At 38.8% G+C, this 230686-nt stretch carries 203 protein-coding genes, 1 tRNA gene, 32 pseudogenes and 1 other annotated feature (2 of these 237 running past the window's edge); of the genes and pseudogenes, 31 read left to right on the forward strand and 205 right to left on the reverse strand.

All coding sequences use genetic code 11. The annotated features are described in order from the left end of the window. The 4 genes from E3C75_RS07915 to E3C75_RS07930 form a co-directional block, all read right to left on the reverse strand. Window positions 1-472, reverse strand: partial view of a thiamine pyrophosphate-dependent dehydrogenase E1 component subunit alpha gene (locus E3C75_RS07915; protein WP_023909664.1) — the 5' portion only. Its footprint begins 500 nt before the window's first position; 472 of the gene's 972 nt are visible here — the first part of the coding sequence; its start codon is at window positions 470-472; its stop codon lies off the left edge, out of view. A gap of 487 nt (window positions 473-959) precedes the next feature. Further along, on the reverse strand, window positions 960-2903 hold the full coding sequence (locus tag E3C75_RS07920; protein WP_024009909.1) for a DUF2207 domain-containing protein: 1944 nt from the start codon (window positions 2901-2903) through the stop codon (window positions 960-962). A 75-nt stretch (window positions 2904-2978) separates the two neighbouring features. After that, a complete protein-coding gene (locus E3C75_RS07925) occupies window positions 2979-4247 on the reverse strand; it encodes a dihydroorotase (protein WP_111679601.1) in 1269 nt (422 codons plus the stop codon). Between the two features lie 19 nt (window positions 4248-4266). Then, window positions 4267-4920: a uracil-DNA glycosylase gene (locus tag E3C75_RS07930; RefSeq protein ID WP_014621599.1), complete on the reverse strand. Its 654-nt coding sequence runs from the start codon at window positions 4918-4920 to the stop codon at window positions 4267-4269. A gap of 214 nt (window positions 4921-5134) precedes the next feature. Between E3C75_RS07930 and E3C75_RS07935 the strand changes: the two genes are divergently transcribed. Continuing rightward, window positions 5135-6331 (forward strand): cation diffusion facilitator family transporter, encoded by a 1197-nt coding sequence (locus tag E3C75_RS07935; RefSeq protein ID WP_014621600.1) that lies wholly within the window; start codon window positions 5135-5137, stop codon window positions 6329-6331. Window positions 6332-6582: 251 nt separating this feature from the next. Further along, window positions 6583-7904: pseudogene (locus E3C75_RS07940) on the forward strand (D-alanyl-D-alanine carboxypeptidase family protein). 39 nt (window positions 7905-7943) lie between these two features. On the opposite strand, the gene E3C75_RS07945 reads toward E3C75_RS07940, so the two are convergent. From E3C75_RS07945 to E3C75_RS11190, 9 genes and pseudogenes are all read right to left on the reverse strand, one after another. Further along, window positions 7944-8795, reverse strand: coding sequence for a patatin-like phospholipase family protein (locus E3C75_RS07945; RefSeq protein WP_014608321.1), 852 nt, complete (start codon window positions 8793-8795; stop codon window positions 7944-7946). Then, window positions 8792-9411 (reverse strand): annotated as a pseudogene (locus E3C75_RS07950) (SGNH/GDSL hydrolase family protein). The gene E3C75_RS07945 and the pseudogene E3C75_RS07950 overlap by 4 nt, the downstream one beginning before the upstream one ends. 3 nt (window positions 9412-9414) lie before the next feature. Further along, a complete protein-coding gene (locus E3C75_RS07960; RefSeq protein ID WP_111679602.1) occupies window positions 9415-10992 on the reverse strand; it encodes an ABC1 kinase family protein in 1578 nt (525 codons plus the stop codon). Between the two features lie 17 nt (window positions 10993-11009). After that, window positions 11010-11288, reverse strand: a complete 279-nt coding sequence (locus tag E3C75_RS07965; RefSeq protein ID WP_011681159.1) for a phasin family protein — start codon at window positions 11286-11288, stop codon at window positions 11010-11012. Window positions 11289-11606: 318 nt separating this feature from the next. After that, a pseudogene (locus E3C75_RS11725) lies at window positions 11607-12930 on the reverse strand (glycoside hydrolase family 1 protein). Between the two features lie 121 nt (window positions 12931-13051). Beyond that, a complete protein-coding gene (locus E3C75_RS07990; protein ID WP_011681160.1) occupies window positions 13052-14188 on the reverse strand; it encodes an AI-2E family transporter in 1137 nt (378 codons plus the stop codon). A gap of 78 nt (window positions 14189-14266) precedes the next feature. Then, window positions 14267-14860 carry a histidine phosphatase family protein gene (locus E3C75_RS07995; protein WP_111679603.1) on the reverse strand — a complete coding sequence of 198 codons (594 nt, stop codon included), beginning with the start codon at window positions 14858-14860 and terminating at the stop codon, window positions 14267-14269. A 59-nt stretch (window positions 14861-14919) separates the two neighbouring features. Further along, on the reverse strand, window positions 14920-15273 hold the full coding sequence (locus E3C75_RS11185) for an HAD hydrolase family protein (protein WP_101415616.1): 354 nt from the start codon (window positions 15271-15273) through the stop codon (window positions 14920-14922). Then, a complete protein-coding gene (locus tag E3C75_RS11190) occupies window positions 15270-15449 on the reverse strand; it encodes a hypothetical protein (protein ID WP_111679604.1) in 180 nt (59 codons plus the stop codon). The genes E3C75_RS11185 and E3C75_RS11190 overlap by 4 nt, the downstream gene beginning before the upstream one ends. A 72-nt stretch (window positions 15450-15521) precedes the next feature. Here E3C75_RS11190 and E3C75_RS08005 point away from each other — a divergent pair. From E3C75_RS08005 to E3C75_RS08015, 3 genes and pseudogenes are all read left to right on the forward strand, one after another. Beyond that, window positions 15522-15662, forward strand: a pseudogene (locus tag E3C75_RS08005) (IS6 family transposase); the annotation flags it as partial. A 234-nt stretch (window positions 15663-15896) separates the two neighbouring features. Beyond that, the gene (locus E3C75_RS08010; RefSeq protein WP_084830648.1) at window positions 15897-16472 is read left to right on the forward strand and encodes a VanZ family protein; all 576 of its coding nucleotides are present in this window, start codon (window positions 15897-15899) and stop codon (window positions 16470-16472) included. Between the two features lie 163 nt (window positions 16473-16635). After that, a pseudogene (locus tag E3C75_RS08015) lies at window positions 16636-17776 on the forward strand (ISL3 family transposase). A gap of 41 nt (window positions 17777-17817) precedes the next feature. Here E3C75_RS08015 and E3C75_RS08020 read toward each other — a convergent pair. From E3C75_RS08020 to pepV, 26 genes and pseudogenes are all read right to left on the reverse strand, one after another. Then, complete coding sequence (locus tag E3C75_RS08020) at window positions 17818-18870, reverse strand: glycosyltransferase (protein ID WP_111679605.1); 1053 nt, start codon at window positions 18868-18870, stop codon at window positions 17818-17820. A gap of 15 nt (window positions 18871-18885) precedes the next feature. Continuing rightward, complete coding sequence (gene glf / locus E3C75_RS08025) at window positions 18886-19983, reverse strand: UDP-galactopyranose mutase (RefSeq protein ID WP_111679606.1); 1098 nt, start codon at window positions 19981-19983, stop codon at window positions 18886-18888. A gap of 10 nt (window positions 19984-19993) precedes the next feature. Continuing rightward, entirely contained in the window at window positions 19994-21409 is a 1416-nt protein-coding gene (locus E3C75_RS08030) for a flippase (RefSeq protein WP_111679607.1), read from the reverse strand. Window positions 21410-21458: 49 nt separating this feature from the next. Beyond that, the gene (locus E3C75_RS08035; protein ID WP_084825826.1) at window positions 21459-22625 is read right to left on the reverse strand and encodes a polymerase; all 1167 of its coding nucleotides are present in this window, start codon (window positions 22623-22625) and stop codon (window positions 21459-21461) included. 28 nt (window positions 22626-22653) lie between these two features. Further along, window positions 22654-23646: a glycosyltransferase family 2 protein gene (locus tag E3C75_RS08040; RefSeq protein WP_111679608.1), complete on the reverse strand. Its 993-nt coding sequence runs from the start codon at window positions 23644-23646 to the stop codon at window positions 22654-22656. A gap of 9 nt (window positions 23647-23655) precedes the next feature. After that, entirely contained in the window at window positions 23656-24642 is a 987-nt protein-coding gene (locus E3C75_RS08045; protein WP_111679609.1) for a glycosyltransferase, read from the reverse strand. Window positions 24643-25187: 545 nt separating this feature from the next. Beyond that, the gene (locus E3C75_RS11730; protein WP_223899719.1) at window positions 25188-25340 is read right to left on the reverse strand and encodes a hypothetical protein; all 153 of its coding nucleotides are present in this window, start codon (window positions 25338-25340) and stop codon (window positions 25188-25190) included. Then, window positions 25327-25416, reverse strand: a pseudogene (locus E3C75_RS12300) (glycosyltransferase); the annotation flags it as partial. The gene E3C75_RS11730 and the pseudogene E3C75_RS12300, both read right to left, overlap by 14 nt. 24 nt (window positions 25417-25440) lie before the next feature. Then, window positions 25441-26080, reverse strand: a pseudogene (locus E3C75_RS08060) (DUF1919 domain-containing protein). A 1-nt stretch (window position 26081) separates the two neighbouring features. Next, entirely contained in the window at window positions 26082-27230 is a 1149-nt protein-coding gene (locus tag E3C75_RS08065) for a glycosyltransferase family 4 protein (RefSeq protein ID WP_111679611.1), read from the reverse strand. 2 nt (window positions 27231-27232) lie between these two features. Then, window positions 27233-28405, reverse strand: coding sequence for a beta 1-4 rhamnosyltransferase Cps2T (cps2T, locus tag E3C75_RS08070; protein ID WP_111679612.1), 1173 nt, complete (start codon window positions 28403-28405; stop codon window positions 27233-27235). Window positions 28406-28437: 32 nt separating this feature from the next. After that, the gene (locus E3C75_RS08075) at window positions 28438-29805 is read right to left on the reverse strand and encodes a sugar transferase (RefSeq protein WP_111679613.1); all 1368 of its coding nucleotides are present in this window, start codon (window positions 29803-29805) and stop codon (window positions 28438-28440) included. A gap of 56 nt (window positions 29806-29861) precedes the next feature. Then, complete coding sequence (locus E3C75_RS08080) at window positions 29862-30602, reverse strand: tyrosine-protein kinase (RefSeq protein WP_111679614.1); 741 nt, start codon at window positions 30600-30602, stop codon at window positions 29862-29864. Window positions 30603-30611: 9 nt separating this feature from the next. Continuing rightward, window positions 30612-31304: a capsular polysaccharide biosynthesis protein gene (locus tag E3C75_RS08085; RefSeq protein ID WP_111679615.1), complete on the reverse strand. Its 693-nt coding sequence runs from the start codon at window positions 31302-31304 to the stop codon at window positions 30612-30614. Window positions 31305-31312: 8 nt separating this feature from the next. Next, a complete protein-coding gene (cps4B, locus tag E3C75_RS08090; protein WP_111679616.1) occupies window positions 31313-32044 on the reverse strand; it encodes a capsular polysaccharide biosynthesis protein Cps4B in 732 nt (243 codons plus the stop codon). Then, complete coding sequence (gene cpsA, locus E3C75_RS08095; RefSeq protein ID WP_111679617.1) at window positions 32045-33505, reverse strand: LCP family glycopolymer transferase CpsA; 1461 nt, start codon at window positions 33503-33505, stop codon at window positions 32045-32047. A 337-nt stretch (window positions 33506-33842) separates the two neighbouring features. Next, window positions 33843-34553 carry a purine-nucleoside phosphorylase gene (gene deoD, locus E3C75_RS08100; RefSeq protein WP_111679618.1) on the reverse strand — a complete coding sequence of 237 codons (711 nt, stop codon included), beginning with the start codon at window positions 34551-34553 and terminating at the stop codon, window positions 33843-33845. A gap of 338 nt (window positions 34554-34891) precedes the next feature. Then, window positions 34892-35607 (reverse strand): annotated as a pseudogene (locus E3C75_RS08105) (type 1 glutamine amidotransferase). Then, a pseudogene (locus E3C75_RS08110) lies at window positions 35604-36854 on the reverse strand (chloride channel protein). The pseudogenes E3C75_RS08105 and E3C75_RS08110 overlap by 4 nt, the downstream one beginning before the upstream one ends. 3 nt (window positions 36855-36857) lie before the next feature. After that, window positions 36858-37667 (reverse strand): purine-nucleoside phosphorylase, encoded by an 810-nt coding sequence (locus tag E3C75_RS08115; protein WP_011681179.1) that lies wholly within the window; start codon window positions 37665-37667, stop codon window positions 36858-36860. A 20-nt stretch (window positions 37668-37687) separates the two neighbouring features. After that, window positions 37688-38195: pseudogene (locus E3C75_RS08120) on the reverse strand (DUF1697 domain-containing protein). Between the two features lies 1 nt (window position 38196). Beyond that, window positions 38197-39408, reverse strand: a complete 1212-nt coding sequence (locus E3C75_RS08125) for a phosphopentomutase (protein WP_011681180.1) — start codon at window positions 39406-39408, stop codon at window positions 38197-38199. Between the two features lie 125 nt (window positions 39409-39533). After that, window positions 39534-40214, reverse strand: a complete 681-nt coding sequence (gene rpiA / locus E3C75_RS08130) for a ribose-5-phosphate isomerase RpiA (protein WP_011227255.1) — start codon at window positions 40212-40214, stop codon at window positions 39534-39536. 228 nt (window positions 40215-40442) lie between these two features. Then, window positions 40443-41875 (reverse strand): annotated as a pseudogene (locus E3C75_RS12305) (hypothetical protein). 357 nt (window positions 41876-42232) lie between these two features. Then, entirely contained in the window at window positions 42233-42817 is a 585-nt protein-coding gene (locus E3C75_RS08150) for a uracil-DNA glycosylase family protein (protein WP_011681184.1), read from the reverse strand. Window positions 42818-42854: 37 nt separating this feature from the next. Next, window positions 42855-44261, reverse strand: coding sequence for a dipeptidase PepV (gene pepV, locus E3C75_RS08155; protein ID WP_084828849.1), 1407 nt, complete (start codon window positions 44259-44261; stop codon window positions 42855-42857). A gap of 229 nt (window positions 44262-44490) precedes the next feature. Between pepV and E3C75_RS08160 the strand changes: the two genes are divergently transcribed. Next, the gene (locus tag E3C75_RS08160; RefSeq protein WP_002950885.1) at window positions 44491-44676 is read left to right on the forward strand and encodes a 4-oxalocrotonate tautomerase; all 186 of its coding nucleotides are present in this window, start codon (window positions 44491-44493) and stop codon (window positions 44674-44676) included. Window positions 44677-44751: 75 nt separating this feature from the next. Here E3C75_RS08160 and E3C75_RS08165 read toward each other — a convergent pair. The 7 genes and pseudogenes from E3C75_RS08165 to E3C75_RS08195 all read right to left on the reverse strand — a co-directional run bounded on the left by E3C75_RS08165 (window position 44752) and on the right by E3C75_RS08195 (window position 48691). Continuing rightward, a pseudogene (locus E3C75_RS08165) lies at window positions 44752-45224 on the reverse strand (GNAT family N-acetyltransferase). 154 nt (window positions 45225-45378) lie between these two features. Further along, the gene (gene tnpA / locus E3C75_RS08170) at window positions 45379-45849 is read right to left on the reverse strand and encodes an IS200/IS605 family transposase (RefSeq protein WP_111679778.1); all 471 of its coding nucleotides are present in this window, start codon (window positions 45847-45849) and stop codon (window positions 45379-45381) included. 166 nt (window positions 45850-46015) lie between these two features. Next, the gene (rplT, locus tag E3C75_RS08175; RefSeq protein WP_002885090.1) at window positions 46016-46375 is read right to left on the reverse strand and encodes a 50S ribosomal protein L20; all 360 of its coding nucleotides are present in this window, start codon (window positions 46373-46375) and stop codon (window positions 46016-46018) included. Window positions 46376-46431: 56 nt separating this feature from the next. Next, window positions 46432-46632 (reverse strand): 50S ribosomal protein L35, encoded by a 201-nt coding sequence (gene rpmI, locus E3C75_RS08180; protein WP_011226064.1) that lies wholly within the window; start codon window positions 46630-46632, stop codon window positions 46432-46434. A 38-nt stretch (window positions 46633-46670) separates the two neighbouring features. Then, window positions 46671-47201, reverse strand: coding sequence for a translation initiation factor IF-3 (gene infC, locus E3C75_RS08185; protein ID WP_084828850.1), 531 nt, complete (start codon window positions 47199-47201; stop codon window positions 46671-46673). A 13-nt stretch (window positions 47202-47214) separates the two neighbouring features. Next, window positions 47215-47337: a sequence feature (ribosomal protein L20 leader region), on the reverse strand. A gap of 23 nt (window positions 47338-47360) precedes the next feature. Beyond that, window positions 47361-48041, reverse strand: coding sequence for a (d)CMP kinase (gene cmk / locus E3C75_RS08190; RefSeq protein ID WP_014621653.1), 681 nt, complete (start codon window positions 48039-48041; stop codon window positions 47361-47363). A gap of 20 nt (window positions 48042-48061) precedes the next feature. Next, window positions 48062-48691 (reverse strand): SAG1386/EF1546 family surface-associated protein, encoded by a 630-nt coding sequence (locus tag E3C75_RS08195; protein ID WP_084828851.1) that lies wholly within the window; start codon window positions 48689-48691, stop codon window positions 48062-48064. Window positions 48692-48736: 45 nt separating this feature from the next. On the opposite strand from E3C75_RS08195, the gene E3C75_RS08200 reads away from it, so the two are divergent. Then, window positions 48737-48934 carry a ferredoxin gene (locus tag E3C75_RS08200; RefSeq protein ID WP_011681189.1) on the forward strand — a complete coding sequence of 66 codons (198 nt, stop codon included), beginning with the start codon at window positions 48737-48739 and terminating at the stop codon, window positions 48932-48934. On the opposite strand, the gene E3C75_RS08205 is transcribed toward E3C75_RS08200, so the two are convergent. From E3C75_RS08205 to queG, 10 genes are all read right to left on the reverse strand, one after another. After that, window positions 48918-49418, reverse strand: coding sequence for an EbsA family protein (locus E3C75_RS08205; protein WP_084828852.1), 501 nt, complete (start codon window positions 49416-49418; stop codon window positions 48918-48920). The genes E3C75_RS08200 and E3C75_RS08205 overlap by 17 nt on opposite strands. A 56-nt stretch (window positions 49419-49474) precedes the next feature. Further along, the gene (pepT, locus tag E3C75_RS08210; protein ID WP_084830662.1) at window positions 49475-50698 is read right to left on the reverse strand and encodes a peptidase T; all 1224 of its coding nucleotides are present in this window, start codon (window positions 50696-50698) and stop codon (window positions 49475-49477) included. Between the two features lie 206 nt (window positions 50699-50904). After that, window positions 50905-51462 carry a signal peptidase I gene (gene lepB / locus E3C75_RS08215; RefSeq protein WP_100262463.1) on the reverse strand — a complete coding sequence of 186 codons (558 nt, stop codon included), beginning with the start codon at window positions 51460-51462 and terminating at the stop codon, window positions 50905-50907. A gap of 122 nt (window positions 51463-51584) precedes the next feature. Continuing rightward, window positions 51585-52814 (reverse strand): tetratricopeptide repeat protein, encoded by a 1230-nt coding sequence (locus E3C75_RS08220; protein WP_064355902.1) that lies wholly within the window; start codon window positions 52812-52814, stop codon window positions 51585-51587. Continuing rightward, window positions 52804-53982 carry an AI-2E family transporter gene (locus E3C75_RS08225; protein ID WP_023909688.1) on the reverse strand — a complete coding sequence of 393 codons (1179 nt, stop codon included), beginning with the start codon at window positions 53980-53982 and terminating at the stop codon, window positions 52804-52806. Before E3C75_RS08225 ends, E3C75_RS08220 begins: the two co-directional genes overlap by 11 nt. A gap of 10 nt (window positions 53983-53992) precedes the next feature. Further along, entirely contained in the window at window positions 53993-54475 is a 483-nt protein-coding gene (locus E3C75_RS08230) for an NUDIX hydrolase (protein WP_011226072.1), read from the reverse strand. A gap of 155 nt (window positions 54476-54630) precedes the next feature. After that, window positions 54631-55560 carry a permease-like cell division protein FtsX gene (ftsX, locus tag E3C75_RS08235; protein WP_084828856.1) on the reverse strand — a complete coding sequence of 310 codons (930 nt, stop codon included), beginning with the start codon at window positions 55558-55560 and terminating at the stop codon, window positions 54631-54633. After that, window positions 55553-56245, reverse strand: a complete 693-nt coding sequence (gene ftsE, locus E3C75_RS08240; RefSeq protein WP_084829221.1) for a cell division ATP-binding protein FtsE — start codon at window positions 56243-56245, stop codon at window positions 55553-55555. Before ftsE ends, ftsX begins: the two co-directional genes overlap by 8 nt. Before the next feature lie 84 nt (window positions 56246-56329). Next, window positions 56330-57431 (reverse strand): peptide chain release factor 2 gene (gene prfB, locus E3C75_RS08245; protein WP_111679620.1). Its coding sequence is split into 2 segments (ribosomal slippage): window positions 56330-57358 and window positions 57360-57431, totalling 1101 coding nucleotides; the frame shifts between segments, so codons are not numbered across the junction. A gap of 52 nt (window positions 57432-57483) precedes the next feature. After that, window positions 57484-58602 carry a tRNA epoxyqueuosine(34) reductase QueG gene (gene queG / locus E3C75_RS08250; protein ID WP_002953100.1) on the reverse strand — a complete coding sequence of 373 codons (1119 nt, stop codon included), beginning with the start codon at window positions 58600-58602 and terminating at the stop codon, window positions 57484-57486. Window positions 58603-58695: 93 nt separating this feature from the next. Between queG and E3C75_RS08255 the strand changes: the two genes are divergently transcribed. After that, entirely contained in the window at window positions 58696-59553 is an 858-nt protein-coding gene (locus E3C75_RS08255; RefSeq protein WP_023909690.1) for a metallophosphoesterase, read from the forward strand. Between the two features lie 23 nt (window positions 59554-59576). Here the strand turns inward: E3C75_RS08255 and E3C75_RS08260 are convergent, their stop codons facing one another. From E3C75_RS08260 to E3C75_RS08275, 4 genes and pseudogenes are all read right to left on the reverse strand, one after another. After that, on the reverse strand, window positions 59577-60323 hold the full coding sequence (locus tag E3C75_RS08260) for an NADPH-dependent oxidoreductase (RefSeq protein ID WP_087009965.1): 747 nt from the start codon (window positions 60321-60323) through the stop codon (window positions 59577-59579). A gap of 108 nt (window positions 60324-60431) precedes the next feature. After that, on the reverse strand, window positions 60432-63116 hold the full coding sequence (locus tag E3C75_RS08265; protein WP_111679621.1) for a calcium-translocating P-type ATPase, PMCA-type: 2685 nt from the start codon (window positions 63114-63116) through the stop codon (window positions 60432-60434). 265 nt (window positions 63117-63381) lie between these two features. Continuing rightward, window positions 63382-63768: a YwiB family protein gene (locus tag E3C75_RS08270; RefSeq protein ID WP_084828860.1), complete on the reverse strand. Its 387-nt coding sequence runs from the start codon at window positions 63766-63768 to the stop codon at window positions 63382-63384. Window positions 63769-63825: 57 nt separating this feature from the next. Then, window positions 63826-64740: pseudogene (locus E3C75_RS08275) on the reverse strand (GNAT family N-acetyltransferase). 207 nt (window positions 64741-64947) lie between these two features. Here E3C75_RS08275 and yidA point away from each other — a divergent pair. Together yidA and E3C75_RS08285 are read left to right on the forward strand one after the other, a co-directional pair. Then, window positions 64948-65757, forward strand: coding sequence for a sugar-phosphatase (gene yidA / locus E3C75_RS08280; RefSeq protein WP_011226081.1), 810 nt, complete (start codon window positions 64948-64950; stop codon window positions 65755-65757). 1 nt (window position 65758) lies between these two features. Continuing rightward, window positions 65759-66973, forward strand: coding sequence for an aminoacyltransferase (locus tag E3C75_RS08285; RefSeq protein WP_084830670.1), 1215 nt, complete (start codon window positions 65759-65761; stop codon window positions 66971-66973). Between the two features lie 51 nt (window positions 66974-67024). Here the strand turns inward: E3C75_RS08285 and E3C75_RS08290 are convergent. From E3C75_RS08290 to yycF, 4 genes and pseudogenes are all read right to left on the reverse strand, one after another. Further along, window positions 67025-67377, reverse strand: a pseudogene (locus E3C75_RS08290) (YbaN family protein). Between the two features lie 76 nt (window positions 67378-67453). Beyond that, window positions 67454-68263 carry an MBL fold metallo-hydrolase gene (locus E3C75_RS08295; protein WP_100262465.1) on the reverse strand — a complete coding sequence of 270 codons (810 nt, stop codon included), beginning with the start codon at window positions 68261-68263 and terminating at the stop codon, window positions 67454-67456. 8 nt (window positions 68264-68271) lie between these two features. Next, window positions 68272-69612 carry a cell wall metabolism sensor histidine kinase VicK gene (vicK, locus tag E3C75_RS08300; protein WP_084828862.1) on the reverse strand — a complete coding sequence of 447 codons (1341 nt, stop codon included), beginning with the start codon at window positions 69610-69612 and terminating at the stop codon, window positions 68272-68274. After that, a complete protein-coding gene (yycF, locus tag E3C75_RS08305) occupies window positions 69605-70312 on the reverse strand; it encodes a response regulator YycF (protein WP_011681206.1) in 708 nt (235 codons plus the stop codon). Before yycF ends, vicK begins: the two co-directional genes overlap by 8 nt. A 526-nt stretch (window positions 70313-70838) precedes the next feature. Here yycF and E3C75_RS08310 point away from each other — a divergent pair. The 4 genes from E3C75_RS08310 to E3C75_RS08325 are packed head-to-tail and all read left to right on the forward strand — an operon-like array spanning window position 70839 to window position 73829. Then, complete coding sequence (locus tag E3C75_RS08310) at window positions 70839-71606, forward strand: amino acid ABC transporter ATP-binding protein (protein ID WP_011681207.1); 768 nt, start codon at window positions 70839-70841, stop codon at window positions 71604-71606. An 11-nt stretch (window positions 71607-71617) separates the two neighbouring features. Beyond that, window positions 71618-72451 carry a transporter substrate-binding domain-containing protein gene (locus E3C75_RS08315; protein WP_002953142.1) on the forward strand — a complete coding sequence of 278 codons (834 nt, stop codon included), beginning with the start codon at window positions 71618-71620 and terminating at the stop codon, window positions 72449-72451. A gap of 17 nt (window positions 72452-72468) precedes the next feature. Next, entirely contained in the window at window positions 72469-73167 is a 699-nt protein-coding gene (locus tag E3C75_RS08320) for an amino acid ABC transporter permease (RefSeq protein ID WP_014608374.1), read from the forward strand. Between the two features lie 11 nt (window positions 73168-73178). After that, a complete protein-coding gene (locus tag E3C75_RS08325; protein ID WP_100273221.1) occupies window positions 73179-73829 on the forward strand; it encodes an amino acid ABC transporter permease in 651 nt (216 codons plus the stop codon). Window positions 73830-73899: 70 nt separating this feature from the next. On the opposite strand, the gene E3C75_RS08330 is transcribed toward E3C75_RS08325, so the two are convergent. The 7 genes from E3C75_RS08330 to metK form a co-directional block, all read right to left on the reverse strand. Then, complete coding sequence (locus tag E3C75_RS08330; RefSeq protein ID WP_111679622.1) at window positions 73900-74781, reverse strand: DNA/RNA non-specific endonuclease; 882 nt, start codon at window positions 74779-74781, stop codon at window positions 73900-73902. Window positions 74782-74842: 61 nt separating this feature from the next. Next, complete coding sequence (locus tag E3C75_RS08335) at window positions 74843-75031, reverse strand: DNA-directed RNA polymerase subunit beta (RefSeq protein ID WP_011226090.1); 189 nt, start codon at window positions 75029-75031, stop codon at window positions 74843-74845. Between the two features lies 1 nt (window position 75032). Further along, a complete protein-coding gene (gene murA / locus E3C75_RS08340) occupies window positions 75033-76304 on the reverse strand; it encodes a UDP-N-acetylglucosamine 1-carboxyvinyltransferase (protein ID WP_024704149.1) in 1272 nt (423 codons plus the stop codon). A gap of 69 nt (window positions 76305-76373) precedes the next feature. Continuing rightward, window positions 76374-76610: a DUF1146 family protein gene (locus E3C75_RS08345; protein WP_002946959.1), complete on the reverse strand. Its 237-nt coding sequence runs from the start codon at window positions 76608-76610 to the stop codon at window positions 76374-76376. Window positions 76611-76797: 187 nt separating this feature from the next. Then, a complete protein-coding gene (gene galE / locus E3C75_RS08350) occupies window positions 76798-77811 on the reverse strand; it encodes a UDP-glucose 4-epimerase GalE (RefSeq protein ID WP_014621668.1) in 1014 nt (337 codons plus the stop codon). Between the two features lie 14 nt (window positions 77812-77825). Beyond that, window positions 77826-78638, reverse strand: a complete 813-nt coding sequence (locus tag E3C75_RS11745) for a hypothetical protein (protein WP_223899678.1) — start codon at window positions 78636-78638, stop codon at window positions 77826-77828. 663 nt (window positions 78639-79301) lie between these two features. Further along, a complete protein-coding gene (gene metK, locus E3C75_RS08360) occupies window positions 79302-80495 on the reverse strand; it encodes a methionine adenosyltransferase (RefSeq protein WP_084828864.1) in 1194 nt (397 codons plus the stop codon). A gap of 280 nt (window positions 80496-80775) precedes the next feature. Here metK and birA point away from each other — a divergent pair, with 280 nt between their 5' ends. After that, entirely contained in the window at window positions 80776-81714 is a 939-nt protein-coding gene (birA, locus tag E3C75_RS08365) for a bifunctional biotin--[acetyl-CoA-carboxylase] ligase/biotin operon repressor BirA (protein ID WP_011681223.1), read from the forward strand. On the opposite strand, the gene E3C75_RS08370 is transcribed toward birA, so the two are convergent. The 4 genes from E3C75_RS08370 to miaA form a co-directional block, all read right to left on the reverse strand. Continuing rightward, window positions 81701-81886: a DUF3272 family protein gene (locus tag E3C75_RS08370; protein WP_011681224.1), complete on the reverse strand. Its 186-nt coding sequence runs from the start codon at window positions 81884-81886 to the stop codon at window positions 81701-81703. The genes birA and E3C75_RS08370 overlap by 14 nt on opposite strands. A 226-nt stretch (window positions 81887-82112) precedes the next feature. Next, window positions 82113-83765, reverse strand: coding sequence for a DNA polymerase III subunit gamma/tau (dnaX, locus tag E3C75_RS08375; protein ID WP_084828865.1), 1653 nt, complete (start codon window positions 83763-83765; stop codon window positions 82113-82115). Then, window positions 83765-84265, reverse strand: a complete 501-nt coding sequence (locus E3C75_RS08380; protein WP_282634675.1) for a GAF domain-containing protein — start codon at window positions 84263-84265, stop codon at window positions 83765-83767. Before E3C75_RS08380 ends, dnaX begins: the two co-directional genes overlap by 1 nt. 44 nt (window positions 84266-84309) lie before the next feature. Next, a complete protein-coding gene (miaA, locus tag E3C75_RS08385) occupies window positions 84310-85209 on the reverse strand; it encodes a tRNA (adenosine(37)-N6)-dimethylallyltransferase MiaA (RefSeq protein ID WP_084828867.1) in 900 nt (299 codons plus the stop codon). A 75-nt stretch (window positions 85210-85284) separates the two neighbouring features. Here miaA and E3C75_RS08390 point away from each other — a divergent pair, with 75 nt between their 5' ends. After that, on the forward strand, window positions 85285-85461 hold the full coding sequence (locus E3C75_RS08390; protein ID WP_014727550.1) for a DUF3042 family protein: 177 nt from the start codon (window positions 85285-85287) through the stop codon (window positions 85459-85461). Window positions 85462-86277: 816 nt separating this feature from the next. Here E3C75_RS08390 and E3C75_RS08395 read toward each other — a convergent pair. The 18 genes from E3C75_RS08395 to E3C75_RS12310 form a co-directional block, all read right to left on the reverse strand. Then, window positions 86278-86349 (reverse strand) — tRNA-Arg (locus E3C75_RS08395). A 50-nt stretch (window positions 86350-86399) separates the two neighbouring features. Next, window positions 86400-86747 (reverse strand): 50S ribosomal protein L19, encoded by a 348-nt coding sequence (gene rplS, locus E3C75_RS08400; protein ID WP_002950935.1) that lies wholly within the window; start codon window positions 86745-86747, stop codon window positions 86400-86402. 127 nt (window positions 86748-86874) lie between these two features. Next, complete coding sequence (locus E3C75_RS08405) at window positions 86875-88101, reverse strand: voltage-gated chloride channel family protein (RefSeq protein WP_014621688.1); 1227 nt, start codon at window positions 88099-88101, stop codon at window positions 86875-86877. Window positions 88102-88110: 9 nt separating this feature from the next. Further along, a complete protein-coding gene (locus E3C75_RS08410) occupies window positions 88111-88383 on the reverse strand; it encodes a chorismate mutase (RefSeq protein WP_011226101.1) in 273 nt (90 codons plus the stop codon). Between the two features lie 74 nt (window positions 88384-88457). Next, a complete protein-coding gene (locus E3C75_RS08415) occupies window positions 88458-89993 on the reverse strand; it encodes a ClC family H(+)/Cl(-) exchange transporter (protein ID WP_111679623.1) in 1536 nt (511 codons plus the stop codon). Window positions 89994-90043: 50 nt separating this feature from the next. After that, on the reverse strand, window positions 90044-90487 hold the full coding sequence (locus E3C75_RS08420) for a flavodoxin (protein ID WP_002888085.1): 444 nt from the start codon (window positions 90485-90487) through the stop codon (window positions 90044-90046). Window positions 90488-90572: 85 nt separating this feature from the next. Then, window positions 90573-90944, reverse strand: coding sequence for a hypothetical protein (locus tag E3C75_RS08425; RefSeq protein ID WP_100262455.1), 372 nt, complete (start codon window positions 90942-90944; stop codon window positions 90573-90575). Between the two features lie 11 nt (window positions 90945-90955). Next, window positions 90956-91675, reverse strand: a complete 720-nt coding sequence (locus E3C75_RS08430) for a matrixin family metalloprotease (protein WP_111679624.1) — start codon at window positions 91673-91675, stop codon at window positions 90956-90958. A 119-nt stretch (window positions 91676-91794) separates the two neighbouring features. Further along, window positions 91795-92577: an alpha/beta hydrolase gene (locus tag E3C75_RS08435; RefSeq protein ID WP_100262453.1), complete on the reverse strand. Its 783-nt coding sequence runs from the start codon at window positions 92575-92577 to the stop codon at window positions 91795-91797. 124 nt (window positions 92578-92701) lie between these two features. Then, window positions 92702-94363 carry a ribonuclease J gene (locus E3C75_RS08440; RefSeq protein WP_111679625.1) on the reverse strand — a complete coding sequence of 554 codons (1662 nt, stop codon included), beginning with the start codon at window positions 94361-94363 and terminating at the stop codon, window positions 92702-92704. A gap of 180 nt (window positions 94364-94543) precedes the next feature. Next, complete coding sequence (locus tag E3C75_RS08445) at window positions 94544-95302, reverse strand: ABC transporter ATP-binding protein (RefSeq protein WP_014727555.1); 759 nt, start codon at window positions 95300-95302, stop codon at window positions 94544-94546. Next, window positions 95299-96168, reverse strand: a complete 870-nt coding sequence (locus E3C75_RS08450; protein WP_014727556.1) for an ABC transporter permease — start codon at window positions 96166-96168, stop codon at window positions 95299-95301. Before E3C75_RS08450 ends, E3C75_RS08445 begins: the two co-directional genes overlap by 4 nt. A 9-nt stretch (window positions 96169-96177) precedes the next feature. Then, window positions 96178-97179, reverse strand: a complete 1002-nt coding sequence (gene trpX / locus E3C75_RS08455; RefSeq protein ID WP_100273214.1) for a tryptophan ABC transporter substrate-binding protein — start codon at window positions 97177-97179, stop codon at window positions 96178-96180. Window positions 97180-97314: 135 nt separating this feature from the next. Next, window positions 97315-97536 carry a DUF4649 family protein gene (locus E3C75_RS08460; RefSeq protein WP_002950961.1) on the reverse strand — a complete coding sequence of 74 codons (222 nt, stop codon included), beginning with the start codon at window positions 97534-97536 and terminating at the stop codon, window positions 97315-97317. Between the two features lie 534 nt (window positions 97537-98070). Continuing rightward, on the reverse strand, window positions 98071-98427 hold the full coding sequence (locus E3C75_RS11750; RefSeq protein ID WP_223899675.1) for a hypothetical protein: 357 nt from the start codon (window positions 98425-98427) through the stop codon (window positions 98071-98073). A gap of 93 nt (window positions 98428-98520) precedes the next feature. After that, window positions 98521-98787 (reverse strand): hypothetical protein, encoded by a 267-nt coding sequence (locus E3C75_RS11755; protein ID WP_011226111.1) that lies wholly within the window; start codon window positions 98785-98787, stop codon window positions 98521-98523. A gap of 161 nt (window positions 98788-98948) precedes the next feature. After that, window positions 98949-99167 carry a hypothetical protein gene (locus E3C75_RS11760; protein WP_133264056.1) on the reverse strand — a complete coding sequence of 73 codons (219 nt, stop codon included), beginning with the start codon at window positions 99165-99167 and terminating at the stop codon, window positions 98949-98951. A 26-nt stretch (window positions 99168-99193) separates the two neighbouring features. Next, complete coding sequence (locus tag E3C75_RS12310; protein WP_133264055.1) at window positions 99194-99379, reverse strand: YSIRK-type signal peptide-containing protein; 186 nt, start codon at window positions 99377-99379, stop codon at window positions 99194-99196. A 776-nt stretch (window positions 99380-100155) separates the two neighbouring features. On the opposite strand from E3C75_RS12310, the pseudogene E3C75_RS11305 reads away from it, so the two are divergent. Then, window positions 100156-101405, forward strand: a pseudogene (locus tag E3C75_RS11305) (ISL3 family transposase). A gap of 93 nt (window positions 101406-101498) precedes the next feature. On the opposite strand, the gene pyk reads toward E3C75_RS11305, so the two are convergent. The 10 genes from pyk to E3C75_RS08530 form a co-directional block, all read right to left on the reverse strand. Further along, the gene (pyk, locus tag E3C75_RS08485) at window positions 101499-103001 is read right to left on the reverse strand and encodes a pyruvate kinase (RefSeq protein ID WP_084828872.1); all 1503 of its coding nucleotides are present in this window, start codon (window positions 102999-103001) and stop codon (window positions 101499-101501) included. A 69-nt stretch (window positions 103002-103070) separates the two neighbouring features. Next, complete coding sequence (gene pfkA / locus E3C75_RS08490; protein ID WP_084828873.1) at window positions 103071-104090, reverse strand: 6-phosphofructokinase; 1020 nt, start codon at window positions 104088-104090, stop codon at window positions 103071-103073. Window positions 104091-104182: 92 nt separating this feature from the next. Further along, the gene (locus E3C75_RS08495; protein WP_011681244.1) at window positions 104183-107293 is read right to left on the reverse strand and encodes a DNA polymerase III subunit alpha; all 3111 of its coding nucleotides are present in this window, start codon (window positions 107291-107293) and stop codon (window positions 104183-104185) included. A 152-nt stretch (window positions 107294-107445) separates the two neighbouring features. Then, on the reverse strand, window positions 107446-108231 hold the full coding sequence (locus E3C75_RS08500; protein WP_002950974.1) for an L-threonylcarbamoyladenylate synthase: 786 nt from the start codon (window positions 108229-108231) through the stop codon (window positions 107446-107448). Between the two features lie 96 nt (window positions 108232-108327). Next, window positions 108328-108918, reverse strand: a complete 591-nt coding sequence (leuD, locus tag E3C75_RS08505) for a 3-isopropylmalate dehydratase small subunit (RefSeq protein WP_011226115.1) — start codon at window positions 108916-108918, stop codon at window positions 108328-108330. A 9-nt stretch (window positions 108919-108927) separates the two neighbouring features. Then, window positions 108928-110310, reverse strand: a complete 1383-nt coding sequence (gene leuC, locus E3C75_RS08510) for a 3-isopropylmalate dehydratase large subunit (RefSeq protein WP_011681245.1) — start codon at window positions 110308-110310, stop codon at window positions 108928-108930. A 30-nt stretch (window positions 110311-110340) separates the two neighbouring features. After that, a complete protein-coding gene (locus tag E3C75_RS08515) occupies window positions 110341-110622 on the reverse strand; it encodes a DUF1294 domain-containing protein (RefSeq protein ID WP_011681246.1) in 282 nt (93 codons plus the stop codon). Window positions 110623-110626: 4 nt separating this feature from the next. Then, a complete protein-coding gene (gene leuB / locus E3C75_RS08520) occupies window positions 110627-111664 on the reverse strand; it encodes a 3-isopropylmalate dehydrogenase (RefSeq protein ID WP_011681247.1) in 1038 nt (345 codons plus the stop codon). A gap of 12 nt (window positions 111665-111676) precedes the next feature. Then, window positions 111677-113239 carry a 2-isopropylmalate synthase gene (locus tag E3C75_RS08525; RefSeq protein WP_064355864.1) on the reverse strand — a complete coding sequence of 521 codons (1563 nt, stop codon included), beginning with the start codon at window positions 113237-113239 and terminating at the stop codon, window positions 111677-111679. Window positions 113240-113586: 347 nt separating this feature from the next. Then, entirely contained in the window at window positions 113587-114279 is a 693-nt protein-coding gene (locus E3C75_RS08530) for a phosphoglycerate mutase (RefSeq protein WP_011226119.1), read from the reverse strand. A 254-nt stretch (window positions 114280-114533) separates the two neighbouring features. Between E3C75_RS08530 and E3C75_RS08535 the strand changes: the two genes are divergently transcribed. After that, on the forward strand, window positions 114534-115472 hold the full coding sequence (locus tag E3C75_RS08535; protein ID WP_002950994.1) for a dihydroorotate oxidase: 939 nt from the start codon (window positions 114534-114536) through the stop codon (window positions 115470-115472). 64 nt (window positions 115473-115536) lie between these two features. On the opposite strand, the gene E3C75_RS08540 is transcribed toward E3C75_RS08535, so the two are convergent. From E3C75_RS08540 to cdaA, 57 genes and pseudogenes are all read right to left on the reverse strand, one after another. Continuing rightward, on the reverse strand, window positions 115537-115737 hold the full coding sequence (locus E3C75_RS08540; protein WP_011681249.1) for a hypothetical protein: 201 nt from the start codon (window positions 115735-115737) through the stop codon (window positions 115537-115539). Between the two features lie 58 nt (window positions 115738-115795). Then, window positions 115796-116071 (reverse strand): HU family DNA-binding protein, encoded by a 276-nt coding sequence (locus E3C75_RS08545; RefSeq protein ID WP_002950996.1) that lies wholly within the window; start codon window positions 116069-116071, stop codon window positions 115796-115798. 136 nt (window positions 116072-116207) lie between these two features. Next, window positions 116208-116777: a YpmS family protein gene (locus tag E3C75_RS08550; RefSeq protein ID WP_111679626.1), complete on the reverse strand. Its 570-nt coding sequence runs from the start codon at window positions 116775-116777 to the stop codon at window positions 116208-116210. After that, window positions 116770-117646 (reverse strand): annotated as a pseudogene (locus tag E3C75_RS08555) (SGNH/GDSL hydrolase family protein). The gene E3C75_RS08550 and the pseudogene E3C75_RS08555 overlap by 8 nt, the downstream one beginning before the upstream one ends. Continuing rightward, a complete protein-coding gene (locus E3C75_RS08560; protein WP_100262519.1) occupies window positions 117639-118475 on the reverse strand; it encodes a DegV family protein in 837 nt (278 codons plus the stop codon). The pseudogene E3C75_RS08555 and the gene E3C75_RS08560 overlap by 8 nt, the downstream one beginning before the upstream one ends. Window positions 118476-118545: 70 nt before the next feature. Next, window positions 118546-120216, reverse strand: coding sequence for a DNA repair protein RecN (recN, locus tag E3C75_RS08565; protein WP_100262520.1), 1671 nt, complete (start codon window positions 120214-120216; stop codon window positions 118546-118548). An 8-nt stretch (window positions 120217-120224) separates the two neighbouring features. Next, the gene (locus E3C75_RS08570) at window positions 120225-120671 is read right to left on the reverse strand and encodes an arginine repressor (RefSeq protein ID WP_011681252.1); all 447 of its coding nucleotides are present in this window, start codon (window positions 120669-120671) and stop codon (window positions 120225-120227) included. After that, window positions 120619-121485, reverse strand: a complete 867-nt coding sequence (locus E3C75_RS08575) for a TlyA family RNA methyltransferase (RefSeq protein WP_082308995.1) — start codon at window positions 121483-121485, stop codon at window positions 120619-120621. Before E3C75_RS08575 ends, E3C75_RS08570 begins: the two co-directional genes overlap by 53 nt. Continuing rightward, the gene (locus E3C75_RS08580; protein ID WP_022096738.1) at window positions 121478-122350 is read right to left on the reverse strand and encodes a polyprenyl synthetase family protein; all 873 of its coding nucleotides are present in this window, start codon (window positions 122348-122350) and stop codon (window positions 121478-121480) included. Before E3C75_RS08580 ends, E3C75_RS08575 begins: the two co-directional genes overlap by 8 nt. Continuing rightward, window positions 122350-122565 (reverse strand): exodeoxyribonuclease VII small subunit, encoded by a 216-nt coding sequence (locus E3C75_RS08585; protein ID WP_002951008.1) that lies wholly within the window; start codon window positions 122563-122565, stop codon window positions 122350-122352. The genes E3C75_RS08580 and E3C75_RS08585 overlap by 1 nt, the downstream gene beginning before the upstream one ends. Continuing rightward, window positions 122543-123883, reverse strand: a complete 1341-nt coding sequence (xseA, locus tag E3C75_RS08590; protein WP_082308996.1) for an exodeoxyribonuclease VII large subunit — start codon at window positions 123881-123883, stop codon at window positions 122543-122545. The genes E3C75_RS08585 and xseA overlap by 23 nt, the downstream gene beginning before the upstream one ends. Window positions 123884-124071: 188 nt before the next feature. Further along, entirely contained in the window at window positions 124072-124605 is a 534-nt protein-coding gene (locus tag E3C75_RS11765) for a hypothetical protein (protein WP_223899692.1), read from the reverse strand. A 347-nt stretch (window positions 124606-124952) separates the two neighbouring features. After that, window positions 124953-125597 (reverse strand): endonuclease III, encoded by a 645-nt coding sequence (gene nth / locus E3C75_RS08600; protein ID WP_011681255.1) that lies wholly within the window; start codon window positions 125595-125597, stop codon window positions 124953-124955. After that, window positions 125597-126295 (reverse strand): DnaD domain-containing protein, encoded by a 699-nt coding sequence (locus E3C75_RS08605; protein WP_100262521.1) that lies wholly within the window; start codon window positions 126293-126295, stop codon window positions 125597-125599. Before E3C75_RS08605 ends, nth begins: the two co-directional genes overlap by 1 nt. Before the next feature lie 71 nt (window positions 126296-126366). Then, window positions 126367-127311, reverse strand: a complete 945-nt coding sequence (gene metA, locus E3C75_RS08610; protein ID WP_100262522.1) for a homoserine O-acetyltransferase MetA — start codon at window positions 127309-127311, stop codon at window positions 126367-126369. Between the two features lie 171 nt (window positions 127312-127482). Beyond that, window positions 127483-128001, reverse strand: a complete 519-nt coding sequence (locus E3C75_RS08615) for an adenine phosphoribosyltransferase (protein ID WP_002947203.1) — start codon at window positions 127999-128001, stop codon at window positions 127483-127485. A 114-nt stretch (window positions 128002-128115) separates the two neighbouring features. Continuing rightward, window positions 128116-130326 (reverse strand): single-stranded-DNA-specific exonuclease RecJ, encoded by a 2211-nt coding sequence (gene recJ, locus E3C75_RS08620; protein WP_100273207.1) that lies wholly within the window; start codon window positions 130324-130326, stop codon window positions 128116-128118. Between the two features lie 12 nt (window positions 130327-130338). Beyond that, window positions 130339-131106, reverse strand: coding sequence for an SDR family NAD(P)-dependent oxidoreductase (locus tag E3C75_RS08625; protein ID WP_100273206.1), 768 nt, complete (start codon window positions 131104-131106; stop codon window positions 130339-130341). Continuing rightward, window positions 131106-132035 (reverse strand): ribonuclease Z, encoded by a 930-nt coding sequence (rnz, locus tag E3C75_RS08630; protein ID WP_011226135.1) that lies wholly within the window; start codon window positions 132033-132035, stop codon window positions 131106-131108. The genes E3C75_RS08625 and rnz overlap by 1 nt, the downstream gene beginning before the upstream one ends. A 31-nt stretch (window positions 132036-132066) precedes the next feature. After that, window positions 132067-132708, reverse strand: a complete 642-nt coding sequence (locus E3C75_RS08635; protein WP_100262525.1) for a cystathionine beta-lyase — start codon at window positions 132706-132708, stop codon at window positions 132067-132069. Then, window positions 132701-133939, reverse strand: coding sequence for a GTPase HflX (gene hflX / locus E3C75_RS08640; protein ID WP_084828878.1), 1239 nt, complete (start codon window positions 133937-133939; stop codon window positions 132701-132703). Before hflX ends, E3C75_RS08635 begins: the two co-directional genes overlap by 8 nt. 377 nt (window positions 133940-134316) lie before the next feature. Then, a pseudogene (locus E3C75_RS08645) lies at window positions 134317-135486 on the reverse strand (FtsW/RodA/SpoVE family cell cycle protein); the annotation flags it as partial. Between the two features lie 504 nt (window positions 135487-135990). Then, window positions 135991-136305 (reverse strand): phosphoribosyl-ATP diphosphatase, encoded by a 315-nt coding sequence (gene hisE, locus E3C75_RS08650; protein WP_084828879.1) that lies wholly within the window; start codon window positions 136303-136305, stop codon window positions 135991-135993. 8 nt (window positions 136306-136313) lie between these two features. Beyond that, complete coding sequence (gene hisI, locus E3C75_RS08655; protein ID WP_023909722.1) at window positions 136314-136652, reverse strand: phosphoribosyl-AMP cyclohydrolase; 339 nt, start codon at window positions 136650-136652, stop codon at window positions 136314-136316. Further along, window positions 136649-137407 (reverse strand): imidazole glycerol phosphate synthase subunit HisF, encoded by a 759-nt coding sequence (hisF, locus tag E3C75_RS08660; protein WP_084828880.1) that lies wholly within the window; start codon window positions 137405-137407, stop codon window positions 136649-136651. The genes hisI and hisF overlap by 4 nt, the downstream gene beginning before the upstream one ends. Before the next feature lies 1 nt (window position 137408). Beyond that, window positions 137409-138128, reverse strand: a complete 720-nt coding sequence (gene hisA, locus E3C75_RS08665) for a 1-(5-phosphoribosyl)-5-[(5-phosphoribosylamino)methylideneamino]imidazole-4-carboxamide isomerase (RefSeq protein WP_023909725.1) — start codon at window positions 138126-138128, stop codon at window positions 137409-137411. Window positions 138129-138176: 48 nt separating this feature from the next. After that, window positions 138177-138785 carry an imidazole glycerol phosphate synthase subunit HisH gene (gene hisH / locus E3C75_RS08670; protein ID WP_014621710.1) on the reverse strand — a complete coding sequence of 203 codons (609 nt, stop codon included), beginning with the start codon at window positions 138783-138785 and terminating at the stop codon, window positions 138177-138179. Beyond that, window positions 138782-139366, reverse strand: a complete 585-nt coding sequence (gene hisB, locus E3C75_RS08675; protein ID WP_014608422.1) for an imidazoleglycerol-phosphate dehydratase HisB — start codon at window positions 139364-139366, stop codon at window positions 138782-138784. The genes hisH and hisB overlap by 4 nt, the downstream gene beginning before the upstream one ends. Before the next feature lie 19 nt (window positions 139367-139385). Beyond that, complete coding sequence (hisD, locus tag E3C75_RS08680) at window positions 139386-140669, reverse strand: histidinol dehydrogenase (protein WP_023909727.1); 1284 nt, start codon at window positions 140667-140669, stop codon at window positions 139386-139388. Then, on the reverse strand, window positions 140666-141316 hold the full coding sequence (gene hisG / locus E3C75_RS08685; protein WP_023909728.1) for an ATP phosphoribosyltransferase: 651 nt from the start codon (window positions 141314-141316) through the stop codon (window positions 140666-140668). The genes hisD and hisG overlap by 4 nt, the downstream gene beginning before the upstream one ends. Then, entirely contained in the window at window positions 141309-142289 is a 981-nt protein-coding gene (locus tag E3C75_RS08690; protein ID WP_014608424.1) for an ATP phosphoribosyltransferase regulatory subunit, read from the reverse strand. The genes hisG and E3C75_RS08690 overlap by 8 nt, the downstream gene beginning before the upstream one ends. Further along, entirely contained in the window at window positions 142286-143338 is a 1053-nt protein-coding gene (gene hisC / locus E3C75_RS08695) for a histidinol-phosphate transaminase (protein ID WP_084828882.1), read from the reverse strand. Before hisC ends, E3C75_RS08690 begins: the two co-directional genes overlap by 4 nt. Before the next feature lie 382 nt (window positions 143339-143720). Next, the gene (locus E3C75_RS08700; protein WP_162173385.1) at window positions 143721-143894 is read right to left on the reverse strand and encodes a hypothetical protein; all 174 of its coding nucleotides are present in this window, start codon (window positions 143892-143894) and stop codon (window positions 143721-143723) included. A gap of 137 nt (window positions 143895-144031) precedes the next feature. Further along, window positions 144032-145159, reverse strand: a pseudogene (locus E3C75_RS08705) (IS3 family transposase). 75 nt (window positions 145160-145234) lie between these two features. Continuing rightward, window positions 145235-145630 carry a hypothetical protein gene (locus E3C75_RS12315; protein ID WP_084828883.1) on the reverse strand — a complete coding sequence of 132 codons (396 nt, stop codon included), beginning with the start codon at window positions 145628-145630 and terminating at the stop codon, window positions 145235-145237. After that, window positions 145608-146406: pseudogene (locus tag E3C75_RS08715) on the reverse strand (phosphodiester glycosidase family protein). Before E3C75_RS08715 ends, E3C75_RS12315 begins: the two are co-directional and overlap by 23 nt. Before the next feature lie 96 nt (window positions 146407-146502). Next, the gene (locus E3C75_RS08720) at window positions 146503-147237 is read right to left on the reverse strand and encodes a PHP domain-containing protein (RefSeq protein ID WP_082245845.1); all 735 of its coding nucleotides are present in this window, start codon (window positions 147235-147237) and stop codon (window positions 146503-146505) included. Window positions 147238-147245: 8 nt separating this feature from the next. Further along, entirely contained in the window at window positions 147246-147890 is a 645-nt protein-coding gene (locus E3C75_RS08725; protein WP_111679627.1) for a TIGR01906 family membrane protein, read from the reverse strand. Further along, on the reverse strand, window positions 147880-148653 hold the full coding sequence (locus E3C75_RS08730) for a TIGR01457 family HAD-type hydrolase (RefSeq protein ID WP_011681278.1): 774 nt from the start codon (window positions 148651-148653) through the stop codon (window positions 147880-147882). The genes E3C75_RS08725 and E3C75_RS08730 overlap by 11 nt, the downstream gene beginning before the upstream one ends. Window position 148654: 1 nt before the next feature. Then, window positions 148655-149398: an acyl-ACP thioesterase domain-containing protein gene (locus E3C75_RS08735; protein WP_084828886.1), complete on the reverse strand. Its 744-nt coding sequence runs from the start codon at window positions 149396-149398 to the stop codon at window positions 148655-148657. Continuing rightward, window positions 149399-150535: a radical SAM family heme chaperone HemW gene (hemW, locus tag E3C75_RS08740; RefSeq protein ID WP_100262685.1), complete on the reverse strand. Its 1137-nt coding sequence runs from the start codon at window positions 150533-150535 to the stop codon at window positions 149399-149401. It lies immediately after the preceding gene. A gap of 95 nt (window positions 150536-150630) precedes the next feature. Continuing rightward, window positions 150631-151326, reverse strand: a pseudogene (locus tag E3C75_RS12320) (hypothetical protein). A 103-nt stretch (window positions 151327-151429) separates the two neighbouring features. Then, window positions 151430-152605 carry an IS256-like element IS1191 family transposase gene (locus tag E3C75_RS08750; protein WP_111679628.1) on the reverse strand — a complete coding sequence of 392 codons (1176 nt, stop codon included), beginning with the start codon at window positions 152603-152605 and terminating at the stop codon, window positions 151430-151432. 217 nt (window positions 152606-152822) lie between these two features. Next, on the reverse strand, window positions 152823-153122 hold the full coding sequence (locus tag E3C75_RS08755; RefSeq protein WP_100262492.1) for a hypothetical protein: 300 nt from the start codon (window positions 153120-153122) through the stop codon (window positions 152823-152825). A gap of 202 nt (window positions 153123-153324) precedes the next feature. Next, window positions 153325-153699: a hypothetical protein gene (locus tag E3C75_RS08760; RefSeq protein WP_223899687.1), complete on the reverse strand. Its 375-nt coding sequence runs from the start codon at window positions 153697-153699 to the stop codon at window positions 153325-153327. Next, window positions 153677-153820 carry a hypothetical protein gene (locus tag E3C75_RS11770; RefSeq protein ID WP_223899688.1) on the reverse strand — a complete coding sequence of 48 codons (144 nt, stop codon included), beginning with the start codon at window positions 153818-153820 and terminating at the stop codon, window positions 153677-153679. The genes E3C75_RS08760 and E3C75_RS11770 overlap by 23 nt, the downstream gene beginning before the upstream one ends. 162 nt (window positions 153821-153982) lie before the next feature. Beyond that, a complete protein-coding gene (rfbB, locus tag E3C75_RS08770) occupies window positions 153983-155029 on the reverse strand; it encodes a dTDP-glucose 4,6-dehydratase (RefSeq protein ID WP_100273313.1) in 1047 nt (348 codons plus the stop codon). Window positions 155030-155458: 429 nt separating this feature from the next. Continuing rightward, window positions 155459-156052 (reverse strand): dTDP-4-dehydrorhamnose 3,5-epimerase family protein, encoded by a 594-nt coding sequence (locus tag E3C75_RS08775; RefSeq protein WP_084828891.1) that lies wholly within the window; start codon window positions 156050-156052, stop codon window positions 155459-155461. Then, a complete protein-coding gene (gene rfbA / locus E3C75_RS08780; protein WP_084828892.1) occupies window positions 156052-156921 on the reverse strand; it encodes a glucose-1-phosphate thymidylyltransferase RfbA in 870 nt (289 codons plus the stop codon). The genes E3C75_RS08775 and rfbA overlap by 1 nt, the downstream gene beginning before the upstream one ends. Before the next feature lie 230 nt (window positions 156922-157151). After that, on the reverse strand, window positions 157152-158243 hold the full coding sequence (locus E3C75_RS08785; RefSeq protein ID WP_100273315.1) for an NAD(P)/FAD-dependent oxidoreductase: 1092 nt from the start codon (window positions 158241-158243) through the stop codon (window positions 157152-157154). A 66-nt stretch (window positions 158244-158309) separates the two neighbouring features. Beyond that, a pseudogene (locus E3C75_RS08790) lies at window positions 158310-159138 on the reverse strand (ZIP family metal transporter). Window positions 159139-159150: 12 nt separating this feature from the next. Further along, entirely contained in the window at window positions 159151-159939 is a 789-nt protein-coding gene (locus E3C75_RS08795; protein WP_011226154.1) for a Nif3-like dinuclear metal center hexameric protein, read from the reverse strand. Continuing rightward, the gene (locus E3C75_RS08800; protein WP_084828894.1) at window positions 159929-160615 is read right to left on the reverse strand and encodes a tRNA (adenine(22)-N(1))-methyltransferase; all 687 of its coding nucleotides are present in this window, start codon (window positions 160613-160615) and stop codon (window positions 159929-159931) included. The genes E3C75_RS08795 and E3C75_RS08800 overlap by 11 nt, the downstream gene beginning before the upstream one ends. Window positions 160616-160712: 97 nt before the next feature. Next, entirely contained in the window at window positions 160713-161153 is a 441-nt protein-coding gene (locus E3C75_RS08805) for a GtrA family protein (protein WP_002951076.1), read from the reverse strand. Between the two features lie 2 nt (window positions 161154-161155). Next, window positions 161156-162508, reverse strand: coding sequence for a phosphoglucosamine mutase (glmM, locus tag E3C75_RS08810; protein WP_084828895.1), 1353 nt, complete (start codon window positions 162506-162508; stop codon window positions 161156-161158). 223 nt (window positions 162509-162731) lie between these two features. After that, window positions 162732-163697 (reverse strand): CdaR family protein, encoded by a 966-nt coding sequence (locus E3C75_RS08815; RefSeq protein WP_084828896.1) that lies wholly within the window; start codon window positions 163695-163697, stop codon window positions 162732-162734. After that, window positions 163694-164545, reverse strand: a complete 852-nt coding sequence (gene cdaA, locus E3C75_RS08820) for a diadenylate cyclase CdaA (RefSeq protein ID WP_084825642.1) — start codon at window positions 164543-164545, stop codon at window positions 163694-163696. Before cdaA ends, E3C75_RS08815 begins: the two co-directional genes overlap by 4 nt. 101 nt (window positions 164546-164646) lie before the next feature. On the opposite strand from cdaA, the gene murT reads away from it, so the two are divergent. Continuing rightward, window positions 164647-165990 (forward strand): lipid II isoglutaminyl synthase subunit MurT, encoded by a 1344-nt coding sequence (gene murT / locus E3C75_RS08825; RefSeq protein ID WP_064355965.1) that lies wholly within the window; start codon window positions 164647-164649, stop codon window positions 165988-165990. Beyond that, window positions 165990-166778 (forward strand): lipid II isoglutaminyl synthase subunit GatD, encoded by a 789-nt coding sequence (gene gatD / locus E3C75_RS08830; RefSeq protein WP_111679629.1) that lies wholly within the window; start codon window positions 165990-165992, stop codon window positions 166776-166778. The genes murT and gatD overlap by 1 nt, the downstream gene beginning before the upstream one ends. A gap of 50 nt (window positions 166779-166828) precedes the next feature. Here the strand turns inward: gatD and mprF are convergent, their stop codons facing one another. The 5 genes and pseudogenes from mprF to udk form a co-directional block, all read right to left on the reverse strand. Next, entirely contained in the window at window positions 166829-169384 is a 2556-nt protein-coding gene (gene mprF, locus E3C75_RS08835) for a bifunctional lysylphosphatidylglycerol flippase/synthetase MprF (protein WP_084828898.1), read from the reverse strand. Beyond that, window positions 169381-170100 (reverse strand): alpha/beta fold hydrolase, encoded by a 720-nt coding sequence (locus tag E3C75_RS08840; protein WP_084826023.1) that lies wholly within the window; start codon window positions 170098-170100, stop codon window positions 169381-169383. The genes mprF and E3C75_RS08840 overlap by 4 nt, the downstream gene beginning before the upstream one ends. 187 nt (window positions 170101-170287) lie before the next feature. Further along, a pseudogene (locus tag E3C75_RS11775) lies at window positions 170288-170536 on the reverse strand (YiaA/YiaB family inner membrane protein). Between the two features lie 89 nt (window positions 170537-170625). After that, window positions 170626-172545: an ABC-F family ATP-binding cassette domain-containing protein gene (locus E3C75_RS08845; protein WP_084826024.1), complete on the reverse strand. Its 1920-nt coding sequence runs from the start codon at window positions 172543-172545 to the stop codon at window positions 170626-170628. A 36-nt stretch (window positions 172546-172581) separates the two neighbouring features. Then, a complete protein-coding gene (gene udk / locus E3C75_RS08850) occupies window positions 172582-173217 on the reverse strand; it encodes a uridine kinase (protein ID WP_111679630.1) in 636 nt (211 codons plus the stop codon). A 97-nt stretch (window positions 173218-173314) separates the two neighbouring features. On the opposite strand from udk, the gene E3C75_RS08855 reads away from it, so the two are divergent. Beyond that, window positions 173315-174397 carry a DEAD/DEAH box helicase gene (locus tag E3C75_RS08855; RefSeq protein WP_111679631.1) on the forward strand — a complete coding sequence of 361 codons (1083 nt, stop codon included), beginning with the start codon at window positions 173315-173317 and terminating at the stop codon, window positions 174395-174397. A 57-nt stretch (window positions 174398-174454) separates the two neighbouring features. On the opposite strand, the pseudogene E3C75_RS12150 reads toward E3C75_RS08855, so the two are convergent. From E3C75_RS12150 to acnA, 7 genes and pseudogenes are all read right to left on the reverse strand, one after another. Beyond that, window positions 174455-174606, reverse strand: a pseudogene (locus tag E3C75_RS12150) (ATP-grasp domain-containing protein); the annotation flags it as partial. Window positions 174607-174684: 78 nt separating this feature from the next. Continuing rightward, window positions 174685-176118 carry an NADP-dependent glyceraldehyde-3-phosphate dehydrogenase gene (locus tag E3C75_RS08865; RefSeq protein ID WP_111679632.1) on the reverse strand — a complete coding sequence of 478 codons (1434 nt, stop codon included), beginning with the start codon at window positions 176116-176118 and terminating at the stop codon, window positions 174685-174687. A gap of 218 nt (window positions 176119-176336) precedes the next feature. Continuing rightward, window positions 176337-178070 carry a phosphoenolpyruvate--protein phosphotransferase gene (gene ptsP, locus E3C75_RS08870; protein ID WP_084828900.1) on the reverse strand — a complete coding sequence of 578 codons (1734 nt, stop codon included), beginning with the start codon at window positions 178068-178070 and terminating at the stop codon, window positions 176337-176339. Window positions 178071-178074: 4 nt separating this feature from the next. Continuing rightward, window positions 178075-178338 carry a phosphocarrier protein HPr gene (locus E3C75_RS08875; RefSeq protein ID WP_002946351.1) on the reverse strand — a complete coding sequence of 88 codons (264 nt, stop codon included), beginning with the start codon at window positions 178336-178338 and terminating at the stop codon, window positions 178075-178077. A gap of 261 nt (window positions 178339-178599) precedes the next feature. Further along, entirely contained in the window at window positions 178600-179775 is a 1176-nt protein-coding gene (gene icd / locus E3C75_RS08880) for an NADP-dependent isocitrate dehydrogenase (protein WP_084828901.1), read from the reverse strand. 14 nt (window positions 179776-179789) lie between these two features. After that, window positions 179790-180914, reverse strand: coding sequence for a citrate synthase (locus E3C75_RS08885; protein WP_011226166.1), 1125 nt, complete (start codon window positions 180912-180914; stop codon window positions 179790-179792). A 1-nt stretch (window position 180915) separates the two neighbouring features. Beyond that, on the reverse strand, window positions 180916-183579 hold the full coding sequence (gene acnA / locus E3C75_RS08890; RefSeq protein WP_111679633.1) for an aconitate hydratase AcnA: 2664 nt from the start codon (window positions 183577-183579) through the stop codon (window positions 180916-180918). A 321-nt stretch (window positions 183580-183900) separates the two neighbouring features. Here acnA and nrdH point away from each other — a divergent pair, with 321 nt between their 5' ends. The 6 genes and pseudogenes from nrdH to E3C75_RS08920 all read left to right on the forward strand — a co-directional run bounded on the left by nrdH (window position 183901) and on the right by E3C75_RS08920 (window position 189022). Then, entirely contained in the window at window positions 183901-184125 is a 225-nt protein-coding gene (nrdH, locus tag E3C75_RS08895) for a glutaredoxin-like protein NrdH (protein ID WP_084828903.1), read from the forward strand. An 86-nt stretch (window positions 184126-184211) separates the two neighbouring features. Beyond that, window positions 184212-186371: a class 1b ribonucleoside-diphosphate reductase subunit alpha gene (nrdE, locus tag E3C75_RS08900; RefSeq protein ID WP_111679634.1), complete on the forward strand. Its 2160-nt coding sequence runs from the start codon at window positions 184212-184214 to the stop codon at window positions 186369-186371. Between the two features lie 157 nt (window positions 186372-186528). Beyond that, window positions 186529-187491: a class 1b ribonucleoside-diphosphate reductase subunit beta gene (nrdF, locus tag E3C75_RS08905; protein WP_084828905.1), complete on the forward strand. Its 963-nt coding sequence runs from the start codon at window positions 186529-186531 to the stop codon at window positions 187489-187491. A gap of 145 nt (window positions 187492-187636) precedes the next feature. Next, window positions 187637-188103 (forward strand): annotated as a pseudogene (locus tag E3C75_RS08910) (helix-turn-helix domain-containing protein); the annotation flags it as partial. A 23-nt stretch (window positions 188104-188126) separates the two neighbouring features. Next, window positions 188127-188570: an IS110 family transposase gene (locus tag E3C75_RS08915; RefSeq protein WP_231907532.1), complete on the forward strand. Its 444-nt coding sequence runs from the start codon at window positions 188127-188129 to the stop codon at window positions 188568-188570. Between the two features lie 77 nt (window positions 188571-188647). Then, window positions 188648-189022 carry a transposase gene (locus tag E3C75_RS08920; RefSeq protein WP_157795606.1) on the forward strand — a complete coding sequence of 125 codons (375 nt, stop codon included), beginning with the start codon at window positions 188648-188650 and terminating at the stop codon, window positions 189020-189022. Between the two features lie 265 nt (window positions 189023-189287). Here E3C75_RS08920 and E3C75_RS08925 read toward each other — a convergent pair whose 3' ends face one another. The 4 genes and pseudogenes from E3C75_RS08925 to gyrA all read right to left on the reverse strand — a co-directional run bounded on the left by E3C75_RS08925 (window position 189288) and on the right by gyrA (window position 194038). Continuing rightward, window positions 189288-190256 carry a DUF1002 domain-containing protein gene (locus E3C75_RS08925; RefSeq protein WP_084828908.1) on the reverse strand — a complete coding sequence of 323 codons (969 nt, stop codon included), beginning with the start codon at window positions 190254-190256 and terminating at the stop codon, window positions 189288-189290. A gap of 113 nt (window positions 190257-190369) precedes the next feature. Next, a pseudogene (gloA2, locus tag E3C75_RS08930) lies at window positions 190370-190771 on the reverse strand (SMU1112c/YaeR family gloxylase I-like metalloprotein). 37 nt (window positions 190772-190808) lie between these two features. Then, the gene (locus E3C75_RS08935) at window positions 190809-191570 is read right to left on the reverse strand and encodes a class A sortase (protein WP_100262488.1); all 762 of its coding nucleotides are present in this window, start codon (window positions 191568-191570) and stop codon (window positions 190809-190811) included. A 32-nt stretch (window positions 191571-191602) separates the two neighbouring features. After that, window positions 191603-194038: a DNA gyrase subunit A gene (gene gyrA, locus E3C75_RS08940; RefSeq protein ID WP_100262487.1), complete on the reverse strand. Its 2436-nt coding sequence runs from the start codon at window positions 194036-194038 to the stop codon at window positions 191603-191605. Window positions 194039-194256: 218 nt separating this feature from the next. Here gyrA and E3C75_RS08945 point away from each other — a divergent pair, with 218 nt between their 5' ends. Next, window positions 194257-195243 carry an L-lactate dehydrogenase gene (locus tag E3C75_RS08945; RefSeq protein ID WP_084830700.1) on the forward strand — a complete coding sequence of 329 codons (987 nt, stop codon included), beginning with the start codon at window positions 194257-194259 and terminating at the stop codon, window positions 195241-195243. A gap of 92 nt (window positions 195244-195335) precedes the next feature. Here the strand turns inward: E3C75_RS08945 and nox are convergent, their stop codons facing one another. From nox to E3C75_RS08980, 8 genes and pseudogenes are all read right to left on the reverse strand, one after another. Continuing rightward, complete coding sequence (nox, locus tag E3C75_RS08950) at window positions 195336-196709, reverse strand: H2O-forming NADH oxidase (RefSeq protein WP_084826036.1); 1374 nt, start codon at window positions 196707-196709, stop codon at window positions 195336-195338. A gap of 315 nt (window positions 196710-197024) precedes the next feature. Then, window positions 197025-198563 carry an ABC-F family ATP-binding cassette domain-containing protein gene (locus E3C75_RS08955; protein ID WP_100262486.1) on the reverse strand — a complete coding sequence of 513 codons (1539 nt, stop codon included), beginning with the start codon at window positions 198561-198563 and terminating at the stop codon, window positions 197025-197027. Window positions 198564-198701: 138 nt separating this feature from the next. Beyond that, window positions 198702-199133 (reverse strand): annotated as a pseudogene (locus E3C75_RS08960) (ECF transporter S component); the annotation flags it as partial. A 49-nt stretch (window positions 199134-199182) separates the two neighbouring features. Beyond that, window positions 199183-200358: pseudogene (locus tag E3C75_RS08965) on the reverse strand (IS256-like element IS1191 family transposase). Between the two features lie 90 nt (window positions 200359-200448). Then, window positions 200449-200553 (reverse strand): annotated as a pseudogene (locus E3C75_RS12345) (ECF transporter S component); the annotation flags it as partial. After that, window positions 200543-201401, reverse strand: a pseudogene (locus tag E3C75_RS08970) (pyridoxamine kinase). The pseudogenes E3C75_RS08970 and E3C75_RS12345, both read right to left, overlap by 11 nt. Next, on the reverse strand, window positions 201402-201911 hold the full coding sequence (locus E3C75_RS08975; RefSeq protein ID WP_011226181.1) for an ECF transporter S component: 510 nt from the start codon (window positions 201909-201911) through the stop codon (window positions 201402-201404). Window positions 201912-202048: 137 nt separating this feature from the next. Then, window positions 202049-202579: a DUF5067 domain-containing protein gene (locus E3C75_RS08980; RefSeq protein ID WP_111679635.1), complete on the reverse strand. Its 531-nt coding sequence runs from the start codon at window positions 202577-202579 to the stop codon at window positions 202049-202051. Between the two features lie 157 nt (window positions 202580-202736). Between E3C75_RS08980 and E3C75_RS08985 the strand changes: the two genes are divergently transcribed. Further along, the gene (locus E3C75_RS08985) at window positions 202737-204002 is read left to right on the forward strand and encodes an aminotransferase-like domain-containing protein (RefSeq protein ID WP_011681310.1); all 1266 of its coding nucleotides are present in this window, start codon (window positions 202737-202739) and stop codon (window positions 204000-204002) included. A gap of 43 nt (window positions 204003-204045) precedes the next feature. On the opposite strand, the gene E3C75_RS08990 is transcribed toward E3C75_RS08985, so the two are convergent. The 11 genes and pseudogenes from E3C75_RS08990 to E3C75_RS09045 all read right to left on the reverse strand — a co-directional run bounded on the left by E3C75_RS08990 (window position 204046) and on the right by E3C75_RS09045 (window position 218395). Further along, on the reverse strand, window positions 204046-204384 hold the full coding sequence (locus tag E3C75_RS08990) for an ATP cone domain-containing protein (protein ID WP_014608455.1): 339 nt from the start codon (window positions 204382-204384) through the stop codon (window positions 204046-204048). A gap of 90 nt (window positions 204385-204474) precedes the next feature. Further along, entirely contained in the window at window positions 204475-204696 is a 222-nt protein-coding gene (locus tag E3C75_RS08995; RefSeq protein ID WP_223899737.1) for a hypothetical protein, read from the reverse strand. 419 nt (window positions 204697-205115) lie between these two features. Next, window positions 205116-207524, reverse strand: a complete 2409-nt coding sequence (gene pheT / locus E3C75_RS09005; RefSeq protein ID WP_084830704.1) for a phenylalanine--tRNA ligase subunit beta — start codon at window positions 207522-207524, stop codon at window positions 205116-205118. 300 nt (window positions 207525-207824) lie between these two features. Beyond that, on the reverse strand, window positions 207825-208343 hold the full coding sequence (locus E3C75_RS09010) for a GNAT family N-acetyltransferase (RefSeq protein WP_111679636.1): 519 nt from the start codon (window positions 208341-208343) through the stop codon (window positions 207825-207827). 16 nt (window positions 208344-208359) lie between these two features. Continuing rightward, the gene (gene pheS / locus E3C75_RS09015) at window positions 208360-209403 is read right to left on the reverse strand and encodes a phenylalanine--tRNA ligase subunit alpha (RefSeq protein WP_064356043.1); all 1044 of its coding nucleotides are present in this window, start codon (window positions 209401-209403) and stop codon (window positions 208360-208362) included. A 619-nt stretch (window positions 209404-210022) separates the two neighbouring features. Further along, window positions 210023-213556: a chromosome segregation protein SMC gene (gene smc / locus E3C75_RS09020; RefSeq protein WP_100273479.1), complete on the reverse strand. Its 3534-nt coding sequence runs from the start codon at window positions 213554-213556 to the stop codon at window positions 210023-210025. A gap of 2 nt (window positions 213557-213558) precedes the next feature. Continuing rightward, complete coding sequence (rnc, locus tag E3C75_RS09025; protein ID WP_002951139.1) at window positions 213559-214248, reverse strand: ribonuclease III; 690 nt, start codon at window positions 214246-214248, stop codon at window positions 213559-213561. 156 nt (window positions 214249-214404) lie between these two features. After that, on the reverse strand, window positions 214405-215340 hold the full coding sequence (gene dapA / locus E3C75_RS09030; protein ID WP_014608458.1) for a 4-hydroxy-tetrahydrodipicolinate synthase: 936 nt from the start codon (window positions 215338-215340) through the stop codon (window positions 214405-214407). Between the two features lie 337 nt (window positions 215341-215677). Continuing rightward, a complete protein-coding gene (locus E3C75_RS09035; protein WP_111679637.1) occupies window positions 215678-216754 on the reverse strand; it encodes an aspartate-semialdehyde dehydrogenase in 1077 nt (358 codons plus the stop codon). A gap of 296 nt (window positions 216755-217050) precedes the next feature. Further along, a pseudogene (locus E3C75_RS09040) lies at window positions 217051-217691 on the reverse strand (DNA alkylation repair protein). A 191-nt stretch (window positions 217692-217882) separates the two neighbouring features. Beyond that, window positions 217883-218395 carry a GNAT family N-acetyltransferase gene (locus E3C75_RS09045; protein ID WP_011681320.1) on the reverse strand — a complete coding sequence of 171 codons (513 nt, stop codon included), beginning with the start codon at window positions 218393-218395 and terminating at the stop codon, window positions 217883-217885. A gap of 277 nt (window positions 218396-218672) precedes the next feature. On the opposite strand from E3C75_RS09045, the pseudogene E3C75_RS09050 reads away from it, so the two are divergent. Further along, window positions 218673-219355, forward strand: a pseudogene (locus E3C75_RS09050) (ISL3 family transposase); the annotation flags it as partial. A 92-nt stretch (window positions 219356-219447) separates the two neighbouring features. Here E3C75_RS09050 and cls read toward each other — a convergent pair. From cls to E3C75_RS09065, 3 genes and pseudogenes are all read right to left on the reverse strand, one after another. Continuing rightward, on the reverse strand, window positions 219448-220998 hold the full coding sequence (gene cls / locus E3C75_RS09055) for a cardiolipin synthase (protein WP_172451571.1): 1551 nt from the start codon (window positions 220996-220998) through the stop codon (window positions 219448-219450). A gap of 88 nt (window positions 220999-221086) precedes the next feature. Continuing rightward, window positions 221087-222874, reverse strand: coding sequence for an excinuclease ABC subunit UvrC (gene uvrC / locus E3C75_RS09060; RefSeq protein ID WP_100262502.1), 1788 nt, complete (start codon window positions 222872-222874; stop codon window positions 221087-221089). A 59-nt stretch (window positions 222875-222933) separates the two neighbouring features. Continuing rightward, window positions 222934-223629 (reverse strand): annotated as a pseudogene (locus E3C75_RS09065) (YjjG family noncanonical pyrimidine nucleotidase). A gap of 299 nt (window positions 223630-223928) precedes the next feature. Here E3C75_RS09065 and E3C75_RS09070 point away from each other — a divergent pair. Continuing rightward, on the forward strand, window positions 223929-224357 hold the full coding sequence (locus E3C75_RS09070; protein WP_111679639.1) for a biotin transporter BioY: 429 nt from the start codon (window positions 223929-223931) through the stop codon (window positions 224355-224357). A 240-nt stretch (window positions 224358-224597) separates the two neighbouring features. Here E3C75_RS09070 and E3C75_RS09075 read toward each other — a convergent pair whose 3' ends face one another. The 7 genes in view from E3C75_RS09075 to E3C75_RS09105 are tightly spaced (at most 43 nt apart) and all read right to left on the reverse strand, a layout consistent with a single transcriptional unit that may run on beyond the window. Continuing rightward, a complete protein-coding gene (locus tag E3C75_RS09075; protein WP_111679640.1) occupies window positions 224598-225224 on the reverse strand; it encodes an ABC transporter permease in 627 nt (208 codons plus the stop codon). 4 nt (window positions 225225-225228) lie between these two features. Then, window positions 225229-225984 (reverse strand): ABC transporter ATP-binding protein, encoded by a 756-nt coding sequence (locus E3C75_RS09080; RefSeq protein ID WP_014727588.1) that lies wholly within the window; start codon window positions 225982-225984, stop codon window positions 225229-225231. A gap of 11 nt (window positions 225985-225995) precedes the next feature. Continuing rightward, on the reverse strand, window positions 225996-226913 hold the full coding sequence (locus tag E3C75_RS09085) for a glycine betaine ABC transporter substrate-binding protein (RefSeq protein ID WP_014727589.1): 918 nt from the start codon (window positions 226911-226913) through the stop codon (window positions 225996-225998). Continuing rightward, window positions 226910-227566, reverse strand: a complete 657-nt coding sequence (locus tag E3C75_RS09090; protein ID WP_041829367.1) for an ABC transporter permease — start codon at window positions 227564-227566, stop codon at window positions 226910-226912. The genes E3C75_RS09085 and E3C75_RS09090 overlap by 4 nt, the downstream gene beginning before the upstream one ends. A gap of 43 nt (window positions 227567-227609) precedes the next feature. Continuing rightward, entirely contained in the window at window positions 227610-229121 is a 1512-nt protein-coding gene (locus tag E3C75_RS09095; RefSeq protein ID WP_014727591.1) for an aromatic amino acid ammonia-lyase, read from the reverse strand. Between the two features lie 22 nt (window positions 229122-229143). Continuing rightward, complete coding sequence (locus E3C75_RS09100) at window positions 229144-230247, reverse strand: thiohydantoin desulfurase (protein WP_014608470.1); 1104 nt, start codon at window positions 230245-230247, stop codon at window positions 229144-229146. 16 nt (window positions 230248-230263) lie between these two features. After that, window positions 230264-230686 carry the end of a thiourocanate hydratase gene (locus E3C75_RS09105; protein ID WP_014727592.1) on the reverse strand. 1212 nt of this gene lie beyond the right edge of the window, so only the last 423 of its 1635 coding nucleotides appear in the window; its start codon lies beyond the right edge, outside the window; the stop codon is at window positions 230264-230266.

Here is a 230686-nt window from a genome sequence, read left to right on the forward strand (position 1 = left end):
CTGACTCATGGAATGAACCTTCATTAGTAGCGCCATCACCTGAAAAGGCAACAACGATATTTCCAGTTTCTTTGTACTGTTGAGTAAGGGCTGCACCTACAGCAAGAGCGTAACCACCACCAACGATACCGTTAGTACCATAGTTACCTTTTTCAAAGTCAGCCAAGTGCATAGAACCACCACGCCCCTTAGAAACTCCTGTTGCCTTACCAGCAAGCTCTGCCATCATTTTATTCAAATCCATGTCCTGAGCAATAGATTGTCCATGACCACGGTGATTTGAAAAGAAGATATCGTCATAACTTAAGTGTTGGACAGCTCCAACGTTAGCGGCTTCCTCACCTACTGAAAAGTGAGTCATTCCTTGAACAAAACCACGACGAACTAATTTATTAATACGTGAATCGAATTCACGGATACGTTCCATTTTAGTGAACATCTCAAGATGTGTCTCTTTAGAAAGTTTTACCATATCGATCTCCTCTATCGAATTTTTTATATACGTATAGGATAGGTTAAAAAAACTTAATGAGCAAGAAATATGCTTAAAAAATGAAAAGCCTTACATCCTTATCACTTATAGGCAATTCGTATGCTCTTTTTCAAAGCGTTATGCTATAATTGGATAGATTTTACTCAAACTCAAATAGGGTATTTATTATATTGAGTGATGCCATGATTCATGGGCTTACAGCATGAATAGCACCTATACTTCAATTTGTTATCTTCAAGGTAACTAGGAAAAGGCTGACGAGATATTGAATTCTCATCTTAACAGGTTTAGGCATTATAGCTTTCAGTTTCTTGCGAATCCCATTCCCAAAATCTGGCTTCATTGCTCTTGTGTTTCTAGTAACAGCTAGTTCTCACAAGAATCTTAGACATACCATTCTAGAGGCATTCTTTATCCCATATACCTTTTCTTTAATGGCAAGACTTAAGTAATTGTTTTTCAGGTCTTAAAAGGCACCGCCTCCGCCTCCTCCGCCACCACCAGAGAAGCCACCACCTCCAAAGCCGCCACTACCACTATTTGAATTGATAGAAAAGCTACTTACGGTATCTGAGGCAGAAACATATGATTCTAGATAATTAACATTATTCAGCATAATAAATGGTATCGCAGAATAAGTAAACTCATCTAGAGATGGATTACTGAGGTGGATGTTGTAACGTTTTAGGACATCACTAACTTTTTTCGCCTGTCCATAGAGTGTCGCATAAACCAAGATACGATTCCAAAGGATAACAGATTCTAGTTCGGATTTTTTAAAACTAGGAATACTCTTAATCATATTTTTAAAGCTATGCCACTGGTAATACGTTGAAATTTGAGTTGCATCAAGACATCTCTGACGACGTCTTTTCACCAAGAACCAGAATAAAACGGTAAGTCCTGCTATAGGTAGAAGTCCGAGAATATAGTAAAAACCAAGACCTGATCCAAAGGCAGCAAATAAGAACAAGGTTGAAAGACTACAAAGCATCATTGAAAGTACCAAAGCTGCTACTCCCAATATGTTAAATGTCTTTTCTTTCGCACTAAAATCTCTATAAATTTTAGGAAGTCCTAGCGCAAATTCCTCTTTTTCTACACCTTTTGCTACCTGATAGCCGTCATTAGTAAATTGATATTTGACACGTTTTCCCTGAGAACGAATAGCTTCACGCTCATAGCTTGTTCTAGCACTCTTGAATTGTTTATCTAGAGCATCTTTATCAAGATAATAGCGCGAGAACATTTCACTATCTCTAATTTCCATGCGACCATCAAACAACATATCCAAGAAAGATCCTTCAAATGAAGAGAGACCTTCCTTTTCAATACGTGTAAGAATATTACTATCACCTTCTCGCCTAAAGGTGAGATAACCTCTATCAATCAAATCAAGGATGGTTGCTTGAACCATATGTTTGAACTTCAAAGGACCTGTTTCTTCTTTTAGTCCTGTTTTATCGAAAGACTGATTATAAACATTCTTGGCTAGGACCAAAGGTGCTAAATCTTGAGGGGCTTCATAAAGACGTGCATCTCGAGGGAAGGAAGGCGTCCTAGTACTATAAAGAACAATGAGGTAACAGAAAATACCCACAAGAACAAAGCTTAAGATCACAAGTGGCAAGATGACATAAAATAGATGTCGAAACTTTTCTTTAGATTCCTTGATATTTCTTTCTTTTTTAAGAAAGTCTGCCTCATTCGTTTTATTTAATAAATAAGCCTGATTATTTTCTCGCAAAGTATTAGTCATCGGCCAGTAGGCATGTAATTCCAATTTACCTGATGCTGGTAAATTGTCTACATGAACCTGATAACCTGTAGCAGTACGTTTAACATGTGGGTCTTTTCCAAAATAACCAGCGTGAGCGTAAAGCTCTCCTTGACTTGCATCTAGACCATCAACTGTGAAATCAACCTGTCCAAATCCTTTGTCCCAATCAGAGATAGGAAACCAATTTAAAACTGCAATATCTGAATATAGATTCAACAACTGTTGGATTTGCCAAGTAACTTTGAGAACGACCCTATCACCATCTGAACCTGAATTATAAACTTTGAGTTTAATACCATCATAAGAGTCTGTTTTTTCAACTGTAATATCTGTTTTTTCTTTCCCATTTACGGTTGCTGAAACCTTTGGGTCATCCATGATAGAATAACCACCAATTTTCCCCAAGGTTACATACTGACCTTTATAATCACTATCAAAATCATAAGTCACTTCCTGAGTAAACGTCGCATTACCATCATCATGAATTGAAAGGTGACCAACATAGGAAGGCAGACTATACTCTACCTCATCCTCATCAGCTTGAACGTGTTGCAAAGACAATGGCAGAAAACAGGCTAACAAAACAGTAAAAGCAACATATTTAACGAGGCCTTTAAGTATCTTTTTCATCATTTTGCTCCTTCAAGGACTAAAAAAGCAGCTGCAACACCAAGTGTCTCGAAGTGCCCTGCTCTAATCCACTATTTAGGCTTGATAAACAATCTCACCGTCACAGATAGTGTATTTAACACTGCCCGTAAGCTCTTCGCCTACAAATGGTGAATTGGCTGCTTTAGACTTAAAGTCTGCTGTAACCTGACGTTTTTCCTTATCTGCAAAGATAACAAGATCTGCTGGTCCATTTTCAGCCAAATAACCGGCATCGAACCCATAAAGATCAGATGGGTTGCTTGTCATTAATTTCAATAATTCTGTCAAACTTAAATGTCCTGCTTCAACTAAATAAGTTAAACCAAGAGATAGAGAGGTTTCCAGACCAGTCATCCCTGATGGTGCTTTAGTCACATCAGCCACATTCTTTTCATCTGCGTGGTGTGGCGCGTGGTCCGTAGCAATGACTGAGATTACTCCAGATTTCAAACCTTCGATAACGGCTTGACGGTCTGATTCCAAACGAAGTGGTGGGTTCATCTTGGCATTAGCGCCTTTTGAGAGTAAGAGGTCTTCAGTTTTTGAGAAGTGCTGCGGCGCCACTTCAGCAGTGACTTGTGCTCCAAGTTTTTGAGCAAACTCAACGACTTTTACAGATTCAGCTTTTGACAAGTGTTGAATATGAACATGTGCTTGTGTATCATAAGCAACCATGACATCACGCGCAATCATGCTGTACTCAGCTACGCCAGTTGACCCACAAATATGAAATTCTTTTTTAGCAATATTTTCATTGAAACCGAGAACACCATTAAGATCAGGATCCTCCTCGTGAAGACTGATAAAGGTATTATTCTCTTTAGCTAACTCCATGGCTTTTTTGACAATCCCAGCATTGGTCAATGGAATACCGTCATCTGAGAATCCAACAGCACCTGCTTCAAGCAAACCCTTGAAATCAGTAATATTTTCACCATCAAAGTTCTTTGTAATAGTCGCAACAGACTTAACATGGATATTTTCCTTAGCTGCTGAAGTCAAGACCTCTTTCAAAGTTTCCTTGTCTGAAATCGTTGGATTCGTATTAGCCATCATCACAACTGTTGTAAAACCACCTGCAGCCGCTGCCAAGGCACCCGTATGAATGTCTTCCTTATGGGTTTGACCTGGCTCACGGAAGTGAACATGGATATCCACCAAACCAGGAGCAACCACAAGACCAGTCGCATCGATAACTTGGGCATCTCCCGCATCGATATTTTCAGCAATTTTAACGACTTTTTTTCCGTCCACAAGAACATCGGCTTGCGTGTCCAAACCAGATTTAGGGTCAACAACACGACCATTTTTAATCAGTAACATAATCTTCCAACTTTCTATTTTACTTCAACCAATCAATTGGGGGTTGTCCTTGAGATACGAGGTAGGCATTGGCTTTTGAAAAAGGCTTGCTGCCAAAAAAACCGCGATAGGCCGATAAAGGGCTAGGATGAGCACTCTCAATAATGGCATGCTTAGGATTGGTTACTAGTGATTTCTTCTTACGAGCATAGCCGCCCCAAAGTATAAAGACAACCGGAGTATCCTTTTGATTGAGAACCTTAATCACAGCATCTGTAAAAGGTTCCCAAATCTGACCAGCATGACCATTGGCTCGACCAGCTGGAACAGTCAGACAGGCATTAAGTAATAGCACTCCTTGCTCGGCCCAAGTTGTTAAATCATGATGACTTCTAGGACCAAGATCCTCCCCCAATTCTTTGAGAATATTAACCAAAGAAGGTGGAGCTGGAATCGTCTCAGGTACTGAAAATGACAAACCCTGAGCCTGATTAGGACCATGGTAAGGGTCCTGTCCAAGGATAACCACCCGGACTTTTTCAAAAGGAGTCTCTAACAAAGCATTAAATACCTTGTCTCGTGGGGGATAAATTGTTCCCTCTTCATAGACCTTGTCCATAAACTGATTTATCTTTGAAAAATAATGGTTAGGCAATTCCTCTTTTAGAAGCCTGTGCCATGTCGAATGTTCCATAAAAACCTCTTTTAGACTGTTATACACACTAAATTATACCACATTTTGTAGATAATATTCGGAAAATACTGAAAAATAGTATGTGATAGCTGTTTATTCAATATTTTCATTTTAAGAAAGACGATTCATATTAACAATCAAGGTATTACAGGCTTTAAGTAACTATTCTTTTGTGCTATAATAAATTATTATATTTAAACAAAAAGGTAAATCTATGACGACGTATGAAAATTTAAGGGTAGCCAGACGAGGTCCCATCGTTAGTATTGCAGCCTACTTACTTCTTACCATTGCCAAACTTATTGCTGGACATTTTTTAAACTCCAGCTCATTGATTGCCGATGGTTTTAACAACTTATCTGATATTTTGGGGAATGTCGCCCTACTCATTGGATTACAGCTGGCTAGTCAGCCAGCTGATTCAGATCATAGGTTTGGACATTGGAAGATTGAAGATTTATCAAGCTTAGTTACTTCCTTTATCATGTTTGTAGTAGGCTTCCAAGTCCTAATTCAAACAGTCCGAAAGATTTTTTTAAGAGAAGAAACTGTCGTCGATCCTCTTGGTGCTGCCGTCGGAGTCCTCTCTGCTATTGTCATGTGTGCAGTCTATTTCTATAACAAAGGGTTAGCAAAAAAACTAAAATCCAGTGCCCTTATCGCAGCTGCTAAGGACAACCTATCAGATGCCGTGACCTCTATTGGAACTTCAATTGCCATCGTCGCAGCATCCTTCAACCTTACCATCATAGACTATATTACTGCTATTATCATCACCTTCTTCATCCTAAAGACAGCCTATGATATCTTCATGGAAGCAACCTTCAGCTTGTCAGATGGCTTTGATGAGAGAAATCTTAAGGCCTATGAAAAAGCCATTCTGAATATTCCTAAAGTTACCAAAGTTAAAAAGCAACGTGGACGTTCCTATGGTAGTAATATCTACCTTGATATTGTGGTTGAAATGAACCCTGACCTCTCCGTCTACGAGAGCCACGCCATTACGGAACAAATTGAAGAAATCCTCAGTGAGCGTTTTTCTGTCTATGATACTGATGTCCATGTAGAGCCTGCTGCAATTCCTGAAGACGAAATTTATGGGAACGTCCTTCGCAAACTCATTCGGAATGAAAAGATTATCTTATCAAAGATTCCAGGCTACGAAAACCTCTTAGCACCCGATTTCTTTTTGATTGATGAAAACGGCCATCATCAGAACCGGGAAGACGTCATTGCTAATCATCAACCGCTTCTCAATAACTTTGACAAGTTTAAGATGACATCCATCAGTCAAAAAACTAAATTAATTAGTTACGAACTGGGAGGAAATTTCCATACCAGCATCTGGCGCCGAAATGAGACATGGTTTATGATTTACCATCAAGTTACAGCTATAAAAGATAAAGAGTAACGAGCAAATCAGCTTGTTTTTTTTGTTATCAAAAGTATGTGATTTTTAAACCACTATAGATTCTAAAAAATGTATTAAAATATAAAATATTTCGAAAACTAAGTATTTTATACGGTATAATGGAGGTATTTATCACTATTAAATTTGTTTTTTAATTTTGATTGATACGCAATTTCTATTAAGTATATAACTGGGTTCCGCCTATGACAGAACCCATATAAAATAAAGGAGACGCATTATTAAAAAAGAAAATTGTTTCCATCCTTTTATCAGCTTGTCTAGCCCTAGCCCTACTTTGTCTAGTGCAGATGAATTAATGGATATTACACGCGCTGCTGGTTATACTGAAGCAACAGAGGCCTATCGTCCTAAATCTACTCTGTTAATTGATGGAACCACCGGAGATGTTCTCTGGGAGGAGAATGCTGATGAAATTTCGTGACCCAGCCTCTATGTCTAAGGATATGACGCTGTATTTGGTCTTCGAAACCATGTCCAAAGGAGAAATTTCAGAAGAAACTGTTATTACAGCTACTCCTACAGACCAAGCTATTGCCGATATTTATGAAATCTCCAATAACAAGATTGTTGCTGGTGTTGACTAAACAGTTTCTGAGCTCATTACCATGACGTCGGTGCCATCCTCTAACATTATAACTGTGATGCTAGCCAACTACTTGACCAATAATGATCCTGATAAATGGCTAGACATGATGAATGAAAAGTCCAAAGAATTAAGTATGACCAATACCAAATGGTTTAACGCCTCAGGTGCAGCTGCGGTAGCCTTCAAAGGTTACTACAGCTGCACCTGAGGCGTTATGATAACAATCAGAGCAATCAAACGACTGCGCGTGATTTGGTCATCATGACATATAACTTTATCAAAAAGTATCCTTATATTCTTAAATACACTAGCAAACCTGTTGTAGCTGTTAAAGAGGGAACACCTTACGAAGAAACTTTTGAAACCTACAACTATTCAATTCCTGGTGCTGATTATGGTCTCAAGGGGGTAGATGGCTCGAAGACAGGGTCTAGCCCAGAAGGTGCTTTCAACTATATTGATACCATCAAGCATGGCAATCAGCGAATGATTGCTATTATCATGGGGTCAGGGGACTGGTCAGATCAAACTGTTGAAGAAATCCGCCATACCTTTGGTAATGCTCTGGTTGAGAAAATGTATAAAGATTTCTCTTACAAGAAAGTCCTTAGCAAAGGTGAACAAGAGATCGCTGGTAAAAAATATAATGTCGAAAATGATGTCTACGCCACAGTCAAAAAAGGCCAAGAACCAAAAATCTCTGCAAAAGATGACCAAATTGTCATTGATAACGGCCTGAAAACAGTATCGCCTAATATCAAACCAACCTCAGTCAAAGATACTAAAGCTGGCTTCTTCCTTTATTCTTTTGATCAAAAGAATAAACAGACAAGTAATCATAAAACATCTATGAAAAATTTTGCTTTGTTCTGCTTCCTCCTGTTACCAATTTACGTTATCTACCTGATTTTCAACAATGAAAAAAAGCGACATCAAAAATTCAACGAACGTCGTCAAGCACGATAAATGAATAACTAAGAAAAACGTGCTCAGAAAAGCACGTTTTTAGTTATCTCCAAGAAATATTTTGAGATTGGTCATATCATTACGCATTTGTTTCAATCCTTCTTGATAAATGGCTTCGAACTTTTCTGGGTCCTTTTCCAATCTACCAACTTCAAGCGCATGCTCTGGACGAATGGCATAGACTTTTCCAGATTTTTCCAAGGTCTCAATCTTCTCAATGCTCTTATTGTAGTGAATATGTCGATTTGAAGCAACCTCAACAAATTCAGGATACTTGCGGTAAAAGAGTTTGTAGATGCGCTTGCTAGTTTTAGAAGGATGTTTTCGATAACCCTTAGGACGTGTCAAAACTACAATAAGTTTGTCAAATTCCATATTTTCCATGAAATCAATAGGAAGACTATCAGCCAGACCACCATCCATGTAGCGTTTGCCCTTGTACTCGACTATTTCAGAAACCAGAGGTAGTGCAGAACTGGCACGAAGGGCTTCCATCTGCTCAAAGACATGATCAATCTTAATATAGTCTGGTTTTCCCGTCTTAATATCTGTAGCGACCACATAGAAGGGAACACCCGACTCAGCAAAAGCGTCCTGATCAAAAACATCTAACTCCATAGGAACCTTATAATAGGAGAACTCCTTATTAACGAAGTTACCGGTTGTCAACCATGACCAAAAACTCATGTAACGACGGTCTCCCATGAATCGCTTGTTATAGCGAAGAGCTCTTTTGGGTTGGTTAGACAGATAATTGACACCGAAAAGCGCTCCAGCAGATACCGAAACAACACCATCCACCTTAATCCCTGCTTCTAAAAAAGCGTCTAAAACTCCAGCTGTGTATAAGCCACGCATACCACCGCCTTCGAGGACTAAGCCTACCTTCATTCTAAAATCTCCTTTATAATTGGTTCTGCTATGACCTGATAAGCTTGTGGATTCAAGTGCAAACCATCAGTTGTATAGTTGGCATTTAACTGTCCTTGAGCATCTGTAAGGTAATCAAACAAATCAACATAAGTCACACCAGGTAGGACTGCTAGTTGTTGATTAAGTTCACCTACAGTAGCATTGTTTCGAATTTTAACATTCGAGGCATGTTCCAATCTTTCACTGACAGGAAAGATACTTAGCAAATAGATTTCTGTATATAGAGATTCTTGTCGAATTGTCATGATAATATCGGAAATACGATTAACAACATCTTGAATGGGGTAACCTCGTCCAATGTCATTAATTCCAATCAAGATAACCAATTTACTGGGTTCCAAATCTAAAATTTGCTCTTTAAGGTGTTCTAAAGCCAAACCGAGTCTATTCCTGCAACTCCGCGGTTAACCAAAGGAAAGTCTCGACCTAAGTACTTTTTCAATGCAAAAAACTCCGTGATGGAGTCCCCTGCAAAAACAATTTGGCCCTTGTCTAACTTTTGATTTTCACTTACAAATTTAGCTAAACGCTCTTTTTGATAGGCCACAAGCTCAGGCCTAGTTGTTTCAATCATACCTTATCCTTTTTTCTTAAATATTATACGACCTACAGTAACTAAAGCTAGGACAGTTCCAAGTCCAAGAAAAAGCCAAGCAAGATTTTGAAAATCTGATTTATTGGACAAAAGAGCACCAGACAGAAGAAATGCTAATGTCAGCAAGGCTAAAACCATGTTATTTAAAACTTTCTCAAAGACTTTAACCCTACCTGAAAAGTTAATAAAATCATGGTTAAGCACGATTCGTCCGTTTAAAATCAGCTCCAAAAGCTGATGAAGATGGTGTGGAATATTTTTCCCATTGCGAAGCAGGTAAAAGAGCTCAATCAAGATAGTCTCTTTATTTAAGGCCTGCTTAAGCATATCCGGCCCCATATTCTCTAGGAAGTAATCCTTGGCCAGGGTCATAAGATCAATATTTGGTGCAAATTCTCGAAAAATACCTTCAATTTGAAGCGAAGCCTTCTCCAAAATAGTGATTTGAGAAGGGGCTTTAAGATGATTCTTCTGGAAAACAGTCAGCAAATCTTCAAGCAAATCTGTCATCGACAAACTTCCTATGTCTACACCAGAATAACGGCCCAGCATCTGCTCCACATCCTGACTTAGAACTGCACTATTTAGACCATTATCAAACTGTGTGATTGATAGGATTGCCTTGGTCATGCCGTCAACATCTTGTGCGGTAAAACTATATAGGATATCATTTAAGGACGAACGCATCCCCACTTCCAACTCACCCATAATTCCAAAATCAATGAAATAAATCTTGCCATCGCGTACCAACAGATTTCCAGGATGAGGATCGCCATGAAAATAACCATCTTTGAAGACTTGCTTGATAAACGACAGCATAAGCTTCTTGCCTACATCTTCCAAGTCATAACCAGCTTCAAGCAGTTGACTATAATGATTAAGCGGAATCCCATTGATGTACTCTTCGACTATGAGATGAGGTGTCGTGAATTCATCATAAACCTCTGGAACACCCAGACAAACCACTCTCTTATTGTTAGCCCTAAAACGTTTCATGGCCTCTGCTTCATTCCTGAAATCAAGTTCCTTGATTAGGGTTTCACGCAGATTTTCCAAGACCTCTTGAACATCGACCATGGAGATAAAATGCTTGGGTATATGCCGTGCAAGCTTAATAAGAAGCTGGATATCTTCGTTTACGATATCATCAATACCTGGTCTCTGAATTTTTATAATCACTTCCTGACCAGACAACAACCTTGCTCGATGGGTCTGAGCGACAGACCCAGAGGCCAGAGGCTCTTTAGAAAAATCGACGAAAACCTCAGAAAGATCAGTTGGCAATTCTTGCCTAATGGCAGTCATGACCTCCTCTTTATTCAATGGAGGAACACTACTTTGGAGTTTTGATAATTCTCGGATATAGGCCTCTGACAAAAGATCCGAGCGTGTCGATAGAATTTGCCCAATTTTAACAAAACTTGGTCCCAATTGCTCGAAAGCTTGACGGAGCTTGACAGGTGTTGTTTGTTGGTCTTGAGGAAGGTGTTTTTCACGATAAGAAAGGAGACCAACTGACGAGAAAACCTTCAACACATGTCTCAATCGTTTACTTGCCATTTTAGTCCCCTTACATTTTATTTATTCTGACTGAGCAAAGCATCAAGTTTTTCTTCAAGACGTCTCACATCATCTTTAGTCGCATACTCAACTGAAGTTTTCTTGGCGTCAAGTTTAGCTAAAAATTCTTGAGACTCTTCTTTACTTTGACGTTTTAGCTCTTGTTCTAATTCCTTACCTTCTTCGACAGTCAAACGGCCCTTTTCAACCAATTCTTGGACAAAACTATCAGCCTTATCTACTGTCATAGCAGTCAAACCAATACCAGCTAAAAGAACTTTTTTCAAATTATTCATGAACATTACCTCCATCTGAATAGGAAAAGCAAAGAAATAGTCTAGCTACTTCTTCAGAAAATATAAGAACGTTTTCACACTTTTATTCTACCACTTTTTCAAAAAAATGTGTAAGTTATAGTGAATTAATCCTCTTAAAAGTTATAGTATCACAATACTATAACTTTATTCAAATAGTTGGAATCTTTATTAATAAATATTGTATTTAAATACTAAATATGAGTTGCGAGCATGTGCGGGATTCATCACAATTTTCTATTTACAAAGGGCGGCACCATTACTTTAGATAACAGACTTATACCAAGCAAATGAATTTTTCTAATAACGTGCCAAGCTACCACTACCATCATCATTTCGATCAACGTAGATGAAACCTTAACGTTTACTAAGTTCTGCAGTCGAGGCTGAAACCAAATCAATTGGTCCCCAAGTCGTGTAGCCCAAAAGTTCTACTCCATCTTGAAGAGCTTCACCAACTTGAATCAAGTGTTTTTGAAGGTAATCATACGATAATCATCCTCAACTGTCGGACCATCAGGACCATTTTCGACAATAAACAATGGCAATTGATAACTATCATAAAAGTCATCTAAAACCAAACGAAGTCCAATTGGATCAATAGCCCAGCCCCATTCAGATTTCTCAAGGTATGGATTTTCGACACCACCTAAGATGTTGCCTTTAACAACCTTATAGTCTTCTGGGTTGTGTGCTGTTGCTTCAGACATAGCATAAGAGAATGAAATAAAATTAACGGTATTCTTTAAGATTTCATCGTCGCCAGGGGAAAATTGTATTTCAATACCATTATCTTTGAAGTAATATTTAATATAGTTCGGATATTTTCCACGTGCATGAATATCAGAGAAGAGATAGTTTTGATTTTCAAACTCAGGAACTGCCAACTGATCCAATGGAGTAGCTGTCATCCCGTACGCAGGCATGGCAAGAACCATACAACCGATTTTAAACTCAGGCTTAATTTCATGGCCAATCTTAGTTATTGAAGCTGAACCGACCAACTCGTGGTGAACAGCTTGGTAGAGTTCTTGTTTAGATAGCCCTTCCATAGGAGTTGCAATACCACCTAACATAAACGGTGCATGTAGAACAGAGTTCACTTCATTAAAGGTCAACCAATATTTGACCTTATCTTTATAGCGTTTAAAGACTGTACGAACATAATTCTCATAAAATCCAATTATTTTACGATTAGTCCATCCGTTGTACTCACGTGCCAAGTTTAGTGGCATTTCATAGTGAGACAAGGTGACCAGAGGTTCGATATTATACTTAGACAATTCGTTAAAAACCTTATTGTAGAAGACTACCCTGCTTCATTTGGCTCAGCATCATCACCGTTCGGGAAAATACGATACCAAGCAATCGACATGCGAAATTGAAGCCCAGCTCTGCAAATAGCGCAATATCCTCTTTATAGCGGTGATAGAAATCTATACCTTCAAGCTTTAGATTATCTGGTGTTGGTTCTTCAGTAGTCAAAGGCTTCAAAAGGGACACCACCTTTGGGAGTCACATCTTGCACAGACAAGCCTCTGCCATCTAAGTTATAAGCACCTTCGAACTGGTTGGCAGCTGTTGCTCCACCCCAAAGAAATTCTTTCGGAAATGTATAAGTCATCTTTTTCTACTTTCATTGTTCAGGTTACTCATAGTATGACACTTAGAAATCGATTACACTTATACTATATTATTGAAATCCGATACTATAACACGAAAAAACAGACCGAAGTCTGTTTGAATTAATCACTATTTTCTAAAGAAGCAACTGCTTTGGCTTTTTCTCGTGTAACCACATTATCCTTAACAATCTGATAAAGGGTTGCGGCTACTGGAACGGAAACCAGCATACCCAGGATTCCCCCTAAGGCAGACCCTATGGTAATAGCCAAGATAACCCAAACGACTGGAAGTCCGGTAGAACCACCAACTACATAAGGATAGATGAGATTCCCTTCAAACTGTTGCAAAATAACCACGTAGGCGACAAATAAAAGTGCCAAGGTCACGGAATGAGTCATAATCAAAATGGTACCAATAGTAACACCAATATAGGCACCCAAAACTGGTATCATTGCTGAAAAGCCAATCAGAATAGAAATGGTCGCAGCGTAAGGGAAATTAAAGATACGCATCCCAATATAACATAAGGTTCCCAAAATGCAGGCTTCAATCGACTGATAGACAAAGAAATTGCGGAAACGATTATTGAGAATTGCAACCACATAGTGGAAAGTCTTACCATAACGACCCAAATAAACATCGACTAAGCGATTAACCTGACTACCAAGTTTCTCCTTCCCAACCAAGACATAGCAAGAAAAGACAATACTGATAAAAAGATTAATCAAAGTTGATGGTAGGCTAGTCAAAGAAGTCAAGAAATTCGTCAAGCCATTCATAATTTGTTGAAGCAACTGTGCGCTGTAGCTATTGATTAGCTCTCTAACCTGTGTCACACCACCCAGGTCTTGAATGATCTTCTGCAAAGATTTATTCTTAAGCAACCAATTAATCAAATTATTAATAGCTGAGCGGTCTTGACTAATCAAGGTGTTGATACTGTCAATCAAATCAGGAAGGACAGTGAATACTACCCAAGTAAAGATCAATCCGATAGTTGCAAAAGCCAAGAGCAGGGAAACGGGACGTTTAATTTTAGTGATAAAACCAAATGGTATAAACTTGATCAGTATTTTTTCGTAAAAAGACATTAGGATATTGACCACAAAGGCAATTCCCGCTCCAAATAAGAAGGGCTGACTGGCAACAAATATCTTGTTACAAATCGAAACAACTGTTTCCCAATAGGTATATATCAAGAAACAGCTGAAAAACAGCACAACCAACCAAATGAACTGATTCTTTGTAAACTTCATAGGCACTCCAAAATTTAAAATACACTTCCATTATACACTAAGAAAGGATTTATTACTATCTTTGATCATAGAAAGACACTAAAACTCCACGAACTCTTGATCCGTTAAAGGATCAATCAGTTTGACAAAGTGAAAGTTCGATCCATCGTAATCAAAGACTAAGATAGCGCAATTGCCTGGACAAGACTGAAAGGCACGCTCCGGATCTACAGCATGGAGAAAAGTCATCAAAGCTCCTGCGTGACTAACAGCCAAAATAGATTGTTCAGGATGCCTTTCAACGATTTCCTTAGCACTCGCAACCACTCGTTCTACAAACTGATCTTGACTTTCCCCACCAAACTGGGCATAGTGCTCCCCAAAATGCCCCGCAACAGATGTCTTGGAATGAAGATACTCCGGTTGACCCTCAAAAATACCGAAGTGCATTTCTTTAAGCCCCTTAACACGTTGATAATCAGTCTGTCCAGTGGCCAGTTCAATGGTATCAGAAGCCCTTTCAGTAGTCGTGCAGTAATACTGATCAAAAGTCATATCATGTTTTTCAAAATAAGCACACACCTGCCGAGCTTGGTCCTGACCTTTTTCAGTCAAAGGGGAATCACACCAACCTTGAATCCGATTGAGTGTATTAAAAAGTGTTTGCCCATGTCGCATTAAATAGAATTTCATTACTTTACCACCCTTTTTTAATATAAACCTAAATAATCTACTAAGATAGTCAATACCCCTTAATCCTTATGGTGCGGTGCTATTTGGTCTGCCACTTGCAAAAGAGCAGGGCTGGCATTTTCCATCGCATAAGAATGACTAGCCATACGCAGGAGCTCAATATCATTGTCACTATCACTAAAAGCCATAACATTTGCCTCATTCAAGTCCCAATGGTTAAGAAGCTGCTTAAGCCCCCAAGCCTTGTGCATGCCTTTTTGAATGAAGTCAATAGCACCAAAACCGCTTGGAACAGCGACAAGATTACCATCAAAATCACGATTAAAGGCTTGCGAAACCTGATTAGCCTCTTCAGGACACAGCAACATGGTAATTTTGATGAAATCATCATCTAAATCCTCCAGCCCATTCAAACGTTAATGGATGCTTCCATAGCGGCTTGCTCTTCTTCTATTATCATCTCTTTACCAAAATGTAGTTTCGTTCCTGATAGCATATAAGCAGATTTAGCACCATTAAATATAGTCGGTTTATCTAACAAATCATAATTAAAATATCTTAGTAATTTTTCAACATCATTTGATGCCATAAACTCCTGACACAGAAGCTTGCCATAGCTAACCACCTGACCACCATTTTCGGCTACAAAATGCAGGCGGTCAAAAGTCTCCGTACAGCCTCTTCCACGATTAAGGGCATGGAGACCCTTCGAGGAAGATATAAAAAGAACCGAAGAAATGGAACGCTCTTTGACTTTTCGGTGTCTACTGAAATCAAGGTATTAATGGGAATACCAGCCTAAGATATTTGAAGTTTAGAGAGGGCACGTTTGATTTTCAAACTTCGCAACAGAACCATGTCATCTGATATCCTCCTTGATATCTTGCCTGAGTCATACGTTCATGATTTTATTATACGCCTTTTTCCAAAATTTTCAAAAAATTTATTGAACTTTATTTTAAATTCATAAAAACATGAAAGTTTTAAAATATGTTAAAATAGGGTTAATCTCATCAAGAAAAGGAGTTAAAAACAGTTGCGAAAATATATGATCTACCTCAGCAGTTTATTGGTCACATTTATCCTGAGTTATGCGACGATTACTTGGCTGATTATGCCCGTTCTCACTCGCTATCAAAGCCTGACTAGGTTGATTAACCACTTTGACTATACCGCATTAACTTTAATACTCTTATTAACGCTGATTATCTGGTTGTTTGGCATTCAGTATCACCTCAAACATTTTTCAGTTATTTATCTCTATCTTGCTTTCAGTGTGTATTTATTACTGTTATTCATGGTGCTTTTTACTAAAACAACGGATTTTCGGGCGATATCACTGAATCCTTTTGACTTTATAAAAGCGGATACCAGAACGATTCAAGAGGCAGTGCTAAATATTATCTACTTCATTCCTTTAGGTGGCCTTTACTGTATCAATACTAATTTCAAACAGTTTGTCATTATCAGTTTGGTCACACTTTTAGGAATTGAAACCATTCAATTTATCTTTTATTTGGGCACATTTGCCATTAGTGATATTATCTTGAATTTTTTGGGTTGTTTGATTGGGTATTATTGTTGTTGGGAGATTAAAAGGCGGTTGAGTTGAGCTAACCCAAAAGTAGCATAAAAATAGACAGGAGATATATTGGCTCTATAATTTCTGTAGTAGGTAAAACCCACTGTAGAGATTATAGAGCTTTTTGAATGCAGACAAAAAGTCCCATAAGAACTATAATGAAAAGCGACGAAACTACCATTAGGAAGAACTTATGAGACCTATTAAGAATACCACAGAATTAATCGGAATTAAAGACCAAAATATCAAGATTTCACTTGTTTTTGAAACTGACACTCATATCGAGATTCAAGCAAAACTTGATTACCCTGCACCATCATGTCCTCAATGCCAAGGAAAGATGATCAAATATGACTTTCAAAAAAACTCTAAAATCCCTCTTCTCGAGCAAGCGGGAACGCCAACTCTACTACGTCTGAAAAAACGTCGTTTCCAGTGTAAAAGAAGGTGTTACTAACTGATATTGCCAGAAGACTTCGCGTGTCGACGTCCACTGTCTATCGTAAGCTTGATCAGTTTACTTTCAAGGAACATTATGACAAACTTCCAGCTGTTATGTCCTGGGATGAGTTTGGGTTCAAGAAAGGGGAATTGGCTTTTGTGGCGCAGAATTATGAGACAAACGAACTCATAACCATCCTTGATAATCACCGCCAAACCACTATACGAAACTACTATTTGAAGTATCCATTGAAAGTCCGACAACAGGTACAATTTATCACGATGGATATGTCTGGAGCTTATATTCCACTGGCTCGCAAACTCTTTCCTAACGCCAAAATCGTTCCTGATCGATTTCACATTATCCAGCACCTTGGACGTGCCTTTTTAAAGACAAGAATTGCCATTATGAACCATTCACTACCTTATTGAGATTTAAAAAATCACTGGCGACTTTTTCAAAAGGACAGCCGTAAACTATCTCTCAACTCTTTTTATTCAAAGACTTTCCGTCAAACTTTAGCACCACATGAAGTTGTTGCGAAGACACTAGTCTTTTCAAAAGAGCTTACTGACTACTATACACTTTATCAGCTTTTGCTTTTTCACTTTCAGGAGAAGAGAGTAGATGAGTTCTTTGAACTGATAGAGGAAAATAGGAGCAAGGTCAATCATTATTTTCAAACTGTCTTTAGGACTTTTCTTAGACACAAGCAATACATCAAAAACGCACTAGAAACGGACTATTCAAACGCGAAACTTGAAGCGACTAATAAGTTGATCAAAGACATCAAACGTTTGGGCTTCGGTTTTAGAAACTTTATCAACTTTAAGAAGCGTGTCTTCATCACACTGAACATACATAAAAAAAGGACCTATCCGGTCCTCTCTAGATGTTAGCTTTTCGTCACCCACTACAGTTGACAAAGAGCCCTTATTTTAAATTGTTCAATGCAGTAAGTAGATAGTGACCATCACGAATACCTTTACCGACACGCTTGGTATTTTCAACCAAATCTTGGTAATCAGTATCTGAAAGATTGTCAATGGTAGCCTTCAAATCCTGAAGAGAATCTACTGCAATTCCACAGCCGTTCTCAAGCACAAAATGAGATAAGGCTGACTGTTTCCAAACGACAAGCGGGAACCCTGAGGCCAAGTAAAGTGACGCCTTGTGAGAGTTGTTATAGCGAAGGTACTCGCCGAAAACACCACTACATATCTCAGCACTGTTGCTATCCCAGACAAGCCCAAAACCACCCTCAAGAGCTGCAGGAAGCTCATCAGGTATGAAGGAACCAAAGTAGTTCTCATTTTCAAGAGCTCTGCTTTCGTCGAAGCCGACACCATAAAGGTTATAAGCAGGTTCTGCAGGAAGAGAGTAAAGATAACCAGCTTTTTCTTGTGCCAAGTTACCAGCTACAATAATTGGCTGATTCTTCGTGAAACCTGTCTTCTCTTGGAAATTTGGAATCAAATAGTCGAAAATGCCAAGGCTAACAATCTTATCTGCCGCAATCCCTTTATCTACCAATACAGATTTCATAATTGGATTGTGGGCAATGATACCATCAGCTGCACCAAGAAGACCTGATTCTTGAATTTGAATGCGAATCTTATGCTTCAAAGGGAAATTCTCAACATTGATATAACGAAGAGCTTCTAAATCGTGGATAATAAAATTAACTTTTACGCCTTTTTTCTGTGCTTTCTTTACATGATGTGTTGTGAAAAAACTATGATGAAGCATTGGGAACTGAATAAGTAACTCATCACCTTGCTTTAGTTGATTCAAGGCCTGACCAATAGCCTTAGATTTATGAAGCTGTGCTTTAAGTGTACCCATCTCGTACCAATTATCAACTGAAAGAACCAAGGATTGATAACCTTCTCTCTTTACAATTTCTTCAACATCATTACGAGCCTTATTACCGGCATTTTTAGCGTTATTGTCATGAAGGAATTCTTCTTTTAAGTAGTATTTCATAGATTATCGTTTCTCTTAATCAAACTCTTTTGCCACGACTTCTAGAGCACGCTCAATGACCACGTGCATGTCGTAGTATTTATAATCTGCAAGACGTCCACAGAAGACAACCTTGTCATTTTTCTCAGCTTCTTCTTGGTACTTAGCAAACATGGCATTGTTCTTTTCATCATTGATTGGGTAGTATGATTCATCTCCACGTTTCCAATCAGCTGGGTATTCACGTGTGATAACTGTCTTAGGTTGTGTACCATACTCGAAGTGCTTGTGCTCAATGATACGAGTATAAGGAATCTCACGCTCTGTGTAGTTGACAACGGCATTTCCTTGATGATTTTCTTCATCCAAGACTTCGTGTTCAAAACGAAGACTGCGATACTCCAACTCACCATGTTTATAATCAAAGTACTGGTCAATCATTCCTGTAAAGACAACCTTTTCAGCTGAAGCTTCAAGCTCTTCACGATTGGCAAAGAAGTCAACTCCAAGCTCTACTTCTACATCTCCAAGCATATTTTCAATGATGACATTGTAACCACCGATCGGAATTCCTTGGTAACGGTCATTAAAGTAGTTGTTATCAAAAGTCAGACGAACCGGAAGACGCTTGATGATGAAAGGAGGCAGGTCTGTGGCAGAACGTCCCCATTGTTTTTCAGTGTATCCCTTGATCAACTTTTTGTAGATATCTGGTCCAATCAACTTGATAGCTTGTTCTTCCAAGTTTTTAGGCTCAACATCTTTCATATCAGCCGTTTGCTCAGCAATCTTGTCCTTAACTTCTTGAGGAGTCTTAGTGCCCCACATAGCATAAAATGTATTCATGTTAAATGGAAGGTTATAAAGACTGCCCTTGTAGTTAGCAATTGGTGAGTTGATATAGTTATTAAATTCAGCAAATTGGTTGACATAATCCCAAACTTTTTTATTTGAGGTATGGAAAATGTGAGCACCATACTTGTGAACGTTAATACCTTCAACATCTTCACAGTAGATATTGCCACCGATGTGATCACGCTTGTCAATCACTTTTACTTTTTTGCCACGTTTTGTAGCTTCATGTGCGAAGATTGCTCCGGACAAACCAGCACCAACGATAAGATAATCGTACATATTTTTCTCCTTAGTTTTTCATTAACTGTTGCTTCAAGTCTTTCATATCAACGACACGTAAGACAATAATCAAGACAATATAAATGATAGCACCGACAAGACCATCTACTGCTACATTTAGCATTGGTTTCAATTGCACAAACATCTTAAAGACAAATAGTCCAAGATACATGACAACTGATGCTAAGATAATTTTTGACATGGCTGGAAGGATTGACACATCTTTGATGAATATCCTTGAAAAATTCAATTGAATAACCCATACCAAAGCCTCTGTTAAAACTGATACAATTGAGGCCCCAACAAAGCCAAATGGAGGAATTAACAAGAGATTAAGTCCAACACTGACAACAGCCGGAATAGTCGTAGAGAGCATAAACTCACGATGTTTGTTGTGTGGAATCAAAATCTGGATTCCCATAATATTTGTCCAACCGATAAAGAACATCCTAAAGACCATAATAGCAATGGCAAGATAAGCCTCTTGGAAATCTTTCCCTAGGAAGAAACTCACAAAATCCTTATTAACAATCAAGAGACCTGCTATTATCGGGAAAATCACAAGATTATAAATCAAGAAAGACAACTCATGCATCTTGTTAACGGCCTTATGATCTCCGTTAGATAAAAGACCAGATACCCTAGGAAGCATTACACTACCTAAAGACGTCACTAGTGTTAGGAGGATATTGATAATCTTCAATGCCTGGTCATAAATACCAACGTCATTGGTAGATGACAAGGCACCCAACATTGTACGATCCAAAGTCACGTATAGTGAAATGGCAACCTGAGGGAGAAACAGCAAAATAACAGGTTTAAGATGTTTCTTAGCATAGGATAAATCAAATTGTGGTTCTCCAATGTAAGGTCTCGCTGGTAACCACATACTTAATTGCCCAAGCAATTCAAAGAAGGTCAATAGGAAAACATAGAGATACAAATCACCAGGTGTTTTCACAAATAGGAAGATAGAAATAACTCCTAAGACCTTTACCGTTGTATTCCTTGCGGTAATACGACGAAAATCCTCCAAACCTTGGAATAACCAAGAAATATCCATTCCTTTCGATATCAAGCTTAATCCTAAGATATAAGCCACCATATTTTGCATACCAGGAAAGAACAAACATAATGATGTATACAAGACAAGAGACAAAATAGTCGCAATCAATTGGAGGGTATAAATACCCCAGAAATTTTTACTAATATCCTTTCGATGTCCTGAAATCTCTTTAGTACCATAGTTAGCAACACCTAAAGTTGCCAAAAGAATAAAGTAGGTCACAATCGAATTAAAGTAACCATAAGTACCTAAATCCTTTGAACTAAAAATCCTAGTAACATAAGGTGTCGTAATGATTGGTAAAACAATGACCAGTAATTGATAGGAAAGATTGTAGGCGTAATTTTTTAAAACTTTCATATGTATATGACTCTGTCTAGACTTTCTTGATGATATACCTCTGTTTCAATTACAAAAAATCTTTATCAGTCTTCATCACAAAGAGTCGACTAATCAATAAGATAAGAGGTGAGTAACGAAGAACAAGCATTTGCGGATCAAACATGCCATGAATAATCATAACACCTAAGCAAGCAAGGACAATATCTTTTCGATTAGTCACAAAATAATTCATGACACGTGTTAAAGCAAATAACATAAATGCACTAACAGCCAAGCCATCAATTACGAGTAACTGCACAAACGAGCTATCAATAAAGTTATAGTTGCTTGAATAATTACCGAAGATATCCATGGTTGTAAATGAAATTGGTCGACCTAATAAGGAAACTCCGAAGTTTCGGAATCCTTGAACACTAAGTCTTAGACGATTATGTGTAAATTGGTCAACAAGATGGAATAAATCACCAGTTGAATAGAAACAGAAATAGAGGGTTATAGCCAATGCTATAATAAAACCATATTTGGCAAGATTTGCTGTTATAACATTACTATCTATGAAATCAAATTTAAAGGCCTTAAGACTAATAAAAGCATAAGTCAAAATCAAGAGACTTAGATAAAGTGGACTTGAGGTTGAGGTCTGTTGGTACATATAAAACGTAGCAAATAGTAGAGCTAACAACTCTATATAAGTAACCTTCTTTCCTCTAAACATAAGGTAGCTACATAGGGCAAAAAACATACGTTGAGAAGCAAAGGAAACATAGTTAAATCCTAAACTATAACGATAACCACTATCAGCACTCATCAACATATTAGAAATAATGCCCATCTTACTAGCTAGAATAGTTACAAACAGCACTAAAAAGGTGGCGAAGGAGAAAGTCCCTAATAACTTTTTGAACTCTATATCCCTAGCTGAAAAAACCAACAGCAAAACGTTAATATCAGGAAGACCATCTCGATTTTTTGACACAATTAACATGGTCAAGGTAAATAATAGGAAAATTATTAATTCCTTCAAGTGGTATCTGAAATAATTTATGGTATCAGGAAGATTAATGAGTTCCTTTATCGTAATCATAACTATTGTAAAATATAGCAAGGTACGATAGAGTGACAAAAAACCATCCACCCTTACAAAATAAGTTGTAGTTACCAGAGATGCAAATAATACCCAAATAAAAAGAGTAAATAAATAGATTTTCTCTGAGATAAAGCGACTGCTATTCACAAGTACTTTCCATACCTTTCAATTATTCTTATAAATGTTGTAATAACATCTGTATTTTTTTAAGATAAATCAGAACAACATACATTCGACATTTCAACAACAGTTTTATGAGTGGATTCAATGCAGAAGAATCATTATTTATAAAATCCTCTATCTCTTGTCTTTCACATGTATTTTTAACGAGCTTAACTTTTCTATTTACAGATAAATTCTGTTTCGTTATATTGTATATGTTACTCATCAGTATTCTTGCTTTTACAGTATTAACAAGCTCTGAACTATCCAAATTCCAGTCAGAAAGTAGATTATCAACCATCTTCAATTCTTGAAGCTGATACTGAAGACGCTTGGGGTTATAGCCCGACATAGCAGAACCCTTCCTGCCAGTGACATAAACATAGTAGGAATCTTGAGAAAGATAAATCTTGTTGACTTCACGATAAACATCAAGATTAAAGCGGACATCTTCACCTAACTCATACTGCTCAAAAGAAAAGTTATTTTCAAGAAGAAATTCTCTGCGATATATCTTATTCCAAACTGTGTAAAGCATATCCGATAGGAATAGTTCTTTAAATATCTTGATAAAACCATCCTTGTCGTAATTCCCTTTAAATGGAAGTGACTTTTCAGTACGCTGCTTCTCAGTTAAATCTTCCTCAAAAGAATTGTAATAACTAAAAACAGCCAAATCCAAATCTAACACTAGCTTATCTTCAAACTCAGCAAAGAGATTACCAACAAGATAATCATCACTATCAACGAAGTAGATAAACTCTCCCTTGGCTTTGGACAAGCCAAAATTACGTGCAGAACCAACACCGTGGTTCTCAATATGATAGACTGAGATATTTGAATGCTCGTTAGCATAAATATCGCAAATACTGCCACTACTATCCGTAGATCCATTGTCTACTACTATAATTTCCAAGTCATCATAGTTCTGAGAAATAATACTTTTTAAACAACGATCAATATATTTCTCAACATTATAAACTGGAATAATAACAGAGTATTTCAAATTAGACTCCTACTTTTTCAATATATGTTGTAGTTGAAATGCACCATTTAATAGACCCAATCGATACAAAAAATATTTTGTTCGATTAGGTAACTTAAGCTTCTGCTGAAACTTAAGTTTATTTATTTTTAATTCTTTCTTAACACATTTTGTTAGTTTAGGATAAGTTTTGTATAGGTTAGACTTAAATAAACTAGCCAAAATATGAGTCATACCATTGACAAAAAATATCTTAGCAATTGCCAATTCACTAGAATCAAGTTTTGAGCGAACATCATCCGAATAATATAATTCTTTATAGAAGCTAATCATGTTTTCAAATTTTTGCTCATTCCATGATTTGGTAATTGAATCTGGATTATCAATTAGATAATGGTAGTACTTTTGATTTGTCGCGTAGACCTTCTTAGCAGCAAGAAAGAGTTTGTAATTGGTACCAAGGTCCTCATAATACTTGCCAACTGGAAACTGGATAGTATTCTTAGTGAACAATGCTTTTCGATATATCTTATCAGTGGCAAAACCAGTAACAAAGCCATAAGAAAACATATCTATAAGAGCTTCTTTTCCAGTTAATCTTTTAGTCCATTTTGAATCGGATTTTATAATATCATGTTCACTCTTTACAAATTCTTGATTGAAGGAAATAATATCATATTGATCTGATTCAATAACCTCAGCTAAATCACTAAAGGTATTCGGTTCAATCCAATCATCTGAATCTAGGAAATAAACATATTCTCCCTCAGCATTAGAAATACCTGTGTTACGAGCTGCAGAGAGCCCTCCATTTTTTTTATGAATCACTGAGATAAAGTCATAAACTTTAGCATAATCATCACAGATTTGAGGAGAACTATCAGTACTTCCGTCATCTACAAGTAAAATATCATAATTATGCCACTCTTGGACAAGAACGCTTTCTACACAACGTTTTAAATACTTTTCGACATTATAGACAGGTATAACTACTGTTAATAATACATCTTTTTTCATTTCTTCATCCTTAACTTATTGCAAATAAAATCATTGCTATATTTCTTTTTTTATTTACTGAGAAGATTCCTATTTTAATATACACATTTAAATTCATTTCTAGCATAATCCCTAATTTCATTAGATGACAAAGAATCGACAATGATTAGTTTATTAGGAACAACATAAAAGGAATCAAATCCCTTAAACTCTGGAAACTCAATCGTCCTTTTTTGAAAATGAGCATATAATAGATGTTCGAAAACTAGCTTTTCATCTTCAATTTCAACAATTTCATGAATAGTCTTTTCAGACCAATAATAATGTTTCGTCTCTATCTCAGCAAATCTTCTAAACGAAAAGTGACAAATATCAATGTCAAGAAAACATGTAAGTTGTAATTGATTTTAGTCGAATTATTCGAATAAATTTCATTATTAACATCTACCCATGTAACAACAAAATCAATTACATTAGTCATTTCTCACCTACTAAATTTCTATCAACCTATCCATAAGTTTTTTAGAAGTATACTTATTAAAATACAAAATTTTAGCTTTATCTGCTCATTGAATAGTTTCTAAATCATTAACATCAAATTCATCTATAATGGAAGCAAGTTGATTAAAGTCCTCTGATTTATAGAAAAGAACACTAGATTCATCAACATAATCTCGAACAGAAGGAATATCGTTTACAATTATGCCACTCTTGGACAAGAACGCTTTCTACACAACGTTTTAAATACTTTTCGACATTATACACTGGAATGACAACAGTTAAAAGTGGTTTCATGGATTCTTCACCTAAATTTTTATTTTATGTTAAATCTTCACCACCCTTATTCAGCCAAGTTACAACATTAAAATAGCGATGATACGTTTTCAAGTCGATGCCAACGTGTCCTTGCTTTTCAGCTGATTTGAAATGGACCAATGAAGGTAGATCACTGTAATTCTTCGAAGAGAAAATCACCTTACTCTTGTATGGAAGCTCTTCAAACTCTTTCATCAACTCATAAGTGCAGGCATCATTATCATTAAACTTGAAAATACAAATTATCCCAATGAATTCTTTCTAAACGACGGTTCCATTTTTGAGTTGCTTCTTCCTCATCTGCATAATGCAAGAAATGAAGTTCAATATCATCAAGAAGTGCTAGAGGATAGGCATTATCAAAGTCTTTGATGTATTTCGATTCCTTAACAAATGTCAAAGGGATATTACCACTCAAATAGTATTTTAAATTCTTGAGCATCTTTATGTAATCGGGAGAAAAGACAAACATCCCTACAAATGGAGTTTGATAAGGCAAGCCCAATGACTGATAAACTTTTCCAGCCCAACAATTATCACAAATGATCGTAAAATTTTTATTCTTAAGTCTTCGTCTAGGAATAAAATTAATAATTGGATAAACGATTGGTTTTAATTTATTTTTTAGTGTTTCACTGTTCATATTAATACTTCTTATATAGTTCTGAGAAATTACGAATATAACTTTGTAATGAGAAGAGTTCTTTTTGGCGTTTAACAGAGGCCTTGCCAGATTGCTCTCTCTTCTCAGTGTTATCAGCCAATTCTTGGATGGCCTTAGACAATTCCGCAGGCTGATTTGGTGTGGCAAGAAGACCGTTTTCACCTTCCTTAACCATTTCACAGACACCACCATGACGGTAGCCGACTACAGGTTTGCCACAAGCCATTGATTCGAGAACTACAGTTGGTAGAGGATCTGGATTGGTACTTGGTAAGACAAAGATATCAAACAGATTATAGAGCTCTGTCGTCTTGCTATAATAATCGATACGTTTGATTTGTTCAGCTACTGGTGAGTCTGATATAGCCTTTTCCAACTCATCAACTCGCCATTCTTCACCTTCAAAAGCACTACCTGCCAGAAAGGCTACTGCTTTTGGTTTAGCTTTTAAGATTGGAGTCACGGCTTCCAAGAAATCGCCTTGACCTTTCCATGCATTCACTCGACCAACCATTCCGATAACCAAGGCATCCTGTGCGATACCAAACTGGTCACGAACTGCGCTGGCATCCATTTCATGATAGACGGCATTGTCAACACCATTATAGATGACCTGAACTTGGTCATTTTTTACAAAGCGAGACTGCTTGACGTGGTTGGCCACAGCATTTGAAACTGTCACAATCGTATCAGCATAACACCCCATCAAAAAGTTGATGAAATCAGAGATTGCTTTTGGTTTGACGATAATCTCGTGAACATGCCAAATCAAAGGAAGTTTCAACTTACGTTTGAGATAAATTCCCTCAAGTACCGCAGTCGTATTATTGTGAATAAGAGTAATGCCATTATCCTTAGCATATTTAGCAATTTGCTTTGAATAACGATTATAAGAGCCAAAATACTCAAGAATTCCCTTAGGATTAAAATATTTACGGCGCAAGATTGGATAATCGATAACTTTTACTTTAGCTCCAACCTCTTTCAATGCATCCACTAAGACACCATCGTTAGGCAAGATAACATGAGCCTCAAAGGCATCTTTATCCAAACCCTTAATAAGCTCCAACAAAACCTTGTCAGCACCATACATTTCGGCACCAGCGTGAAGATATAAAATTTTCTGCATTTCTATCCTTTAAATACTTTCTCGTAGTCTATAACAATTTTTTCCCAAGTAAAGGCTTCTGCGATACGATTACTTGATTTTTGGTTGAGGTCTGCGATAGTTTCTTCATCCAATCGCTCAGCTTGATCAATGACACTTGCCAATTGTTCTTTCTTCCAATAGAGAGCACCATCTTCACCGACTTCACGGTTAAAGCCAACATCCAACAAGAGATTGAGCTTAGTTGACTCAAGTGCCTCAAGAAGTGATGGATTGGTTCCACCAACCTCATGACCATGGAAATAAGCAAAGGCATTCTCACGAATGTACTTGAGCAATTCTTGGTCATAAACAGTTCCGACAAACTTCACACGAAGATCCTTGTCAAAACCAGTTTCCTGACGCAACTTGTCGTAGAACTTGTTTTCTTCAACATTGGTAACGAGAACAAAGTCCTTGTCAGAGTTAGACGCCATAAAGCCACGAATCATAGCCTCATAGTTATTTTCAGGCACGAAGCGTCCTACAACAAGGTAATAATTGTTTTCAAAGACCCCCTTTTCGAAGTACCATGTGCGTACCTTATCATCAACCTTAGTCAATCGAGATTTAGTTGTGTCAGTTCCATAGGCGATATAGGTTGTTTGAGGACGATACTTCGCATAATCCTTTTGAATATAAGATTCAATGTTTTTACTATCACAAATCAAGAGATCTGCATGTTTAACCATGAGTTGCTCTGAAATTTTCCAATACTTACGAACCGGAAGACTCCACTTTGCACGAAGCCATTCATGACCATCCGGGTTAACCATAAGGGTACCACCGATAGCCTTGATTTTCTTTTTAATACCTGAGATAAATGGACCAATTCGACAGGCCAAAACATAAAAAATCGGTGCTTGGTCATTATTTTCCTTAGCAATCTCAATGGCCTTATTAAGAGCTGCGATGTCATAAGCGATGGCACGTGCAGGCCCGATATTTGGGACGTCAATATTGTAGCATTTAGCACCGTTATGTTCGAAAGTATCTGCTGTAATTCCTGATTTAGCAGAATTTTCACGCATACAAGCTACATAATATTGGATATCTTTGTCTTGTTGGAACTCTGTCAACTTCTCAACAAAGGTCTCAAATCCACCATATTTTGCTGGAATTCCCTTAGAACCAACGATATAAACTGTTTTTGTCATTTAATCACCATTAAAAGAAATGGAGAAAGCCATCACTTTGCTCCATCCTTCATTACTACTACTTTAATTGTTTTCAATAAGATTTTGATATCGCGCCAGATTGTCCATCCGTCCATATAAGCAACGTCTAGTTTTACAACTTCATCAAAATCAGTAATTTCACTTCGACCGCTTACTTGCCAAAGACCAGTAATACCTGGTTTAAAGCTGAGGCGACGTTTTTGTTCCGGTGTATAAGATTCGTACTCATCCAATGTTGGTGGACGTGTTCCTACCAAGCTCATATCACCTTTTAGAACATTCCAAAATTGTGGAAGTTCATCAAGACTCGTTTTACGAATGAAATGTCCAATTTTGGTAATACGTGGATCATTTTCCATCTTAAACATACCACCAGACATTTGATTCTGTGCCATCAAATTCTTCTTAATTTCTTCCGCATCAACACGCATAGAACGGAATTTATAAAACTTGAAGATACGTCCATTTTCTCCCACACGATCTTGAGCAAAAATAGCTGGCCCTCCATCTTTACGAATAAGAGGATAAAGGAAGATTCCAACAATACCACAGAGCACCAAACCAACTAGAGCTCCACAGATATCGAGGAAGCGTTTCGCCAAAATATCTCCATAGCTATAAAAATGCGTAGAAAACGTAACAACTTTGAAAGGACCCAATTGTTGAATACGTTTTTCACCCTGACTCATAAATTCAAGGGCATTCAAATTAATGGATACTGGGATTCCCATAAGTTCAAATGGTGACGCATAATCCCAAATCTTGTACTGCTCACTTGGCAGATTAATCAAAACTTGGTCTACTACTGAGTGTGTCGCATATTCAATCAAATTTTCAGGTTTAACACTCTTGATAAATGGATCAGTGAAATAAGGATTATCCAAGACACAAACGGCTGTAATCCTACCATCCATATTGTCTTTCATACGAGACAAAACATTTTCAAGACGTGCCTGATCAGAAATCAAGAGAATATTCTTGTTACTTTTACGACGTGTATAAATAGATGAGCGGAAATACTTAAGAACTGTATTTGTAAAGTATAAGAGAACACCTGAAATTAGGGTGACGTAAAGAAGTCCGCGACGTGAGATTGAAAAACTTCCATCTGCAAAAAATGAGAGGAAAGTTGCAATTAGAGCAAATATGAAACAATATTTGACAGTTGCAATGAGTTCATCCAAGTAGCCTCTATACTTAAGATTTTCATAATAACTACTGATATAGTAAGACACTACATGTACGACACCTAAAAGGACAATGCTTCCTTGGGTAATCTCTGTATAAGGTAGTTTACTAGCTACCATGGCTGCGAAAACAACCACAACCAACTGTATAATACCAATTTCAATGCGACGAATTTCTTGTTTTTCTTTCACTCTAAACCCCTTTTTAATCTGTTAAGGTATAAGGAGCCGCATCATCCCCATTAATGCTATCCTTTTCTACGACGATGTGCTCTTGAATGACCTTCTTTTTGGTCAGATTTTTTTCCATACTCGCCATATGATCCGTAAGAACCATACGATCCATATTTATCAACTGTCATGTCAACTTTATTAAGGACGACCCCTAAGAACTGAGAACCACTTTGTTCCAATTGTTCAACGGCCTTAGTTACGAAACGACGTTTAATTTTTCCAGCTGCTGTAACCAAAAGACTGGCATCAGCCTGATGGGCAATAATAACAGCATCAATGACCAAACCAACTGGTGGTGTATCGATGATGACATAATCATAACGACTACGAGCAACTTCCATCAAATGTCTAAAATTGTCATTTTGCAAAAGACTTGTTGGATTAGGTGGAACAGGACCAGATGCAATAACATCCAAACCAGAAATATTAGTTTGGCAAATCGTTTCATTTAGATCGGCATTTCCTGAAAGAAAATTTGAAAGACCTTTATAAGGCTCATTTGATTTAAATGTACCTGAAAAAACAGAATTACGAGTATCAGAATCAATCAGAAGTGTTCGGAGCCCAACACTAGCAAATGAAATCGCCAAGTTAAGAGATGTCGTTGATTTTCCTTCACCAGCTTCAACAGAGCTAATCGCAATCACTTTAATCTGAGCACCAGAAAATTGAATATTTGTGCGAATGGCATTGTAATACTCTTCTGTTTGTTTGGCAAAGTTTACTTTAGATTTTACTAACTTTAATAAAGGCATTTCTTCTCCTTAAATCTTATCTTTATCAGGGACAATTCCAAGAAGTGTCATTCCAAGGGCATCTTCCACATCTTCTGGACGGCGAACACGATCATCTAGGATTTCACGTACCAATACACCAACCACTGCAAGGAATCCTCCAAGCACTGCCCCAAGAAGCACATTACGTTTGATATTTGGTGAAGATGGTGACTCTGGCAATTTAGCTTCTTCGAGCGTTGTGACATCTTCAACTTTTGTCACGTTCTTGATTTTTTCTGAAGCAACTTCACGAACCTTATTAGCAAGCACTTGAGCATCTTGACCAGTTTTGGCTTTTACTGAGATTGAAATAAGACGAGTATCTGTAGGAATATTAACTGAAACCATTTTAGACAGTTCTGTCTCACTCAAATTCAACTTTTCATCTTTAATAACTTCTGATAATACATCATTTGATGTAATAATCTCTTTATAGTCATTTGCCAAATAGGTACCAGCTTGCAAATCTTGAGCAGAAAGATTATTATTATCTGTTGCCTGATTAACAACATAGATACGCGTTGTTGATGTATATGTTGGTTGGATAAAGAAATAAGTACCTAAGAAACTGAAAACAGCGAAATAAAAAGCTGTGAAAAGAATCAAAAGCTTCTTCGTCCAAAGTTTATGTAGCAATGCTAGTACGTCGATTTCAACACTTTTAGTGTTATCTTGATTCATAATATCTCCTATAAATATTTATTTTCTAGTAATGTTTTGGGATTTTCAATAAAAAGATTCTTAGCACGTTTGGGGCCGTAGTTCTTTTTAACAATTTCATAAGCATCTTTCATAAATGGTGGTCTCGGCCCAAGATTATGCATGTCGCTAGCAACCATATGAACCAAATTTTTCTCCAAAAAATAACGAACACGTTTTTTTCTTACTTTATCTTTATCTCCAAAGAGCTTTGGTTTTAGAACATGAGAGCTATTAACTTGAGTATAGCACCCCATGTTGATGATTTCTCGAACACGGTCAGCATTTTCTTCGAGGGCATCATAGCGCTCAATATGAGCAACAATAGGCGTTACCCCCGCTCTCAAAACATTACTAAGCCCACTATGAATTTCTTTCCAAGATGTGCGAGCACTAAACTCAATCAAAGCAAATTGAGTGTTGTGCATGCGCGGAATGAGATTCTTTTCAAGTTTCTCCACAATGTCTAAGGTGTAATAAAGTTCACCTCCATAATAAATAGTTAAGTCTGGATAAAGTGCTTCTGCTTCTGCTTTTACCTTAGAAAAGTTGGCAAAAATTTTATCCTCTGGAGTCTCAAACATTCCCTTACGACGATGGGATGTTGAAACAATCTTACGTACCCCCTGGGCGTAACTTTCACCAATGAGGTCTAAACTTTCTTCTAAAGTTTTAGGACCATCATCAACATCAAAAACAATATGTGAGTGAACGTCAATCACTTATTTTTCCTCCATCAGATTTTTGATAGCTTGAGAGGCACTTGCCACACTCGAATTATCTAGTTTCATCATGTAAAGACTAGAATTTGGCATCGCATAAGAGGTCAATTGTCCGGTTGAACCTGTACCAGTTACTGCTTGAGACGTTACTGTAAATTTAGAGCCTGAATCAAGTTGTGTATTAGCCAAAGCATTAATGGTATCCAAAGAAATATTTGTCTGAACAGAGTCTTGGAGATTATTAACGATTGAAGTAAAGTTTGATACAGACTTTAGAGAAGCCAACTTGTTTACAATCGCAGAAATGACTTTCTCCTGGTTTTTACCACGGTCATTATCTCCGCCATCTAAACTATAGCGTTCACGAACAAATCCAAGTGCTTGCTCTGAATTCATTTGGATATCTCCAACTGGGAAATCAAACTTCCCATGAAGACTTGTGAAAGCTTGATCATTATGGACTGTCACACCACCAAGTTGGTCAATCAACTTAAGGAAAGATGTGAAGTTAATTCGTGCATAGTAATCAATCTTAATACCATATAGATCTTCCAGAGTTTGTTCAGATGTTTCAACGCCATAAATACCTGCGTGGGTTAATTTATCATACTGGTCTGCCCCACCACCAGGAATCTTAACGTATGCATCACGTGGAGTAGTCGTCAATAGAATCTTATGTGTATTCATGTTTACTGTCATAATGATATTGACATCTGAACGTGACACTGTTGAAATCGAACCGTAGGTATCAATACCACTAATATAAATATTGAAGACTTTTGAATCTACTTGTTTTGCAGAGTTGTTATTCTTCTTTTTAATTTTATAAGTATAAATTGTTTTTAGATTTGAAGCAAAGTTACTATCGACAGACTCTAATAGGCTAGCATAAGAGCCACTCAAGACCATAGCTTTAGATTTGCCAGACTTGAGATTATCATAAGCTTCTTGATATGAGGCAACATCATCAACTTTAACATCAACTTTTTTATCTTTTTTGAGAGCTGACATCAATATCTCGATATTGTTCTTATCAACCTTAGTAGGTGCCTGTACGCTAGTAAGCTGGCTCACATCTTTGATGTCACTTTCCTTAGGAACCACGATAATCATTTCTACTTCAGAAAAAGCTGCCGTCTGATTCATACGGTTAGTGATGTCAATCATTTGTTTAAAACCAAAAATACCAACCAGAGAAACTAGCGAGAAGATAACCAATACAACCGTTGTCACTAGTGGTGATTTCTTAGTCTTCTGAAGGAAGATGCTAATAGCAAGAACTACCAACAAACCAATAGTGATAATGATGTTCAAAAACCTAAAGGATAGGAAATTATAATTGAACATGGTGAATAATAAGACCAATGCTAAAATAGCATACAGAATGGTCAACCCAACGTTGACCATCCCCCACGATCTATTACTCGTCCGTTTCTGCTTACGTTTCATATGCGAACTCATATAAATTGCTCCTGAATATTAAAATTAGACATTCGCCATTATTATAACATTAATACAACTTCATTTCAATTGTCATTCTTTTTTCAAAAATTAAGAAAACGTTTTTATTATGATATCAATCATTTAATTTATATCATTTTCCATTATATTGTGAACTATCTTTCAAATTTTTAGTAGTTAAACTTTAAATTGTCGGATATTTACCTATTTATTACAAGTCTTCTTCTTCCAAATATTTTTATTTTTTCTAGTAGTTTGAAAAATTTTAACTTATTATCACTTCGAACAGATATTAGCTACAACACAAAAGGACGACCAAATGGCGTCCTTTTACAAACTAGTCTGCAATTAGTGTTTCAAGACCAACTTTCATCATGTCAGTGAAAGTATTTTGACGTTCCTCAGCTGTTGTGTCCTCATCTGGATTTACCAAACTATCAGAAATAGTCATAATAGCCAGAGCATCTACTTGGTGTTGGGCTGCAAGGTAGTAAAGTGCTGCTGCTTCCATTTCGACAGCCTTCACGCCCCATTTCCCAAGTTCAATATTTTTTTCAAAATAATTTGAGTAGAAAACATCAGAAGATAGAACATTACCAACATGTGTTGTCATACCAAAATTTTTGGCGATGTGATAAGCCTTATCCAAGAGATTGAAATTTGCAATTTGAGGAAAGTCGTATTGAGGCCAGTCATTACGAATAATATTAGAGTTAGTTGCTGCAGCTTGTGCTAGAACCAACTCACGAACGTGAACATCCTCATTCAAAGAGCCAGCAGTTCCTACGCGAATTAATTTTTTGACACCGTAGTCAACAATGAGCTCACGTGCATAGATAGAGATAGAAGGCATCCCCATCCCTGTTCCCATTACTGAGACACGTTCACCCTTGTATGTTCCTGTGTAACCAAACATGTTACGTACTTCGTTGAAACACACAGCATCTTCAAGGAAATTTTCGGCAATGAATTTCGCTCGTAAAGGATCTCCAGGTAGGAGAATTTTATCAGCAATTTCATCTTGCTTAGCAGCAATATGGATAGACATAATTAATCTATAAAGGGCGACAGAGACGAAGTAAAAATAAAAAACTTACGAAGATTGCCAATGCTATTCAGTTTATCTTTTTCACTCTTCTCCGCCCGTATTCAGTTCATTGAATACGGTTAACCCATCCTTTCTATTAATTTATAAAGGTTAAAGAGCAACTAGAAAGTAATTGAAAATAAGGAAGCTGACATAGCTCTACGCGTCTAAGCAGGTTAGCTATTTCCCAAACTCTCCACTCATTTTCAAATATAAATACCTGCTCCGCAATCCTTAAGTTATATTTTTTAAAGTTTTCTACTACTACTATATAAATAGTATATGAGCTACTTAAATGTTTAGATCTGGGTTAGTGAATCTAGAAAAGCAAATAATTTTTTATTCATTTGAGAATAATCATGATTATGCAATTGTTCTGGTGTTTGAACAAAATCTAACTGTTTATTTTGCTGGTACAAATGCTCTTCACCATCAGCAGCTATCAGTAAATCAATCGCTTCAAGGTCAAACTCTAAATGTGCTTGGAAGGCATAATGTTCAGGGCTAAAGCAAATTATTTGGCGTGGACAGCCCTTGCTAGTCGCAAGAACAACTGCCTTGTCGCTCAAACCAGGCATATCACCATGCCAGTGACCCGTGTTTAAAGTAGAACCAAGATTTTTAATGTGTGCTCATCAGCTAATCCTTCATCAGTTAAGGTCAAAGGGAAAACGCCAATTTCACGTTCTGGACTATGTTCATATTTTCCACCATAAGCTACAGATAAAAGTTGAGCCCCTAAGCATACCCCGACAATATAGATATCAGCATCAATTGCTTTTTGAATTAATGCAATTTCAGCCTTTGGATCATAGTATGGAAAGACTTGACGATCTTCATCAGGTGACTGAGGTCCGCCCATTACTATAAGGAAATCAATATCATCAACAGTTTCTGGAAGTTCTTCTTCCTCATAAACCCTTGTTGACGAAATATGATGTCCACGCTTTTGAGCCCATTTCAAATAAGCTCCTGGAACCTCAAATTTTTCGTGTAAGATAAAATGAATATTCATAATCTTTCTTTCCATTTATTGTTTATCATCCTTGATAGGATACTTGCTAGTATAAGTGGGAATACGATAACTCCTCCTATACCTGTAAAACCAACAACCAAGGCTATTCCTGTTAGGGGGGGATCAAGCATTGTCCCTAAAAATACGGTTGCCCCTAGTAACATTCCTAAACTAAGACTATGAGAAAATCCAAAATTTCCAAGAAGCACCGTTATCAGATAACCCGTACCTACACCTATAGCAAACGATGGCATCAGAGTTCCACCATAAGCACCACTCCTTAAAAGTAGACAGACTAATAGACATTTGATGATGAGAATGACAAGAAGATATGCTGAAGAGTTTCCAGAAAAAATCCATTGAGCTAAAACCTGTCCGTTTCCCATAAAAATTGGAAGGTAAGCTGACAGTCCACCAAGAATCATAAAGGTAAAGGACAACGTCCAAAGAATTTCTTTACCTGTAATATGATGTTTACTGGCCTTCTTTGCAAAATATCCAAATATTATGGCAAGTGCTGTTACAAATAATGCTAAGATGATTGCCTGTATAAAACTGGAAGAATCAATAGTCACTTTATCTATTATATATAAAGCGTGTCCACCAACAATTGGTTTGGTACAATAAGCAGATACATAAGTGGTCGCAAGAATAATAATGATATTCTTTAGTTTCTAACAGACTCCTAAGGTTTACAAAACAAACAAAGCACTAGCAAAAGGCACTTGGTAAACAGATGCTAGCCCTGAGCCAGCACCACAAGCAATTAATAATTGTCTATCGGAAATGAATAAATGCAATCCTTTAGAAAGACTCCCACCAAAGAGAGCACCCAATTCTCGAGGTGCTCCTTCTTTGCCTATTGAGGCTCCAGCAGCAACGATTGCCACCTGGACTAATGCATGTAGAAGACTGACCTAGAGGAAATTTAGGTTCCTTTTACCAACGAGTTTCTTAGCTTTGCTAATGGAAAGTAAGGTGACACGTCATTGAAGAAAATACCAAAATAAACTAGATAAAATCCCAACAACAAGTAAGACTGAGAGTCTTCGAAAAGCACTCACTGATTGAAACTGTAACTAGAGGTTCCCTTTATCTTTACCAAACACAATAACTTGTATAAATTCTAGAAGGTAGTGGCAAAAAATTCCAATAAAACCTGAAGCAATCCCAGTTCCAATAACGGCTAAACTCAGCTTAAGGGATTTTGGTAACAACCTTAAACGTTTCCTTACCTGAGAAATCATTTCTTAGAGTTTCGACAAAATAGCTTTAAGCAATCCTTTGAAGTCTCCCTTAATGCGTTCAGTTACTTCTACAACTTCTTCGTGGTTCAATTCTTCTTGCAAACCAGCTGCAAAGTTAGAGATACATGAAATACCCAGAACTTTCAAGTCAGAATGTGCTGCGACGATAACCTCAGGAACTGTTGACATACCAACAGCATCTGCCCCCAATGACTTGAAGGCACGAATTTCAGCAGGAGTTTCATAAGTTGGACCAGTTACTCCAAGATAAACCCCTTCTTCCAACTTGATTCCAAGTTTATCAGCCACTTTATGAGCAATTTCGCGGTAGGCTGGAGTGTAAGCTTTAGACATATCTGGGAAACGTGGGCCAAAGTCATCCAAGTTTTTACCGATCAATGGGTTCTGACCAGTCATATTGATATGGTCAGTAATAGCCATCAAAGTACCAGGACCGAAGCCAATACCACCAGCAGCATTAGTTACAATAACACCTTCACAACCAAGAGCTTTCATAACACGTACAGGGAAAGTTACCACTTCAAGAGGATTTCCTTCATAAAAATGGAAACGTCCTTGAAGAGCCAATACCTTACGTCCAGACAAAGTACCATATACAAGTTTACCTGCATGACCGACTACTGTTGATTTCCCCCAGTTTGGAATATCTGCGTAATCGATTACAATAGCATCTTGGATCTCATCAGCCAATTCTCCAAGTCCAGAACCCAAAATCAAACCAAACTCAGGTTTTTCAATTCCTTTGCTTTCCAAAAAGGTTTGCGTAACTCTAATTTTTTCAAGTAGTGACATTCTAAATCTCCTTTAGTTCCTTATTTTTTCAAACAATGACCAATGTTTGAAAAAGTTCTTGCATTTCGAATCGTAATATAAGAATAAAATGATGACTTTAATAGATTTTTATGATAAACCGTTTGATTGTAGCTTGTCTTATCATGTTTCCCCCAGTAGACTCCTAATTCCCCAAAATGAAGAGTCTCATCTGCCAAATCAAAAGAATTTATTACTCTCTTCAATTCATCCTTGTCTAATTGAACTGTATAAAAGAGGACATCTTTTCTGTACAAATCATTTTCCTACCATTTCGGTAGATATTTACACTCATTTTGGTATTCCTCTAGTGTAAAAAGGGAAAAGACATTAATAAAGGCGTAAGACTTATTCAGAAATTCTTCTATGGCTAAAAGTAATTCTTCTATTAATAAAGGAAGAAACATTCTTAAAACCTAGTTTCTCAAGGTCATGGCAGAATTTTTCCATGACTACCCTATTACGACCGCCGACATTTATCCCACGAACCAGAAAAGTACAACGTTTCATTTTAGACAAGTTTATCCAAGAAACTTTCACCAATCATCGCTTTCTCAACACCGAAGTTATCCGCAATTGTTGCTGAGATATCAGCGAAATGTCCAACTGGAATCAAGCCACTACATTTGAAGGAAGGGCTGTAAGCCAAGAATGGGATGTATTCACGAGTATGGTCTGTACCAGCATAAGTTGGGTCATTACCATGGTCTGCAGTGATCATCAAGAGATCATCTTCTTTCATTGCAGCGATAATTTCAGGCAAGCGCTCGTCAAATTCATGCAAGCAATCGCGGTAGCCCTGTGGATTACGACGATGTCCGTAAAGGGCATCAAAGTCTACCAAGTTTGTGAAAGAGAAACCATGTTTAAAGTCTTCTGATGTCATAGCCTTAATCAAATTGTCCACACCGTGGTTATTTGATTTGTTATGACCCATATCGTGGTTGATACCTTCACCATTGAAGATATCACTAATCTTACCAACTGAGTAAGTGTCAATTCCTGCTTCGTTCAATTTGTCCAAAACAGTTGGAGCAAATGGTGAAATAGCCAAGTCACGACGGTTAGATGTACGAGTAAAGTTCCCAGGCTCACCAACGTAAGGACGAGCAATGATACGACCAAGAAGAGCTGGACGTTCCAAAGTGATAGAACGAGCAAATTCACAAATACGATACAATTCTTCAACAGGAATAATATCTTCGTGAGCTGCGATTTGAAGAACCGGGTCAGCTGATGTATAAATAATTAACTCACCAGTTTCCATTTGGCGTGGTCCGAAGTCATCGATAACTGCTGTACCAGAATAAGGTCTATTGGATTCACGAATAACCTTACGTCCTGAGAATTCTTCAATTTGAGTAAGAATTTCCTCTGGGAATCCATTCCAGAAAGTATCAAAAGGTTCTGTAATATTAAGTCCCATGATTTCCCAGTGACCTGTCATGGTATCTTTTCCAAGAGAGACTTCTTCTAACTTAGTTGCGTAACCAGTTGGATTGCTTTCAGCTGGAACAGTTTTCAAGGGTTGTTCGCGAGGAATATTTCCAAGACCAAGTTTAGCCATGTTTGGCACATTCAAACCAACAGTTTTAGAAATATGTCCAAGGGTATCTGAAGCTCCGTCAGGAACACCAGCATTGACAAAATTATTAGCATCTGGAGCTGCACCAATACCTACTGAATCAAGAACGATTAAATGCATTCGATTAAATTTGGACATAACAACACCACAAAGAGCTAAAATCTTTCGAAATTACCTCTTTCCTTTCTATATAATTATCTAGTGATAACATCACTATTAGGTTACTTTATTCATTTACAATTTAAAAGAAAAATTAAACAGGACTAATCCTTAACCTCAACAATCTTAACACCATCTTTTCCAGCGACGATAACCTTATTAACCATTCCATTGAATAAGCCATGTTCAACAACACCAGTCATAGCTTTTAGTTCGTCACCTAAAGCAACTGGGTTATTAATTTTGCCGAGATCCAAATCAATAATAAAGTTCTTCATATCTGTAACAAAGCGATCACCTTGTTCAGTTACTCGGAATGATGGCTTATAGCCCTTAGATTCAAAGTCGAGATACAAGCGATCAGCGCCATATTGAACAACTTCGACTGGTAATTTAAAAGCACCAAGTTGATCAACCATCTTAGACTCATCAACTACCCAGATGTACTTTTTCGTAGGTGTGGCAACGATTTTTTCCATCAAGAGGGCACCACCGCCACCTTTAATGCCGTTGAGTTGAGGATCTACTTCGTCGGCGCCATCAACGGTAACATCAATACTATCAATATCATCCACTGATTTCAAAGGAATACCTAGACCTTCAGCTTGCTTCGTTGTTTGACTAGACGTCGTTACACCTACTACACTGAGACCTTCCTCCTTTATTCGACGACCAATCTCCTCTACAAAGAAATAAGCTGTTGAGCCAGTACCTAGTCCAACAACCATGCCATCTTCAACAAATCCAGCAGCGTATACACCGGCGAGCTTTTTTAATTCATCCATGCAGATTTCCTTACATCTTTCTATATAGTCAGTCAAATTTATTATAACATGAGTGTTCTTTAAATTGCAACGATAAGTATGAAAAGGCTATCAAAAACTTTAAAACAATAAAACTAGACCCTAAAATTAGAATCAAATTTGAAGGTAGAAATAATATAGTAGCATCACTTAGTCTTCTTTACGATGCTTGAAGAATACTACGAAAGCTGAAAAAATCATCGAAATAAATCAAAGTAATTCTGCATTTCTTGTGTGCTCACCAGTTTGTGGCAACTCAGCTTGAGGAACTTCAGTATCTGGAGTCGGTGGTGTAGGTGGTAAAAAATGATACCCTCTCAATAACATAATTCTTATGCCATACAACAGTTAGTTTTTCTGGTGTTTTTGGTTCAACCGGTCTAGCTGGAACTTCAACCACTTTTGGTGTTGGAGTAGTTAGGTCCGTACCTACTGCAACAACCCATTTGCCATCATTTGATGAAAGGCTCAAAATCTCATAACAGTTAATCACATGCTTAATTAAATGCATATCCGTATATTCACGCATGCTTGACTGATTCAAATTACATAGGTGACAACAAATTTGTCACCTATGTAATTTGAAAGAATTCAGTCTCATTATTAGACTAAAGACTGGTTGCTACAATATCAGAAGCCCCACCTTCACGTTGAAAGGTCAAATTTTGAACAGTTTCTACATCTTTTAGATCTTGGAAACCATTATCATTCATGTACTTATCATAAGCTTCTTTAGCGTATTGCTCTAGGTCTATATTGTATTTCATAAGATAAACTTCATACTGAGCTTTAGCATCGTCTTCTTCATCCTTAATATCAAAAGCTTGTCATAGGCTACTTTATCTTTATCATACTGTACTTTCTTAGCTTAGTTTTATTGTAAATCTTTATCGTATTGCACTCTAGATATATTATAAACAGATATTTCTGCATAATACTTACCTTTAGTTTCAGCCGTCGTCTTATCTGCTGATGCTTTTTCGAATACTTTAGAACCATAAGTCAATATTTGATTATTACATTCTTACAATACTGCATCATAAGTTTTTTTATCAGCTTGATATTTAGCTATATCTTTTTCATAGTAGCTTAATCAGTATCATACTATGCTTTAGAAGCAGAGTTTACTGTATCCGCTGCTGCTTTTCAGCCACTTTAGCATCATACTTAGCCTTTGCTTTATCATACTCAGCTAAATCTTTTTTTGTGGTCTTCTTTTACTTTCTGTTAATCATAACCAACTGTATTAATCTCTTTTGATTGTGCATGATTGTCAGCAATAGCACTCTCTAAAGATGTATGTGATTGAAATGTAGTTTCTTCGACTTCTACCCTTTTTTTATCGCAGAGGCTTTAGCATCTTCAAAAATATCAGTTGTAACAACACTTGTTGGGAAAGTGATATTTCCGTCTTCTTTGACAGAAACAACTTGCTTCTCTGAATGATTAACAGTTGATGAATTGACAGCGGTATCTGTTAGCACAGAAACACTGAGTGGCGTATCAGTGACAGCTGAAGTTGAAACCTTAAAATGCTGTACACCAACCGCTTCCATCACAAGAATGGTTGTACCCAAAAGAACATAGGCATCCCCAAAGCTATACTTTCTGATTGAAAAACATTGCAAATCTCTTCTTCCCATATCACAAATTTTCTTAACAACTAAAGCCTAACACCGTTAAATTTTCTGCCAATAGTAATTGTATTAATGTTTTCGAAATTTTTCATTTGTCATCTTGTTTCTAATCATAGTATAATAATTTATTTAGTCTAAAAATAGCTATTTTAATTTTATATGTTACCCCTCTTAAAATTAGAAATAGATTGCAATGAATAAGTTTAGACTTAAGATATTGTTAATTGTATTTTTCAAAAGATTTTGTTATAACATCAAAAAAGCCCCAAAGGGCAAAAATCTTAACAATATTCGAGTATCCCCATGGTTCCTCATTGACCTATTACGAATCACTAGTGACTATTCAAGGTCAAATATCTGAATTCATTGACTCAAGATTTTTTGAACCAATTCTTTTAAATCTGGAAGCACTTCTTTCATAAACCATGGATTTTTCGCTTGCCAGATATTATTTCGTGGTGACGGATGCACTAAAGGAAAATAGTCTGGAAGATAATCTCTGTAATGTTTAACTGTATCTGTTAATTTAGTTGATGATTTTTGATGCAAATAGTAATGCTGAGCATAGTTTCCCACAAGTATAGTTAATTGAATATTTGGAGCTAAATCTAGAACTCTCTCATGCCATTTATCAGCAAAACCTTTGCGGGGCCCTAAATCTCCAGATTTTCCCTGCCCCGGGAAATAAAAATCCATTGGTACAATGGCAAACAGACCTGATTCATAAAATTCTTCTCGCGACACACCCATCCAATCCCGTAGATTATCTCCACTAGGGTCATTCCAGTAAAGTCCAGACTCTTGAGCTCGGATACCAGGAGCTTGTCCTACGATATTAATCCTCGCAGTTTTTGGAATACTAAACAAGGGTTTGATACCTTGTTCAGTATACGTTTTATTTTGTTCGTCAGCCATAATAGCTTGTGTCAATTCTTCAAGTGTTTCCATATTTTTCTCCAAAAAAAGAGACAAAATGTCTCTTTTTTTATTTGATCAACTCATAGATAGCTTCTGCATAAATGGCAGCTGCACGGTATAAGTCCTCAACTTCAGTAAATTCATTTGCTTGGTGCATGGTATTGACATAACCAGGGAACATAGCACCATAAGCAACACCACGTTTAAGGAGACGTCCAAAGGTCCCACCACCAATGATTTGTTCATGACCTTTAAGACCTGTCTGTTTCTCATAAACCGAAAGAAGTGTCTGTACCATAGGATCACTAACTGGTACGTAATGCGGCACATGGCCATGTTCTGAAAGACTGACCGCCTTAGGTCCTTCAAGTTTTTCAAGGCCAGCCTTAATACCATCTACATTAACCCCTTGAGGGTAGCGGAAGTTCAAAGCAATGGTATTATCTTCAGATTCCTTGTTAAAGGTAAAGACACCTGCATTCATAGTTAACTCACCCATTTTAGAATCTGTATAGGCAAGACCTGTCTTTTCAGAAAAGAAATCTTGATGAAGTGTTTCAGCAACTAAATCCAAATAAGTCTTAGCATTAGCTTTGAAGTCAAATTGGCTAAGGAAGAGTGCTAAGTATGTTGCCCCATTGATACCATTTTGAGGCATCATACCATGAGCTGATTTACCATGAATAGTCACATGGAAAACACCTGCTTCTTCAGTCACTTGACCGGTTACTGCTTGATCAGCAACAAAGTCATTAAGTTTAGACTCAAGTTCCTGTAAAGTGATAGGTGCCGTAAACTCTGCACTTGCAGATTCAGGGACCATATTTTCACGCAAGCCACCATTAAAGCTTACGAGGCTAAAGTCACCATCGTTTTGTCCTTCAAAATGAAGATAGGCAGTAATATTTCCTTTTTCCCCATTGATAATTGGAAATTCTGCATCAGGAGAAAAGCCAAAATCAGGATCTTTCAATCCATTATGAGCGAAGTAATAATCCATATCACCCCAACCAGATTCTTCATCTGTACCAACAATAAAGCGAACACGCTTAGATACTGGAAGCTCAAGCTCTTTGATAATTTTCAAAGCATAATAACAAGCTATTGTTGGCCCTTTATCATCTGATGAACCACGAGCATAAAGCTTTCCTTCTTTGATTACTGGTTCATAAGGATCAGTGTCCCATCCGCTACCCGCTGGAACCACATCCAAGTGTGCAAAAATACCCAAGACTTCATCACCTTGACCAAATTCAAAGTCACCAGCGTAATTATCAATATTACGAGTCTTATAACCATCACGTTCAGCTAAAGCAAGAAAATGTTCTAGAGCTTTCACTGGACCAGGACCAAATGGGTGCTTTTCATCAGCCTTACTATCATCACGTTCTGAATTAATACGCAAAAGACCAAAAAGGTCCTCCATCAAAGCTTCTTTACGTTTATCAACTTCGGCGTGAAAATCAATTGTCATAGTTTACTCCTTACTGTCTCTAGTTAGCACTATTTTAGCATTTTTAGTAAGGGTTTTCAACTCTTTGAATATGCTAAATTTAAAATGCAAACAGGTTTTTAAGATCATAAGGCACCTACTACTTTCAAATTAATTCATAGTCTAGCATTATTTCGAGAATTTCCAAAAACTTTAGAATCTTCTCTTAATTAGTGCTATAATAGGACTATCAAAACTAAGGAGATGCATTATGCCATTTGTAAAAATTGATCTCTTTGAAGGTCGTTCAGAAGAACAAAAAATTGAACTTGCTCGCGAAGTTACTGAAGTTGTATCACGTGTTGCAAAAGCTCCCAAGGAAGCTATCCATGTTTTCATTAACGATATGCCAGAAGGGACTTACTACCCACATGGTGAAATGAAAAAGAAAAACTAATCATCAAGAAGCAGTCACATCTGTGGGCTGCTTTTTGATATAAAAAATAAGTTGAATTCATCTTGTGAAAAACTACTATTTTAGGATAGTTTTCATTTCTGTATATCTCGGTTTCGCTCCCAAATGCTCATAAAAATCTAGAGCACCTTGGTTATCATTCCATACGTGAAGTGTTGCATTATAACATTCTTGCTCCGTAGCATAGTCCAAAGCAAATTGATAAAGCTTCTCTCCTAATTTTTGTCCACGAGCTTTTTCTTCAACACAAAGATCATCAATGAAGAGAGTTTAATAGGTTTTTGAGGACCATCATTTTCAGATACTTCTTTAATTATCAAGAAGAGATGACACAAGATCGTTCCAGCCTCATCTTCATAGACAAATAGAGGTTTATTTGCATCCCCTATTACTCCTTCTAACTCTTTATCCGTAAACTTACTTCCTTTTACTTTAAGGACATCAGGACGAGCTTGATGATGAACGATTAGGATTTGCGCGAAAAGTTCCTGTAGTCTTGGAATATCTTCTACCTTTTCCAAACAAATCATATTTAACTCCTTTTAATCAAAACCACCCGTGAGAACGGGTGGTTTGCTCTTTGGCTGAAAGCCTCTGCTACCAGCCGAGGCCTAAAGGCCTACCGAATGGTTTCCCTTCAGCACCACCTTTGCTAGCTGACCCGACTAGCGGGTCTATTTTAGACTACTTTCTTTTATTCTTCTCACCTGTAAACGGATCATATTCCTCGAAAAGACTGAGCTGATCTGCTATCACGTCTTCTTGTAATTGATTACGAATATATGCTTCAATTCGCTTCTGATTTCGCCCAACCGTATCAACATAAAGCCCTCGATACCAAAATTTGCGATTCCCATATTTATACTTTAAATTAGCGTATCGGTCGAATATCATTAAGCTACTTTTACCCTTTAAATATCCCATAAATGAGGAGATACTTAGCTTCAGTGGTATACTCACCAACATGTAAATATGATCTGGGCAAGCTTCTGCTTCATGAATTTCAATGCCTTTTCTTTCACATAATAATCGGAAGATTTGACCAATATTTGCTTTGTATTTCCCATAGATTATTTGACGTCTATATTTCGGGGCGAATACAATATGATACTTACAATTCCATGTAGTATGTGCTAAACTATTATTCTGTCTTATCAAGAATCCTCCTTTAATATACTAATTAATGGTCGGAAAACCTTATCTAATGAAACACTTTAGTTGGAGGATTATTTGATACATCGCTAAAAGCTTTTCGAAAACCACTAGCACAGCTAATGGTTTTCGTGAGACAAAAAAAGATGGGTAAAACCCATCTTAATCACTATTTACCAAGTTTTGCTTTAGCTGCATCTGCAAGAGCTGTGAAAGCTGCTGCATCGTTAACTGCCAAATCAGCAAGCATTTTACGGTTAACTTCAATTTCAGCCAATTTCAAACCGTGCATCAATTGTGAGTATGACAAACCGTTCAAACGAGCTGCCGCATTGATACGTGTGATCCAAAGTTTACGGAAATCACGTTTCTTTTGACGACGGTCACGGTATGCATAGTAGTAAGAGTTCATTACTTGTTCTTTTGCAGTACGGAACAAGATGTGTTTTGCACCATAGTAACCTTTAGCAAGTTTCAATACACGTTTACGACGTTTGCGTGATACAACGCCACCTTTAACACGAGCCATTTATATATTCCTCCGAATTAGTTCTAGTTTAGTTAATTTAAAATGCTTGTAGCGGATTAACGCATTTGTGAAACCATTGATTTAATACGTTTAAAGTCACCTGAATGTACCATTGACGCTTTACGAAGGTGACGACGTTGTTTTTTAGTTTTACCGTGGAAACGGTGAGATGTGAAGGCACGGAAGCGTTTCAATCCACCTGAACCTGTACGTTTGAAACGTTTAGCTGATGCGCGGTGTGTTTTTTGTTTTGGCATTTTAAAATTCTCCTCTTAAAATAGTGTTAATTTGACAATTATTTTTTGTCAGGAATTGGTGCAAGTTGCATGAACATTTGACGTCCATCCATCTTAGCTCTTTGCTCAATAATCGCAATATCTTGTGTTTTTTCAGCAAATTCCGCCAATACCTTAGCTCCGATTTCTTTATGAGTAATCATACGGCCTTTGAATCGGATAGAAACTTTTACCTTGTTTCCTTTTTCAAGGAATTTACGGCCGTTACGAAGTTTTGTTTCAAAGTCACCTTTATCGATAACTGGACTCAAACGAACTTCCTTAACAGTAACAACGCTTTGTTTCTTACGTTGTTCTTTTTGTTTCTTTTGATACTCAAATTTGAACTTACCATAGTTCATAATCTTCGCAACAGGTGGCGTAGCTTGTGGTTGGATAAGAACCAGGTCAACATTTGCATCATCTGCAATAGCCTGTGCTTCTGACAATGGTTTGATGCCCAATTGTTCACCATCAAGACCAACAAGACGAACTTCACGAACGCGAATTTCATCATTAATGAATAGATCTTTCTTAGCTATGATCTTCACCTCTTTATTTTTTTAGAGAAAAACAAAGCGGACTTGATATACAAGCCCGCACACATAATATCCCTTTAAGGATTTGACATGTTGGGCCAGACAACCTAAGTCGCAAGGCGAGAAGTTCTCACTTCTGCTTTTCTCATTGCTATTAGTATAACAAGTGAGTCATCCTTTGTCAATAATTTTTTTTGCTTTTTCTTGAATAAATTCCACAACACCATCAATAGACACACCTGTAGTATCAAAAGTGATGGCATCTTCAGCTGGTCTAAGAGGTGATACCTCACGGTGACTATCTTTATAGTCACGTTCAGCAATTTCTTTTTTAAGTGTCTCGAGATCAGCAGGAATACCTTTTTCAATATTTTCCTTATAACGACGTTCTGCACGTTCATCAACAGAAGCAATCATGAAAATCTTGAGTTCTGCATCAGGTAAAACCACTGTACCAATATCACGACCATCCATGATGATACCACCTTCCTGAGCAATACGCTGTTGTTGTGAAACGAGTTCTTGACGTACTTCTGGAATAGCCGCTACCCAAGAGACGTTATTTGTAACTTGATTATCACGAATTGGATGTGTAATATCAACATCACCAACATAAACTTTTGGACTACCATCTGCCGCTTTCCCAAATGAAATAGGGTGTTGCGAGAGTTGATCTAAAATTTCTGGTACATTTTCCTCAGTCAAACCATTCTGCAAAGCTAGATAAGTTGCAGAACGATACATAGCTCCTGTATCAAGATAAGTATAGCCAAGATTTTTTGCGATAATCTTGGCTACTGTACTTTTTCCACTTGACGCAGGACCATCAATAGCAATTCTAATATCTTTCATGATGTTCCTTTGCTTTTAAATTATTGAACCTTAACAACATCTCCTGGGTTAGCAAACCAGTATCCATTTGTCATGTGGTCTGGGTTCAGACGTTGCAACTCATCTACAGAGATACCTGCACGAGCTGCGATAGAAGCTGCACCTTCGCCAGGTTGAACAACGATTGATGAACCGTCAGTTGCTGCTGTAGCACTTGATGGTGTTGTTGCAGCTGAGTCAGTTGCATAGCCTTTTTCAACATGTTTAGAAGAGCTGGATGCTTTCGTTGATGATGATTTCTCTTTAGTTGACTTCTCACTATCTTCACCCATACTTGAATCTTTTTTGCTTGATGAAGATTTAACGACTTTGCTAGTTGAAGTTGAAGAGAAACCTAAAGATTCCTTAGACGCCGCAGTTTTACTTCCTCCAATATTTGATGTATAGAAAACAAAGAACAAAATACATACAACAATAATAAAGAACAAGCTAAGCAAGACTGTCAAGAATGACGAATTAATGAAGCTACTTTTTTCTTGATCCTCATCTGAAGAAGTGTTTCCCTCTTCTTCAAAATCCTCAAACTCATCTTCATCATCTAGAAAATCAGCATCAACTACTTCTTCCGACTCTTCTTCAGAAACCTTATCTTCCCATGGTTTTTTACTCATGATTTTCTCCTTGTAAAAACAATAAATCTATTTTAAAATAATACTATGAAAGTATCATTAATTCCAGAAAAATGTATCGCTTGTGGTTTGTGCCAAACCTACTCTCCCGTCTTTGATTATGATGACGAAGGAATCGTTAGGTTTAAAGATAGCGACCAACTTAGTAGAACGATTGAAAATAGCCCCGAGACTTTGACAGCTGTCAAATCTTGTCCTACTAAAGCCCTTATTTGCGAAGTTTAATCTTGAGGGCTTTTTTTGGTTCCTCATAAAATGCAAAATAATCAAAATTAGTCATATAATCCATTAGTTCTACCTCACCTTTGAAATTAGGATGAAGCGCTAAAGCATCTAAGAAATATTTCTTAGGCCACTTTCTCATATAAAACTGACATTTCTTTCCATTTTTAAAAATGAGGCACAAGCCGGTTTTGATAACTTCCACTTTTTCAATATCACTAATCTGCACCTTACGCGGTTTAAAAATATTGAAAGAAACAATACGCAATATTCCATAATCTTCAATAATAAAGTAACGATGAAACCCTAGACCAAATAAAGCAACAAAAATAGTGAAAAGCATCAAAATATGTGAGGGCACCGAGTACAACTCGAACAGAAGGACCCCTGCAATAAAGATTGGCGTGATGGCTAAAGACCAATAAATGATAAGCCAAGATAATTCGGGTTGCCAATGGTAACGATACTTGCCGAAAATTTTAATCATCTCAGCACCTCCATTACTTCTAATTTTACCATAAAATCAGCTTTTAGCAAGCACAATTAAGATTTACTGACAATTCCAAGAATAACATCTACAGCTTTTTCCATTGTCTGCAAAGAAACGTACTCATAACGACCATGCATATTTTCACCACCTGCAAAAAGGTTTGGCGTTGGAATGCCCATGAAGGATATCTTTGAACCATCTGTTCCACCACGTATTGGCTCAATCACTGGAACAATTCCTAGGTCCTCCATAACCTCCTTAGCCAACTCAACAGGCATCATATTTTTTTCAATGACTTGACGCATGTTATAGTATTGATCCTTAATTACCAAATCAACTCGTGTCTGACCATAAGTTTTATTCATTTCATCGGCAATCTTTCGGAAGGCTGCTTTACGATTTTCAAAAGACTCTGTCTCAAAATCACGAATGATATATGATGAATTTGCTTCTTCAACAGTACCTGTCATTGTTTGAAGATGGTTGAAACCTTGATAACCATCCGTCAACTCTGGACGATCTTCTGCTGGTAACTGATTATGAAAATCAATTGCTAATTGCAAAGCATTGACCATCTGACCTTTTGCTGTTCCAGGGTGAACATTACGGCCATGAAATATCAGCTCTGCACCCGCGGCAGAGAAGGTTTCATACTGCAATTCACCCAATGGACCACCGTCAACAGTGTAGGCAAAATCGACATCAAAATCATCAACATCAAATTTATCTGCGCCAATTCCAATTTCTTCATCAGGACCAAAGCCTACACGAATTTCACAATGTTTGATTTCAGGATTTGCCTTCAAATGAGCCAATGCTGTCATAATCTCAGCAATACCGGATTTATCATCAGCTCCAAGAAGAGTGGTGCCATCTGTCGTAATAAGTGTCTGACCGATGTAATTCTGGAGATTAGGGAAATCAGCTGGATCTAGGTTATAACCTGAAGTTCCAAGAGGAATAATACCCCCATCATAGGATTCAATAACTTGGGGTGATACTCCTTCTGCGTTAAAATCTGCAGTATCCATATGAGAGATGAAACCAATCTTACGTGTTAATCGGTCATCGTTAGCCGGCAGGGTTGCCACTAGGTAACCATTACTTTCCAAATAATGGATGTTACTTAACCCTAGTTCTTCCAATTCTGGTTTTAGAATATTCAAAGCAAAATCTACCTGGCTTTGTGTTGTTGGCGTCCTTGTTGCATTTTCATCACTACGTGTATTAATTTTGGCATAGCGTAGAAAACGCTCTAAGAGTAGGTCGTAGGCCATAAGCGCTCCTTTTACTGTATTTACTATTTACCTCGATTATAGCATAAAAACCCATCATATTGATGGGTTAACCGTATAACTTAAACTTTAGATTCTTTTTCGTAGTAAGCCTTAATTTCTTCCACAATAGCATTCGCTAAAACCAATACCACTAAAAAAGCTGGAGACTTTTGATAAGTTCCAGCTTTTTTAGTGGTATTGAAATATTAATCCACATCAACAAAACCGAAGCGAGATAGAGGGTACAATCTGAAAGAGATAACTCCCTTGATTTGGTCTTTTTCAATAAGACCAAACTTACGACTATCTTCAGTATCACGACGATTATCGTTCAATACAAGGTACTGCCCCTTCTTGATTTTAGTTTGCTTATTATCAGTCAATGTTCCAATTGAAAAATCATCTGTGAAAAAATTCCCAGGTGAAACGGTTGCTAAATAAGCTGACTTATCTTTGCTGATATAGGTTTCTTCAACTGGTTTATCATTAACATAAAGAAAATCATCCATAGCTGTTACACTCTTACCTTCATCTGCAATGACACGGCCGGTATATTCCTTACCATTAACCGTATACAGGATAAAGTCCTTAATATGCGGTTCAACCTTTTTATTGAAAGTAACATAATCACCTGCATGAATATAGTCATTCGCCTGACCTTCGGTTACACGGTGTGTTGATAACACAAAAACTCTTAACAATGAAATCACTACAATGGCAAGAACTGCTATGATAATATTTCGAATTAAATCTCTCTTAACCATATTTACTCCTTATGGGTTCCAATAAAATTATAACATAAATAGACAAATAAAAAAAGAGGAAGTTGAGTAAGATTCGCGCTCCCCTTTTTCTCTATAAACTACTAATTATAGCATTTTAAAGCTTAATAATCTTCAAGAAACGTTTGCATATTGACATCGTCTGGCACCAAGGCAAGGTATTTTTCTGCTGTTACACGCGCCTGGTCTCTGTAACCAAATTCTCTTAGAATATATGCATAATCCTGTAAGAATTCAGGATTATCAGCCAAATCTTTAGACAAATCTTGATAGATTTGAAAGGCTTCTTCTTCATCATCAAGTGCTTGATAAGCCCTGGCGATATTCCAACGAGCCAAAACAGAATCAACCTCGTAATCAGCTAAAGCTGCAAGATCATCGAAACGTTCTTCTTCCAAATAAAGAGCACTTAAACGTAAGACGATTTCATCATTATCTTCCGCTAGCGGTAAAGCCTGCTTCAAATAGGATTCAGCCGACTGGGTGTCATGTAATTCATAGGATAACTGTGATGCAAACAAAAGTAATTGAACATCAAAAGCATTCTTCGAAATGCCTTGCTGCGTCATACGTAAAGCTTCTTCTGTTCGATGTTCAGCGTGAAGCGATAGAGCGTAATTATACTCATAACCCTCAAAATCGGAAGACATGGTTTCTATCTGCTTAAAGTAGAAATTAGCTTTTTGATACTCTTCTTGATCATATAGTAGAGTGGCTAATTCAAAAGCAATGGTGTCATTGTATTCAATTTCAATGGCTTTTTCCAAAAATTCACGAGCAGCTTCAAATTTACCAAGACTGGCATAAGACTTACCGATACGCTCATAAGTAGAAACGCCAGTTGTTGCAAGAAGATCACGATTATCCAGTTTGGCATAGTATTGAATGGCTTGCTCAAAGTTTCCGAGTTCAAACTCCATCTCAGCCAAACCAAAAATAATCAATGAGTCATCTGATAGTTGACTTGCTTCCAACAACTTGTCACGGGCTACATCCGTTAAGCCCTCCATTTGGTAAAGGTCTGCCTTTACAATCAACGCAGACAAATAGTCCTCAGACTCCTCAGGAATAGCATCTAAATAGAGAAACGCTTCTTCAATATTACCATCTTCGGCTGCAATTTGTGCTAAGTTAACATTGACCTCTGGAAAATCAAAACGAACTTTTTCGTAAATTTCCTGTGCCTGTGGTAAAAAGCCAATAGACTCTAAATATTCGGCCAACTCAACAAGAACCTCTGCTGGATCCTCATTTAAAGCTTTTTTTAAATATTTATCCGCATGGTGTAAATCTTGCTTCTCAATAGAAGCAACCATTTTTTCACTATTTAACATCGTATTTTTGTCCTTTAATTTCAATGTCATCTTGGTAAAGATTACTTACAGAACGGTACCAATCAAAAATCTCCTTAACAATAACCTTGACAGAAGCGTAAATTGGAATACCCAACAGTACTCCCCAAACACCGTAAAGAGAACCTGCTGTCAAAAGAATGAACATAATGGTAATAGGGTGAATACTTAGTTTATTTCCCAGAACAAGTGGAGAAACAAAACGTCCTTCAATAGTTTGCTCGATAACAAAAATGATGAGAACCTTGATTAGCATAGTAGGGCCTTGAACCAATCCCATAATAACAACCGGTACCATAGCTATAAAACTTCCAAGATAAGGAATCATGTTTAGAAATCCTGCTAAAATACCAAAAGTCATGCCATAACGAAGCCCAACAATCTTGAACATGATACAGAACATAATTGCTATGACAATCGCTACTGTCACTTGACCTCGAACATAACATTCAAGCTGATTATTGATATCTGAAAGCATACGGACAGTCGTTTCCCGAAAGCGCGTCGGTAAAGCTGAGACAAAGCTATGTTTTAGCTTTTGACTATCTCTTAAGAGATAAAAAAGAATGAATGGTGTCAAAATGATAGCAACTGTTACTCTTGCAACTGTGCTAGCAAAGGTCCCAATCCAACTAAGAGCTGAAGTAGAAAAGTTCTCGGCATAATTGACCATTCTCGCTGAAAAATCGCTAAGCATGGCCTCTAAATCACCATGAAAATTGGAAAGAATAGGAAGTTTCAACCAACGTTCCGTTTCACTGTTCGCACGAGAAATGTATGATGGGGCATTTTTAAGCAAAATCAAAATTTGATCTTGTAAGTTAGGAATAGCTGTCGAAATTCCCCAAACTAAGAGTAAGGCAAGAATAGCATAGATAACCAAGATAGCCATGGTTCGATCTAAGCCAATTTTTTCAACTAATAGCACCAAAGGTTTTATCAAATAATAAAGAAGCATGGAAATAACCAGAGGCAACATAATAATGGTCAGAAATTGAATAACTGGTGAAAAAATTGGACTAATTTTGGTAAAAATCAAGACCGTCAAACCAATCAAGAGTAAGATTAGAAAGGACACTACCGCCTGATTATTCAAAATCCACTTAAAAAACCATGTTTCTGAAAATTTTTCTGTCTTTTTACAGCTCATAGTTACTCCTTTATTTATCATAAAATGTTACAGTTTTATCTATCAAGTTTTGGTTACAATCGTAGCTAAATTTTGCAGAGAAGAAAGGTTTATCTTCTAGAATCCACTTAAAAATCTCATAGTCACCTTCCCAGGTTTGTTTAGTTAAAACCTGATCATATGGTACCCATTCAAGTGTCCCTTCACGAGATTCCTCATCAGAAATGAGTTTTCCTTCAAAATCAGTCACCTTAAAGACATAGGTATACCAATCGTGGCCCGGAGTAAATTCTGGGAAGGTAATCATACCTTTGAAGTCCATCTTTTTCACTGTCAAATGAGTTTCCTCGAAAATTTCACGACGAGCACATTCGTCAGGCGTTTCTCCCGCTTCTAGTTTTCCCCCAACAGAAATCCACTTTCCTTCATGAACATCATTAGGCTTTTTATTACGATGTAGGAGCAAAAGCTCCTTCCCATTGTCAATATAACAAATGGTAGCTAACTTTGTCATAATGCATCTCTTTTCCAATGTTTTTAAACATTATACCAAATCTAGGATTGATTTTGGGCTTTGAGCCATGATTTTGAGATATAAGTGGAAATCTGCTTTTTCTGATTCTCTTGACAAAACAAAAAGAGAACCAAATTAGTTCTCTCTAGACTTATTTAATATTTCAAATAACGACGCATGGCCATACGTGACCCGATCGAACCGATAATAATACCGACTGCGAAGAGGGTGCCAATGACTGCATAGACAAACCAGTCTACATCATACATAGAAATACCACCTTTAACAAAATCGGGGTTTAAGGTTGAGTAAACCATGTGATACAAAACATAAATAAGAACAGAAGGAATGATGGCACCAAGTGCTCCAATCCAAGCTCCCTCCATCAAGTAAGGACGACGAATGTATGAGTTTTTCGCACCGACCAAACGCATGATTTGAATTTCAGTCGCACGTGACATAATGGTAATACGGATGGTATTTGAAATCAATAGGACAGCTACAATAGTTAAGAGAGCTGTAGCAATGATTCCCCAAAATTGAACACGTTTCATAGTAGCCATCAAAATTTCGGTATCTGATCCACCAAAGTTAGCATTATCAACGCCCTGAATAGCTTTTGCTTCCTTGGCAACACGACTAACATCATCTGGTGATTTAGTTTGAACGATGTAAACATCTGACAGAGGGTTGGCATCGCCAGTAGCAGTCTCGAAACTTGACCCCATTGTTTCAATGAGTTGTTTCTTTTGTTCTTCTTTGCTAGAGAAAGTAACCTTATCTACACCTTTGATTTTAGTCAAAGCATTATAAATTTTATGGTAGTCCTTATTGGCAACGATTTGTCCAGAAAGTTCCTTGACTGTTTCTGAAGCATCTGTTGAATCTGGATCCAAGTAAACATTGACCTGAATATTCTTTTCAATATCTGAAGCCAATTTTTGCGTGTTAAGAATAACAGAACCAAATACACCTAAAAGCGAAAGGACAATCATAACCGAAAATACTGCCGTAAGTGTCGACAATAAATTACGTTTGAGGTTCTTAATAGATTCTCCTAAGTGATGGAAAAAGCGTCTAATCATGGTAACCGTACTCTCCTTTCTCTTCATCACGAACAATACGACCTTCCTCAATCGCTACGACACGATGTCGAAGATTATTAACGATAGTTGAGTTATGGGTTGCCATTATAATGGTAGTCCCTTGTAAGTTAATACGTTCAAGAACCTGCATAATTTCCCAAGAAATCTCTGGGTCCAAGTTTCCTGTTGGTTCATCTGCAATCAAAACCTTGGGATTATTAACAATGGCACGCGCAATAGCGACACGTTGTTGCTCACCACCAGACAATTGATTTGGGAATGAACGCATCTTGTGTTTGAGACCAACCAACTCGAGGACTTCTGTCACACGTTTCTTGATATGACGAGGTTTCTCACCAATAACTTCCATGGCATAGGCAACATTTTCAAAAGCTGTTTTCTTTGGAAGAAGTTTGTAATCCTGGAAAACAACTCCAATAGAACGTCGCAAGAGTGGTACATCTTTCTTACGAAGACGAGTTAAATCAAACTCCCCAACCTTCATAGAACCACTCGTCAATTTTTCTTCTTGGTAGAACAAGCGGATTAGACTTGATTTACCTGCACCAGAAGGACCGACCAAGTAAACAAACTCCCCTGAATTGATAGATAAATCAATATGTCTGAGGGCTGTTGTTGACTTATCATACTTCTTAGTAACGTCTTTTAATTCAATAAGAGCCATAATATCACTATTCAACTACTAAAATAGCTGAAAGTCTTCCTTTCATTGAGATAGAGTATCTTAATACTTTAAAACAGTATATCCTTACCATTCTTCCATACGCCACTTGAGGTAGGCATCGATGAAACCTTCAATATCCCCATCCATTACTTTATCAACCTGGGCAACTTCATAGCCTGTACGGTGATCTTTAACCATGGTATATGGGGTGAAAACATATGAGCGAATTTGGCTTCCCCAAGTGATTTCTTTCTTATCACCTTTCAAGGCATTCACTTCTTCTGCTTTTTTTTCTTGCTCCATTTGATAGAGCTTAGCTTGAAGCATCTTCATAGCACGGTCTCTGTTTCCGTATTGTGTACGGTCAACCGTAGAAGATACAACAATACCTGTTGGAATGTGAGTCAAACGCACACCGGTAGAAACCTTATTGACGTTCTGACCACCTGCACCACCTGATCGGAAAGTATCCATCTTGATATCGTCATCACGGATTTCGACTTCAATGGTATCATCTAATTCAGGCATGACTTCCACTGATGTAAATGAAGTGTGACGACGCTTAGCAGAGTCAAATGGTGAGATACGAACCAAACGGTGAACACCCATTTCTGACTTGAGGAATCCATATGCATTAGGTCCCTCAAAAGCAAGAGTTACAGATTTGATTCCAGCCTCATCACCAGCCTGATAATCCAAAATCTCAACTTTGAAACCTTTGGCATTTCCATAACGCTGGTACATACGGAGTAACATTTCTGCCCAGTCCTGAGCTTCAGTTCCACCAGATCCTGGATGAATTTCAAGAATGGCATTGTTATGGTCATATGGCTCAGACAAAAGCAACGTCATCTCGTAACTTGTCATAATCTTATCAAGTTTTTCGAGCGTTTCTTCGAGTTCCTCTTGAACGCTATCATCTTCTTCCAACATTTCCAAATAAAGCTCTGTCTCGTCAGAGAGCTCTTTCATGTTGTTGAAAGTTTCATATTTTATTTTGAGCTCATTTAACTCTTGAGAGGTCTTTTGAGCCGCAATATTATCATTCCAAAAATCTGGCTCAGTCATTCTGTTTTCAAGGAGCGCAATGTTCTCTTCCAAACGATCTAAGTCAAAGAGACCTCCCGAAGCTCACGAGCTTCTCTTGATTTTCAGAGATTTTTTGGCGAATTTCTGCCACTTCCATGGATAGGTTTCCTCCATTTTATAGTATTATGCTTAATTCTAGCATAAATCACTTAAATTTGCCATTTTGCACACACAAGCTCCCACTCTGCTTGGGAGTGCTCATCCTTTGGTGAGAGTCCCCTCATATAGTCTAACATAGCCTCATCGGGCTTCTTAACAATCTCACCGAGAGCCCAAATAGCCGTTGCCGTATGAATAGGATTATTATTCTTATCAATTATCTCCATCAGTTTGACAATAGCATTGCGATCATGTAGGTTAGCCAAGGCAATAATGGCATTACGTTGAAGAATATTCTTCCCTCGCCAGGAACCGGCAATCATCCCAAATGTCTCCTTAAAGGACTTATTAGTCAGCTCTAGAAATGGGAGCAATTCAGGCATGGCAAGCTCAGGATCAATGTCTGAAGCCAAGGGATTGTCGATACCTCTGTTATATGGACAGGAAATCTGACAGATGTCACAACCATAGATAACAGTCTTTATCTTCTTTCGAAACTCCATATCCATCATCCCCTTATCTTGGGTTTGAAAGGATAGGCAACGACGAGCATTCATCGTACCATCACCAATGAGACAAGATGTCGGACAGGCATCCAGACAACGACGGCAATCCCCACAACCATAGTCAACTTCTTGGTCTGGTTCAATCTCTAGATTAGTGATAAGCTCGCCAAGATACATGTAAGACCCGTATTCTTTCGAGATAACGAGTCCATTCTTTCCGATAAAGCCTATTCCAGCTCGCTTAGCCACTGCTGTATCAACCAAGGCTCCAGTGTCCACCATACCTTTATATTCGAAGTTTTCCGTTAGTTTTTCAATACCTTTTGCCAGACGTTTCAGTTTATCCTGCAAAACATAGTGATAATCTAGGCCCCATGAATTTGGAGTGATTTTGCCACGCTTAAATTCTGTTTTTTGGGGTTGTTGCGGCAACTTATGCGGATAGGCCACAGCAATAGATATGATGGTTTTAGCTGATTCCAAGCTCAATTTGGGGTAAATACGCTCTTCAATATTTTTATGTTCAAATCCTGTTGTTCGCCCTTCTTCGACACCAAGACGAAGGGATTTTTCCAGATAGTCGAAATCATCGGCGGTTGTAAAACCAATTTTTGAAATGCCAATTTCCTTGGCCATCTTTTGTATTTCTAACTTGATATTCATATTCTTATCATAATGAAAACAGAGCCCAAGGGCAAGTATTTTTTATCATCTTCGTCTAAGGACAAGGTACGACCTTTTTGTTACAATGTTTCTATGACAAGACTTGCAGTAATGAGTGATTTACATATTGATTTAAATCATTTTGAGACATATGAAATTGATACTCTTATAAAGTGTCTAAAAGATCAAAAGGTCACCCACCTCCATATCGCTGGTGATATTTCTAACCATTATTTTATCGACACGAAACCTTTTCTACACAAACTTTCTAAGGAGGTCAAGGTTACCTCTAATTTAGGCAATCATGATATGCTTGATTTAGAGGATGACCTTATTGATAATCTGGATTTTCAGGTAATTGATTTAGGAAGTATGACATTATTGGCCTTTCATGGATGGTATGATTATTCCTATTCTGGTGAAAAGTTGGATAAGATTCTCAAACGTAAGAAGCAACTCTGGTTCGACAGACGCCTCAAGCGATTGGGTAACGATCCAGAAATCTGTCACAATGGTCTCAAGAGGCTAGACGATATTCTAAATGATTTGGACACTAGCAAACTTATAGTTGCCATGCATTTTGTTCCTCACAATCGTTTCACCATGACTCACGAGCGTTTTAAACCTTTTAACGCTTTTTTAGGATCTGAACAATTCCATAAGATTTTCGTCAAGCACAGCGTTAAAGATGTTGTTTTCGGTCATGCCCACCGAAGTTATGGGACGGTAACGATTGACGGTGTAACCTATCACTCGCGTCCTCTTGGATACCGACGTGAATGGGATTTAACCATTGACTTTGTTTCCAATCACCCTGAACTCAATCCTACTGGAACATGGAACCTCTCCAAACGTTACAACCTAGTCAAGAAACGGCCAGAGTTTTTAGATTACGAAAAAAAGGAACTAGCAAATGAGTTCCTTTCATCTATGACATTATTCGATTTATAGAACGACTCTTTGAGAGTCGTTTTTTAGTCGATGAAAAATCCCTGCTTTTGTAGATCCTTCAAGGTGTTAGCACGATTGGCAACGGATTTGTCCATGGTCTTGGCAATTTGAGTCGTAAATTCATCAACTCTGTTATTGAGATCGCGAAGATCATAATACTCATGGACTTCAGCGTCGTAGTCTTTTAGCTCCGCCAAGGGATTTTCCAAATCTTTATAGTAATTTTCCATATGGATGACATGACGTGGCAAACGAGGTTTAAGCTGCGGTTCCTGGTCTGGCCAACCAACTGCTAAACCAACTGCTGGATAGACATACTTTGGAAGTTTGAGGAGCTCTGAAAGTTTGGCATTATCATTTAAGATACTGCCCAAATAAACAGTTCCCATACCTAAACTCTCAGCAGCTACCACCATATTTTGCGCAGCAATCATAGCATCTGAAAAAGCTGAAATAAAGCGTTCAGGACTACCTTGTACCAAAGCCTTGGTTCCCTTAGCTTCTGCAATCAAGGTATTACGTCTTTGGTCTACAACAAATACAAAGAGGTGCCCAGCATTAGGAATATAGGGTTGGTTGGCAATTTCTGCAATTTGTTCCTTCAATTTTTCATCAGTAATACTGATAATCGAATAAGCCTGTCTAAAATTACTTGTTGGTGCATGTCTGGCAACATCAACCAGGAGGTTAACCTCTTCTTGTGCCAAAGCCACAGGTTTAAACTGACGAATACTGCGGTGATTGAGTTGTGTCTTAATAGTTTCGTTCATGACCTTCTCCTTAACTTATGATTAGTTCCTTTCATTATAAACAAGACAGCTAATGAATTCAAGATGTGATAAGAAAAAGCCAAAGACCATTGTCTCTGACTTTATATCTTAAATAGCGTCTTTATCCTTACCAAGGGCACGTTGAATAGCTTTGACTATTTCAACCAAAACCACAATCAAGAATGAACCTACAATAACCGCAAGCCATTGTGTAAAACTTAGATGTGACACATGGAAGAGATTATTCAACCCAGGAACCACGATAGTTGCCATCAAGAGGATGAAGGCAACTGGAATTGCCCAGTTAAATGTCTTGTTTCTAAAGAGACCAACTTTAAAGACTGATTGATAAACAGACTTAACGTTAAAGGCATGAAGCAACTGAATCAATCCAAGTGTTGCATAGGCCATTGTAAGGGCATCTGCATGAATTTCTGCTTGTGTATGATGTTCTGGGAAAACAAGACCCCAACCATATACTGCAAGAACCAGGATAGTTTGGAAAACACCTTGATACATGATAGCACCAAAGACCCCACCATCAAAGAAGTTTGATTGACGTCCACGAGGTTTGTGAGTCATAATACCTGGTTCAGCTGGCTCAACACCAAGAGCGATGGCTGGAAGGGTATCTGTTACTAAGTTAATCCAGAGAAGGTGCACTGGTTGAAGCACATCCCATCCAAATAATGTAGCAAAGAAGATAATAAAGACTTCGGCCATGTTAGCTGACAAGAGGTACTGGATTGATTTTTGAATATTGGAGAAGACCTTTCGACCTTCTTCTACAGCAACGATAATTGTCGCAAAGTTATCATCGGCAAGAACCATATCAGAAGCTCCCTTAGAAACCTCTGTACCTGTAATCCCCATACCGATACCAATATCAGCTGTCTTAAGTGATGGCGCATCATTGACCCCGTCACCTGTCATAGCAACAACCTTGCCCTCATTTTGCCAAGCCTTAACGATACGAACCTTGTGTTCAGGAGACACACGCGCATAAACTGAGTACTGTTTGAAGACTTTCTGGAATTCCTCATCAGAAAGCTCATTAAGCTCAGCCCCAGTAATGACACGATCTTCCGTATCATTTGGATCAATGATACCGAGACGCTTAGCGATTGCTTCCGCTGTATCTTGGTGGTCACCTGTAATCATAATTGGACGGATTCCCGCCTCTTTAGCGACACGGACAGCTTCTGCTGCTTCAGGACGTTCTGGGTCAATCATCCCAACCAAACCAGAGAAAATCAAATCAGACTCAACAACTTCAGATTCCAAAGTAGGAATTTCACTTGTTGTCTTATAAGCCATCATCAAGACACGAAGGGCTTGTTTTGCTAAGTCTTTGTTGACAGCAAGGATAGCTTGTTTGTCTTCATCCGTAATTGGGCGAACTTCCCCATTGATTTCAATTCGAGTAACACGCTTGATCAATTGGTCAGGTGCACCCTTGACGGCTACAAAGTAAGAACCATCTGGTTCCTTATGGATAGTAGACATGAGCTTACGGTCAGAGTCAAATGGTAACTCTGCCACACGAGGCTCTGATTTCAAGACTTCACGAACATCAAAATTGTGATCTAAACCAAACTGTACCAGTGCTGTTTCTGTTGGGTCCCCGATTAATTTACCATCTGGATCCACCTTTGTATCATTAGCAAAGGTCATAATACGAAGGGTCGTATTGTCAGCACCAAGTTCTGTATCAGCATTTTGCAATTGACCGTTTGTATAGACTTTTTCAACAGTCATCTGGTTCATCGTTAAGGTACCAGTCTTATCAGATGCGATAATTTCAGTTGAACCTAGGGTTTCAACTGCTGGCAATTTACGAACAATCGCATTGCGTTTGGCAAGAGTCGTTGTTCCAAGTGACAAGAGAATCGTTACAATGGCAGGCAATCCTTCAGGAATAGCTGCAACGGCAAGAGCAACTGCAACCATCAAACCTTCAAGGGGCTGTTCGCCACGAATAAATACACTAACCAAGAATGTCACCAAGGCAATAGCAATAATAAGGTAAGTCAAAGTCTTAGACAATTGCTCCAAGCTTTGCTTCAACGGCGTTTGTGATTCGTCCGCATTAGCTAGCATATCAGCAATCTTACCAACTTCAGTATACATACCAGTATTGGTTACTACACCAGTACCACGACCGTAAGTAACGTTTGAGTTTTGGTAACACATATTCACACGGTCACCAATTCCGGCTTCTGCTTCAACCGTCTCGGTAATATCTTTTTCAACTGGAACGGATTCACCAGTAAGGGCAGATTCTTCAATCTTAAGTGAGGCAGCTTCGATCAAACGCATATCTGCCGGAACAACATCACCTGCTTCAAGCAAAACAATGTCTCCTGGAACCAATTCACGTGAATCAATTTCAACCACATTGCCATCACGGCGCACACGTGCCATTGGACTTGACATGTTTTTAAGAGCTTCAATAGCCGCTTCTGCTTGCCCCTCTTGATAAACACCAAAGGCTGCATTCAAAACAACAACGGCAAAAATAATACAGGCATCCGTCAAACCATGCCTGCCTTCTGTAATGATAGAAAGGGCAGCAGCGACAAGCAAGATGATGATCATCAAATCTTTAAACTGGTCGATGAATTTTGATAAAAGGCTACGTTTTTCACCTTCATCCAACTCATTATAGCCATAGGCATCTAAACGTTCCTTGGCTTGTGCAGTAGACAAACCATCAACGGAAGTGTCCAAGCTTTTTAGGACTTCTTCCACTCCTTGCGTGTAAAACAAGGCTTTACTTTGTTCTTTCGACAAAATAGTCTCCTCCTTTTAAATAGGGAAATATGGCTAACAAGACTCTTTTTATATAAAAAATCATACCAAAAGAGACCTGTTTAATTAAAAACAAGTCTCGCTGTTTAAGAATATGCCGGAAATGTAAAATTTCGTAATGACGACATAATCGCAATCTTTAATCAAATCTCATGATTAAAGTCGCCTGCTACTCCCTTGATTTTTCCTTTACATTCTAACATAATTCAACATTATTTCAAGCAAAATGATTCTATTTCTAAACAAATTAAAACCATGAAATTTCTAATTCATAATCGGCAAAAACATCTTCTGTTTCTGGATGCTTCAATTGATAATGAACATCAACTGTTTGTCCATTTGGGTCATGAGCAAATAGACTAGTATCTGTCAGAAAATGCTGGACACCAAGCGGTGTCGGAATTTGGAGCAAGGTAGGTGCTTTAGCAGAAAAACGCATAATGGATTTTGGATTAGAAAAGCGTGTCATCACCAGCTCTTCCTTGTTCAACTTAATAACCACTTTTTCTTTCTCCGAATTATGGTGAACAAGATAGGTATAATCTCCTTTTTCCATAACCTCACAAGTGTGGATTTCTTCGATAATCTCCGTTTGATCGCCTACTTTTATTTTGTTTTTAATTTTAATTTCCATTAAGTATTCCTTCTATTCTAAAACTATTTTTCTACTTAAGATAATAGCAACTCTATACTAAAAGAGAGTATCAGTATTGCGTCTACCATTTCTATTTCAAGTAAACCACCTGGGTTTGTTTGACAAAGCCGATATTTTCATACAAACGTTTGGCTCCAATATTGCTATCTTCTACTGCAATTTGAAAAGCCTTGTCATTTTGCGCAATGAGTTGGTTGACGACTGATTTTACCAGATAGCTTCCATAGCCCTGTCCACGATAAGCTTCAGCAATCGCAAGACCGTAGAGGTAGTTGCTATTCCCAGATACATCGACAGTACAAACTCCAATGATCTTACCTTCTTTGAGCAGGATGTAAAGCAAGCTATCGGAATCTTTCAAGGCCTCAGCGATATATCTGTGGGTAACCTCAAGAGTTTCTTCCGCATCAGAAAAGGCTTGGTGGTGAAATAGACTTTTTCAACAGTCATGTTGAGTAATTTCTTCAAGATAAGAGGGTTCTGCTAAGAGCACCTTAACATCTAAACGGGAATTCCAGAGCATATGGTAATCTACCTCTCCCTAGCCAAGTTTCCGTCTCCTCATCCTCAATCACCCCCCAATGGCTTGCCAGACTAGGATGACGATTTAGAAAAACACGCTCTGTCTGAGAAGTCACTGATTGAATAGGATAAGATGCCGTTTCTTTTTCGAAACTCTTAAACAAGGCACGCGCAATGCCCTGACGACGATTATTGGAATGAACTAGGATGCTTAGTTCAACATCTTCATTATCCGCATAAACCGTTAATAAACCAAGCAACCTCCATTTTGATAATAAAGGAAAAAGGCTAGCGTGTTGAAATCGAAATTAAGCATATTGGAGAGATAAGGTTCTCGATAGGTTCGGTCCTAGGCTTGGCAGCTGACAATCAATGTTTTTTTGCATCCTTCCGTTCTTTTTCTGTCAATTGATTGGTTGCTCGAATCATTTTAGCTCTCCTTTATTTGTCTGACCTTATTTTACCAATTAAAAATCATTTGAGCAATTCTTAGTTAAGGTGGTTTTTCTTTAAGGTTGAGCTTTGATCTGTTACTGATGACTCATCACTATTATTTTTCTTAGGAAGAACTATGACAAAGCGGCTAAATTTTAGTAAAATAGAAGGGAAATTAACTAAACGGAACAGGTACTTATTATGTCTATTAAACTAATTGCAGTTGATATTGATGGAACTCTTTTGAATAGCCAACGTCAAGTCACACCTGAAGTCTTTCAAGCAATTCAAGATGCCAAGGCTGCTGGGGTAAAGGTCGTTATTGCGACTGGCCGTCCTATTCCTGGCGTACTTCCACTTCTTGAGGAACTTAATCTTAACCAAGATGGCGACTATGTCATCACCTTTAACGGAGGGCTCGTTCAAGAGACTTCTACTGGTAATGAATTGATTCGCGAGACGCTTTCATACGAAGACTACCTTGATATTGAAGTTTTAGCTAACAAGCTTGGCGTTCATTCTCATGCTATTACTAAAGATGGTATCTACACAAGTAATCGAAACATTGGTCGCTACACTGTTCATGAGTCTACCCTTGTTCATATGCCGATTTACTATCGTACACCTGAAGAGGTGGCTGACAAGGAGTTTGTTAAGGCCATGTATATTGACGAACCTGAAATTCTTGATGCAGCCATTGCCAAACTTCCACAGGAATTTTATGATCGCTTTACAATCGTAAAATCAACGCCATTTTACCTAGAAATTCTCAAGAAAACAGCCAATAAAGGGATCGCGGTTACACACCTTGCTGAAAAACTTAGTCTCACTAAAGAAGAAACAATGGCTATTGGAGACGAAGAAAATGACCGTGCCATGCTGGAGGTCGTCGGTTCTCCTGTCGTTATGGAAAATGGAAATCCAGAAATCAAGAAAATTGCTAAATACATCACAAAATCAAATGATGAATCCGGTGTCGCTTACGCTATTAGAAAGTGGGTTCTAGACTAATATGTTTACCTATAAAATTGGACTCAGCACTTCTGAGCATGACCGCTTTGTTATTGATAGTCCTCAAACCAACTTATTACAAAGTAGCTCATGGGCAAAAATCAAGGATAGTTGGGGCAATGATCGTCTAGGTTTCTATCAAGATGACAAACTTGTTGCCGTCGCTAGTGTTCTTATTCAACCACTACCTCTTGGATTCTCTATGATTTACATTCCACGCGGTCCTATCATGGACTACCAGGATAAAGAGTTGTTAGCTTTTGTCATAACTTCACTTAAAAAATATGCCAAAACAAAACGTGCTCTCTTTGTTAAATTTGATCCAAGTCTCTTTGTCACTAAAAATTTGATTTCTCAAGAAGTTAACATCAATGAAGATACTTTGTCAATTGCCAAAGATATCCAAGCTCTGGGCGTTGAATGGACTGGTCTCACCGAAGATATGGCTGAAAATATTCAACCACGCTTCCAGGCAAATATTTATAAGGAAGATTTTACTGAGGAACAGCTATCTAAGAGTACTAAGCAAGCTATTCGCACTGCTCGAAACAAAGGCATTTCAGTTCAATTTGGTGGCACTGAGCTGCTAGACCAATTTGCAGATCTAATGAAAAAAACAGAGGCTCGTAAGAACATTCATCTTCGTGGGATTGATTACTATGAAAAGTTGTTGACTACTTACCCAGAATCTTCTTACATTACACTCTCAACACTAGATTTGCCAGCTCGCCTCAAAGATCTTAATAAACAACTTGAAAAGAATATTGCCGACGCTGCCAAGTTTACAGAAAAAACCAAACCTGGAAAAATTGAGAACAATAAAGAAGAGTACAAGAGACTTTCAGAAGAAATCGCCTTCCTTCAAGAAAAGGTTGATGCTGGTAACAAGATTGTTCCACTCTCAGGTACCTTAGTTCTGGAATTTGGAAATACATCTGAGAATATATATGCGGGAATGGACGAAGACTATCGTCGTTACCAACCTGCCATTTTGACATGGTTTGAAACTGCGAATCACGCTTTCGAACGCGGTGCCGAGTGGCAAAACATGGGAGGAATTGAAAATTCTCTAGATGGCGGCTTGTACAATTTCAAGTCAAAATTTAACCCACGCATTGAACAATTTATTGGGGAATTCAACCTTCCTGTTAGCCCATTCTATGGCCTAGCCAACTTTGCCTATAAAGTCCGTAAAAAATTACGCAGCAAACATTAATGGATAGTAGTTAAAATGAGACTTCCTTTTGGAAGCCTCATTTTTTATCTTTTATCCGTCTTTATCAGGAATAACCTTAAACAAGCAATAAGTGATAAAGAGCATCAGGAAAAAGAGCACAATTTTCACCTAAATAATAGGCGCGAAAACTATCGATATTCCCATCAAAACATAGATTTGGATAATGATTTTTTCTTTCGTTCTTTGGCAATCGATTTTGTTTCTCGAAAATCGGCGACATAAGTTTGGTAAAGTTTGGTATTATATAACCATTTCTCAAAACGTTTGGAACTTCTAGCAAAACAAGCGATGGCTAAAAGTAGAAAAGGTGTTGTGGGTAAGATAGGTAGAGGAATTCCAAGAATTCCCAAACCAAGCGACACCATCCCTAGCGAGAGATACATTATTTTCACATATACTATCCTTTTAAAAAGCCACACTAAACTATTAGACTATTAGTGCAGCTCTTCTGCTATTATTCTAAATATCTATTAGTGGGGTCGCCGTATCTGGTGAGGTACCAAAAATCTTAAAGTCAGTTCCAACACCAAAGTCAGCGCGAGCCAACTGATTTTCCATCGTCATGTAGGCCAATTCCTTGATATTATTTTCTTTGGAAAGATGACCCAGATAAATCTTTTTAGTTTTATTACCGATGGTACGAATCATAGCATCGGCTCCATCCTCATTACACAAGTGACCCTGATCAGAGAGGATACGTTGCTTGGTTGACCAAGGATAAGAACCTGCTCTCAAGATTTCAATATCATGATTAGATTCAATCAGATAGCCATCAGCATTTTCAATAAGACCAGCCATACGGTCTGAAACATAGCCTGTATCCGTCAACATGACAAAGCTCTTTCCGTCTTTCATAAAGCGGTAAAATTGTGGATCAATAGCATCATGACTAACTCCGAAAGATTCAATGTCGATATCACCAAAGGTTAGAAGCTTACCGCGAGAAAAAATATGTTTCTGACTATTATCAACCTTACCTAGCATATTCTTACTATCCATAATTTGCCAGGTTTTCTCATTGGCGTATATATCCATGCCATATTTACGAGCTAAAACACCTACACCATGGATATGGTCCTTGTGTTCATGTGTTACTAAGATAGCATCAAGATCACTTGGATCACGGTCAATCTCCGCTAGCAAACTTGTAATTTTTTTTCCTGATAAACCAGCATCCACTAGAATCTTCTTTTCTGGAGTTTCCAAATAAAAGGAATTCCCGGTTGACCCTGAAGCCAAAATACTATATTTAAACCCTAATTCTGAGATCATTTCTACTACATCTCCCATTCATCGACCATCATTGCGTCCTGGTCATATGGAAGCACAATTGTAAAAGTTGACCCCTTACCATACTCACTCTTAGCCCAAATGAAGCCATTATGTTGTTTAACAATTTCTTTTGCTATGGACAAGCCAAGTCCTGTTCCACCCTGAGCACGACTTCTGGCCTTATCAACACGGTAAAAACGGTCAAAAATCAGAGGTAAATCTTTTTTAGGAATTCCTAAACCTTGGTCAGAAATAGAAACAATCAACTGAGTGTCTGTCGTTTTCATAGATACTGTAATTTGCCCACCATCAGGAGAATACTTGATGGCATTATTAAGTATATTATCTACGACCTGGGTCATCTTATCAGTATCAATTTCCACCCAAATAGAGTTTACTGGGTAATCTCGAATGATTTCATAAGACTTACCTGGATTAGTTTCTTGACTCTTAATTTGACCAAATCGATTCAAGATATAGGTCATAAAGGCTGTAAAGTTTGTCATTTCAACATTAAGCTGTGTGCTTTTATTGTCAATTCGAGATAATGCCAAGAGGTCAGAAATCATACGCATCATGCGGTTGGTTTCATCTAAAGAAACTTTGATAAAGTTTGGAGCAATCTCTTCGTTGAGAGCACCATCATCAAGCGCTTCAAGATAGGATTTCACAGAAGTTAAAGGCGTCCGCAATTCGTGACTAACATTTGATACGAAGAGACGGCGTTCGCGCTCTTCTTTTTCCTGCTCAGTGGCATCATGAAGAACGGCTACCAGACCTGAAATAAAACCAGATTCCTTACGAATTAATGCAAAATTAACACGTAGCGTCACAAATTCATCGTTAGCATCTCGACGCGACAGATGGATTTCGGGTGTCTTAGACAACAATTCACTATAGGTATAGGGATTCTCACCATCTAATATATCCAAAATAGACATCTGAGTCGCAGTTTCGCGATCTAAATTCAACAAGCGTTGGGCAGTACTATTAATCATAGTAATCTGACCAAGGCGATTGGTCGCAATAACCCCGTCACTCATGTACGAAAGGACAGATGATAAGCGGTTTTTTTCCTGGATTAGATTTTCATGTGTCAAACGAAAGACGTCCGACAAATCATTCAAGCTATTAGCTAGCTCTAAAAGCTCTGAATCTCCCTTTATGCGTAATTTTTCATTATAATTACCTGCCATAAGGGATTTGACTCTCTTAGTCAACTTTCGGATATTTTTGACCTGTTGATAATCACGATAAGCTAGAAAAATGAAATAGAAAGCAACAAAGAGGAGCGTAAAGAGTAAGGCTAGTTCAAAGCTTGTAATATTTAAGCCAATACTAGTCATAATTCTTCATGTAATAACCGACACCACGACGCGTCAAGATATATTCAGGACGGCTAGGTGTATCTTCAATTTTTTCACGCAGACGACGAATCGTTACGTCCACAGTACGAACATCCCCAAAATAGTCATAGCCCCAAACGGTTTCAAGCAAATGTTCACGCGTCATAACTTGTCCCATATGAGTTGCCAAATGGAAGAGTAACTCAAATTCACGGTGGGTCAACTCAACTTCGTTTCCACGTTTTTTAGCAACAAAGGCATCCGGAACAATAACCAACTCACCAATTGAAATTTCTTGTTTGCCAGAGTTAGAGCTCTCTTCTACTGCAGTTTCAATCGTTTCTGTACGACGCAAGTGGGCTTTAATACGTGCCAACAATTCACGGTTAGAAAATGGCTTAGTCACATAGTCGTCTGCCCCAATTTCTAATCCGATAACCTTATCAAACTCACTATCTTTAGCTGAAAGCATGATAATCGGTGTGTGGCTCGTTTTACGGATTTCCTTGGCAACTTCCAAACCATCCAGTTCAGGCAACATCAAGTCCAGAATAACCAAGTCTGGTTTTTTAGCTTCAAATTGTTCCAAAGCTTCTCGCCCATCAAAGGCCGTAACCACTTCATAACCCTCCTTAGTAAGGTTAAACTTGATGATATCGGAGATTGGTCTTTCATCATCAACAACTAGAATTTTTTTCATATAAACACCTCATCGGTTTTCTTAAGTCATTCAATTTAGTAAAGCCAAAAACTTTACATATCAAACATATTATACCAAAAAATAGGTCAAGGACCAAGTTTCGAGTATGCCTTTGTGGCTGATATATAAGCTTTCTTTACATTTTTATTAATGAGCAATCACCAACCTTCCTTAGACTAAATATTTCTGACTTTTACAACACCTACAGTAGAATAAATAGTTCTAGTACATTTAGTTACAAAATATGAAATTAACCATCGTTTTAACTTGTTTCGTACTTAACTTTACCACCTCTAACAACTCTCGTTACCCCAGCAAACAATGGTAACAAGCTAGTGAAGGCAGTACTCATCCTAATGCCGATTTTTTTCTATATCTATATCGTAAAATTGGTTAACCATATCATAAAAACCGAGCATTTCGCAAAAATATTCGTATTTTTTTGACTTTAAACTCATCTTATGCTAAACTAAAATTATGAACATGTTAGAAAATCTAACAAGCAAATCCATTATAGGAGGCTCTTATGGCACTTATCGAATTTAAAAATGTCAATAAATATTACGGAGACTATCATGCTCTTCGTGATATCAATTTAGAAATTGAAAAAGGACAGGTTGTGGTTATCTTGGGACCTTCTGGTTCTGGGAAATCAACCCTTATCCGTACTATCAATGCTTTGGAACCAATCGACGAGGGTACCCTGATCGTTAACGGACATAATGTTACTGAGGCATCTGCTAAGGACTTGGTAGAATTGCGTAAGGAAGTAGGTATGGTCTTCCAACACTTCAACCTCTACCCTCACAAAACCGTTCTTGAAAATGTAACCTTAGCACCAATCAAGGTTCTCGGAATTAGTAAGGCAGAGGCGGAGAAGACAGCTGAAAAATTCCTTCGCTACGTTAACATGTGGGACAAGAAAGATTCTTATCCTAGTATGCTTTCTGGTGGGCAAAAACAACGTGTCGCCATCGCTCGTGGTCTTGCCATGAAACCTGAACTTTTGCTTTTTGACGAACCGACATCAGCTCTTGACCCAGAGGCTATCGGTGATGTTCTTGCTGTTATGCAAAAACTTGCCAAAGGTGGTATGAACATGGTAGTTGTTACCCACGAAATGGGCTTTGCTCGTAGTGTGGCTGACCGTATCATTTTCATGGCTGAAGGTCAGGTCCTTGTAGACACTACGGATGTCGATGGCTTCTTCGACAATCCAACTGAACCTCGTGCAGCTAAGTTCCTCTCTAATATTATCAACCACCACTCTGATAAAGTCTCAGTGGATGCCTAAGGAGGTGGCCTATGATTTTCAAAAAAATCTTACGTTACCTAACAGCCGTAAGCTTGGTGATTGCTACTGTTTTTCTGATCACAAATCACAAAACTGAGGCAGAAGATACTAGCAAACTCCTAGATAGTAAGGCCGTCCAAAAGATCGTTAATCGAGGAACACTTAATGTTGGTGTTAAACAAGATGTCCCTAACTTTGGTTACTATTCTGCTAAGACCAATAGATACGAAGGTATGGAAGTTGACCTTGCTAAAAAGATTGCTGATGAGTTGAAAGTAAAAGTGAATTACATTCCAGTAACGACACAAACCCGTGAACCTCTTATGGATAACGGTACTATTGACTTACTTATCGGTACTTATACTATCAATGATGAACGTAAGGCTTCTTATGCCATCTCAAATCCTTACTACCATGATCAAATTGGTTTCTTAGTCCTAAAGGATTCAGGTATTAACAAAATCTCTGATTTGAATGGTAAGACTATCGGGGTTGCTCAAGGGGCATCAACTAAAGCCGCCTTGCAAGAATATGCCTCAGCCCATAATCTTAAGTTCAACTACGTTCAACTTGGTTCTTACCCGGAATTGGCTGTATCTCTTTACGCCCACCGTGTGGATGCTTTCTCAGTGGATAAATCTATCCTCTCTGGATATGAAAGTAAGAAAACTAAAATATTGAACGAAGGTTTCAAAACACAAGATTATGGTATTGCTTCAAGCAAGTCTAACCAAGAGTTGATTGACTATACCAACGATTTGATAGCTAAATGGCAAAAAGATGGAAGTCTTCAAAAACTCTACGATAAATATAATTTGAAACCTGCTAAGGCTGAAAATAAATAGAAAGGAGTCCTGAATTTATGTATCTTTTAACTGAAACGGTTAGTCCTTTCGCTCTCGAACGTTGGGCTGCTTTCTTTGCTAACTTTGGCCAATTTGCCAAAGGATTCTTATATACCCTTGGCATTTCTATCGGTGCCTTGATTGTAGCACTTCTACTTGGATTGATTTTTGGTGCTATGAGTTCGACTCGCAACAAGGTACTTCGTGGTATTTCACGTGTTTATGTCGAAATCTTCCAAAATACCCCTTTGCTAGTACAATTCGTAGTTGTCTTTTATGGCATTTCGATTTTGACTGACGGTAATGTCATGATTCCAACTTCCTTGACGGCTATCCTTTGTGTAGGAGTCTACACAGGAGCTTATATTTCTGAAATTATTCGTACAGGTATCGAGGCAGTTCCTAAAGGTCAAACAGAAGCAGCTTTATCTCAAGGGTTCACCTACGCTGATACCATGCGTATCATTATCTTACCTCAAGCTGTCCGTACTATCTTGCCACCATTGACCAATCAAGTGGTTAACTTGATTAAAAACACTTCTACGGTTGCCATTATTTCTGGAGCAGATATCATGTTCACTGCTAAGGCTTGGGCTTATGATACAACTAACTACGTGCCCGCCTTTGCTGGGGCTGCTTTCCTCTACTTTATCATGTGTTTCCCTCTAGCCACATGGGCACGTCGTAAAGAAGAACAAAATAAGAAAGCTTACTAAGGAGGTCCATTATGTCAGAAGTTTTATCAGCTACTAACCTTAAATTCTTGGCACAAGGAATGTGGACAACCCTTTACTTGTCTTTCTTCATCATTGTGCTGTCTACCTTATTTGGAACTATTCTCGCGGTCATGCGTAACGGAAAGAATCCTATTCTTCGTTGGATTGCTTCTATCTACATTGAGTTCGTTCGTAACGTTCCTAACTTGCTTTGGATTTTCATTATCTTCTTGGTCTTCCAACTCAAGTCTACAGCGGCAGGTATTACCTCGTTCACGGTCTTCACATCAGCTGCCTTGGCGGAAATCATTCGTGGAGGACTTAACTCTATCGACCATGGACAAACGGAAGCCGGCTTGTCTCAAGGATTTAACAACAGACAAATCTTTATTTATATTATCTTCCCACAAGCTATTCGTAAAATGTTACCATCTATCATTTCTCAATTCGTAACGGTTGTCAAGGATACTTCTTTCCTTTACTCTGTTATCGCCTTGCAAGAATTGTTTGGTAAGAGCCAGATTCTGATGGGTGGTTACTACGAACCAAGCCAAATCTTTACTTTATACGGTATTCTGGCTTTAGCCTATTTCGTGGTTAACTTTGCTATCTCTAGCTACTCTCGCTACCTCTCTAAACATTGGGAGCAAGCTAGTGAATAAAAAACTCACCTTGCGGTGGTTTTTTATTTGTCTAGATACTAAAAACGACTCCACTCGGAGTCGTTTTTCTTCAATTCACCGTTACTTTTCCTGAATAGTAATCTAGTGTAATTCCCTCTTGTACATTTGGAACAAAGACATTAAACTCAAGTGAGCCGTCTGCTGACTTAGCTTCAAGATGTGTTCCTGATGGAATGAGATTCTCTCCTTCATAAATCAGGGTCACACGATAACGAACACGTTTGTTTTTATCCAGAGCTTTTCGTACTAGGCTTTCATAATAGTTTTGGCCTGTAGAACTATCGCTATATGCTTGATTTGCCCAAGCAGTTTGAACAGCAATATTCTCTGGATTTGAAGTCGAGGCGTCAAATCCTTTCAAACCACCTATCAGTGCATAACCTAGCAAATGGCCTCTATCTACGGCATGGCTATACTCTCCTGATAAATTTTGAACCTGGTGCCATCCAGCTGGTGTCCAAGAGGTTGAACCATTCCCTGTTTCTTGACGATTTTTGTACTGTCTAGTTGCTTTACTTAATAAGGCATTAGCAACTGTAGGAACAGTTTGTCCTTGAACCGTTTTGACTTGGTTATTAGCATAGGGTTGGCTTGATACCTTAGCATTTAGATTCGTCTTATTTCTATTAATAATGTAGGCCCCAGCTCCATTCCATTCCAAGGAATTACCCAGTTGGCTTTTGACTGAACTAGTCATTACTGTCTCAGAAAGCTGCTCTTGTGGTGTAGACTGACTATTTGTTGAACCATTAGATTTAATGGATTTGTTAGATTTCCCTGAAACTAGACTTGCTACTTGTCTGATAGGATTATCAGGCGAGAGCTTGTTACTGGTTCCTAGGTAACCTAAAACAGCTATTAAAGCTGCTATTATTAATGTGACTAACTGACGTTTCTGTTTATTTGTCAAAGATGTCTTTCTTTTTGCCATTGTTCTCTTTCTTTGATATAAATGTCATGATGAAAGGAGTGGTACGACTGCCCACTCCCTCTTATTTTCCTGTAAATTTAGCAATAATTGCCTGCCAGGATTCTGGTTTTAAGATGCTAATAGGATCCTTGCCTTCACCCAATACGGAATAGCCAATCATTAAACCGATAGCTAGAGAAGCAAGGCTAATTAAACATACAATCAAAACAAGTAATAATTGACGAAAAACATAGCCTTTACCAGTTTCCATACTATGCCTCACTTACACGTGAAATTTGGGCTCCTAGTTTAGCTAGTTTCTCATGGAATTTATAGTAACCACGATCCAAGTGTGTCAATTTCCCAACAGTTGTTGTTCCTTCAGCAACCATCCCTGTGAGGATAAGGGCTGCAGAAGCTCGAAGGTCAGTAGACATAACTCGCGCTCCTTGAAGTGGCAAACCACCGTGAATCATTGCAGTATCACGAAGGATTTCAGAATGAAGCCCCATACGACGCATTTCCTCTAAATGTTGGAAACGATTCTCGAAGACTGTTTCACTTATGCTTGATTTACCTTTCACAACTGCCATAAGAGCCGTAAATTGAGCCTGCATGTCAGTTGGAAAACCTGGGTGAGGTAGGGTTTTAACAGCTACAGGTTTCAATTTCGAAACATCAGATTTAACACGAATGCCTCTGTCCTCTTCCTTAACGTCGACACCCATTTCCAATAATTTAGAAATCAAAGGACGGTTATGTTCCCAGATAGCATCCTTAATAAGAACATTGCCAGAAGTCATGGCTGCTGCTACCATAAAAGTACCTGCTTCAATACGGTCCTGAACAACCGCATGTTGCGTACCATGAAGAGATTTAACACCTTTAATCACGAGTTTTTCAGTTCCAGCACCTTTGACATTTGCCCCCATCTCGTTAAGAAGAATAGCCAAGTCAACGATTTCCGGTTCACGCGCAGCATTTTCAATGGTAGTGACTCCATCAGCTAAAGTGGCTGCCATCATAATGTTCTGAGTAGCACCAACTGATGGGAAGTCCATATAAATAGTTGCACCTTTAAGTTTTTCTGCTGTCGCGGTGATATCACCACCAACTTGGATAATTTTAGCACCCATCGCTTCCAAACCTTTAAGGTGGAGGTCAATAGGACGACTACCAATCGTACAACCGCCAGGCATTGAGACCTTAGCATGACCATTACGAGCAAGAATAGGGCCAAGAACTACGATTGACGCACGCATCTTACTCACATACTCATATGGTGCTTGATCGAGAATTTCTCCACTAGCATCAACTACAACGGTATTGTTTTCCTCGTCAAAGTCTACAGCAATATCTAAACCACGGACAACATTATTCATCGTATAAACATCTGACAAGATTGGAACATTAGTTAAGGTTGTTTGACCTTCTGAGGCCAAGATAGTCGCCGCCAACAAAGGAAGGACAGAGTTTTTAGCACCTTCAATGACAACCTCACCACTTAATCGAGTGTTGCCACCCTTCACAATAATTTTATCCATAAGGATTCCTTTCAAGGATTAATTTCGTATTTTTTTGTATTATATCAAAACACAATTAAAATCACTAATTTAAGAAATCGAGCTAGCCATATTCTGTCCAAAAGCTAAAACTGACAGAATAAAGGAGCTGACAAGATAGCCTAAGGCAATGCTAATAAAAAGCAAGAAAAGTTTCAACTTACCAGTATTCTCGATAGGATTTTTGATCAATTTTGCCCAATCAAAGAGGCTAATCAGCATATGGTAGCTCAATCCAATAAATACTAGGTGACTCGTCAAAGTGACGAATTGATTAATAATAGTCATGATTTCATTATACCATAGAAAGCTAGTCTAAAACATAAAAAGAGGGTGAGACAGTTCTAAACCTATAATCATTTAGTGACTGTTTTCACACCTCTTCTCTTTATTTCTGAGGCGACTAGATTAGGGTTGCTTAAAAAAATCTAGTGCTTGTCCTACTCTCTATAGGCTATGATTTCCTAGACTAAGTTTAGTCTTCATAACCATTTGGGTTTGTTGTTTGCCAACGCCAAGAATCTCTGACCATATCTTTCAAAGTCTTCTTAGCTTCCCAGCCGAGAACTTCTTTGGCCTTTTCAGGAGACGCATAGCAAGTCGCAATATCACCAGCGCGACGCCCTTGAATACGGTAAGGGATAGCAACCTTATTTTCACCTTCGAATGTCTTAACGAGATCCAAAACACTATAACCGTGTCCAGTACCCAAGTTGAAAATCTCAGCACCTTTGTGGCTCAAATTATATTTGACGGCAGCCAAGTGACCTGATGCCAAGTCAAGAACGTGAATGTAGTCACGGACACCTGTACCATCCGGAGTCGGATAATCATCACCAAAGACATTAAGCTCAGGAAGTTTACCGATAGCAACTTGTGTAATATATGGCATAAGATTGTTTGGAATACCGTTTGGCAATTCACCAATCAAACCACTCTCATGAGCTCCGATAGGATTGAAATAACGAAGATTTGTGACAGACCATGAAGGGTCTGAGGCAGCTACGTCTGTAAGAATTTGTTCCATCATCAACTTTGTATAACCGTATGGATTAATCGCTGACGTTGGCATATCTTCGGTCATTGGGGAAGGATTATTGGTACCGTAAACTGTTGCACTTGAACTGAAGACAATGTTTTTCACATCGTATTCCTTCATTTTTTCAAGGAGAGTAATGGTACCATTGATGTTGTTCTTATAATATTTCAAAGGTTTTTGAACAGATTCACCCACTGCTTTAAAGGCTGCAAAGTGAATGACTAACTCAATATCTTCATTTGTAAAAACCTTATCCAAAAAATCAGTATCTAAAATGGAACCTTGATAAAATGGAAACTTTTTACCCGTAATCTTTTCCAAACGTTCAAGTACCGCTGGCGAACTATTTGAAAAGTCGTCAGCTAAGACTACATCGAAACCTGCATTAAGGAGTTCGACGGTTGTGTGGCTACCGATATAGCCAGCTCCTCCTGTAATTAAAATAGACATTTATTATTCCTTTCTTACTTGTCAGTGCCTTTTTGATCCTTTTGAATCGTTGCTAATTTAGGCATAACTTCTCCTTCGAAACCATTCATGGCAAAATGAACAGAAGGCACTTGTGTCATTGGAGATAGAATTCCTAGCTTCACTTGATAGTTCTGATCTTTGGAATAGGCGAAACTTGCCTTAAGTTCAGTTGTTTGATCTGGAAGCAATTCAGACAAACGACACTCAAGTTGTTGGGCTTGAAAAACCCTTTCCATTAGCATTACACAAGTATTATACCACAGGCCAATCCCCATATAAAAGGGCACCCCAGAATTTTCCAAATTAAGTGTAATATCAACCTTGCCTTCTCCTTTGGAAATTGTCAAACCTGATACCCAGAGGCGGTAGCCCATATTCATCAAAAGCTCCCTATAAGCAGCTTGCCCATCACCGATATCTTCAGCAACCTTTGGCCCTAAAAATGTCAAATGCAATGCTTTAGCCTCTTCTTGAAGCTCTGATAGATTATTTACAAGTAGGTTAGACCTTGTATTTATTTTCTCTTGAAGACACTTTAGTAATCTGATTAAATTCTCAATCTCCCCTGAACTTTCATGTCCATAATTGAGGTATTCCGAAAGATAGATGATTTGATCATAATCATGAAATTCAAAAATATCTTCTAGCTGATCATTTTCATAACGCTTGGTATAAACGGTGATTTTATTTTTACGAGAGTTCTTTACACCTGTATGACCAAAAATAAAAACTGCTTGATTAGGAAACGTTCTCAAAATGAAATCGTTTGTTAATCCAGCAGTATTACCAATTATCAATATGTTCATAAGCTTCTACCCACATTTAAAAGTGTTCTCTTAACTACACCTTTTAACCATTCTAATCATTAGACCTCGGTATTTTCCTATAACATTAGGACTACAATGTAATATCTTTCTTGAGCAAGCTCTGTAGAAACCAAATCTCTCTCCCCAATGAGAAAAGACACAACCTCCACCAGACTCCTAGCTCTGTAGGTATAAACATTTTAGAAAAATAAGGAAGAACATGATTAATCTAAGCAAACATTAACTAAAATTAATATTATTAAAAATAAATTGAATTGACTAACTAAATATCCTGTTTTGTTGATTAGTTTCCCCAAAAAATCACAAACTCACCAAAGTGTTTTAGATTATCTAACACCTGTAAAACTATATATAGGTGTTTCTCTTACTCTATCAATCTAAAATAACTCTAGTTTTATATTTACATCGTCACTTTCATTATAACAATTTATTCTTATTTTTCAAATGATTTCAGTGTTTTTCAGCTAAGAAAATTATTAATGGTTAGTGTCCTTAAGCCTATCATTTTAAACATCTAAAAGTTTCAGTAAAGTCTTAAATCAGAAAATTCATATTATTTATAATGGGAACAAAAAACAGAATTCAAAAAAATAAATTCTGTTAGATTTAAAATTATTAAATTTCATATAATATTAAATTATTTTAAGCTTCTACAGCTGCTTTCAGTGCATCTACCTTGTCCAATTTTTCCCATGGAAGATCAACATCTGTACGTCCCATATGACCGTAAGCCGCTGTTTGACGGTAGATAGGACGTTTAAGATCAAGCATTTGAATGATACCAGCTGGACGCAAGTCAAAGAGATCACGGACAGCAGATTCAAGTTTTCTCTCAGCAACTGTTGCCGTTCCGAAGGTATCAACACGGACAGATACTGGGTTAGCAACACCAATAGCATAAGCCAATTGTACTTCTGCTTTCTTAGCAAGACCAGCAGCTACAATGTTTTTGGCAATATAACGAGCGGCATACGAAGCTGATCGGTCGACCTTAGTTGCATCCTTACCAGAGAAGGCACCACCACCATGTCTTGAGTAACCACCATAAGTATCAACAATAATCTTACGACCAGTCAAACCAGAATCCCCTTGAGGACCACCGATTACAAAACGACCTGTTGGATTGATGAAGAACTTGGTATCTTCATCCAAGTATTCTGCAGGAATAACGGCCTTAATGACTTTTTCAATGACATCCTGACGAATTTGGTCGTTAGTCGCTTCAGGATCATGTTGTGTTGAAATAACAACTGTATCGACACGGACAGGTTGATCATTTTCATCATACTCAACGGTAACCTGAGATTTAGCATCTGGACGAAGGTAGGAAATCTCACCAGATTTACGCAAATCTGCCAATTTTTTTACTAATTTATGTGAAAGACTAACTGGAAGCGGCATAAATTCTGGAGTTTCATCAATAGCGAAACCAAACATAAGACCCTGGTCACCTGCTCCGATAAGATCAAGTGAATCTTGGTCACCAGTTCCACGAACTTCAAGTGATTCATTAACACCTTGAGCAATATCTGGAGATTGTTCGATCAATGATGGGTGAACCCCAACAGATTCTGCTGCAAAGCCGTATTCTGAATTATTATAACCAATTTCAGCGATAGTATCACGAACCACACGGTTAATGTCCACATAAGCTGTTGTAGAAACCTCACCAAAAACATGGACAGAACCAGTGTAAACAGCTGTTTCTGCTGCTACATGGGCGTCTGGATCTTCTGCTAAAATCGCATCGAGAATGGCATCTGAAATTTGGTCTGCAATTTTATCTGGATGTCCCTCAGATACTGATTCAGACGTGAAAAGTTTACGTTCTGACATATAGAATGTCCCCCTTTTAATATGAAAAATAGTATTAGATAGCACGGAGATTTAACCGCCTCCTAATAGATAAAACGCTATACTCCACAAAGAGCTCGGCGCCGTTAAAAAGTTACAAAGAACCAGCAACCATTCTAGGATGACTGCTGCCTTATCGGGACTTAATAACTAAGTTTCATTATATCACTTTTTTCTTGTCTAGTCACATAGTTATTAATTATCAAATCTTATCAATATTTTATGGCGAGCAATTTACTGGTTTTTGTATTATACTTAGAATATGAAAACCTATGAACGTGTTTATGAAATATTAGCAAAGAGTCCTGATTTTGTTACTGGAGAAAGCCTTGCCAAAGAGCTTGGTATCTCACGAACAGCCATTTGGAAAGCCATTCAGTCACTTCAGGATCAAGGTGTTGTTATTACAAGTGTCCGAAAAAAAGGATACCATTTAGAAAAGGGAGATATTCTTCTTTCTCAAGAGATTTCTAAGCAACTCAACTTTCCTGTCTACTTTAATCCCGACTCCACCTCTACACAACTTGATGCTAAACATGGTATGGAAAGACAAGATCCTGCCCCTAGCCTTTATCTTGCGTCTAATCAAGGATCAGCTAAGGGACGCTTTGAACGTCACTTTCATACAAGTCCTCACGGTGGTATCTATATGAGTATTCACCTTAAGCCAAACTGTCACTTTAGTGAGTTACCGCCTTATACCATGATGGTAGCTGCTTCCATTGTCAAGGCTATTCAGCGCCTTACAGGCATAGATACAGACATCAAATGGGTCAACGATATCTATCTGAACAACAAAAAAATAGCTGGTATTCTTACCGAAGCCATCAGTTCTATCGAATCTGGATGTATCACAGATGTCATTATCGGTGTAGGACTTAATTTTTCAATTAGCGATTTTCCTGAAGAAATAGCTACTAAAGCAACCAGCCTTTTCCAAAATGAGCGTCCCACAATCACTCGGAATCAGCTCATTTCAGAAATTTGGAAGCTCTTTTTAACCATTCCTACTACTGATTTGGTCAAAGTTTATAAAGAAAAGTCCCTCGTTTTAGACAAACAAGTGACCTTTGAACAATCTGGAAAGGCTTACAGTGGTATTGCTAAAGAAATTGGAGACAAGGGGCAACTCCTCGTTCTCACTGATGACGGTCAGGAAAAATGGCTGAGCGCTGGTGAAGTCAGCCTTACTTCTTGGTAGACTTATCGGCTGCACTCGCAATTCGAGAAATAATATAAGTGGTCCAAAGACGACGTAAGAGTAAGTAACCAAAAAAGGCTGTAAAAAAGTAATAGCCTTGCTGTAAACTGTAATTAAAACAAACCGTTTCAAAAATAGTTTCCACTGTAATAAACAAAATTTGTTGAATCATAAGATTATTATAGCAATAGTTAGAGCCTAGGACAAGCAGTCTAGGCTCTTTTAGATGATAGAAAGATTATCCATTAAGATAGATAAACACACTCACAAGATACCTCAGGCAGAAGAACTAACTCTCCCTAGCTTATACATTTCTTGGACCGGACCTAAAAAGGTCCACTGGACCTCCTCGATTTTGCATTTCTTGGCTCGGACCTAAAAAGGTCCACTGGACCTTTTTAGTCCTCTATTTCTACTACATCAGAGAGAAACTCGAGTTCTTGAGGGATGTACTCTTCACGATCCTCTTTTTCCAGCTCTTCTTTAGATTTGAGGCTTCGTGCAAATTCTGTTCGGAGTTTTTCAAACTCTGCTTTCGGAACAGCCATAATATTAGGTGAAAAACCAGCAGCTGAACTCATGATGTTGCCAAACATATCATTGAGATCACTTCGTTTCATGACCAGTTCAGCATTAAAAGCAGCGTTAAAAGCTAGGATAGCATTTTCTTGATTGGCTAACACAGGTTCTGATCCGTTCAAAAGCGCCCTATTTTGAGGGCTGATAGAATCCAAAATCTCAGGCCATGTTGCTTTTAGAGCATCCAGACACTGGCGTGATCTTTGGGGATTCTCCATAGTTTCTCGCATAATAGTAAGGATTTTCTCACGATCCACCTTATACTGATAAGAAGCTTTGGATTTTCGAGTAGGTGCTACTTTTCCTTGAGATGGGCCCTCTTTAAGAGCTTTACGTAGACTATCTACCTCACGACGAAGACTGTCAAGTTCTTCTTGCAAATTAGCCGGGATGTCTTGTCTTACTTGAGCACTTGTCTCAGTTAGTTTAATCGTCAACATCTCAGCATAGATTTTAGGATGTGTCCCAGTTTTAATCTCGGGCAGAGCACTTGTTACCAAGTCAATCAATTGGAAAAGTCGGTCTTGTTCCAAAGATAAGTTTTCTTCAAAAAGGGGACTATGGTGACTATTTTCACCACCCGCTTTTACTATCAAAAGATCACGGAAATACTCCAAAAGGTCAGTCGCAAACCGACTCATAGACTTCCCATTATCAAAGAGCGTTTCAAGATTTGATAAGGCTTTTGTGGTATCCTGATTGCGAACACTAGCTACAAAACTATCCAAGGCAGTAAGACCAATAGAGCCTGTGATTTCTTCGGCAACGGATTGACTGACATTGTTGTCAGCAGAAAGACTCAGTGCTTGGTCTAAGATTGACAAGGCATCACGCATACCACCTTCTGCACGACGTGAAATAATGGTTAAGGCTTCATCATCAAAAGTCAATCCTTCTTTTTCGAGAATTGAAGCTAAATGCTCTTTAATAGCCCCCTGCTTAATCGATTTAAATTCAAAACGTTGAACACGGGATAAGATGGTTGCTGGGATTTTATGTAACTCTGTAGTCGCGAGGATAAAAACAACATTTTCAGTTGGTTCTTCCAAAGTCTTCAAGAGAGCATTGAAGGCACCTGTCGACAGCATGTGCACCTCGTCAATAATATAGACCTTGTATGTGGCACGACTTGGTGCATAGGTTGATTTATCACGGATTTCACGAATCTCATCAACACCGTTATTGGAAGCCGCATCGATCTCAATAACATCTTCAAGACTGCCATTAGTAATATCACGACAGATATCACAGTGGTTACATGGCTCACCATCGACCTGATTAGGACAATTCATTGCTTTGGCAAAAATTTTTGCTGCACTGGTCTTACCAGTACCACGTGGGCCAGAAAAGAGATAAGCATGGCTGATTTTGCCTGACTCTACCGCCTGTCTTAGCGTGGTTGAAATCACTTTTTGACCAACCATTTCGCCAAAGGTTTGACTACGGTATTTTCGGTATAGGGCTTGGTACATTAGTTTACCTCAAACATTCCAAATGTAAAATCAGTTTTCTCAAGTAATATTTTGACAAATGCTTCCAGATAATCTTGATCCACCTGGTTATAGTCTTCTACTTGGTGAGAATCCAAATCAAGAACACCAACTAATTTACCACCCTTTTCCATAGGGACAACAATTTCACTCCGAGCAGCAGAATCACAGGCAATATAGTTGGCATGTTTAGTGACATCTTGGACAATCAAGGTTCTATTTTCTGCAGCAGATTGGCCACAAACACCCTTACCTAAGGCAATTCGAACACAAGAGACATTACCTTGAAAAGGACCAAGGATTAGCTCATTTTTGATATTATCCATCAGATAGAAACCTGTAAACACAGAGTTTGGCAAAGTTGTATTTAAAAGAGCTGAGGCATTGGCAAAATTAGCCAATGCGTTGTCTTCATTAGCAAATAGCACCTTAGCCTGAGCAAGCATTAATTCATAAGCTAATTTTTTTTCTTCGTTAGTCATAACTACCATTATAGCAAAGATAGGTCCTGGATACTAAGATCGACCTACTTTTCTCCTTCCTCTTCATTAAAAAATATAGCAAGATCTTGTATAACATTTTCAGGATATTCTGGACTAGAAATTTGATAGAACCTTACCGTCATCCGATTTCTAAACCAGGTTAATTGACGTTTAGCAAATCGACGGGTATTTTGCTTGAGTTTTTCTAAGGCATCATCTAAAGTTTGTTCCCCAGAAAAATAAGGAAATAATTCCTTGTAGCCAATTCCACGAGCCGACTGGGCCTCCGGAAAATTATCGTAAAGCCACTCAGCTTCTTCTAAGAGCCCAAGTTCAACCATCTTGTCAACTCGTGTATTAATACGGTCATAAATCAGGGAACGCTCGTCATCCAAGCCAATTATAAAGGGTTCATAACAGGTCTCAGTATTTTCAAGATTGTCCGAAAAACGATAAAGCTCAAGTGCTCTAATGGCGCGACGACGATTTATCTCTTTGATCTCTATACCTAAGCTATCAATCTTTTCGAAAAGCTGCTGATCAGATAATTGCTCTAGTTCTGAACGGCAGGCTAAAACCTGATTTTGGTCAACTTGCCCCCCTAGATGATAACCTTCTAAAAGGCTCTGTAAATAAAGACCTGTTCCCCCTACAATGATAGGCAACTTGCCACGACTAACAATATCAGTGATGGCAGCCTGCGCCTCTGTCACAAAATCATAGGCTGAATAGGACTCATCTACATCACGGACATCGATTAAATGATGTACAGCTGCTGCTTGTTCTTCAGGAGTGGCCTTTGCAGTTCCTATATTCAGTTGTCGATAAACCTGCTGGCTATCTCCCGAGATTATCTCTCCATTAAAACGCTCAGCCAATTCGATTCCAAGCGCCGTTTTTCCCACAGCAGTAGGTCCAGCTACTACAATAAGTTTGGTTTTCATAATCATTTCACTTGCTATTCTAGATATTTTTTTAGATAATGTAAGTATATTATAACATATACGGAGGATAGTCTCATGGCTAAAAAACATTCATTTGCTAAAGGTGTCGCTACTGGCATTCTCGGAACTGCTGCTACTGTAGCAGGAGCTGTTTTCGCAGTTAAGAAAACAATCATCGAACCAGAAAAAAAGAAATTGGCTTTCATCGAAGAAAACCGTAAAAAAGCAGCTCGCCGTCGTGTAAGTCGCTAAAAGTTATGGCCAGGGAAACCTGGTTTTTCTCTGCATTTTTTTCCTTTCAGCTATGACTAAGAACGGAGCCAAACATGAAAAGAAAAAAATATAATAAAAAAGTTATTATTATGACTTTTGTTTTAATGACTGGACTGTATTCTCTTTCTTAACTATTTTATCAAAACATTCCAAAGAACCTGAAAAACCAGAAACAAAAACACATCACTCATCATCTTTCCAATCATCTAAGAATAGCTCGTCTCATAAGAAAACTACCACCAACTCCTCGACAGCTACTTCGACGGATGATAAAACAAGGAATTCTAAAGAGAAGGATAAGGACCAAGCATCTTCTCCTTCTCAACAATCAAGTCAGAAGCAAAATAGCAATACGCCTCCTCATAAAGAAGGTTCTCAAGAAGAACCAAATTCCTTTGAAGGGGACGAGGTTGGGGCGGTCCAGAAGATGGTTCATATGTCACTAACAGCGATGGAGAACGTGTTCAATATAGCTCATTCAATGAAATCAATGAGTGGAGCACTAATGCTGATAACAGTACTTATGAGTATCCACAATCTTCATCAAGCGCTAACTCAAGTTTAATTGTAAATTAAATCAAAAAATTGCTCAGAATCATCAAGTATTCAGGAGATAACCCCAATTAGAAACTAAATCTAACTGGGGTTTTTTAGTCTTGAATATACAATATAAGTGCACAATTCAAGGTATTAAAAAACACCTATCTCGTAATAGGTGTCAAACAACTTTAAATAAAAATTGAGGCAGATTTGGGGCAAAGTAGCTTTAAAACCGCATGGTTAAAGGATTAAAAATGTCCCCTGCCGGAATCGAACCAGCAACGACTCCTTAGGAGGGAGTTGTTATATCCATTTAACTAAGAGGACTTATTAAAAAATCTGCCACGAGGACAGATTTTTTCAGTGAAATCTGTAAATTATTTACGGATTTCTTTGATACGTGCAGCTTTACCTTGCAAAGCACGCAAGTAGTAAAGTTTAGCACGGCGGACTTTACCGTAGCGTACAACTTCAATCTTATCAACACGTGGAGTGTGGATTGGGAAAGTACGTTCTACACCGATACCGCTTGAGATTTTACGAACTGTGTACATTTCTGAGATCCCTTGACCTTTGCGTGAAATAACTACACCTTCAAAGATCTGGATACGTTCGCGAGTTCCTTCGACAACTTTTGCGTGAACGCGAACAGTGTCACCAGGACGGAATGATGGGATGTCAGTACGAAGTTGACCTTCTGTCAAACTTTGGATCAATGGATTCATTTTTATATACTCCTATCTTACTAATCTTAAGAGCAACCTCTGTGTCCCAGCGGATTAGCCGTTATTTTTGTGTGTCCATTACACACTCTTAGTATCTTATCAAAAAATTATCAGGATGTCTAGTATCTTATTGCATTTCTAGCATTTTTTGTTGACCATAAATACTTGTCTTATGATTGATAATATAAGCAAAAGCCATGACAATCGCATAAGGGATTGCATTAGCGGGGCCAAAGACCTCAATACCAATAAAAATCGGTGCTAATAGAGTATTGGTGCTACTACCAAAGACCGACAAATAACCAAGACCTGCTACAAGAGAGATAGGAAGACCAAGAATGGGTGCTAGCACAGCACCAAGACTTGCTCCGATGGCAAACAAAGGGGTTACTTCTCCTCCTTGGAATCCAAGAGATAAGGTAAAGACAGTCAAGAGAAGTTTAAAGAGCCAATCCAATGGATAAATGGTCCCACCATCAACACTTAAAGCAATCAAATTCGTTCCAAGCCCTGTATAGCGTCCCTTACACAAAATCAAAAGAAGACAGGTTAAGACGACACCTCCTAAGAGAACACGATAATAGGGATTGGGGAGCAAACTTGCTACTTTCTTTTTAGCTAGTGACAAGAGATAAGCAAAGAGGTTTCCTGCTAGACCAAAGGCCAAACCTAAAAGAGCTAATTTCATAAACGTCTCAAGGTCAATAGTCAAACTTTTGGATACAAAGTGGCTAAATTTTTCAAGACCTAAGAGATGGCTTGTTGTACTAGCCATAAAAGATGCAATAAGAGTCGGTACTAAGATTGGCAGGCTTAACTGTCCTAAGGTCAAGACCTCAAGTGCAAAGAAGGTCGCAGCGATTGGTGTTTGGAAGAGTCCTCCAAAACCAGCGGCCATTCCCATGGTCAAGAAAATGCATGAAGCATTAGGGAGCTTAAAATAGCGACTAAAAGCATGAGAAACTGTGGCCCCTAGTTGTACAGCAACTCCCTCACGACCTGCGGATCCCCCGAAAAGGTGGGTCAGCCATGTGGTTACAGTCACCAGTGGAATTAACCTTAGGGGAACTTGATCCTCCTCATTATGTCCAACCTTGAAAATCAAGCCCATTCCCTGCGCTGCCTTACCAGCAAACTTTTGGTAGAGGTAAACTATCAAAAGACCTGCTAAAGGAAGTGCCGGGACTAGATAAAAGAGATGGTGGTCACGAAATTCCGAGAGTCCTATAAGCACGCGCCCAAAAACAGCATCAATCAGTCCAACCAGTACCCCTAACAAAATTGCATAAAGACTTAACATTACTAAATGTAAGTAAGAAAGACCTTTACTATCACTTAATTGTCTTACTTTCATCCTAGGGGCCTACTTTTCTTCTAGCTTACTTGCTTGATAAGTACGTGAATGCTTCATAATATCCGCAAAACTTGCGACGATAGCTTCTTTATATTCAGGATTAAGAACACTAGCGCCTACCTTGTCTAGCAGGGCTTGCTCTCGTTCGGGATCATAAATCGCCTTTCCAGTGCGTTGTTTATAAGCACTTACTCGAGTTACCAATTTCATACGTTCTTCCAACAAAGCCACAATCTCATTATCAACGGAGTCAATCTGTTGGCGAATCTCATTTAAGTCCATACTGACCTCCTTTTTTTCTCTCCATTATAACAAAAATGACCTGAGGACAAAAGAGCCTCAAGCCTTTGAATTGATTATAAAAAGAGTTTTCTTACCTGACTGATATTACTTTCATTAACAACCAGATACAGGGTTGCTCCTGCTTTTAGACGTGTGTCTCCGTGAACAACCTCAGACTGGTCTTGAAAAATCTGAGTGGAAATCAAAACCCCGTCAGGTAAAGTTAAATCCTTAACCAATCGACCAGCTAAACTATCTGTAACTGGTAAATCAATCATCGTCGGTATATTATCAACTTGTTTTGGTTCGTGAGCGATTAGATTGTGAAGCATGGCTTCATAGACAGGTTCTCCTCCCATGAAATCCATGACTAGATAGGCAATCAGGGTCACGACTCCAATTGTCATCAATTGGTGAAGGTTCCCCACCATCTCAGTCACTAAAATCATAGCAGTTAGCGGTGCCTTAGATACCGCGCCGAAATAACCAGCCATACCAAGAATGATAAAAATAGGGAACTGACTGACTTGTAAGAATCCTAGATTTTCAAAAGCTGCCGCAAAAACGCTACCAGAAAGAGCACCTAGAGTTAAAATTGGAAGGAAAATCCCACCAGGAAATCCTGAACCAAAGGACAACATACTCCAAACAAAGCGAATAGCCAAATAGAGGATGGCCACAGTTAGAGCAGGATGTAAACCATTTAAAGCAAGAATCAATTCATTTCCACCACCTAAAAGATGTGGAAAATAAAGACCAATAGGAATGATAAACAGAACTGCCAAAAGGCCATAAAAATGAGATGGCAAGTGGAAGATTTTCCCTAACCCTTGGTAGACCTTACCAATACGTAAGACAACCCACTCATAACCGTATCCAAGCACACCTAGAAAAGTCCCCAAGAGAATAAGAATCCAATAATCTTTCAAAGGAAATACTGGTAATTTTTCTGTCATAGCAAGGACTGATACCTGACCAAAGATGCGTAGGGAAACAGCATTGGCCACTAAAGATGCCGTTAAAGCTGTCACCCAAACAGGACGAGAGAAATGATGATAGACTTCTTCAACGACAAACAAGAGACCAGCAATCGGGGCATTGAAGGCAGCCGATAATCCTGCTGCTGCTCCTGCAGCAATCAAGACACGTTTCTCACGTGCAGAGAGCTTAAGTCCCTCGGCTAATCCCTTAGCAGTCATGGCACCTAGTTGAATACTAGGGCCCTCACGTCCCAACATCAGTCCCATTGAAATCCCAAGGACACCACCCACGAACTTACGCCATAATACTGACCACCAAGACGGATGTAAGAGCCCCATCAGTTCCCCTTCAACATGGGGAATTCCTGAGCCCTTGATGTCTTTTTCCTGCTTAATAAGGTAACCAATAAAAAGTGCAATCAAGAGATTAACCAGGACAATTCCCAAAATCAGATGTGGATTATGAAGGGCGTCTTTGTATATAGCTACAGAAAACTCGGCCCCTTTGGCAATTAACCAGCGAAAAAGACTGACCACTGCTCCTGCCGTCACCCCCACTAAGAGCCCTCGCCAAACGGACCAAAGAAGATGTTGAGATTGCGTCCTAAAATCTCTTTCTATTTCATTCATAAAAACTCCATTTTAACTACAATAAAAGCAGACTTTACTCTGCTTTTTTCTTATGCTAATGCTTCTGAAATTTTTTCAGCGAAAGCTTCAAGGTTTTCGATATCTTCATCTTCAGCAGAAAGGTCAACCTTGACGCTATCAGCACCCTTAGTCGCTCCTGTGAATGTGAATTGATTTTCAAACTCATCCACTGAATGACAGAAATAATCGTAGAAGGTATCTCCTGAACCTACAACACCAAAGATTTTACCTGACAAGTCAAGGTCAGCCAAATCTTCGTAAAAGTCAACGATTTCATCTGGCAACTCACCATCACCATAAGTGTAAGTCGCTACGATACAGATGTCCGCATCTTCAAAATCAGCGGCATCAACCGTTGTACACTCGTCTACATCCACAGTGTGACCCAATTCTTCCAATTTTTTGGCAACAATATCTGCGATTTCTTCCGTATTACCGGTCATACTGGCATAAACGATTTTTGCTAAAGCCATAATGTCCTCCAAAATAATAAATTAGCTATATTATATCATACTTTTTCAGAAAATAAACGCCGTAATATCCTAAAAAAACTACCCCTTAGGACAGTTTTAAATTTTGCAAGAGTTCGAAATGTCGATAGACAAGCCATAAACCAATAGCAATGACAAGCACAAGAACTACGGCTCTCATAAGACCTTTAAGAAAAGTCACGAACCAGGTTATAATCATAGATGTCATTAGCCAAGTCAAACCTGAGGCACCATATAGGGTTCGAATATTCTCAAGGGAGTGGCTAGTTAAGGTGTTTACCCAAGTGGGAATATAGATCCAAATATCATCACCTGATAAATCCAAACGGTAGGCAATCATGGTTCCCGTTGTTTGCAACCAGGTAAATACCCCAGCATTGAAAAGAATGAGAAAGCTTTGCATAGGGTAACGCCTAACAAGGTGTTTAATATAACGCATGACAGACCTCCTTAATTGGCATAAAGGGCATGAACCGTATCAATATCCTCCTGTTGAATACCGTAATAAGAACCCGCTGATTGCATAACTGATGTCTTAGAGTCATCGTGATCCAAGCCAATGGCATGCCCCAATTCGTGCTCGGCCGTATTAACAATACGTTTGTGGGTATAACCAAAATCACTATTCAAGAGGAAATAACGATTCAACTTAACATCCACATGAGTGATACGATTTGTTAAAATATTAGTCTGACTATCCGCTAGACCAGCTGCTTGTGAATTAGCATCGGAATAGTCTGTCGCAACAATATCAGCTGTTGACGCATCATCTGTCAGAGTAAAGATGAAAGCACCCGTTTTGTTCCAGTTTGTGATAGCTTCCTTATAAGCAGCTACCAAGGTTTCATCTGTAGATTGAATATAGATGCTAGCTGTATTTTGTGCCCATCTGGCACCATTAGACTCAGGAATTGTATCTGTCGTCGATAGGTTTGAAACGACCTTTTCAACATCACTTGTATTGGTCCCACTAAAACCTAGCTCAACTTGTCGAAAGGCACGGTTAATGTTTGTAGCTAAGGTACTTGAAGAGTTGTTAGCATAATAGATAAGTCCATAACCAACTATGGCTAGGATAAGGGCAAGTTTAAAAATAGCCCAAATAAGATTCCATATAAATCGTAAGAGAAGTTTGGGAATATAGAAGATTACTCTCAATAATTTTTTCAATACAGAGCCTCCTTTTCGAAATTTCCCCTAGTATATCATGCTCTAATCATTCTAGAAAGTAAAAAATATCACTTTAAGCTTTTATCATCTCTTTGACAAGATGTTACATACTTGACCAATTAGGATAAGCGTTCTTCTTTAATGTAATCAATAGGTAACCATTCTAAATAGGCCTCTAGTTGTTTTTCCCAATAATACCACTCGTGTCTTCCATGGTCTATACTGTAGTCAATATCTAGGCCAAGAGCCTTCAAATCAGCAACTGCTTGATCTTGAGTGTCAAAAAGGAAATCTTCCAGACCACACCAAGCAAAAAATTTAGTTTTCTTGTCATGTTGCTTGGCTAAATTAACCAATTTATGCTGCTCAATATCTTTTCCTTCCAAATCACCAAAGACACCCCGCCAGTATTCCTTGGACTCAATGGTCTCATCTATAATCATCTCTGTAGATAAACCAAGGGCACCAGAGAAGGAACCTGCGCAAGCAAAGTTATTCGTGGTTAAGGCAATTTTAAAGGAACCATAGCCACCCATAGAAAGTCCAGCAATAAAAGTCTTTTTACGCTTCTTTGTCATACTTGGGAAAAAACGTTGCATGACTTGAGGAAGCTCCTTGGCAATGGCATCGTAATATCTTACGCCATATTTAGTATTTGTATACCATCCATTTTCAGAATTAGGCATAATGACAATGAGGTTGGTCTTACGAAGGAGACGCTGAATATTGGTACGGAAGGCCCAAGAATTATGATTCCCCCCCATACCATGAAGAAGATAAAGGACTGGAATGTCCGTATCACTTTCCGTTTCAGCAATCTGATCACGATCCGGATAGATAACATCTACTTGACGGTATTGTCCTAGAACAACTGATGAGTATTCAATTTGAAAAAAAGCCATTTGTCTTTTCCTTTCTTAATGATAGAAAAGCTGGGACAGCCCAGCTTTTTCTTTTTCAAAATAGTCTTGTGAGACTTTCTAATATCAATGAATGTAAGTAACATACTCACACTCTAATAATTAATTAACGTACTTCCATAACAACTGGAAGAATTGCTGGGCGACGTTTGGTTTGGTCAAAGAGGAACTTAGCCACATCATCGCGAACCGCACCTTTAAGTTCTCCCCAATCAAAACTATCTCCTGCCAAGTAATTTTCAACAGTTGCATTGACAATATCAGCAGACTCACTTAGGATATCACGGCTCTTTTTAACATAGACGAAGCCACGCGTATTGACACGCGCTCTAGAAACAATCTTACGCTCCTTTTTATTGACTGTAATAGCAACGATAAAGATACCGTCTTCAGACAAGACCTTACGGTCACGAAGCACGATATTTCCAACATCACCGATAGCATTACCATCAATCATAACATCACCAGCTGGGACAGCACCTTCATGAAGGAAACCTTGGTCCTCTGATAAGTGCATGATATCTCCACGCTTAACAATGTAGATGTTTTCTGGAAGGATCCCAACTTCAAGGGCTAACTCAGCATGAGCTTGAAGTTCACGGTACTCCCCTTGGACTGGGAAAAGATACTGTGGACGAAGAAGATTCAGCATCAATTGAAGCTCACGAGCATTGGCATGTCCAGATACACGAAGATTCTGTGTAATCATCTTAACAGTCCCACCAGCCTTATAGATAGCATTGTTTACGCGTGCGACCGCTGCTTCTTTAGCAATACTTGGTGTGGTTACGATATAAACTAAGTCCCCATCTTTGATTTGAACATAACGGTGACGGCCAACTGCCATTTTTTGAAGACCGTCGATTGGCTCTCCCATACGTCCATTTTCGAGGATAATCAACTCGTGGTCTTCGAACTTGTTCATATCCTTTGGTTTAACAATGAGCTTCTCATGCTCCACAGTCAATTTCTTAAGACGGATAGCTGTACGAACAATATTTTCAACGTCAAAACCTGTAAGAACAACGCGACGTCCATGTTCAGCAGCTGAATCAAAGACTTGTTGAATACGAACCAAGTTTGAGGCAACTGCTGCAATAATAACACGTCCATCTGCATCGGCAATAACTTGGTCAATCTCTTGGCCAACTTCTGCTTCTGAAGCTGTTTGTTCAGTACTTGTCGCATTTGCTGAGTCTGACAAGAGGGCCAAGACACCTTCTCGACCGATTTCAGCCAAGCGACCTAAATCAGTTTTGTAGTAAGGGCGAGCAGCTTGGTCAAACTTGAAATCACCAGTATAGACAATATTGCCTCGGTCCGTCCCAAGAACAATCCCCATTGATTCTGGGATAGAGTGAGTTGTCTTAAAGAATGAGACCACTGCATCATCGAATTCAATTTCAGTTTCTGAGTCAATGACATGGAAATTATTGAATTTATTAACGCCAGCATTTTTTACAAAAAGCTTAGCTAACTCAATAGTAAGTGATGACCCAAAGACTGGTACTTTGGCGTCTTGCAAGATATAAGGTAGGGCACCAATGGCATCAGCGTGCCCATGCGTCAAGAAAATCCCCTGGATACGGTCTTTATTTTCAACCAAATAATCTAAATTAGGGATAACAAAGTCAACACCTAATTGTTCATTCTCAGGATACCTTAGACCAGCATCCAAGATAAAGATAGAGTCGTTAATTTCAACAATATAGAGGTTCTTAGCATTTTCACGCACTCCACCTAGGGCAATAATTTTAATATCGCTCATGCTTGTTTTTCTCCTTTTTAGTTTGACTCTCTTCTAGAGCCTATTTATACAGACGGTCCAAGAAGCTGAACGTTCATGCGAACAGTCTCCTTGTCGATTTACAGGCCACAACAAAAAAGTTGTATACTCTTTAAGTATACAACTTTTTGGCTTATTTTACAATTTAGAGTCAATCTGGGCCTACTCGAACATAGCGTAGTAGTCTGCGATATCCAATTGATCCTTTTCTTCCTTGGTAAGATCTTTAATGATTTGTCCATCCTTCATAACGATAAGACGGTTCCCATATTTTAGAGCATCTTCCATGTGATGGGTAATCATCAAGGCTGTAAGATGGTCTCTCGTCACAAACTCATCAGTCAACTTCATAAGAGCCACACTTGTCTTAGGATCCAAGGCTGCGGTGTGCTCATCTAAGAGCAAGAGCTCAGGACGTTTAAGTGTCGCCATTAAGAGGCTAAGGGCTTGACGCTGACCACCTGATAGAAGACCCGCTGGTGTTTCCAGGTGTTTTTCCAGACCGTTACTAATCCGTTCAATCAAACCTTGAAACTCCTCGGTATATAGGTGAAGATGACGTGATTTAAGGCCTCGTTTTTCGCCACGGTATTTGGCAATCAAAAGGTTTTCCGCAACAGTCATTCGAGGAGCAGTTCCCATTTTAGGATCTTGGAAAACACGTGAGAGGTGTTTGGCACGCTTCTCAGCAGGTAGAGCCGTAACCTCCTCACCCATGATAAAAATCTGACCACTAGTCAACATGAGGGTTCCTGCAATGACGTTGAAGAGGGTTGATTTTCCGGCACCATTTCCACCAAGGATGGTAATAAAATCACCTTCCCTAATGGTAAGATTGACATGATCCAAAATGATTTTTTCGGTGTCAAAACCGTTATTAACCTTAACAGTTGCATCTTTGAGTTCTACAATAGCTGTCATCGTGATAAGCTCACCCCCTTATAGAATTTTCGGCGCAGGACAGGCGAAATCAAGCAAAGGGCTAGAACAATCGCACTAAAGAGTTTTAGGTAGTTAGTGTTAAAGCCAAAAGCGATTACAGCTGTCAAAAGGAACTGATAAAGGATTGAACCTACACAGATGGCAATCAATCGTTCCAACAAGGTCAAGTTAGTCTCGTACAAGACTTCACCAATGATAATGCTGGCAAGTCCGATGACTATAACCCCAATCCCTTTTGAAACGTCGGCATAACCGTCCTGTTGACTAATCAAGGCTCCTGAGAGGGCAATAATACCATTTGAGATAACAAGTCCCATCACTTCCATTGAATCCGTATTGATACCGAAAGATTTGGCCATATCGCGGTTATCACCAGTAGCAATGTAGGCTTGGCCTAGGCGCGTGTTAAGAAAGGCAATCAAGGAAGCAATAACAATAGTTACAGCTAAGAGACCAACGATTAAGAGGTTGTAATCCTTACTAAAAGGAAACAGATCTTGAATTGTCTTAATATCAAGGAGACCTAGATTGGCTCTTCCCATTATCATAAGCATGACTGAGTTAAGGGAAGTCATGACCAGAATTCCTGCCAATATCGTTGGAATTTCTCCTTTCGTATAAAGGAGACCAGTCACTAGACCAGCAAGACAGCCGGCTATTACAGAAACCAAGGTCGCAAAGATAGGGTTCCAACCAAAATTCATGAGGGTTACTGCTACTGCCCCACCTAAAGGGAAGGAACCTTCTGTCGTTAAATCAGGAAAATCTAAGATACGGAAAGTCATGTAAATCCCAAGACCTAAGATTCCGTATAGAAGACCCTGATAAATGGATGAAATAATCATAAGTCCTCCTTATTCATCAGCTTTAACAGCAATGTCTGACTGCTTAAGCACATCATCAGGTATGGTGATGTGAAGATCTCGAGCAACTTTAAGGTTTAGCGTTGGAGTCCCATCATCAATCACATCAACTGGGACATCCTTAACTTTTTTACCTTTAAGAACTTTAACAGCACTACGGGCTGTAGCTTTTCCAAGCTCATATTGGTTTTGAGCAACTGAGGCCAAACCGCCTTCTTTAACCATGGTATCAACAGTTGTATAAACGGGAATCTTAGCTTGATTGGCTAAAGAGATTACTGTTGAGAAAGCTGATGCAATGGTATTATCCTGAGGTATCCAGATGACGTCAACCTTACCAGTCATTACTGACATGGTTGTGTTGATTTCATTGGTTGATGGTACAGCGTATTCAACCACATTTAAACCGTCTTGTTCAGCATATTTTTTAAAGCTTTCAACCTGTGATTTGGAATTGTCTTCACTTGAAGCGTAGAGAATACCAATTGTTTTGGCGTTTGGTGTCAGTGATTTGACCAATTCTACTGTCTGCTTAATAGGTACTTGATTGGAAGTTCCTGTGACATTACCTTCCGGATGCTTGAGATCCTTAACTAATTTAGCCCCAACAGGATCTGAGATAGCTCCCATAATGACTGGAATATCCTTGGTAGCTGCCGCTAGTCCCTGAGCTGCTGGCGTTGCAATACCGATAACAACATCATTTTTATCGTTGACCAATTGTTTAGACATGGTTTGAATCTTCGATTGGTCCCCTTCGGCATTTAGGAGGGTAATTTGAACCTTGTCCCCTTTATAGCCAGCTTCCTTAAGTCCATCCTCAATACCTTTCTCGATTTGATCCAGGGCATCATGAGTGACGAACTGGAGGATTCCAACTTTAACAACCTTATGGGTATTTTGCTGTTCTTTTTTGAACAGATCTGTACCAATAGAGCCGAGCGTCAAGATAGCTAAGAAAACCAAAGTCAAAATTAAACGCTTGTTTTTCATATCAGTCTCCTTATATAAATTCTTACTCTCTATTGTAAGTCATTTTCAGTTAACTAGCAATATTCTTAATTTATAAAAAAACTTTTAAAGAAGAAAAAACCAGAAGATAGCTTCTGGTTTTTTTCTCATTTTTTCTTACTGATATTGAGCTAAGTCTAACTTCATAATATGGAAGTAAAGGTCACCGAATTGTCCTTTGTATTCAATATCATGGCCGTTGATGGTTACCTTAGTTACTGGCGTTGAGTCTGGTATGGCAATCCAACAGGCTTGCTGAGCTCTAACGAATTCATTGTAATCTTCAAATGAGATATGGCATTCTTGCTTAGCTGCATTTAGATAAGAAATTTCAATCATGGTAGGACCTCCTTATAATCCTTTAACTGAAGTATAGCTTACACTTCCTAAAAGGCAAAGTCAACTCTGACGACTTAGGAAAGTATCACGCATGGGTATACAAATAGACCCCATAACAAATGTTGTGAGGTCTATATTGATTGGAATCAGAATTCTACTGCCCTAAACGACTGCTAATTGATTTCAACATTTGCGTCGTTTTCAAGTATAGAATCCCATTTCTGCTAGAAGAATTGCCAGACCAACAAATGCAAGATCTGAACTCTCACTACCAGTTTCTGGATGGACAAAATCCTTAGTATCTTCAGGTTCTGGTTGTGATTGTGGAGTTATCTGTGACCCTGGAGTTGGAGTCACAGTATGTTAGTAGATGTGCTGAGTATTACCATTTTCATCTACTACTCTTCTCAAATTAATAACTCGGGATTTCTTTCTTCTCTTGTTCGCCATCTTCTGTTGGGGAACAAGAAAATTCAGCTTTTGCTTGTTCCCCATCAACTGTAGGATTTCCTGGAATTTCCTTACCATTCTTATCTACAAATGACCTAACTGGCAATACAGAGTAGGTGGGTAGGTCGCTGAATCCTTAGTTCCGTTCACATCTTCATGAACCACTGTAACTGCTGGGACAGGTCCTGTAAGTTCAGTTTCTGGTGTGAATGTTACTGTACCATCTGCAGCTACCTTGTAACTACCAAGACATGAAATAGTCTTGGTAGTGGTGCTATCTTCAAATGTAACTGGAACGGCATCATTTATTGATACACGGCTGTCACCTTCTATAAAGATTGGCTTTCCTGTTTGAGTTGCACTCTTATTACCAACTGAAGTAACTGGTGTGACAGTTGGTCTATACTTATCAGTTGCAGTCTTAAGAGCATTATCTGACATTCTACCATCTCTATCACGACCAACTGAAGCCGTAAGAGAAACTGTTACACCCTTGGCAGTCCCAGTAAATCCTGGGTCTGGTACAAAGGTAACCTATACAGTCAGCTCATATAAGTAGATTTCTTTTCCTTCTACAGTCAAAACAGGATCATTGATTACATTTCCAGTTGTTGGATCGACAAGCTTGGACAGATAATCAAAATCAGGTGTGATTTTAACTTTCTCATTATTATTATTTGTTCCTTCAATAGCGAATTCTGGAGTAGCAGTTTGACTAACTCCTTGAACATCCATAGATGTCTTGTCTTCCCCTTCAAGTTCTTTTGGAGTAACAGTTGGAATATGGAATATATAGTCCATCCATGCTATCCCAGACTTCATTTATAGAAGAATGTGCTTCTTTGTCTTTAGAAACTCAATCAGTTGTATAGCCGTTGTTATCAGTAATCTGATTCAGTATTCATTATGGCTACCTCAGTTGCCTCTAATTCATTATTTACAGCAAGTGCTGAAGTATTTGTCTAACCGTTAGCAACTACCAAATTCTCTAAGGAGGCTTGAGCTATGAAAGATGATTCATGATTCTTGGCTTCTGATGTTTGACTTGATGAATCCATCGATTTATCAGTTCCACTACCATTATCTGTAGATTGAGAAGCTTCAGCTTTAACTCTTGCTTGGCTATCTGTAACTGATGTTGCAGTTTCACTTGTTGCTTCGCTCGCAATAATTAATGCCAATGTACTATTATAGTTGTGCATCTTGACTAGTGGTGTAGCGGCACTGTTTGAACTTCTGTAGTTAACTCGTCTGTTAAAACTTTGTTATCAGTACCAAACATCACAAGAGTTCCAAGTAAGACAGAGCACACGGCTACATTGAGTTTACGAATTGAAAATCTACTTATACAATTATTTAATAAATCTTTACCCACTTTGGTAATCCTCCACACCCAACATTAAAGCATCTTACCCCTCAATGAGATTAAAAGTATTTTAAAATATTAATCGTTTAACATTCTAACACGATCAGTAAAGTAAATTTATTTTTTGTATAAATATATCTTTATCCAAGTCTATATAAAATATATGCGTATGTTTAGCAGTATTTAAAATTGTTCAAAAAGATAATTTTAAGATTTCATTATTTTAAAGAAAGCGATTATATTAATTAATTTTAAAAAATGAATTCAAAGGAAATGTTTAAATTTCTAAATCTTAATGATTATGGTTAACTTCATAAAACGTCTCTTCATTATCTTTTTGAAAGTTTTTAGGAGCTTTAACAAATTTCAAAAGCACTCTTAAAATAAATGTAGCTAAGACAATATATTTCTAGGCAAATTATCTTAAGCAATTGAATTTAGCTAGCGATTTAAAATAGGAGTGTAAAGCGTAAACTATTACAGCTATACCTGAATCTTCTAGGAATTTACAATCAAAATAAAAGCTAAGATTCAAAGAAAAATCATGTAATTTATCATAATACTCATTTATAACCAACTCAGCTATTTTATATACCCCCATTAATCCACTTCCTCAAATATAATCTATATAGTATTTTCCACTAGATAAATTTTATAGTTAAATAGAATATAAAACTAAAAAGGCTTTATAATTTTTGTAGTGGGTAAAACTACTGTAGGGATTATAGAGCTTTTTGAGTGTACACAAAAAGTCCCATAAGAACTATAATGAAAAGCAACCAAACCATCATTAGGAAGAACTTATGAGACTTATTAAGAATAACACAGAATTAATCGGAATCAAAGACCAAAATATCAACATTTCACTTGTTTTTGAAACTGACACTCATATCGAGATTCAAGCAAAACTTGATTACCCTGCACCATCATGTCCTCATTGCCATGGAAAGATGATCAAGTACGACTTTCAAAAGCCTTCTAAAATCCCTCTTCTCGAGCAAGCGGGAACACCAACTCTACTACGTCTGAAAAAACGTCGTTTCCAGTGTAAAAGTTGTAGAAGTGTCACGGTAGCTGAGACATCTATCGTTGAGAAAAACTGCCAAATCTCCAATCTAGTCCGACAAAAAGTTACACAACTCCTAACTGAGAAAGTGTCACTAACTGATATTGCAAGAAGACTTCGCGTGTCGACGTCCACTGTCTATCGTAAGCTTGATCAGTTTACTTTCAAGGAACATTATGACAAACTCCCTGCTGTTATGTCCTGGGATGAGTTTGGGTTCAAGAAAGGGGAATTGGCTTTTGTAGCGCAGAATTATGAGACAAACGAACTCATAACCATCCTTGATAATCACCGCCAAACTACTATACGAAACTACTTTTTGAAGTATCCATTGAAAGTCCGATAACAGGTACAGTTTATCACGATGGATATGTCTGGAGCTTATATTCCACTGGCTCGCAAGCTCTTTCCAAACGCAAAAATCGTTCTTGATCGTTTCCACATCATCCAGCACCTTGGACGTGCCTTTTTAAAGACAAGAATTGCAATTATGAACCAGTTCGATAAGAAGTCACTACCCTATCGAGCCCTGAAAAATCACTGGCGACTCTTCCAAAAAGACAGATGTAAGTTATCTCTCAACTCTTTCTATTTAAAGACTTTCCGTCAAACTTTAGTACCACATGAAGTCGTTGCGAAGACACTAGTCTTTTCAAAAGAGCTTACTGACTACTATACACTTTATCAGCTTTTGCTTTTTCACTTTCAGGAGAAGAGAGTAGATGAGTTCTTTGAACTGATAGAGGAAAATAGGAGCAAGGTCAATCATTATTTTCAAACTGTCTTTAGGACTTTTCTTAGACACAAGCAATACATCAAAAACGCACTAGAAACGGACTATTCAAATGCGAAACTTGAAGCGACTAATAAGTTGATCAAAGACATCAAACGTTTGGGCTTCGGTTTTAGAAACTTTATCAACTTTAAGAAGCGTGTCTTCATCACACTGAACATACATAAAAAAAGGACCTATCCGGTCCTCTCTAGATGTTAGCTTTTCGTCACCCACTACAGTTGACAAAGAGCCAATAAAAAAAGAAGATCCTCACGGACCTTCTTTATATTTAAGTATAACTTATATTATTTAACTGTGCGGATACGCATAGTATTTGTATTACCAGAACCAACTGGAACACCAGCAACAATAACAATGTTATCACCTGATTCTACAAGACCTGATTCAAGAGCAACACGCTCAGCAACTTCAAACATATCATCAGTAGATGAAGGTATTTCAGTAACAACTGGAATAACACCCCAGTTAAGCATCAATGATTTTTGAGTAAGTTCATCGAATGTTATTGCCAAGATGTCAGCTTCTGGACGGTATTTAGAAATCAAACGAGCTGTGTTACCAGATTCAGTAAGTGCAACAATAAGTTTGATATCCATTGAGTTAGTAGCATCTTTAACTGCAGATGCAACAGCTTCAGTTTTACTTGAGCGATCAAATGTTGATGAATCAAGACGACCATACTCTTTAAGAAGAGTTTGAGCGTTTTTATTAATTGTAGCCATTGTACGAACTGATTCAACTGGATATTTACCATTTGCAGACTCACCAGAAAGCATTGTCGCATCAGTACCATCGATAACTGCGTTAAACACGTCAGATACTTCAGAACGAGTTGGACGTGGTTTTTCTGTCATTGTTTCAAGCATGTTTGTAGCTGTAACAACAATTTTACCAGCAGCATTTACTTTAGTGATAATCATTTTTTGGTAAACTGGAACCATTTCGAATGGTACTTCGATACCCATGTCACCACGAGCGATCATGATACCATCAGCAGCTTCAATGATTTCATCGATATTATCGATACCTTGTTGGTTTTCGATTTTAGCCAACAATTTAACGTGGCCGTTTCCAGTTTCTTCACAGATAGCACGTACTTCTTGTACATCTTTCGCAGTACGTACAAATGAGATTGCGATAAAGTTAATACCTTGTTCGAGACCAAAACGAATATCAGCATTATCACGTTCAGCAAGTGCTGGGAAAGGAATTTTAGTGTAAGGGATGTTTACACCTTTTTGTTTAGCAATAATACCATCATTTTCAACTTCAACGATGAATTCACGTTTTTCAGCATCCTTGTCTACAACACGAAGACCAAGTTTACCATCATCCACAAGAACTTGTTTACCAACTTCTACATCGTCGAAAATGTCAAGTGCACCAGCAACGTTCAAAGCAATAACGTCGCGAGTTGATTTGATACCTTGTTTAGTAGCAATACGGATTTGTTCACCAGTTTTGTATGCATACTCTTTAGCATCACCTTCAAACAATTCAGTACGGATTTCAGGTCCCTTAGTGTCAAGAAGGAAACCTACTTTTTGACCAGCAATAGATTCAGCCATACGTACGACATCCATACGTTCACCTTGCTCAGCGTGGTCACCATGTGAGAAGTTGAAACGGAAAACGTTAGCACCTTCCTCGATCAATTGAGCAATGTTTTTAGCAGATGCATCAGGGTCAAGTTTTTCACTCCAGTAACCATCTTCACCAAATTTCTTGCCACCACGGATTTCAACCGCAGGACCAAGTGTAGCAACTATTTTTACGCGTTTATTCATGATATATAAAACTCCCTTATATTTATTGTCGCTTTTGCGACGGATTAACAATAATTAGTAGAACCGCTATTATTTCAAGTTAGCTAAAGAACGGTTAAGCTCTGCAAAATCAAGACGAGCTTTGTGTGGATTGTTTACGATAATTTTACCGTCTTCAGTAAGACTGAACAAAGCACCTTCTTCTGCTGTACCAAGGATTGGACTTTCAACAAGCTGTTCATTATGGATACCCACAGCAACACCACCAATTCCTTCTTTAAGAAGATCAACGGCATGTGCACCCATCCATGAAGCAAGAACACGGTCACGTGCAGTTGGTGAACCACCACGAATTACGTGTCCAATATTTGTAGCACGAAGGTCTGATGTATCTCCAGCTTCTTTCATTTTAGCTGCAAACTCTTCAGCACCCATAACGCCCTCAGCAAGCACAATAATGTGGTGAGATTTTTCGCCAGATTCATAACCTTCTTTAACTTTACGAACCACTTCGTTGATGTCATATTCTTCTTCTGGCACAATAATTTGGTCAGCACCTGAAGCAATACCAGCCCAAAGAGCGATATCACCAGCGTTACGTCCCATTACCTCAACGACAAAAGTACGTCCATGACTGAAAGCTGTATCTTGGATTTTATCCAAAGCTTCTGTTGCAGTTGCAACGGCTGTATCAAATCCAATTGTATAGTCTGTACCAACGATATCGTTATCGATAGTTCCTGGGAGACCAACTGCTGGGAAACCATGTTCAGTCAAACGCATAGCACCATGGTAAGAACCATCTCCACCAATAACAACTACACCTTCGATTCCATATTTTTTAAGTTGCTCAATACCTTTAAGTTGACCTTCAAGTTGGGCAAACTCGGGATAGCGAGCAGACTGAAGGAAAGTGCCACCACGGCTAAGGATGTTTTCTACGCGTTTGGCATCAAGTTTGAAGATATCTCCTTCAACCATACCGGCGTATCCACGGTTAATGCCGAACACTTCAATTCCTTCAGAAATTGCTTTGAGAACAACTGCACGAACGGCAGCGTTCATACCAGGGGCATCTCCACCACTGGTCAAAACAGCAATACGTTTCATTATTCCTGATACTCCTTTTATATATTTAACATTTTCATTATAACACAAAGAATTATAAATGGCTTTAAATTTGAAAAGTTTTATCGGTTTTTTTAACGTAAAACCGTTTTCAACACAAAAGGTGCTAATTCCCTACTGAGTTCTTCGTTCTTAGACACTTTATATCGTTGACTAACTATTGTTTCCTTGCTTCCCTGATAACGAATAACCACAGGAATATGTCCAGGATACTTGGATAAAATGTGAGAAACTTCTAAATCTTTATTATGATTCTCTAGTAAAATCCAGAAACGCTCAGTGCTAGCCTCCTCTATATTTGACAAAATTAATTGAAGACGTCCGTCGCGCTCTTGAGTTCGTCCTTCTAGATAAAAGAGACTACCTTCGCTTAACTTATCTTTGTGATAGAAATAAGTTTCTGGAAAAAGAGTGACATCCAGTTTATTCACCCCATCAAAAACACTTAGGAAAGCCATCTGGTCTCCCTTTTTCGTTCTGATAATGCGAACTGATTCAAGCTGGACCAAAACTGTAGCCTTACTGTTTAAAGTCAACTCAGAAATTGGTTGGTAGGGCCGTGATGCCATTTTTTGAGCTAAATGTAATGGATGTGTACTAAGTCCAACTCCTAGTAAATCCTGCTCTATACTGTAGCGTTCTGTCTGACTATAGTCTTCATACTCCACCCAAGAATAAGACGACTCTGCAAACAAACTCCCTAATTCATTAACAAAAGTAAAGAGGTTGCTTAAGTTTCCGATGATTTTCCGTCTATTAGGCTCAAAACGATCAAATAATCCTATTTGGATCAAAGGTGTCAAAATATCTACTTTTTGATATTTACTAGGAATACGTGTCAAAAAATCCTCTATAGAAATGTATTTACCATTTTGTTGGCGATCCTCAATAATCCAAAGTGCAAAATCTCTGGGCAAACCTTTTATGGTTTTTAGACCTAGTACAATCTTTCCATCGGAAATCTTGTCCATATAAGGAATTCTATTAATATCCAGGCTAGCTAAGGAAAAGCCATTTTCAATTGCATCCCTAATGTAATCACTTGACGAATAATTTAACATGACGTCATAGAATATCTGAGGATAATGCGTTTTAAAATAAGCTAATTGGAAGGCTAGGGATGAATAAGCATAGGCATGACTTTTATTAAAACCATATCCTGCAAACTTAGTTATCATACTAAAGAGACGTTTAGCAACCTGTGGGTCACGCCCTAACTGACGACTTCCTTCCATGAATTGTTCGGACATTTTGGACATTTCATTGGCATCTTTTTTAGACATTGCCCGACGAAGCAAATCGGCCTTTCCAAGGCTAAAGCCAGCAAATACTTGGGCAATCTGCATAACCTGCTCCTGATAAAGCATGATACCATAGGTAGGTTCAAGAATTGGAGCAACCACTGGGTCAATGAGATCTACTTTCTCCTTACCATATTTACGAGCAACGAAATTATCTGTATAATCGCTAGCTCCTGGACGGTTGAGAGAGGTTGTCGCTACTACTTCTTCGAACTTAGCAGGTTTAATCCGTTTAAGGAGATTTATAGCACCTGCCTGCTCGAATTGAAAAATTCCCTTTGTCTTACCACTGGCAAAAAGCGCTAGGGTTTGTGAATCTTCCAAGTCAATGGATTTGATATCGATAGCAATTCCCTGTTCTTCTTCAAGCTTCTCCTTCATTTTTTGAACAAAGGTCAAATTTCGAAGCCCCAAGAAATCCATCTTAAGCAAACCATTGGCCTCGACTGCGGAAGCATCGTACTGTGTAACCATCATGTCCTCACCTGCCTTAAGAGGAATATGATTGGTCAGGTCATCATCGCTCATCACGATGCCTGCAGCATGTATGGAGGTTTGTCTTGGCTGGCCTTCAATAGCCTTAGCAATTTCAAAAGCTCTCTGAAATTCCTGCCTCTGATTAATTAGCTGTCTGAATGACATATTTTTCTCATAGACAGTTGTCAAAGTATCTCGAAAAGATATTTTTTTACTGAGTTGGGATAATTCAAATTCCTTAGCTCCAAAACGTTTAAAAACATCTCGGATAGCCTGTTTAGCCCCAAAAGTTGAAAAAGTAACAATCTGTGCAGAGTGCTTACTACCATAACGGTCTCTAACGTAATGAAGAAACTCACTTCGATAAATATCAGGTAAGTCTATATCGATATCAGGCATACTATAACGTTCCTCATTTAAGAAACGCTCGAAAAGTAAATCATTTTTAACTGGATCAATTCCAGTAATATCAAGGACATAAGCTACCAAACTCCCTGCAGCAGACCCACGTCCCATTCCCATATAATAACCTCGACTACGACCAAAACGTAACAAATCCCAAACAATCAAGAAATAGTCATCAAAACCCATTTGATGTATTATTGACAATTCCTTGTCTAAACGTTCCTGATAAGCTGGTTCTCTTAACGCTTTACTATCTAATCCAGATTGAGCTAACTGACGCAATTGATCAACTGCTGGCATTTCACGATTAAAACGAGGAAGCTTGAGATTTGTATCAAATTGATAAGAGACGTCTGAAACAAGCTGATTCAAATTGTTTAAAGCCTCTGGAAGCTTACTATAAGCTTCTTCCATTTCTTTGGCCGAGAAAAGGAGCTGATTCATAGGACAGATGGATACCTCAGACAAGGACACATTTTGTGAGATAGCATGTAACGTCTGGATAGTCGAGCGATCTGCATTTTCAAAGTAACGCACTGTATGTAAAGGAACCACAGGATAATCAAACTCTTTACCAGCATCCTCAGGTCTTACCCCAATGAAAACTTCTGAGCCAAGACTCATCCCAGGCTCCCAGTCCTCACTTGGAAGAATTAGGGCAATGTCATTCAGATAGTCTGAAAAATATGTAAACTCCCGCTGTCCTGAAGACAGCTCTGTTGCCAACTTCATCAAGTTTTTATAGCCCTGATTATTTTTAGCTAATAGGCGAAAGGGAATTTTTCTCCCTTCATAGAATAAATTAGCTTCTGTTCCAATTAAAGGACGTAAACCATTTCTGATTGCAAGCTGGGCAAAATGATAGGCCGCATAGAGATTATCACGATCCATCAAACCAATGCTTTGATAACCAAGCTCTTTGGCACGTTTTACATAGGTGTTTAAATCTACAACACTGTCCATGAAGCTATATACTGATTTTGTATCCAATTGTGCAAACATGAAGGGCTCCTTTCAACATTATTTTTTGTCAAATAATAATTTAGGTTTCTAGAAAAAATTAAAGAAATCTATTCAAATAGTATTATATCACAAGTTTTTAAGCATATTAAAAGCAGAACCAAGGGTTCTGCTTTCTTGAAGACATTATTTTCTTAATAATACTCACCTTGACGGTAGTTCCAAGAATTAAAGTGGTCTGAAAGGTTCATCATAATTTTATCTATATCAAGACCCTTACGGATAACTACTGGACATGGTTCTACTGAACGGCTTCCCTCACCTTGTTCAGGAATTAATTTACCGCCTGCATCAACCATTGATACCATAACACCTTGTTCATAACGTGTTTCAACAGTTTTATCAGGCTGAATTGACGCAACGTATTCATCAGCTTCAATGACAAGGTCAACAGCATTTTCAATACGTTCACCAATACCTTCAACCTTACCACGGTTACCTTTACCTGAAGGGTTTGCTGATGAAGCATAAACCATTTTACCTTCTTTTTCCCACATTTCTTTAGCAATTTGCTCACCAGGTTTACCAAATTTAATAACGAAACATGATGTTCCACGTGCATCAGTCATAAGCTCTTCACGGCCATCACCAAATGCTTGGAGTTTTGCGTAAGCATCCTCACGCCACGGAAGAATACATCCAAGAAGAATGTCTTCATCCCAGTGCTTTTGATAGAAAGCATCAATTTCAGGAGTCAATTGTGCCAATGCACGCAACTCATCCATGCTTCCGCAAAGAACAACACCTGGTTTGTTACGGTTACGTTCTTTAGCTTCGAATTTACGTTCCAAACCAGCTTTATCGCTAGTCATAATAATATAACCAACTTTAGTTGGTGTAACGATACATCCACCTTCACCTTTAAGAATTTCAAAACCTTCTTGGTTAAGGTTACCATCCCATTGGACATGTTTAGTCATAATGTGTGTTCTCCATTTAATTTATAATACATATATTTTACCATGTTCATAGCTATCAGGCAAGTAATTTTCGGAATATTCGAAAATATAAGACTATTACTGCCAATAGCTTGGACGATGTTTTTCGTACTCGGTTATCAAATCCTCATACTGCATGGTAATCCCTATATCATCTAATCCATTTAAAAGTTTATGTTTCCATTCACCATCAATTTCAAAAGTGAACTCACCAACCGGTGAAATAATTTTTTGTTGTTCTAAGTCTACCGTCACTTCATCAGTAGGTTTTAATTGTTCCAATTTTCGACGTACTTCTATCGGTTGAACAATTGGTAACATCCCATTATTAAGTTCATTATTATAGTGAATGTCTCCGAAGGAACCTGCAATAACAACTTTAAATCCGTAGTCAGCTAGGGCCCACGCAGCATGTTCACGAGATGAACCTGCACCGAAATTATCGCCTGTTATTAAAATAGTTGCTTTACGATATTCAGGTCGGTTAAAAACAAAATCAGGATCCTCAGTGTATTTGTTATCTTTATAACGCCAAGAATACATCAAATATTTTCCAAAACCTTTTTTGTCAATCAGTTTGAGAAACTGTTTGGGAAGAATCTGGTCGGTATCGATGTTATCATTCATCAATGGAACTGTCGTACCGGTATAAATGGTAAATTTTTCCATGTTTCCTCCTTATTGTACTTCTGGCATTCGGCGAACATCAACGAAATGTCCGGCGATAGCTGCTGCCGCTGCCATTGCAGGACTACAAAGGTGTGTTTTTGCTCCAAACCCTTGTCGATCCTCAAAATTTCGATTACTTGTTGAAGCACAATGGACCCCATCAGGCACTTTATCTGGATTCATTCCAAGACACATTGAGCATCCTGGCTCTCTCCATTCAAAACCAGCATCTTTAAATATCTTATCCAACCCAATTTTCTCTGCAGCTCGTTTAACAGGTCTAGAACCTGGAACCACAATAGCTGTCAAATTAGGGGAAATCTTCTTACCTTTAACAATTCTGGCTGCCAACTGCAAGTCACTCAAGCGAGCATTAGTACAAGACCCAATAAAGATATACCCAAGATTAATGTCTTCTGCTTTTTGACCCGGACGAAGACCCATATAATGGTATGCACGCTCATCATTCATATCTCGAACTTCAGGGAAAGGCGTATCAAAATCTACCCCCATAGATGGATTAGTTCCCCATGTGACCATTGGTGCCAACTCAGAAACATCCATTCGAATGACTTTATCGTATTCTGCATCATCATCACTAACTAGTGTCTTCCAGTCAGCTACTGCTGCATCAAAATCCTCAGGAACACATTCTCGACCACGCATATAATCATATGTTGTTTGGTCTGGATTCATAATTCCCATTTTCGAACCAAATTCAATTGACATATTACAGATTGTCATACGTTCTTCCATAGTCAAACGGTCAATTGCCTCACCGCGGTACTCTACAACATAACCCACTCCACAAGCAACCCCATATTTAGCAATCAAGGCGAGAATGTAATCTTTTGAATAAATGCCTTTCTGAGGCTTCCCAGTGAATTCTACCAACATCTTTTTAGGTTTGACTTGCCAAAGTGTCTGTGTAGCAAAGACATGCTCAACCTCACTCGTTCCAATACCAAAGGCTATAGCTCCAAAGGCACCGTGGGTAGCTGTGTGACTATCCCCACAAACAATAAACTTACCTGGTTGCGTACGTCCTGTTTCTGGACCAACCATATGTACAATTCCTTGCTTATCCGAACCATGTGACGCATTGTCAATACCAAACTCAATGACATTTTCAGCAAGTTTATCAATTTGTGCCTTAGAAATAGCATCTCTAATATCAAAGATATTCACAGTTGGAACATTATGGTCAAAGGTCCCAAAAGTCAGATCTGGACGCCTTACTTTACGTCCAGCATCACGAAGACCTTGAAAAGCTTGAGGACTAGTCACTTCATGAATATAATGTTGGTCCACGTACATAAGTTGGGGTTGCCCCTCATCACCCGTAATTACGTGGCGGTCCCAAAGTTTATCGAAAATTGATTTTCCGCTCATAAAATACTCCAATTATAATCTAAGGATTGGTTAATCCGAAAGCTTCGTTAGGATAAGGTATAAAAGAACGACATCTATAACAATCCCTGAAAGCCAGCAGAACTTAAAGTACCATTTGTTAATTTTATGTCTAAATAGTCTCCCACCTAGAAAGGCACCAATACCACCAAAGATAATAGTCTGCAATAATAATGACTTCTCAGAAATCCGTCTCTTATGTTGAATAGCCTTATGTTTATCAAGTCCATAAACGGATAAGATGACTAGATTCCACACCAACAAAACACTTAGTAACACTAATTTCAGTGTCATGATTTTAGAGATTGCTAATAATAGCTGCTGTCATTTCAGCAGTCGAAGCCTGACCACCCAAATCACGTGTCAAGATGCCTTGATTCAAGGTCTTATCAACAGCATTTTCAATCAATTCTGCCCCTTCAGTTTCATTAAAACTTTCACGTAACATCATAGCTACTGACAAAATCATTGAAATTGGATTGGCAATACCTTGACCAGCGATATCTGGTGCTGAACCATGAATCGGTTCATAAAGACTTGGACCGTTTTCAGAATGACTAGCAGACGGCATAACACCTAGGGTACCTGGAAGAACACTTGACTCATCAGATAAGATATCACCAAAGAGGTTTTCAGTCACAACAACATCAAAGCGAGCTGGGTTGGTAATCATAATCATTGCTGCACTATCAACGAGCTGGTGTTCAAGAGTTACATCTGGAAACTCCAAAGAAACTTCATCAGCAACCTTACGCCACAATTTAGAGGTCGCCAAAACATTTTGTTTATCAATGCTAGTAACCTTTTTGCCACGACCTTGGGCAATCTTGAAGGCACGACGCATGATGCGACGAATCTCATCAGCTGAATAATCATTTATATCACGAGCCTTATCTTCCTCTAAAATGTGCTCACCAAAGTAAATACCACCTGTAAGCTCACGAACAACGACAAAATCTACGCCTTCAATACGCTCCGGTTTAAGAGGTGACAAGTGTTTCAAAGCATCAAAGATACGAACAGGACGGATATTAGCAAAGAGATTCAACTCCTTACGAATGGCCAAAAGCCCTTGTTCGGGACGAACTGGTGCATTATCATATTTAGGTCCGCCAATAGCAGCCAAAAGGATAGCATCTGCCGATTTAGCAGCTTCTAGAGTAGCTTTAGGAAGTGGATGACCCTCAGCATCAATACCAGCACCACCAAAAGGTTTAGCATCAACATCATAATCAAATTCAATTTTTGAAGCTACTTTATCCAGAACTCCAAGACCTGCTGCCATGATTTCAGGTCCAATACCATCACCAGAAAGTGTTACAATTTTTTTTGTCATGTTTAACACCTCTTAAGTTTGTGGAAGGTCACGGTAAGAAACTTTTCGTGCCATCTCACCAGCATTTTCTTTTTGAACCAGCGTATTCGCATTAATATATGCAATTGCTGAAGCTTTCAAGACGTCAAAATCCAAACCTGAAGCGTTGAAGATTGTATCTGTGTCCACATTTTCTACAGATACAAGTACACGTGCTTGGGCATCAATACCATCAGTTATGGCATCGATATTATAAGAAATCAAGCGGACTGTTTGATTGAAGAACTTATCGATAGCATTGAAGATAGCTTCAACTGATCCTTGGCCATTTGCCAAAAATTCTACAGCTTCCCCGTCTTCATTTACCAAGCTAACTGCAGCAGTAATTGTTTCATCAGGATTAGTTGTCAAGCGAAGATCTTGGAAATGGAAGCCTTCTGGATTTTCAACATTAGTCCCAGCAACAAGTGCACGAATATCAGCATCAGTAATGTCATGTTTTTTATCAGCCAAGCGCTTGAATTTAGCAAAGAGTGGTTTGATATCTTCTTCAACAAAGTCAAGCTCAAGTTCTTTCAATTTTTCAATAAAGGCATGGCGACCTGACAATTTACCAAGTGGAAGTGAGCTTTTCTTAACCCCAACCAACTCGGGTGTAATGATTTCATAAGTAAGAGGATTTTTAAGGAAACCATCTTGGTGGATACCAGATTCATGAGAAAAGGCATTCCCACCAACAACAGCTTTATTCTTAGGAATAGCGATACCTGAATATCGAGATACAAGTTCAGCAGTGTTGACTGTCTCATTAAGCACAATATCACTTGTTGCTTGATAGTAGTCTTCACGGATATTAAGTGCCACTGCCACTTCTTCAAGCGCTGCATTTCCGGCACGTTCACCGATACCATTCACAGTTCCTTCAACACGGCCAGCACCATTTTTAATAGCTGCAAGTGTGTTAGCTACAGCCATACCAAGGTCATTGTGACAGTGAGGACTAAAGATAATTTCACGATCTGATTTAACATTTTCAATGAGATATTTGAAAATATGACCGAACTCTTCAGGAGTTGTAAAACCCACTGTATCCGGAATATTAATATAAGTCGCACCGGCATCAACTGCTGTTTGAACAACTTCCAAGAGATAATCGAGCTCTGTACGAGTAGCATCTTCAGGTGAAAACTCAACAACATCAAAACGTTCACGCGCATAAGTCACATGTTCTTTGATAATCTCAAGAATTTCTTCTTTTGATTTCTTCAACTTAAATTCACGATGAATAGGACTTGTTGCAATAAAGACATGACATTGTGGGAATTTTGCATCCTTAATAGCTTCATAACAAGCATCAATATCAGACTTTACAGAACGAGCCAAACCAGAAACTGCTGTAGTAGTCATAGCAGCTGAAATTTGTTTTACAGCCTCAAATGAATCTGGACTAGCTGCAGGGAAACCAGCTTCGATTGAAGAAATTCCCCATTTTTCAAGTTGCTTTGCAATAGCAACTTTTTCTTTGATTGAGAAGTTAACACCTGGTGTTTGTTCCCCATCTCGAAGGCTTGTATCAAGAAACTCCACTTTACGCATAGACAATCCTCTTTCTAAAAGTAAAAACAATAGTAGTAAAAAAACATCTCACTCGGAAACCCAAGCGAGATGTTTTGAACTCCCGCTTGGTAAACCAAACAGGACTAATGCTTTTGCACTAGCCCTCATTACGCAATAGCAAGATAGTTGTAGTTGCGAATGTCATCTGATTTATTTCCTTTCGATGTATCTTGTTTTATATGATACATCTTTCAATTTCGAAAGTCAAGGAAAAAATACTGAATTGACTGACTTTTCTGACCGTTTTTTATATTTTTTTTCAGAAAAACAAAAAAGCTGACCAAAGTCAACTTTTCTAATTGTTCTTAATATCTACTTTTCTTAGCTTATTTTCCGAGGTAATATTCAGAAACAACGTTCAATTTTTCGTCAAATTCAAATACCAATGGTGGGAAGTTTGGAATTTCAACATCCATGATTTCGTCATCTGACAATTTTTTGATGTGTTTTACAAGGGCACGGATTGAGTTACCATGTGCACCTACGAATACGTTTTTACCATCTTTAAGAGCTGGAGCAATTTTATCTTCCCAGAATGGAAGGGCACGTTCCAAAGTTACTTTCAAGTTTTCAGCATCTGGAATTACTGAATCGTCAAGTGAAGCGTAACGACGGTCTTTGTGTGCTGAGTACTCATCATCACGGTCCATTTTTGGAGGCAATACATCGTATGAACGACGCCAGATGTGAACTTGCTCATCACCAAATTGTTCAGCAGCTTCTGCTTTATTTTTACCAGTCAAACCACCGTAGTGACGTTCGTTCAAGCGCCATGATTTTTCAACTGGAACCCAAAGTTGGTCAGAGGCTTCAAGCGCAAGGTTAGTTGTTTTGATCGCACGTTTCAATACTGAAGTGTAAGCTTTGTCAAATTCAATACCAGCTTCTTTAATCAATTTACCAGCGTCAATAGCTTGTTGAGTACCTTTTTCAGAAAGATCTACGTCAGCCCAACCTGTGAAAAGATTAGCTTTGTTCCATTCAGACTCACCGTGGCGAGCGAAAACCAATTTTACCATTAGTTATGTCTCCTTTTTATTTCGGGTTAAACCCATTTACTCTATATATTCTACCCAAAAAACATTGAAAAAGCTAGCAAAATATCAAAATTCTGTAAAATTCTACTGTTCCTTTCCTTTGCAAATTAAAACTAATCAGATTTTTAAGTCAGAAGCTTATACCTATCCATTATTTCCTTGTTTTAAGCCTTCTTTCATGCTAGAATGAAACGAAAATAGTAACATTTTACTTTGTGATACTTAAGGAGGATCTTATGGTTTCTACTGCTACAAAAGTTGGTAACTTTACGTTTGATAACTGTCTTATGAATGCTGCTGGTGTTTACTGCATGACCAAAGAAGAGCTGGCAGAGGTTGAAGCTTCAGCTGCTGGTTCATTCGTCACAAAAACAGGGACACTTGAGGCCCGTCCTGGTAATCCAGAACCTCGTTATGTCAATGTACCCCTTGGTTCAATCAACTCAATGGGTTTGCCAAATAACGGTTTTGAATATTATCTTGACTATGTCATTGAATTGCAAAATCAACCCAATACAAAAAACCATTTCCTCTCACTAGTGGGACTCTCACCAGAAGAAACACACACTATTCTTAAAAAAGTTCAAAAAAGTGACTATGAGGGACTCGTTGAACTCAACCTCTCATGTCCTAACGTTCCAGGCAAACCTCAAATTGCTTACGATTTTGAAACCACAACCGATATCCTTACTGAAGTCTTCTCTTACTTTACGAAACCTCTTGGCGTGAAATTACCACCATACTTTGATATTGTTCACTTTGATCAAGCAGCTGCTGTTTTCAACCAATTCCCTCTTGTCTTCGTTAACTGTGTGAACTCTATTGGTAATGGACTTTACATTGAAGATGAATCTGTTGTCATCAAACCAAAAAATGGCTTCGGTGGTATTGGTGGTGATTATATTAAACCTACTGCTTTGGCAAACGTCCATGCCTTCTACCAACGTTTGAAACCTGAGATCCAAATTATTGGTACTGGTGGTGTAAAATCTGGTCGTGATGCTTTTGAACACATCCTTTGTGGCGCAAGTATGGTGCAAGTAGGTACTGCACTTCAAAAAGAAGGTGTTACTATCTTTGATCGCATCACTAAAGAACTTAAAGAAATCATGGCAAAAAAAGGTTATGAAACTCTTGAAGACTTTCGTGGAAAACTGCACTATATTGACAGATAACCAAAAAGAGCTTGGATTTTTTTCCAAACTCTTTTTATCTTTATTTGAGGATGAGTTTCTCTTCTTATACGAGACTATCATCGTCTCGTTCATCCCAGACTTCAAAAGTATCCTTCCCCTCTTTTTGGGCTTGAATACGCTTTTGACGAGCTTCTTCGATCTGTTTTTCACTTGGCTTCATCAGTTTACTAATTGTAACAATAGCTGATAACTTAATAACAGTAAAAACCAAAAGAAAGATCAATACCACTGTTATAGTTTTCATAATTTTCCTTATATTTTTTGTATAAATCAATCCCCCTAAAAGCTTAGGGGGATTAACATTATTTGACTGCGTCTTTAAGAGCTTTACCAGCTTTAAATGCAGGAACTTTAGATGCTGCGATTGAGATAGTTTCACCAGTTTGTGGGTTACGACCTTGACGAGCAGCACGTTCACGTACTTCAAAGTTACCGAAACCAATCAATTGTACTTTTTCACCTGCAGCAAGGAATTCTTCGATAGAAGCAAAAACCGCATCTACAGCTGCTGCTGAATCTTTTTTTGTAAGCTCAGTTGCTTCTGCAACTTTAGCGATCAAATCTTGTTTGTTAGCCATTGTAACAATCCTCCAATTTATTCATAAGCGAATGATATTTCTAGCGCTTTAACAAGTATTATCTTATCCTAAAAGCCTTATGAGGTCAAGTAATAAACGCTAATTTCATCGCTTTTTTGTAAAAAGTAAAGCGTTTTTAATTTATTGTCTTATAGATGTCAAATTCGATACGGTCATTAACTAAATCGAAACTCTGAGCACGTGCTGTTATTCCCTTATCATTCTTCATAGACTGAATATTTAGGATAACCTTACCCTTCTTGCTATCAATTACAATGTAATCAGGAAGTTTTGTTGAACGTTTAATCATATTAAGAGCATCTAAAACAGGGAGCTTCAAGGTTCCTGCAGAGAGCTCAGACACTTGAAGAACGACAGCACCCGACTCACTTACAAGAGGCGTAAAGTAAACATAGAGGGGGACTGCGTGACCTAAGACCTTGTAACTACTCTCAAAAACAATTTTAGAATTAGTCACTTTGACCTTGAAACGCATCTTATCAGTAGAATAATCTTGAGTAAACCCTGTAAGTGACGCATCAAGCTCCTCTTTACTCATACTATACTTTCCAATTTTAGTAGCTCCTTTAGGTAAGGATACTGGGCTCGTTTCGACTGGTGTCATTATTCTAACCGTCACGACACTAATTAGAGCTAGATTTAAGGCTAAAAGTCCCAAAAATAACCATTTCCATACCTTACTCACCTGACCACTCCTTCTTTGTTTGGTTTATACGTTTCAAAATCGCATCTGACATAATTTGATAACCTGTGTTGTTGGGATGAAAATGATCTTTCTCAAATAGAACATCGTTTAAACTATCTTGGGATGATTTGGTAGACTGTGATGTTTCATCAGAGCTCGTCACTCCACCCTTACCATTAATTCCCTTATAGAGCAGATCGTTAACTGGAACAAAGTAGACATTGTCGTACTCCTTAGACACTTCTTCGGTAGACCGGTTCCAATTATCAACAATGGTTTGCATTTCTGTCATCTCTGGAAAATTAAGATAAAACGGATTGTAAATACCAATAATATAAATCGGTAATGTTTTATTTTCCTTACGAGCCAGCTCAATAATCTGTCGCAATCTCTTTTGATAGTCCACAGCGGCTCTGCTAAAGGTATTCACATTAAGATTGGTGATATTATCCTTAATGACATGAATCACATCATTTCCACCAACAGTCAAAGTCATCAATTTTGCCTTTTTGAGATCCCTTTTGATATCCTTCTTCTCCTGCATCCTTTTTGAGGATTTGATTGCTAGTGTTTCCTGCGATACCATAGTTACGAGGTGTCACTTGCCAATTAAAATCTGACTCTAAGGCCTGTGATAAAACAGGAACGAAGCCCTCTTGATTGCTGCTATCACCCACACCTTGAGTAAGTGAGTCTCCAATGGCCACATAAGTTACCTTTTCTTTTTTCACAGACCTTATCTTGTCAGAAATCTTTGATGACTGATGGCTGCTTGGTACAATAAAAATGAGTAGCCCCACAAATAATAGAAAAAGCAAGAAGAAGCCTGCAAAGCTTCTAAGTAATTCTGATTCTTTCAATTTATTCATAGCGAACCATTACGGCAAAGGCGTCTTCACCAGTATGTGTTTGAATGATGGAACCAGTCTCAAGAATTGAAATTGGAGCACCCAATACTTTAAGTTTCGAAGCAAGTTCATGTGCCAGCACAGGTGTTCCAGCATAGGAGACACCTATCTCAGCAACCTTGCGATCCTTGATAGCATCAATGTAAGAATCCAACCATTTCGTGAACGTTTTTGCACCACGACCTTTAGCAACAGTATTTAACTGATAGTCCTTCAATTCCATAATAACACGAATATTGAGCAATGATGATAAAAGCCCTGTAACACGACCAATACGACCACCTTTGACAAGATTTTCAAGGGTAGAGACACCAATATGAAGTTCAGATTTACTTTTCACTTCTTCTACATGTGCCACAATGTCCTCAAGACTAGCCCCTGTTTGCGCGAGTTTAGCAGCCTCAACTACTTGGAATTTTAGGCACTGATCTATAAAACCTGAGTCTATAACTGTTACATCAGCTCCTGAAAGGATAGCTCCTTGACGTGAAGCCTCACATGTCCCAGAAAGAGTATGCATAAGATGGATAGCTATAATTTGCTCTGCACCATCTTTAATCAATTTTTCAAATGTCTCAGCAAACAACCCTACTGGTGGTTGACTTGTCTTTGGTAACTCTTTACTATTCTTCATCATTTCCAGGAAACGACCTTCTTCACGAAGGTCACTATCTGAATAGATGACACCATCCACCATAACTGACAATGGAACAATAGTGATATTGTACTTTTCAACCAATTCCGGTTCAATCGTGATTGACGAATCGGTTACAATTCTGATTTTACTCATATTTCTCTCGCTTAAAACAATTTTTTTATTCTATTATAGCATGACTAGAGAGGTTTGCCCAACTCTTTTCTTAAACAGGTTCATCCACTTTTAATAAAGCTCTAGCTTGACTCAAGGCAGCATCAGTCAAATTATCACCTGCAAGCATCTTGGCGATTTCCTCAACTCTTTCTTCAGGTGTTAGGAGACGAACACGAGATACAGTTGTCTCGTTATCACTTTCTTTAGAAATAAAGAATTGATAATCTGCAATAGCGATTACTTGAGGAAGGTGACTGATAGCCAATACCTGACCATGACTTCCAATCTTATGAATCTTTTGTGCGATAGCCTGGGCTACGCGGCCCGACACTCCAGTATCAACCTCATCAAAGACAATACTAGTTTTATCTTCTTTTCGAGCAAAGGCTGACTTAATGGCTAGCATAAGTCGAGACAGTTCGCCACCAGATGCAACCTTAACAAGCGGTTTAAATCCTTCACCTGGATTGGTTGAAATATAAAACTCAACTTGCTCATTACCATCACGGTTAAATTTCCCCTTAGTAAAGACAACTTTAAAATCAGCCTTATCCATATACAGATCACATAACTCAGTCTTTATCTCTGACTCAAGAGCGTTTGCAATCTGATGTCGTTCCCTTTGCAAGGTTTCTGCAGACGCGAGTAAGTCTTTTTCAAGTTGCTTAAGCTCTTGTTCCATAGCATCAGAAGAGCTAGAATTTCCAGTCAATAGGTTGTATTCTTTACTTGAATTTTCGAGATAATCTAAGACATCATCAACAGTTCCACCATATTTACGGGTAATGGCATTAATCGTATCTAAACGGTATTCAATCTCTTGCAAACGCCCAGCATCAAAATCTAAATTATCTACAAGATCTCCTAACTGTTTAGTGACATCCTCAAGGACATAGTAGGCTTCTGACAAATTATTTGAGAGTTCTTTATAATCAGAATCATACTCTTCAAGAGATTGGAGATCATTCATGGCAGAACGGACATTTGATAAGCTTGAAAAATTTTCATTATCCAGCATAACATAAGCATTCGTTAAGGTATCAGCAATCTGCTTATGATTGAGGAGTTTATCTCGCTCCTTCATCAAAGCTAGATCCTCACCTGTTTTTAGAGAGGCTGCTTCAATTTCTGCAATCTGAAAAGCTAGCATTTCAATTCTAGCCTTATGCTCTTTCTCGTTTTTCTGTTTTTCAAGAACAGCTTTTCTTAGCTCACGGTAACGATCAAAGTATTCCTGATATTCTTTTTTTGCCTGAAAAAAATCCTTGTCACCAAAGGCATCAAGCATGCTTATGTGAAGAGCAGGTCTCATAAGTTCTTCTTGGTCATGCTGTCCATGGATATCTACCAAAAAGTTTCCGACAGCTTTAAGAATCGTTAAATTGACCATTTGACCGTTGATACGGCTAACACTTCGACCATTTTGGAAAATTTCACGGCGGATAATTAACTCATCTTCAACAGGAATCCCATTGTCTTCCAAGAGACTAACTAAAGCAGGATTTTGTTCAATTGAAAAGAAGCCCTGAATCTCCGCCTTGGGGGCTGAATGACGGACAACTTCGCTAGATGCCCGTGCCCCCAACATAAGATTCATGGCATCAATGATAATGGATTTTCCTGCCCCAGTCTCTCCGGTAAGAACAGTCATCCCATTTTCAAAGTTAAGAGAAATTTCTTCAATAATTGCGAAATTCTTTATCGTAATTTCGAGAAGCATGCTTCCTCCTATTCTTCAACCCACTTGACGATTTGTCCATGTAATTCGATAGCTGCTAATTCTGACTGAGCAACCAAAAAGAGCGTGTCATCATCAGCAATCAAGCTAAAAATCAAATGCTTGTATTCATCCAAAAGAATCTTTTTGATGAGACGACTAGTCCCTGGCTGAACTAAGATATTCATAAAGGCATGTTGTCTATCAATACGCAACAAGCGGCGACAAGCAACAGAAGATCTACCTACTCGTCTAGGAGCAGTTGAGAGCCCATAGATGTACGAACCATCTTCGGTTGGCACTTTGGTAATACCAATTTCATTGATATCACGTGATACCGTAGCCTGAGTAGCCTTCAACCCCTCAGCCTGGAGTAATCTTACCAATTCTTTCTGGGTCGTAATTTTATTTTCTTGGACAATCTTTCGGATTAACTCCAAACGATCTTTCTTCTTCATTCTTCTTAAACTCCTTATGTGCTTGTGCTACAACTTCTTTGATTGAAGTTGGAACATCATTTTGAGGAGAATCTGTCTTCTCCAAGTGTGCGAGAAATTCAATGTTACCATGACCACCTTGAATAGGAGAAAAATCCAGTCCTTTAACTGAAAAGCCATAGTCAACTGCAAAAGCTGTTACGGTTTCTAATACTTTTTCATGGATACTGCTCTCACGTACAATCCCATTTTTTCCAATTTGTTCACGGCCTGCCTCAAATTGAGGTTTCACAAGAGCAACAACTTGCCCTCCATCAACCAATATCTTAGCCAAAGCTGGTAGAATCAAATTAAGAGAGATGAAACTAACATCAATAGATGCAAATGATGGTAATCCCTCTGTGAAATCGACTGGTTCAGCATATCGAAAATTATATTGCTCCATAGAACGCACTCGATCATCTTGACGCAATTTCCAAACTAACTGATTGGTACCAACATCTACTGCATAAACCAGTTTAGCACCATTTTGAAGCATGACATCGGTAAATCCACCTGTTGAGGCACCGATATCAATGGTTGTCATATCTTCAACTGATAGATTGAAAACAGCTAAAGCTTTTTCAAGTTTGAGTCCTCCACGACTCACATACCTAAGCTTTTCACCTTTGAGCTTCAACTCTGTTCCATCATCAATTTTTTCACCAGGTTTATCGTAACGCTCACCATTGATAACATTAACAACTAAACCAGCCATAACACCGCGTTTAGCTTGTTCTCGCGTTTCAAATAGGCCTTGTTTATAAGCCAAGACATCTACTCTTTCCTTAAGCATGGAATCTTAACCTTTCTATGATTTTCATAATATTGTCTTGCTTGAAACCTTGGTACTCAGCCAAGTCTTTGAAAATGGCCTCAGCCTTATTTAGTGATTCCTCGAGAATGGCATATGATTTTTCCAAACCAAGAAGAGCAGGGTAGGTTGATTTCCCAGCGACCACATCTTTTCCAGGCGTTTTTCCTAAGGATTCAAAGTCAGCAGTCACATCTAAAATGTCATCACGAACTTGAAAGGCAAGACCAATCAAGCGACCAGCTTCTTGAAGATTTTCCATGACTCGATCTTCTTGTTGGGCCACAATACCAGCCGCTACAAAAGGAAAGGTTAGAAGCTTACCAGTCTTATTCTCGTGAATCTTAGCCAGTTGCGATAAATCAAGTTCCAGACCTTCACCTTTCATATCCAACATCTGACCACCAACCATACCGAAGGTCCCTGACGCATGAGATAGAGCGTGAATCAATTGAACACGAATCTCTGCAGAAAGCTCTGTTTGAGCTACAAGTGCAAAGGGATCTAAAAAGAGAGAATCACCAGCTAAAATTGCCGTTGCTTCATCAAATTTTTTATGGTTTGTTAGACGTCCTCGACGGTAATCATCATTGTCCATTGCCGGTAAATCGTCGTGAATCAGACTCCCGGTATGAATCATTTCAAGACTTGCTGCAACATCAAAATGACTGGGAGTTAACTCTAAACCAAATCCTTCAAGTAAATCCAAGAAAATCAGTGGACGGATACGCTTACCGCCACTATCAACTGAATAAAGAATAGCAGTGATTAAATCGCTTGATACTGGTGGGGTTTTCTTTTGATAAAAATCCCGTATAGCAGCATCAATTTTTTTTAGCTTGGTCATTAGGCATCCATTTCCATTTCTGTACCATCTGCTTGCATAACCTTAACAAGTGTTTTTTCAGCATCTTCCAAGGTCTTCTGCAAATCTTTAGACAATACCATACCTTTTTGGAATTCAGCAATCGCATCCTCAAGAGCAACATCACCTGTTTCAAGTTTTGTGACGATAGCTTCTAAGTCCTGTAAATTTTCTTCAAATGTTTTTTTCGTTGACATTTTTCACCTCTACTTCTAGTTGTCCATCTCTCATTTGGATTGTTAATTGCTCGCCTTCAGTAATATCTTTGATAGTTGTTAGGGGCTTATCATTTTTATTGACAATAGCATAGCCCCTGGCAACAATACGGCTAGTATCTAGAGACAATAGGGCATCTTGAGCCTTCTCTAGTCTAACGCGGTTACCATTGATAGTATTCTTAGTTGTGGTCACTAAAAGTCGCTGTAAGGACTCTCGACGATCTTGATAGTTCTTAACACGAGTCGAGAGATTTAGACCGTGTAATCGCTGTCTCAAAAATTCAGCTGATTTTTGTTTGCGCTCAAAATCTTGACTCATGAAGGTTTCGAGCCTTGTTGTTAGGCGGTCTAACTTTTGCAAATATCCATCATAAAGACGTTCAGGTTGCCTAAAGACAACCGATTGTGATAATTTGGCTAAACGTTCCTGATTATACTGTATGCGCCTCAAACAAGCTTGGTAGGCTCTGTTTTGTCTTTCGCGAATCCAAGCTAAAGTATCAGCCTTTGATATCGGGGTAGCAAGTTCAGCTGCTGCTGTAGGTGTAGCAGCCCTGCGATCCGCTACAAAATCCGCCAGAGTCGTATCTGTTTCGTGACCAACACTTGAAATCACAGGTAGACGACTCTCAAAAATGGACTGAACTACAATTTCCTCATTAAAGGCCCATAGGTCCTCAATTGAACCTCCACCACGGCCGACGATAAGAAGATCCAGATCTTCCCTCTGATTGGCTTTTTGAATATTTTCAACAATCTCTTGTGCCGCTCCGTCACCTTGAACCTTGGTAGGGAAAATCAGAATCTCTACACCTGGAAAACGGCGACTAACCGTTGTAATAATGTCCCGAATAACCGCACCACTAGGACTAGTGATAACCCCAATTTTCTTGACAAAATTAGGAAGAGGTTGCTTATGACGATCATCAAAGTAGCCTTCAGCAGTAAGTTTTTTACGAAGCTGCTCAAACTGGAGGGCGAGTGCACCAATACCATCCGGCTCAGCCTTCTCAATAATAAGGGAATATGAACCACTAGGCTCATAAATCTGCACCCGACCAACAACATTAATCTTCATTCCCTCTTCAAGATCAAAACCAATTTTTTTGAAGACCCCAGCCCAAATCGTTGCCTGAATGACTGCCCCTTCATCCTTAAGAGAAAAGTACTGATGACTCGGGCGTCGGCGATAATTGGAAACCTGGCCTGTCAAATATACCCTCTCTAAATAAGGGTCACGGTCAAATTTCATTTTCAAATATTTGGTTAAGGATGTGACCGATAAATAGTCTGACACGACAACTCTCCTTTATTAACTTGACTCTGGAAAAATCTAAAGACACTAAAAAAGCTCTGTAGAACCATGATTCTCCAATACTATCAATCAGCTTTTTAATTGTTTATACGATTATCTTAGATTATACCAAAAAAGACTGTCAAAAGACAGTCTCAACCACTATTGGCTAGTGCTTTAACATGATTAAATTAGCTTCTTTTATAGGTTTTTGAAACAACGTCCCATGAACCACTTGAACCGTCAATACCTCCATAGGCTTCGAGTTGTTCCTTAGTGTTTACTCGGAAAAGGAGGGCATCATTACCATACGCATCATAAAGTTGTGCATAAACCAAACCATCGTCATCATCTTTCCAAGAATAGACACTCCAACCTAAATTTTTATAATTATCACCAGTTGAGCCTTGTTCTTCAGCATAGGTAGAAAAAAACCAATCTCCTAACTGCTGATCAGACAAAGATGACGTATCAACTTGAGATGATTTACTATCTGATGATGATCCTTCCTTACTTTTAGCCAATTGGCCATTTTTCCATGGGTTAGTGACATTTTCGTTTTGGTTATTACTATACCACACTAAAGTAAGTAAAGGGATGAGCACTGCAATTAAAGCAATTCCTCCAATTACCCATCGAATTTTTTTAGGGTCTTTGAGTTTATTAAAACTCGAAACCTTCCTTCCCCTAGTTCTTTCAGTTTTACGACGTCTAAATTCGCTCACAGCTTTATCCTCTTTTTCTTGAAAGTAGTCCCTTTTTTCTTTTCCTCTTGTTCCAAGAGTTTTTGCACTTCCTTACGCCACCGCGAATCACTAGTTTGAGCCAATGAAATTTGCAACTAAAAAATACGATTATCCAAAGCTTGCTCATATTCTTTGACTGCTTCTCTATCACCATTGTCAGCTAAGACTCTCAAATACTCTTCATCACTGAATTCAGCCATTCACTATTTCGCTCCAGCTTCTAAATCGTTTCTTCTATTTTCTTAAAGCCTGGGACTATTGTCAAGTTACTAGTTTGTAACAAAATCTTACAACTGTAAAAAGCTGACGAAAATCACATCCTCAGCTTATTTCTTAGTTGTTTCTCGATAATACTTACAGTAACTTTGAAGAGGACAAGTCTGGCATTTAGGATTCTTTGCTAAACAATGATAGCGTCCAAAGAAAATCATGCGGTGATGACTGATAATCCAATCTTTCTTTGGTATTTTCTTCATCAATTCTGCTTCGATTTCCTCTACACTAGCATTTTCTGGAGCTATATTCAGCCGTTTAGAAACGCGAGAGACATGTGTATCTACAGCAATAGACGGAATACCATAGACTTCAGCCAATACGACGTTAGCTGTTTTTCGTCCAACACCAGGTAGACTCTCTAATTCCTTGTGAGTTTTGGGAACTTGTCCGTCGAAATTCATTAAAATAGCTCTAGCAGTTTTGATGATATTCTTTGCCTTATTCTTATATAGCCCAATGGTTCTTAAGCACATTTCAACATCATCAAGATTAGCAGATGCTAAATCTTCAATTTCTGGATAACGGGCCCACAAACCCGGTGTTACCTTATTAACAGCTTTGTCAGTTGTTTGAGCAGATAAAATAACAGCAACTAGTAGTTGAAAGGGAGTCTCCCACTCCAGCTCACCATGTGCATCTGGAAACATCTTTCCCATTAAGGCCAGAGCTTCATTAACACGTTTTCTACCCAACATTATTGACCACCCCACAATTGACGGGCCGCGTCCATACCAGTTTTGAACTCATCCGAAACCTGATGATGTTGTTTCTTTCCTTGATGCTCCAAACGACGTTCTTCAACTTGAATTTTAGTAGTAATACCACTTAATTTCCAGTTACGAAGAACCCCTTTGATATAATTCCAGTTGGTTTTTCGGTTAAATACTGCCTCTTTCAGAGCTTCACGGATTAATTCCGGGTCAGTGTGTTCTTCCTGAATTTCCTTATTTAAATCTTCTATTACCATAGGATTCAAGATTCCCAAAGCCTGTTCCAACTCATTTGTCAATTGTTTAATAAGCTGTGTATTTGTTGGTTGGCCAGCAACAGGACCTGTCGTTGAATTTTCACTACTCACTAGCTTGTCTAACACTGCTAGGGCAGGTGAAGCATCAACAACCATCTTAATTTCATTATTAACTTTAACAGTCGTAAAATCAAGGAGTCCAGCCTCAGTTAATGTCGTAATACTTTTATTAACCTCAGTGGGGGTCTTTCCAGTTGCCTGCGCTATCTGGCTAGAGGCCACTTCTCCAATCTGAGTAGTCGTTTGTAGATAGAGAAACTGCCAAACTAAAAAGTCATCCGCTGATGGAAAAATATCCTTAAAGTGAAAAAATAAGGCATTTGGAAGGACTAGATTTCCTGTTCGATACTGTTCAAAAAAACTCATATTTACCTTTCAGAGTAGATAGGTCAATTCAAAAAATTTTATGTTTTAACATAAGTCTTTTGAGAAACCTACTACAAATAACCGTAGAATGAAAAATCGTCTTCCAACTCTTCTAAACGATAGGGTGTTTCTTGATATACAGCGTAGTTAATCCAATTACTAAAGAATGTTGATGCCGCAAGGTTCCAACGAAGTTTTGGTTCCTGACTTGGATCATCCCCAGGAAAATAGTTTGCTGGCACATCTGGATTGATGCCTACTTCCAAATCCCTTCGATATTCTCTAGCAAGAGTATCACGATCATATTCGAAATGACCAAAACTGTAAACTTCACGAAGATCCTTGCTTGCCAGAATGGACAGACCTACCTCTTGACCTGATGCAACAACGTCTAAATCTGTTTTATTCTTGATATCTTCCAGAGTCACCTCTGTATAGCGTGAGTGCGGTGACACAAAGCTATCATCAAAGCCATTCATGAGGAAATTTTCTGGCATGTCAACAGTTTGCTTATAGATACCTGATAATTTCTCTGACAAGGGAACCTTATCAACCCCATGTTTGTAATAGAGACCTGCTTGAGCTCCCCAACACAAGTGAAGAGTTGAATAAACATGCTTTTTAGACCAGTCAAAAACTCGTGTTAATTCATGCCAATAATCAACTTCCTCAAAAGGCATTTGTTCAATAGGAGCCCCTGTTACGATAAGACCATCGTAATACTTGTCCTTGATTTCATCAAAAGTCTTATAGAAGGTTTTCATATGTTCAGCGTGGGTATTTTTTGATTTATGACTAGCCATATACAGAAACTCTACGTTAATTTGGAGTGGTGTATTTGCTAAAAGACGTAGCAACTGAGTTTCTGTCACTTCTTTAGTTGGCATTAGGTTAAGGATCAGGACCTCCATTGGTCTAATATCCTGGCTACTAGCTCTATTCTCATCCATGATGAAGACATTTTCCGAACGCAATACATCAAGAGCTGGTAACTTATTATCAAGTTTTATAGGCATAACAACATCTCCATCCTTGTTTATTCTATCTTCATATTATAAACCGGGTAAATATTGTTATCAAATATATATTTTCTCTAGTTAGCTATAACTTTAAACTATATGATGACACACTTATTTTTTTAAAAGAGTTAAAAAGGCCCTGAGGCCTTTTGTAAAACATAGATAGTTTTATCCTGGGAAGTTCATCAATACTTTAGCGTCATAACCTTCGATTGCTTCACGACCATTAAGTCCGTCAAGCTCAATCAAGAAGGCACATCCAGCAACGACACCACCTAGGCGTTCAATCATTTCAATTGTTGCTTTGACAGTACCACCAGTAGCCAAGAGATCGTCAACGATAAGTACACGTTGGCCTGGTTTGATTGCATCGGCATGCATGCAAAGAGTATCGACACCATACTCTTTTTCATAATCGACCGAAATCACTTTACGTGGCAATTTACCAGGTTTACGAACTGGCGCAAATCCAATACCAAGTTCAAAGGCAACTGGGCATCCAACAATGAAACCACGTGCTTCGGGACCAACAATCATGTCAATCTTCTTGTCAGTCGCATACTGAACGATTTCACGAATAGCATAGCTATAAGCGTTTCCATCAGCCATCAACGGGCTAATATCGCGGAAAGTAACCCCTTCTTTAGGGTAGTTTTCAATAGTTGCAATATAATCTTCTAATTTCATTTGTTCTTCCTATGGGCATTTTGCCAAAAAATATTTACATATTATTATAGCATGAATCCATGGATTTAGAAAATACTAACCTCTAGATTCTAAACCAATTATCTTAGTTAGGCACTACTGCTCCTGCTTGTAGAGCCAATCATAAATTTCCTGTGGTGTTCCCAAAGCCATGAGTTCTTGGAACTTGACAAGATGTTTAAGGTCCTGGAAAATCTTGCTTTCCTCAATATCACGTTTTCCAGCCTCTTTATTAACTGTCATGACACCATTATCAATAGTGACAAAGCCCAATTCATCAAAAATTTGAATCATCTTGATGAGAAGAATTTTATCAATCTTAAGATAATGACTGAGGTCATCTAATTTATAGCGCACATCAAATTCTGGGAATTGATAAATGGTTTTATAGAGCCTTGCAAATTGCTCTCTAGTTCCATAGCCTGTCAGATAATAGGCTTCCTTAATGCGATTCTTAAAATAAATGGCCTGGAATTCCTTACCGTCAAACCACTCTTTTAATTCCGTCTCTGAATTCGGTAGGGTGTCGAGGACAACTGCAGTTGCTTCGTCTGAGGCCTCTTCTACAGTTGGTAGGCCCTCAGGTAGTACCATATTTTTTGAGCGAAAATCAAATAACTGAACATTGTCCACGCGCACATCTGCCAACATGAGCTGTAGTGTTGTCTGGCCATTCCATACATTAACGGACAGCGTCACTGCTAATTCCAACCCCTGAGCTTGCTGAAATTCTTGAAGCAGATGCCCTTTGTTAAAGGCGACAACATCAAAACTAGCCTTGCCTTGCTTAACCTTAAACTTAAGATGAGCTCCATTTTGCCCCATAGTTCTAGCTTGAGTAACGGTAATATCATGTAGCCAAAAGACTGGCTTTTTATTATCCATACCAAAAGGTGCTAGTTTTTCGAGGCTCCTTATGGTATCCAAGCCAAGCTCACCGAGTTGTAACTCCTCGTCTAAATTAAGCGTATTTTTGGCACTCGTATCAATGTCATTATCGTAGACATAACTACATAAAATATCTGAGAGTTGAGTAAGATTTTCCTCTGGAAGGGTCATACCAGCTGCTCCAGCGTGCCCTCCAAATGCAGTAAAGATGTCTCTGTGGTCATCAAGTGCTTGGAAGATATTGATAGATTCCAAACTACGAGCTGATCCCTTAGCCAAGCCATCTTCAATATTTAAAACTACTACTGTCTGACTGATCTGCTCCATGATGCGGCCAGCAACAATGCCGAGTACACCAGGATGCCAGCCTTCCTTAGCCAAAACCTGAACTGGTTTATCCAAGTCTACCATGCTCATGGCTTCATCAAAGATGTTTTGAACAACTTCCTTACGTTCTTCATTTTTGGCATTGATTTCCAGAGCAATGGCTTGCGTTTCCTCATCGTCAAATCCGGTTAATAGTTCAATAGCTGGGTTTGGATCGTCTAAACGTCCTAAAGCATTGAGTTGAGGGGCTAGTTTGAAAGCCACTGTTTCTTCAGAAATTGTTGTTAGGTCTACTTCGGAAATACGGAGCAATTCTTGAAGCCCAATACGCTCAGTAGTCTTGAGAATTTCAAGTCCAACCTTAACCATAATACGATTTTCATCGGTCAGGCTAACCATATCAGCAATAGTCCCTATAGCTACCAAATCCAACATCTCTGTTGGTATGGTCTCGAGGAGGGCCGTTGCTATTTTGAAAGCTACTCCACAACCTGCCAAATACTTAAAGGGATAATCAGCACCTGGATGTTCTGGATGAACAATGGCATAAGCTTCTGGAAGCTGTGACGGCATGCTATGGTGGTCTGTGACGATAACATCCACACCTTGCTCTTGCGCATAAGCGATAGCCTCATTCCCAGCTACCCCATTATCCACTGTAATGATGAGTGAAATACCTTCCTGCTCAATGAAATACTTATAGACACTTTCGTTTGGTCCATAACCATCTGTAAAACGGTTTGGCAAGTATACTCGAGCTTCAGCTCCCATCATTTCAAGGGCTTCTTTGACAATCGAGGCTGACGTCATACCATCCGCATCGTAATCTCCATATACTAAGATTTGTTCATAATTTTCAATAGCCTGACGGATTCTAGCCACTGCCTTATCCATATCATGAAGCAGATAAGGATCATGAAGGTGCGATAAATCTGCCTTTAGAAAGTCTTCAAGTGCCTCTTCTGTCCTAATGCCACGTTCATAGGCAATCTTGGCTGCTGTTTTTGCCAGTCCATGTTCTTTAGCAAGTTTAAAAAAGCCAGCATCTGGCTCTTTTGTGTTTATTTTCCAATCATACGTTGATGTAATCATGTTCTTCTTTCTTTATTTATAATTAAAGCTTGTTCGTGCAAGGTAATCAGCTATCGTGGGAAAGAGTGTATAGCCTTTGTAAGCAACTGCTAAGAGTCGTGGTAGATTAACTTCACGTTTATTTTTGCCCAGAATACGGACAATCTTTTTAGCCACATATTTAGGACTGAGAACAAACTTCTTAACACTCTCAAGATAAGCTCCAGAGGGATCAGCTTGATCGAAGAAAGATGTCTCAATTGGACCTGGATTGACCGTAGTCACATAGACTCCCTTATCAGCCAGCTCTATACGCAAGGCATCTGAAAAGCCAATTACCGCAAACTTTGTTGCTGCATAGACACTTGAGTTGGCTGTCGCAATTTTCCCTGCCATGCTGGCGATATTGATGACATGGCCATAGCCTTGCTCTACCATTTTCTCTGCAATTAAGCGTGAAAAAGTCATTGTCGCCAAGGTATTGATGTCAAACATATCACGAACTTCTTGACTGGTGTAATTATCATAAGACTTAAATTCACCGAAGCCAGCATTATTGATAAAAACATCAATACGGCCAAAGCGTTGATAGAGATAATCGACCATTTCTTTAATGGCATTGTCGTCTCTGAGGTCAATAGCAAGACAGGTTTTATTTTTCACATGGCGATAGCATTTCTCAAGTTTGTCCTTGTCTCGTCCCAAGAGGATAATGCCGTCACTGAGGGAGAGCTGCTTGACAATTTCTTGAGCAAGACCTCCTGAGGCACCAGTAATAGCGATAATTCGTTGTTTAGCCATTAGATTTCTACCTCTTCCAAGTCACGAACGATGTGAGTGTTTTCAAAAATCGTTTTAGCATCTGCTGCCATCTTACCGATATCACGCCCCAAAAAACGTGCTGATACGTGATTTAGAAGAAGGCGTTTAGCTGACGCATCCCTAGCTACTTGGGCTGCTTGCATATTCGTTGAGTGACCATGGCTCTTGGCAATTTTTTCATCACCCTTACCATAAGTAGACTCGTGGACCAGGACATCTGCCCCCAATCCAAGTCGAACACTGGCATTTGTCTTACGGGTATCACCTAAGATAGTGATAACCTTACCTTTCTTAGGTGCGGAAATAAAGTCTTTGGCAATGATTTTCGTTCCATCTTCAAGAACCACATCTTGTCCATTCTTAATTTGTCCAAAAAGCGGACCAAATGGTACGCCTGCTGCCTTAAGGGCCTCAGCATCCAAGGTGCCTTCGAGATCCTTTTGAACCACACGGTAACCAACACAAAAAATGGTGTGGTCCAACTTATCTGCATAAACAGCGAACTTGTCATCTTCCATAACCAAACCTAGACTATTTTCATCAATTTCCTTAAAATGCACATGATAAGATAAGCGTGTCCCTGAGGTACGAATGCTGGTCATGACGTATTGCTTAATACCAACTGGTCCATAAACTTCAAGGTCAGTTTGTTCTTCGCTAGATTGGAAGGAACGACTCGCCAGGAAACCTGGTAAACCGAAGATATGGTCCCCGTGCATATGTGTAATAAAGATTTTTTTAACTTTACGGGGTTTGATTGTTGTTTCTAAAATCTGACGTTGGGTTCCTTCCCCACAGTCAAACATCCAGACTTCGTTGATTTCATCGAGGAGCTTCAAAACCAGACTCGATACATTACGAGCCTTGGATGGCTGTCCGGCGCCCGTCCCTAAAAATTGTAATTCCATGACTTTCTATACTTTCTATCTATCGTTTTTCTTATTTCTGGACAATATAAGCCAGGCATTCACGCTGAGCAAATCCATAATAAACAGTTTGCCCTTTATATTGAGACAAAAGTTCCACTAATTCATCTTGATTGAAGCTAGCTAACTTAATGACACTTCCCTTCAGTTTAGTGACACGACTAAGTAACTGAGTCTCTGGTGTCAACTCTTCCAATACTTCTTCATCAAAGTCAACCTTGGCCATTTTAACTTGAGTCCCTTCAAGATAAACCTTATATTGTGGGAAAACTTGAGCAAGCTCAAACAAAATATCAGTCGTTGGAACCTCTAAATGCTCTGCAAAGACTAGGGCCACTTCATCAGCATTTTCATAGCAAAAACCATAAGATTTTCCTGACAGATTGAGACGAATAAAGGGCTTGTGTTCATCAAAAGATGGTACTGGATTAAAGAGGTTAAGTTCTTTCGAAAGCTCCAAATAGTAATCCGTTGCTGCTTCTGGAGACTGTTTCTGGTAAATCTCTGCAAAATAAGCATTAATAACACTTGGTGGTGGCGTAATAAAGGCCAGTTTTTGATTGTCTGAAAGGTCTGACAAGGTGTTTTGAAGATATACCTTATCTAAACTTGTAAAACCACCATATTTTAAAGCTAAATCCATATAATCAGTCATAAAACTCTTCCAATTTCCATTTATTTTTCGGTGAAATATAGCCTGTAATTTCTTCCACTTCTGTCTCAAAACTATAGCTATCTAACAAGGCTAATTGACTCAACTGATAAAGTTTATAAGCTTGGTCCTGATTAACCTTAATACTAAAGTGTTCAAAATTCTGTTGAATTTCATCAATCAAGAGTCTTCGCAAAGCCTCACGACTTCCCTTGTCACGCGCTGAGAGACGAACATTAGGAAAGACTGTTGCTACTAAGTTATTCGCCACGTCCATCTTATTGTAGATAGCTAGGCGAGGAATATCAGTCATGTCCAGTTCTTTAAGGATATCTAAAACCACGTTTTCATGTTCTTCGTGATTCGGATCACTAGCATCGATGACATGCAAAAGGAGGTCCACATTACGACTTTCTTCAAGCGTCGACTTAAAGGCAGCCACCAATTCTGTTGGCAAATCCTGAATAAAACCAACCGTATCTGTCAAGGTCACTTGAAACTGATCTTTTAAGTATATTTTCTTAGTCGTTGCATCCAGAGTCGCAAAAAGTTCATTGGCCTCATACTGCTTATCATCCGTCATAAGGTTCATAATAGTTGATTTCCCAGCATTGGTATAACCTATCAAGCCGATTTTAAAGGTAGTTGAGTCGACACGCTTTTCACGAATGGTCTCTCGGTTCTTCTCAACAATCTTTAATTGGCGTTCAATATCCGCAATCTGGTTACGGATAGAACGACGATTGAGTTCCAGCTGACTTTCACCAGGACCACGGCTACCAATGCCCCCTGCTTGACGATTGAGCATAATTCCCTGACCAGATAAACGGGGCAACATGTATTTGAGCTGAGCTAGATGAACTTGAAGTTTTCCTTCATGACTTCTAGCTCTCATGGCAAAGATATCCAAAATCAATTGCATGCGATCAATGACTTTTACGCCAAATGCTGCTTCAAGATTGGTATTTTGACGTGGGGTTAAACGGTTATTGACAATGACCGTAGTAATCTCATCCGCGTCCACCATAGCCTTGATTTCCTCTAATTTTCCTGAACCTACGAAGGACTTACTATCATAGCGTTCACGTTTTTGAGTATAGCTAGCTACAACCTCTGCTCCTGCTGTTTTGGCAAGACTAGCAAGTTCCTCCATGGACATGTCAAAATTCTCTGTCTCTTGCAATTCAACACCTACTAAAATAGCACGTTCTTGCTGCTTGGCTGTCTCTATCATAGCAAACCCCTTTTCGAAATAGTCGCCTTCTATTATACCACAGGGAGACCTAAAGAGAAGGGGACAGACCTTAATTTTTTATAAAGAAAAACAAGTTGGATTGTCCAACTTGCTTCTAATTAGTGTTTACGTGTTGGTTTCTTTTTAGACCCCTTACGACGCTTGCCTTGGTGAAGGCTAGGCTTAATTTGAGAAATAGTTTGAGGTAATTTCACAGTAGCCTTATCAACCTTATCTTTAGCCTTGACCAATTCTTGTGAGGCCTTGATTGCACTCTTCGAAGGTTTGTTTTTCTTAGTTTTGGTCTTAGACACTGCCTTTACTTTACTAGTCCCAGATGCACGCATACGACGAGACATAGCCAGAAGAATTTTATTTTCTTCGTTGAGGTTGGTATGGTAGGCCATGGAAAGCACTAAGCCAACACCAATCAAGTTTGAGATGAGTGAAGATCCACCTTGAGAAATAAAAGGCAAAGGAATACCTGTCAGAGGAAGAATTCCTACTGCCGCCCCAATATTTTCAAAAATATGGAAGACAATCATCATAATAAGACCAGTAGAAATAAAGGTATAGAAGCGGTTATTAGACTTGAAAGTCACTCGCAACATGCGATAAATGAGGAAGAGATAGGTCAACAGAACCAATCCACCGCCTACTAAACCAAAGTCTTCTGCAATAACCGTGAAAATCATATCACTCTCACGAACTGGTACATTCAAATCAAGGTGATTAAAACCTTTTCCATAGATACCACCAGTACCTATCGATATCATCCCTTGTGTCTGTTGAAAGGCGATGCCATCCGCATAAGTGAAGGGGTCCAACCAAGCTGAGATACGGTTAATCTGATAAGTCTGAACCCCTAACTTGAGCAAGATTTCCTTTCCCCAATCTGTGATAAACACCATTATAAACAGAGCTATACTTGCTGCAAAGGCTAGCACTACCGGTAAGATGATACGCCAGGATATTCCCGAAACCACTATTATACCCGCTAAAATAGCGAGGAAGACTAAGGCCGTTCCCATATCACCTTGAAGAACCAGTAAGCCTAAGACAGGAAGCGTGACCGCTACATATTGGAAAAGTAGCAACCAGTCATCTTGAAGCTCAGTTACTTCTTTTCCTTGTTTAGCCCGAACACCTATTCTCGAAAGAAAAAGGATGTAGGATATCTTCATAAATTCTGATGGTTGAAAAAGGGTGACTGATCCAATACTGACCCAGTTTTTTGCTCCTGTCGAGGCAACCAAAGAAGGTGAATAAAAAACAAGAGGCAAAACCATAAGTCCCAAGCCAAAAATATAAAGCCAGGGAGTGACCTTCCAAAGAAACTCTGTATTAAATAACATGACAACAAAAGCAAGTACTGAACCAAGAAAAATCCATAGTATTTGCTGAGACATGACTTGAACGAGATTCTTTGGATAATCAAAATTTGTCGCGATAAAAATTGAGACCATACCAACCAGCAGTAAGATAAGGACTGGCAAGAGAATCGAGTAATCTATCCGACTTTCAATAGTATTTTTTGACTTAGCCATGTGTACTCCAAAATAAAGATTTAGTAAGAGTTATTATACCACTTTTTCGGCCAGACAAATGACCTGAATGTGTAAAAAGTTGTTAATTTTAACGAAAAAAAGCAACCACAAAAGTGGTTAACTTCTTTCATTAGTCTTAATTTGACATGTATCCTTTTCCTTGAGCATTGAAGCATACACGTTGCGCTGAAGGAATTTGGACCTAGTGATCAACAGTCCTGTCACAAGGTAACCCCTATCGTTTCTGTAAAACAAAAAGGTATCTCCGACTGATTCTCGGAGATGTTTTTGTGTATTTTGAAGTTTTCGTTTTCACTGAGTTTGTAACCCACAACCCACACTTCTAATATCCTAATATGACACGCTAGATTACAGAGGAAGAAAACAGCTAAGCTAGAAAGCATTGAGATATTAGGAGTATTTTTCTTCATGGGATTTCTCTAGCAAAAAACTGAGGCGTCACTTCAAACTTTTATTCTTAGTCTCAATCTGTTGAGATAATCCTCAATAATCTGTTACTTCTTTTCGGTCATGAACATTGCTTTGCTTGCCTTGTCGTGCCTTAAGTACGGCTTCAACGTCTTCAGGGCTAACCCCTGTTTCAACTAGCATGACGGCTAAATGATAGAGGATGTCTGCTGTCTCGTTGGCAATTTCCGTTTTATCAGCATTCTTAGCTCCAATTACAACTTCTGTCGCTTCTTCGCCAACCTTTTTAAGAATCTTGTCTAGACCCTTGTCAAAAAGGTAATTGGTATAAGACCCTTCTTTAGGATTCTTTTTACGATCCAAGGCTTCCTTATAAAGTGTTTCTAACATAGCTACTCCTATCTATCTTGATTGTCATCATATATATCCGTGATGAAACAGCTGTAAGCTCCTGTATGACAGGCTGCTCCTTCTTGTTCAACGGCAATAAGTAGGGTGTCCCAATCACAGTCAGTCTTGATGCTTTTGACATGTTGGAAATGACCAGATATGGCGCCCTTATGCCAAAGCTCATTTCTGGAACGGCTCCAGTAATGCATTTGTTTAGTCTCAAGGGTCAACTGATAGGACACCTCATTCATATAGGCCAACATAAGCACCTGTCCTGTCTTGTAATCGGTCACAATAACTGGTACCAGTCCTCCTTGTTTGTCAAAATCAAGTTTAACCTCTGTCATTGTCTCACCTCAATTCCTGTTTTTGCCAAGACTTGTTTGGTTTCACCTATATTTACCTCACCGAAGTGGAAGATAGAGGCTGCCAGTGCACCAGTCGCTGTTGTCTTTTCAAAGACTTCTACAATGTCCTCAATATTTCCTGCACCACCAGAAGCAATGATCGGAACATCGACGACTTCTGCCACACGATTAAGCATTTCCAAATCAAAACCAGACTTGGTGCCGTCCTTGTCCATACTGGTTAAGAGAATTTCTCCAGCCCCCAAGGCGACGACTTCTTGAGCCCATTGGATGAGATCCCTACCGGTATTCTTACGGCCACCTGCCACAAAAACATGCCAGCTCCCATCAGCCATCTTTTTAGCATCAATCGCAGCCACGACACACTGATTGCCAAATTTTTGGGCACAATCAGCGATTAGTTGCGGGTTGGCATGGGCTGAGGAATTAACAGCAACCTTATCTGCACCGGCTTTGAGCATCTTGTTCATGTCTTCAACCGAACGGATACCACCACCAACTGTGAAAGGGATAAAGACCTGATCGGCAACGCGTCGCACCATGTCAACCGTTGTTTCACGATTATCTGAAGTCGCCGTGATGTCCAAAAAAACAAGTTCGTCACAACCAGCCTCATAATAGGCACGGGCAGAATCAACAGGATCACCAACATCTGTTAGATTCACAAAGTTAACTCCCTTGACGACACGACCATCCTTGACATCCAGACAAGGAATAATACGTTTTTTAAGCATATTAACCTCCGAAAGACTTGAGCTGGTCTAAAGTGATATTGCCGTTATAGTAGGCCTTACCGACAATGGTTCCTGCTACACCAATCTCTTGTAGGTGATTTAAGTCGGATAGCTCTGCAATCCCACCTGAAGCGATGACTTTAGCGGTTGTGAGTTCAGATACCAAACATTTGTAGTGATCAAGATTGGGTCCTGTCAGTGTGCCATCTCGATCAACGTCTGTATAAACAATGAGGGTTACGCCCATTTTTTCCATTTCCTTGGCCAAGGTGATGTAGTCCACATTGCTGGTTTCCAACCAACCTTCTGTAGCGACAAGACCTGCCTTTGCATCTATACCCACGACAATCTTATCGGCACCAAATTCCTCCAAAGCTGCTCTAACGAAGTCAGGATCTTTGACGGCCATTGAACCGATAATGATACGGTCGATGCCAACTGCCAAATAGTCACGAATCTGCTCCAATGTGCGGATACCGCCACCCATTTCGATGCCAAGTCCAGAAATCTTCTTGACCTCCGCAATCAAGTCACGGTTAGTGGCACGACCATCAAGAGCACCATCCAAGTCAACAAGGTGAATGAATTGGATGCCCGCATTCTTAAGGGTTTTTGCTTGCTCAATAACATCTGGATTGACGACGGTTTTTTGGTTGAAATCTCCTTTGAAGAGACGAACAGCCTGTCCATCCTTAATATCAATTGCTGGTAGAATTTGCATCTCCCCTACCATCCTTTCTAACTAAAAAATCTTTGTTCTCACGAGATTCTAGGTTTTACATAATCCCACAAACCGTTCAATAATACCTAAACCAATATCACCTGATTTTTCGGGATGGAATTGGGCACCATAAACATTGTCTTTATGGATCATGGTTGGAACCTCGATACTATAATCTGCAGTAACATCAATATATTGGATAGGTACATCCGTAAAATAACTGTGAACGAAGTAGACAGATTGGCCATCTAAACCATCTGTCAAAGGGCTAGCTTGCTTAACAGTCAAATCATTCCATCCTATATGTGGGACAGGCCGCTCCTTATTAGCAGGAATGGCACGGCAAACACCAGGAATAAAGCCAAGACCATCTGTTTCTTCATGCTCCAGTCCTTTTTCTGTTAAAATCTGCATACCTAAGCAAATTCCTAAAAGTGGAACTCCTTTTGCTACGGCCTCTTTGATTACAACTACCAAACCTCTTCGCTCCAACTCTGCCATGGCTGTTGGATAGGCACCTACACCAGGTAAAATCAAACCATCTGCAGCTAGAATTTTCTCTTTGTCAGCAGACAATTCTGCAGTCACACCGATTTTTTCAAGGGCACGCAGAACATTTGCGATATTCCCCGCATCGTAATCAATGACGATAATCATAGCATCCCCTTTGTCGAATTTACGCCGTGAATGTCAGGATTGACTGTAATGGCTTCACGCAAGGCACGACCTGTTGCCTTGAAAAGACTTTCTGACTTGTGGTGATTGTTTTTTCCGTGGAGAATCTTGAGATGAAGATTCATTTGAACATTAAAGGCTAAAGCTTGGAAAAACTCTTCAATCAATTCTGTGTCAAAATTACCCAATTTAGGATTATCAAAACTAGCATCAAAGACCAAGAAGCTACGTCCAGACAAATCTAAGCTTGCCATTCCGAGGGTTTCATCCATAGGTACGAAAGACGTTCCATAACGGTTGATACCTGCTTTATCACCCAAAGCCTCTTTAAGAGCTTGACCAAGTACGATACCGACATCTTCAACAGTGTGGTGACTATCAACCCAAAGGTCACCATCAGCCTTTACCACCAAAGACATACGACCGTGACGGGCAAACAAGGTCAACATATGGTCAAAAAATCCGACACCTGTTTGAATGTCTACTGGTTCTTGAGCATCCAAATTGAGACTTAACTTAATTTTGGTTTCAAAGGTATTACGTTCAATTTCTGCTTGTCTCATAACTGCTTCCTCTACTCTCTCAATTATTGTCATTTCTGACTTCAATAGCCTTGGCGTGGGCCTGCAAGCCTTCCGCATAAGCCAAGGTTGTAATATCGTGTTTTGCCTTATTGACTGCTGCCTTGTCGTATTGCGTATATTGGATACGTTTGACAAAATCATGTACACCTAAAGCTGATGAAAAGCGGCTGGTTGCTGTCGTTGGAAGAATGTGATTAGCACCGGCATAGTAGTCACCAATTGGTTCACTCGTAAAGTGACCAAGAAAGACGGAACCAGCATTTTCCACTTTTTCTAGATAATCATAGGCCTTGTCCATAGCAATTTCCAAATGCTCTGGCGCAACCGAGTTCATGAGCTCAAACATGGCATCTGTGTCCTTAGTGATAATAATACGGCCGTTATTTTCAATGGAAGGACGAGCAATCGCTTCTCGTGGTAAAAGCTTGAGTTGACGTTCAATCTCGCTTTCAACCGCATCGGCCAAGACTTCAGAATCTGTTACCAAAATGGCACGTGCTCGCTTGTCGTGCTCTGCTTGAGACAAAAGATCAGCTGCTACATAGCTTGGATTAGCGCTACTATCAGCAATAACACCGATTTCTGATGGTCCTGCAATCATATCAATACCGACAATGCCGTAAACTTGCTTCTTAGCAGTCGCCACGAAAATATTTCCGGGACCTGTAATCTTGTCAACCTTTGGAATCGTTTCTGTACCAAAAGCCAAGGCCGCAATTCCTTGAGCTCCACCGACTTGGTAAATGGTGTCCACACCAGCCAATTTTGCGGCTACTAGAATTGCAGGAACAAAGTGTTCTTGTGGCGGCGTAATCATAATAATCTCTTTAACCCCAGCAATTTTAGCAGGGATGACATTCATAAGAACTGATGACGGATAAGCCGCTGTTCCTCCAGGCACATAAACACCAACACGATTGATGGGACGAATCAATTGACCACGAATAACTCCCTCACTTGGTTGGTCCTCAAAACCAGCCTCCAACTGATGTTTGTGGTAAGATTCAATGTTTTCTTTAGCATTGACTAGGGCTTGATAAACCTCTGGATCAATTTCCTTAAAGGCTTTATCAATAAGATCTTGTCCAACTTCAATATCAGTCAAATCAACCTTATCGAACTTCGCTGAATAATCACGAAGGGCCTCGTCTCCACGTTCTTTAACGTCTTCGATAATAGCTTGAATCGTTCTTTCAACGTCTCTATTTTCTTTTGAAAGTTCCAATTGCTCCTGATAAAGAAGCTCAGCAATTTCTTTATTAGTTCCAGTTAATCGTTTCATTCGAACGGTACCTCCTCGTTTCCAACAAGTGATTCAATCTTACGAATGAATTGCAGGACTTCCTTATTATTTTTCAAAGAAGCCTTATTAACAATCATTCGTGCTGAAATCCGACAAATATCTTCATAAACTTTTAGGCCATTTGCAACAAGGGTATTCCCTGTTTCTACAATATCGACAATGGCATCCGCCAGACCAATAACGGGGGCAATCTCAACGCTCCCTTGAATCGAAATAATCTCGACATCCTCACCCTTTTGATTAAAATAATCAGTTGCAATGGTTGGATACTTGGTAGCAATACGTTTACGTTTATGGTCATTAGGATTATAGTCTTCTGTTGAAGCCACGCAGAATTTACAAAGGCCAAAATTAAGGTCTAACATTTCCAAATAGCCTGTCGGATGTTCAACCAGAACATCCTTCCCAACAATTCCAATATCTGCGACACCGTGTCTAACACAGGTTGTCACATCTGGAGCTTTAACCAAGAGAAAACGGAAACGGTTGTCAGGACTCTCGAAAATCAAATTACGTCCCTTATCAGCCATGAAAGACATATTAAAGCCAGCTTTTTCCAGCAATGTAACCGCATCTTTTTCAATACGCCCCTTGGTCAAGGCAATTGTGATTTGATTGCTAGTCATCCATGTCACCTCCAAATTCCACATCGTCATGTACTGCTTGATAAACTGAGTCGATATCAATAGCCCAACCAACCGCTGTTAACTCGGTAGCCCCAAAACGTTCAAATAGTTTATCGTAGCGGCCACCTGATACAAAAGCATCCGGTACCTTATCACCGAAGACCTTAAACATTATGCCCGTGTAGTAAGGCACTGCTGGTAATTGAGCCAAATCGAGCGTCGTCTCTGGGAGATTATCAGCTAGGCGACTGGTTAAGACTTCCAAACTATCCAAAGCTGTCAAAAAGGATTCATTGTCGGTTAACTGTCTCGCCTCGGTCAAGACAGCAGTTGTCTCACCAAAGAGGAATGGCAACTGCTCCAAAACCTTGTCATATTGACTTGGATTTTCTTTAGTGAACTCCTTGAGACCTGTGATTGATTTATCACGGATATAGGTGGCCAACTCTGCTTCTTTTACTGCTGGAAGGTTTAATTCTTCAAAAATGAGTTGCAGGAGCTGGGCATGTGAAAATTCAAACTTGTAATTTCTGACACCTGCCACATCCAAGGCCTCTTTAGCAGATATCACAGCTTCTTCCAATGCCTGATGAACTGGAAAACCAATGATTTCCACACCAGCCTGCGTATGCTCATTGGACAAGCCACGCATCTCTTCGTTGTAGTTAAAGACCTTTCCAGAGTAGGAAAATTTAATCGGTGTATGAACTTGTGTGGAAGCAATTACGCGCCCGATTTGACTGGTAATATCAGGACGTAGGCTAATAAGATCTCCATTTTTATCAAAGAAATTATAGTTACCATTGTCCACCACATCACTGAAGACTTCAAAATGCTCTAAGGTTGGTGTCTCAATACGAAGAAAACCCTTTGTCATCAACAAATCACAAATGCAATGCTCAATCTGATACATGGTACGGGCACGTTTGAAAAGTTTATCGTGCATTCCTAAGGCTAAGGTCGTTTTTTTCATGCTTGTAACTCCTGTATGGTCATTAATACACGCTCCATCTCATCCTGAGTTCCAATAGAAATGCGTAGTCTGTCAGAAATACGCTCCACTTTTGGAAAATAACGGACATAAATTTTCTTACTTTGGAGATAGGCAAACAATTGGCCTGCAGTCACTCCGTATGGCTTGACCAAAACAAAATTAGTTTTTGAAGGTAGGACATCAAAGCCAATCGCCTGCAATTCTTGGCTAAACCAGTCACGTGTTGCCATAATCTTAGCGCAAATGTCCTCATAATAGTCCCAAGATCTAACCGCTGCAGTCCCCAAGGCTTCAGCAATGCTATCCACATTATAGGGGTTGACTGAATTCTTAACGGCATTGATGACAGCCATTAGTTTTGGACTTCCTATGCCGTAACCGACACGCAGACCAGCAAGGGAGGCATCCTTAGAAAAGGTCCTGGTGATAAACACATTGTCATATTTTTCTAGGAGTGGTAAGGCCGTCCCCCCACCAAAGTTGATATAGGATTCGTCAATAATCACAACTACCGACTGGTTGGCCTTTACAATCTCCTCGACTTGATCTAAAGGTTTATAAATACCTGTTGGAGCGTTCGGATTAGTAAGGATAATTCCACCATTTTCGACCAAATAATCTTGAGTATCAATCTCAAATGAGGAGGTCAAAGGCACTTCTCTAAAGGGGATGCGATACAAATCTGCCCATACCTTGTAAAAACCATAAGTCAAATCTGGAAATATGATTTTTTCCTCACTGTTAAAGAAAGCTAGAAAAGCCATTGATAAGATGTCATCTGACCCATTTCCAATAATAAACTGATCGGCAGGCACACCCAATTGATCAGACAAAGCTTGACGCAAAGCCGTTTGATCCAAAGTCGAATACTTGCGTAACTGATGGGCATCAAAGGATGCTAAAGATTGATGAACTGCTGGACTTGGTCCATAAGCATTTTCATTAGTATTCAACTTAATGATATTTTTCTCAGCAGGCTGACTACCCGCTACATAGGGTTCAATCTTTCGTAATCCTTTGATTTCCATAGTTTATCCTTTCTCTTTGACTCTAACCAAGTGTACTTCTCGTTACAGACTCTAAAAAGTGTAACAAAAAACGTCCTCGCAAAAATAACTTTTGCAAGGACGTTGGCACGTGGTTCCACCTTAATTCGAACAGGGGTCACCCCCTCTTCCTCATGAAGTCACAAAGTTTCACTTGTAACTCCCAGTCTCTAACGGAACCACCCGTCGTACACTACTGTCATCCAGAGTTCGCATACGCTCTCAAGAATGTGTCGTCTTTGATCTCATGCGTTCTCAGCTTCCCGCATTCTCTGTAAAACGATCTGACTTTTTTCTCTCAACGATTTAATTTGAAATTATTCTACATGAAAATTTAAAACAATGCAAGCCTTTTTTTGTATATTTAATAAAAAAACACATAGTCTTTTTGAGATTTCCTAAGGAGATAATGGTCGTCAGGTGATATTTCCCTGTGGATAATTTCAGCAATGCATGCAGTTTCAGCTGCTTCCATCGCTAGAAAAAGTCTCCTTTTATTTATATTGCTGTCACAAAAATAAATCTCTGTTATTTTCATAAAAATCTCTTTAGTCTATTTCCTGATTCAAAATAATTTTTCCACTTATAAGGTGTATATTTATCCTAAATAAATTTTCAAAGCAAGGTAAAAAGCCTGAAGTATGTGTACTGACCCCATAAAGTTAGACAACTAATTTATCCAAAGGATTTAGTTCTGTATTGCACAGGACCAAGTCCTTTTAGTTTTACCTTAATGTGTTTGTTGTTGTAATAATCAATATAGTCTACAATAGCTTGTTCCAATTGCTCAAGTGAGTGAAACGTCTTCTCGTAACCATAAAACATCTCAGACTTAAGAATGCCAAAGAAGGATTCCATCATACCATTATCTGGACTATTTTTCCCCTTACGTGACATGGACGGTTGGATCCCCTTATCCTCTAAAAATTGATGTTAATACTGATGTTGGTATTACCAACCTTGATCACTAAGGTTATCTGCTTTCTTGCCAACTTCTCCTTGGTATGAAGAATATTTGTGTTTACGACGAATTTGGGAACTTAAACCAAAGAGCTTCATCAGACGTTGGACCTTCTTCTGGTTCACTACAAAACCACGATTCCTCAATTCAAGAGTTATTCGGCGATAGCCATAATTTCCTTTATACTCATAATAAATTTCTTGAATTTAGCCTTTAGTCTCTTCATCTTTGTCGTGCCCATCTAGTTGTTTCAACTGATAATAGTAAGTCGAGCGAGCAAAACGTGCAGTTTCAAGAAGTAAATCTAGTCGAAATCCTCCTGAAACCCTTTTCTCTAACTGTTTCTGCCTTTCTCGCTGTAAGGCTTCGTCCCTTTCCTCTAACTCTTTTAACTTTTTTAGGTAGGCCACCTCGGTACGTAAGCGTTCATTCTCCTCTTGGAGTCGCTCTAGTTCTGTCATTTCTTCCCAAGTTTTCTTACGTTTACGCCCCATTTTAGGTACTCTCCCTCCTCTTTTCTCAAGAAGAGTATACCCATTTTTCTTATATTGTGCTATCCAATTAGGCAACATTCCACCACTTGAAAGACAATAATCAAGACTTACACTTTTTTGTGAACGACCTTCAAGTAGCACTTTATCAATCATTTCTTGTTTTAATTCTGGTGAATCGTAACGATGCTTACCTTTCTTGATAATTTCTATTCCGTAACGTTCAATCAATCTCGTCATATATCTTAATCCAGAAGCACCCACACCAAATCGTTTTGAAAGTTGGTTGAAGGTTTGACCTTGCTTTCTCAATTCATATATTTGAACTTTATCTTCATAAGTTAATTTCATAATAAAAACACCCCAAAAGTTAGATTTTTCTATCTAACTTTTGGGGTGCAGTTCAATTACTCCAAGCTTTCATTTTTAAGCCAGTTTTGTAGATCTGATAAATCCTATTAGAAGACTCAAACAAAGTAGTCCAGCTTCCACATACCAATAGGGCATATCCACACTAGTTGTACGTCCTGAAACTTCAACAATGCCTTTAACTAAACAGGCACTTGATACAACCGCGATTGCTGAATTTAATAAGAATTTCGAGACACGATTTCTCACCCAAGACATTCCCAGTCCTGTTAGCAGATAAATCATAGCTCCAGCCAATGGTGCAAAGAACATCAGGCGCATAAACCTGGATGATTCACCATAAGAAAAGAGTTCATAGACAAAGGTAAAGACCAGGCTAAAAATAGTTAAACCAATATAGGTGGTGAAAAAGTGCTCGCTAGCAGATTTTTTAGTAACCGATGTAAACGATATCGCTCACCGCCCTTTCTGAGATTTTGTTTCCGTTTGTGGGTTGGCTTATTAATGACTTGACCATTAGAATACATGGTTGATGAGTCACCACCATTAAGGTTGTAACCAGTCATCACGCCATAAGATTTCATCAACTCTGCCATTTCATAAAGAGTCAATCCTGACGACTCACTGGTACGACCATCAGAGACAATGACAATGTAGTGTACACTTCCATCACTTTCTTCATTAACTACGATAGCTGTACGTGGATTGTCGGCCATGTCTTGACCAACCTCTTCATTTTCTGAGACAGCTACCTTACCATTTTCAACCAGGGTTGGACCGAAGGCAAAGGTATTCACCACACCTGAATCGACCAGTTTTTGAGCAGTTGTCTCACTATCGCTAAAGGTCTTGAAGCTACCGTCTGAGTAGACTGCAGGGGTCTTCATAGTCACTGTTTCGATCAGTATCACGATAGACTTGACCATTTTTAATCACACAGCCTGACTAGTTATCCCCATAATAGTCATCATTGATGGCAAAGATAGCATTATGTTGCTGGGCAATACTTGAAGTGACGTCAGTTATATTGGTACCATAGGTGTTTTGTCCAAAGCTGTTTTAAGGTAGTCCGCACTTGAAAGCTTGATATCAGCAACATAGTAAGTGGAATCACTAGCTTTGCCCGTCGTGATTTCAATTTCCATATTGTCATCTTTATAAGTCGTATCCGTCTTAGTGGCATCACCAGTGCTGGTAGATGCTGTCGACGAATTGCTTGAAATTAGCATAACAAGCAAATCTTAAAATCTTCTATAAATCCCATAACAGCGTCTTTCCTTTAAGTTTCCCTTAAGAAAAGACAGCCTCAACTGAAGCTGTCTGCTCTATATAATCATATCTTCTGTAATTTCGAATTCTCTCAAGAGCTCCTGAATCTTATCAAAGTTCAGACGAAAATGCTCCAATTTATGCCCATCAGAGCCAATAGAATACTTGCGACATCCCAAATCCTTGACAAGGGCCAAGACATAACGATAAAGACCTTCATGATGATAAAGGTAAATGCTCTTTGAATTCAGCTCAAAAGCCAAATCATTAGCAATCATTTTCTTAAAAATACGTTTAAGCTGATTCTCATAAGCTTTTAGCTCATCAACAGTCACATCAAAAAGACGGAAACCATAGTCAAAGTGGGCCAGAACATCTGCGTCCACACGACCAACAGCATACTCCAACTTATCCAGATATTCTTGAATAATGTTAGCCTTGTCCATATCAGCCACCTCATCATCGAGATAATCATTAACCCCATTATGGTGAACAGAAAGCAGTTTGAGATCATAGTCCTTACCATCCAAAAAGTCTAAAATATCGCTTTCTCTAGGCTGGTAATAGCCAATCTCGATGCCTCGTTTAATACGATTGCCATACTTGAGGTTGAGTTTTTCAACCTCATGACTATAAGACTCGTAATCTGGCACATCGTCCTGTTTCGTATAGGGATTAGAGAGATCGTAATGCTCAGTTGTTACAATCTCGCCATCAAAATGGGTTAAATAATCAGTAAAATTCGCATCCGAATCATAGGAATGATGGGTATGCAAATGGTTATCACGAATAAACATCATTACTCCTTATTTTTTAAATAGCTTCTCACCTGTTTGTGGGCTAGCCAGGTCAATCCCATCATGATTCCCTCGTACATTATAAAGAAAATCACAAAACATTGAAGGAAATACTCTTCTGGCAAAACATTAATAATCGGGTCAAGCATTGGATTAAAAAGCCAACTACTATCTCCAGGAAAGAGAGCCTCATGAAAGAGAATGAAGAACTGATCAAATCCTAGGAAAAATCCCACTACTCCAATAAGGATTGGTAAAACAGCTAGACTCAGATAAAGTCTACGATAGAGACCAAAAGTCCCCTTCTTCACATTTCGCCAAAGAAAGCTCACAGCTGGATAAGCCAGTAGGACAACAAGGATCTGAACCAGATGAAAGAGCCACTTGACATCATAAAAATGCTTAAGACCACTCTCCGACGACGGAAAATCAGGCATGGCCAAACGGCCCACCCAAGGAAAGGTCAGATACCGCATGAGGACATTGAAGTTATGCCAAAGATCACTTTTGCCGATAACGACATAGTTCAAAAGATGCATCCAGTCAACATCAAAATAATAGAAGCCCCATGCTAGGTAAATTGTGACCAGAATAGACAAGGCCAGGAGCCAAATAGGAGTCAACACTGCTTCAATATTAGTTCGCATCAAAATCCCACTCCGCTAGACTAGCAAGTACATGGTCTGGTTTTACTGGTAAATCCACAACTTCTTCCGCCTTGGTGAAACCAGTCGTCACAAGAAGTGTTGGAAAGTCATTTTTAATGCCAGCTGTAATATCAGTCAAGTAATTATCACCAACCACAATAGTTTGGCTACGTTCTGTTCCAAGGATTTCAAGAGCTTTGTTCATGATAATAGCTTTAGGCTTACCAATAATGATTGGTTTCACACGCGTCGCTGCCTCAATAAGGGCTAAGAGGGAACCAGCACCTGGAAGCAGACCTCGTTCTGTTGGGATATTCAAATCTGGGTTTGTCCCAATAAACATAGCCCCTTTATGGATAGCAAGGGTTGCTTTAACCAGCATTTCATAAGTGACATCACGGTCCAATCCCACTACCACATAATCAGGATTTTCCTCATCTACCGTATAACCCGCATCCGCAATAGCAGATTTAAGCCCAGTCTCACCAATAACATAAACTGTTTTACCACGATTCATATCATTCATGTAGTCAACTGTCGCCAGGGTTGCTGTATAAATAGTTTCAAGAGGCGTTTCCAACTCGCACTGATTACACAAAAGCTCTTGGACCATCTCTGGTGTACGCGTACTGTTATTAGTCACAAAAAGATAGGGAATCTGACGCTTCTGCAACTCCTTAACAAAGGCCTCCCCTTCAGGAATACGATCCTTTCCCTTATAAATGGTTCCATCTAAATCAATCAAATAACCTTTATATGTCATCTTACTCGTCTCCTATTTCTTTCCATTGAATAATGGCCTGGGCATGAACATTACCATCAACACAAATCTGGTGTTGACTGCTCAAACTGCCTTGGTCAAACTCATAGCCAGAATAAATTTTTGAGCCATGATGGATTTCTTTAACGTACTTGAGATCAATATGGGCTGGTGTGTACTCGGTCAAAAAGTCCAAATCGAAAACATCCAACATCCACTCTAAGTACTTACTATTATTAACGTGTCCATTCATGTCCAGGTCAAAATAGCGTACACGGTATAAGATCTCAAGCGGATTTTCCAAAGTCTTATAGTGAGGACCTCGAAGCAACTTTTTAATCTTATCTGCTCCATAAGGTGCTACCACCTCATCTGGCACCTCCGCTACCTTACGCGTTTCATAATCCATGAGGGCAAAGGTAGTCTTAAAGAGCATGATTTGCTGACCAGCCTCATCTGTGATATAAAAATTACGGTAACAGAAAATCTTATTATAGGAAATGGCTTCCGTTGTAATGGTTACTTTTTCATTGTAGCGAGGCAAACGGTCAATCTCAATAGCATAGTCTGTCACAATCCAAACAAGACCGTAATTATCAAAAACGTCCTTATCCGTATTACCCAGAGATTCTGACTGCATGCCAGAGACTTGCAGTGAAAAAGCCAATAAGTGTGGCAATTTCACATGATGTGTGATGTCCGTCTCATAAAACGGAATCTGATAAGGAATGCTAAATTTTAATCCCATCTAATCCTCCAAGATAAATTGCTCAGCGACACTATCCCCCAGAAAGAGTCCACGTTTCGTCATACGAACAACCTCTGGATCCTTGACCAAGAGACCATCTGCCTGTAGTTTTTCCACAATGTCTCCATAAGTATCCGCAAATGACATACCAAACTTCTCTTCAAACCGTTTGATAGACACACCCGACTTTTTACGTAAACCAAGGAAAAACTCCTCCTCCATCATCTCTACCTTAGTCAGATGTTCTTCATTGAGTCTAGCATGACCATCCTCAGCTATAGCCTTTAGGTAATGTTGGATCGGTCCTCGATTACGGTAACGAACACCATTCACATAACCAGAGGCCCCAGCACCCACTCCATAGTATTCATCATTATTCCAATACATGAGATTATGTCGGCTCTCCATCCCGGGTTTGGTAAAGTTAGAAATCTCGTAGTGCTCAAAACCATTTTTTTCCAACTCTTGGATAATATAGTCAAACATCTCTACTTCCAAGTCCTCAGTGGGTAGATTGAGCTTACCCCGACGCATCTTATTCATAAAGACCGTGTGATGTTCCAATATCAAACTGTAGAGACTTAGATGTGGAATATCCAGTTCCAGTGCCTTTCTCACATTTTCCTTGACTTGGTCCATAGTTTGACCAGGCAGAGCATAAATGAGGTCAATGGAAATATTATGGAAACCAGCAGACTTCAAGCTATCAATGCTTTCATAAATCTGTGCTTGATTGTGACTGCGACCAATTTGACGCAAGTGTTTGTCATCAAAAGTCTGAACCCCTAGAGATACCCGATTAACAGCAGATTTTTTTAGTACTTCAATTTTATCAACCGTCAAATCGCCAGGATTGGCCTCAATGGTAAACTCCTCCAGCTTTGATAAATCCAAGTTCTTCTGAAGATGACTTAAAAGGTAGTCCAATTGCTCAGCAGAAATAGCTGTGGGTGTCCCCCCACCAATATAAAGGGTACGAAGCTCCTTGATATCTGAAAGCTCCCACTCACGAATCAAAGCCCGTAGGTAGTCATCAACGGGCTGATTTTTAATAAATACCTTGGAAAAGTCACAATAATAACAAATTTGTGTGCAAAATGGGATGTGCACATAAGCTGATGTTGGTTTTGTTTGCATGTAACTATTCTACCATTTTTTTAGCAGAAATGAGACCTTGAAAAAGAAGAGTTTGACGCAAAAAAGAAGCCATCTCTCCAGATAGCTTCTTTACTTCATTTTGTTAATGAAAATGGAAAAGCATTGTAGTGGCTATAATCAAAGGTTGGTCCCAAATCAGAGATAACTTGAACTGGTGTGTATGTGATATTTTCAAGAATAAAACTAGGCTTAACTTGGAAACCAGATCCCCCTATTCCAGTAAGGCCAGAGAGTAATTGCCACCTTACTAAACGTAGAAATTACCAGAAATCTGTACAGCTTTTGCAGTTATAAAACTTTGACAATAGGGTTCGTAAGCGACATTAAAATTTTCCTTTGAAGTAATGTTTTCATCAGCATCAACTGTAAAACTAATATCTGTTGCTTGAGGACTCATACCAGTCCAGGTTCCAACCAAGGCTGATGGAACATGAGAGTCACTTTGGGTATCAGGTGTTACTTGGCCAGACTTATTTGACTCAGTAGTAGCACTACTACTTGTTCCTGATTGAGTATCAGTTACAGCTGTAGCTTGATTTCTTTTACTGAGCTAGATTCAGAATCACTTGCTAGGTCTTGGCCTTTTTAGCAGATTTCCTTTCAGTAGTTTTTGTCTTTGCTGATGACTTTACTACTTTAGAAGTTGAAGTTGTAGATGATGATGTAGTGCCTTTTTCTGACTTGAAGCCACATCCGATAAGAGCCCCAGAAAAAGCTACAGATAACAAAACAAGTGAACAAACATGGATAACTATACTTTTTATTTTCATAAACCTTTTTTCTGTATGTATATTATATTATAAAATTCAAGCGTTGTTTGTAATTGATACTGTCAATAATTATGTGTAAACACTCAAGTAGAGTTGAAGAATGTTAATCAAATAAGCTTTCAAGTGTGTCAGCACATTGGCCAAACCCTTTATGGATGCGTTGATTTTGCTTGAAATTATAATTTTCAAACAGGGTAACTAAATAACGTTCCAGAGCCTCCTCGTTAGGAAAAAGGACCTTCTTTTTCGTTTGACGTTTGATTTCTTTGTTAAGAGACTCAATGAGGTTTGTCGAATAAATGCTATGCCAAATCTGGTAGGGGAACTGATAAAAAGTTAAAAGATTATCCGTATTCTCCAGACTTTCCATGACTTTCCTATACTTTGGTTTCCATTCGGCGATAAAGTTCTCTAAAGCTTGCACTGCCATTTCTAAATTTTCAGCACGATAAATCGTTTTAAATTGCTCCAGAATAACCGCTCTATCTGCTCGTTTCACTTTACTAGCCAGATTTCGACTAATATGAATTAAGCAACGTTGTTGTTTAGCTAATGGGTAAGCCTGATTGATAATCTGTTCAAGCCCCTTGAAGCCATCGGTCACTACAAGAGAAACCTGTTGGATTCCTTGCTTTTGAAGCTTGTCTAACAGGGTGGACCAAGAAGCATTGTTTTCATTTGGGGCGATTTCATATCCAAGAACAGCCTTCTGTCCTTCTGGTGTAATGCCAAGTGCGATATGAATACATTCTTTACTAACGGTTCCAAGTCTTAAGGGGAGATAGGTTCCGTCAAGAAATAAAACAGAGTAATTGGCTTCTAAGCTTCGCTCATGAAAAGTAGCGACATTCTCCTGAGTTGCTTTTGAGATATTAGAAATTGTGGCAGGACTATAGTGATGACCATACATTCGCTCGATGATATCACTAATTTCTCGAGTCGTTACACCGGTTTGATAGAGTTTGATAACCATCTCTTCCAAGTGGTCATCTCGACGTCCATAAGCGGGAAGCAAAGCTGGACTAAAGTTCCCATTACGATCTCTAGGAATACTCAACTGAACAGTCCCATATTTGGTTTCGAATTTCCGTGCATAGCTTCCGTTACGACTATTCCCAGAATTATAGCCTAATTTATCGTAAGGTTCATACCCTAAAAAGGCTGATAACTCTGCTTGAAGCAGATCATTCATAGCTGTTTCAAGAGAAGTACGGAAAAATTCATCAATATCTTGCTTTTGGGCTAGGAAGTTAAGTAGTTCTGTGGTAAACTGAGTCATAGGAATAAATCTCTTTCTAGTAATGTTTTGCAACTCTACTATAACGGATTTATTCCTTTTTGTGTTTACACAACTTATTTTACACTACCTTGTAATTTTGTAACTTTTTGTAATGTTTTGTCTTTCTGTTATAAGTTAATAGGTCCTTTTAACCAAAAAAGCCTATCACTCCCACAGGAATGATAGACTCTTGACTATTATTTAAGTACTCCTTATCTTATCTGATATTAGCGAGTACCTTCTTTTTCAAGATAACCTGAATAGGGATGATCGTAGCATCTTCCGAGACAATAATGCGTTTACTACCATTCACAACTACAAAATAGTATAAACCTTTCTCGACGTGGTAGATATCGTTAACACTCTTAGCCTGATAACCGTGTGACTTAAGGGACTTCTGTATTTCAGCAAACTCTTTTTGTACCTTACTATTATCACCTCCGCCTGATTGATTCATCAGATATTCTTTTAAAGGTGTAAGAATTAAGATATTTATATCATCAGAATCTGTAGTCATTACTCCATTTTCAGAGATAGTAACTTCTCCTTTTGATTCATCTTCATAATTAAATGTCTTCCATTTTCCAACAAAAACTTTTGAAACCTCTTCCTTGTGAAAAAGACATTTCTTTTTGAAATTTTTGGTGTTGGAACCGTAGTAATCTAGGTCTGATAAGGTTAAATCTAGAACAAAGTTTGCCCCATCCTTCTGAATCAGATTATAGAAGCCAACCCCTTTCCGTCTTTACCAATACAACCTCTTTTGTCTGTAATTGGTATTTCTTGTCAAAATCAGCAATCGTTTTTAGTTTTGAATCACTGACGTCTTCTAAGCTTGTTTCAAACTTCTGTCTAACTTTCTGACCAATAGAGATTTCTTTGATTTCTTCTTCCCTATAGCCTACAACGAGTTTTGACTTCTTCCCATTTAAGTCATAAACCAAAGCAGTATTATTACTATTTACCCACAAACCACCCAAGTTTGTTCCTTTGGAAGAAAATAAAAATAATCCAAGACTTGTTGTTAGAACAAGAAGTAAAGCAATGGCAAGACCTATAAACGTCTTCTTTCTAAACTTTTTTCTGTTTAACAAAGACAAGCTGCTTTGCAGAGGGGTGATTGACCATTTGACCAGTCATTTGATTTGATAAAGGCATGGCTTCTTCAGTCATATTCTTACCGTTGTTGGTAAAATTAGCTTGTCTTCCTTCCATAACAAATTCACCATTTAAAAGGGCCTGCTGACACTCCTGAATAGTGGCTTACGATTATTAATCACTTCAAAATATTCAATCAATTCTTTTCTATTCAACATCTCTCCTAACAATTCTTAATAGAAAAATCTATCACTAGTTTATAAGTGATAGATTTTCCAATTATTTAAGTACTTCTTGTGTCTTAGCGTAGTTAACTTCAACAGCTTCTTTTTCAGCTTTCCACCAGTCTTGGTGATCTGTGTACCACTTAATTGTTTCTTCCAAACCTGATTCGAAGTTTGTGAATTGTGGTTCCCAACCAAGTTCTTCACGCAATTTTGTTGAATCAATAGCGTAACGCAAATCGTGACCAGCACGGTCTGTCACACGGTCGTAAGCATCTTTTGGTTGACCCATTTTTTCAAGGATGAGCTCAAGAACTTCCTTGTTGTTCTTTTCACCATCAGCACCAATCAAGTAAGTTTCACCGATACGCCCCTTAGTAAGGATGGCCCAAACACCGGTTGAGTGGTCATTAGTGTGAATCCAGTCACGGACGTTTCTACCATCACCATACAGTTTTGGTTTAATTCCTGACAAGATATTGGTAATTTGGCGTGGGATGAATTTTTCAATATGTTGGTATGGTCCATAGTTGTTTGAGCAGTTTGAGATTGTTGCTTTAACACCAAATGAACGAACCCATGCTTTAACAATAAGGTCTGAAGCAGCCTTAGTTGATGAGTAAGGTGATGATGGGTTATATTTTGTTTCTGCTGTGAATTTTTCTCCAGGACCTTCACCATGTCCAGGGAGATCTTCACGCAATGGAAGGTCACCATAGACTTCATCTGTTGATACATGGTGGAAACGAATATCGTATTTACGAGCAGCCTCCAAGAGTGTGTATGTACCAATGAAGTTAGTGTGGATAAATGGCGATGGGTCGTTCAATGAATTGTCATTGTGGCTTTCAGCCGCATAGTGAACGATGGCATCCGCTTTAGCAGCCAATTTGTCTACCAATTCAGCATCAGCAATATCACCAACAACTAATTCAACACGGTCACCAAGGATTTCTTCAATGTTGGCACGGTTACCAGCGTATGTGAGTTTGTCAAGGACAGTCACATGAACGTCCGGATGATTATTGTAGACATAGTGTACGAAGTTTGAACCAATGAAACCTGCACCACCAGTTACGACGATGTTTTTATATTCAGTCATTTTTTCTCCAAATAGTTTTTACTTTTGATTGTTCCTTAAATCAATTTTTTAGCTTTCCTTAGGTGATTACGGACGTAAACGAACTTCTGCGAAGTTCCATGACTAAATCAAGATATAAAGGGCGTCTGCGGATAAAGTCAAAATAGGAAGTTTAACGCTGAATCTTTCGATTCTAGGAGAACTTATCTTTTTGACACGATCCTCAGCCCATGTTCAATTAGTTTTGAGCCCTTTCGCCCTTTAATTTCCGGGCTCAGGCTAAAACAGTTCCCCAAACTGTTTTACTCTCAAAACTTCCGAACACCTGAAACAAAATAGTTCAGGTGCTTTTCTCACGGCGGGAAGCTAAGCATATAGCTCGATTCGCTCGTTTATAGCAAGGCTTAAAACTGTATAATAATTTTCTTGATTGTTTTAACAGCTATATTTTTACAAATCTTCTGATTTTAGTGGGTTGACGTCTTTGAGAAATGGGTGATTTTTATCTGCTTCTGAGACTTCTGCTTCCTCCAAGTTTTCCCACTTGATATCAAGGCTTGGGTCTGCGTAGTTGACAAAGGCATATTTTGGTTTGAGTTCAAGTGCCCAGTAGTCGTTCACAAGATAGCTGTATGCAACCTTATCTGACAAAACTTGGAAACCGTTAGCAACACCACGAGGAACAAAGATTCCTTTCGAGGCATCAATAACTGTTTGGTAAGTATTCCCAAAAGTTTCGCCTTCACGAAGGTCAACCCATGCTCCAAGAACCTTTCCTTCATCTGCTACTGAGATGTATTTATCCCAAGGCTCAGCGTGCAAACCACGCAAAACATTTTTACGTGAAAAAGAAACGTTGTTTTGCAATTTTCCTTCTGCAAAGAATGATTCTGGAAAACCAAGTGGCAACATTTTTTCTTTTTGGAAGTTTTCCTTAAACCAACCTCGGTTGTCTCCATGTACTGGAATATCAAATTCAAGCAAGCCTGGAATGGCTTCACTCTTACGTACAGCTAGTTCTTTTCCAAAAAATTGTTCAGTCATTATGCTTCTCCAATCAAACGGAGCAAATATTGTCCGTATTCATTCTTCTTAAACGGTTGTGACAATTCGAGGACCTTTTCTTTAGTTATGTAGCCCATACGATAGGCAATTTCCTCAAGGTTAGCCACTTGGACATTTTGCAAACGTTGAACCGTTTCAATGTATTGAGCAGCTTGCAGGAGGCTTTCGTGAGTGCCTGTATCCAACCAAGCAAAGCCACGCCCCATCAACTCAACAGAAAGATCTCCACGATCTAAGTAGGCCTTGTTAACATCAGTGATTTCAAGCTCTCCACGAGGGCTTGGTTTGATATTTTTAGCAATTTCCACGACATCATTATCATAAAAATAAAGGCCTGTTACAGCAAAGTTTGATTTTGGATGTTCTGGTTTTTCTTCGATTGAGATGGCATTCATATCATCATCAAACTCAACAACACCAAAACGTTCTGGGTCTTTAACTTGGTAGCCAAAGACTGTTGCGCCTTTTTCCTTAGCTTCAGCACGTTGAAGCATTGCAGAAAGACCATTGCCATGGAAAATGTTGTCCCCGAGTACAAGAGCAACACTGTCATCACCGATGAAGTCTTCGCCTATGATAAAGGCTTGAGCCAAGCCATCTGGACTTGGTTGTACAGCGTAGGAAAGGGAAATACCAAACTCTGAACCATCACCAAGGAGTTCTTCAAAACGTGGAAGGTCCTGTGATGTTGAAATGATGAGGATTTCCTTGATTCCAGCCAACATAAGCGTTGACAATGGGTAGTAAATCATTGGTTTATCGTAAATCGGCATCAGTTGTTTGGATGCAGCACGTGTCAGTGGATACAAACGTGTCCCTGAACCGCCTGCAAGAATAATACCTTTCATAGGAAGGCTCCTTTTTTTCCTTAATATATTACTATTATTTTAGCATTTTTTAGGCTCCTTGTCACGATAAATCCTATCCTCTTAAGCTTTCATTAAGAAAATCAAGGCTGTCCATTTTCTTAATCAAATGGAATAAGAATTTCGAATGAAATCCTTTTTTGCACTATTTCTATTAAAAATAGTGATTGTCATTCTTTTCTTAAATTTTAATATGTTGAGGGGCTTTACAACTATTGATCTTTTTTCTTAACGTACTGAGTCACTGGATAATCAGTACTGTCCAAGCTACCAGAGCGATTCATAACCAAATCAACTAGATTTTTTCCAATAAGTGGGCCAGTTGTAAGACCAGAGGAGCCTAGACCTGAAGCTACGAAGACGTTTTTAAGCTCTGGAACTTCTCCAAAGAAAGGAGAAAAGTCACTGGTATATGCTCTAGTTCCCACACGTTCAGAGAAGGACTTAGCAGTACTTAAGTCAGGAAAATAGATCTTAGCCTCCTCCTCCAGACCTTCTAAAACAACTTCATCAACCGTCAAATCAAAGCCTTTATCATTTTCGTGACTGGCCCCTACCGAGATCTTTCCACCCGCAAAAGGTATGATATCTAACTCACCCTCTGGCATCAGAACAGGTAACTTACCAGTATCTAAACCCTCAAAGAAATAATCTCGTAATTGACCCTTTTGGGGTCGAACACCCACTTCAAAACCAAGGGGTTCAAGCGTTTGACCTAGCCAGGCACCACAAGAAAGAATGACTTTATCAAAAGTTTGAGCATTAATCTCATAAGTCTCATTATCAAGAGAAGAGAGTGTAACTAGTCCCTCTAGCTTTTCAAAACCAGAGGCCTCAATCAAAGTAGCTGTCAGTTCTGCCCCCTCAACTCTGGCTCCACCAGAAGCATAGAGACAATGGTCAAATCCAGTGAATTTAGGGAGTTCATCGGCGTTTTTTATAGAGAGTTCACCAATAATAGGTGACTCTTCTAACCTAGTTTCAGCATACTGATACAAACCGTCCAATTTACCATCGTCTTTCTTGAGAAGGACCACACCAGACTGATCATAAAAACTCGTGTCATAACCATCATTTTCAAGATTTGAAGTTAACTCTTGGTAAAAATCAGCTCCCAAACGAGCCATGCGATACCAAGCTTTATTTCGGCGTTTAGAAAACCAGGGGCTGATAATCCCCGCAGCTGCCTTGGTTGCTTGTCCAGGACCATGGTCAAAAACAGTAACCTCTACGTCTTTTTCTTTTGATAAGTAATAGGCAGCCGTTGAACCGACAATACCTGCTCCAACAATTGCAATTTTCATCTCTAACTCCATCTATTTGAAAAGAGCTGAGACCTATACATACAGGAACAGCTCATCATTAATCATTTATCCCAAGGCCACATCCATAACCATCATGACTACAAAGCCAACCATAAGTCCCAAAGTTGCCATGTCAGTATTACCATTTGCCTGTGATTCAGGAATCAATTCCTCTGTTACCACAAAAATCATGGCACCTGCTGCAAAGGCCAAGGCATAAGGAATAATAGCCATCATCCACATAACAAGAGCAGCTCCCATGATAGCTCCGATAGGCTCCACGATAGCTGACATAGAACCCACATAGAAAGCCTTGATTCGAGATTTAGCATCTGCTCTAATAGGAATAGAAAGGGCTGCACCTTCAGGAACATTTTGCAAACCAATCCCGATAGCCAGACCAATAGCTCCCATAAGACCAGCGAGTGTCATATTACCACCTGCCAAGGCACCAAAGGTAACCCCGACTGCCAATCCTTCTGGAAAGTTATGAATGGTAATAGCCAAAAAAAGTAGGGCAGTTTTTGATAATTTTTTCTTACGAGGCTGAATTCCTTCCGCTTTTGAAATATCATTTTCCAAATGCAAGTGAGGGACGACAGCATCAATCAAACGAAGGGCAACACCACCAAGTAAGAATCCAGCTGCTGCGGGAAACCATGACAATTTACCATATCCATTTTGACTAGCATAAGCCAAAGAAGGAGCCAGTAGCGGACCAAAAAGAGGCTGCAATCATGACACCAACCGCAAAGCCCATCATGATGTCTTGCAATTTACGGCTAATATTCTTGAAGAAGAAAACTATGGCTGAGCCAACAATAGTACATCCCCAGGTAAAGAGACCGGCAAGAAAAGCTAAGAAAACAACATTTTGATGTAAAAACCAAGTCATAAACAAATCCACCTACAAATGATCAAAAGGATTTGTTGACGACTGACTTTCAAGTATCGTCACATGCCAATTATGCTCACGTTTCCAGACCTCAAGTTTCTCAGCAATCTTTGAGACAAAGAGGGCTTCGATATGGTGACCGGGGTCAATAGCCAAGAGGCCATTAGTAATCATCTCTTGACCCGTATGGTAATAAATATCTCCCGTGATAAAAACCTGTGCTCCCTTTTTCAGAGCATCCTTGTAAAATCCTTGACCACTACCACCGCAAATAGCCACACGGTTAACAAGAGGATTGTCATGATTATAACGAACCAGTCGAACACTATCTAAACCAAAAGCAGACTTGACTTTAAGAGCAAGATCTTCAATGGTCTGTGGCACAATATCACCCACTCGACCGATTCCTTGATTTTCAGCAGTCTCTGTTAAATAAGTGGTATCCTTAATGTCAAGTAACTCGCAGAACCAATCATTAAGACCTTCATCAACGACATCAATATTGGTATGACTGACATAGACAGCAATGTCGTGCTTAACTAGATCAAGCAAAATATCACGGTCCGGTGACGACACCAAATCCTTTACAGGACGGAAAATAGGTGCATGCTTAGCAATGATAAGGTCCACACCTTTTTCAATGACTTCAGCTACTGTATTCTCACGAACATCCAAAGTAACCATGACCTTCTGAATCTCCTTATCCAGACTGCCAATTTGTAAGCCAACCACATCACCTTCCATGGAAAGTTCCGGTGGACAAAAGCTTTCATAAGACTTGATAAGATCACTAGCTAACATGGTCCAAAACCTCCTTAATGGTTTGAATTTTTTCTTCAAGAATTGCACGGTCATCCTGATTGGCAAGGGGAATAGACCCCAAGGCAATCTCTAATTTATTAATTTCACGTTGCCATTTGAGCTGGAAAACCTGAGACTGCTCTTTCATAAGATGAGGGCCAAAGCGAATCTCCCTCTCTGAAAGGTTCATTTGACCAGCTTCTGCCACTATGATTTCGTAATATTTGCCATTTTCAGTCATAATGGCTTCTGCAACAATAGTAAAACCATTTTCCATCAACCAGATACGGAGATCATCTTCCCGATTATTTGGTTGCAAAATCAGACGGTCTACGTCCTTAAGTTTGTCCTTTCCAGCATCAAGAATATCCGCAATAAGACGTCCCCCCATACCACAAATCGTGATAGTTGTAACGGCATCATAAGGCTCAAAGGCAGCTAAGCCATTCGCCAAGCGCACGTCGATTTTATCATTGAAACCAGAAGCTGAGACATTTGCGAGAGCTGATTCATAAGGACCCTTTACCACTTCGCCAGCAATGGCTGAAGTAATCAAGCCCTTTTCAAGTAGATAAATTGGAAGATAGGCATGATCACTTCCTACATCCAAGAGTTTTGCGCCTTTAGGAACGTAGGTTGCTACGTCCTTGAGACGTTGAGATAATTGTACGTACATGTTTCATCTTTCTATTTTTTAAGTCTCTTCAATTATATCAAAAAAGGAGGTCGGTAAGAAACGCTTTTAACACATTTCCTAACAACTTCCTTTTTGTTTATACTTTTTCGTCCGTAAAGACGAAGAATTTTGAAATAATGTAGTTCAACACAATGATAAGGACCTGAGCAAATAGGCTCTCGATACCATTTACCCATGCCTGACTATGGCCAACAAATTGACCAATAATCTCTGGATAAGTATCTACCAAGAAATAGGCTAATGCCAAATCCAAGACCAAGGTCAAAAGGCGGGCTCCTACGAACTTAACAAAGCGCGTGGCCATACCTGCCGTTTCCTGATTAAAGACAAAGATGTCATTTGTAAAAAAGGCAAAGATAATGGCAATCGCATTGGCCAGGACAGCCGAGAGGGTCCCTTGTTTGGTCAACTGAAAAATCAAGGTACGACTAACCATGTAAACCAAAGTTGCCAAAACCCCAAAGAAGAGATATTTGAAAACTTCGGTAGCCATAAAGCCTCTGAGTTTAGCTAGCATACTTAGTCCAAACCAATTTCTGCACGAACAACATCGGCAATAGTATCGACATAGTAGTTCACTTCATCATCTGTTGGTGCTTCTGCCATAACACGAAGGAGAGGCTCTGTACCACTTGGACGAACCAAGATACGTCCATTACCAGCCATCTCAGCTTCCATTTTTTCAATGATAGCGGCAATTGCAGGAACGTCCATAGCTTTATCTTTCATGCTATTTTCCACACGGATATTAACCAATTTTTGAGGGTAAATGGTTACTTCTGCTGCCAATTCAGACAAGCTCTTACCTGTTTCAACCATTACTTTAGTCAATTGGATAGCTGTTAATTGACCATCACCAGTTGTATTGTAATCCATGATAATAACGTGACCAGACTGTTCGCCACCAAGATTATAACCGTTTTTACGCATTTCTTCAACAACGTAACGGTCACCAACAGCAGTCACAGCCTTGTTAATACCTTCACGGTCGAGAGCCTTGTGGAAACCAAGGTTTGACATAACTGTTGTAACAATGGTGTTTTTAGCTAACTCACCTTTTTGAGACAAGTATTTACCAATGATATACATCACCTTGTCACCATCGACAATATCGCCATTTTCATCAACGGCAATGAGACGGTCACTGTCACCATCAAAGGCAAGACCGATTGCTGAACCAGATTCTCTAACTAAGGCCTGCAATTGCTCTGGACGTGTAGAACCTACACCAGCATTGATGTTAAGGCCATCAGGTTGATCACCAATAACAGCGATTTCTGCATTCAAGTCAAGGAAAATGTTACGAGCAGATACCGCAGCCGCACCGTTAGCAGCATCCAAGGCAACCTTCATACCACTGAGGTCAAGACCAGTAGTCACCAAGAATTTTTCGTATTTACGAAGACCTTCTGGATAATCGACAAGCGTTCCAAGTCCTTCAGCTGATGGGCGTGGAAGAGTATCTTCTGCGGCATCTAGGAGAGCTTCAATTTCCGCTTCACGTGCATCATCTAATTTAAAGCCATCTCCACCAAAGAACTTGATTCCATTATCAAGTGCTGGATTGTGACTAGCTGAAATCATTACACCAGCACTAGCATTTTCTGTACGTACCAAGTATGATACACCTGGTGTCGCAAGTACCCCAAGTTTATAGACTTCGATACCTACTGAGAGAAGTCCCGCTACCAAAGCAGATTCTAACATCTCACCAGAAATACGTGTATCACGAGCCACAAAAACTTTAGGACGGCCAGTTTCATGTTGACTAAGCACATAACCACCAAAACGACCTAATTTAAAAGCCAATTCAGGCGTAAGCTCAACGTTTGCCTCTCCACGAACACCGTCTGTTCCAAAATATTTACCCATAAATTTACTATTAGTGCCTGTGCACTAAATCCTCCTTAAACTTTGATGCCATTTAGCAAGAGTCAATCTAATCTAGTGAACCTATCTAGATAATCTAGCTGTATAAGATTGCACCAATATGTTCAACCCTTGTTTTAAAATATTATTAATTGGTTACATTATTATGAGACTATTCCTCTCAACCCAATCTATTATATCTCAATTTGATGAAAATGTAACTCCCTCACTTTTGCGTGACTTTCAAGTTAACCTTCAAAGTACTTGGCTGCACTGTGACACCTTCTGCTTTTAGCTCTAAGGTTTTCGATGTATCTTTAGTTACTTGGCTAATGTCTACAGGGACTGTGATGCTATCAATTTTATCCATGTCTTCTTGACTACCAACAATGGTCACATGACCACGATCAAAACTATAACTGATACTAGACACATTGCTAGCCTTATCGCCAGTCAACTCTATCTTAACTGGAACTGATTTACTCAATTTTCTCAAACTAATCTTGGCATGAACCTTAGCTGGGGAAATTGAACTAGCTAAAATCGTTCCATTAGACGAAACTGCTTGAAGAACCAAGTTACCATCATAATCATCAGACAAGTTGTCATCGCCTTCCAAGACTGCTTGAACGTGATCAATTTGATTGATGATATCCTCACTTGAGGTCACCTCTACCTTGGTTTCATCCAAGCTAACCTTTTTCACTTCATAGCCATTAGCCAACTTATCCGGTGTGATATTTGCAACTACATCAAATGTCTTACTAGCTTTTTTACCTATGGTTGCTGTCAAGGTCGATGGTGATACTTGGGCAGACATTCCATCCGGTAAATTCTTAACCTGAATAGGAACATGACTTGTCCCTGGGCCAAAATTTGATAAATCTGCAACCAACTTAAAATGACGTGTGTCACTTGTTGTTTCAGTTGTCAAGGCTAATTGTGTCGTCGCTGTTAGATAGACCTCAGCATCATAGGAATAGCCACTGACAAAGTACTTATCACTATCGTATTTGATATCCACAGGTACCGACTCAACGGTTTGCGTGAAAGTATTGGATGCAATTGAGCTATTATTTTTATTTTGCGTATTCCCCGACCATGCTGTGAAAAAGAGTGTGACAGCAAGGAAGAGGGCAACTACCATCTGCCACAAGCGATCATTTGTGAAAAATCTTACTAGACGCTTCATTTTTCACCACCTCCAATCCAACGTTGAAAGAATAACTGACGTGGTTCCTGCTCTTTCAACAAGATAAGACTTAACTCATGTTCAAATTCTTGAACTGAGAGGCCGTGCAAAAAATTGCCCTTGTACGCAATGGAAATCGCACCCGTTTCCTCAGAGACAACAAAGGTTAGTGCATCTGTTTGTTCCGAAAGACCAATAGCAGCCCTGTGTCTTGTCCCAAATTCTTTGGAAATCTTATTAGACTCTGATAATGGCAGATAAGAACAAGCTGTTGTAACCTTATTATCTCTTATAATTACTGCACCATCATGAAGCGGCGTATTTGGTATGAAGATATTTATTAGAAGTTCCCCAGTCACCACTGCATCTAGCGGAATCCCTGTCGCAATCTGTTCTTGTAAAGTCTGAGTTTGTTCAATAGACACCAAGGCTCCAATCTTACGTGGGCTCATATACTTGACGGCCTTGACAAAGGCCTGAACCAATTTCTCATCTGAACTGACCTCTTTATTTTGCAAAAAATGCTGAGGTGTCCGTCCAAATGTCTCAAGTGCCGAACGAAGCTCTGGCGCAAAAATAACGACCGCTGCAATAGCACCATAATTGATGACTTGATTCATCAAATAAGAAATCGTCGTGAATCCAATAAAATCAGAGATAATCTTTACAAAAATAAATAAGACTACCCCTTGGACTAGGGTCATGATTTTTGTTCCTCTCAGAGCCCTAATAAACCGATAAATTACAAAAGCAACAATCAATATGTCCAAACTATTGACAAGAACCCTCAGCGGACTATCAAAAAGTGACCGCCAAAAATCAACGTCAATGGACGAAAGTAATCCCATACTTATCACACTTTCTTTTAATTTTTTAACAGTTTCTATTATACCATGAATTCAAACTATTTTGAGGCTACAATCACTACTTTTTATGATAAAATAAAACCATGACTATAAAAACTACTATGGGTATCTTGGCAGGTAAAGCTAGTCACTTTGTTCTCTCAAAATTGGGACGTGGCTCAACCCTCCCAGGAAAAATCGCCCTTAAATTTGATAAAGATATTTTAGACACACTAGCTAAAGATTATGAAATCGTCGTTGTCACTGGTACCAACGGTAAGACTCTGACAACCGCTTTGACAGTCGGTATTCTAAAAGAAGCTTACGGTGAAATTGTAACTAATCCTAGTGGAGCCAACATGATCACTGGGATTACTTCCACCTTTCTAACTGCTAAAAGAGCTAAATCTGGTAAGAAAATCGCTGTCTTAGAGATTGATGAAGCTAGCCTTCCAAAAATCACTGAGTATATCACTCCAAGTCTTTTTGTCTTCACAAATATTTTCCGTGACCAAATGGACCGTTACGGTGAAATTTACACCACTTATCAGATGATTTTAGATGGTGCTGCTAAGGCGCCAGCGGCAACTATTTTGGCTAACGGGGACAGTCCTCTTTTTAATTCTAAAGAGCTAGTCAATCCCGTACGTTTCTACGGTTTTGACACTGAAAAACATGCGCCAGAGCTTACACACTATAATACTGAAGGAATTGTGTGTCCTAAGTGCGAGAGCATTCTTCAGTATCACCTTAATACTTACGCTAACTTGGGTGACTATGTGTGCCTTAACTGTGACTTCCACCGTCCAGAATTAGATTATAAGCTAACGCAGCTGACAAAAATCACCAACACCACTTCTGAATTTATCATTGACGGTCAAGATTACAAGATTAACGTTGGGGGGCTCTACAACATCTATAATGCCCTTGCTGCCGTTTCTGTCGCTGAATTCTTCGGCGTTGTGCCAGAGCAAATCAAAGCTGGTTTTGATAAGAGTCGTGCTGTCTTTGGACGCCAAGAAACCTTTAAAATTGGTGATAAATCATGTACTCTCGTACTGATTAAGAATCCAGTTGGAGCTAGCCAAGCTCTGGATATGATTAAACTTGCAGACTATCCATTTAGCTTGTCAGTCCTTCTTAATGCCAACTATGCTGATAGTATTGACACCAGCTGGATTTGGGATGCCAACTTTGAAAGCATTCTCGATATGGATATTCCTGAAATTAATGCTGGTGGTGTCCGTCACTCTGAAATTGCCCGTCGTCTGCGTGTAACTGGCTATCCAGAGGACAAAATTACACAAGCAGAAAAACTCGAAGATATTATGACCCTAATTGAAAAGCAAGACTGCGACCACGCCTATATCTTAGCGACCTATACTGCCATGCTTGAATTCCGTGATATTCTGGCCCAACGTCATGCTGTCGGAAAGGGGATGAACTAATGACTTATACTTCTCTCAAATCGCCAGAAAATCGTGACTACACCTATATCCTAAATGTTGCCCACCTTTACGGTAATCTTCTCAATACTTATGGTGACAATGGCAATGTCCTTATGATGAAATACGTGGGGGAAAAGCTTGGTGCTAAGATGACCTTCGATATCGTTTCAGTTGGCGACGACTTCGACAAGGAGCTCTACGACATAGTCTTCTTTGGAGGTGGTCAAGACTACGAACAATCCATCGTTGCCAAAGATCTCCCGTCAAAACGTGACGCTATTGATCAATACATTCAAGATAACAAAGTCATCTTAGCGATTTGTGGTGGTTTCCAACTTCTCGGACAATATTACATCCAAGCCAACGGTGTCCGCATTGATGGTATCGGTGTTATGGGCCACTATACCCTTAATCAGGAAAATAACCGCTACATCGGTGACATCAAGATTCATAACGAAGAATTCAATGAAACCTATTATGGTTTTGAAAATCACCAAGGTCGCACCTTCCTTTCCGATGATCAAAAACCACTTGGTAAAGTGGTCTACGGTAATGGTAATAACAAGGAAGATGGTACTGAAGGTGTCCACTATAAAAACGTTTATGGTGGCTACTTCCATGGTCCGATTCTTTCTCGTAATGCTAACCTTGCTTACCGCTTAGTAACAACTGCCCTTCGTAACAAATATGGTCAGGATATTCAATTACCAAGTTATGATGACATACTCTCAAGCGAGATAGCTGAAGAGTATGCAGATACTAAATCAAAAGCTGAATTCGAGAAATAATTCTTTTAAACAAAAAAGTGAACCCTGGAGGGTCACTTTTTTTGTCGTATTTACTTCCAAAGACGTCTTTTCTTCATTTTATCTTCAATTTTACGATTATCAATCCTGAAAATAGCAATCATATCAAACAAAAGCCAGGTTCTTTTTGGATAGACAATGTATTTTGGAGACCAAATTGGAGAGAATTTTTCTTTGTAACGTTGCAATCCACTAAAAGAGTAAAAACGCTGAGCAAAAACATAAACTAAATTGGCAACCTTTTCCTCCATGAAACTATCTTCTTCAGTACCTACGTTAGCTAGGGGAGCCATCCCCATATCAAAGTATTGCTTGCCTTCTGCTTTGAAGTATTGGAAGAGTTTGACAAAAAGGTAGTCCATGACGCCTTCAGGAGCCTTTTTAAAGTCATAACGCATAAGATCAATGGTTGCCACCCGTTTATTTTGGGTTGGCATGATATTAGCGAAGGCCACAATTTCTCCTTCTTTACTCTCAACGATAGCAATCGGTGCTTGTTGTAAATAGGCTTCATCAAAGAAACCAAGAGAGAAACCTTTCTCCTTACGACCGTTAAGCCATATATCTGAGACTGCCTTCATTTCCTGCATCTGAGTCTCCGAAAATGGAGGATTAAGTAATTTAAACTGGAAGCCTGCTTTTTCCACACGATTGGTTGGTTTACGGAACTTCTTACCATGCTTACCATCAATAGAATATGTCGTCAAATCAACCATGGCATTTTCTCCAAATTTCATGAAGTCAAAGCCATAATCATGAAGCATAAGGGTCACTCTCTCATCCGCCTCATAAAATAAAGCCTGTAAATTCCAATCAGATAAGTTTTTCAAGAAAGCTTCCCAAGCCGGACGATAATATTTTTCATTACCAATAGGATTGCCCATAATCACACACTTGTTACTGATTTGTGCAAATTGAAAAACTACCTGATCTTGTCCATCGACACGATACCAAAAGAGGCGTTTATCATGTAAATAAGCTAGAGCACTTTCTGATGCGCCCCCATATTTCTCAAGAAGTGCTGTAAAACGCTCATTATCCATGCTTTGACCAAAATGCTTACGAGGTGCCAAAACTCTCAGTACAAGCCAAACAATGGTTGCAATGATTACCGATGCCAGTAAAATATCAAACCAAATATGAACAAAATGTCCAAGAATATCTCGGTTCCTAGGTGGTAACAAATGAGACCAAAAACCACTACCACCCAGAACAAGGAGAACCAAAATGGTAAAGGCTAAAAAAAGGAAATCCTTGGTTTTGTCTTCCCAGCTATAAACAAAGTAGTGACGATTCAATCTTTTCCTTATAAGTAACATAAGTATCATGGAAAGCACAATCATGAAAGACATGGTCCAGGAAGTACCATTGAGATTGACGTAAATCAAAGTCAAGACGAAGGTAAGCAAGGATACAATAAAAGCTCCCTTAACGCGTCGCCTGATGAGGCGAGCCATGAAAACAAAGAGGGTTCCAAATAAAATACTTGGAAACTGCCAGATCAACTGTTCCTGAATAGGATCGAAACGGCTAATAAAGTAAACATTTGCCAAGCTTTCTGGGATTAGGGCAGATAAAATCAAGAAGATTCCTAAAAAACGTAACAAATAAACAAGGATAAGATGGAAACTTCCACCAAATACTCGTGAAGGAATATTGAAGTATTTATCATTGATGTGACCTCCCATGTGTTTGAAAAAGAAGACAACACCTAATAAAAATGGAATGATGTAGTAGGTTAGACGAAAGAGCAATAGTAGACTGACCGCAAGAGCATTGCTGACACCCATAGACGTCAGACCACTAATCACAATCAAATCAAAACTACCAATCCCACCTGGAATCATGGAAAAGATACCAATGATAACCGCTAGAAAATATAGGGGAATCAGATTATAAAGAGGAACATGTAGACCCATTAAATAAGCCACACTCAGAAAACTCACAAGAGCTGTGCCCCATTCAGCAGTCGATACTAAAATAAGGCTTAGTCTCGTTTTCAAAGGGACTTGCCCAAAATAAGGCAATTTTTCGCAACTTGAGACAAAGAAAATAAAAGGTAGGTATAAAAAGATTCCTAGTAAAAGTAACCAATATTTTCTCAAGTCAGGACTTAGAGGGAAAAACCAAAAGGTGGCAAACACCAAGCCACTTAGGAGCGACAAGCCCGACATGAAGTAAGGCAATAAACGTGATAGTGCCTTAACACCAGACTTTTCATGCCCATCTTCAGAATAAAAGGAATACCTCAATCCCACGTCAACTAAACCGGCAAAACCAGCCAAGTTATTAATGGTATTGACAGCCCAACTCGTTTCTAGTATATAGGATTTGGAATAATCCGTCTCTAGCTCCTTATTCAAAATAAGGTCATAAAAGAGCATGGGTAACACAGCAACTAAGCCTATCACTACCATCAAAGCAAGATGCCAAATTGACAGACCTGATAAAGCTGACTCCAGCGATTCTAAAGTGATCGTTCGTTTTAAACGAATCAACTCTACAACAACAAGAACCGCAATAGAAATAAAGAAGACAGATTTAACGGCAGTTTTTAAAGGTTGAAGTCTCTCTATAAGTCGCTTCATGCCACCACCTCTTTTTGACTAATTCTAACTAACTCACGGATCATTTGATTAAAAACCTTGTATTTTTGTTGGGCTAAACGGTGTCCTTGTCGACGCTCGACATAGAGCTTATGAATTGGAAAGAGGTCCGAAATCTCCCTTGAATGACTAATACTAATGACATCTCTTTGTCCCATAACTACCCAAACAGGATAGGATGCCTGATGTAGTTGTTCCCTATCCAGCGGCAAATCATGTAGCATGAGCTCCGTTACCTGAGCCAAGATGTCCATTTTAGATGAAAATGGTGATAAGGCTTTTAGGCAATAATACTTTATATAAACCAGACATCTTGAACGTCTGGTCAATCCTTTAAAAGTCATATTCCCCGCATTAAGCAAGAGCCCTGCAATCCGGTCAGGAAAGCGACTGGCATAAACCATAGCTAGATTAGCCCCATCACTGTGACCAACAAACAGAGCCTTTTTGATATTTAAAAATTGCAAAATCTCCTCCAAATCGGCAGCCATCTGTTCAAAGGTCATCTTAGCACTCTGACGACTGGATCTGCCCTGATTACGACTATCAATGAAAATTAAACGATAGTCTCGATATAGAATTCCTTGCTTACCAAAGTAGTTTCCTGATGAATTATTGCCATGCAAGAAGACAATTGGAAATCCTTTACCGAGGTCACGATAATAGATGATTTGACCATCTTTCACTTTAAATTCCATAATATTACCTACCTTTTCACTAACGTATTCTTATACGATGATTAGTCTTATAAGGCATTGGGTCCGATACCATAAAACAAAGTGCTCAGACCCTCTCATTCCATTATAACACTTCTATTTAGCAAAACTCAGAATATTAGTACATTTTCTGCAAAAAAGAAAAAGCCTTTTCAGACTTCTCCTATTATTAATAAGTTTTTGGGGCAATGAGTTTGTTATAGTTTTCCTCATCTTTTGGTTATCACGGACAAGCTTAGATACCATAAATGAAGATAAAATCAAACCAACACATCCCATAAGATAGTACCTCTTAACCATCAACGGCTCTTTACTCTTTAATAGTATAGAGGCTTACCAACATCGAGATTACAAAGAGGGCAAATGATCCCCGTGTCATCATCTTGAAAGATCTCGTATTACGATACACTTTGTTCATAAATCTAGTCTCCTTTTATATACTAAGACTAGTATGACAACAATAAAATACTTGTACAAATTGAAATACGAAAAGGTTTCCATGTTTGTTTAACTTTCCAACTGTTCCGAAAGATCACTCCACTCTTCCATCAGAGCCTCTTGATTGACTGATAAGTCGTCTAGTTCTTTCTGCAAGTCAGACAATTCCACCACATCATTGGTTTCAAGCATGGCAATAGAGATTTTTCCCAAGCGTTCTTCGACGGTTTCTAATTCATTTTCGATTTGCTCAATACGTCGGCTCAGTTTACGGATCTCTTTTTGACTAGCTTTTTGAGCTTGATAATCACTAGCACCCGCTGAAGCTACTTGGGTCTCCTCTGGACCTTGATTTTCTTCCGCTTCAAGTCGTGCTAATTCTTCAAGCTCCGCCTTCTTTTCAAGATAGTAATCGTAATCTCCAAGATAAATAGTTGCTCCATCCTCAGAGATTTCCATCACTTTTGTTGCCACACGGTTGATAAAGTAACGATCGTGGCTGACAAAGAGAAGTGTTCCATCAAAGTCAATAAGAGCATTTTCCAATACTTCCTTACTATCAATATCCAAGTGGTTGGTTGGCTCATCCAGGATTAGAAAGTTATTATTTTCCATTGACAATTTGGCTAGGAGCAGACGAGCTTTCTCACCACCAGAAAGCATGGAAACTGACTTTTTGACATCATCACCTGAGAAGAGAAAAGCTCCCAGACGGTTACGAATCTTAACTTCAGGAGTTGTCGGAAAATCATTCCACAACTCATCAAGTACAGTGTTTGATGGTGTCAAGGCTGATTGTGTTTGGTCATAATAACCCACTTCAACATTCGCACCGTAGGTTGATGATCCCTTGATAAATGGCAATTTACCTACTACCGACTTAATAAAGGTCGTTTTCCCGATTCCATTTGGACCCACAATGGCGATAGCATCCATTTTTTTAACATCCAGAGAAATAGGCTCCGAGAGAATCTCATTATCGTAACCAATAGCAGCATTCCTAACTGTCAAGACCACATTCCCAGATACCTTGTCCACATGAAAAGTCATATTAGCAGACTTCTGGCCTTCTGTTGGCTTATCTAGGCGTTCAATTTTCTCCAGCTGTTTGCGACGGGCCTGAGCACGTTTGGTTGTAGAGGCACGAACAATATTACGATTAACAAAGTCCTCCAGCTTAGCAATTTCCTTTTGTTGCTTTTCGAAATTCTTGGCTTCGGTGGCCAACTTCTCAGCTTTTAAGTCCATGAATTTTGAATAGTTCCCGATATAACGATCTAAACTATGTTTGGTCAAATCTAGGGTTACTGTCGCCACCTTATCCAAGAAATAACGGTCGTGACTGACAATGATTAGAGCTCCCTGATAATTGACTAAGTAATTCTCCAACCAAGTGATAGTCTCAATATCCAAGTGGTTGGTCGGTTCGTCCAGTACCAAAAGCTCAGGCTTCTCTAGAAGCATTTTAGCCAAGGCCAAACGGGTATTTTGGCCACCAGAGAGATCTGAAATAGGCATCCCCCACATGCTTTCATCAAACTTAAAACCATTGAGAATAGCTCTGATGTCAGATTCATAGGTAAAACCACCGCGCTGTCTGAAATCCTCGGAAAGTCTATCATAGTCTATCATTAGCTTATTCAAGTCTTCCCCAGTTAACTCAGCCATCTTCATTTCCATGTCACGCAGACGTTTTTCATCTGCACGTAGGTCTGAAAAGACATTCAACATTTCCTCATAGATGGTATTACTAGACTCAAAACGACTGTCCTGAGCTAAGTAAGAAAGGTTCAAATCACGTTTTGTGTTGATTTCACCACTTGTCGGTGCTTCCTCTCCAATCAAAATTTTCAACAAGGTTGATTTTCCAGCACCGTTGCGCCCAACCAAAGCAATACGATCACGTTCATCCACCTGAATATTAATATTATCAAAGAGCACATCTCCTGAGAAAGAGCGCTCAATTTTATTTCCTTGTAAAATAATCATAACGCTTTAATTATACCAAAAAAGCCAAGCTCCTGCTTAGGCTTTCTTACTTTCTTCTAAAATGCTAGCTACCTTAGTATTAATCAAATCTATAGCAACAGTATTTGAAACACCTTCAGGAATCACCACATCCGCATAGCGTTTGGTTGGCTCAATAAACTGATGATACATAGGTTTGACCACACTGTTATACTGATCGATAATATTATCTAGGCTACGACCACGTTCTTCCATATCACGCTTAATACGGCGGATAATACGGATGTCATCATCAGTATCTACAAAGAGCTTGATATCCATCAAATCACGCAAACGTTTATCTTCAAGTACCAAAATCCCTTCAACGATAAAAACATCCTGAGGTTCCTGACGATAGGTCTTGTTACTACGAGTGTGTTGCGTGTAATCATAAATCGGAATATCTACTGGACGCCCAGCAATCAGCTCATTGATATGCTCAATCATAAGATCTGTATCAAAGGCAAAAGGATGGTCATAGTTAGTTGATACACGCTCTTCGAAAGTCAAATGTGACTGATCCTTATAATAAGAATCATGCTCAATCATGGCAATTTTCTCATCTGGAAAATTGGATAGAATGGCACGAGAAACACTGGTCTTACCACCGCCAGAGCCACCCGTAACCCCAATAATAATCGGTTTTTTAGGCATGGTAAATTCCTATCTAATATAGTCTTTCGTATCTATTCTACACTAAATCATGATATAATAAAAGCAAATCCATATAGAAAATGAGACTTTTATATTTATGTTTAAAAACTTTCCTGAACAATGGCAAAACCTCCTTAAAGAAAAAGGAATCACGACAGAAACTGCCATTCAAAAAGAACTATTTACACCAATTACTGAAGGGGAGAATATCTTAGGTATCAGTCCAACTGGGACAGGTAAGACCCTAGCCTACCTTTTCCCACTTCTTCTCTCTCTTAAGCCCAAAAAAGCTCAGCAACTGCTTATCCTAGCACCTAACTCTGAACTTGCTGGACAAATTTTTGATGTAACCAAACAATGGGCTGAACCTCTAGGAATCACTGCCCAACTCTTCCTTTCTGGCTCTAGTCAAAAACGCCAAATTGAACGTCTGAAAAAAGGACCAGAGATTCTTATTGGAACTCCAGGTCGTGTCTTTGAGTTGATTAAACTCAAAAAAATCAAAATGATGAACGTCAATACCATTGTTCTCGATGAATTTGACGATCTTCTCAGTGATAGCCAATATCACTTCGTAACAAAAATCAGCCACCATATCCCTCGTAACCACCAAATGATTTACATTTCAGCAACCAACAAAATTGATAGTCAAGATTTTTTCGAAAATACTATCGTTTATGACCTATCTAATCAGGAACTAGACACCATCAAACATTATTACATCAGCGTTGATAAACGTAATCGTGTCGAACTTCTTCGTAAGTTCTCCAATATCCCTAATTTCCGTGGTCTTGTCTTTTTCAATAGCCTTTCTGATCTTGGTGCTACTGAAGAACGTCTCCAATTTAACGGAGCTTCAGCTGTATCCCTAGCTAGTGACATTAACGTCAAATTCCGTAAGGTTATTCTAGAAAAATTTAAAAATCACGAGATCTCACTCTTATTAGGGACTGATCTCTTAGCACGAGGTATTGATATTGAAAACCTTGAAGTAGTCATCAACTTTGATATTCCTCGAGACCGTGAAGCCTACACTCACCGTTCAGGACGTACTGGCCGTATGGGAAATGAAGGTAGGGTGATTAGCTTGGTATCACATCCAGAAGATCTCAAAAAGCTTAAAAAATTCGCTAAAGTTTCAGAAATAGTTCTTAAAAATCAAGAAATTAACGAAAAATAAAATATGACAAAAGCACTTCAGAATTAACTGAAGTGCTTTTAACATATACAAATTAAGCTTTTTACCAAAGTTCTCAATCATTTGTTCCATTTCCTCACGACTTGGTGTTGTCAACATATAGAGGAAGTCACCTTGCAACTCTGCAAAGGCAGCTGGCATGATTTTCTTATCTTTGAGTTGTTACGATACTTGTCGAAAAGTTCTTCCTCTATACCAGATTCTTACAGAAAAAGAGCCTTATAACTAAGGCCCTCTTTACTTTTTATAATTATTGACTGGCTTAACACTTAGTAGTCTGAAATATCAAATACTGTTGATTTCACACGAGTCATAGCTTCGATAGAGTACTTCACACCCTGAGTTCCGGCACCAGATCCTTTAACACCAAGGAATGGGAAGTTATCTGTACCACGTTGTGTTTTGTTGTTGATGTGAACTGTACCAACTTCAAGTTGCTCAGCAATTGCAAATGCACGTGGGTAGTCTTGTGTGAAGACAGCACCTTGAAGTCCAAATTCAGATTCGTTAGAAATCTTGATTGCTTCTTCAACTGAAGATACACGGATGAATGGCAACACTGGACCAAATGGCTCTTCCCAAGCAAGACGCATGTCAGTAGTTACATGGTCAAAGACAGCTGGGTAGATAAGGTTTCCTTCACGTTTCAATTCAGTTTTAGCAGTAGCACCTTGCTCAACTGCGTCATCAATTAAACCTTGAACAAAATCAGCAGATTTCGTATCGATAAGTGGTGTAACACTTGCACTTTCTTCAGGCATACCAACAGTAATATTACCGACCAAAGCTGTTACTTTTTCTACCAATTCATCTGCAACACTATCCATTACAAGAACACGTTTGATAGCCGTACAACGTTGTCCTGAATAGTCAAAGGCACCAGCCACAATGTTTTTAGCAGTCAAGTCAAGATCAGCATCTTCAAGAACGATAGCAGCATCTTTACCACCAAGTTCAAGCATTACTGGACGCATTGCTGCCAAACGACCGATATTTTCACCAACTGGAGTCGAACCTGTAAAGTTGATAAAGTCAACTGCTTTGTGTTCAACGATGTAGTCACCAATAACTGAACCACGTCCTGTGATAGAGTTCAAGACACCAGCAGGGATACCAGCTTCAACAAACGCTTCTACCAAAAGAAGACCTGAGATAGAACCTTGTGTTGGTGGTTTGAAGGCAACAACGTCACCAGCGATCAAGGCAGGAGCAATTTTAGAACCAGCCAAGTTTACTGGGTAGTTAAATGGTGAGATAGCAAGGACAAGACCTACTGGTTCCCGACGAACAACAGCAATTTTTTTCTTGCTACCAGCATCAAAAGCACCACCTTCGAGTACTTCACCTTCCAAACGCAAACCTTCTTCAGCAGCATAGTGGATAATTTCAGCAGTACGAACAACTTCACCAATTGCAGATTTCAAACCTTTTGAAATTTCTTTAGAAAGAACTTGTCCGATTTTTTCTGCATCACGTTCCAAGATATCAGCTGCTTTATGAAGATAAGCTGCACGTTCAGCATATGAAAGTGCACGCCATGCTGGGAGTGCTGCTTTAGCTGCTGCGTAGACTTCATCTACTTCAGCTTGGCTCATAGCTGGAACTGACCCAAGTTCCTCACCGTTTGCAGGTGCGTAAATAGTAATTGAATTTTCAGATGTTTTCCACTCACCATTGACATAGTTTTTGTATTGTTTAGCCAAGATAGTAACTCCTTTTATCTATTATAAAATCTATTTTATCACTTTTTTAGCAATATTCCAACATTTAAATGAGTAGTATTCAGAAAATTTTGACAAAAAATACTAAAAAATTATTAACCAAGGTTAGACGTATTTTACTCCTAACCAAAGGACGAGTTAAATCTCTTCTCTCTGCTTAGATATAAAAAAGTGAAAGCTCAAGCCTCCACTTTTTTTGATTAATCTACGTTAACATATTTTTTTGAAAGTTCAAGAACTTCTTCCATTGTTGAACATTCAGTAAGTGCACGGTTAGCATATTCTTCCATTTTAGCTGTGTCAAGTTTCTTCATTAAGCTACGTGTACGAAGTATTGATGTAGCTGACATTGAGAACTCATCCAAGCCCATTCCGACAAGGAGTGGAACAGCAGTTTGATCACCAGCCATTTCACCACACATACCAGCCCATTTACCTTCAGCGTGAGCTGCCTTAATAACGTTGTTAATCAAGCGAAGGATTGATGGGTTATATGGTTGGTAAAGGTATGAAACTTGTTCATTCATACGGTCAGCAGCCATTGTGTATTGGATAAGGTCGTTTGTACCAATTGAGAAGAAATCAACTTCTTTAGCAAATTGGTCAGCAAGCATTGCTGCAGCTGGGATTTCAATCATGATACCTACTTCGATGTCGTTTGCAACGGCAACACCTTCAGCAACCAATTTAGCTTTTTCTTCTTCAAGAATACCTTTAGCAGTACGGAACTCAGTCAACAAAGCAACCATTGGGAACATGATACGCAATTTACCGTGAACAGATGCACGAAGCAAGGCACGTAATTGAGTACGGAACATTTGGTTACCAGTTTCAGAGATAGAAATACGTAATGCACGGTAACCCAAGAATGGATTCATTTCTTTAGGAAGGTCAAAGTAAGGAAGTTCTTTATCCCCACCGATATCCATTGTACGAACAACAACAGGTTTACCATTCATTCCTTCAAGAACTGCTTTATATGCTTCATATTGGTCTTCTTCGGTTGGGAAATCTTGAGAATCCATATACAAGAATTCTGTACGATAAAGACCAACTGCTTCTGCACCATTATCGTTAACTCCTTCAACGTCTTTAGGTGTACCGATATTTGCTGCTAACTCGAAGTGTTTTCCATCAGCAGTAACTGTTGGAGCATCTTTAAGTTGAGCCCATTCTGCCTTTTGTTTGGCGTAATCTTCACCAGCTGCTTTAAACTCAGCAATTTGTTCTTCAGTTGGATTAATAACAACTTCACCGGTAATACCTGAAACCGCTAAAATGTCACCATCTTTAACAAGTTCAGTTATGTTGTTTGTTCCAAGGACTGCTGGGATTTCAAGTGTACGAGCCATAATTGCAGAGTGACTAGTACGTCCACCAATATCAGTAACAAAAGCTTTTACAAATTTTTTATTCAACTGAGCTGTATCAGATGGAGTCAAGTCATGAGCAACAATGATTGATTCTTCATCGATTGTTGCTGGGTTTGGCAATTTCTTACCAAGCAAGTTTGCAAGCACACGTTTAGTAACGTCACGAATATCCGCTGCACGTTCTTGCATGTACGGGTTATCATCCATACCTTCAAAGATCGCGATAAACATGTTAGTTACTTCCGTCAAAGCAGCTTCGGCATTAACTTGTTTAGCACGGATAGTTTCTTTGATTTGACCAGTCATTTCTGGATCAGCAAGAACCATCAAATGAGCATCAAAAACGGCTGCTGCTTCTTCACCAAGGCTTTCAACTGCTTTTTCACGGATAACAGAAAGCTCGTCTTGCGACGCCGCTAGAGCAGCATCTAGACGAGCCTCTTCTGCACTTGTATCTTCAACTGTAACAGTTTCAAATGACAAGTCTGGTTGAACAAGTAGATATGCCTTAGCAACTGCAACACCATCAGATGCCGCGATTCCTTTAAGCATTTTTGTCATATTTTTATGCCAATCCTTCTTTTGTCATTGTTTCTGCGATTGCTGCAATTGCATCATCAGCGTCAGGACCTTCTGCAGAAATAGTTACGTCAGCACCTTGACCAACACCAAGACTCATAACACCCATGATAGATTTAAGGTTAACTGCTTTACCTTTGTATTCAAGAGTGATATCTGAAGCAAATTTACTTGCTGTTTGAACAAGCAAAGTAGCTGGTCGTGCGTGAATACCAGTTTCTGCAACAATGTGGAAATCTTTAGAAGCCATAATGGAGTCTCCTTCTTAATTTGGAATATTTGAGTTATCAATGATAACCCTTACAATCTAGTATTATAACATAGCTGTTTGATATTATCAAGGTTAAGACGCACTTTATAAAAGTTTTTCATAAGCTAATCTCTCATTTTATTTCCAATTTTCATTTTTCAAACCATAATCAAACACCAGTCTTTATCTATTCACAATATTTTCAGAAAACTTCTTTCATATTGTTTTCAATCATTAATTTTCATTTTTGTGCAAAAACAATCATATAATTGAGAGAATTTGATTGCTGAAACCACTGGTTGAATAGGCTCGTTTTCCAAAGGCTAGGTCAACTGTAAAAATCCCTGATTTAAAGTTTTTTTCAATAGCACTTATAATGAGTTCAGCTGCTTCAGACCAACCGATATATTCTAAAAGCATACAGCCAGATAAGAGAATAGAGCAAGGATTAGCCCTATCTTGATCCGCAATATCTGGAGCCGTTCCATGAGTAGCTTCAAAGATAGCATGGCCTGTTTGATAGTTAATATTAGCTCCAGGGGAGATTCCGATACCACCAACCTGGGCAGCTAGAGCATCACTTGCATAATCGCCATTCAAGTTGGTTAATGCAACAACATCAAATTTTTCGGGATTCAAAAGAATCTGTTGTAGAAAATTATCAGCGATTATATCATTAACTTCTAGACGGCCAGCAAGCATTTCTTCCTTATATTCTTCCTCAGCCACTTCATAGCCCCATTTACGAAAGCCACCTTCTGTGAATTTTTGAATATTCCCTTTATGCACCAATGTTACTTTCTTTAGATTGTTCTTAAGAGCATAGTCAATAGCTGAACGAATCAATCGTTTACTTCCTTCTATTGAAATAGGCTTAATTCCAATACTACTTGACTTGGGAAAGCGAATTTTATCGACATTCATTTCTGTTTGAAAAAAAGCAATAACGCGCTCTACATCTACCGTTCCTGCTTCCCATTCAATTCCTGCATAAATATCCTCAGTATTCTCACGAAAAATAGTAATGTCTGTTTTTTCTGGTTCCTTAAGTGGACTTGCTACTCCTTCAAAATACCGAACCGGTCGAACACAAGCGTAGAGATCAAGTTCTTGACGTAAAGCTACATTTAAAGAACGAATTCCTCCTCCGACAGGTGTTTCAAGTGGCCCCTTAATAGCTACCAGGCTTTCTCGAATAGCCTCTAAAGTTTCTTGCGGCAACCACTCACCTGTTTTATCAAAAGCCTTTTTACCTGCCAAAAACTCTTGCCACTCAATACGACGCTGTCCTTCATAGGCTGCTTCTACCGCTTTATCAAAAATTGCTTGAGCATTCTTCCAAATATCACGTCCAACACCATCTCCTTCAATGAAAGGAATAATCGGATTATCAGTAACTTTGAGCTTGCCATTAGTCATAAGGATTCTTTCTGCCATATATTTTTTCCTCCCTAGCGTTTTTCTAAAGCAATATAAGTCATATTTTCTTGTCCAATATACTGTGAACGTGGACGAATCAATTTGTTATTTTTTTGTTGCTCGTGAATATGTGCAATCCAACCGGCAACTCGACTCATAGCAAAGATGAGTGTAAAAATATCGCTGTCAATTCCTAGAGTATGATATACAGTGGCTGAATAGAAGTCCACATTAGGAATCAATCCTTTCTTATCTCTCATGAACTCTTCAATTTCTTGAGACTTATTAAAGAATTCTTCATTCTCTGTACCCTCTGTCAACTTCTTGGCCATATCCCTTAAGAAAATCTCACGAGGATCTTTCTTCTTGTAAACACGGTGCCCAAATCCCATGATTTTTTCTTTAGAATCAAGTTTTTCCTGCAAGTATGCATTGACATCACCAGATTCACGAACTTCTTTTAGCATATCAAAGACACGTTCATTAGCCCCACCGTGAAGTGGACCTTTCAGGGCACCAATAGCTGTCGTGACACAAGAATAAATATCTGTTAGGGTTGAAGCACAAACTCGCGCAGCAAATGTTGAGGCATTCAATTCATGGTCAGCATGAAGGATTAAAGTCTTATTCATAGCTTCGATTTCAATTTCAGAAGGTTCAACACCATTCAACATGTAAAGAAAATTCGCTGCAAATCCTAAATCCTTCCGTGGTTTAAGAGGCATTTTACCAGTACGTAAACGTGCAAAAGTCGTGATGATAGTTGGCAATTTAGCCATTAATTCGATGCTTTGCTGATAAACAGCTTCCATGGATCTTTCCTCAGCATCCACATTATATACACCAAGTAGGGAAACTGTTGAACGAAGAACACTCATCGGGTGTAAATGGGGGCGAGATTGGATAAGAATACATTGTTCTACAGCATCTGAAATATCATAGTTCTTACGTAATTCGGCCTCAAAATACTTGAGTTCCATTTGCGTTGGAAGATGACCATTCCACAGCAGATAAATTACTTCCTCAAAAGACGCCTTATTATTCATAAACTCGGAAATATCATATCCTGCATAGGATAAATGGTCATCAATAATAGATGAAATCCTAGTATTACAGGCAATCATATCCTTAAGTCCATCAATTTCAACTGTTGTCATTTTAGGCTCCCTTCAATTTTTTTCTTACAACCATTGGCAAGATACCACCATTTTTATAGTAGCGAATATCAGCATCTGCATCAAAACGAACCAGTACTTTGAAAGTTTTGGTTTGTTCAGGTGTTGAAGCTGTAACAGTAATAACATCATGAACACCTGGATTTTCTGAAAGATCAAAGCTAAAAATCTCATGTCCTGTCAATCCAAGAGTTTCAGCATTTTCTCCTTCCATAAATTGTACCGGCAAAATTCCCATCATGACTAGATTTGAACGGTGAATACGCTCAAAACTCTCAGCAAGTACTACTTTCACACCAAGGAGATTTGCCCCTTTAGCTGCCCAGTCACGACTTGAGCCCATACCATAATCCTTACCAGCAATTACAAGTGTATCTCGATTAGCTTCTTTATATTTCATGGCAGCATCGTATATGGGTAGAATGTCACCTTCATATTTAGTATATCCACCAATTTTTTCTTCTGCCAACTCATTTTTGATACGAATATTAGCAAAAGTTCCTCGCATCATGACTTCATGGTTTCCACGACGACTACCATAAGAATTAAATTCTTGATAATCTACACCATTTTCAGACAAATAGCGTGCTGCTGGACTGTTTCTAGCAATATTACCAGCTGGAGAAATATGGTCTGTTGTAAGCGTATCTCCAAATTTAGCCAACACCTTCAAATTATTCAATGGTTTAATGGTCAAATCATCTCCTAAAGCATCAAAGTAAGGTGGATTTTGAATATAGGTAGACTTCTCATTCCATTTATAATTTTGGCTCTGTTCAGTAGGAATGGCATTCCACTTCTCACTGTCTGAGAAGACACTAGCGTATTCGTCTCGGAAAAGTTGACGGGTTACGTATTTATCAACATAAGTTTCAATTTCATCACGTGATGGCATAATATCTTCTAGATAGACGGCTCGCCCATTGTCTTCAAAACCTAAAGGCTCCCTTGTCAAATCAATATTAGTGTTACCAGCCAAAGCGTAGGCAACAACCAATGGTGGGCTAGCTAAGAAATTTGCTTTTACGAGAGGATTAATACGTCCTTCAAAGTTACGATTTCCTGACAGAACGGCACTCGCTAGTAAGTCCGTGTCTACAATAGCTTTAGCTACCTCAGGACGTAGATCTCCCGAGTTACCAATACACGTCGTACAACCGTAACCTACCAAATTGAAGCCAAGCTTGTCTAAGTAGCTTTGCAAGCCTGAAGCTTTAAGATAACCAGTAACAACTTTAGAACCTGGTGCCAAAGATGTCTTCACCGTTGGAGATACCTTTAACCCTTTCTCAACTGCTTTTTTAGCTAAAAGACCAGCCGCCATAAGAACGTAAGGATTTGAGGTATTGGTACATGATGTGATCGCTGCAATGGCCACATGCCCCGTTTGAATTGTTTCTGAATGATCCTCAAAATCAACTTTTGCCGTTTTTTCTAACTCCTTCTTGTCCAATCCAAAGCCACGCACACCTGCTTCTCGTACCACTGCATCCTGAAATTCTTGCTTAGCATCGGACAAGAGAATCAAATCCTGTGGACGTTTGGGACCCGAGATAGAAGGTTTAATGGTTGACAAATCAATTTCAACAACCTTAGTATACTTGGCTTCTTTACTTGGGTCATAAAACAGATGATTGGCTTTTGTGTAGGCTTCAGTGACCTGGATATGTTCCTCATCACGATTAGTTAAACGCATGTAGTTAAGAGTTTCGTCATCAATAGGAAAATAACCACAAGTTGCCCCATACTCTGGTGCCATATTAGCGATTGTAGCACGATCAGCTAGAGATAGGCTCTTTAAGCCAGAACCAAAATACTCTACAAATTTACCAACAACATTTTCAGAACGAAGTACTTGAGTAATCTTGAGAGCCAAGTCTGTTGCCGTAGCAATTTTAGGAAGTTCACCTGTTAAATGTACACCAATAACCTCTGGAATTGGGAAATAGGAAGCTTCACCTAGCATAGCTGCTTCAGCTTCAATTCCGCCGACACCCCATCCCAGAACACCAATACCATTAATCATCGTTGTGTGACTATCTGTACCAAACATAGAGTCGGGATATAGTAGCCCATCTTTTTCAATAATGACATCACTTAGAAATTCAATATTAACCTGATGGATAATACCCGTAGCTGGTGGAACCGCACGGTAATTTTCAAAAGATTGTTCGGCCCATTTAAGAAATTCGTAGCGCTCATTGTTACGTTTAAATTCTAGATTGATATTATCTTCAAGCGCTGTATCACATCCATATGAATCGACTTGAACAGAGTGGTCAATGACTAAATCTACTGGAATCTCTGGATTAATAAGTTCTGCTTTACCACCATTAGCCACTATAGCATCCCGCATTGAGGCCAAGTCAACGACAACAGGAACCCCTGTGAAATCTTGTAAAATGACGCGACTTGGTTTAAATGGTACTTCAGAAATTGTTGGAAAATTCGGAAATTTTATCAGATCAGAAATGTGAGATTCCTTAACGTCAATGCCATCTTTTTTTCGGAGGAGACTTTCAAGTAGTATTAGAATGCTATAAGGTAGTTCTTCGACCTTAACATCATAGGATTTTGCTGCTTTTTCGAGATCATAAAAAGAGAATATCTTACCATTTACAGTTAGATTTGAACAGTATTCTTGCATACTTGAACCTCCATTAGTTAAAAAATTTCCTCTATTCTACACTGTTTTTTTTAAAAAAACAAATAAAATTGGCATTCTGGTGTGATGTTTTATTACATCTTCAGTCAGTTGTTGGAATTTTAGCCATTTCCATAAATAAATTTAAGAAAACTTAAAAAGCCTTCAAAACACAAGATATAGGGTTGTGTTTCAATACTAAACACAAAATATTGTATTCCTTAAAATATTTAGCTTGATTTTTCCCAATATTTTGGGTATTCTATTAAAGTCGAAAAAGTGACACCTAGTCACTTAAAATCTTTAAAAAAAGGAGTATTTGCAATGGAAAAGATTACATTGTTTTCAAAAAACAACTGTATGCAATGCAAAATGACAAAAAAATTTTTGGAAAAAGAAGGTGCTGATTTCGAAGAAATCAATATCGATGAACAACCAGAAAAAATTGATTACGTCAAAAGCCTAGGCTTTACTGCTGCTCCAGTGATTGAAGCAGGCGATATCGTCTTTTCAGGTTTTCAACCGGCTAAACTTAAAGAAATCCTTTAATTATTAAGTTTTTATATAGAAAGGAACTTGTTTGCTTAGTTTAATATGTTAACTTTAACCTTTAAACTAGGCCTGGTATCTGTATTATGTCTTTAAAAAATCTTGGCGATGTTTCTTACTTCCGCCTCAACAACGAAATTAACCGTCCTGTAAACGGTCAGATTCCTTTGCATAAGGATAAAGAAGCGCTTCGTGCCTTTTTCCTTGAAAATGTTAAGCCAAATTCAATGGCATTCAACAGCATCACAGATAAAATTAATTATTTGATTGAAAACGACTATATTGAGTCTGAATTCATCGGTAAATATGAACCTGCTTTCATCGAAAAATTGTCTGCAGAAATTCATGCTCAAAAATTTCGCTTTCAATCTTTCATGGCAGCCTACAAGTTCTACCAACAATATGCTCTCAAAACAAACGATGGCGAGACATACCTTGAAAGTTTTGAAGATCGTGTTCTTTTTAATGCTCTTTACTTCGCTGATGGTGATGAAAACCTGGCTAGTGACCTTGCTAACGAAATGATTCACCAACGTTATCAACCTGCTACTCCTTCATTTTTAAATGCTGGACGTAGTCGTCGTGGAGAACTCGTTTCATGTTTCCTTATCCAAGTAACGGACGATATGAATTCCATCGGTCGTTCTATTAACTCAGCTCTCCAATTATCACGTATTGGTGGAGGGGTTGGTATTAGCCTATCTAACCTACGTGAAGCTGGTGCTCCTATCAAGGGATATGCTGGTGCTGCTTCTGGAGTTGTCCCAGTTATGAAGCTTTTTGAAGACAGCTTCTCTTACTCAAATCAACTTGGTCAACGTCAAGGTGCTGGTGTTGTTTATCTGGATGTTTTCCACCCAGATATCCTTGCCTTCCTTTCAACTAAGAAAGAGAACGCTGATGAAAAGGTACGTGTTAAGACATTGTCACTAGGTGTTACAGTACCAGATAAATTCTACGAGTTAGCACGTAATAATGAAGATATGTATCTCTTCAGCCCCTACTCTCTCGAAAAAGAATACGGTAAACCATATAACTACATTGATATTACAGCTATGTATGATGAATTGGTTGCCAATCCTAATATCACCAAAACTAAGATTAATGCGCGTGAGTTAGAAACTGAAATTTCTAAACTCCAACAAGAATCTGGTTACCCATATATCATCAACGTTGATACAGCTAACAGACATAACCCAATTGATGGTAAAATTGTTATGTCCAACCTCTGTTCTGAGATTCTCCAAGTTCAAGCACCAAGTGAACTTAACGATTCTCAAGAATTTGTTAAACTCGGTACAGATATCTCATGTAACCTTGGATCTACTAATATCCTGAACATGATGACTTCACCTGATTTTGGTCGTTCCATTAAGACTATGACACGTGCGCTTACCTTTGTTACAGACAGCTCAAGTATCGATGCCGTTCCATCAATCAAAAATGGAAACCAACAAGCTCATACCTTTGGTTTAGGAGCTATGGGGCTTCACTCTTACCTTGCTAAACACCATATCGAGTATGGTAGCCCAGAATCTGTTGAATTCACTAATATCTACTTCATGCTTATGAACTACTGGACTTTAGTTGAATCTAACAATATCGCCCGTGAACGTCAAGAAACCTTTGTCGGCTTTGAGAATTCAAAATATGCTGACGGTTCTTACTTTGATAAATACGTTACAGGGCAATACGTTCCTAAATCTGACCGTGTTAAAGAACTTTTCGAAGGCCACTTCATCCCACAAGCCAAGGATTGGGAGGAACTACGTGAACTCGTTAAAAAAGATGGTCTCTACCATCAAAACCGTTTGGCTGTTGCGCCAAATGGCTCAATCTCTTACATTAACGACTGTTCTGCTTCTATTCATCCAATCACACAACGTATTGAAGAACGTCAAGAGAAGAAAATCGGAAAAATTTACTATCCAGCCAACGGTCTTTCAACAGACACTATTCCTTTCTACACTTCAGCCTACGACATGGACATGCGTAAAGTTATCGACGTTTATGCCGCTGCGACTGAACACGTTGATCAAGGTTTGTCATTAACCCTATTCTTGCGTAGTGAGTTGCCTAAAGAAATTTACGAATGGAAAACAGAAAATAAACTAACAACTCGTGATCTTTCTATCCTTCGTAACTACGCCTTTAACAAAGGAATCAAGTCAATCTACTACATCCGTACTTACACAGATGACGGCGAAGAAGTTGGCTCTAACCAGTGTGAAAGCTGTGTCATCTAAGATAGTGATTTGAGGCTAACAACTTCACTACTCTTATTTATAAAAATCATAAAATGGTCGGTTAGCCGACTTTTTTAATAGATAAACTCAAAAAACTATATCATGATTTTTAATTATGATAAAATAGAAATGATATCAATAAAGAAAGAGGTTTCTAATGGAAACTTACTATAAAGCCATTAACTGGAATGAAATCGAAGATGCGATTGATAAATCTACCTGGGAAAAATTAACTGAACAATTTTGGTTAGATACTCGAATTCCCCTTTCAAATGACCTTGATGACTGGCGTAAACTTTCAGCTGAAGAAAAAGATTTAGTTGGAAAAGTTTTCGGCGGCTTGACCTTGCTAGATACCATGCAATCTCAAACGGGTGTTGAAGCCATTCGAGCAGACGTTCGTACACCTCATGAAGAAGCTGTCTTGAACAACATTCAGTTTATGGAATCTGTTCACGCAAAATCTTACTCTTCTATTTTCTCAACTTTGAATACTAAATCAGAAATTGAGGAAATTTTTGAGTGGACAAACAGCAACAAGTACTTGCAAACTAAAGCAAAAATCATTAATGATATCTATGAAAACGGAACGGCACTTCAGAAAAAAGTTGCTTCAACTTATCTTGAAACCTTCCTTTTCTATTCAGGCTTCTTCACTCCACTCTATTATCTTGGTAATAATAAGCTAGCTAATGTCGCTGAAATTATCAAACTCATTATCCGTGACGAATCTGTTCACGGTACCTATATTGGCTATAAGTTCCAACTAGGATTCAACGAATTACCTGAAAAAGAGCAGGAGAGTTTCCGTGAATGGATGTATGATCTCCTCTATCAATTATATGAAAATGAAGAACTCTACACTAAATCTCTTTATGACGGTGTTGGATGGACCGAAGAAGTAATGATCTTTCTTCGCTATAACGCCAATAAAGCATTGATGAATTTAGGACAAGATCCTCTTTTCCCAGATTCTGCTAACGATGTTAACCCAATCGTTATGAATGGTATTTCTACAGGAACATCAAACCACGATTTCTTTTCTCAAGTCGGTAATGGTTACCTTCTAGGTACTGTTGAAGCTATGCAAGATGATGATTATAACTACGGACTAAAATAAAAGCCAGCCTAGGCTAGCTTTAATGGCTCTATAATTTCTGTAGTGGGTAAAACCACTGTAGAGATTATAGAGCTTTTTGAATGCAGACAAAAAGTCCCATAAAAACTATAATGAGAAGTAACCAAACCATCATTAGGAAGAACTCATGAAATCTATTAAGAATACCACAGGATTAATCGGAATGATGGATCCTAACATCATTACTCTTGTTTTTAAAATGGATACTCATATCGAGGTTCAAGCAAAACTAGAACTCCAACACTACTACGTCTGAAGAAACGTCGCTTCCAGTGTAAAGATTGTAGAAAAGTCACGGTGGCTGAGACATTAATCGTTGAGAAAAACCACCAAATTTCAAATCTAGTCCGCCAAAAGGTCTCACAACTCCTAACTGAGAAGATGTCACTAACGGATATTGCCAGAAGACTTCGTGTGTCGACATCCACTGTCTATCGTAAGCTTGATCAGTTTACTTTCAAGGAACATTTTGATAAACTCCCAAGGGTTATGTCCTGGGATTAGTTTGGGTTCAAGAAAGGGGAATTGACTTTTGTCGCTCAGAACTATGAGACTAACAAATCTTTAATATATTCTCAGACTCAGAGCTCAATCTGATATTAGCTAACGCTCAACATATTAAGAATGTACCAGGTCGAAAAACAGACATGAAGGATGCCGAATGGATTGCACAGCTCGGACGTTGTGGACTTATTGAGCCATCTTATATTCCTAACCCTGAAGTAATGCAGTTACGTTTACTCACTCGTAGGTTACGTTCTTACAAACAACGTCAAACTCAAATAAAGAATAAGATTCATAACCTCTTACAACCTACTAATATCAAACTAACCAGCTATCTTTCTGTTATCTTCTCTAAGACAGGACAATCTCTTTTAATGCTCTTTATCAATGGGGAACTCATTGATTATGACAATGTGACAGCTTGTATTCACAAGCGTGTCAAAGCAAGTCCCGAAGAATTTAATGTAGGCCATGAATGGGAAGTTGTCTCTGGAGGATCGATTTCTCTTGGACCAAAGCCTAGAAGAATATCAATTGTATCAAAAACTCATGAATAAATTAACGAGTGAAATAATAGCTTATATCGAAAAGGAGTTCCCCTGAAGAAAATAGATTACTTCAAACGATTCCTGGTGTGAGTGAAACTTGTACAGCCACTATTTTAGCTGAGATTGGACCAGATGTGAAGGCTTTTCAATCGGATGCAGACTTAGCTTCTTGGGCTGGGCTCTGCCCAGAATCCTATGAAAGTGCTGACATTAAAAAATCCTCACACATCACACAAGGAAATCGATATATCAAGCAGGCTTTGACCATGTCGGTATTGATTGAGGCTCACTCTAAAGATAATGCGTTTTTATCTTTTTATATCAAAATTTCCAAAAGAGGGAGTGAAATGAAAGCCGGCATTGCTTGTGCACACAAGCTGCTTCATATCTTTTACAAAATTCTCGCAACACATCAAGAATACGACAAAGAAAAAGTGCTAGAACTGAGGAAACAGTTCTAACTCCAAACTAAAAAAATTTCAATTACCGTATAGCACAGGAAGTGATTTTTGCACTTTTTACTGTCTTTTTTTCAAATCATGACTCCCCCGTTAGACAGGAGGTCATGTTTTGTCTCGCACCTAACGGAAAGAGACGGACTGAAAGTCACATAATAAAAAGAAAGGACGAAATTTGTCCTTTCTCGATCTTAGCTTTTCTTCAACACACTACAGTTGACAAAGAGCCAAAAAATAGGAAAAGCCATCCAAATGGACAGCTCTTTCACTACCTAGAAAGTCCAGTAAAGAAATCTACGATAGCTTGCCAGATTTGTGCGAAAATATTTTTGCTATTCTCAAGTGTTTGGTTAGCATCAAAGTTTAAGTTGATGCCAGAGAAAGTATTACCCGCTTTTGAAACGATAGAAGCTTTAAGTGAACTCAGACTTGACTTGAAGCTAGCACTATCAATGATTGATGACTTAGATAAATTTAAAACAAAGTTCACCAAAAGATTGATTTGAGTATCAGAAAGATTCAGGTTGTAGTTATTGATGGTTCGCTGAACAATCGTTTTAGCTTGATCATCAGTCAACTTATTTCCTTTATCAGCAACTGCCGTCTTGATATCAGTCATGGCTACATTAAGCTTATCCGCATCATAGTTACTCTTACCTGAATTCTCATCATTGATTTGGGAAAGGGTTTTAAGCTCTTCCTGAGCAAGCTCTTTGCTTTCATCTGAGACTTTTGCTCCATTCTGCTCTAGAGAATAATAAATACCAGCCAAGGCACTTTCCCCAGTTACTGGAATAGGTGCTGCTACTGTAATCTTAGCATGTTCAATACCAAGTGTCGTTGCAGCATTACGATACATATCTGGAGTGATTTTTGTGATATTTTGTGGTGTCACAATTTCTACACTCAAGGTTTCCTTAGCACCTAGTTTAGCAATCTTAACTGAAGAATATAACTGAAGACTAGAATCATCTGCAACATTCATGATATTTGCATAGGCCGTAGTCGTTAATGTCTTGACATTGGTATCCTTGCTACTATCATAACTTAGCAAGTTTAGGGTCTGATTACGCTCTTCCTCTGACAAAGAATAACCCATAACGTAGTCAGGTTGAACGTAAGATTCATCAATAACCTTTTGGACATCTGACGATGTGTCTGCTTGAGCAGCTGAGGCAAAGGTTGTCACCAAAGTTAGGAAAGCCATCCCAGCAACGAAAAGCTTTTTCAATTTCATGTATGTTTCCTTTCGAAAATAGAATAGTATCCATAATCTCCTAAAAGATGACCGAGTATGAGCTCAGCCGTGAATTCATTATACCATGACTTAAAAAAATAGGGTCAAAAAAACTACTCATGTAATTCCAAAGGGAGCCCGTCTGGATCAGCAAAGAAAGTCATCTTTTCCCCAGTAAAACTGTCCTTGCGAATAGGTTAGCATGAAATACCTTTTTGTTCCAAAGACTCGACAACCTCTTCAATATTAGCCACTTTAAAAGCTAAATGACGTAGTCCACACGCCTCAGGATAAGACAGACGCTTTGGTGGCTCCACATAGGCTAGATCAGTAGTCTTATTTCCAAAGATTTCCAGTTCTATATCACCACAACGTAGATCTAATTTATAATCGTGACGTTCCGGACGGTGATTTTCACGTATGATTTCAAAACCTAGTTTATTAACATAAAAATCTCGAGATAGATCATAATCAGAAACAATGATAGCGACATGATGTATTGTTTCCAAAAACATTTTTTCCCTCCATAGAAAAAGACCTTACGGCCTTTTCTTAACTTTGAAATTGATTGTATGACTTATTGAAGTCTTCAAGAATATCTGAACTTGCCTTGTCAAAGTCTACCTGCGATTCCAAGTTCCCTTTGACAACTGTACGCTGAGTTGCTTCAGCATCTGTACAAGTTACCAAAGTCACTTCAGATTTACCAGGAGTGTCATCAACCACTGCTACTTCAGTTGGTTGGACAATTTTTACCTCACTGATAACATAGGTGTAGACCTTATTTTTATCCGTAAGATAAATCTTCATGCCATTTTTTGCTCTATCTATTGGTGAGAAGAGCATATCAGAAGCCCCAGCGATACCGAAAATGTGGTGACTAGCCAACGAATAATTATTTTCCCCACCCATGACTTGATTTTCCTTCATAGTTCCAGCACCATAGGTAAGCTCTGTATTACCAAGTCCTTTGAAAATAGGGAGATTAATACCAACCTCAGGGATAGCAATTCCACCAACAACTGGAAGTTTTTGAGAACCCATCTTGGCTTGCAAGACTGACTCTGTACTAACAGATTTAACCGTATCAAAGTCATAACTTGCCTTAGCTTCCTTGTTTTTCTTTATGGTCTTTTTAGAAACCTTACTTACTTGATATTTATTAGTATTCCAAGCAATTATAGTGTTTCGAATTGATTTATTAAAAATTAAAGCTAAACCAACAACCAAGAGAACAACAATCAAGATCCAACGAAGGACCTCAAGCCACTTACGATGCTTTTTAGGAGTCTTATTTTTATTATCTTTTCTCATTAGTTATCACCACTTTACTGGTCTTCAGTAACTTAATCAATTTCTTCAGGTTCAACCAAAGCAAAGGTGACAATACGAGCAGTATCATCTAAACGCATGACCTTAACCCCTTGAGTTGCACGACCAGTTTGAGAGATATTAGCAACTGCAGTACGGATAATAACACCCGTATCAGTTATGACCATAATATCCTCATCACCAGAAACTGTTACAATGCCTGCAAGGTTACCATTTTTATCTGTGATATTAGCTGTCTTAATACCTTTACCACCACGCCCCTTAGTTGGGTATTCAGTAGCTGAAGTACGCTTACCGTAACCTTTTTCCGTGATAATCAAGACTTCTTGGTCTTCAGTAATAGCTGCTGCACCAACGACTTGGTCACCGTCACGAAGGGTTACCCCTTTAACACCAGCAGCCATACGACTCATACTGCGAATAGTATCCTCTTTGAAACGCACACTGTAACCAAATTTAGTACCAATAATAATTTCTTCATTACCATTAGTCAAGAAGACATTGATAAGTTCATCACCTTCTCTAAGTTTCAAGGCAATCAAACCATTTTGACGGATATTTTTAAATTCTGCTTCTTTAGTTCGTTTCACTAAACCTTGGCGAGTTACAAAGACAAGGTGATTGTTATCTGATGCTTCGTCGCTCTTAGCATTAATCACTGTTTGAATTGTCTCACCTTCATCCAACTTCAAGAGATTAACAATTGGTAATCCCTTAGCTGTACGGCCATACTCAGGAATTTCGTAACCCTTGAGACGGTATACACGCCCTTTGTTGGTCATAAAGTAAAGATGATCATGAGTGCTTGTTGAAACGATATCACGAACAAAGTCGTCATCGTTCACACCTGTCCCTTGAACTCCACGACCTCCACGTTTCTGAGAACGGAATTCGTCTTGAGCCAAACGTTTGATATATCCCTTGTTAGAAAGAGTGATAACGACATCTTCTTCTTCGATTAGGTCTTCATCTTCAAGTGAAACAACTTCGCCGACCATTAGCTCTGTACGACGGGCGTCCGCGAATTTACGCTTACTTTCATCCAACTCTTCCTTGATGATAGCAATAACACGTTCTGGTTTTGCCAAAATATCAGCCAAATCAGCAATCAAGGCAAGGAGATCATCGTACTCATTTTGAATCTTATCACGTTCCAAACCGGTCAAACGACGCAAACGCATATCAAGAATGGCTTGGCTTTGACGTTCAGTGAGTTCAAAGCGAGCCATCAACTCGGCTTGAGCCTCTGCATCAGTTTGACTGTTACGAATAATCGTAATCACTTCATCCAGATGATCAAGCGCAATTAATAAGCCTTCTAAAATATGGGCACGTGCTTCAGCCTTATCCTTATCAAACTGTGTACGACGGACCACAACCTCTTTTTGGTGAGCAATATAGTCAGCCAAAATTTGACGCAAGGAAAGGATTTTGGGCACACCCTTTTCAATAGCCAACATATTGAAGCTGAAGTTTGTCTGAAGTTGAGTTAATTTGAACAAATTGTTCAAGATCACATTGGCAGATGCATCACGACGCACTTCGATGACAAAACGTACCCCCTCACGAGAAGACTCGTCACGAACTGCTGTAATCCCCTCAATACGTTTTTCCTGAGCCAAACGAACGATGTGTTCATGGACCTTAGTCTTATTGACCATATAAGGAAACTCAGTAACTACAATGCGCTCACGACCTGATTTGGTTGTTTCAATTTCGGTACGCGAACGAAGAACAATAGAGCCTTTACCAGTTTCGTAAGCACGGTGAATACCAGATTTTCCCATGACCAAACCACCAGTTGGAAAGTCTGGACCAGGAAGAACTTCCATCAGTTCACGGGTTGTGACTTCAGGATTGTCCATCATCAATTTAACGGCATCTATAGTTTCAGCCAAATTGTGTGGTGGAATGTTGGTCGCCATACCAACCGCGATCCCTGTAGCACCATTAACAAGAAGATTTGGAATACGGGATGGAAGAACAATTGGCTCACGTTCAGAACCATCGTAGTTATCTTGAAAATCTACGGTATTCTTATTGAGATCACGGAGCATCTCCAGGGCGATTTTAGACATACGAGCCTCAGTGTAACGTTGAGCGGCTGCGCCATCACCATCCATAGAACCAAAGTTTCCGTGGCCGTCAACCAACATGTAACGGTAACTCCACCATTGAGCCATACGAACCATAGCTTCATAGATAGATGAATCACCGTGTGGGTGATATTTACCCATAACATCCCCGGTAATACGGGCAGATTTTTTATGAGGCTTATCAGGTGTCACCCCAAGCTCATTCATTCCATAAAGAATACGACGTTGTACCGGTTTTAAACCGTCACGAACATCTGGGAGTGCACGAGATACGATAACACTCATGGCATAATCGATAAAACTCGTTTTCATCTCAGACGTCAAATTAACGTCAATTAAATTATTATCTTGCACTCTAAAAATGCCTCTTTTCTTTCAATCAAATTATTCCAAATTCTCATAAAAGAATGGAAAATTTCTATAATATTATACCATAAAAAGCTTTATATTTCAGTTGTTTAAAACGCTTTCACTTAATAATTCCTTATTATTTCGTGACATTCATCACTTAAAATGGTAGAATAAGCATTGTATGGGGTAACCCAATAAAAAATTAAGGAGATGTTTAGACCATGACTGCAACTAAACAACACAAAAAAGTCATCCTTGTTGGTGACGGTGCCGTAGGTTCATCTTACGCTTTCGCACTTGTAAACCAAGGTATCGCTCAAGAACTAGGAATCATCGAAATTCCACAATTATTTGAAAAAGCCGTTGGTGATGCGCTTGACCTTAGCCACGCACTTCCTTTCACTTCACCTAAAAAAATCTATGCAGCTAAATATGAAGACTGTGCGGATGCTGACCTTGTAGTTATCACTGCTGGTGCTCCTCAAAAACCAGGTGAGACTCGTCTTGATCTTGTTGGTAAAAACCTTGCAATCAACAAATCAATCGTTACTCAAGTTGTTGAATCAGGATTCAACGGTATTTTCCTTGTAGCTGCTAACCCAGTAGACGTATTGACTTACTCTACATGGAAGTTCTCAGGCTTCCCTAAAGAACGCGTTATCGGTTCAGGTACTTCACTTGACTCAGCTCGTTTCCGTCAAGCACTTGCTGAAAAACTTAATGTCGATGCTCGTTCAGTTCACGCTTACATCATGGGTGAACACGGCGACTCAGAGTTTGCGGTTTGGTCACACGCTAACATCGCCGGTGTAAACATTGAAGAGTTCCTTAAAGACGAAGAAAACGTTCAAGAAGCTGAATTAGTTGAATTGTTCGAAGGTGTTCGTGATGCAGCTTACACAATTATCAACAAAAAAGGTGCTACATACTACGGTATCGCAGTAGCCCTTGCTCGTATCACTAAAGCTATCCTTGACGATGAAAATGCAGTACTTCCATTGTCTGTATTCCAAGAAGGTCAATATGGTGTAAACAACCTCTTTATTGGTCAACCTGCTATTGTAGGTGCACACGGTATCGTACGTCCAGTAAACATCCCATTGAACGATGCTGAACAACAAAAGATGAAGGCTTCTGCCGATGAATTGCAAGCTATCATTGATGAAGCATGGAAAAACCCTGAATTCCAAGAAGCTTCAAAAAACTAATCTTACTTTAGTTAAATAAAAGCCTCCAGTTGGAGGTTTTTTAGTATTTTAAAAAGAAAAACAGCTAATTCATATGAATTAGCTGTTTAATATTATTCAGCGGAGATAGCTGCTTTAGCAATATAGCTAAGTGGTTGGTTAAAGTGTGGCAAGAAGAACAAATCAAGCAATTGTAGACGGTCAATTGTTACTCCTTCTTGAATTGCCAATGAGAACATGTGGATTCCCATTGAGATATCCATGAGTGAAACCATTTGAGCACCCAAAACTTTACGAGTATCTTTATCATAAACAATCTTGATAGTTACATCTTCATTTTCATCCTTCATGAAGGGAGGTTTTTGAAGATCCGTTGATTCTACTACTGCTGGATTGAAACCAAAGCGTTTTGCCTTCTCTTCAGTCAAACCAGTAGAAACCATGTTCAAACCATAGATAGAGATACCATTTGATCCTTGAACACCGTTTGATTCAACATCACCACCACCGGCATTGTGTCCAGCGACAATACCTGAACGAATAGCATTTGAAGCTAAGGCAATGTAGTTGACATCGTCAAGAGCATTGTCATAAACCGTAGCACAATCACCAACAGCGTAAACATCCTTAACTGATGTTTCTTGTTTCTTATTAACAAGGTAAGCACCATTTCGGAATGTTTCCAATTTACCAGCTCCAAGGGCTGTATTAGGACGGAAACCAACAGCAAGAACAACCATATCTACATCGTACGCATTTTTATCTGTTACGATGCGTTCTACCTTAGTTTCACCTTCTACTGCTTTAACAGTTTCGCCAAAGGCCAATTGGATACCGTGGTCTTTCAAATTTTTAGCCATACGGTCTGTAAAATCGCGGTCATAGTATCCTGCCAAACATGTGTCAACAACATCAATAAGGATAACTTCTTTACCACGACGTTGGAAGGCTTCAGCCAATTCAACACCAATGTAACCTGCACCAACGACTGCTACACGTTTGATGTCTTGTGATTTATCGTTCAACTTATCAATAACTTCTTGAGCGTTTTGGAAAAGTTTAACGAATTGAAGGTTTTCAAGAGTCGCTTCGAAAGTACGGCTACCTTCTTTAATCTCAGCACCATCGATTGGAGGTAAGATTGGTTGTGAACCAGTAGCTAAAATCAATTTGTCATATGATTCAACATGTTCTTTACCATCAACAAGAGCTGTAACAGTTTTACCGTCAAAGTCAATAGACTCAACTGGTGAGTTTATATAAACTTTTGCACCCTTGCTTTCAAGGACTTCTTTGTTGGCATAGAAAAGGCCATCAGGACCTGAGATTTGATTACCAATCCAAAGAGCCATACCACAACCCAAGAATGAAATGTTAGAGTTTTGATCGAAAACAACTACTTCATTTTGGTCTCCGTAATTATCAAGAATAGTATTAATACTATAAGTACCAGCATGGTTAGCACCGACAACTACGATTTTTGACATAAATTTATCCAACTTTCTTTTGATAATAGATTACTATACAATTTTACCACAATTAGAAAACGGTTAAACGTTTTATGCTCAAACTTTGTTACTTTTTGAACAAAATAAGATATTTTGATTTAAAATCGTCATTTTATTAGCTCAATACATATTAACTAGTGTGCCATGTGAAATATTCTTATCACTGACTGACCCTAGAGTCTCTATCATTAAGCTATTAGCAAATCCTAATGACTACTACTTGGCTCTTTGCCCACTCAAAAATAGAGTGAGTGACACTCTAACTCATTGAGAAGATGTCAACACTCTTTTTGATTAAACTAACTCATTAAAATCCCAAATATCTGTCCAACCTTCATAAAATTCAGGTTCGTGACATACCATTAGGACACTACCTTTAAAGGCCTGAAGGGCACGCTTCAATTCGTCCTTTGCATCAACATCCAAGTGATTAGTTGGCTCGTCCAGAACAAGGACATTATTTTCACGATTCATAAGGAGACAGAAACGAACTTTTGCCTGCTCTCCTCCTGACAAGACCTGAATTTGACTTTCAATATGTTTAGAAGTTAAACCACATTTAGCTAGGGCTGCACGAACCTCAGCTTGATTTAGAGCTGGGAAAGCATCCCAAACCGCTTCAAGTGGGGTCTGACGTGAACCTTCTGCTTCTTGCTCAAAATAACCTAGGTCAATAAAATCACCTGTTTCAACTTCTCCTTCAAGAGGTTGAATAATCCCAAGTAAACTTTTCAGCAAAGTGGTCTTACCAATACCATTGGCACCGACGATAGCTACCTTTTGATTACGTTCGAAAGTGAGATTCAAAGGCGACTTAGTCAAAGGACTGTCGTATCCAATTACGAGATCCTTAGTTTGGAATATAAAACGTCCAGGCGTACGGCTTTCCTTGAAATGGAATTCAGGTTTTGGTTTTTCTGCTTGCAACTCGATAATCTCCATCTTATCCAATTTTTTCTGGCGAGACATGGCCATATTTCGAGTAGCAACACGAGCTTTATTACGGTTAACAAAATCTTGAAGATCGGCAATTTCCTTTTGCTGACGTTCATAGGCAGCTTCTAATTGTGCTTTTTTCATAGCATAGACAGATTGGAAATCATCATAATCGCCTGCATAGCGAACCAAATCTTGATTTTCAACATGGTAGACAATGTTAATAACATCGTTTAAGAATGGAATATCATGCGAAATGAGAACAAAAGCATTCTCATACTCTTGGAGATAGCGCTTAAGCCAGGCGATGTGTTCAGCATCCAAATAGTTGGTTGGCTCATCGAGAAGCAAGATATCGGGTTTTTCAAGCAGTAACTTAGCTAAGAGAATTTTGGTACGTTGACCGCCTGAAAGATCCGTCACATCGGTATCCATACCAAAATCCATGACACCCAAGGCACGAGCAACCTCATCTATCTTGGCATCAAGAGTATAGAAATCACGAGTTTCCAACCGATCCTGAAGCTCACCTACTTCTTCCATCAAAGCATCAACATCGGCACCTTCTTCTGCCATAGACATATAAATCTTGTTGATACGTTCCTCAGTTTTAAAAAGCTCATTGAAAGCCGTACGAAGGACATCGCGTACGGTCATACCCTTTTCAAGGACAGCGTGCTGATCTAAATAACCCGCTGTCACATACTTAGACCACTCTATCTTACCTTCATCTGGCTGCAATTTCCCAGTAACGATAGACATAAAGGTTGACTTTCCTTCACCATTAGCACCGACAAGACCGATATGCTCACCTTTGAGCAAACGGAATGAGACATTTTCAAAAATGGCACGGTCCCCAAATCCGTGACTAAGATTTTTGACTTCTAAAATAGACATAACATATCTGGGCTAAAACAGTCTTTAGCCCTTTCCTTTCTTGACATTAACTTAGTTATTTTACCATTTTTTAGTGTAAATTTGGACCTTTGCTTATGTAAAATCGAAAAGAAAAAGCAGGACCCGCCTGCTCAATCTTTAGTCTTTTTTCAAAATGCGTTTGAAGACAGGATATAAAAGAGGAACCACAATGATTGTAACAACTGATGTTCCAAAAGTTCCACCAATCTTGATCACTGAAGCTAGCATGGCAGCTTTTAAGGGGAGGGACGCAACGATGGTATTAATAATCGTATACTTAAGGAAATTCAAAATAATTTTGGTCAATGCAGCGATCACTCCAGCGATAATGACGTTAACTATTTTATCATTTGATTTTAGGAGCTTTTCAAAAACAAGATAGAGCACCAAACAGACAATCAAAGATTCTAAAATAGTAATCCAAACCTCAGCAGCATAGCCATTAAAAATATCAAATAGCCCTAATGCTACCGTTGCAACTAACGCACCTTTTCTAGCACCAAAAATTAAGATAGCAATTACAACCAAAGCATTTCCCAAATGGACAAATGATACTGTCAATAATTATGTGTAAACACTCAAGTAGAGTTGAAGAATGTTAATCAAATAAGCTTTCAAGTGTGTCAGCACATTGGCCAAACCCTTTATGGATGCGTTGATTTTGCTTGAAATTATAATCTTCAAACAGGGTAACTAAATAACGTTCCAGAGCCTCCTCGTTAGGAAAAAGGACCTTCTTTTTCGTTTGACGTTTGATTTCTTTGTTAAGAGACTCAATGAGGTTTGTCGAATAAATGCTATGCTAAATCTGGTAGGGAAACTGATAAAAAGTTAAAAGATTATCCGTATTCTCCAGACTTTCCATGACTTTCCTATACTTTGGTTTCCATTCGGCGATAAAGTTCTCTAAAGCTTGCACTGCCATTTCTAAATTTTCAGCACGATAAATCGTTTTAAATTGCTCCAGAATAACCGCTCTATCTGCTCGTTTCACTTTACTAGCTAGATTTCGACTAATATGAATTAAGCAACGTTGTTGTTTAGCTAATGGGTAAGCCTGATTGATAATCTGTTCAAGCCCCTTGAAGCCATCGGTCACTACAAGAGAAACCTGTTGGATTCCTTGGTTTTGAAGCTTGTCTAACAGGGTGGACCAAGAAGCATTGTTTTCATTTGGGGCGATTTCATATCCAAGAACAGCCTTCTGTCCTTCTGGTGTAATGCCAAGTGCGATATGAATACATTCTTTACTAACGGTTCCACGTCTTAATGGAAGATAGGTTCCGTCAAGAAATAAAACAGAGTAATTGGCTTCTAAGCTTCGCTCATGAAAAGTAGCGACATTCTCCTGAGTTGCTTTTGAGATATTAGAAATTGTGGCAGGACTATAGTGATGACCATACATTCGCTCGATGATATCACTAATTTCTCGAGTCGTTACACCGGTTTGATAGAGTTTGATAACCATCTCTTCCAAGTGGTCATCTCGACGTCCATAAGCGGGAAGCAAAGCTGGACTAAAGTTCCCATTACGATCTCTAGGAATACTCAACTGAACAGTCCCATATTTGGTTTCGAATTTCCGTGCATAGCTTCCGTTACGACTATTCCCAGAATTATAGCCTAATTTATCGTAAGGTTCATACCCTAAAAAGGCTGATAACTCTGCTTGAAGCAGATCATTCATAGCTGTTTCAAGAGAAGTACGGAAAAATTCATCAATATCTTGCTTTTGGGCTAGGAAGTTAAGTAGTTCTGTGGTAAACTGAGTCATAGGAATAAATCTCTTTCTAGTAATGTTTTGCAACTCTACTATAACGGATTTATTCCTTTTTGTGTTTACACAACTTATTTTACACTACCGGACAAATTGTGGTCCAAAAGGAATACGAATAAACTGTATAGTAACAATAATCAAGGCTGCATACAAACTCAATTCAACTAATTCACGAGTATTATCATTTTTCATTTTTCTCCTCCAATAGCTCATTAATGCCATTAAATAAATAACCGATATAGGGCTCATAACAGAGACCATATTTTAAAGGGCGACCACTTGAAAGTGTAAACAATAGGACTTTATTCAGGAAATCCAAAGCCAAATCACAAACCTTAAGAAAATCAAGGTTATGAAAATATCCGGCTGATAAAATGGCCATCAGTAAGTCCCCGCTCCCATAAAAATGTGATTGATACCGTTTCCTCATTCGATAAATTACTTGATTGGTCTCCTTATCGAAATAAGCCAACCCGATCTTTTCAGTCTCAAATGAAATACCTGTTAAAATAACTTTTCGAGGTCCAAGCCTGCTCAAATTTCTCAGAAGATTCTCAATAGTAGTCATATCATAGGAACCTTCCTCAAGATAAGGAGAACCCGTCAATAAGGCAGCTTCTGTCAGATTGGGAATTATGACATCAGCCTGTTGACAGAAATCTTTCATAGCTTCTACATAGTCTCTATCAAAACCTTGATAGAGACGGCCATTATCACCCATAATAGGATCCAACAAAAAGAGGAATCTTTTTTTCGTAAGACAATTGACTGACAAGGCCTAGTTCTTCTTCTGACTTGAAATAACCACCGACTAAGCCATACACTCTAAAATCCAATCGCTTCCACTGCCCACAAAAACCTTGCATATCAACTGTAAGGTATCGTACATAGATATTGTCAAACTCACCAGTATGAGAAGACAAAAGAACCGTTGGTAAGGGAAGAACTTCAGTCTGACAAGATGACATGATAGGAAGACTACTGGTCAAAGCAACCTTCCCAAAACCAACGAGATCATTGACAACAATCACTGTGGTCATCTATTTTCCTTCCCAAACTTTTTTAAACTGTTTAATAAATCCTGTATGGAAGTAAATATAGTAGGCGAAAGCTGAACCAAGAATTGCGGCAACTAGATCAAAAGGAATTTTCATCATAGCATAGGCTGGTGTGCCATAGATAAAGGCTCTTCCAAAACCATAACCAAGTAGGTTGATAATTGCCCCAAGCAAGAGACCTAAAACAGCCCTAGGTTTACTCAATTTTCCTAATCGCCCACCTACAACAAGTGAGATAGCAAGAACTTGAAGGCTGTGTGTTGCTAGTGTTACCCACATAGGAAGAGGATAAAAAAGAAAATCTCCAATAAATGAGCCCACACCAGCAATTATGACTGCATCCATAGGTGGAAATATCAAACCAACCAAGAAAATGATAATACCGTTAAAATAGAAGTGACCTCCTGGAACAGGAATTGACAAGAGACTTGAACTCAAAATGACAACAAGTGCCATGAAAAATGCAGAGAGGGTTAAACGTTTTGCTGACATATCTAAAACTCCTTAGAAATAAATATAGTATAAGTTTATGAAAATTCTGACGATTAAACAAGTAGAGATTTCTCTATCTGACCCGGTACAGATGTGAGGCTATAAAAAATCACCACACATCCATGTGGCGATAAAGCTTATTGAGATTTATTATCAAAGTATTTGACGGGTGCATTTTCAAGATTTTTCAATGAAATATGAGCAGTCGCATCTGCTTCTGTACCATAGTCTGAGAATTCAATTATCAAGTCATGATCAAAATCAGACACGGCATAGTCAACAACAATTTCCTTAACTTCCTTAGGGCCAATCTTTGTCTTATTAGCAATCTTGTCTCTGTCATCGTCTTTAGAGAAGACCATTGTCGCAACCTTCAATTCTTCCTTCTCCTGTTTAACATCGAGAACCACTTTCATCAAAAGAGCGTAGGCATTCATGGTTTCTTTACTTGTGTTGCTAAGTTTATAGTGAACACGAATAGCTTTTTGATCTTCAGGGGATTCGATTTTAGTGGCAGAAAGAACTTGTACGCTAGCATCTTGTCCCACAAATTGCATTTTGTTTTTATCGTATGTCCAAGTAGGCTCTTTATCCGGTGTACAGGCTGACAAACCAATAATGGTTAAGCAAGCAAGAGCGATAAGTCCTAAGACTTTCTTAAATGTCATTATTACAATCTCCTTAAACTTGTTTAAAATAGGAATTTAGTATTTCCTAATAACCTTTTTATTATGTCAAAATCTAATAATACTGTCAAATGCCTCCAGACATCTTGCTCTCAGAGAATAAATAAGGTAGAATAAAAAAATCTGTAAGGGGGTAGTTATGAGCATCTATCAAGAAATTGTTAAGACTATCGCAAAAGATATCCAAAATGGTAATTTGGAGAAAGGAAGTAAATTACCATCTATTCGTCAGATTAGTCAGACTTATGGTTGCAGTAAAGATACTGCTCAAAGAGCGCTCTTGGAACTTAAGTATCAAAACTATATTTATGCCGTCCCCAAAAGTGGCTATTATGTTCTAGAGGGCCCCTCTAAATCCAATGATACGGTTCTACTCAACCTTAATGACTATAATCAATTAGCTTACGAGGATTTTCGTCTTTGCTTAGATGAAAGTTTGGCAGAACACCAAGACTACCTCTTCAACTATTATCATGAGCAAGCTGGACTAAAAGAACTGGTTGAAGCATTAAAAAATCGCCTTGCATCTGACGACATTTATGTCAATTCAAATCAAATTGTCATTACTTCAGGAAGCCAACAGGCTCTCTATATCCTATCACAGATGGATTTCGGTAATGGTGCTCACAAAATTCTTTTAGAACAACCTACCTACCACCGTATGAACCATTTAGTCAAGCGTCAAAATCTATCCTACGAAACTATCAATCGCAATCTTGATGGTATTGACTTTAATCTATTAGAGGAACACTTTAAAACTGGTCAGATTAAGTTTTTCTATACCATTAGTCGTTACTCAAATCCTCTTGGATTGAGCTACACTGCTAGTGAAAAAGAAAAGGTGGCTCAACTTGCCAAACAGTATAATGTCTATATCGTCGAGGACGATTATATGGGTGACTTTAGCGATAGTAAAAATCTACCAATTCACTACTACGATACCCAAAATCAGACCATCTATATCAAATCTTTTTCCATGGCACTTTTTCCAGGTTTACGACTAGGTAGCCTCGTCTTACCACCAAACCTTAAGACTACCTTTTTGTCCCACAAAGGACTTATTGACTATGATACCAACCTCATCATGCAAAAAGCACTTTCAATTTATCTTGATAATGGTATGTTCAAAAAAAATATTAAAAAACTTAAAGACCTTTTTCAACAAAACATGGCTAAAAGTCAGGAAACTATCGAGAAAGCTAAGGTTTCCATTCCATATCAGATTTCTCCTAGACACATTACCTGGAAGCTTCCAAAAGGGGTCTCATTAGAGAATTTCAAAGCTCAGAAACAAATTCGCTTTTTAGAAACATCCTTTATAAGACCAACTTCTGAGACTTATATGCAAATAGGACATGGAAAAGAACTGAAGACTTTTTTAAAACTTTTGAAAATGATAGACTAAAAACTCAAACATACAAAAAAGCCATCAAAGCAATGGCTTTTTATTATTTAGTCTGTTCAAAGCGTAGGTGTACGATTACTTTGTCACCATAACCGTTACGCTCCAAATCTCGTTGTAAACGGTATGAAATATAATGCTCGGCGATATTGATGAAACCAGCTTCCATAAGACGATTTTCAACCAATGATTGAATCATGTTAATGGTTGGACGTTCCACTTGAGCATCTTGTAGATCAAGTGCTACTTTTTTAGTGACTTGAGCAAGGTTTTGTCGCCAAGAATCATCAAGAACATACACAGTCTGTGCTGCTTTTAAGATGGCTTGGTAGATTTTATCAGGATCAAATTCAGCAACTTGACCATTACGTTTAATAATTTGCATGGCTAGCCTCTTTTCAGGTTTTTTCTTTTATTATGCAGAGAATTTACATATTTGTCAAGTGTCAATCACTGAAAGAGCTATTCGGACTGCTTATTCCAAGAATTTAGAAATGTAAAGTGGTTTGCCATGTTTATCAAAGGATAGAGTTGAGGAATAGGACATTGACTGATTATGTCGAATATGATTAGCAATTCTCTTGTCACCGTTTATCAGATGCATATCATAAATCTGTCCGTCAGAATCAATAAAGACAGCATCAATCCTAGCACTACTCGATTTTGACCCAAGATAACGAATATCTATTTTGTCCACTTAACTATAAATAGTTTTAAGTCCTCTATAATCTTTGTAAACAGTGACGGTAGCCAAAACATTCCCACCCAAAACATAGGTCATTCCGAAAACAAAGAGATAAACTATTGGTAGGACTAGTAAAGATAATTTACTTTTTCGAAATGTTTCTTTATGCCAATTACATATATACTGAGGTACATGGTTAAAAACCTCTTAATATATTGATGAACGAGTAACCTATAGACTAGTATTAAAAATACCAGTTGACCCAAAGGATAAGCAAAACTGGGTAAGGCATCAATAAGTGTATTGACTTTATCAGATTCAAAGGTGTAATGTCCCCAAATCCCATCAAAAAACTCTAAAAACAAGTTATCTCCTTTTAGCCTTATATCTACTATCTTAAAAATCCATCTTATCAGATGGATTTTTAACTATTAACGTACTTCTGCTTCGACCTTTTCAGTGAGAGCTTTGGTAATTTTTTCCATGTATTTGGCAACTTCTTCGTCTGTGAGGTTGTCATTTGGATTTTGGAAGGTGAGGCTATAGGCCATTGATTTCATACCAGCACCAAGTTTTTCACCTGCATAAACGTCAAAGAGTTTAACAGCAATCAAGTGTTTCACTCCTGCTGAATAGATGGCATCAAGAACTTCTTGATGAGTGATGTCTGCCTTAAGAAGAAGGGCGATATCACGTGATACTGCAGGGAATTTTGTGATTTCAACAAATGGTTGAGCTGGTTTCAAGGCGTCTTCGACAGCACTAAGATTAATTTCGGCCACATAAGTTTCTGGAATACCGTAGTTTTTAGCTGTTTGTGGGTGAACTTGACCAAGGAATCCAATAGTTTGACCATCAAGCACAATAGCAGCAGTACGACCTGGGTGCATGCTTGCTAGGTCTTTTGTCGCTACATAGTCAACCGAAACTTCAAGTTTATTGAAGAGAGCCTCAATGATACCTTTAGCATAGAAGAAATCAACTGGCGTTGCTTTGGTTTGGAAATCTTTTTCCGCTACAAGACCAGAAATTGCGAAGGCAAAGGTATTGATTTCGTTTGGTAACTCTTCTTTCGGATTACCATTTTGCTCAAAGACCTTACCGATTTCGTAGATAGCTACGTTGCTATTCTTACGGTTGACATTGTAAGCAACGGTATCAAGCATACCAGAAACCAAGTTTTGACGGAGGGCAGAGCGATCAACAGTCATAGGCCACATTAACTCAGTCAAGTTACTTGGTGTCGCAGCAAATTCTACGGCTTTTTCAGGTGTTGTCAAGGTGTATGAAATAATCTCAGTCAATCCAGCACCTTCAGCAATGGTACGAACCTTACGGCGAAGTGTTTGTGTTTTAGTCAATTCACCGGATGTTCCTGCTGCCTCTGGAAGTGTCGTAGGCAATTTCTCATAGCCATAGATACGTGCAATTTCCTCTACCAAGTCTGCTTGGATACTGATATCCCAACGACGACGTGGTACAGATACAGTGAATCTATCAGCATCACCTGTCAAACCGAAACCAAGTTTTGCAAACACATCTTCAATATCCGCAAAAGTCAATTCTGTACCTAGACGGACATTCACATAGTCAAGACTTGTAGAAACTTGGACTGGTTCTGTGTCGACTGAACCTGCTTGAACACGGCCTGCAAGAACAGATCCATTTGCCAATTCTTGCAACATTGCTGCTGCAAAATCAAGAGCTTCAAGGACAGTATCGTTATTAATACCTTTTTCAAAGCGTGATGACGATTCTGAACGAAGGTTAAGACGGCTACTTGTCTTACGAACAGATTTTCCATCAAAAACAGCAGCTTCGAGGACAACATTTTTAGAGTTGTTATCAATTTCAGTTGATGCACCACCCATGACACCACCAAGAGAAACAGGTTTGTCAGCAACTGTAATAACAATATCTTCAGCAGTCAATTCACGCTCTTCACCATCGAGAGTAACCAGTTTTTCACCCTCGCGTGCATCACGGGCAACAATGTGTGATTCTTCAAGCTTATCCAAATCGAAGGCATGCATTGGTTGTCCAAAGTATAGAAGAACATAGTTTGTCACATCTACTACATTGTTAATTGGACGAATACCAGCATTCATGAGAAGGTTTTGTAGCCATTGTGGACTTGGTTGAACCGTGACATTCTCAACCACTCGACTAGCATAAGTAGTCACTTTATCACTTTCGATAGCTACTGAAATTTTATCAGAAGCTAGTTTGCTGTCTTCAGTAACTGTTTTTTCTGGGAAATGAACGGATTTACCATAGATTGCAGCAACTTCATGAGCCACACCACGCATAGAAAGGGCATCAGCACGGTTAGGTGTGATTGACAATTCAATAATTTCGTCATCAAGGTCTAGATATGGGAAAATGCTATCTCCAGGAACAGCATCTTCTGGCAAAATTTGGATACCATCTGCAAATTCTTTAGGAATAATGCTATCTGGAAGACCAAGTTCAGCTAAAGAACAGATCATACCAAGAGATTCTATACCACGAATCTTACCTTTTTTGATCTTGTAATTATCTGCAATTCGGGCACCAGGAATGGCAACAATTACCTTGATTCCAGCAGTGACATTTTGAGCGCCACATACAATTTGACGTGGACCTTCAGCATCTCCTGTATCTACTTGACACAAGTGCAAGTGTGTTTCAGGCACATCTTCACATGACAAGACATGACCAACAACCAATTTTGACAAGCCTTCAGCAGGTGTCTTAACACCTTCCACTTCAATACCTGTTGTCGACATTTTTTCAGCAAGTTCGGCCGTGGTAACATCCACATCAACCAACTCTTTTAACCATTTATAACTAACTAGCATAATAATGATATTAAGACCGTGTCCTTGCAGAGCAAGGACCAAAGTGACAAGATTTTAGGAAGTCGCCTGAAATCCTGATTTCAGTAGCGACTTATCTAAATCTCGAACTTTGAGGTCGTATTCAAATCCTTTCTGTAAAACTATCAGTTCAACTGATAAATGTAAGAAGAACTTCAACCACTCTTAAGACGGGTTCAAATCCTTTCTGTAATTTAGGAATATCTGTATTTGATATATGAGGAAGACAAATTTATGCGTTTTATCGTCTTCTTAAAACCTCTCTATCAACTTCATTTAGGTTTATAGTTTCAATTTTAACAACCAATCGCGATCCACTTTACCATCACCGACAAGAAAATCGTGTTCTGCGAATTTTTCAAAGCCATATTTATCGTAAAAAATCTGTGCCTTGAAATTCCTTTCCCAAACACCTAACCAAGCCCAATCACAACCCAGGTCACGAGCTTCTTGCAAAGCAAACTCAAATAATCGCTTACCCAAGCCCATGCCTTGAAAGGCCTGACTGATATAAATACGCTGAATTTGAAAGGCATTGTCTAGGTGCTGCTCTGTTTGGGCAGATCCGACATTAGTTTTTAGAAAACCTGCCTTTACATCATTAACTATAATGAAAAAGTAACGCGATTCTTCATGAGTAATTTCATCGAGCAGAACTTCCTCAGACAGTGCTGTATCAAAGTAAGCTTGCAACTGGGATTCTGTATTATCATGAGCAAATGTCTCCCTAAAAGTATCTTCCGAAATAACTTTTAATTCTTCAACTTCTTCGGGAAGAACCTTTCGAATAACAACCGTCATGACAACCTCCTAAACCTTATTTAAACTGTTCTGAGAATCGAACGTCTCCTTGATAGAAACCACGGATGTCGTTGATACCATAGCGAAGCATGGCAATACGTTCTTGACCAAGACCAAAGGCGAAACCTGAATATTCTTCAGAATCAACACCTGACATCTCAAGCACTTGTGGGTGAACCATACCAGCACCAAGGATCTCAATCCAACCTGTCTTCTTGCATACGTTACATCCTTTACCCCCACACTTGAAGCATGACACGTCAACCTCAACGGAAGGTTCAGTGAATGGGAAGTAAGAAGGACGCAAACGGATTTGACGTTCTGCACCAAACATTTTTTGAATAATCATCTCAAGCGTTCCCTTCAGATCACCCATTGAGATGTTTTTACCAACGACCAAACCTTCGATTTGGTGAAACTGGTGGCTGTGAGTCGCATCATCGGTATCACGACGGAAAACACGTCCTGGTGAGATCATCTTAAGAGGACCTTTAGAAAAATCATGTTTATCAAGTGTACGAGCTTGGACAGGACTTGTATGAGTGCGAAGCAAGATTTCTTCGGTAATGTAGAAAGTATCTTGCATGTCACGTGCTGGGTGATCCTTAGGCAAATTCATACGTTCAAAGTTATAGTAGTCTGTTTCAACTTCAAAACCATCAACAATTTGGAAGCCCATCCCCAAGAAAATATCTTCGATTTCTTCAGCTATTTGGCTAAGAATATGACGGTTACCAAGGTTTACTTGGCGACCTGGAAGGGTTACGTCAAGACTTTCAGAGTCAAGTTGGGCTTGAATTTTAGCTGCTTCAACAACTTTAGCTGCTTCGTCAAAAGCTTCAGTCAAAACGTCACGAACTTCGTTGACCATTTTACCAACTGTAGGGCGTTCTTCACTAGGAAGGTCTTTAAGTCCCTTCAAAAGTTCCGTCAAAGAACCTTTTTTACCTAAAACTGCAACACGCAATTCTTGTAATTCCTTAGAGTGTTCACCACGCATTTCAGCCAATTTAGCCTGCGTTGAGGTTTTCAACTCTTGTAATTGTGTTTGTAAATCCATGATATTCCTTTCTGATATGACAATTTCGAATCGCAAACAAAAAAACACACGCCAAAACTCCAACCCGGAGCGTTGACACGCGGTACCATCCGTTTTTTATCTGGTTTCCCAGACCTTGATTCGTCAGCCGTTTTCATGAGTGAATTCGCCAAACTTCCCTTGAGGAGGCTTCCAGTCCATGACCCCCAATCCCTGTCAATTTCCATAAGGTTACTAGTCTCTACGACTTCTATTTAATTACCACCATTCTATCAAAAATTAGTTGTGCTTTCAAGTGCCTACAGTTACGTCAATTCAATAAGTTTTTTTGGAAACTATTCTTTTTGGAGAAATCATTCAGGTAATGCTCAATGCCCGTATCAGACAAGCCTAGTCTCAAACTGAAAAAGATGAGTGGTAAAATAAACAAAGAAAAAACTTCTTAGAATTGTAATATTTCAATCGAAAAAGACCAGCTGACCGCTTTCTCATAGTGGCAAAAATCCTGATCATAGCCACTGTTAGAGCATTTTACGCAATCGATTGCGTTTTTTTGAAAGTCATTTCAAATTTTTTTGAAACTATAAAAAAAGATAGTGATAAAGCTATCAACTATCTTTCATGAAATTATAATCTATTTTTAGTCAAAATCGAGGTCTTTTAGTTTAACTGAAACAATTTTTGAGACACCAGATTCCTGCATTGTCACCCCATAAATAGAGTCTGCTGCTGACATGGTTCCCTTACGGTGGGTAACTACGATAAATTGACTAGACTTGTCAAAACGATTGAGGTAGTCACCGAAGCGTTTAACATTGGCTTCATCCAAAGCCGCTTCTACTTCGTCTAGGACAACAAAAGGTATAGTCTTAACACGAATGATGGCAAAGAGAAGAGCCAAAGCTGACAAGGCCTTCTCACCACCTGACATAAGGTTAAGTGATTGAATTTTCTTACCTGGTGGCTGAACAGAAATTTCTACACCGGCCTCTAGGAGATTGTCTGAGGTCAAAATCAAATCTGCTGATCCGCCACCAAACATCTGGGTAAAGGTCTGTTTAAAGCTTTCACGGATAGCCTCGAAGGTTGCTTTAAAGCGAGATTTCACCTCACCATCCAAATCATTGATGGTATTCAGAAGGAGACCCTTAGCTTCAAGTAAATCATCCTTTTGACCATTCAAGAAATCGAGACGTTGCTTAACTTCTTCAAATTGGGCAATAGCCTCTACATTGACAGGGCCCAGAGCCTTAATCGAACGCTCAAGACTTTGAAGATTCTGGCGAGTTTGCTCAACATTCTCAAGAGGGGTAACCTGACCTTTGGCTGCTTCAAGCGTCATCTGGTAATCTTCAGCCAACTGAGTCGCAAACTTACGAAGCGACTGACTATTTTGACTTTCACGCTCTTCCAATCGAGTCTGTTGACGAATCAAATCTTCATTGCGGTTCCCCGCTTTAGCCAAACGCTCCTCCAAGTCCTCCAACTGACCTTCGTAGTCTTGCACTTGAATCTTGGCACGAACAAGTGCTTGTTCCAAATCGTCTTTACGTTGAACAGCTTCTTTATGCTGTGCTTGTAACTGCGGCAGACGATCAGTTTGATCCTCATCGACTTGGTTATTGAGGAGAGCCTTGAGACTGTCAGATTCCTTCGTTAATTCAGACAAGTCTGCTTGAAGACGATTACTTTCTGTCTTAGCAAAACGCAATTCCGCTTGCAAGTCGCGCTCCTTCAACTGGAGTTCAGATTGCCTGTCTAAGAGAGCTTGTTTTTGTTGGCCAAGGGCATCCTTATCTTCCTTAATTGCTTCGATACGGTCATTGATGGCCTCGCGCTTAGATGCAATTTGCGCTAACTCTGCCTTAAGTTGCTCAGACTTAGTTTGAAGATTTGCCCCTTCAGATCCCTGAGAACCCTGCTTGAAACTATCTACCAAGACTTGATTTTTCTCTACATCTGATAAGGCTTGCTGATACTCCAAGCCTAGCCTTTGCTCCTGCAGACGAGCATTTTCACCATCAACTTTGAAATCTTCTAGCGCTTTCTGTAAAGCCTTACGCTTTGTCTTAAGGGCTTCAACCTTAGCCTCACTATCACTTAATTGAGCCTTAATTTGGCTAATTTCAGTAGTTAATGCATCTAGTTCGGGCTTAATAAAGAGACTATTATTTTGCTTATTGGCACCACCGGCAAAGGCTCCACCAGGGCGGATTTCAGAGCCATCAAGAGTAACCATACGTACTTGAAAACGAACAGCTTGAGCAGCCTTATTGGCATTGTCGATGGTATTAAAGATTGCCGTTACACCTAAGATGTTTTGAAAAATATTAGCCAAACGTTCCTCGTAAGTGACCAAATCGGAAGCCATACCAATGAAACCAGGTGCATTGGCAAGAATTTGAGCAAATTGCCCATTCAGTTGACGTGGTTTGATGGTTGTCAATGGTAAGAAAGTCGCACGACCCTGACGATTACGTTTCAAGTAATCAATCGAACGCTTAGCTGCTGCTTCATCCTCAACAATGATGTTTTGCCCACTAGCTCCCATTGCAATTTCAAGAGCCGTCTGATAGCGCGTATCAAAGGTCAAGTGTTCACTAACAGCGCCAATAATTCCCTGAATGGATTGGGCATTTTGAAGAACGGACTTAACCCCTGCATAGAAATTACTATGATTTTTTTGAATAGACTCTAGACTTTGACGGCGAGCTTCTTTACTCTTAAGGTGATCCATGAGGTCAAACATCTTCGTTTGAGCTTCTTGATAGTCCTTATCGATGACTTGATAAGACTGATCCTTCTCTTTGTAGCTATTCAAGAGATTTTGAAGACTCGCTTGAGCTGCTTGATAAGCCTTTTGAGCTTCGCTAGCTACTTCCTGAGCAGAGAGCAAATAAGCTTGAGCCTGTTTATATTCTTCAGCCTGTGCCTCAAGTGCTTGTGTCTGACTTTCCATGTCGTGGGTGACCTGAGTTAGACTGTTGGAAACCTTAGCTTCCTCCTGCATAAGACTGACATAGTCTTCTCGCAAACGTTCAATAAGCGTATCTGGGTTATCAGAGAATTGCTCCAGATCTTTTTGAATGGCAGTCAGCTCCTGAGCAATAGTATTCAATTCAGCATTCAATTTAACTTGACGTTGGTTAACCTTATCAAGCGAAGCCTGTGCTTCTGCTTTCAAACTCTCTAGCTCGCTGAGACGAGCTGCTGTCTCTTCTTTTCTCTCGGAACGCTGCTGACTCTCCATGGTATAGAGATCAATTTGACGCTCAAAGTCACTAATAAGTCGTGTGACATCTACTAAGGTTTGTTGGTCAGAAGAAATTTGTTCTGAAATTTGGTGACGTTTTTGCTTGAGTTCTTGGTTCTCCGTCTCTAAACGATGACGTTCCTCATAATAGCTGGTTAATTTGTCCTTGACCTCTGCCAAATCTTCTTGTGTTTGGGTTAAGTCAGATTTTCCAACTTCAATATCATGCACTAAAAGGTTAAGCAGGGTCTGTCTACGCTCTCCATCGAGTTCTAAGTAGCATTTTGCTGTCGCTGCTTGCTTTTCAAGTGGTTTAACCTGACCATCTAGCTCATAGATGATATCTTCCAATCGATCAAGATTATCCTGAGTTTGATTAAGCTTGCTTTCGGTTTCTTTCTTACGTATCTTATATTTAAGAATACCTGCAGCTTCCTCGAAAATAGCACGGCGATCCTCAGGTTTGGCATTAAAAATAGCCTCAACACGACCTTGAGAAATAATAGAAAAAGAATCACGCCCAAGACCAGTATCCATGAAGAGGTCATGAATATCACGCAGACGAACCTTCTTACCATCGATCAAGTAGTCATTGTCACCATTTCGATAAATATGACGTTCCACACGAATGGTTTCACCAACACCTGCGATAAAGCCGTCACTGTTATCAAGAGTGACCGCTACTTCCGCGTAGTTAAGAGCTTTACGGACCTCTGTACCTGCGAAAATAACATCTGGCATCTTGCCCCCACGCAAACTCTTTGCAGAGGATTCGCCCAGTGCCCAACGCAGGCTCTCTGTAATATTTGATTTTCCCGATCCATTTGGACCTACAACGGCTGTTACTCCTTTGTCAAATACGACCTTCGTCTTATCCGCAAAGGACTTAAAGCCCTGCATTTCAATTGATTTCAAGTACATGCTTAATTACCTAGTTGTTCAAGGGCAGACTTCGCTGCTGCCTGTTCAGCTAATTTCTTTGATTTTCCGAGACCAGTGCTGAGTTCCTTACCATCAACAGCTACCTGCATAGTAAATTCCTTAGCATGAGCAGGTCCAGACTCATCGATAACAGTATAAGTAATATCAACCTTACCATTGACCTGGAGACGCTCTTGAAGCGCCGTCTTATAGTCTATTACTCGGTCAAAGTTCCCCTTTTCAACCTGAGGAATCATGACCTGATTCAAAAATTTCTCAACAGCAGGCAAACCTTGATCCAGATAGAGAGCTCCAAGGAAGGCTTCCCAGAGATCACCGAGAATGGTGGCACGCTCACGACCACCAGATTTTTCTTCACCTTTACCAAGACGAATATACTGCTCGAATCCGCAAGCCTTTGTAAATCCGGCTAAGCTCTCTTCACGAACGATAGTACTACGCATCTTAGACATTTCCCCCTCCGGTTTGTTAGGATAACGATTGTAAAGGTAAACAGAAATGACTAATTGCAGAGCCGCGTCTCCTAAAAATTCCAAACGTTCATTATGTGAAATGTTTAGGAGGCGGTGCTCATTGGCATATGAGGTATGTGTAAATGCGGTTTCTAAAAGGTCCTTTTGGCTAAAAACAATACCAAAGTCCTGTTCAAGTTTTTGTTCAAGTTGATTCATAAAACATCCTTTCTTTTTAAACACACTAACTATAATTATATCAAAAAAAGCAGATTTTCATGATGGAAAAACTGCTTTTAGTAGCTATATCTGCGGATTTAGTGAGAGGTAACCAATTGCACTAAAAAAAGCTAAGCAATGCTCAACTTCATTTTCTTAATAATCTGGACGAACAACACCTGTAACGGTTTCACGTGTTGCTTCGACATCTTCTTCAAGGACAACCTTGATGATACGTTTAGCTTCTTCTGAAGTACATGCAACCAATGGCAAACGAAGTGGTCCAACTTCCAAACCAAGATGGTTGAGAACAGCCTTGACAGGTGCAGGACTTGGTACTGAGAAGAGAGCGTTAACTTTAGGAATGAATTTACGTTGGATAGCTGCTGCCGTCTTGAGGTCACTATTTTCAATAGCTTTAAGCATGGCATGCATCTCATCACCATTTGTATGAGAGGCTACTGAGATAACACCATTAGCTCCAAGGTTCATTGCGTGGAAGGCATCTCCATCTTCACCAGTATAAACTAAGAAATCTTCAGGTTTGTGCTCAATAAGGTAGGCCATGTTGGCAAGACTGGTACATTCTTTAACACCAATGATATTTGGATGTTCAGCCAAACGAAGCATGGTATCTGGAGTCATTTCAACAACTACACGACCAGGAATGTTGTAGATGATAATTGGCAAATCAGAAGCATCTGCAATAGCTTTGAAATGTTGGTACATACCTTCTTGTGATGGCTTGTTGTAGTAAGGCACGATAGCAAGACCTGCTGCGAAACCACCAAATTTAGCAACTTCTTTAGCAAACTCGATAGAGTCACGCGTATCGTTGGTACCGACACCAGCAATCAGTGGTACACGACCATTGACAATCTTTTGAACAGCCGCAAAGAGTTCCAACTCCTCATCATGAGTAAGCGTTGGGCTTTCAGCAGTTGTTCCTGCCAAAAGAAGAGCTTCCGTATGGTGAGCCAATAGATGCTCAATCAAGTCTGGAAGAGCATCATAGTTGATAGATCCATCCTCATGGAAAGGTGTAATTAGGGCTGTGATCAGTTTGACATCTCTTAATTGATCAATTGACATAGTATTCTCCTTCAACCGTTTTCTAATCCTTTCCATTTTACCATAATTTTGACCAGACAGACAGATAAGTTGACAATTTTCTGAAAACGTGATGTCACATTGTTTCCAATTTTTGGTGATTTACACAAAAAAATAGAGAGATATGTCTACCTGTTTCATTGCAATCAGCTTTAAGTTAGTATTAACATACAACACTAAAACCTTACTAGTCCCTAAGCCATGGCGCAGTGGTTAATTGGAAACATTCATGTTTACAACATTCGTACTTCCTAATCAACTGTTCGGGGGCGAAACTACGAAATCAAACTCTTCGAGTTACTGATTTCTGTTTCGCTCCCTATTTCAATTCAAATTTTAATTCTGATGTTGGGCGTACAAGTCCACGTTCGTGTAGAGTTTCTGCAATTTGGACTGAGTTCCAAGCAGCACCTTTGAGGAGGTTATCTGAAACAACCCACATGTGTATACCTTTTTCAGCATCCAAGTCTTTACGGATACGTCCGACAAAGGTATCACGTGATCCAACAGCATTAACGGCTTGTGGGTAGACTTGGCTTGCAACGTCATCTTCAAGGACCGCACCTGGGAATGCTGCAATAGCGGCTTTCACTTCATCAATTGGTGCCACTGCTTTTGTTTCAATGTAGACAGACTCTGAGTGAGCTGACAAGACTGGAATACGTACACATGTTGCTGATACGGCAATGCTATCGTCTTCCATGATTTTCTTAGTTTCGTTTGTCATCTTCATTTCTTCGTAAGTATAGTCATTTTCAGTGAAGACATCTATTTGAGCCAAGGCGTTAAAGGCGATTGGGTAATGCTTCTTATCGCCACCACATGGCAAGATTTCAGCTTTAACATCACGTGGGTTAACGCCGTCATTCAAAACTTCTTTCAACTCACGTTGTGTTTCAAGGATTGCTCCCATACCAGCACCTGATACAGCTTGATAAGTTGACACGATGATACGGTCCAAGCCCCATTTTTGACGAACTGGCTCAAGTGCCACCATCATTTGGATAGTTGAACAGTTAGGACAAGCGATAATACCGTTGTGAGCATCAAGCGCATGTGCATTGACCTCAGGTACAACCAATGGCACATCTGGATTTTGACGGAAGTAAGATGTGTTATCAACGACTACTGCACCGGCTTTAACAGCGTATGGTGCATATTTAGCAGAGGTAGATCCACCAGCTGAGAAAAGTGCAATGTCTACACCTTCAAATGCGTCTTCCGTCGTTTCTTCGATGGTCACGTCTTGACCTTTAAACTGCAAGACTTTTCCTGCAGAACGAGCAGACGCAAGGTAGCGAATTTTATCGATTGGAAGTGGTGATTCTTCCAACATTTTGATCATTTGAGCACCAACGGCACCTGTAGCACCGACAACAGCGACTGTGTATCCCATAGTAAAACCTCTTTTGGAATTTTCTATCAATTTAGTTTAATAAATCTATTATACTATGTTTAAACCCAGTTGAAAAGGGTTAAAAGAGCAAGAATAACAGAAAAATCCCCTACCAAACGGCAAGGGATAAGAGGCATCTTTCGATGAGAGTAGCAGGTTCACACAACTACTCAAGGTCCGCTCCTGCGTTACAATTTAATGTTGACCTCCTCAGCGCAAAAGGCTCTAAAGAGCCAATCGACTCATCGCATACTCCTATTCTAACATAATAGGTAACAGAGTCAAGCGGTTGAGTTCTACAAATACTTTCTTGCTTCCCTAATACTAAGAGATGTCATTTGACTAGCATGGTGATCAATAAATCACGGACCCAATCAGGATTTACCTTTGAATAATTGCGCAAGCTCCAACCGAAAGCCTTGGTAATGAAAAACTCAGTCTGTCCAAAGTTATTACAAATAACCTCAGCTAAAAGGTCTGTATCTGTCAATTCTTTACGTATAAGCTGGTGGTCAATGGCAATACGTCTCAACCAAAAATCCTCATCCAGACTCCATTGGCGCATGAAGTCCTTAGTTTCTGGATAGTGAAAAGTAATCTCCCCGATAATACGGTCTAATTGATCTATACTATCCCACCATGATTTGGTTTGAGCTAATTCCTTTAGCTTTGAAAAATCTTCAGGTCTAAACTCCTTCTTCTTTTTGTCCAGATAATCCATAGCAATATATTGAAACTCACGGTAGGGGTGTTGCCAACACTCTTCCATAAAAGTCCAGTCAATTGGATCCTTAATAAAAGGCTTAAAAAACTCTCTTTCAATCTTTCTGAGAATTGTTTTTTTGAACGCCAAGAAACCTGAATTTATTTTTCATATAGGCTTCCATGTGTGTACTTTAGCTGAGTCAGCTTGGTCCTCTTACAGTTTTAAAAGGATTTTTACCCATTTAGAAGGTTTCTGAGGCAATAGTCGGGCACTTGTTGTTTGGGACGTATAGGCTCCTTTACTACAAAGAAATTGGTTCACAGTTTAGAGCTTTTTCTACAGTTTCTCAAATATTAGTATCAATCTATCATTGTCAGATTGCATAATTAATTTGTCAACTTTGACTAGACATTTCCAGACTTCTACCGTATTTTTCTGACAGGACCATCTATGGTCTTTTGCATCCAGACGATATCATGCCATTGTTCAAACTTGTAACCAACTTTTGGAAAATGAGCCACTTGGATATAACCGCGTTTTTCATGCATGGCAATACTAGCCTCGTTCGGAACAGCAATACAAGCTAAGAATCGCAAAAAGCCTCGTTTTTCAAGTTCCTCTTCGAGAGCACCATAGAGCTGGCTCCCCAAACCCCGACCACGCGCATCTTCATTCAGATAGATAGACAATTCTGTCGTCCAATCATAGGCTGTTCGAGCATAGTAGGGTGAGGCATAAGCATAACCGAGAACTTGTCCATCCTCTTCTGCTACTAGATAGGGGTATCTTTCAATCGTATTGCTGATGCGTTTTTCAAACTCTTGAACACTAGGAACCTCATATTCAAAGGTAATCGCCGTCTTCTCAACATAGGGTGCATATATGGCCTGAATAGCTTGTGCATCAGCCAAGTTGGCTGGACGAATGGTTATCATCAATTTCTCCTTCGGACTTCATTATCTTTATTTTAAACGGCTCTATAATTTCTGTAGTGGGTAAAACCACTGTAGAGATTATAGAGCTTTTTAAGTATACACAAAAAGTCCCATAAGAACTATAATAAAGAGCGACAAAACCATCATTAGGAAGAACTCATGAGGCTTATTAAGAATACCACAGAATTAATCGGAATTAAAGACCCTAACATCATTATTCTCTTGTTTTTGAAACGGATACTCATATTGAGGTTCAAGCAAAACTGGATTATCCTGTATACGAAACTACTTTTTGAAGTATCCATTGGAAATCCGACAACAGGTACAATTTATCACGATGGATATGTCTGGAGCTTATATTCCACTGGCTCGCAAACTCTTTCCTAACGCCAAAAATCGTTCCTGATCGATTTCACATTATCCAGCACCTTGGACGTGCCTTTTTAAAGACAAGAATTGCCATTATGAACCAGTTTAATAAGAATTCACTACCTTATTGAGATTTAAAAAATCACTGGCGACTTTTTCAAAAGGACAGTCGTAAGCGATCTCTCAACTCCTTCTATTCAAAGACCTTCAGACAAACTTTAGTACCACATGAAATCATTGAGAAGACATTGGTATTTTCAGAAGAGATCGCTAATGCCTACAAACTTTATCAGCTTTTACTTTTCACTTTCAGGAGAAGAGAGTAGATTAGTTCTTTGAGTTAATAGAGGAGAACATAAGCAAGGTCAATCATTATCTTCAAACTGTCTTTAGGACTTTTCTTAGACACAAGAAATCCATCAAAAACGCACTAGAAACAGACTATTCAAACGCGAAACTTGAAGCGACTAACAAGTTGATTAAAGACATCAAACGGTTGGGCTTTGGTTTTAGAAACTTCATCAACTTTAGGAAGCGTGTCTTCATCACTCTGAACATACAAAAAGAGAAAACCTATCCGGTCCTCTCTAGATGTTAGATTTTCGTAACCCACTACAGTTGACAAGGAGCCTTTTAAACTTTTAAAAAAAGAGGGCTCAACCCTCTTCTTACAAAAATTGACATTACATCAATGGCGCAACTAGTCTGGCCAATAAACCTAGGGTCTTTTGATAGAATGGAAGATTTTTAACATCAGTCGTGCTGACTCGGTGACACTGGTCTTTTGTCGCTTGGAAATCTTCCTCAATATCAAGAACCGAAGAAGTCCCATAAAGATAGGTCGCACACTCAAAATGATGATATAGACTTCGGTAATCTAAATTAATCGTTCCTACAACAGCCCTACTATTATCACTTACAAAGACCTTAGCATGAATAAATCCAGGGGTGTACTCATAGATTTTAACGCCAGAGGCCAGCAGTGTTGGGTAGTAGGTCTTAGCTAGGTAGTAAGCTGACTTTTTATCAGGAATACCAGGCATGATGATAGTAACGTCTACCCCACGCTCAGCCGCAAATTTCAATGCATGTAATAACTCACCATCTAAAATAAGATAAGGTGTCATGATATGAACAAAATCACGGGCATGGTTAAGAATATCAATATAGACATTCTTACCAACTTTATCCTTGTCTAATGGAATATCTCCATAAGGAACAACAAAGCCAAGAGTGTCAAAGCACTCATGTTCAACCATATACGGTGTCACATCTAGCAGTTCATGAGAGTAGGTCCACATCTGCAGAAATAGGACTATGAAAGTATCAACCGCTGGCCCCTCCAGCATAAGGGCGGTATCTTTCCAATAACCAAAACGCTCAATCTTGTTAATATACTCGTCAGCTAAATTAACCCCACCTGTGAAAGCAACCTTACCATCAATCAGCAAAATTTTTCTATGGTCACGGTAATTATAATAGGTCGACAAGAATGGCGTCACTGATGCAAAAACACGAGACTGAATTCCTATATTTTGCAAACGTTTCTTATAGTCGAAACTTAAGGTTGAGAATTCATTCATGCCATCATACAGTACTCGAACTTCCACCCCTTCTTGAACCTTCTGTTTCAAGATTGCTAGGATTTCACCCAACATCTCACCTTCACCAATGATGAAATATTCCAAGAAAATATACTTCTCTGCTTTAAGGAGCTGTTTCTTCATTTCTTCAAACTTGTCTTCACCACTTGGGAAATAGGTCGTCTTCGTGTGACGATAAACTGGAAAAGAACCATTCACATTTTCAAGATATTGGACCAAGTTATAGTTGCTCGTGTGACGCTGCTTAAGCTCTTCGAGGGCCTGATTATCCTGTTTCAGAATACCAGAACTGCGGTCAATATTGCTCTGAATAGCACGCTTCATCCCTGTGTAACCTATATCAAGTTTCGTATAAGCCAAGAGCAAGGCTCCGATAATTGGAAAAGGCAATACAATCAGGAGCCAAGTGTTGACGGCTGTTGGTTCCATATCACTTTGGAAGAGATAGATAATGGCCAGAATACAAAGGACTACTTCTGTTACTTGCAGGTGTATCCTATATTGATGCAACCAGAGGTAAGACATGGCCACAACAACAAGCTGCAGTATAATGATTAAGAAGATAATCGTAGCACGACTAAATATTCCACGAAGAAAGCCTCGACGACTCTTATCATAAAGACGTTCAATTTTAGCTTCGTTTTTGATAGCATGACTCCTTTCCCTTTTTAAATAATCTTATTATAACAAAAAATGACTTAATTAATTTAAATTTTCTTTAATGACTATCTTGGCTCAACTTATCTAATAAAGCTTGAGCTACTTTTTCAGGAATTCCAAGAGCTTGGATGTCTTCGACACTGGCTTGTTGGATAGCCGTCATTGATTTGAAGTTTTTGAGGAGTTTTTGTTTGCGTTTAGGTCCCAACCCCTCCACGCCATCAAGTTTGGAACTGAAACTATTCTTACTACGGACTTGTCGATGGAAGGTGATGGCAAAGCGGTGTACTTCATCCTGAATACGGTGAAGGAGGAAAAATTCCTCGGATTGACGTGGCAAATCAATGACTCGCAAGGGATCTCCAAAGAGCAATTCATTGGTTTGGTGCTTGTCATTTTTCTGAAGACCTGCAACCGGGATAGATAGATTCAGCTCATTACGAAGCACGTCCTTAGCGACATTGACCTGACCTTGACCACCATCCATGATAATGAGGTCTGGTGGGGTTAGACCATCACGTTTGACACGACTATAACGGCGACGAATGACCTCACGCATGCTGGCATAATCGTCAGGCCCTTCAACCGTCTTAATCTTGTATTTGCGGTACTCTTTTTTATTAGGTTTGCCGTTCTCAAAAACGACCATGGCAGATACAGGGCTCGTTCCCATGATGTTAGAGTTATCGAAGGACTCGATGCGAACCGGTGTCGGAATTCCCATGAGTTTGCCTAGATTTTCAATGGCTCCTTGGGTCTTGGCTATATCTTTTTCAAGAAGATCAAATTTTTGAGTCAGGCTGACACGGGCATTTTTCGTTGCCAGATTAACCAACTGCTTTTTCTCGCCTCTTTGCGGTTTAAAAATCTTGACTTCATCTCCGACCAGAGCTTCGACAGACTCTTGATCAATGTCTCCAGGAATAAAAATTTCCCTAGGCTTAAGATGACGACTATCCAGGTAAAATTGACCCATATAGGTCAGAAAATCTTCCTCAGCATCATTATAGTAAGGGAACATATTGACATCACGCTGGATGAGTTTCCCTTGGCGAACAAAGAAAACTTGAACACACATCCAACCCTTGTCCACGTAGTAACCGAAGATATCACGGTCCTGCATGTCCTGACGGATAACCCTTTGCTTGGTCCTCAGTGTCGATACCGCCTCAATCAAATCGCGATACTCCGCTGCACGCTCAAACTCCATCTGATCAGACATGTCCTTCATCTTGGCCTTAAGCTGGTTAACGATTTTATCATCATAACCGTTTAGAAAATTCTTGACATCCTCAACCAAACCTTGCCAATAGTCCTCAGTGGTGTGACAGATGGTGTGGGCATTACATTGGCCAATATGGTAATAGAAACAGACCTTGTTAGCAGGATTTTTACATTTCTTAAAGGGGAAAATACGGTCCAACAGCTTCTTGATTTCATTGGCTGCACCAGAGTCTGGGTAAGGACCAAAATAGAGACCACCATCCTTCTTAACCTGGCGGGTAATCAAGAGCCTTGGATAGAGTTCCTTAGTAATCTTGATAAATGGATAAGACTTGCCATCCTTGAGGCGGATGTTGAATTTGGGCATATTCTCTTGGATGAGGTTAATTTCCAAAAGCAAGGCCTCGATATTAGACTCGGTAACGATAAATTCAAAGTCTGCAATCTCGGATACCAGAAGCTCCGTCTTGGTATCATGACTTCCACGAAAATAGCTACGCACACGATTTTTTAGATTTTTAGCCTTACCGACATAGATAATATTGCCAAATTTGTCCTTATGGAGATAACATCCCGGGTTGTTTGGGAGCAATTCCAACTTATGTTTAATCAGATCGTTCATGCCCTCATTGTAACAAAAAAAGAGCAGAAAAGCTCTTCGAAATCATGGCTATCATAGCTCTACTTAGACAAAATTTTCAGGATTTCCTCATAGTTTTTGACTTGATAGGTTGGAACAGCTGGAGTCTTATTGACTAGGTTCCTTGGATTGAACCAGACACTATCAATGCCTGCATTATTACCACCTTGGATATCAGCAGTTAGACTATCACCAATTATGAAAGCTGAGCTTGGATGAAAATCATGGACCTGATTGGTAATTTTAACAAAAAAGTCTGTAGATGGTTTGTGGGCACCCACCTCATCAGAGATGAAAATATAGTCGAAGAAAGGTAAGATACTTGAAGCCTGCAGGCGGAAATGTTGGATAAAACCAACTCCATTAGTTGCTGCATAAATCTTATGACCACGATCTTTGACATCCGCTAAAAAGCATAATCTTGAGGAAGTTCCTGCCCCTGTTGACTCAAAAAATGTTGGTAACGGCCAGCTAAGTGACTACCATCTACTTCTTTTCCAAAGTGCTCAAAGAGACGTGAAAAGCGCGTACGAAGTAATTCAGGATTTGTAAGCAAACCATGGTTGAGGTCTTCCCCACATGGCACGATTCATGGGAATATAGTAGTCTTTATAAACCTGAATCTCTTGGGAAGCCACACCAGCCTCTTCTAGTAGGAAAGTTAAGGCCAAATCTTCAGCACGGTCAAAATCTAGGAGAGTGTGGTCGAGGTCGAAAAGTAGGAATTTGTATGGCAAGAGTAATATTCTTTCAGAATTCATTCTGAGTTGATTATACAACAATCCCACAATCGTTGACATTCAGCTGACCAACCATTAAGACTACAAGGTGATTACCTGCCTACCACCACATTATCAATGAAAATATTGACATCAGAGGTGACTTTTCATAAAAAAGTTAACGTAAAACATATAGGAGGTTAACATAAATAAACAAAACCTGTTCCATAATCTTAATTGCACTAGGTGCTGCCTTAATCGTAGCTCTATCGCCATTTCAGATTGCTTTAGGACCTATTTCCTATCACACTTCAAACATTGGTAATCGGCTTAATTGCTACACTTATCGCCCTAAAGAAGCAACTCTTTCCGTTTTACTTTACCTTTTATTAGGAGAAATTGATCTACCAGTTTTCTCTGGTGGCAATGATGGTCTTCACACCTTTATTGGACAAACTGGTGGATTTTTACTTTTCTTCCCACTAAGAGCATTAGTCACATCACTGATCGCAAATCGTAAGAAAAGCCTAATACAAATTTTCATCGCAAACTTTTTAGGTGAAGTGGTCATTTTCATCGGAGGTGCCATTGGCTTTATAATTTTCACTCACTCTCTTATCCTAACTACTCTAAAATTGGTAGTCCTACCATTTGTACTACCAGACTTCATCAAAATTACCTTAACAACACTATTTAGTCTCTTGTTACTAAAAGCACTTCAATCTCAGTCTTACTTTAAAATTTAAAAATAGCTAAAAACACCACTCAGTCTGAAGGTATTTCGTAAAGAAACGGTTCAGGTTGGGTGGTTTTTTCTTGTCCATTTTTGCTCATTTTTCTTTAGTTAATCATTCCAAAAATTTTATACATTGCTACTACTAAGTAATTGTTGAAGAAGTCTTAACATGTCAACAAACGAATAAATAAAGATGTATTTATTGAAATTACTAACGTTAATAAGCTAAAACACCAATAGTGTTAAATATCTAAACAGAATATTCCTTTTGGAACAACTCTTCAACAAGACAAATTATTAAGTTTGTCAATAAGCTTAGACCTACATTTAAGATAATTCCCCATAAAAGTTTTGTAAGATTCATCGTACGTAGCCCATCAAAGAGTATGACTCCGAGACCGCCTGCATTAATCGTTGCTCCAATTGTAGCGATTGCAATAATGGCAGTTGAAGCCAATCTTAAACCAGCGAAAAATGACTTTTGAGCTAAAGGAAATTGAATCTTTAACAAAATCTGCCACTTAGTCATCCCCATAGCCTTTGCTGCTTCAATAACATGTTTATCAACTTGTGATAGTCCTGACAAAAAAGTTCGAACTAAAATATATTGAGCATAAATAACTAAGACAATGATAGCTGTTGTTTGACCTAATCCCGTAATAGGTATCAAGAGAGCAAATAAAGCAAATGAAGGAATGGCATACATTAAAGAAAAAAGATAAATAGTAACATGACTAAATTCTTTATAAAAGTTAAGAAATATTGTAACAAAAATTGCTAATACAATTGCAGTAACTATCGCAATAAAACTTATCTCAATATGTTCTAGTAAAGCACTAAGAAATTCATCATAAGAATTTCTAAAAACATCAAACATATTCCTACCCCCATAAGCTTTCTTGGTTTTTGGCTGTATCAAGTAGTCGCTTAACAAAATCATTTGCAGGTTTCTTTAAAATGGCTTCTGGTGTATCAAATTGCGCAATTTTTCCTTCGTCCATAATCATAACTCGAGTTCCCAATTTAAATGCTTCGTAAATATCATGAGTGATAAAAACAAAGGTTTTATTTGGGTATGTTTTATGAATCGTCAACAGTTCTTCTTGTAATTCACTTCTTGTAATGGCATCGATAGCCCCAAAAGGTTCGTCAAAAAGCGTCACACTGGGATCTGCAGCCAAAGCTCGTGCTACTCCAACACGTTGCTGCTGACCACCAGATAATTCATTAGGATATCTCTTAGCATATTGATCATAAGGTAGCTTGATTAATGATAATAACTCTGACACACGCGCCTTTATTGTTTTTTTGTCCCAATTAAGTAATTTTGGAACAGTAGCGATGTTTTCTTCAACTGTCTGATGAGGAAAAAGTCCAATCTGTTGAACAACATAACCTATACGACGTCGTAACGTAATTTCATCTAGCTGATCAATTTGGCTACCATCAAATATTACAGCTCCTGAGCTGGGTTCTATGAGACGATTTATCATTTTTAAAGTAGTCGTTTTTCCAGATCCAGATGTACCTAAGATGGTAATAAATTCTCCTGTTTTTATCGAAAAATTAAGATTATCAATAACAATCTTATCACCGTAACGCTTTGTCACATGATCAAATTTTATTATTTCTGTCATACATTTTCTCTCTATTTGATTGTTTTATAAAATTCTTGTGCTACTCTTTGATAGTTTTGACCCTCTACATCTACTTTAGCGTTAAGTTTAGTCACAGTCGCTGTATCCAATTTTTCAGAAATTTTGTTCAACGTACTTTCTATTTTCGGATTAGACTTCAACACATCATCTCGAACTATAGGAGCCAAATTATAAGGGGGCCAAAAATTTTTGTCGTCTTTTAAAAGAAGATAATTATCTGTATTAACCAATTGACCTTCAGTTGTATATGCCGGAGTGACATCAGCTTCTTTATTGTCTAAAACGGTGTATTTCAAGCTATTGTCATAAACCTTGGAAGACTTCCATGAAAAATCTCCATAAGTTTTAGCTAATCCAGGAATACCGTCCTCTCTCTGATCAAATTCACCTTGAGAAGCAAAATTCAACTCAGAGGCATGTTTTTGTAAGTCTGAAATTGTCTTAATTCCCAGCTGATTTGCAATATCCGTTCGAATGACTAACCCTTGACCATCATTTGCTGAAGCATATTTCAACCAAGTTACCTTGAACTTTTTCTCATAGTCTTTTTTGACGGTTTCATATACTTTTTGAGAGTCTGTTTCCATCGGTTCTTTTAAGATTGAGAGTAAGCCAGTTCCCGTATATTCTGGATACAAATCAATCTCTTTATTTATCAATGAACGATGAATCAAAGAACTAGAAATGTTAGAAACTCTCTGAACTTTATAGCCATTATCTTCTAAAGCTAAGGCATAAATTTCAGCTACAACTAGATTTTCAGTAAAATCTTTAGATCCTATTCGTATTGTGGCATTCGTCTTAGAACTATTTACATTATGGGAATGTTTTCCTACAAAAACAAAACCCGTCACAACACCAATAATAATAGCTAGTAAAATTCCTAAAAATAATTTTTTACGCTTCATATTTTATAACTCCTTTTCTTGTGTTTTTCAATAGGCAAACGACTGATTAGTAAGTCAAAAAGAATCATACTTATAAACGATAATAAAGCGACCGACCCACCACCAATTATCAGAAGATCATAGCGATAAAGACCCAAACCTGTAAAAATGATTGTACCAAGTCCACCTGCACCAATATAAGTCGCAAGAGTGGCACTAGCAATTACTTCAATTAAAGCGAGTTTAATTCCATTTAAGATATGTTGACTTGCTAAGGGAAACCCCAGTTTATATAATGTTTGCCACTTTGTCATTCCAAGTCCAGTAGCTGTCTCAATTAATATCTGTGGAACCTCATTAAACCCCACAATAGTGTTTAATAAAATAGGAGGAACTGCTAATACAACCAGAGCAATAATTGCAGGTAACCGGCCTACACCAATAAAAGGAATAAGAATAAACAATAGACCTAAACTAGGAATAACTCTCAAACCCTGAGTACAAAAACTAGCAACCTGTTTTAATTTAGGGTTTGAGAAGCTAAGATAACCCAAAGGTAAACCAATTACTAAAGCAATCATCAAAGCCTCTCCACTTAACGCTACATGATCTCCAAGTATTTTGACATAATCCTTACCATGTTCTATAAAATACTGTTGTATTTGTTGAATGATCACCCTAATCTCCTTTTCATTACTGTATTCCCGTCTTTATCTACTAAGCTGAGACGTAATCTTTAGTAAATAAAGTTCGTATACAAATTTTTCCTATATCTTTTGAAATACCTCTAATAACCTGATAAAGCATATGATGGTCTTGTAAAGTACCGTATCGTTCAAAGATTATTTGGAATACTTCATGAGTTAATAAACCTAAAGGTCTTTCCTCTGGAAAACGTATAGATATGGCTTGAGTAGCATAAAGTAACTCAATAGCCAAAATTTCGTGAAGTTTGTTTACAATTCCATCTAGTTCTTGAAGAATTAAAGGTAGGTTGGTTTGCCTATCTTCCATTTCTCCTGCCAAAGGATAGGAAATATTTGATAAAGTTTGACAAGCATGATGAATCTCAACATCTAAGGTAGCAGCCGTCTTTTGCAAAGCTTGTAATCCGAAATATTGGTGCTCATCGGCAATTAAAAAACGACTCAAACCTGTAAAATCCGGATTACCTAGTTTAATCATACGTTGAATTGAAGCATTAGAAACATGACTCAAAGCAACGTTCAACATTTCAATCGCCAAACTAACATTTAATGTTTCAAAATGTGGTGTTGACAAAATACGTTGATTGTCAATATCAACCATTGGATTGTCATCAGATGACTCTAATTCAAGTAACAGTTGCTCCTCAACATACGATAAACTATCATAAGCGGCACCATGAATCAGTGTGGCATTTCTAAAGCTGAGAGGATCTTGAACCGTTTTTGTTTTATTATTTAATAAATAACTGTCCCTCAAGGCAGATTGAAAATGCTGACTACTTATGTTTTGACCATTGTGATGTTTCGCCTTAACCACCAAATCATCCAAAGGTGTTATATTTCCACCTAAAGCTTCTAAAGATAAACTACAGGCCAGATCAAACCAATACAAAAGATTTTTAATTTTTGGAATCAATAAAGATAATCGTGAAAACGAAACAGCATTTGAGCTAATTACCGCTAATCCATCTTTAGCATAAAAACGAATAGGTTTAAGATGAAGTCGCTTAAAAACTTCTCTAGCCTCATAGCGATTACCTTCATAATCAACAAGTCCTTCTCCCATTAATCCCAAACCTATATAAGATAAAATACCAATATCACCCTCACCAACAGAACCAAAGCCGTTTACAACTGGAGTAACTCCTAAATTCAAAAAATCAACTAAACGTTCTGGAATGGCAACCTGGATACCTGCGTATCCTTTAAGCATATTGTTAAGATGTATCAACATTGCTGCTCTAACATTATCAATAGATAGTTCTGGTTCAATTCCAACACAGTGGGCATAGATTAACTGACGATTAAATTCCTCAATTTTATCTTTCGGGATTTTTCTATCCTTATTTTTACCAACACCAGTATTAAGACCATAAATCTGTTGCTGACTATCAAGAACCTGTAATACGACCTTCCTCGAAGCTTTGAGACGATGATAAGCTTCAGGAGCTATTGTCACTTTTTCCCCCTTAACTACACGTTCAATTGATTCAACGGTCAATCCGTATCCTGTTAATTCCATACCTTATCACCTAAATCGTAACTTATTTGAAAGCATGTCTATACAAGTCTATACCTAAAACATTCTCTACTTCGGGGTAGACACTAGGATCCTTCACACCAGTACTTAACGGAAAATGTTTATGTGAAATTTTGAAAACAACAACTTCTTCGTCAATACTAATCTCGTCAGTACTCAAGGCCTTGGCATCTTTTGCCCTAAATAAAGTAATAACATCAGGATAAGTAGCAACACGTCCTAGTGCTTGACTATCTACAGCCATAAATTCATTTTGAACATGGAGCGTTACATTATCCGATTCAGTTTTTATTTTTACCTTACCAACATCAAAAGCTTCATCGGTGTAAGTCATATCCTTGGCAATAACCTTACCTTTAGCTAAAATTTCTCCATGAGTATGCTTAACAATAGCATCAATAATCGATGAACCATCTTCATTTTGATGTTCTAGTATGCAATATCCCAATTCAATAGCCTTAGATAAGCCTCCAATAACAGCATTCTGTTTGATATAAGATACTGTGAGAGGATGACGGGCAGCAGCAATGAAACCGCCTGATAAATCCGAAGCTATTCGAAGAATTTTCGAAGTGTAAGCTGCCGTTCCTTGCACGGATAACTCAATATGGCGACCTGTTTCACGACGTCCACCTGACACAGCTTGAATAGTTTCATAAGTCGTATCATTAGCTACACCCATATTTCCCATTTTTCCAGTAGGATGGGCTCTGATATCACCAGTAGCGTCAACAACAGCTAATCCCAATGCTGATGCTGATAGCCAACCGTTTGTCGAACTGGATTTTCCATTCTGAGGTGTTAATATACCTTTGATTTTTTCAGGATGGGGATGTTTCTCAAGGAGTAATTCTACCGCACGAATATAATCTTTTCCCAACATCTGCCAATCTGTTGTCCCAGCCGGTGCTCCAATTGCTGTTTGAGTGATAATCAAATCATCCTCTTCAAACTCATCAATAGTTTTTAAGACTACTGGAGATAATGCAACTGCTGCCTCTCCCATTTCAAGTCCGTGCTCATAAAAGCCACCGCCACCACTCGCATAAACGGAACCTCCAATACAAGCAGCTAACACATCGTTCTTAGTCAAATATTTTATCGTCATTTAAAACTTCACTCCTTTATAAATGAACACGTCTAATACGTTTTTGCTCAATCTCGTCTAGAGATGCTTCATAGCCAGCATCCGCATAGCGAAGAACACCTAAGCTAGTGTCATTGGTAATTGATAACTGGAGACGTTCAGAAGCTTCATGTGTCCCATCAGCTACAACAGTAATACCAGCACTCTGCATATAACCGGTGTATCCTCCTCCACCTGAATGGATAGCGACCAAATCTGCTTTAGACGATGCCGCTAACATGGCATTTAACAGTGGCCAGTCTGCAATGGCATCAGAACCATCTTTTAAATTCTCAGTCATAATATTAGGATGTGCCATAGCTCCAGCATCCAAATGATCACGTGTAAAGGCAACTGGTGCTGATAGAACACCTTCTGCTACTAAATCATTAACAGCTAAAGCTAATTGAGTTCTTTCCTC

Origin of the sequence: Streptococcus thermophilus, from assembly GCF_010120595.1 — a bacterium.
Classification (GTDB): Bacteria; Bacillota; Bacilli; order Lactobacillales; family Streptococcaceae; genus Streptococcus; species Streptococcus thermophilus.

What these genes read in the sequence shown, in the direction of transcription:
- E3C75_RS07920 (WP_024009909.1), bottom strand. Translation starts at nt 2,903, where the DNA reads ATGAAAAAGATACTTAAAGGCCTCGTTAAATATGTTGCTTTTACTGTT.
- E3C75_RS07925 (WP_111679601.1), bottom strand. Translation starts at nt 4,247, where the DNA reads ATGTTACTGATTAAAAATGGTCGTGTTGTTGACCCTAAATCTGGTTTG.
- E3C75_RS07930 (WP_014621599.1), bottom strand. Translation starts at nt 4,920, where the DNA reads ATGGAACATTCGACATGGCACAGGCTTCTAAAAGAGGAATTGCCTAAC.
- E3C75_RS07935 (WP_014621600.1), top strand. Translation starts at nt 5,135, where the DNA reads ATGACGACGTATGAAAATTTAAGGGTAGCCAGACGAGGTCCCATCGTT.
- E3C75_RS07945 (WP_014608321.1), bottom strand. Translation starts at nt 8,795, where the DNA reads ATGAAGGTAGGCTTAGTCCTCGAAGGCGGTGGTATGCGTGGCTTATAC.
- E3C75_RS07960 (WP_111679602.1), bottom strand. Translation starts at nt 10,992, where the DNA reads ATGGCAAGTAAACGATTGAGACATGTGTTGAAGGTTTTCTCGTCAGTT.
- E3C75_RS07965 (WP_011681159.1), bottom strand. Translation starts at nt 11,288, where the DNA reads ATGAATAATTTGAAAAAAGTTCTTTTAGCTGGTATTGGTTTGACTGCT.
- E3C75_RS07990 (WP_011681160.1), bottom strand. Translation starts at nt 14,188, where the DNA reads ATGAAGTTTACAAAGAATCAGTTCATTTGGTTGGTTGTGCTGTTTTTC.
- E3C75_RS07995 (WP_111679603.1), bottom strand. Translation starts at nt 14,860, where the DNA reads ATGAAATTCTATTTAATGCGACATGGGCAAACACTTTTTAATACACTC.
- E3C75_RS11190 (WP_111679604.1), bottom strand. Translation starts at nt 15,449, where the DNA reads ATGGCATCAAATGATGTTGAAAAATTACTAAGATATTTTAATTATGAT.
- E3C75_RS08020 (WP_111679605.1), bottom strand. Translation starts at nt 18,870, where the DNA reads ATGAAATACTACTTAAAAGAAGAATTCCTTCATGACAATAACGCTAAA.
- glf (WP_111679606.1), bottom strand. Translation starts at nt 19,983, where the DNA reads ATGTACGATTATCTTATCGTTGGTGCTGGTTTGTCCGGAGCAATCTTC.
- E3C75_RS08030 (WP_111679607.1), bottom strand. Translation starts at nt 21,409, where the DNA reads ATGAAAGTTTTAAAAAATTACGCCTACAATCTTTCCTATCAATTACTG.
- E3C75_RS08045 (WP_111679609.1), bottom strand. Translation starts at nt 24,642, where the DNA reads ATGAAAAAAGATGTATTATTAACAGTAGTTATACCTGTCTATAATGTC.
- E3C75_RS08065 (WP_111679611.1), bottom strand. Translation starts at nt 27,230, where the DNA reads ATGCAGAAAATTTTATATCTTCACGCTGGTGCCGAAATGTATGGTGCT.
- cps2T (WP_111679612.1), bottom strand. Translation starts at nt 28,405, where the DNA reads ATGACAAAAACAGTTTATATCGTTGGTTCTAAGGGAATTCCAGCAAAA.
- E3C75_RS08080 (WP_111679614.1), bottom strand. Translation starts at nt 30,602, where the DNA reads ATGCCTTTATTAAAGTTAGTAAAATCTAAAGTAAACTTTGCCAAACAA.
- E3C75_RS08085 (WP_111679615.1), bottom strand. Translation starts at nt 31,304, where the DNA reads ATGAATCAAGATAACACTAAAAGTGTTGAAATCGACGTACTAGCATTG.
- cpsA (WP_111679617.1), bottom strand. Translation starts at nt 33,505, where the DNA reads ATGAGTTCGCATATGAAACGTAAGCAGAAACGGACGAGTAATAGATCG.
- deoD (WP_111679618.1), bottom strand. Translation starts at nt 34,553, where the DNA reads ATGTCTATCCATATTGCTGCTAAGCAAGATGAAATTGCTGATAAAATT.
- E3C75_RS08115 (WP_011681179.1), bottom strand. Translation starts at nt 37,667, where the DNA reads ATGTCACTACTTGAAAAAATTAGAGTTACGCAAACCTTTTTGGAAAGC.
- E3C75_RS08125 (WP_011681180.1), bottom strand. Translation starts at nt 39,408, where the DNA reads ATGTCCAAATTTAATCGAATGCATTTAATCGTTCTTGATTCAGTAGGT.
- rpiA (WP_011227255.1), bottom strand. Translation starts at nt 40,214, where the DNA reads ATGGATGAATTAAAAAAGCTCGCCGGTGTATACGCTGCTGGATTTGTT.
- E3C75_RS08150 (WP_011681184.1), bottom strand. Translation starts at nt 42,817, where the DNA reads ATGGAAACACTTGAAGAATTGACACAAGCTATTATGGCTGACGAACAA.
- pepV (WP_084828849.1), bottom strand. Translation starts at nt 44,261, where the DNA reads ATGACAATTGATTTTCACGCCGAAGTTGATAAACGTAAAGAAGCTTTG.
- E3C75_RS08160 (WP_002950885.1), top strand. Translation starts at nt 44,491, where the DNA reads ATGCCATTTGTAAAAATTGATCTCTTTGAAGGTCGTTCAGAAGAACAA.
- rplT (WP_002885090.1), bottom strand. Translation starts at nt 46,375, where the DNA reads ATGGCTCGTGTTAAAGGTGGCGTTGTATCACGCAAACGTCGTAAACGT.
- rpmI (WP_011226064.1), bottom strand. Translation starts at nt 46,632, where the DNA reads ATGCCAAAACAAAAAACACACCGCGCATCAGCTAAACGTTTCAAACGT.
- cmk (WP_014621653.1), bottom strand. Translation starts at nt 48,041, where the DNA reads ATGAAAGATATTAGAATTGCTATTGATGGTCCTGCGTCAAGTGGAAAA.
- E3C75_RS08195 (WP_084828851.1), bottom strand. Translation starts at nt 48,691, where the DNA reads ATGAGTAAAAAACCATGGGAAGATAAGGTTTCTGAAGAAGAGTCGGAA.
- E3C75_RS08200 (WP_011681189.1), top strand. Translation starts at nt 48,737, where the DNA reads ATGAAAGTATCATTAATTCCAGAAAAATGTATCGCTTGTGGTTTGTGC.
- E3C75_RS08205 (WP_084828852.1), bottom strand. Translation starts at nt 49,418, where the DNA reads ATGATTAAAATTTTCGGCAAGTATCGTTACCATTGGCAACCCGAATTA.
- pepT (WP_084830662.1), bottom strand. Translation starts at nt 50,698, where the DNA reads ATGGCCTACGACCTACTCTTAGAGCGTTTTCTACGCTATGCCAAAATT.
- lepB (WP_100262463.1), bottom strand. Translation starts at nt 51,462, where the DNA reads ATGGTTAAGAGAGATTTAATTCGAAATATTATCATAGCAGTTCTTGCC.
- E3C75_RS08220 (WP_064355902.1), bottom strand. Translation starts at nt 52,814, where the DNA reads ATGTTAAATAGTGAAAAAATGGTTGCTTCTATTGAGAAGCAAGATTTA.
- E3C75_RS08225 (WP_023909688.1), bottom strand. Translation starts at nt 53,982, where the DNA reads ATGAGCTGTAAAAAGACAGAAAAATTTTCAGAAACATGGTTTTTTAAG.
- E3C75_RS08230 (WP_011226072.1), bottom strand. Translation starts at nt 54,475, where the DNA reads ATGACAAAGTTAGCTACCATTTGTTATATTGACAATGGGAAGGAGCTT.
- ftsX (WP_084828856.1), bottom strand. Translation starts at nt 55,560, where the DNA reads ATGATTAGACGCTTTTTCCATCACTTAGGAGAATCTATTAAGAACCTC.
- ftsE (WP_084829221.1), bottom strand. Translation starts at nt 56,245, where the DNA reads ATGGCTCTTATTGAATTAAAAGACGTTACTAAGAAGTATGATAAGTCA.
- queG (WP_002953100.1), bottom strand. Translation starts at nt 58,602, where the DNA reads ATGAATATCAAGTTAGAAATACAAAAGATGGCCAAGGAAATTGGCATT.
- E3C75_RS08255 (WP_023909690.1), top strand. Translation starts at nt 58,696, where the DNA reads ATGACAAGACTTGCAGTAATGAGTGATTTACATATTGATTTAAATCAT.
- E3C75_RS08260 (WP_087009965.1), bottom strand. Translation starts at nt 60,323, where the DNA reads ATGAACGAAACTATTAAGACACAACTCAATCACCGCAGTATTCGTCAG.
- E3C75_RS08270 (WP_084828860.1), bottom strand. Translation starts at nt 63,768, where the DNA reads ATGGAAATTAAAATTAAAAACAAAATAAAAGTAGGCGATCAAACGGAG.
- yidA (WP_011226081.1), top strand. Translation starts at nt 64,948, where the DNA reads ATGTCTATTAAACTAATTGCAGTTGATATTGATGGAACTCTTTTGAAT.
- E3C75_RS08285 (WP_084830670.1), top strand. Translation starts at nt 65,759, where the DNA reads ATGTTTACCTATAAAATTGGACTCAGCACTTCTGAGCATGACCGCTTT.
- vicK (WP_084828862.1), bottom strand. Translation starts at nt 69,612, where the DNA reads ATGACTAGTATTGGCTTAAATATTACAAGCTTTGAACTAGCCTTACTC.
- yycF (WP_011681206.1), bottom strand. Translation starts at nt 70,312, where the DNA reads ATGAAAAAAATTCTAGTTGTTGATGATGAAAGACCAATCTCCGATATC.
- E3C75_RS08310 (WP_011681207.1), top strand. Translation starts at nt 70,839, where the DNA reads ATGGCACTTATCGAATTTAAAAATGTCAATAAATATTACGGAGACTAT.
- E3C75_RS08315 (WP_002953142.1), top strand. Translation starts at nt 71,618, where the DNA reads ATGATTTTCAAAAAAATCTTACGTTACCTAACAGCCGTAAGCTTGGTG.
- E3C75_RS08320 (WP_014608374.1), top strand. Translation starts at nt 72,469, where the DNA reads ATGTATCTTTTAACTGAAACGGTTAGTCCTTTCGCTCTCGAACGTTGG.
- E3C75_RS08325 (WP_100273221.1), top strand. Translation starts at nt 73,179, where the DNA reads ATGTCAGAAGTTTTATCAGCTACTAACCTTAAATTCTTGGCACAAGGA.
- E3C75_RS08330 (WP_111679622.1), bottom strand. Translation starts at nt 74,781, where the DNA reads ATGGCAAAAAGAAAGACATCTTTGACAAATAAACAGAAACGTCAGTTA.
- E3C75_RS08335 (WP_011226090.1), bottom strand. Translation starts at nt 75,031, where the DNA reads ATGGAAACTGGTAAAGGCTATGTTTTTCGTCAATTATTACTTGTTTTG.
- murA (WP_024704149.1), bottom strand. Translation starts at nt 76,304, where the DNA reads ATGGATAAAATTATTGTGAAGGGTGGCAACACTCGATTAAGTGGTGAG.
- E3C75_RS08345 (WP_002946959.1), bottom strand. Translation starts at nt 76,610, where the DNA reads ATGACTATTATTAATCAATTCGTCACTTTGACGAGTCACCTAGTATTT.
- galE (WP_014621668.1), bottom strand. Translation starts at nt 77,811, where the DNA reads ATGTCTATTTTAATTACAGGAGGAGCTGGCTATATCGGTAGCCACACA.
- E3C75_RS11745 (WP_223899678.1), bottom strand. Translation starts at nt 78,638, where the DNA reads ATGAACATATTGATAATTGGTAATACTGCTGGATTAACAAACGATTTC.
- metK (WP_084828864.1), bottom strand. Translation starts at nt 80,495, where the DNA reads ATGTCAGAACGTAAACTTTTCACGTCTGAATCAGTATCTGAGGGACAT.
- birA (WP_011681223.1), top strand. Translation starts at nt 80,776, where the DNA reads ATGAAAACCTATGAACGTGTTTATGAAATATTAGCAAAGAGTCCTGAT.
- E3C75_RS08370 (WP_011681224.1), bottom strand. Translation starts at nt 81,886, where the DNA reads ATGATTCAACAAATTTTGTTTATTACAGTGGAAACTATTTTTGAAACG.
- dnaX (WP_084828865.1), bottom strand. Translation starts at nt 83,765, where the DNA reads ATGTACCAAGCCCTATACCGAAAATACCGTAGTCAAACCTTTGGCGAA.
- E3C75_RS08380 (WP_282634675.1), bottom strand. Translation starts at nt 84,265, where the DNA reads ATGACTAACGAAGAAAAAAAATTAGCTTATGAATTAATGCTTGCTCAG.
- miaA (WP_084828867.1), bottom strand. Translation starts at nt 85,209, where the DNA reads ATGAAAACCAAACTTATTGTAGTAGCTGGACCTACTGCTGTGGGAAAA.
- E3C75_RS08390 (WP_014727550.1), top strand. Translation starts at nt 85,285, where the DNA reads ATGGCTAAAAAACATTCATTTGCTAAAGGTGTCGCTACTGGCATTCTC.
- rplS (WP_002950935.1), bottom strand. Translation starts at nt 86,747, where the DNA reads ATGAATCCATTGATCCAAAGTTTGACAGAAGGTCAACTTCGTACTGAC.
- E3C75_RS08405 (WP_014621688.1), bottom strand. Translation starts at nt 88,101, where the DNA reads ATGAAAGTAAGACAATTAAGTGATAGTAAAGGTCTTTCTTACTTACAT.
- E3C75_RS08410 (WP_011226101.1), bottom strand. Translation starts at nt 88,383, where the DNA reads ATGGACTTAAATGAGATTCGCCAACAGATTGACTCCGTTGATAATGAG.
- E3C75_RS08415 (WP_111679623.1), bottom strand. Translation starts at nt 89,993, where the DNA reads ATGAATGAAATAGAAAGAGATTTTAGGACGCAATCTCAACATCTTCTT.
- E3C75_RS08420 (WP_002888085.1), bottom strand. Translation starts at nt 90,487, where the DNA reads ATGGCTTTAGCAAAAATCGTTTATGCCAGTATGACCGGTAATACGGAA.
- E3C75_RS08425 (WP_100262455.1), bottom strand. Translation starts at nt 90,944, where the DNA reads ATGCGTTATATTAAACACCTTGTTAGGCGTTACCCTATGCAAAGCTTT.
- E3C75_RS08435 (WP_100262453.1), bottom strand. Translation starts at nt 92,577, where the DNA reads ATGGCTTTTTTTCAAATTGAATACTCATCAGTTGTTCTAGGACAATAC.
- E3C75_RS08440 (WP_111679625.1), bottom strand. Translation starts at nt 94,363, where the DNA reads ATGAGCGATATTAAAATTATTGCCCTAGGTGGAGTGCGTGAAAATGCT.
- E3C75_RS08445 (WP_014727555.1), bottom strand. Translation starts at nt 95,302, where the DNA reads ATGACAGCTATTGTAGAACTCAAAGATGCAACTGTTAAGGTTAATAAC.
- E3C75_RS08450 (WP_014727556.1), bottom strand. Translation starts at nt 96,168, where the DNA reads ATGATTATTTCATCCATTTATCAGGGTCTTCTATACGGAATCTTAGGT.
- trpX (WP_100273214.1), bottom strand. Translation starts at nt 97,179, where the DNA reads ATGAAAAACAAGCGTTTAATTTTGACTTTGGTTTTCTTAGCTATCTTG.
- E3C75_RS08460 (WP_002950961.1), bottom strand. Translation starts at nt 97,536, where the DNA reads ATGATTGAAATTTCTTATCTAAATGCAGCTAAGCAAGAATGCCATATC.
- E3C75_RS11750 (WP_223899675.1), bottom strand. Translation starts at nt 98,427, where the DNA reads ATGTCAGATAATGCTCTTAAGACTGCAACTGATAAGTATAGACCAACT.
- E3C75_RS11755 (WP_011226111.1), bottom strand. Translation starts at nt 98,787, where the DNA reads ATGGACTATATATTCCATATTCCAACTGTTACTCCAAAAGAACTTGAA.
- pyk (WP_084828872.1), bottom strand. Translation starts at nt 103,001, where the DNA reads ATGAATAAACGCGTAAAAATAGTTGCTACACTTGGTCCTGCGGTTGAA.
- pfkA (WP_084828873.1), bottom strand. Translation starts at nt 104,090, where the DNA reads ATGAAACGTATTGCTGTTTTGACCAGTGGTGGAGATGCCCCTGGTATG.
- E3C75_RS08495 (WP_011681244.1), bottom strand. Translation starts at nt 107,293, where the DNA reads ATGTTTGCACAATTGGATACAAAATCAGTATATAGCTTCATGGACAGT.
- E3C75_RS08500 (WP_002950974.1), bottom strand. Translation starts at nt 108,231, where the DNA reads ATGACTAAACATGTCCAATGGGATGGTAACCTTAACCAAGAAGGTTTT.
- leuD (WP_011226115.1), bottom strand. Translation starts at nt 108,918, where the DNA reads ATGGAAAAATTTACCATTTATACCGGTACGACAGTTCCATTGATGAAT.
- leuC (WP_011681245.1), bottom strand. Translation starts at nt 110,310, where the DNA reads ATGAGCGGAAAATCAATTTTCGATAAACTTTGGGACCGCCACGTAATT.
- E3C75_RS08515 (WP_011681246.1), bottom strand. Translation starts at nt 110,622, where the DNA reads ATGACACTGAAATTAGTGTTACTAAGTGTTTTGTTGGTGTGGAATCTA.
- leuB (WP_011681247.1), bottom strand. Translation starts at nt 111,664, where the DNA reads ATGACAAAAAAAATTGTAACACTTTCTGGTGATGGTATTGGACCTGAA.
- E3C75_RS08525 (WP_064355864.1), bottom strand. Translation starts at nt 113,239, where the DNA reads ATGCGTAAAGTGGAGTTTCTTGATACAAGCCTTCGAGATGGGGAACAA.
- E3C75_RS08530 (WP_011226119.1), bottom strand. Translation starts at nt 114,279, where the DNA reads ATGGTAAAATTGGTTTTCGCTCGCCACGGTGAGTCTGAATGGAACAAA.
- E3C75_RS08535 (WP_002950994.1), top strand. Translation starts at nt 114,534, where the DNA reads ATGGTTTCTACTGCTACAAAAGTTGGTAACTTTACGTTTGATAACTGT.
- E3C75_RS08540 (WP_011681249.1), bottom strand. Translation starts at nt 115,737, where the DNA reads ATGAAAACTATAACAGTGGTATTGATCTTTCTTTTGGTTTTTACTGTT.
- E3C75_RS08545 (WP_002950996.1), bottom strand. Translation starts at nt 116,071, where the DNA reads ATGGCTAACAAACAAGATTTGATCGCTAAAGTTGCAGAAGCAACTGAG.
- E3C75_RS08560 (WP_100262519.1), bottom strand. Translation starts at nt 118,475, where the DNA reads ATGAGTAAAATCAGAATTGTAACCGATTCGTCAATCACGATTGAACCG.
- recN (WP_100262520.1), bottom strand. Translation starts at nt 120,216, where the DNA reads ATGCTTCTCGAAATTACGATAAAGAATTTCGCAATTATTGAAGAAATT.
- E3C75_RS08570 (WP_011681252.1), bottom strand. Translation starts at nt 120,671, where the DNA reads ATGAAGAAGAAAGATCGTTTGGAGTTAATCCGAAAGATTGTCCAAGAA.
- E3C75_RS08575 (WP_082308995.1), bottom strand. Translation starts at nt 121,485, where the DNA reads ATGCTTAAGGAAAGAGTAGATGTCTTGGCTTATAAACAAGGCCTATTT.
- E3C75_RS08580 (WP_022096738.1), bottom strand. Translation starts at nt 122,350, where the DNA reads ATGACCAAGCTAAAAAAAATTGATGCTGCTATACGGGATTTTTATCAA.
- E3C75_RS08585 (WP_002951008.1), bottom strand. Translation starts at nt 122,565, where the DNA reads ATGTCAACGAAAAAAACATTTGAAGAAAATTTACAGGACTTAGAAGCT.
- nth (WP_011681255.1), bottom strand. Translation starts at nt 125,597, where the DNA reads ATGTTGGGTAGAAAACGTGTTAATGAAGCTCTGGCCTTAATGGGAAAG.
- E3C75_RS08605 (WP_100262521.1), bottom strand. Translation starts at nt 126,295, where the DNA reads ATGAGTTTTTTTGAACAGTATCGAACAGGAAATCTAGTCCTTCCAAAT.
- metA (WP_100262522.1), bottom strand. Translation starts at nt 127,311, where the DNA reads ATGCCTATAAAACTTGATAATAAGTTACCAGCTCTTGATGTATTGCGT.
- E3C75_RS08615 (WP_002947203.1), bottom strand. Translation starts at nt 128,001, where the DNA reads ATGAAATTAGAAGATTATATTGCAACTATTGAAAACTACCCTAAAGAA.
- recJ (WP_100273207.1), bottom strand. Translation starts at nt 130,326, where the DNA reads ATGATTACATCAACGTATGATTGGAAAATAAACACAAAAGAGCCAGAT.
- E3C75_RS08625 (WP_100273206.1), bottom strand. Translation starts at nt 131,106, where the DNA reads ATGGCTAAACAACGAATTATCGCTATTACTGGTGCCTCAGGAGGTCTT.
- rnz (WP_011226135.1), bottom strand. Translation starts at nt 132,035, where the DNA reads ATGGAATTACAATTTTTAGGGACGGGCGCCGGACAGCCATCCAAGGCT.
- E3C75_RS08635 (WP_100262525.1), bottom strand. Translation starts at nt 132,708, where the DNA reads ATGACTGATTATATGGATTTAGCTTTAAAATATGGTGGTTTTACAAGT.
- hflX (WP_084828878.1), bottom strand. Translation starts at nt 133,939, where the DNA reads ATGATAGAGACAGCCAAGCAGCAAGAACGTGCTATTTTAGTAGGTGTT.
- hisE (WP_084828879.1), bottom strand. Translation starts at nt 136,305, where the DNA reads ATGTTAGAAACACTTTATAAGGAAGCCTTGGATCGTAAAAAGAATCCT.
- hisI (WP_023909722.1), bottom strand. Translation starts at nt 136,652, where the DNA reads ATGACAGAGGTTAAACTTGATTTTGACAAACAAGGAGGACTGGTACCA.
- hisF (WP_084828880.1), bottom strand. Translation starts at nt 137,407, where the DNA reads ATGCTTAAAAAACGTATTATTCCTTGTCTGGATGTCAAGGATGGTCGT.
- hisA (WP_023909725.1), bottom strand. Translation starts at nt 138,128, where the DNA reads ATGCAAATTCTACCAGCAATTGATATTAAGGATGGACAGGCTGTTCGT.
- hisH (WP_014621710.1), bottom strand. Translation starts at nt 138,785, where the DNA reads ATGATTATCGTCATTGATTACGATGCGGGGAATATCGCAAATGTTCTG.
- hisB (WP_014608422.1), bottom strand. Translation starts at nt 139,366, where the DNA reads ATGAGACAAGCAGAAATTGAACGTAATACCTTTGAAACCAAAATTAAG.
- hisD (WP_023909727.1), bottom strand. Translation starts at nt 140,669, where the DNA reads ATGAAACGATTAACTGGAACTAATAAAGAAATTGCTGAGCTTCTTTAT.
- hisG (WP_023909728.1), bottom strand. Translation starts at nt 141,316, where the DNA reads ATGACTAGCAATCAAATCACAATTGCCTTGACCAAGGGGCGTATTGAA.
- E3C75_RS08690 (WP_014608424.1), bottom strand. Translation starts at nt 142,289, where the DNA reads ATGAAAAAAACGACCTTAGCCTTAGGAATGCACGATAAACTTTTCAAA.
- hisC (WP_084828882.1), bottom strand. Translation starts at nt 143,338, where the DNA reads ATGGAAATCAAAGGATTACGAAAGATTGAACCCTATGTAGCGGGTAGT.
- E3C75_RS08700 (WP_162173385.1), bottom strand. Translation starts at nt 143,894, where the DNA reads ATGAAAATAACAGAGATTTATTTTTGTGACAGCAATATAAATAAAAGG.
- E3C75_RS08725 (WP_111679627.1), bottom strand. Translation starts at nt 147,890, where the DNA reads ATGCGAACTAATATTGAAGCAGTGTTGACTCCTATTTGGCTCCTGGCC.
- E3C75_RS08730 (WP_011681278.1), bottom strand. Translation starts at nt 148,653, where the DNA reads ATGACATATAAAGGTTATTTGATTGATTTAGATGGAACCATTTATAAG.
- E3C75_RS08735 (WP_084828886.1), bottom strand. Translation starts at nt 149,398, where the DNA reads ATGGGATTAAAATTTAGCATTCCTTATCAGATTCCGTTTTATGAGACG.
- hemW (WP_100262685.1), bottom strand. Translation starts at nt 150,535, where the DNA reads ATGCAAACAAAACCAACATCAGCTTATGTGCACATCCCATTTTGCACA.
- E3C75_RS08750 (WP_111679628.1), bottom strand. Translation starts at nt 152,605, where the DNA reads ATGACTCAGTTTACCACAGAACTACTTAACTTCCTAGCCCAAAAGCAA.
- E3C75_RS08755 (WP_100262492.1), bottom strand. Translation starts at nt 153,122, where the DNA reads ATGACTACAGATTCTGATGATATAAATATCTTAATTCTTACACCTTTA.
- E3C75_RS11770 (WP_223899688.1), bottom strand. Translation starts at nt 153,820, where the DNA reads ATGGAAGGAAGACAAGCTAATTTTACCAACAACGGTAAGAATATGACT.
- rfbB (WP_100273313.1), bottom strand. Translation starts at nt 155,029, where the DNA reads ATGACTGAATATAAAAACATCGTCGTAACTGGTGGTGCAGGTTTCATT.
- E3C75_RS08775 (WP_084828891.1), bottom strand. Translation starts at nt 156,052, where the DNA reads ATGACTGAACAATTTTTTGGAAAAGAACTAGCTGTACGTAAGAGTGAA.
- rfbA (WP_084828892.1), bottom strand. Translation starts at nt 156,921, where the DNA reads ATGAAAGGTATTATTCTTGCAGGCGGTTCAGGGACACGTTTGTATCCA.
- E3C75_RS08785 (WP_100273315.1), bottom strand. Translation starts at nt 158,243, where the DNA reads ATGAAAATTGCAATTGTTGGAGCAGGTATTGTCGGTTCAACGGCTGCC.
- E3C75_RS08795 (WP_011226154.1), bottom strand. Translation starts at nt 159,939, where the DNA reads ATGTTAGCTAGTGATCTTATCAAGTCTTATGAAAGCTTTTGTCCACCG.
- E3C75_RS08800 (WP_084828894.1), bottom strand. Translation starts at nt 160,615, where the DNA reads ATGTACGTACAATTATCTCAACGTCTCAAGGACGTAGCAACCTACGTT.
- E3C75_RS08805 (WP_002951076.1), bottom strand. Translation starts at nt 161,153, where the DNA reads ATGCTAGCTAAACTCAGAGGCTTTATGGCTACCGAAGTTTTCAAATAT.
- glmM (WP_084828895.1), bottom strand. Translation starts at nt 162,508, where the DNA reads ATGGGTAAATATTTTGGAACAGACGGTGTTCGTGGAGAGGCAAACGTT.
- E3C75_RS08815 (WP_084828896.1), bottom strand. Translation starts at nt 163,697, where the DNA reads ATGAAGCGTCTAGTAAGATTTTTCACAAATGATCGCTTGTGGCAGATG.
- cdaA (WP_084825642.1), bottom strand. Translation starts at nt 164,545, where the DNA reads ATGGGATTACTTTCGTCCATTGACGTTGATTTTTGGCGGTCACTTTTT.
- murT (WP_064355965.1), top strand. Translation starts at nt 164,647, where the DNA reads ATGACTATAAAAACTACTATGGGTATCTTGGCAGGTAAAGCTAGTCAC.
- gatD (WP_111679629.1), top strand. Translation starts at nt 165,990, where the DNA reads ATGACTTATACTTCTCTCAAATCGCCAGAAAATCGTGACTACACCTAT.
- mprF (WP_084828898.1), bottom strand. Translation starts at nt 169,384, where the DNA reads ATGAAGCGACTTATAGAGAGACTTCAACCTTTAAAAACTGCCGTTAAA.
- E3C75_RS08840 (WP_084826023.1), bottom strand. Translation starts at nt 170,100, where the DNA reads ATGGAATTTAAAGTGAAAGATGGTCAAATCATCTATTATCGTGACCTC.
- E3C75_RS08845 (WP_084826024.1), bottom strand. Translation starts at nt 172,545, where the DNA reads ATGATTATTTTACAAGGAAATAAAATTGAGCGCTCTTTCTCAGGAGAT.
- udk (WP_111679630.1), bottom strand. Translation starts at nt 173,217, where the DNA reads ATGCCTAAAAAACCGATTATTATTGGGGTTACGGGTGGCTCTGGCGGT.
- E3C75_RS08855 (WP_111679631.1), top strand. Translation starts at nt 173,315, where the DNA reads ATGTTTAAAAACTTTCCTGAACAATGGCAAAACCTCCTTAAAGAAAAA.
- ptsP (WP_084828900.1), bottom strand. Translation starts at nt 178,070, where the DNA reads ATGACAAAAATGCTTAAAGGAATCGCGGCATCTGATGGTGTTGCAGTT.
- E3C75_RS08875 (WP_002946351.1), bottom strand. Translation starts at nt 178,338, where the DNA reads ATGGCTTCTAAAGATTTCCACATTGTTGCAGAAACTGGTATTCACGCA.
- icd (WP_084828901.1), bottom strand. Translation starts at nt 179,775, where the DNA reads ATGGCAGAAAGAATCCTTATGACTAATGGCAAGCTCAAAGTTACTGAT.
- E3C75_RS08885 (WP_011226166.1), bottom strand. Translation starts at nt 180,914, where the DNA reads ATGACAACAGTTGAAATTGATGGACTTAAGGATATGATTGCCTGTAAT.
- acnA (WP_111679633.1), bottom strand. Translation starts at nt 183,579, where the DNA reads ATGCAAGAATACTGTTCAAATCTAACTGTAAATGGTAAGATATTCTCT.
- nrdH (WP_084828903.1), top strand. Translation starts at nt 183,901, where the DNA reads ATGGAAAAGATTACATTGTTTTCAAAAAACAACTGTATGCAATGCAAA.
- nrdE (WP_111679634.1), top strand. Translation starts at nt 184,212, where the DNA reads ATGTCTTTAAAAAATCTTGGCGATGTTTCTTACTTCCGCCTCAACAAC.
- nrdF (WP_084828905.1), top strand. Translation starts at nt 186,529, where the DNA reads ATGGAAACTTACTATAAAGCCATTAACTGGAATGAAATCGAAGATGCG.
- E3C75_RS08925 (WP_084828908.1), bottom strand. Translation starts at nt 190,256, where the DNA reads ATGAAATTGAAAAAGCTTTTCGTTGCTGGGATGGCTTTCCTAACTTTG.
- E3C75_RS08935 (WP_100262488.1), bottom strand. Translation starts at nt 191,570, where the DNA reads ATGAGAAAAGATAATAAAAATAAGACTCCTAAAAAGCATCGTAAGTGG.
- E3C75_RS08945 (WP_084830700.1), top strand. Translation starts at nt 194,257, where the DNA reads ATGACTGCAACTAAACAACACAAAAAAGTCATCCTTGTTGGTGACGGT.
- nox (WP_084826036.1), bottom strand. Translation starts at nt 196,709, where the DNA reads ATGTCAAAAATCGTAGTTGTCGGTGCTAACCATGCTGGTACTTATAGT.
- E3C75_RS08955 (WP_100262486.1), bottom strand. Translation starts at nt 198,563, where the DNA reads ATGTCTATTTTAGAAGTCAAAAATCTTAGTCACGGATTTGGGGACCGT.
- E3C75_RS08975 (WP_011226181.1), bottom strand. Translation starts at nt 201,911, where the DNA reads ATGTCAGCAAAACGTTTAACCCTCTCTGCATTTTTCATGGCACTTGTT.
- E3C75_RS08980 (WP_111679635.1), bottom strand. Translation starts at nt 202,579, where the DNA reads ATGACATTTAAGAAAGTCTTAGGACTTATCGCTCTTGCTTGCTTAACC.
- E3C75_RS08985 (WP_011681310.1), top strand. Translation starts at nt 202,737, where the DNA reads ATGAGCATCTATCAAGAAATTGTTAAGACTATCGCAAAAGATATCCAA.
- E3C75_RS08990 (WP_014608455.1), bottom strand. Translation starts at nt 204,384, where the DNA reads ATGCAAATTATTAAACGTAATGGTCAAGTTGCTGAATTTGATCCTGAT.
- pheT (WP_084830704.1), bottom strand. Translation starts at nt 207,524, where the DNA reads ATGCTAGTTAGTTATAAATGGTTAAAAGAGTTGGTTGATGTGGATGTT.
- E3C75_RS09010 (WP_111679636.1), bottom strand. Translation starts at nt 208,343, where the DNA reads ATGACGGTTGTTATTCGAAAGGTTCTTCCCGAAGAAGTTGAAGAATTA.
- pheS (WP_064356043.1), bottom strand. Translation starts at nt 209,403, where the DNA reads ATGGATTTACAAACACAATTACAAGAGTTGAAAACCTCAACGCAGGCT.
- smc (WP_100273479.1), bottom strand. Translation starts at nt 213,556, where the DNA reads ATGTACTTGAAATCAATTGAAATGCAGGGCTTTAAGTCCTTTGCGGAT.
- rnc (WP_002951139.1), bottom strand. Translation starts at nt 214,248, where the DNA reads ATGAATCAACTTGAACAAAAACTTGAACAGGACTTTGGTATTGTTTTT.
- dapA (WP_014608458.1), bottom strand. Translation starts at nt 215,340, where the DNA reads ATGTCAATTGATCAATTAAGAGATGTCAAACTGATCACAGCCCTAATT.
- E3C75_RS09035 (WP_111679637.1), bottom strand. Translation starts at nt 216,754, where the DNA reads ATGGGATACACAGTCGCTGTTGTCGGTGCTACAGGTGCCGTTGGTGCT.
- E3C75_RS09045 (WP_011681320.1), bottom strand. Translation starts at nt 218,395, where the DNA reads ATGATAACCATTCGTCCAGCCAACTTGGCTGATGCACAAGCTATTCAG.
- uvrC (WP_100262502.1), bottom strand. Translation starts at nt 222,874, where the DNA reads ATGAACGATCTGATTAAACATAAGTTGGAATTGCTCCCAAACAACCCG.
- E3C75_RS09075 (WP_111679640.1), bottom strand. Translation starts at nt 225,224, where the DNA reads ATGTTTGATGTTTTTAGAAATTCTTATGATGAATTTCTTAGTGCTTTA.
- E3C75_RS09080 (WP_014727588.1), bottom strand. Translation starts at nt 225,984, where the DNA reads ATGACAGAAATAATAAAATTTGATCATGTGACAAAGCGTTACGGTGAT.
- E3C75_RS09085 (WP_014727589.1), bottom strand. Translation starts at nt 226,913, where the DNA reads ATGAAGCGTAAAAAATTATTTTTAGGAATTTTACTAGCTATTATTATT.
- E3C75_RS09095 (WP_014727591.1), bottom strand. Translation starts at nt 229,121, where the DNA reads ATGGAATTAACAGGATACGGATTGACCGTTGAATCAATTGAACGTGTA.
- E3C75_RS09100 (WP_014608470.1), bottom strand. Translation starts at nt 230,247, where the DNA reads ATGACGATAAAATATTTGACTAAGAACGATGTGTTAGCTGCTTGTATT.